The organism is Nocardioides sp. YIM 152315 (assembly GCF_029210375.1).
In the GTDB taxonomy this organism is placed as follows: domain Bacteria; phylum Actinomycetota; class Actinomycetes; order Propionibacteriales; family Nocardioidaceae; genus Nocardioides.
In genome coordinates this window covers 398,103-604,248 of the sequence record NZ_JARGER010000043.1, presented here as the reverse complement: position 1 = coordinate 604,248, position 206,146 = coordinate 398,103, and the positions used below count along the sequence as shown (strand labels likewise).

Annotated in this window: 208 protein-coding genes, 4 tRNA genes and 1 riboswitch (1 of these 213 running past the window's edge); of the genes, 147 read left to right on the top strand and 65 right to left on the bottom strand. The window is 72.0% G+C overall.

Annotation, left to right across the window (positions count from 1 at the left end; translation table 11 throughout):
- The first annotated feature begins 993 nt into the window (after positions 1-993).
- Positions 994-1,191, top strand: a complete 198-nt coding sequence (locus PZ894_RS21880) for a hypothetical protein (protein ID WP_275748038.1) — start codon at positions 994-996, stop codon at positions 1,189-1,191.
- Positions 1,192-1,276: 85 nt separating this feature from the next.
- Here PZ894_RS21880 and PZ894_RS21875 read toward each other — a convergent pair whose 3' ends face one another.
- Complete coding sequence (locus tag PZ894_RS21875; RefSeq protein WP_275748037.1) at positions 1,277-1,744, bottom strand: PTS sugar transporter subunit IIA; 468 nt, start codon at positions 1,742-1,744, stop codon at positions 1,277-1,279.
- 62 nt (positions 1,745-1,806) lie between these two features.
- The gene (locus tag PZ894_RS21870) at positions 1,807-2,271 is read right to left on the bottom strand and encodes a MarR family transcriptional regulator (protein WP_275748036.1); all 465 of its coding nucleotides are present in this window, start codon (positions 2,269-2,271) and stop codon (positions 1,807-1,809) included.
- 120 nt (positions 2,272-2,391) lie between these two features.
- Here PZ894_RS21870 and PZ894_RS21865 point away from each other — a divergent pair, with 120 nt between their 5' ends.
- The gene (locus PZ894_RS21865) at positions 2,392-3,822 is read left to right on the top strand and encodes an MFS transporter (RefSeq protein ID WP_275748035.1); all 1,431 of its coding nucleotides are present in this window, start codon (positions 2,392-2,394) and stop codon (positions 3,820-3,822) included.
- Positions 3,823-3,832: 10 nt separating this feature from the next.
- Here PZ894_RS21865 and PZ894_RS21860 read toward each other — a convergent pair whose 3' ends face one another.
- Positions 3,833-4,327: a nuclear transport factor 2 family protein gene (locus PZ894_RS21860; protein WP_275748034.1), complete on the bottom strand. Its 495-nt coding sequence runs from the start codon at positions 4,325-4,327 to the stop codon at positions 3,833-3,835.
- A gap of 181 nt (positions 4,328-4,508) precedes the next feature.
- On the opposite strand from PZ894_RS21860, the gene PZ894_RS21855 reads away from it, so the two are divergent.
- The 3 genes from PZ894_RS21855 (at position 4,509) to PZ894_RS21845 (ending at position 5,607) form a co-directional block, all read left to right on the top strand.
- Positions 4,509-4,682: a hypothetical protein gene (locus PZ894_RS21855; protein ID WP_275748033.1), complete on the top strand. Its 174-nt coding sequence runs from the start codon at positions 4,509-4,511 to the stop codon at positions 4,680-4,682.
- A gap of 64 nt (positions 4,683-4,746) precedes the next feature.
- Positions 4,747-5,019, top strand: a complete 273-nt coding sequence (locus tag PZ894_RS21850) for a Rho termination factor N-terminal domain-containing protein (RefSeq protein ID WP_275748032.1) — start codon at positions 4,747-4,749, stop codon at positions 5,017-5,019.
- A 102-nt stretch (positions 5,020-5,121) separates the two neighbouring features.
- Positions 5,122-5,607: a response regulator transcription factor gene (locus tag PZ894_RS21845; protein ID WP_275748031.1), complete on the top strand. Its 486-nt coding sequence runs from the start codon at positions 5,122-5,124 to the stop codon at positions 5,605-5,607.
- 19 nt (positions 5,608-5,626) lie between these two features.
- Here the strand turns inward: PZ894_RS21845 and PZ894_RS21840 are convergent, their stop codons facing one another.
- Genes PZ894_RS21840 through PZ894_RS21825 form a run of 4 tightly spaced genes read right to left on the bottom strand, consistent with a single transcriptional unit; the run spans position 5,627 to position 8,150 of the window.
- Positions 5,627-6,094: a DUF6314 family protein gene (locus PZ894_RS21840; RefSeq protein WP_275748030.1), complete on the bottom strand. Its 468-nt coding sequence runs from the start codon at positions 6,092-6,094 to the stop codon at positions 5,627-5,629.
- Positions 6,055-6,555 (bottom strand): thioesterase family protein, encoded by a 501-nt coding sequence (locus PZ894_RS21835; protein ID WP_275748029.1) that lies wholly within the window; start codon positions 6,553-6,555, stop codon positions 6,055-6,057. The genes PZ894_RS21840 and PZ894_RS21835 overlap by 40 nt, the downstream gene beginning before the upstream one ends.
- A 60-nt stretch (positions 6,556-6,615) precedes the next feature.
- Positions 6,616-7,380 carry an MBL fold metallo-hydrolase gene (locus PZ894_RS21830; RefSeq protein WP_275748028.1) on the bottom strand — a complete coding sequence of 255 codons (765 nt, stop codon included), beginning with the start codon at positions 7,378-7,380 and terminating at the stop codon, positions 6,616-6,618.
- A complete protein-coding gene (locus tag PZ894_RS21825; RefSeq protein WP_275748027.1) occupies positions 7,377-8,150 on the bottom strand; it encodes a putative protein N(5)-glutamine methyltransferase in 774 nt (257 codons plus the stop codon). Before PZ894_RS21825 ends, PZ894_RS21830 begins: the two co-directional genes overlap by 4 nt.
- A gap of 16 nt (positions 8,151-8,166) precedes the next feature.
- Between PZ894_RS21825 and PZ894_RS21820 the strand changes: the two genes are divergently transcribed.
- From PZ894_RS21820 to PZ894_RS21795, 6 genes are all read left to right on the top strand, one after another.
- Positions 8,167-8,523 carry a hypothetical protein gene (locus PZ894_RS21820; protein WP_275748025.1) on the top strand — a complete coding sequence of 119 codons (357 nt, stop codon included), beginning with the start codon at positions 8,167-8,169 and terminating at the stop codon, positions 8,521-8,523.
- 61 nt (positions 8,524-8,584) lie between these two features.
- Complete coding sequence (locus tag PZ894_RS21815; RefSeq protein WP_275748023.1) at positions 8,585-8,983, top strand: hypothetical protein; 399 nt, start codon at positions 8,585-8,587, stop codon at positions 8,981-8,983.
- Positions 8,984-9,022: 39 nt separating this feature from the next.
- Positions 9,023-9,409: a hypothetical protein gene (locus PZ894_RS21810; RefSeq protein WP_275748022.1), complete on the top strand. Its 387-nt coding sequence runs from the start codon at positions 9,023-9,025 to the stop codon at positions 9,407-9,409.
- Positions 9,410-9,502: 93 nt separating this feature from the next.
- The gene (locus PZ894_RS21805; RefSeq protein ID WP_275748020.1) at positions 9,503-10,594 is read left to right on the top strand and encodes a diacylglycerol kinase; all 1,092 of its coding nucleotides are present in this window, start codon (positions 9,503-9,505) and stop codon (positions 10,592-10,594) included.
- Positions 10,591-11,397 carry an SDR family oxidoreductase gene (locus PZ894_RS21800; RefSeq protein ID WP_275748018.1) on the top strand — a complete coding sequence of 269 codons (807 nt, stop codon included), beginning with the start codon at positions 10,591-10,593 and terminating at the stop codon, positions 11,395-11,397. Before PZ894_RS21805 ends, PZ894_RS21800 begins: the two co-directional genes overlap by 4 nt.
- A gap of 81 nt (positions 11,398-11,478) precedes the next feature.
- Positions 11,479-12,555: an MBL fold metallo-hydrolase gene (locus PZ894_RS21795; RefSeq protein ID WP_275748016.1), complete on the top strand. Its 1,077-nt coding sequence runs from the start codon at positions 11,479-11,481 to the stop codon at positions 12,553-12,555.
- Here the strand turns inward: PZ894_RS21795 and PZ894_RS21790 are convergent.
- Positions 12,545-12,973 (bottom strand): GNAT family N-acetyltransferase, encoded by a 429-nt coding sequence (locus PZ894_RS21790; RefSeq protein ID WP_275748014.1) that lies wholly within the window; start codon positions 12,971-12,973, stop codon positions 12,545-12,547. The genes PZ894_RS21795 and PZ894_RS21790 overlap by 11 nt on opposite strands.
- Entirely contained in the window at positions 12,970-13,884 is a 915-nt protein-coding gene (locus tag PZ894_RS21785; RefSeq protein ID WP_275748013.1) for an alpha/beta hydrolase, read from the bottom strand. Before PZ894_RS21785 ends, PZ894_RS21790 begins: the two co-directional genes overlap by 4 nt.
- 160 nt (positions 13,885-14,044) lie before the next feature.
- Between PZ894_RS21785 and PZ894_RS21780 the strand changes: the two genes are divergently transcribed.
- The 7 genes from PZ894_RS21780 to PZ894_RS21750 all read left to right on the top strand — a co-directional run bounded on the left by PZ894_RS21780 (position 14,045) and on the right by PZ894_RS21750 (position 22,544).
- Entirely contained in the window at positions 14,045-14,932 is an 888-nt protein-coding gene (locus PZ894_RS21780) for an RNA polymerase sigma-70 factor (protein WP_275748011.1), read from the top strand.
- A 151-nt stretch (positions 14,933-15,083) separates the two neighbouring features.
- Positions 15,084-15,653 (top strand): dihydrofolate reductase family protein, encoded by a 570-nt coding sequence (locus PZ894_RS21775; RefSeq protein ID WP_275748010.1) that lies wholly within the window; start codon positions 15,084-15,086, stop codon positions 15,651-15,653.
- A gap of 103 nt (positions 15,654-15,756) precedes the next feature.
- Positions 15,757-15,865, top strand: a riboswitch (TPP riboswitch).
- 11 nt (positions 15,866-15,876) lie between these two features.
- Positions 15,877-16,917 carry a thiamine ABC transporter substrate-binding protein gene (locus PZ894_RS21770; protein ID WP_275748008.1) on the top strand — a complete coding sequence of 347 codons (1,041 nt, stop codon included), beginning with the start codon at positions 15,877-15,879 and terminating at the stop codon, positions 16,915-16,917.
- The gene (locus PZ894_RS21765) at positions 16,914-18,548 is read left to right on the top strand and encodes an iron ABC transporter permease (protein WP_275748007.1); all 1,635 of its coding nucleotides are present in this window, start codon (positions 16,914-16,916) and stop codon (positions 18,546-18,548) included. The genes PZ894_RS21770 and PZ894_RS21765 overlap by 4 nt, the downstream gene beginning before the upstream one ends.
- Positions 18,548-19,540: an ABC transporter ATP-binding protein gene (locus PZ894_RS21760; RefSeq protein WP_275748006.1), complete on the top strand. Its 993-nt coding sequence runs from the start codon at positions 18,548-18,550 to the stop codon at positions 19,538-19,540. Before PZ894_RS21765 ends, PZ894_RS21760 begins: the two co-directional genes overlap by 1 nt.
- 27 nt (positions 19,541-19,567) lie before the next feature.
- Positions 19,568-20,605, top strand: coding sequence for a phosphatase PAP2 family protein (locus tag PZ894_RS21755; RefSeq protein ID WP_275748005.1), 1,038 nt, complete (start codon positions 19,568-19,570; stop codon positions 20,603-20,605).
- A 4-nt stretch (positions 20,606-20,609) separates the two neighbouring features.
- Positions 20,610-22,544, top strand: coding sequence for an acyl-CoA dehydrogenase (locus PZ894_RS21750; RefSeq protein ID WP_275748004.1), 1,935 nt, complete (start codon positions 20,610-20,612; stop codon positions 22,542-22,544).
- Between the two features lie 96 nt (positions 22,545-22,640).
- Here PZ894_RS21750 and PZ894_RS21745 read toward each other — a convergent pair whose 3' ends face one another.
- Together PZ894_RS21745 and PZ894_RS21740 are read right to left on the bottom strand one after the other, a co-directional pair.
- The gene (locus PZ894_RS21745; protein WP_275748003.1) at positions 22,641-23,555 is read right to left on the bottom strand and encodes a type IV toxin-antitoxin system AbiEi family antitoxin domain-containing protein; all 915 of its coding nucleotides are present in this window, start codon (positions 23,553-23,555) and stop codon (positions 22,641-22,643) included.
- 237 nt (positions 23,556-23,792) lie between these two features.
- Complete coding sequence (locus PZ894_RS21740) at positions 23,793-24,299, bottom strand: inorganic diphosphatase (RefSeq protein WP_275748002.1); 507 nt, start codon at positions 24,297-24,299, stop codon at positions 23,793-23,795.
- Positions 24,300-24,384: 85 nt separating this feature from the next.
- On the opposite strand from PZ894_RS21740, the gene dacB reads away from it, so the two are divergent.
- The 12 genes from dacB to PZ894_RS21680 all read left to right on the top strand — a co-directional run bounded on the left by dacB (position 24,385) and on the right by PZ894_RS21680 (position 35,547).
- Positions 24,385-25,803, top strand: coding sequence for a D-alanyl-D-alanine carboxypeptidase/D-alanyl-D-alanine-endopeptidase (gene dacB, locus PZ894_RS21735; protein ID WP_275748000.1), 1,419 nt, complete (start codon positions 24,385-24,387; stop codon positions 25,801-25,803).
- 39 nt (positions 25,804-25,842) lie between these two features.
- On the top strand, positions 25,843-26,880 hold the full coding sequence (locus PZ894_RS21730; RefSeq protein WP_275747998.1) for a zinc-dependent metalloprotease: 1,038 nt from the start codon (positions 25,843-25,845) through the stop codon (positions 26,878-26,880).
- A complete protein-coding gene (gene tilS, locus PZ894_RS21725; RefSeq protein ID WP_275747997.1) occupies positions 26,877-27,869 on the top strand; it encodes a tRNA lysidine(34) synthetase TilS in 993 nt (330 codons plus the stop codon). The genes PZ894_RS21730 and tilS overlap by 4 nt, the downstream gene beginning before the upstream one ends.
- 10 nt (positions 27,870-27,879) lie before the next feature.
- Entirely contained in the window at positions 27,880-28,431 is a 552-nt protein-coding gene (gene hpt / locus PZ894_RS21720; protein ID WP_275747996.1) for a hypoxanthine phosphoribosyltransferase, read from the top strand.
- 149 nt (positions 28,432-28,580) lie between these two features.
- Positions 28,581-30,635 (top strand): ATP-dependent zinc metalloprotease FtsH, encoded by a 2,055-nt coding sequence (ftsH, locus tag PZ894_RS21715; RefSeq protein WP_275747995.1) that lies wholly within the window; start codon positions 28,581-28,583, stop codon positions 30,633-30,635.
- Positions 30,636-30,643: 8 nt separating this feature from the next.
- Positions 30,644-31,258 (top strand): GTP cyclohydrolase I FolE, encoded by a 615-nt coding sequence (gene folE, locus PZ894_RS21710; protein WP_275747994.1) that lies wholly within the window; start codon positions 30,644-30,646, stop codon positions 31,256-31,258.
- 172 nt (positions 31,259-31,430) lie between these two features.
- Positions 31,431-32,264 carry a dihydropteroate synthase gene (gene folP, locus PZ894_RS21705; RefSeq protein WP_275747993.1) on the top strand — a complete coding sequence of 278 codons (834 nt, stop codon included), beginning with the start codon at positions 31,431-31,433 and terminating at the stop codon, positions 32,262-32,264.
- Positions 32,261-32,626 carry a dihydroneopterin aldolase gene (gene folB, locus PZ894_RS21700; RefSeq protein WP_275747992.1) on the top strand — a complete coding sequence of 122 codons (366 nt, stop codon included), beginning with the start codon at positions 32,261-32,263 and terminating at the stop codon, positions 32,624-32,626. The genes folP and folB overlap by 4 nt, the downstream gene beginning before the upstream one ends.
- Entirely contained in the window at positions 32,623-33,192 is a 570-nt protein-coding gene (gene folK / locus PZ894_RS21695) for a 2-amino-4-hydroxy-6-hydroxymethyldihydropteridine diphosphokinase (protein WP_275747990.1), read from the top strand. The genes folB and folK overlap by 4 nt, the downstream gene beginning before the upstream one ends.
- A 41-nt stretch (positions 33,193-33,233) precedes the next feature.
- Entirely contained in the window at positions 33,234-33,722 is a 489-nt protein-coding gene (locus tag PZ894_RS21690) for a DUF3180 domain-containing protein (RefSeq protein WP_275747989.1), read from the top strand.
- Between the two features lie 9 nt (positions 33,723-33,731).
- Positions 33,732-34,379: a hypothetical protein gene (locus tag PZ894_RS21685; protein ID WP_275747988.1), complete on the top strand. Its 648-nt coding sequence runs from the start codon at positions 33,732-33,734 to the stop codon at positions 34,377-34,379.
- A gap of 79 nt (positions 34,380-34,458) precedes the next feature.
- Positions 34,459-35,547 (top strand): GNAT family N-acetyltransferase, encoded by a 1,089-nt coding sequence (locus PZ894_RS21680; RefSeq protein ID WP_275747987.1) that lies wholly within the window; start codon positions 34,459-34,461, stop codon positions 35,545-35,547.
- Here PZ894_RS21680 and PZ894_RS21675 read toward each other — a convergent pair.
- On the bottom strand, positions 35,544-36,545 hold the full coding sequence (locus PZ894_RS21675; RefSeq protein WP_275747985.1) for an ATP-binding cassette domain-containing protein: 1,002 nt from the start codon (positions 36,543-36,545) through the stop codon (positions 35,544-35,546). The genes PZ894_RS21680 and PZ894_RS21675 overlap by 4 nt on opposite strands.
- Before the next feature lie 3 nt (positions 36,546-36,548).
- Here PZ894_RS21675 and PZ894_RS21670 point away from each other — a divergent pair, with 3 nt between their 5' ends.
- The 6 genes from PZ894_RS21670 (at position 36,549) to PZ894_RS21645 (ending at position 46,502) form a co-directional block, all read left to right on the top strand.
- On the top strand, positions 36,549-37,271 hold the full coding sequence (locus tag PZ894_RS21670) for an ABC transporter permease (RefSeq protein ID WP_275747984.1): 723 nt from the start codon (positions 36,549-36,551) through the stop codon (positions 37,269-37,271).
- A complete protein-coding gene (locus PZ894_RS21665; RefSeq protein ID WP_275747983.1) occupies positions 37,268-38,032 on the top strand; it encodes an ABC transporter permease in 765 nt (254 codons plus the stop codon). Before PZ894_RS21670 ends, PZ894_RS21665 begins: the two co-directional genes overlap by 4 nt.
- Positions 38,033-38,094: 62 nt before the next feature.
- Entirely contained in the window at positions 38,095-39,051 is a 957-nt protein-coding gene (locus tag PZ894_RS21660) for an ABC transporter substrate-binding protein (RefSeq protein ID WP_275747982.1), read from the top strand.
- Between the two features lie 2 nt (positions 39,052-39,053).
- On the top strand, positions 39,054-41,894 hold the full coding sequence (locus PZ894_RS21655; RefSeq protein WP_275747980.1) for a CDP-glycerol glycerophosphotransferase family protein: 2,841 nt from the start codon (positions 39,054-39,056) through the stop codon (positions 41,892-41,894).
- A gap of 10 nt (positions 41,895-41,904) precedes the next feature.
- A complete protein-coding gene (locus tag PZ894_RS21650) occupies positions 41,905-45,471 on the top strand; it encodes a CDP-glycerol glycerophosphotransferase family protein (protein WP_275747978.1) in 3,567 nt (1,188 codons plus the stop codon).
- Positions 45,468-46,502 (top strand): sulfotransferase, encoded by a 1,035-nt coding sequence (locus PZ894_RS21645; protein WP_275747977.1) that lies wholly within the window; start codon positions 45,468-45,470, stop codon positions 46,500-46,502. Before PZ894_RS21650 ends, PZ894_RS21645 begins: the two co-directional genes overlap by 4 nt.
- A 187-nt stretch (positions 46,503-46,689) precedes the next feature.
- Here the strand turns inward: PZ894_RS21645 and PZ894_RS21640 are convergent, their stop codons facing one another.
- A complete protein-coding gene (locus PZ894_RS21640; RefSeq protein ID WP_275747976.1) occupies positions 46,690-47,610 on the bottom strand; it encodes a sulfotransferase domain-containing protein in 921 nt (306 codons plus the stop codon).
- A gap of 29 nt (positions 47,611-47,639) precedes the next feature.
- Positions 47,640-49,067 (bottom strand): bifunctional cytidylyltransferase/SDR family oxidoreductase, encoded by a 1,428-nt coding sequence (locus tag PZ894_RS21635; protein ID WP_275747975.1) that lies wholly within the window; start codon positions 49,065-49,067, stop codon positions 47,640-47,642.
- Positions 49,068-49,205: 138 nt separating this feature from the next.
- Between PZ894_RS21635 and PZ894_RS21630 the strand changes: the two genes are divergently transcribed.
- The 12 genes from PZ894_RS21630 (at position 49,206) to PZ894_RS21575 (ending at position 62,178) form a co-directional block, all read left to right on the top strand.
- Positions 49,206-50,315 carry a hypothetical protein gene (locus PZ894_RS21630; RefSeq protein WP_275747974.1) on the top strand — a complete coding sequence of 370 codons (1,110 nt, stop codon included), beginning with the start codon at positions 49,206-49,208 and terminating at the stop codon, positions 50,313-50,315.
- Complete coding sequence (locus PZ894_RS21625) at positions 50,308-51,408, top strand: hypothetical protein (protein WP_275747973.1); 1,101 nt, start codon at positions 50,308-50,310, stop codon at positions 51,406-51,408. The genes PZ894_RS21630 and PZ894_RS21625 overlap by 8 nt, the downstream gene beginning before the upstream one ends.
- Positions 51,401-53,101 carry a methyltransferase domain-containing protein gene (locus PZ894_RS21620; protein WP_275747972.1) on the top strand — a complete coding sequence of 567 codons (1,701 nt, stop codon included), beginning with the start codon at positions 51,401-51,403 and terminating at the stop codon, positions 53,099-53,101. Before PZ894_RS21625 ends, PZ894_RS21620 begins: the two co-directional genes overlap by 8 nt.
- A 179-nt stretch (positions 53,102-53,280) precedes the next feature.
- On the top strand, positions 53,281-54,216 hold the full coding sequence (locus PZ894_RS21615) for a Rossmann-like and DUF2520 domain-containing protein (protein ID WP_275747971.1): 936 nt from the start codon (positions 53,281-53,283) through the stop codon (positions 54,214-54,216).
- The gene (gene panC, locus PZ894_RS21610; RefSeq protein WP_275747970.1) at positions 54,213-55,100 is read left to right on the top strand and encodes a pantoate--beta-alanine ligase; all 888 of its coding nucleotides are present in this window, start codon (positions 54,213-54,215) and stop codon (positions 55,098-55,100) included. The genes PZ894_RS21615 and panC overlap by 4 nt, the downstream gene beginning before the upstream one ends.
- The gene (gene panD, locus PZ894_RS21605) at positions 55,100-55,519 is read left to right on the top strand and encodes an aspartate 1-decarboxylase (RefSeq protein WP_275747968.1); all 420 of its coding nucleotides are present in this window, start codon (positions 55,100-55,102) and stop codon (positions 55,517-55,519) included. The genes panC and panD overlap by 1 nt, the downstream gene beginning before the upstream one ends.
- Before the next feature lie 9 nt (positions 55,520-55,528).
- Entirely contained in the window at positions 55,529-57,163 is a 1,635-nt protein-coding gene (locus tag PZ894_RS21600) for an L-aspartate oxidase (RefSeq protein WP_275747966.1), read from the top strand.
- Entirely contained in the window at positions 57,163-58,053 is an 891-nt protein-coding gene (gene nadC, locus PZ894_RS21595; protein ID WP_275748048.1) for a carboxylating nicotinate-nucleotide diphosphorylase, read from the top strand. The genes PZ894_RS21600 and nadC overlap by 1 nt, the downstream gene beginning before the upstream one ends.
- The gene (locus tag PZ894_RS21590) at positions 58,053-58,826 is read left to right on the top strand and encodes a type III pantothenate kinase (protein WP_275747965.1); all 774 of its coding nucleotides are present in this window, start codon (positions 58,053-58,055) and stop codon (positions 58,824-58,826) included. The genes nadC and PZ894_RS21590 overlap by 1 nt, the downstream gene beginning before the upstream one ends.
- Before the next feature lie 88 nt (positions 58,827-58,914).
- Positions 58,915-60,045 carry a class I SAM-dependent methyltransferase gene (locus PZ894_RS21585; protein WP_275747964.1) on the top strand — a complete coding sequence of 377 codons (1,131 nt, stop codon included), beginning with the start codon at positions 58,915-58,917 and terminating at the stop codon, positions 60,043-60,045.
- Position 60,046: 1 nt separating this feature from the next.
- Entirely contained in the window at positions 60,047-61,624 is a 1,578-nt protein-coding gene (locus tag PZ894_RS21580) for a glycosyltransferase (RefSeq protein WP_275747962.1), read from the top strand.
- 227 nt (positions 61,625-61,851) lie between these two features.
- Complete coding sequence (locus tag PZ894_RS21575) at positions 61,852-62,178, top strand: Lsr2 family protein (protein WP_275747960.1); 327 nt, start codon at positions 61,852-61,854, stop codon at positions 62,176-62,178.
- Between the two features lie 24 nt (positions 62,179-62,202).
- Here PZ894_RS21575 and PZ894_RS21570 read toward each other — a convergent pair whose 3' ends face one another.
- Positions 62,203-62,601 carry a hypothetical protein gene (locus PZ894_RS21570; protein WP_275747958.1) on the bottom strand — a complete coding sequence of 133 codons (399 nt, stop codon included), beginning with the start codon at positions 62,599-62,601 and terminating at the stop codon, positions 62,203-62,205.
- 202 nt (positions 62,602-62,803) lie between these two features.
- Between PZ894_RS21570 and PZ894_RS21565 the strand changes: the two genes are divergently transcribed.
- A complete protein-coding gene (locus PZ894_RS21565) occupies positions 62,804-65,383 on the top strand; it encodes an ATP-dependent Clp protease ATP-binding subunit (protein WP_275747956.1) in 2,580 nt (859 codons plus the stop codon).
- Between the two features lie 44 nt (positions 65,384-65,427).
- Here the strand turns inward: PZ894_RS21565 and PZ894_RS21560 are convergent, their stop codons facing one another.
- Positions 65,428-66,294 carry an A/G-specific adenine glycosylase gene (locus PZ894_RS21560; RefSeq protein WP_275747955.1) on the bottom strand — a complete coding sequence of 289 codons (867 nt, stop codon included), beginning with the start codon at positions 66,292-66,294 and terminating at the stop codon, positions 65,428-65,430.
- A gap of 65 nt (positions 66,295-66,359) precedes the next feature.
- Here PZ894_RS21560 and PZ894_RS21555 point away from each other — a divergent pair, with 65 nt between their 5' ends.
- Positions 66,360-67,142, top strand: a complete 783-nt coding sequence (locus PZ894_RS21555; RefSeq protein ID WP_275747954.1) for a hypothetical protein — start codon at positions 66,360-66,362, stop codon at positions 67,140-67,142.
- Here the strand turns inward: PZ894_RS21555 and disA are convergent.
- Both disA and radA read right to left on the bottom strand, forming a co-directional pair.
- The gene (gene disA, locus PZ894_RS21550) at positions 67,139-68,221 is read right to left on the bottom strand and encodes a DNA integrity scanning diadenylate cyclase DisA (RefSeq protein ID WP_275747953.1); all 1,083 of its coding nucleotides are present in this window, start codon (positions 68,219-68,221) and stop codon (positions 67,139-67,141) included. The two genes, PZ894_RS21555 and disA, sit on opposite strands and share 4 nt — an antisense overlap.
- Before the next feature lie 127 nt (positions 68,222-68,348).
- Positions 68,349-69,761: a DNA repair protein RadA gene (gene radA / locus PZ894_RS21545; RefSeq protein ID WP_275747951.1), complete on the bottom strand. Its 1,413-nt coding sequence runs from the start codon at positions 69,759-69,761 to the stop codon at positions 68,349-68,351.
- A 104-nt stretch (positions 69,762-69,865) separates the two neighbouring features.
- Between radA and PZ894_RS21540 the strand changes: the two genes are divergently transcribed.
- On the top strand, positions 69,866-70,939 hold the full coding sequence (locus PZ894_RS21540; RefSeq protein WP_275747949.1) for a LacI family DNA-binding transcriptional regulator: 1,074 nt from the start codon (positions 69,866-69,868) through the stop codon (positions 70,937-70,939).
- On the opposite strand, the gene PZ894_RS21535 is transcribed toward PZ894_RS21540, so the two are convergent.
- The 3 genes from PZ894_RS21535 to PZ894_RS21525 all read right to left on the bottom strand — a co-directional run bounded on the left by PZ894_RS21535 (position 70,936) and on the right by PZ894_RS21525 (position 73,113).
- A complete protein-coding gene (locus PZ894_RS21535; protein WP_275747947.1) occupies positions 70,936-71,523 on the bottom strand; it encodes a class I SAM-dependent methyltransferase in 588 nt (195 codons plus the stop codon). The two genes, PZ894_RS21540 and PZ894_RS21535, sit on opposite strands and share 4 nt — an antisense overlap.
- A gap of 115 nt (positions 71,524-71,638) precedes the next feature.
- Complete coding sequence (locus tag PZ894_RS21530; RefSeq protein ID WP_275747946.1) at positions 71,639-72,277, bottom strand: VOC family protein; 639 nt, start codon at positions 72,275-72,277, stop codon at positions 71,639-71,641.
- 71 nt (positions 72,278-72,348) lie between these two features.
- Positions 72,349-73,113 carry a hypothetical protein gene (locus PZ894_RS21525; RefSeq protein WP_275747944.1) on the bottom strand — a complete coding sequence of 255 codons (765 nt, stop codon included), beginning with the start codon at positions 73,111-73,113 and terminating at the stop codon, positions 72,349-72,351.
- 211 nt (positions 73,114-73,324) lie between these two features.
- On the opposite strand from PZ894_RS21525, the gene PZ894_RS21520 reads away from it, so the two are divergent.
- The gene (locus PZ894_RS21520) at positions 73,325-74,260 is read left to right on the top strand and encodes a Ppx/GppA phosphatase family protein (RefSeq protein WP_275747942.1); all 936 of its coding nucleotides are present in this window, start codon (positions 73,325-73,327) and stop codon (positions 74,258-74,260) included.
- A 5-nt stretch (positions 74,261-74,265) separates the two neighbouring features.
- The gene (locus PZ894_RS21515; protein WP_275747941.1) at positions 74,266-75,051 is read left to right on the top strand and encodes a sugar phosphate isomerase/epimerase; all 786 of its coding nucleotides are present in this window, start codon (positions 74,266-74,268) and stop codon (positions 75,049-75,051) included.
- 7 nt (positions 75,052-75,058) lie between these two features.
- Here PZ894_RS21515 and PZ894_RS21510 read toward each other — a convergent pair whose 3' ends face one another.
- Complete coding sequence (locus PZ894_RS21510) at positions 75,059-76,606, bottom strand: PucR family transcriptional regulator (RefSeq protein ID WP_275747940.1); 1,548 nt, start codon at positions 76,604-76,606, stop codon at positions 75,059-75,061.
- Positions 76,607-76,751: 145 nt separating this feature from the next.
- Between PZ894_RS21510 and PZ894_RS21505 the strand changes: the two genes are divergently transcribed.
- The 8 genes from PZ894_RS21505 to PZ894_RS21470 all read left to right on the top strand — a co-directional run bounded on the left by PZ894_RS21505 (position 76,752) and on the right by PZ894_RS21470 (position 83,150).
- A complete protein-coding gene (locus PZ894_RS21505) occupies positions 76,752-77,222 on the top strand; it encodes a nucleoside deaminase (protein WP_275747938.1) in 471 nt (156 codons plus the stop codon).
- Entirely contained in the window at positions 77,219-78,514 is a 1,296-nt protein-coding gene (gene codB, locus PZ894_RS21500) for a cytosine permease (RefSeq protein WP_275747937.1), read from the top strand. The genes PZ894_RS21505 and codB overlap by 4 nt, the downstream gene beginning before the upstream one ends.
- A gap of 11 nt (positions 78,515-78,525) precedes the next feature.
- A complete protein-coding gene (locus tag PZ894_RS21495) occupies positions 78,526-79,134 on the top strand; it encodes a TetR family transcriptional regulator (protein WP_275747936.1) in 609 nt (202 codons plus the stop codon).
- Positions 79,135-79,288: 154 nt separating this feature from the next.
- Positions 79,289-79,999, top strand: a complete 711-nt coding sequence (locus PZ894_RS21490; protein WP_275747935.1) for an ABC transporter ATP-binding protein — start codon at positions 79,289-79,291, stop codon at positions 79,997-79,999.
- Positions 79,996-80,727 carry an ABC transporter permease gene (locus PZ894_RS21485; protein ID WP_275747934.1) on the top strand — a complete coding sequence of 244 codons (732 nt, stop codon included), beginning with the start codon at positions 79,996-79,998 and terminating at the stop codon, positions 80,725-80,727. Before PZ894_RS21490 ends, PZ894_RS21485 begins: the two co-directional genes overlap by 4 nt.
- Before the next feature lie 57 nt (positions 80,728-80,784).
- Positions 80,785-81,729 carry a proline dehydrogenase family protein gene (locus tag PZ894_RS21480; RefSeq protein WP_345799165.1) on the top strand — a complete coding sequence of 315 codons (945 nt, stop codon included), beginning with the start codon at positions 80,785-80,787 and terminating at the stop codon, positions 81,727-81,729.
- Between the two features lie 10 nt (positions 81,730-81,739).
- On the top strand, positions 81,740-82,546 hold the full coding sequence (proC, locus tag PZ894_RS21475) for a pyrroline-5-carboxylate reductase (RefSeq protein WP_275747931.1): 807 nt from the start codon (positions 81,740-81,742) through the stop codon (positions 82,544-82,546).
- Positions 82,547-82,604: 58 nt separating this feature from the next.
- Positions 82,605-83,150, top strand: coding sequence for a TerD family protein (locus PZ894_RS21470; RefSeq protein WP_275747929.1), 546 nt, complete (start codon positions 82,605-82,607; stop codon positions 83,148-83,150).
- Between the two features lie 7 nt (positions 83,151-83,157).
- Here the strand turns inward: PZ894_RS21470 and trpS are convergent, their stop codons facing one another.
- Positions 83,158-84,123: a tryptophan--tRNA ligase gene (gene trpS, locus PZ894_RS21465; RefSeq protein WP_275747928.1), complete on the bottom strand. Its 966-nt coding sequence runs from the start codon at positions 84,121-84,123 to the stop codon at positions 83,158-83,160.
- Between the two features lie 162 nt (positions 84,124-84,285).
- Here trpS and PZ894_RS21460 point away from each other — a divergent pair, with 162 nt between their 5' ends.
- The 5 genes from PZ894_RS21460 (at position 84,286) to PZ894_RS21440 (ending at position 88,321) form a co-directional block, all read left to right on the top strand.
- Positions 84,286-85,485 (top strand): acetoin utilization protein AcuC, encoded by a 1,200-nt coding sequence (locus PZ894_RS21460; protein ID WP_275747927.1) that lies wholly within the window; start codon positions 84,286-84,288, stop codon positions 85,483-85,485.
- Between the two features lie 191 nt (positions 85,486-85,676).
- Positions 85,677-85,880: a helix-turn-helix domain-containing protein gene (locus PZ894_RS21455; RefSeq protein WP_275747926.1), complete on the top strand. Its 204-nt coding sequence runs from the start codon at positions 85,677-85,679 to the stop codon at positions 85,878-85,880.
- 138 nt (positions 85,881-86,018) lie between these two features.
- The gene (locus PZ894_RS21450) at positions 86,019-86,120 is read left to right on the top strand and encodes an AURKAIP1/COX24 domain-containing protein (RefSeq protein WP_008356322.1); all 102 of its coding nucleotides are present in this window, start codon (positions 86,019-86,021) and stop codon (positions 86,118-86,120) included.
- Between the two features lie 19 nt (positions 86,121-86,139).
- On the top strand, positions 86,140-87,189 hold the full coding sequence (locus PZ894_RS21445; protein ID WP_275747924.1) for an NAD-dependent epimerase/dehydratase family protein: 1,050 nt from the start codon (positions 86,140-86,142) through the stop codon (positions 87,187-87,189).
- On the top strand, positions 87,182-88,321 hold the full coding sequence (locus tag PZ894_RS21440; RefSeq protein WP_275747922.1) for a 1-acyl-sn-glycerol-3-phosphate acyltransferase: 1,140 nt from the start codon (positions 87,182-87,184) through the stop codon (positions 88,319-88,321). The genes PZ894_RS21445 and PZ894_RS21440 overlap by 8 nt, the downstream gene beginning before the upstream one ends.
- 28 nt (positions 88,322-88,349) lie before the next feature.
- Here PZ894_RS21440 and PZ894_RS21435 read toward each other — a convergent pair whose 3' ends face one another.
- The 3 genes from PZ894_RS21435 to PZ894_RS21425 form a co-directional block, all read right to left on the bottom strand.
- Positions 88,350-89,630 carry a DUF5667 domain-containing protein gene (locus PZ894_RS21435; protein WP_275747920.1) on the bottom strand — a complete coding sequence of 427 codons (1,281 nt, stop codon included), beginning with the start codon at positions 89,628-89,630 and terminating at the stop codon, positions 88,350-88,352.
- Positions 89,631-89,709: 79 nt separating this feature from the next.
- The gene (locus tag PZ894_RS21430) at positions 89,710-90,480 is read right to left on the bottom strand and encodes a sigma-70 family RNA polymerase sigma factor (RefSeq protein WP_275747919.1); all 771 of its coding nucleotides are present in this window, start codon (positions 90,478-90,480) and stop codon (positions 89,710-89,712) included.
- Between the two features lie 153 nt (positions 90,481-90,633).
- A complete protein-coding gene (locus PZ894_RS21425; protein WP_275747917.1) occupies positions 90,634-91,518 on the bottom strand; it encodes an HAD-IB family hydrolase in 885 nt (294 codons plus the stop codon).
- Between the two features lie 54 nt (positions 91,519-91,572).
- On the opposite strand from PZ894_RS21425, the gene PZ894_RS21420 reads away from it, so the two are divergent.
- The 7 genes from PZ894_RS21420 (at position 91,573) to hemB (ending at position 99,211) form a co-directional block, all read left to right on the top strand.
- Positions 91,573-93,102, top strand: a complete 1,530-nt coding sequence (locus tag PZ894_RS21420) for an AMP-binding protein (protein WP_275747916.1) — start codon at positions 91,573-91,575, stop codon at positions 93,100-93,102.
- A 2-nt stretch (positions 93,103-93,104) separates the two neighbouring features.
- Positions 93,105-93,350, top strand: a complete 246-nt coding sequence (locus PZ894_RS21415; RefSeq protein WP_275747915.1) for a glutaredoxin family protein — start codon at positions 93,105-93,107, stop codon at positions 93,348-93,350.
- Positions 93,351-93,546: 196 nt separating this feature from the next.
- Positions 93,547-94,227, top strand: a complete 681-nt coding sequence (locus tag PZ894_RS21410) for a redox-sensing transcriptional repressor Rex (protein WP_275747914.1) — start codon at positions 93,547-93,549, stop codon at positions 94,225-94,227.
- 76 nt (positions 94,228-94,303) lie between these two features.
- Positions 94,304-95,596 (top strand): glutamyl-tRNA reductase, encoded by a 1,293-nt coding sequence (locus PZ894_RS21405; protein WP_275747912.1) that lies wholly within the window; start codon positions 94,304-94,306, stop codon positions 95,594-95,596.
- A complete protein-coding gene (hemC, locus tag PZ894_RS21400) occupies positions 95,593-96,558 on the top strand; it encodes a hydroxymethylbilane synthase (RefSeq protein WP_275747911.1) in 966 nt (321 codons plus the stop codon). Before PZ894_RS21405 ends, hemC begins: the two co-directional genes overlap by 4 nt.
- Positions 96,555-98,213: a uroporphyrinogen-III synthase gene (locus PZ894_RS21395; protein WP_275747910.1), complete on the top strand. Its 1,659-nt coding sequence runs from the start codon at positions 96,555-96,557 to the stop codon at positions 98,211-98,213. Before hemC ends, PZ894_RS21395 begins: the two co-directional genes overlap by 4 nt.
- Positions 98,210-99,211: a porphobilinogen synthase gene (gene hemB / locus PZ894_RS21390; RefSeq protein WP_275747909.1), complete on the top strand. Its 1,002-nt coding sequence runs from the start codon at positions 98,210-98,212 to the stop codon at positions 99,209-99,211. Before PZ894_RS21395 ends, hemB begins: the two co-directional genes overlap by 4 nt.
- 161 nt (positions 99,212-99,372) lie before the next feature.
- On the opposite strand, the gene PZ894_RS21385 is transcribed toward hemB, so the two are convergent.
- Positions 99,373-100,632: a lytic murein transglycosylase gene (locus PZ894_RS21385; RefSeq protein ID WP_275747908.1), complete on the bottom strand. Its 1,260-nt coding sequence runs from the start codon at positions 100,630-100,632 to the stop codon at positions 99,373-99,375.
- Between the two features lie 261 nt (positions 100,633-100,893).
- On the opposite strand from PZ894_RS21385, the gene hemL reads away from it, so the two are divergent.
- Genes hemL through ccsB form a run of 6 tightly spaced genes read left to right on the top strand, consistent with a single transcriptional unit; the run spans position 100,894 to position 106,842 of the window.
- Positions 100,894-102,213, top strand: coding sequence for a glutamate-1-semialdehyde 2,1-aminomutase (gene hemL / locus PZ894_RS21380; RefSeq protein ID WP_275747907.1), 1,320 nt, complete (start codon positions 100,894-100,896; stop codon positions 102,211-102,213).
- A 9-nt stretch (positions 102,214-102,222) separates the two neighbouring features.
- Entirely contained in the window at positions 102,223-102,906 is a 684-nt protein-coding gene (locus tag PZ894_RS21375) for a histidine phosphatase family protein (protein WP_275747906.1), read from the top strand.
- The gene (locus PZ894_RS21370) at positions 102,903-103,493 is read left to right on the top strand and encodes a TlpA disulfide reductase family protein (RefSeq protein WP_275747905.1); all 591 of its coding nucleotides are present in this window, start codon (positions 102,903-102,905) and stop codon (positions 103,491-103,493) included. The genes PZ894_RS21375 and PZ894_RS21370 overlap by 4 nt, the downstream gene beginning before the upstream one ends.
- Complete coding sequence (locus PZ894_RS21365; RefSeq protein WP_275747903.1) at positions 103,486-104,247, top strand: cytochrome c biogenesis protein CcdA; 762 nt, start codon at positions 103,486-103,488, stop codon at positions 104,245-104,247. The genes PZ894_RS21370 and PZ894_RS21365 overlap by 8 nt, the downstream gene beginning before the upstream one ends.
- Before the next feature lie 4 nt (positions 104,248-104,251).
- Positions 104,252-105,826: a cytochrome c biogenesis protein ResB gene (locus tag PZ894_RS21360; protein ID WP_275747901.1), complete on the top strand. Its 1,575-nt coding sequence runs from the start codon at positions 104,252-104,254 to the stop codon at positions 105,824-105,826.
- Complete coding sequence (ccsB, locus tag PZ894_RS21355; RefSeq protein ID WP_275747900.1) at positions 105,823-106,842, top strand: c-type cytochrome biogenesis protein CcsB; 1,020 nt, start codon at positions 105,823-105,825, stop codon at positions 106,840-106,842. The genes PZ894_RS21360 and ccsB overlap by 4 nt, the downstream gene beginning before the upstream one ends.
- Before the next feature lie 17 nt (positions 106,843-106,859).
- On the opposite strand, the gene PZ894_RS21350 is transcribed toward ccsB, so the two are convergent.
- Entirely contained in the window at positions 106,860-107,069 is a 210-nt protein-coding gene (locus PZ894_RS21350; protein ID WP_275747899.1) for a hypothetical protein, read from the bottom strand.
- A gap of 43 nt (positions 107,070-107,112) precedes the next feature.
- On the opposite strand from PZ894_RS21350, the gene PZ894_RS21345 reads away from it, so the two are divergent.
- Positions 107,113-107,373 carry a DUF4229 domain-containing protein gene (locus PZ894_RS21345; RefSeq protein WP_275747898.1) on the top strand — a complete coding sequence of 87 codons (261 nt, stop codon included), beginning with the start codon at positions 107,113-107,115 and terminating at the stop codon, positions 107,371-107,373.
- A 22-nt stretch (positions 107,374-107,395) separates the two neighbouring features.
- Here the strand turns inward: PZ894_RS21345 and PZ894_RS21340 are convergent, their stop codons facing one another.
- Together PZ894_RS21340 and PZ894_RS21335 are read right to left on the bottom strand one after the other, a co-directional pair.
- Positions 107,396-108,283, bottom strand: a complete 888-nt coding sequence (locus PZ894_RS21340; RefSeq protein WP_275747897.1) for a 1,4-dihydroxy-2-naphthoate polyprenyltransferase — start codon at positions 108,281-108,283, stop codon at positions 107,396-107,398.
- 10 nt (positions 108,284-108,293) lie between these two features.
- The gene (locus PZ894_RS21335; RefSeq protein WP_275747896.1) at positions 108,294-109,538 is read right to left on the bottom strand and encodes an MFS transporter; all 1,245 of its coding nucleotides are present in this window, start codon (positions 109,536-109,538) and stop codon (positions 108,294-108,296) included.
- A gap of 36 nt (positions 109,539-109,574) precedes the next feature.
- Here PZ894_RS21335 and PZ894_RS21330 point away from each other — a divergent pair, with 36 nt between their 5' ends.
- From PZ894_RS21330 to PZ894_RS21315, 4 genes are all read left to right on the top strand, one after another.
- Positions 109,575-110,561, top strand: coding sequence for an AMP-binding protein (locus PZ894_RS21330; protein ID WP_275747894.1), 987 nt, complete (start codon positions 109,575-109,577; stop codon positions 110,559-110,561).
- On the top strand, positions 110,558-111,523 hold the full coding sequence (locus PZ894_RS21325) for an o-succinylbenzoate synthase (RefSeq protein WP_275747893.1): 966 nt from the start codon (positions 110,558-110,560) through the stop codon (positions 111,521-111,523). Before PZ894_RS21330 ends, PZ894_RS21325 begins: the two co-directional genes overlap by 4 nt.
- On the top strand, positions 111,520-113,085 hold the full coding sequence (gene menD, locus PZ894_RS21320) for a 2-succinyl-5-enolpyruvyl-6-hydroxy-3-cyclohexene-1-carboxylic-acid synthase (protein WP_275747891.1): 1,566 nt from the start codon (positions 111,520-111,522) through the stop codon (positions 113,083-113,085). Before PZ894_RS21325 ends, menD begins: the two co-directional genes overlap by 4 nt.
- Positions 113,086-113,201: 116 nt before the next feature.
- Positions 113,202-115,067: a Na+/H+ antiporter gene (locus tag PZ894_RS21315; protein WP_275747890.1), complete on the top strand. Its 1,866-nt coding sequence runs from the start codon at positions 113,202-113,204 to the stop codon at positions 115,065-115,067.
- Here the strand turns inward: PZ894_RS21315 and PZ894_RS21310 are convergent.
- Both PZ894_RS21310 and PZ894_RS21305 read right to left on the bottom strand, forming a co-directional pair.
- Positions 115,057-116,229 carry a cytochrome P450 gene (locus PZ894_RS21310; protein ID WP_275747888.1) on the bottom strand — a complete coding sequence of 391 codons (1,173 nt, stop codon included), beginning with the start codon at positions 116,227-116,229 and terminating at the stop codon, positions 115,057-115,059. The two genes, PZ894_RS21315 and PZ894_RS21310, sit on opposite strands and share 11 nt — an antisense overlap.
- Positions 116,226-116,726, bottom strand: coding sequence for a GNAT family N-acetyltransferase (locus PZ894_RS21305; protein ID WP_275747886.1), 501 nt, complete (start codon positions 116,724-116,726; stop codon positions 116,226-116,228). The genes PZ894_RS21310 and PZ894_RS21305 overlap by 4 nt, the downstream gene beginning before the upstream one ends.
- Positions 116,727-116,769: 43 nt before the next feature.
- Between PZ894_RS21305 and PZ894_RS21300 the strand changes: the two genes are divergently transcribed.
- Positions 116,770-117,405, top strand: coding sequence for an MBL fold metallo-hydrolase (locus tag PZ894_RS21300; protein ID WP_275747885.1), 636 nt, complete (start codon positions 116,770-116,772; stop codon positions 117,403-117,405).
- A gap of 82 nt (positions 117,406-117,487) precedes the next feature.
- Here PZ894_RS21300 and PZ894_RS21295 read toward each other — a convergent pair whose 3' ends face one another.
- Positions 117,488-118,714, bottom strand: a complete 1,227-nt coding sequence (locus PZ894_RS21295) for an isochorismate synthase (protein ID WP_275747884.1) — start codon at positions 118,712-118,714, stop codon at positions 117,488-117,490.
- 64 nt (positions 118,715-118,778) lie between these two features.
- Here PZ894_RS21295 and PZ894_RS21290 point away from each other — a divergent pair, with 64 nt between their 5' ends.
- The gene (locus PZ894_RS21290) at positions 118,779-119,411 is read left to right on the top strand and encodes a hypothetical protein (RefSeq protein ID WP_275747883.1); all 633 of its coding nucleotides are present in this window, start codon (positions 118,779-118,781) and stop codon (positions 119,409-119,411) included.
- Between the two features lie 4 nt (positions 119,412-119,415).
- Here PZ894_RS21290 and PZ894_RS21285 read toward each other — a convergent pair whose 3' ends face one another.
- Positions 119,416-121,332: an ATP-binding protein gene (locus PZ894_RS21285; protein WP_275747881.1), complete on the bottom strand. Its 1,917-nt coding sequence runs from the start codon at positions 121,330-121,332 to the stop codon at positions 119,416-119,418.
- Positions 121,333-121,395: 63 nt separating this feature from the next.
- Positions 121,396-122,262 carry a L,D-transpeptidase family protein gene (locus tag PZ894_RS21280; RefSeq protein ID WP_275747879.1) on the bottom strand — a complete coding sequence of 289 codons (867 nt, stop codon included), beginning with the start codon at positions 122,260-122,262 and terminating at the stop codon, positions 121,396-121,398.
- Positions 122,263-122,427: 165 nt separating this feature from the next.
- Between PZ894_RS21280 and PZ894_RS21275 the strand changes: the two genes are divergently transcribed.
- The 16 genes from PZ894_RS21275 to PZ894_RS21200 all read left to right on the top strand — a co-directional run bounded on the left by PZ894_RS21275 (position 122,428) and on the right by PZ894_RS21200 (position 140,247).
- Positions 122,428-123,117, top strand: a complete 690-nt coding sequence (locus PZ894_RS21275; protein ID WP_275747877.1) for a demethylmenaquinone methyltransferase — start codon at positions 122,428-122,430, stop codon at positions 123,115-123,117.
- A 277-nt stretch (positions 123,118-123,394) separates the two neighbouring features.
- A complete protein-coding gene (locus PZ894_RS21270; RefSeq protein ID WP_275747876.1) occupies positions 123,395-123,754 on the top strand; it encodes an NADH-quinone oxidoreductase subunit A in 360 nt (119 codons plus the stop codon).
- A 67-nt stretch (positions 123,755-123,821) separates the two neighbouring features.
- The gene (locus tag PZ894_RS21265) at positions 123,822-124,379 is read left to right on the top strand and encodes an NADH-quinone oxidoreductase subunit B (RefSeq protein ID WP_275747875.1); all 558 of its coding nucleotides are present in this window, start codon (positions 123,822-123,824) and stop codon (positions 124,377-124,379) included.
- Positions 124,376-125,107 (top strand): NADH-quinone oxidoreductase subunit C, encoded by a 732-nt coding sequence (locus PZ894_RS21260; RefSeq protein WP_275747874.1) that lies wholly within the window; start codon positions 124,376-124,378, stop codon positions 125,105-125,107. Before PZ894_RS21265 ends, PZ894_RS21260 begins: the two co-directional genes overlap by 4 nt.
- Positions 125,108-125,177: 70 nt before the next feature.
- Positions 125,178-126,533: an NADH-quinone oxidoreductase subunit D gene (locus PZ894_RS21255; RefSeq protein WP_275747873.1), complete on the top strand. Its 1,356-nt coding sequence runs from the start codon at positions 125,178-125,180 to the stop codon at positions 126,531-126,533.
- Positions 126,530-127,291, top strand: a complete 762-nt coding sequence (gene nuoE / locus PZ894_RS21250; RefSeq protein WP_275747871.1) for an NADH-quinone oxidoreductase subunit NuoE — start codon at positions 126,530-126,532, stop codon at positions 127,289-127,291. Before PZ894_RS21255 ends, nuoE begins: the two co-directional genes overlap by 4 nt.
- Positions 127,284-128,594 carry an NADH-quinone oxidoreductase subunit NuoF gene (gene nuoF / locus PZ894_RS21245; RefSeq protein ID WP_275747870.1) on the top strand — a complete coding sequence of 437 codons (1,311 nt, stop codon included), beginning with the start codon at positions 127,284-127,286 and terminating at the stop codon, positions 128,592-128,594. Before nuoE ends, nuoF begins: the two co-directional genes overlap by 8 nt.
- Positions 128,591-131,041: an NADH-quinone oxidoreductase subunit G gene (locus PZ894_RS21240; RefSeq protein ID WP_275747868.1), complete on the top strand. Its 2,451-nt coding sequence runs from the start codon at positions 128,591-128,593 to the stop codon at positions 131,039-131,041. The genes nuoF and PZ894_RS21240 overlap by 4 nt, the downstream gene beginning before the upstream one ends.
- A complete protein-coding gene (gene nuoH, locus PZ894_RS21235; protein ID WP_275747866.1) occupies positions 131,038-132,336 on the top strand; it encodes an NADH-quinone oxidoreductase subunit NuoH in 1,299 nt (432 codons plus the stop codon). Before PZ894_RS21240 ends, nuoH begins: the two co-directional genes overlap by 4 nt.
- A 29-nt stretch (positions 132,337-132,365) precedes the next feature.
- Entirely contained in the window at positions 132,366-132,908 is a 543-nt protein-coding gene (gene nuoI / locus PZ894_RS21230) for an NADH-quinone oxidoreductase subunit NuoI (RefSeq protein ID WP_275747864.1), read from the top strand.
- Positions 132,908-133,732, top strand: a complete 825-nt coding sequence (locus PZ894_RS21225; RefSeq protein WP_275747863.1) for an NADH-quinone oxidoreductase subunit J — start codon at positions 132,908-132,910, stop codon at positions 133,730-133,732. The genes nuoI and PZ894_RS21225 overlap by 1 nt, the downstream gene beginning before the upstream one ends.
- On the top strand, positions 133,732-134,034 hold the full coding sequence (gene nuoK, locus PZ894_RS21220; protein WP_275747861.1) for an NADH-quinone oxidoreductase subunit NuoK: 303 nt from the start codon (positions 133,732-133,734) through the stop codon (positions 134,032-134,034). The genes PZ894_RS21225 and nuoK overlap by 1 nt, the downstream gene beginning before the upstream one ends.
- A gap of 13 nt (positions 134,035-134,047) precedes the next feature.
- Positions 134,048-135,979 carry an NADH-quinone oxidoreductase subunit L gene (gene nuoL, locus PZ894_RS21215; RefSeq protein ID WP_275747859.1) on the top strand — a complete coding sequence of 644 codons (1,932 nt, stop codon included), beginning with the start codon at positions 134,048-134,050 and terminating at the stop codon, positions 135,977-135,979.
- Between the two features lie 139 nt (positions 135,980-136,118).
- Positions 136,119-137,648, top strand: coding sequence for an NADH-quinone oxidoreductase subunit M (locus PZ894_RS21210; RefSeq protein WP_275747858.1), 1,530 nt, complete (start codon positions 136,119-136,121; stop codon positions 137,646-137,648).
- A complete protein-coding gene (gene nuoN, locus PZ894_RS21205) occupies positions 137,648-139,246 on the top strand; it encodes an NADH-quinone oxidoreductase subunit NuoN (RefSeq protein WP_275747857.1) in 1,599 nt (532 codons plus the stop codon). Before PZ894_RS21210 ends, nuoN begins: the two co-directional genes overlap by 1 nt.
- Positions 139,243-140,247, top strand: a complete 1,005-nt coding sequence (locus tag PZ894_RS21200; protein ID WP_275747856.1) for a polyprenyl synthetase family protein — start codon at positions 139,243-139,245, stop codon at positions 140,245-140,247. Before nuoN ends, PZ894_RS21200 begins: the two co-directional genes overlap by 4 nt.
- 138 nt (positions 140,248-140,385) lie before the next feature.
- Here PZ894_RS21200 and rarD read toward each other — a convergent pair whose 3' ends face one another.
- The 3 genes from rarD to PZ894_RS21185 all read right to left on the bottom strand — a co-directional run bounded on the left by rarD (position 140,386) and on the right by PZ894_RS21185 (position 144,505).
- Positions 140,386-141,297 carry an EamA family transporter RarD gene (rarD, locus tag PZ894_RS21195; protein ID WP_275747855.1) on the bottom strand — a complete coding sequence of 304 codons (912 nt, stop codon included), beginning with the start codon at positions 141,295-141,297 and terminating at the stop codon, positions 140,386-140,388.
- A 119-nt stretch (positions 141,298-141,416) separates the two neighbouring features.
- Positions 141,417-142,541 carry a 2-oxoacid:ferredoxin oxidoreductase subunit beta gene (locus PZ894_RS21190; protein WP_275747854.1) on the bottom strand — a complete coding sequence of 375 codons (1,125 nt, stop codon included), beginning with the start codon at positions 142,539-142,541 and terminating at the stop codon, positions 141,417-141,419.
- Positions 142,538-144,505 (bottom strand): 2-oxoacid:acceptor oxidoreductase subunit alpha, encoded by a 1,968-nt coding sequence (locus PZ894_RS21185; RefSeq protein WP_275747853.1) that lies wholly within the window; start codon positions 144,503-144,505, stop codon positions 142,538-142,540. Before PZ894_RS21185 ends, PZ894_RS21190 begins: the two co-directional genes overlap by 4 nt.
- Before the next feature lie 323 nt (positions 144,506-144,828).
- On the opposite strand from PZ894_RS21185, the gene PZ894_RS21180 reads away from it, so the two are divergent.
- From PZ894_RS21180 to PZ894_RS21165, 4 genes are read left to right on the top strand one after another with little or no spacing between them, the layout of a single operon-like run.
- Entirely contained in the window at positions 144,829-145,866 is a 1,038-nt protein-coding gene (locus tag PZ894_RS21180; RefSeq protein WP_275747851.1) for a sulfate ABC transporter substrate-binding protein, read from the top strand.
- A complete protein-coding gene (gene cysT, locus PZ894_RS21175; protein ID WP_275747849.1) occupies positions 145,863-146,744 on the top strand; it encodes a sulfate ABC transporter permease subunit CysT in 882 nt (293 codons plus the stop codon). Before PZ894_RS21180 ends, cysT begins: the two co-directional genes overlap by 4 nt.
- A gap of 22 nt (positions 146,745-146,766) precedes the next feature.
- Positions 146,767-147,543, top strand: coding sequence for a sulfate ABC transporter permease subunit (locus PZ894_RS21170; RefSeq protein ID WP_275747848.1), 777 nt, complete (start codon positions 146,767-146,769; stop codon positions 147,541-147,543).
- A gap of 45 nt (positions 147,544-147,588) precedes the next feature.
- Positions 147,589-148,569 (top strand): TOBE-like domain-containing protein, encoded by a 981-nt coding sequence (locus PZ894_RS21165; RefSeq protein WP_275747847.1) that lies wholly within the window; start codon positions 147,589-147,591, stop codon positions 148,567-148,569.
- Positions 148,570-148,581: 12 nt separating this feature from the next.
- On the opposite strand, the gene PZ894_RS21160 is transcribed toward PZ894_RS21165, so the two are convergent.
- Positions 148,582-149,073: a YajQ family cyclic di-GMP-binding protein gene (locus PZ894_RS21160; RefSeq protein WP_275747846.1), complete on the bottom strand. Its 492-nt coding sequence runs from the start codon at positions 149,071-149,073 to the stop codon at positions 148,582-148,584.
- A 112-nt stretch (positions 149,074-149,185) separates the two neighbouring features.
- Here PZ894_RS21160 and PZ894_RS21155 point away from each other — a divergent pair.
- The 3 genes from PZ894_RS21155 to PZ894_RS21145 all read left to right on the top strand — a co-directional run bounded on the left by PZ894_RS21155 (position 149,186) and on the right by PZ894_RS21145 (position 150,259).
- Positions 149,186-149,271, top strand: a tRNA-Tyr gene (locus PZ894_RS21155).
- 354 nt (positions 149,272-149,625) lie between these two features.
- Positions 149,626-149,931, top strand: a complete 306-nt coding sequence (locus PZ894_RS21150; RefSeq protein ID WP_275747844.1) for a nucleotidyltransferase domain-containing protein — start codon at positions 149,626-149,628, stop codon at positions 149,929-149,931.
- Positions 149,921-150,259 (top strand): DUF86 domain-containing protein, encoded by a 339-nt coding sequence (locus PZ894_RS21145; RefSeq protein ID WP_275747842.1) that lies wholly within the window; start codon positions 149,921-149,923, stop codon positions 150,257-150,259. Before PZ894_RS21150 ends, PZ894_RS21145 begins: the two co-directional genes overlap by 11 nt.
- 311 nt (positions 150,260-150,570) lie before the next feature.
- On the opposite strand, the gene PZ894_RS21140 is transcribed toward PZ894_RS21145, so the two are convergent.
- Together PZ894_RS21140 and PZ894_RS21135 are read right to left on the bottom strand one after the other, a co-directional pair.
- Positions 150,571-150,822 (bottom strand): hypothetical protein, encoded by a 252-nt coding sequence (locus tag PZ894_RS21140; protein WP_275747841.1) that lies wholly within the window; start codon positions 150,820-150,822, stop codon positions 150,571-150,573.
- A 308-nt stretch (positions 150,823-151,130) separates the two neighbouring features.
- The gene (locus tag PZ894_RS21135) at positions 151,131-151,829 is read right to left on the bottom strand and encodes a hypothetical protein (protein WP_275747839.1); all 699 of its coding nucleotides are present in this window, start codon (positions 151,827-151,829) and stop codon (positions 151,131-151,133) included.
- 500 nt (positions 151,830-152,329) lie between these two features.
- Between PZ894_RS21135 and PZ894_RS21130 the strand changes: the two genes are divergently transcribed.
- From PZ894_RS21130 to PZ894_RS21115, 4 genes are read left to right on the top strand one after another with little or no spacing between them, the layout of a single operon-like run.
- The gene (locus PZ894_RS21130; RefSeq protein WP_275747837.1) at positions 152,330-152,929 is read left to right on the top strand and encodes a hypothetical protein; all 600 of its coding nucleotides are present in this window, start codon (positions 152,330-152,332) and stop codon (positions 152,927-152,929) included.
- 38 nt (positions 152,930-152,967) lie between these two features.
- A complete protein-coding gene (locus PZ894_RS21125; RefSeq protein WP_275747836.1) occupies positions 152,968-154,062 on the top strand; it encodes a hypothetical protein in 1,095 nt (364 codons plus the stop codon).
- On the top strand, positions 154,059-154,985 hold the full coding sequence (locus tag PZ894_RS21120) for an ABC transporter ATP-binding protein (protein WP_275747834.1): 927 nt from the start codon (positions 154,059-154,061) through the stop codon (positions 154,983-154,985). Before PZ894_RS21125 ends, PZ894_RS21120 begins: the two co-directional genes overlap by 4 nt.
- Complete coding sequence (locus PZ894_RS21115) at positions 154,982-155,800, top strand: ABC transporter permease (protein ID WP_275747832.1); 819 nt, start codon at positions 154,982-154,984, stop codon at positions 155,798-155,800. The genes PZ894_RS21120 and PZ894_RS21115 overlap by 4 nt, the downstream gene beginning before the upstream one ends.
- Here the strand turns inward: PZ894_RS21115 and PZ894_RS21110 are convergent.
- From PZ894_RS21110 to PZ894_RS21090, 5 genes are all read right to left on the bottom strand, one after another.
- Positions 155,797-156,597, bottom strand: coding sequence for an alpha/beta fold hydrolase (locus tag PZ894_RS21110; protein WP_275747830.1), 801 nt, complete (start codon positions 156,595-156,597; stop codon positions 155,797-155,799). The two genes, PZ894_RS21115 and PZ894_RS21110, sit on opposite strands and share 4 nt — an antisense overlap.
- Positions 156,598-156,782: 185 nt before the next feature.
- A complete protein-coding gene (locus PZ894_RS21105) occupies positions 156,783-157,724 on the bottom strand; it encodes a hypothetical protein (RefSeq protein WP_275747828.1) in 942 nt (313 codons plus the stop codon).
- Positions 157,725-157,731: 7 nt separating this feature from the next.
- A complete protein-coding gene (locus tag PZ894_RS21100) occupies positions 157,732-158,712 on the bottom strand; it encodes an SDR family NAD(P)-dependent oxidoreductase (protein ID WP_275747826.1) in 981 nt (326 codons plus the stop codon).
- Positions 158,713-158,771: 59 nt separating this feature from the next.
- Positions 158,772-159,491 carry a DUF1990 family protein gene (locus PZ894_RS21095; protein ID WP_275747824.1) on the bottom strand — a complete coding sequence of 240 codons (720 nt, stop codon included), beginning with the start codon at positions 159,489-159,491 and terminating at the stop codon, positions 158,772-158,774.
- The gene (locus PZ894_RS21090) at positions 159,488-159,700 is read right to left on the bottom strand and encodes a hypothetical protein (RefSeq protein ID WP_275747823.1); all 213 of its coding nucleotides are present in this window, start codon (positions 159,698-159,700) and stop codon (positions 159,488-159,490) included. The genes PZ894_RS21095 and PZ894_RS21090 overlap by 4 nt, the downstream gene beginning before the upstream one ends.
- Before the next feature lie 137 nt (positions 159,701-159,837).
- Between PZ894_RS21090 and PZ894_RS21085 the strand changes: the two genes are divergently transcribed.
- Both PZ894_RS21085 and PZ894_RS21080 read left to right on the top strand, forming a co-directional pair.
- Positions 159,838-160,485 (top strand): DUF1990 family protein, encoded by a 648-nt coding sequence (locus PZ894_RS21085; RefSeq protein ID WP_275747822.1) that lies wholly within the window; start codon positions 159,838-159,840, stop codon positions 160,483-160,485.
- Between the two features lie 90 nt (positions 160,486-160,575).
- A complete protein-coding gene (locus PZ894_RS21080; protein WP_275747820.1) occupies positions 160,576-161,364 on the top strand; it encodes a DUF4097 family beta strand repeat-containing protein in 789 nt (262 codons plus the stop codon).
- A gap of 27 nt (positions 161,365-161,391) precedes the next feature.
- Here the strand turns inward: PZ894_RS21080 and PZ894_RS21075 are convergent, their stop codons facing one another.
- The 3 genes from PZ894_RS21075 to PZ894_RS21065 all read right to left on the bottom strand — a co-directional run bounded on the left by PZ894_RS21075 (position 161,392) and on the right by PZ894_RS21065 (position 163,238).
- Entirely contained in the window at positions 161,392-161,544 is a 153-nt protein-coding gene (locus PZ894_RS21075; protein WP_275747818.1) for a hypothetical protein, read from the bottom strand.
- A gap of 130 nt (positions 161,545-161,674) precedes the next feature.
- The gene (locus PZ894_RS21070) at positions 161,675-162,835 is read right to left on the bottom strand and encodes an alpha-hydroxy-acid oxidizing protein (RefSeq protein WP_275747817.1); all 1,161 of its coding nucleotides are present in this window, start codon (positions 162,833-162,835) and stop codon (positions 161,675-161,677) included.
- A 52-nt stretch (positions 162,836-162,887) separates the two neighbouring features.
- Positions 162,888-163,238 (bottom strand): MmcQ/YjbR family DNA-binding protein, encoded by a 351-nt coding sequence (locus tag PZ894_RS21065; protein ID WP_275747816.1) that lies wholly within the window; start codon positions 163,236-163,238, stop codon positions 162,888-162,890.
- Positions 163,239-163,285: 47 nt separating this feature from the next.
- Between PZ894_RS21065 and PZ894_RS21060 the strand changes: the two genes are divergently transcribed.
- Entirely contained in the window at positions 163,286-163,975 is a 690-nt protein-coding gene (locus PZ894_RS21060) for an acyltransferase (protein ID WP_275748047.1), read from the top strand.
- 85 nt (positions 163,976-164,060) lie between these two features.
- Here the strand turns inward: PZ894_RS21060 and PZ894_RS21055 are convergent, their stop codons facing one another.
- Both PZ894_RS21055 and PZ894_RS21050 read right to left on the bottom strand, forming a co-directional pair.
- Complete coding sequence (locus tag PZ894_RS21055; RefSeq protein WP_275747814.1) at positions 164,061-164,744, bottom strand: hypothetical protein; 684 nt, start codon at positions 164,742-164,744, stop codon at positions 164,061-164,063.
- Entirely contained in the window at positions 164,741-165,673 is a 933-nt protein-coding gene (locus PZ894_RS21050) for a metallophosphoesterase (RefSeq protein ID WP_275747813.1), read from the bottom strand. Before PZ894_RS21050 ends, PZ894_RS21055 begins: the two co-directional genes overlap by 4 nt.
- A 29-nt stretch (positions 165,674-165,702) precedes the next feature.
- Between PZ894_RS21050 and PZ894_RS21045 the strand changes: the two genes are divergently transcribed.
- The 6 genes from PZ894_RS21045 to PZ894_RS21020 all read left to right on the top strand — a co-directional run bounded on the left by PZ894_RS21045 (position 165,703) and on the right by PZ894_RS21020 (position 172,622).
- A complete protein-coding gene (locus tag PZ894_RS21045) occupies positions 165,703-166,362 on the top strand; it encodes a class E sortase (protein ID WP_275747811.1) in 660 nt (219 codons plus the stop codon).
- Positions 166,363-166,423: 61 nt separating this feature from the next.
- Entirely contained in the window at positions 166,424-168,043 is a 1,620-nt protein-coding gene (aceB, locus tag PZ894_RS21040) for a malate synthase A (protein WP_275747810.1), read from the top strand.
- The gene (locus PZ894_RS21035) at positions 168,040-169,506 is read left to right on the top strand and encodes an FAD-linked oxidase C-terminal domain-containing protein (RefSeq protein ID WP_275747809.1); all 1,467 of its coding nucleotides are present in this window, start codon (positions 168,040-168,042) and stop codon (positions 169,504-169,506) included. The genes aceB and PZ894_RS21035 overlap by 4 nt, the downstream gene beginning before the upstream one ends.
- Entirely contained in the window at positions 169,507-170,628 is a 1,122-nt protein-coding gene (locus PZ894_RS21030; RefSeq protein ID WP_275747807.1) for an FAD-binding oxidoreductase, read from the top strand.
- Entirely contained in the window at positions 170,628-171,929 is a 1,302-nt protein-coding gene (locus PZ894_RS21025; protein ID WP_275747805.1) for a heterodisulfide reductase-related iron-sulfur binding cluster, read from the top strand. Before PZ894_RS21030 ends, PZ894_RS21025 begins: the two co-directional genes overlap by 1 nt.
- Before the next feature lie 48 nt (positions 171,930-171,977).
- Entirely contained in the window at positions 171,978-172,622 is a 645-nt protein-coding gene (locus tag PZ894_RS21020; protein ID WP_275747803.1) for a response regulator transcription factor, read from the top strand.
- A gap of 11 nt (positions 172,623-172,633) precedes the next feature.
- Here PZ894_RS21020 and PZ894_RS21015 read toward each other — a convergent pair whose 3' ends face one another.
- Complete coding sequence (locus PZ894_RS21015) at positions 172,634-173,893, bottom strand: GNAT family N-acetyltransferase (protein ID WP_275747802.1); 1,260 nt, start codon at positions 173,891-173,893, stop codon at positions 172,634-172,636.
- Positions 173,894-174,051: 158 nt separating this feature from the next.
- Here PZ894_RS21015 and PZ894_RS21010 point away from each other — a divergent pair, with 158 nt between their 5' ends.
- Positions 174,052-176,157 carry an acyltransferase family protein gene (locus PZ894_RS21010; RefSeq protein ID WP_275747801.1) on the top strand — a complete coding sequence of 702 codons (2,106 nt, stop codon included), beginning with the start codon at positions 174,052-174,054 and terminating at the stop codon, positions 176,155-176,157.
- 4 nt (positions 176,158-176,161) lie between these two features.
- Entirely contained in the window at positions 176,162-177,307 is a 1,146-nt protein-coding gene (locus tag PZ894_RS21005) for a right-handed parallel beta-helix repeat-containing protein (protein WP_275747800.1), read from the top strand.
- Here PZ894_RS21005 and PZ894_RS21000 read toward each other — a convergent pair.
- From PZ894_RS21000 to PZ894_RS20990, 3 genes are all read right to left on the bottom strand, one after another.
- A complete protein-coding gene (locus tag PZ894_RS21000) occupies positions 177,304-177,882 on the bottom strand; it encodes a M15 family metallopeptidase (protein ID WP_275747798.1) in 579 nt (192 codons plus the stop codon). The genes PZ894_RS21005 and PZ894_RS21000 overlap by 4 nt on opposite strands.
- Positions 177,883-177,964: 82 nt before the next feature.
- Complete coding sequence (gene fahA, locus PZ894_RS20995) at positions 177,965-179,140, bottom strand: fumarylacetoacetase (RefSeq protein WP_275747796.1); 1,176 nt, start codon at positions 179,138-179,140, stop codon at positions 177,965-177,967.
- Positions 179,137-179,982, bottom strand: coding sequence for a hypothetical protein (locus PZ894_RS20990; RefSeq protein WP_275747795.1), 846 nt, complete (start codon positions 179,980-179,982; stop codon positions 179,137-179,139). Before PZ894_RS20990 ends, fahA begins: the two co-directional genes overlap by 4 nt.
- A 75-nt stretch (positions 179,983-180,057) precedes the next feature.
- On the opposite strand from PZ894_RS20990, the gene PZ894_RS20985 reads away from it, so the two are divergent.
- On the top strand, positions 180,058-181,260 hold the full coding sequence (locus tag PZ894_RS20985; protein ID WP_275747793.1) for a homogentisate 1,2-dioxygenase domain-containing protein: 1,203 nt from the start codon (positions 180,058-180,060) through the stop codon (positions 181,258-181,260).
- 310 nt (positions 181,261-181,570) lie between these two features.
- Here the strand turns inward: PZ894_RS20985 and PZ894_RS20980 are convergent, their stop codons facing one another.
- Positions 181,571-182,263 carry a hypothetical protein gene (locus PZ894_RS20980; RefSeq protein WP_275747792.1) on the bottom strand — a complete coding sequence of 231 codons (693 nt, stop codon included), beginning with the start codon at positions 182,261-182,263 and terminating at the stop codon, positions 181,571-181,573.
- A gap of 245 nt (positions 182,264-182,508) precedes the next feature.
- Here PZ894_RS20980 and PZ894_RS20975 point away from each other — a divergent pair, with 245 nt between their 5' ends.
- Both PZ894_RS20975 and PZ894_RS20970 read left to right on the top strand, forming a co-directional pair.
- A complete protein-coding gene (locus PZ894_RS20975) occupies positions 182,509-183,480 on the top strand; it encodes a pirin family protein (RefSeq protein WP_275747790.1) in 972 nt (323 codons plus the stop codon).
- A 66-nt stretch (positions 183,481-183,546) separates the two neighbouring features.
- On the top strand, positions 183,547-184,122 hold the full coding sequence (locus PZ894_RS20970; RefSeq protein ID WP_275747789.1) for a DNA-3-methyladenine glycosylase I: 576 nt from the start codon (positions 183,547-183,549) through the stop codon (positions 184,120-184,122).
- Here PZ894_RS20970 and PZ894_RS20965 read toward each other — a convergent pair.
- The 4 genes from PZ894_RS20965 to zwf are packed head-to-tail and all read right to left on the bottom strand — an operon-like array spanning position 184,103 to position 188,662.
- Positions 184,103-184,645, bottom strand: a complete 543-nt coding sequence (locus PZ894_RS20965; RefSeq protein ID WP_275747787.1) for a hypothetical protein — start codon at positions 184,643-184,645, stop codon at positions 184,103-184,105. The two genes, PZ894_RS20970 and PZ894_RS20965, sit on opposite strands and share 20 nt — an antisense overlap.
- Positions 184,646-184,675: 30 nt before the next feature.
- Positions 184,676-185,302: a bifunctional 4-hydroxy-2-oxoglutarate aldolase/2-dehydro-3-deoxy-phosphogluconate aldolase gene (eda, locus tag PZ894_RS20960; protein ID WP_275747785.1), complete on the bottom strand. Its 627-nt coding sequence runs from the start codon at positions 185,300-185,302 to the stop codon at positions 184,676-184,678.
- On the bottom strand, positions 185,286-187,157 hold the full coding sequence (gene edd, locus PZ894_RS20955; protein ID WP_275747783.1) for a phosphogluconate dehydratase: 1,872 nt from the start codon (positions 187,155-187,157) through the stop codon (positions 185,286-185,288). The genes eda and edd overlap by 17 nt, the downstream gene beginning before the upstream one ends.
- Positions 187,154-188,662 carry a glucose-6-phosphate dehydrogenase gene (gene zwf / locus PZ894_RS20950; RefSeq protein WP_275747781.1) on the bottom strand — a complete coding sequence of 503 codons (1,509 nt, stop codon included), beginning with the start codon at positions 188,660-188,662 and terminating at the stop codon, positions 187,154-187,156. Before zwf ends, edd begins: the two co-directional genes overlap by 4 nt.
- 84 nt (positions 188,663-188,746) lie before the next feature.
- Here zwf and PZ894_RS20945 point away from each other — a divergent pair, with 84 nt between their 5' ends.
- Together PZ894_RS20945 and PZ894_RS20940 are read left to right on the top strand one after the other, a co-directional pair.
- Positions 188,747-189,964: an ROK family protein gene (locus PZ894_RS20945; protein WP_275747780.1), complete on the top strand. Its 1,218-nt coding sequence runs from the start codon at positions 188,747-188,749 to the stop codon at positions 189,962-189,964.
- 10 nt (positions 189,965-189,974) lie between these two features.
- A complete protein-coding gene (locus PZ894_RS20940) occupies positions 189,975-190,355 on the top strand; it encodes a DoxX family protein (RefSeq protein WP_275747779.1) in 381 nt (126 codons plus the stop codon).
- Positions 190,356-190,413: 58 nt separating this feature from the next.
- Here the strand turns inward: PZ894_RS20940 and PZ894_RS20935 are convergent, their stop codons facing one another.
- Positions 190,414-191,247 (bottom strand): thioesterase family protein, encoded by an 834-nt coding sequence (locus PZ894_RS20935; protein WP_275747776.1) that lies wholly within the window; start codon positions 191,245-191,247, stop codon positions 190,414-190,416.
- A gap of 36 nt (positions 191,248-191,283) precedes the next feature.
- On the opposite strand from PZ894_RS20935, the gene PZ894_RS20930 reads away from it, so the two are divergent.
- The 6 genes from PZ894_RS20930 (at position 191,284) to PZ894_RS20905 (ending at position 193,563) form a co-directional block, all read left to right on the top strand.
- Positions 191,284-191,356, top strand: a tRNA-Thr gene (locus PZ894_RS20930).
- A 56-nt stretch (positions 191,357-191,412) separates the two neighbouring features.
- Positions 191,413-191,489: transfer RNA gene (locus PZ894_RS20925), tRNA-Met, on the top strand.
- Positions 191,490-191,529: 40 nt separating this feature from the next.
- On the top strand, positions 191,530-191,700 hold the full coding sequence (gene rpmG / locus PZ894_RS20920; RefSeq protein WP_017932999.1) for a 50S ribosomal protein L33: 171 nt from the start codon (positions 191,530-191,532) through the stop codon (positions 191,698-191,700).
- Between the two features lie 60 nt (positions 191,701-191,760).
- Positions 191,761-192,162 (top strand): MaoC family dehydratase N-terminal domain-containing protein, encoded by a 402-nt coding sequence (locus PZ894_RS20915; protein ID WP_275747774.1) that lies wholly within the window; start codon positions 191,761-191,763, stop codon positions 192,160-192,162.
- Complete coding sequence (locus tag PZ894_RS20910) at positions 192,162-192,533, top strand: MaoC/PaaZ C-terminal domain-containing protein (protein ID WP_275747773.1); 372 nt, start codon at positions 192,162-192,164, stop codon at positions 192,531-192,533. The genes PZ894_RS20915 and PZ894_RS20910 overlap by 1 nt, the downstream gene beginning before the upstream one ends.
- Positions 192,526-193,563 carry a UDP-N-acetylmuramate dehydrogenase gene (locus tag PZ894_RS20905; protein ID WP_275747772.1) on the top strand — a complete coding sequence of 346 codons (1,038 nt, stop codon included), beginning with the start codon at positions 192,526-192,528 and terminating at the stop codon, positions 193,561-193,563. Before PZ894_RS20910 ends, PZ894_RS20905 begins: the two co-directional genes overlap by 8 nt.
- 3 nt (positions 193,564-193,566) lie before the next feature.
- On the opposite strand, the gene PZ894_RS20900 is transcribed toward PZ894_RS20905, so the two are convergent.
- Genes PZ894_RS20900 through PZ894_RS20885 form a run of 4 tightly spaced genes read right to left on the bottom strand, consistent with a single transcriptional unit; the run spans position 193,567 to position 196,709 of the window.
- On the bottom strand, positions 193,567-193,935 hold the full coding sequence (locus PZ894_RS20900; RefSeq protein WP_275747771.1) for a DUF4190 domain-containing protein: 369 nt from the start codon (positions 193,933-193,935) through the stop codon (positions 193,567-193,569).
- Between the two features lie 4 nt (positions 193,936-193,939).
- The gene (locus PZ894_RS20895) at positions 193,940-194,440 is read right to left on the bottom strand and encodes a DUF4190 domain-containing protein (RefSeq protein WP_275747769.1); all 501 of its coding nucleotides are present in this window, start codon (positions 194,438-194,440) and stop codon (positions 193,940-193,942) included.
- A complete protein-coding gene (locus tag PZ894_RS20890; RefSeq protein ID WP_275747767.1) occupies positions 194,437-195,468 on the bottom strand; it encodes an adenosine deaminase in 1,032 nt (343 codons plus the stop codon). Before PZ894_RS20890 ends, PZ894_RS20895 begins: the two co-directional genes overlap by 4 nt.
- Before the next feature lie 20 nt (positions 195,469-195,488).
- Complete coding sequence (locus PZ894_RS20885; protein WP_275747765.1) at positions 195,489-196,709, bottom strand: pyridoxal phosphate-dependent aminotransferase; 1,221 nt, start codon at positions 196,707-196,709, stop codon at positions 195,489-195,491.
- Positions 196,710-196,879: 170 nt separating this feature from the next.
- On the opposite strand from PZ894_RS20885, the gene PZ894_RS20880 reads away from it, so the two are divergent.
- The 12 genes from PZ894_RS20880 to PZ894_RS20825 form a co-directional block, all read left to right on the top strand.
- A tRNA-Trp gene (locus PZ894_RS20880) sits at positions 196,880-196,952 on the top strand.
- Positions 196,953-196,997: 45 nt separating this feature from the next.
- Entirely contained in the window at positions 196,998-197,240 is a 243-nt protein-coding gene (gene secE / locus PZ894_RS20875) for a preprotein translocase subunit SecE (RefSeq protein WP_275747763.1), read from the top strand.
- Between the two features lie 38 nt (positions 197,241-197,278).
- Positions 197,279-198,190, top strand: a complete 912-nt coding sequence (gene nusG / locus PZ894_RS20870) for a transcription termination/antitermination protein NusG (protein ID WP_275748046.1) — start codon at positions 197,279-197,281, stop codon at positions 198,188-198,190.
- Between the two features lie 150 nt (positions 198,191-198,340).
- A complete protein-coding gene (rplK, locus tag PZ894_RS20865; protein WP_275747762.1) occupies positions 198,341-198,772 on the top strand; it encodes a 50S ribosomal protein L11 in 432 nt (143 codons plus the stop codon).
- Between the two features lie 73 nt (positions 198,773-198,845).
- Complete coding sequence (gene rplA, locus PZ894_RS20860) at positions 198,846-199,571, top strand: 50S ribosomal protein L1 (protein WP_275747761.1); 726 nt, start codon at positions 198,846-198,848, stop codon at positions 199,569-199,571.
- Between the two features lie 277 nt (positions 199,572-199,848).
- Positions 199,849-200,421: a 50S ribosomal protein L10 gene (rplJ, locus tag PZ894_RS20855; protein ID WP_275747759.1), complete on the top strand. Its 573-nt coding sequence runs from the start codon at positions 199,849-199,851 to the stop codon at positions 200,419-200,421.
- Positions 200,422-200,497: 76 nt separating this feature from the next.
- Complete coding sequence (gene rplL / locus PZ894_RS20850) at positions 200,498-200,893, top strand: 50S ribosomal protein L7/L12 (RefSeq protein WP_275747758.1); 396 nt, start codon at positions 200,498-200,500, stop codon at positions 200,891-200,893.
- A 244-nt stretch (positions 200,894-201,137) separates the two neighbouring features.
- The gene (locus PZ894_RS20845) at positions 201,138-202,091 is read left to right on the top strand and encodes an ABC transporter ATP-binding protein (RefSeq protein WP_275747757.1); all 954 of its coding nucleotides are present in this window, start codon (positions 201,138-201,140) and stop codon (positions 202,089-202,091) included.
- Positions 202,092-202,096: 5 nt separating this feature from the next.
- Positions 202,097-202,882 (top strand): ABC transporter permease, encoded by a 786-nt coding sequence (locus PZ894_RS20840; RefSeq protein ID WP_275747756.1) that lies wholly within the window; start codon positions 202,097-202,099, stop codon positions 202,880-202,882.
- A 4-nt stretch (positions 202,883-202,886) separates the two neighbouring features.
- Complete coding sequence (locus tag PZ894_RS20835; RefSeq protein WP_275747755.1) at positions 202,887-203,714, top strand: ABC transporter permease; 828 nt, start codon at positions 202,887-202,889, stop codon at positions 203,712-203,714.
- A gap of 5 nt (positions 203,715-203,719) precedes the next feature.
- Positions 203,720-205,012: an MCE family protein gene (locus PZ894_RS20830; protein ID WP_275747753.1), complete on the top strand. Its 1,293-nt coding sequence runs from the start codon at positions 203,720-203,722 to the stop codon at positions 205,010-205,012.
- Positions 205,013-205,154: 142 nt separating this feature from the next.
- Positions 205,155-206,146 carry the 5' portion of an MlaD family protein gene (locus tag PZ894_RS20825; RefSeq protein ID WP_275747752.1) on the top strand. 43 nt of this gene lie beyond the right edge of the window, so only the first 992 of its 1,035 coding nucleotides appear in the window; the start codon lies at positions 205,155-205,157; the stop codon falls past the right edge of the window.

Genomic DNA, 206,146 nt, shown 5'->3' with positions numbered 1-206,146 from the left:
GATCGTCAGGGAGTCGCCGTCGTCGACGCCGCCGAGGTCGGAGTACTCCACGGTCATGCCGGTGCCCGACGACGTCGCGACCCCGGGGCCGGTCAGGTGGCTGATCGTGGCGTTCTTCGCACGCTGGACGAAGACACCGCCGGTGGCCTCGACGTTGCGGATGGTCACGTTGTCGGCGCGGACGACCAGGGTCCCGTTGACCCGGACGGTCTGCAGGGTCTGGCCGGGGGTCTCGAGGACCGTGGACCCGGAGTAGGGCGCGAGAGCGCCGGGGCACCGGTGTTGGTCGCGTCCGGCTTGACGCAGTCCCCCTCCGGGGGCGGCTGCGTGGGCGTCGCCGTCGGCGTCGGCTTCTGCGACGGGGTCTGGGAGGGCGTCGTCGTCGGGGTCGGCCCGGGCGTCCTCGTCGGGGTCGGCCTGGGCGGCTTCGTCGGGGTCGGCGTCGCGGTGACCGTCACCGTGACCGGCGGTGGCTCGGGCACCGTGCAGGTGACCGTGATCTGCGAGCCGGCGGTGACGTCCTCGACCTGGGGGTGCGCCGTACAGGAGGCCTGGGCGGGGTCGTCGGCGGTCATCGCCGCGGCGCCGATGCCGAGCGTGAGTGCCCCGGCCGTGGGGGCGACGAGCATGAGAGCGAGCTTGGTACGCATGGATGAGTCATTTCCGAGAGGGGAAAGGGTCCGGGGGGTGATCACGGGCGGGGCCCGGGTGGGGGCGCTCCGGTGCGACCGTGGTCGTGCGCTCCCCTACTTGCCCACTGTCCGTCGCCGATGAACGCGGACACAATCGACGATCCCCGTCCGGCTCCGGAGGTTTGACGGACGCCGCAACCCGTCTGTGCAGGTCGGGCGGTCTATACCGGTCGCGCCGGGGAGGAATTTGTCCGAGGCAAGTTCACCAATCCTGACGAGGCGACCCTAGTCTCGGGGATACGTCTCGCGATCTGCCGGGTCGCGAACCAACTGCCGAGCTTCCCCGGGAGGTTGCGCCAGGGTGCACACAGTTCAGGTCCTGACGGTCTCGCCGCTGTTGCCGCAGCGCATGCTCGACGATCTCCTGACCAGGACGGAGGAGACGCTGATCGCGCACGGCGCGCAGCGGATCTGGGTCGACACCGACCAGCCGTCGCTGGCCGTCGTGGCGGAGTTCGCGGCAGCCGCGTGGGCATGGCCGGCAGCGGCGCTGACCTGAGCGCTCGGAGAGGTAGCGGCGGGAGTCGAGACCTGGGGGAACCGGTGCGTCGTGCTCGAGCGCGAGGGCCGGCGCCGGGCGTTGCTCAGCGCTTCGCGACCGCCGTTCCGACGAGGTCGGCGAGCGCCTCGGTGGTGCGCGCCTCGGAGAGGTCGGAGACGAAGGCCTGCTTCACGCAGGCGGTCGCGATCTTCTGCAGCAACGCCAGGTAGCCCGGCGAGTCGTCGCCCGGCGCCGCGATCAGCAGCACCAGCCGCACCGGCGCGGAGCCCGACGAGAACGACACGGGCTCGGGCAGGCGCGCGACCGCCACGGACGGCGCGATCGCGGCGTGGCTGCGCGCGTGCGGCATCGCGATGCCGCCCGGCAGCACGGTCGAGCCGAGCGCCTCCCGCGCCATCACGGCGTCCACGAACACGTCGAGATCACTGACCCGGCCCTCGTCGCGGAGCAGGGCGGCGAGCGAGCGGACGACCGAGGCGCCGTCGGAGCCGAGGTCCCGGTCGAGGCTGGCGAGTTCGGGCGAGCTGACGGGCGGGGGTGTGGAGTTCATGGCACCCCTGAGCCTACGGCGCGGGTCCGCGCCGTCGGCAACCCGTCCAGGACCACACTGCGCTAATCCCGATGCCGGCGCGGCGTACGTCGTTCGTAGGCGTTGTTGAAGGCGCGCAGGCCGTGGATGAGCTCGCGCGCGGGCGCGACGCCCATCTCGGCGAGCACCGACCGGAGCAGGTCGGCATGGACCGCCGAGTCGTGCTCGTAGAGCTGCTGCCCCTCCGGGGTGGGGCGCACGGGCTTGCTCGGGCTGCCGGGCACCGAGAACCGCTCGAGCAGGCCGGCGCGGACGGCGGCGTTGACCTGGCGATTGATCGTCGAGAGCTCGAGGTCGAGCTCCGCGGCGAGCTCGCGCAGCGTGCGCGGCTGCTCGTCGGAGAGAATCCAGAGCAGCTTGAACGCGGAGGTGTCCAGCTCGGTGCCCTCGACGTTGGCATGTCGGCGCTTGCCGAACCTCAGCAGCTCGTCGGCGAGGTCGGAGAGCAACGACGTCTGCGACTCCTGCGGACCGACCCCCTTGGCCATGTGCCCCTCCTCGCTGCTGTCCGGTGGCTGCGTGTGACGGATCCTACCCCGCGTGTGCACGATACATGTGTATGATGCACGTCGGCCCGGTCTTCGGGCCGCGCAACAGACGGAGGACGAGTGACAGACGCGACCAGGACCGCGGACCACGCCGACCCGCAGGTCGACCAGGGACGACGCGCAGCGATGCTGACCGTGGCCGTCCTCTGCTTCAGCGGCATGAGCGTGGCGCTGATGCAGACGCTGGTGATCCCGATCCAGCCGGAGCTGCCCCGCTTCCTCGACACGACGCCCGCCAACGCGTCGTGGGTGGTCACCGCGACTCTGCTCGCGGCCGCCGTGGCGATGCCGATCGCCGGTCGGCTGGCCGACCTCGTCGGCAAGCAGCGGGTGATGGTCGGCAGCTCCGTGATCCTGCTGGCCGGATCGCTGCTCTGCGCGCTGTCGTCGAGCCTCGCTCCCGTCCTCACCGGACGTGCTCTGCAGGGACTGGCGATGGGCTTCATCCCGGTCGGCATCAGCCTGATTCGCGAGGTCGTCCCGCCGGCGATGGCGACCACCGCGGTCGCAGCCATGAGCGCGACCCTCGGCGTCGGCGGCGCCATCGGCCTGCCGCTCTCGGCGTGGATCGCCGAGAGCGGCGACTGGCACGCCCTCTTCTGGGTGGCGACCGGCCTCGCCGTCGCCGTCGGCCTCGGCACCTGGTTCCTGGTCCCGCACGTGCACGACGCCCACGACGGCACCTTCGACGTCGGTGGCGCGCTCGGCCTCGCCGTCGGGCTCGTCGCCACGCTGGTCGGCGTCACCAAGGGCAACGACTGGGGCTGGGCCTCCGGCCGCACCATCGGCTGCGTCCTCGCCGGTGTGCTCGTGCTGCTGGTGTGGGGGTGGTACGAGCTGCGTCGTACCGACCCGCTCTGCGACCTGCGGGTGACCGTGCGCCGGCCGGTGCTGCTGACCAACATCGCCGCCGTCGCGATCGGCTTCGGGATGATGGCCCAGGCCATCGTCTTCCCCCAGCTGCTCGAGCTGCCGGAGTCGACCGGCTACGGGCTCGAGCAGTCCATCCTCGCCGCGGGCCTGTGGATGGCGCCCGGTGGTCTGATGATGCTGGCGCTCGCGCCGGTGTCGAGCTGGATCATGCGCACCTTCGGCGCCAAGTACGCGCTCGCCCTCGGCGCCTTCGTCCTCGGTGGCGGCTACCTGCTCTCCTTCTTCCTGATGAACGCACCCTGGGAGATCCTCGTGGCATCGATCGTCTGCTCCGCGGGCGTGGGCATCGGGTACGCCGCGATGCCGACGCTGATCATGGACGCCGTGCCGATGACCGAGGCCGCCTCCGCCGTCGGCATCAACGCGCTGATGCGGTCGGTCGGCACCACGATCGCCTCGGCCGTGATGGCGGCCGTGCTCACGGGGATCACGATCGCCGGCACGGGGGTGCCGTCGGAGGGCGCGTTCAAGGTCTGCTTCCTGGTGGCCACGCTCGCCGCCGTGGTCGGTGGGCTCCTGGCGCTGACCATCCCGAGGTCGGAGTCGGCGAGCGCCTGACCCGGCGCGGTCAGCCGCCGAACGCCTCCAGCCAGGCCTCGGCCTCGGGCGTCATCCGGCCGTGCTCGCGGGCGACACCGCACCACCTCTTCGTGGCGCGCAGGAACGTGGCCGGGTTGTAGACGTCCTCCTCGCCAGACCAGAGTCCGTCGCCGGCGTACGTCAGGATCGTGAGGTTGCTGGCGCCGTGCGGTGCCCCGTCGCCGGGGTCGTGCATCGCGTTGTAGACCTCGCAGATGATGCGGCCGCGTTCCTCGTCGACGACGTGCCAGGCGATGGGGAAGTGCGGCATCTCGCTGCCGGGGAAGGCCGTCATCGTGCGCGTGATCCAGCTCCGGATCTCCTCGCGGCCGCGGAAGTCGCCGTACGCGTGCTCCCGGTACGTCGCGTCCTCGGTGAAGAGGTCCGCGAAGCGCGCCCAGTCGCCGCTGCCGGCGATCCGGTCGACCTCGTCCTGGTAGTCCTGGAACGCGGACTCGAGCGCCGCGCGGGAGTGCTGGGTCATGCCGGGACTGTAGGGCGCGGCGGACGGAAGTGGAACAGGTTCTAGCAATTCGCGCGGCGGCGGCTTCCCAGTCAGGTCCCAGTCGACCTCAAGGGGACGGGAGCACGGTGGGTCACGTCGGAACCCCGACGCCCACCGATCAGGGCCCGCCACCCGGGCCCGCCACTGCAGGAGACCCATCATGATCGACAGCACCGTCGTCGCCTTCGGCTACGCGTTCCTCGCCTTCGCCGGCCTCGTGTCCGCCTTCGCCGTCGCCGGCATCGCCCTCGCGCTCCGCGAGCTCCGCAGCACCCCGGCCGAGGTGGTCGTCACCGTCGCCGGCCCGCAGCGCGAGCTGAGCCGCGTCGCCTGACGAGGCTCGCATGCGCGGGGCCGCCGAGGGTACGGAGAGGCTCCACAGCACGGAGGTGAGCGCGATGCCCGGAGGCAAGGAGCCCGGACCCAGCGTCAAGGACGACGAGCTCTACGAGAAGCTCCGCGACGAGGGCAACAGCAAGCAGAAGTCGGCGGCCATCGCCAACGCCGCCGCCAACACGTCTCGCGGCGAGGTCGGCAAGCGGGGTGGCAGCTCCCCGGCGTACGACGACTGGACGGTCGACGACCTGCGCGAGCGGGCAGCGGAGCTCGACATCGAGGGCCGGTCGTCGATGACCAAGGACGACCTGATCGACGCGCTGCGCAACCACTGAGAGCAGGACTGAACCACCTCAAGCACGCGGCAGTGGACTTTCACCCCTTCGGGTGGTGAGTCCGGGTCGCTCCGAACGGGCTCGGATCGAAAGGATTCGGGCATGCCGGGACGACCACTTCGGCTGGCGATCGCCAGCGCCGACAAGACCGTCGCGCAGGGTCTGCGGACCATGCTCTGCGGTCGATCGGACCGGGTCGTGGTCGTCGACGACGGGCCGGCCGACGTTGTCCTCTACGACGCGGACCGACCGGTCGTCGAGGACGTCGGCGCGCTCATGGAGCGCACCGGCGCGCTCGGCCTGGCGCCGTTGCGCGACGGTGTCGACCAGATCGTGTCCCTGGTCGAGGCCGCCGCCGGCTACGGCCTGGCGGAGCCCGCCGGCGCCGCGTTGAGCGAGCGCGAGGAGCAGGTGCTCGCGCTGATCGCGCAGGGGCTGACCAACCAGGAGATCGCGGACCGGGTCTTCATCAGCATCAACTCGGTCAAGACCTACATCCGCTCGGCCTACCGCAAGATCGGGGTCAGCAGCCGCAGCCAGGCGGTCGCCTGGGGCCTGCGCAAGGGCGTCCTGCCGCCGCCTCGGTGACCGAGCCCACCGGCGCGGCTCAGCACCGGCGGTCGTGCACGGTGACCATCCGGTAGTCCTTCTGGGGACCGGAGACGTCCCAGGTCACCGTCCACGCCTCGACCGGGTCGCCGGTCACCTCGACCAGACCGCGGTAGTGGTCGGGCGCGCACGGATGGTCGACCCAGCCCCCGACGGCCCATGGGTGGAACGGGCGCCCGTCGGAGAAGCGCACGGACCAGCCGTCGGCGCCGAGGTCGACGTACAGCGTGCGCTCGACCGGGACCTCGTGCCCCGGCCAGCTCATCGTGCCCGCCTCGGACCACCGGATCCGTGCGGGAGTCTCGCCGAGCAGCGTGGCCGTGCCGGTGACGTCGCGGCGCTCGCCCGTGCGATGGTCGTGGACCACCCGGGTGAGCGACCAGGTGCCGAGGAGGGCGGTCGGGTCCATCCGGGTGGGTGCGGGGGTCAGCGCAGCGACATCGAGCCCGAGAGGACCGGCTGCCACGGCAGGTGCGACTCCTCGGCGATCAGCTTGTCGAGCGCGGCCGCGACGTCGTCGGGCCACTCGGCCGTGCGTCGACTCGCCATGTCGATGTGGAGGAAGACCTCCTCCATCACGTAGCTGACCTTGCGATGGCTGTCGTCGAGGAGGTAGACGACCGCGTGCACGGCGCGCGCCGATCTGCCGAGCAGCCGCACCCGCACCGAGATCCGGTCGCCGGTGCGCAGCTCGGACAGGTAGGTCATGTGGTGCTCGGCGCTGAACACGCCCTGGCCGGCCACGGTCGGCCAGTTCTGCGGGATCCCCACGTCGACCAGTGCCTCGTCGAGGCCCTCGCTCGCGATGCCGACGTAGTGCCGGATGTTGAGATGGCCGTTGATGTCCTCGAACGCCGCCGGCACCGCCTGCGCGGCGTAGGCGGGCAGCTCGGCGAGCTCGTCGTACGTCGGATGTCCGGTGGTCACACGGGGGACGGTACCCACCCCGGCCGCGATCAAGGACATCGGCCCCGACGGCCCCGCGCCCTACACCACGACCCGGTCGCCCGGCCACGCGAGCACCGCCCGGGTCGTCGGGGCTGCCTCGGCCAGGGCCTGGACGAACCGGGCGCCGGGCGTGACGAAGAGGCGCTGGTGGTTGGCGCGGGCGACCCGGCGCAGGCCCAGCGGCCAGAACGTGCCCCAGTGGACGGGCACCGCGACGTGCGCGCCGACCCGCGCGACGGCGGCGGCGCCGGCGACGGGGTCCATGTGGCCGTCCTCCAGCGTGGGCCCCCACCCTCCGACCGGGACCAGCGCGAGCTCGACGGGCCCGACCTCGCGCATGTCGTCGCGCAGCTCGGTGTCGCCGGGGAACCAGAAGGACCGCGGACCGGCGTCGACCCGGAAGCCCAGCGGCGGACCGGTGATCCTCGTGTACGGGCCGCGCCCGCCGTCGTGGGTGGCGGGGAGCACGGAGATCGTCACGCCGGCCGCCTCGACGACCTCCCCGGGCGCCACCGGCCGCACCCGGTCGCCGGCGATCGACCGCAGCAGCCGCTCGCCCCCGCGCGGCACCAGGATCGGTGCCTCGCGGGGGAGCCGTCGCAGCGACGGCAGGTGCAGGTGGTCGTGGTGCAGGTGGGAGACCAGCACCACGTCGGCGGCGCGCGCCCGCTCGCCGGGGCTCGGCGCGTGACGGCGGAGGTGGAAGAGCCGGTCGGAGAGCAGCGGGTCGACCGCGACCCTTGCCCCGCCGATCTCGACGGTCGCCGACGCGTGTCCCCACCAGGTGGCGGCGAGGTCGTTCATCGCAGGGCCCCGACCGCGACCGTGCCGTCGACGTCGTCGTCGCGGACGACCGCGCCGTCGAGGCCCGCGGCCTCCATGAGCGCGATCGTCCGGTCGGCCTGGCCGCGGCTGGTCTCCACGAGGACCCGGCCGCCCGGGGCGAGCCAGCCGGGCGCCCCGGCGATCACGCCGCGCTGCACGTCGAGCCCGTCGGTGCCGCCGTCGAGCGCGACCCGGTGCTCGTGGTCGCGCGCCTCGGGCGGCATCAGGGCGATCTCGTCGGTGGGCACGTACGGCGCGTTCGCGACCACGACCCGCACCCGCCCGCGCAGGTCGCCCGGCAGCGCGTCGTACAGGTCGCCCGCGAAGACCCGCCTGGGCGGCAGGTTGGCCCGGGCGCAGGCGGCCGCGGCCGGGTCGACGTCGGCGGCGTATACCTCCAGACCGGGGACGCGGTCGAGCAGCGCGGCGCCGAGCGCGCCGGTGCCGCAGCACAGGTCGACGGCGACGTCGCCCGGGCGCAGACCCTCGACGGCGACCCGCACCAGGACGGCCGATCGCTGACGGGGCACGAAGACCCCGGGCGCCACGGAGATCCGCAGCCCCGCGAAGTCCGCGTGCCCGACGACCAGCTCCAGGGGCGCGCCCGCGACCCGCGCCGCGAGCATCCGGGCCAGGTCGGTGTCGTCGTCGGCCGCCTCGCGCAGCACGCGGGCCTCGTCCTCGGCGAAGACGCAGCCGGCCGCGCGCAGCGCGGCGACGAGGGCCGTGTCCGATGCGTCCAGGCTCATGGTCGATGATGCTCCCATGCCGAGCGTGTCGACCCAGGTCACGTGGATCGTCGTCGGGTACGCCGCCCTGGTGTCACTGCTGGCCCTGGTCCTCGCCCTGCGTCATCGCGAGCGGCCGGCCTGGCTCGACCAGATGGCCTGGATGCTCGAGCTGCTGCTGGTGGTCCGGGCCCTGGCGGGTCTCACGGCCTTCCGGGGAGCGGGCCCCGACTCGGTCTCGACGTACGTCGGCTACCTGATCGCGTCGGTGTGCGTGCTCCCCCTCGCGATGAAGTCGGTCGAGGGCGACCGCGCCGTCTGGTCGTCGGCCGTCGTCGCGGTTGCCGCGGTGGCGGTCGGCGTGATCGCCGTACGCCTGGAGATGACGGCATGATTACCCCACGAAACTGCGGGCTTCCCCGCTCCTCCAGCCCACACTCTCGCGGGGTCCCCATATGAGCGACGCTCCGCGGTCCGGCCCGCACAAGGTGCTGCTCGCCTGCTACGCGCTCTTCGCGGTCGCGGCGGGCGCGCGGGCGCTGGTGCAGCTCACGACGCAGTACGACGACGCGCCGGTCGCGTACTGGCTCTCGCTCGGCGCGGCGATCACCTACGTGCTCGGCTGGTGGGCGATCCGCCAGGCGTCGGTCGGGCGGACCGGCTTCGCGAGCGTGATGCTGTGGATCGAGCTGGCCGGCGTGCTCACGGTCGGCACGCTCAGCCTGGTCGAGCCGGCCTGGTTCCCGGACGCCTCCGTGTGGTCGGAGTTCGGCATCGGCTACGGGTTCGTGCCCGCGATGCTCCCGGTGGCCGGGCTGCTCTGGTTGCGGCGGCAGAAGCGCGACGCGGCCTGATCCTTCCGGCAATCTGGAACGTGTTCTAGATTCGGGGACGTGCCATCCATCCCCGACGTCTTCGCCCCCGCCCGGCTCGGCCCGGTCCGGCTGCGCAACCGGACGGTCAAGGCCGCGACCTTCGAGGGCCGGACGCCGCAGGGTCGGGTGACCGAGGCGCTGATCGACTACCATCTGGCCGTGGCGCGCGGCGGCGTCGGGCTCACGACCGTCGCCTACCTCGCGGTCGCGCCGGAGGGGCGCACCCATCGCGAGCAGATCGTGGTGGGGCCGGACACCCGGGACGGGCTCGCGCGGATGGCGGACGCGATCCACGGCACCGGAGCCGCCATCGCCGGCCAGGTCGGCCACGCCCGCCGGCACGCGGTGCGTCGTGATCGACCCGGCGCCCGGCCGGCTGTAACGGGGGATCGGTGGGTCTTCTGACCCGTTGTGACGGGGTCGAGGACCCCACAACACCCCGTTACAACTGCGCCGCGGCCTTCCCAGCGCACTAGAACGTGTTCTAGATTGCCTGGCATGGGAGAGCCACGCACGCCGTACCGCGTCGTCGTCTGGTCCACGGGCACCGTGGGACGCCACGCGATCAAGGGCGTCGACGCCCATCCCGGTCTCGAGCTGGTGGGTGTATGGGTGTCCAACCCGGCCAAGGACGGGAAGGACGCCGGTGAGCTGGCCGAGCTCGGCCGCGTGCTCGGCGTGCCGGCCACGACCGACCGGCAGGCGCTCCTCGACCTGGAGCCGGACGCGATCGTGCACACCGCGATGACCGACGACCGCGTCTTCGAGTCGATCGAGGACCTGATCGGGTTCCTCGAGGCGGGCGTCGACGTGGTGTCGAGCGGACCGGTGCTGCTGCAGTGGCCGGAGCGGATCCTGCCACCGGAGCTGATGGACCGGATCACCGAGGCGGGGCGGCGCACCGGGGCGAGCCTGCACGTCAACGGCATCGACCCCGGGTTCGCCAACGACGTCCTGCCGCTGGTGTTGTCCAGCCTGTCCCAGCGCATCGACGAGGTGCGCGTCATGGAGATCTGCGACTACTCGACGTACTACCAGCCGGTGGTCATGAACGACCTCTTCGGCTTCGGCAGGCCGATGGACGAGCCGGGCCTCCTCTGGGCTCCGGGCATCCTGTCGCTGGCGTGGGGCAGCGTGGTCCGCCAGCTCGCCGCCGGCCTCGGCATCACGCTCGACGAGCCGCTGATCGAGGAGGTCGACCGACGCCCGGCCGAGCGTGACACCGAGAGCGTCTCGGGCCGGGTCAGGGCCGGGACCATGGGCGCCGTGCGGTTCCAGGTGATCGGCGCCGTCGACGGCGTACCGCGTGTGGTGCTCGAGCACATCACCCGCACGGACCCCGGCCAGGTCCCCGAGTGGCCGAGCCCGCCGGAGGGCGACGGCTGCTACCGCGTCGTGATCTCGGGGGAGCCGCATCTGCAGGTCGACCTCACCCACCGCGGCGAGCACGGCGACCACAACGTCTCCGGGATGATCGTCACCGCCCAGCGGCTCGTGAACGCGGTGCCCGCCGTCGTCGGCTCGCCCGGCGGCCTGGTGACCGCCCTCGACCTCCCGCTGGTCACCGGGCGCGGACTGGTGGCCCGATGAGCATCCTCGACCGCTTCTCGGTCGACGGCCAGGTCGCGGTCGTCACCGGCGCCGGCCGTGGTCTCGGCGCCGCCACCGCCGTCGCGCTCGCCGAGGCCGGTGCCGACGTGCTGATCTCGGCCCGGACCGAGCGACACCTCGACCGGGTCGCCGAGCAGGTCCGCGCGGCAGGGCGACGCTGCGTCGTCGTACCCGCCGACCTCAGCGACCTCGACGCGGTCGCCGGGCTCGCACAGGCGGCGTACGACGAGCTGGGGCGCCTCGACACGGTGGTCAACAACGTGGGCGGCACGTTCCCGAACGAGTTCCTGAAAACCAGCAACGAGTTCCTCAACGAGGCCTTCAGCTTCAACGTCACGACCGCCCACGCCCTGACCCGGGCGGCGGTCCCGCTGATGCTCGAGGACGTCGACGGCGCGCAGAAGAGCGTCGTCACGATCAGCTCGATGATGGGCCGCACCGCCGACCGCGGGTTCATCGCCTACGGCACCGCCAAGGCGGCGCTCGCGCACTGGACGAGGATGGCGGCCCAGGACCTCGCCCCGCGGGTCCGCGTCAACGGGATCTACGTCGGCTCGATCATGACGAGCGCGCTCGAGTACGTCGCGGGCCAGCCGGAGCTGATGGACCAGCTCGAGACCAAGACCCCGCTCGGGCGGGTCGGCGAGCCGGAGGACATCGCGGCCGGGGTCCTCTACCTCGCCTCTCGGGCCGGGCAGTACGTCACCGGCAAGCTCCTCGAGATCGACGGTGGCATCCAACAGCCGACCCTCGATCTCGGGTTCCCCGACGTCGCCCCGTAGGGTCCGTTGGGTGATCACCCCACGAAATCGCGGGCTTCCCCCGCTTCGCTCCTCCAGCCCACGTTTTCGCGGGGACCCCGCGTGACCTCGTCAACTACTTCCACCGCCCACGCCGTCTCGCCGGACTCAGGCGAGCACTGGTCCAAGGAGGGCGCCTGGCGGGTCACCGAGGGCATCCACCGGATCCCGCTGCCACTCCCGATGGACGGACTCAAGGCCGTCAACGTCTACGCGATCGAGACCGACGAGGGCCTGACCCTGGTCGACGGCGGCTGGTCGATCGAGGTGGCGCGCGACCTGCTCGAGCGGTGCCTGCGCGACATCGGCTACGGCTTCGGCGACATCCGTCGCTTCCTGGTCACCCACATCCACCGCGACCACTACACGCTGGCCACGGTGCTCGGGCACGAGTACGACGCCGACGTCGCCCTCGGCATCGGGGAGAAGCCCGGGCTCGACCTGCTCAACGCTGCCACCGACGGGGGCGCAGAGATCGAGGGCAACCCGTTCCTCGACGTGCTCCGCACGGCCGGCGCCCACGAGATCGCCGAGGCCTGGGCGCAGGGCCCGCACGAGCTGCCCGACCCCGCGTGGTGGCAATACCCGGACACCTGGCTCTCCGGCGACCAGCAGATCGCGGTCGGCGCGCGCACCCTCGACGCGGTGCACACCCCCGGCCACACGCCGGGCCACTACGTGTACGCCGAGCAGGCCGCCGGACTGCTGTTCGCGGGCGACCACGTGCTGCCGACGATCACGCCGTCGATCGGGTTCACGGTGCCGCCCGTGGCCGACCCGCTCGGCGACTTCATGGCCTCGCTGACCAAGGTGCGCTCGCTGCCCGACCTCACGGTGCTGCCCGCGCACGGGCCGGTCGCGCCGTCGTCCCACGCGCGGGTCGACGAGCTGCTCGCCCACCACGAGGAGCGGCTCGAGCTCAGCCTGGCCGCCCTCGCCGCCGGACCGCGCACCGGCCACCAGGTCGCCCACGAGCTGCCGTGGACCCGACACGACCACCCGTACGACGAGCTCGACGACTTCGCGCAGGGCATGGCCTCGATGGAGACCAAGGCCCACCTCGAGCTGCTCGTCGCCCGCGGTCAGGCCACCTGCGAGGACACCGCCGGCGGCGTGGTGTTCTCGGCCGTCACCGGCTGAGCCGCATCGGCGTGTGCGGGATCCCGTCCTCGAGGAACTCCGGCCCGTCCGCCACGAACCCGAACGTCGCGTACCACCCCGTCAGCGGCGACTGCGCGTCGAGCACGACGTCCCGCCCCTTGGCCACCTGGAGCGCGGTCCGCATGATCGGGTCCGCCCAGCCGCGACCGCGCGCGTCCGGCGCGAGCAGGACCCGCCCGATACGCCAGGTGTCACGATCGTCGAGCACGCGTCCGTAGCCCAGCAGGGCATCGTCGACCATCAGCAGCACGTGCCGGGTCTCGGGTTCGACGTCGCGACCGTCGAGGTCGGGATAGGGGCACTCCTGCTCGACGACGAACACGTCCTGGCGCAGCTTGCAGATGCCGTAGACGGCGTGGGGGTCGAGGGCGTCGAACGGGACGGCGAGCGCCCTCACCGGAGGAACTCCAGGGTGCGGGCCAAGGCGTCGCCGGCCTCCGGGATCCACGGGAGCAGCGGGTAGACGTGCACCAGGTCGGCGACCTCGACGTACGCGAGGTCCCAGCCGGCCTCGGCCGCACGGCCCTCCAGCAGCCGGCAACCCGGAGCGAGCGTGTCGCGCGTGCCGCAGAACATCAGGGTGGGCGGCAGCCCGGCCAGCTCGCCGAGGGCGGGCGACACCTCCGGCCGCGCGAGATCGTCGGGCGACCCGGCCCACCACCCGGCGTACGACTCGAGCTTGCTGAGGAAGAGCCACGGGTCGCGGACGGAGAACTCGTGGGTCTCCGGCGTGCTGGTCGTCAGGTCCACCCACGGCGCGATCAGCAGCAACCGGTCGGGCTGCGGGCCGCCGCGATCCCTCAGGGTCAAGGCCAGCGCCAGGGCGTAGCCGCCACCGGCCGAGTCGCCGGCCAGCACCAGGCGCTCGGAGTCCGTCGCCCATCGTGCGGTCAGGTCGGCGAGCGCGTGGTGGGAGTCGCGCCAGGTGTGCTCGGGCGCGACGGGGTAGTCCGGCAGGACCACCCGGGCGTCGAGGGCGTCCGCCAGGCGGGTCAGGTAGCGCACGTGGAACGGGTCGAGGCCGGCGACGTACCCACCGCCGTGGAGGTAGACCACCGTGGTGCGCGGGTCGCTGTGCCGGGGCGTCACGACGTACGACGCGAACGTGCCGCGTCCGCCCGGCACCGACTCGGTGACGACCGAGAAGCGCTTCTCGAAGCCGCGTACCGCCTGCGTCGGCAGCCGCGGCTCGAGCGTGCGGTGCCACGCCTCGAGCCGGGCCTTCTCGGCCTCGGGGGAGGCGATCTCGCCCGCGCCTCGCATCCGCGGGATCGCCCAGGCGAGGAACTGGTGGCGGCGGCTCGGCATGGGACCAGCGTAGGGATGTCACACGACGCGGCCGGCCGGTGTCACCATGCGCGACACGATCCGAGGAGGAGACATGCCCAGCACGTCCCGGCCGGAGCCCGCGATATCCGGGGGTGCGCGAGCAGCCGCTCGCCGTACCGTCGGGCACCGTGAGGAAGGCATGAAGGCAGCGCCGAAGGGCCGCGCGACCGACGTCTTCGTCGAGCACCGCAACCTGCTGTTCACGGTCGCCTACGAGATGCTCGGCTCCGCGGCCGACGCCGAGGACGTGCTGCAGGAGACCTGGCTGCGCTGGGTCGACGTCGACCTCGTCGAGGTGCGTGACGCGCGTGCCTACCTGGTGCGGATCACGACCCGGCTCGCGCTGAACCGGATGCGCGGCAACGCCCGCCGGCGCGAGTCGTACGTCGGGCCGTGGCTGCCCGAGCCGCTCCTGACGACGCCCGACGTCGCCGAGGACGTCGAGCTCGCCGACTCGGTCTCGCTCGCGATGCTGACGCTGCTCGAGACGCTCGGCCCGACCGAGCGGGCGGTGTTCGTGCTGCGCGAGGTGTTCGACTTCGGGTACGACGAGATCGCGGCGGCCGTCGACAAGACCCCCGCCGCGGTGCGGCAGATCGCCCACCGCGCCCGGACGCACGTCGCCGAGCGGCGACCGCGCGCGGAGGCGTCGCAGGTCGAGCGCGACCGGGTGTTGGAGCAGTTCGTGCGCGCCACGGCGACCGGTGACATCCAGAGCCTGATGGACGTGCTCGCGCCCGACGTCGTGCTCGTCACCGACGGCGGCGGCCTGAAGAAGGCGGCACTGCGCCCGATCCTCGGTGCCGACAAGGTGGTGCGCTTCCTGGCGGCCGTCGCGGAGGGCCTCGCCGCGGCCGCCGACGTCGTGGTCGTCAACGGAGCCCCCGCGCTGCGCGTGGTCATCGACGGCGAGCTCGACACGATCGCCAGCATCGTGGTCGAGGACGGTCGGGTCACCGGCATGTACGCCGTACGCAACCCGCACAAGCTCGCCCGCCTGGACGCGGTGACGGCGCTGAGCCGCTGAGCTGCGTGCCGCCCCCTCTCCCGGCGGTGCTCGTCATCGGCAGCCCGTGCGCCAGGACATGGGAGACGCACGTGCCGATGAGAAGTGGCGCCGGTGGAAGTCAGACGTACGGGTCGGTGAACGCGGGCGCGCATCAAGGGAGGATCTGCGGATGAGACCACTTCGGTACTCGATCAACGTCACGCTCGACGGCTGCTGCCATCACGAGGCCGGGCTCCCGCCGGACGAGGAGTCGATGCGCCACTGGACCGCCGAGATGGCACGAGCCGACGCCCTGCTGTTCGGTCGGGTGACCTACGAGATGATGGAGTCGGCGTGGCGGAGGCCGGACACGGGCACGTGGCCCGACTGGATGGATGCGTGGGAGGTCCCGTTCGCCGAGACCATCGACCGGGCGAAGAAGTACGTCGTGTCGAGCACGCTGAGCGGGGTCGACTGGAATGCCGAGCTGGTGCGAGGCGACGTGGGTGCAGCGATTCGGCGGCTCAAGCAGGAGCCGGGCGAGAGCCTGTGGGTGGGCGGGGTGACGCTGCCCCTGGCGTTGGCGGACCTGGGGCTGATCGACGAGTACGAGTTCCTCGTGCAGCCGGTCCTCGCCGGTCACGGGCCGACGCTGCTCGCCGGTCTGCGCGAGCGCATCCAACTCGAGCTCGTGGATCGCCACGAGTTCCGATCCGGGGCAGTCGTCCTGCGATACCGGTCCACGCGAGCTCCGGCCTGACGTGGCGCTTGCGCAGCCACCGCCGGACCCCGCCGACCGGGGGCGTGACGTGACGGCGTCCCGGGGTCACGACGGGCGGGCTCGCCCGAGGGGCTAGGCTCGACCCACAAGACAGGGGAGCACGCGCGAGCGTGCTGAGAGTGCGGACCAGCCGCAGACCCTATGAACCTGATCCGGTTAGCACCGGCGAAGGGAGTCGGAGTTGAGACATCTGCGTGCGTGCGTGCCTGCCCTCGTGGCGACGGTGCTCGTCCTGACGGCGTGCTCGACCGTCGGGAACGACAGCGGCGACGAGACAGGTGAGGAGAAGTCCGACCGGGTCGTGCTGGTGACCCACGAGTCCTTCGTGCTGCCGAAGAGGCTGCAGCGGCAGTTCGAGCAGCAGTCGGGCTACGACCTGGTCGTCCGCGCGTCCGGCGACGCGGGCGCGCTCACCAACAAGCTGGTGCTGACCAAGGACGACCCGCTCGGCGACGCGGCCTTCGGCGTCGACAACACCTTCGCCTCGCGGGCTCTCGACGAGGGTGTCTTCGCGGCGTACGACGCGACGCTGCCCGAGGGCGCGGACCAGTACCTGCTGCCCGGCGACGACGAGCGCGCGCTGACGCCGGTCGACAACGCCAGCGTGTGCGTCAACGTCGACGACACGTGGTTCGCCGCCCACGACCAGGAGCCGCCGGCGACGCTCGACGATCTCGCCGACCCGGCGTACCGCGACCTCTTCGTCACCTCCGGTGCGGCCACCAGCTCGCCGGGCATGGCGTTCCTGCTGGCGACGATCGCGGAGTACGGCGACGAGTGGCCGGACTACTGGGAGCGCCTGATGGACAACGGCGCCAAGCTCACCGACGGCTGGTCGGACGCCTACCAGGTCGACTTCACGCAGGGCGGCGGCAAGGGCAGGCGTCCGATCGTGCTCTCCTACGACTCCTCGCCGGCGTTCACGATCGCCGACGACGGCACGTCGACGACCAGCGCGCTGCTCGACACCTGCTTCCGGCAGGTCGAGTACGCCGGAGTGCTGGACGGCGCCGCGAACCCGGAGGGCGCCGAGGCGCTGGTCGACTTCCTGCTCACGCCCGAGGTGCAGGCGGCGCTGCCGGACAGCATGTACGTCTACCCGGTCGACGCGTCGGTCGAGCTGCCGGCGGAGTGGGCGGAGTTCGCGAAGCAGCCGACCGACCCGCTGGAGGTCGACCCGGCCGACATCGCCGAGCACCGCGACGAGTGGCTGCGCGAGTGGAGCGACGTCACCAGCCGATGAAGCGCATCGCCACGCTGGTCGGCCTGGCGGCGGTGCCGCTGGCCGTCCTGGGCGTGTTCTTCCTGCTGCCGGTGAGCGGCATGATCGGCGAGGGCTTCGTCGTCGACGGATCGTTCGACCCGGGCGCCGTCGCGGACGTGCTGACCCGGCCGCGCACCGTGCGGGTCGTGTGGTTCACGGTCTGGTCGGCAGTGGCCGGTACGGCGGTGGCGGTGCTGCTCGGCGTACCGGCGGCGCACCTGCTGCACCGCCGCGCCTTCCCCGGACGCCGGGCGCTGCGGGCGGCGCTGCTGGTGCCGTTCGTGCTGCCGACCGTGGTGGTCGGAGTCGCCTTCCGCGAGCTGATCGGCGAGGCCGGGCCGCTGGGTTTCCTCGGGTTCGACGGGTCCGCCGTCGCGATCGTGGCGGGCCTGGCCTTCTTCAACGTGGCCGTGGTGATCCGCGCGGTGGGCGCGGCCTGGGAGTCGCTGGATGCGCGCCCGGCCGAGGCGGCCGCGGCGCTGGGTGCCAGTCCCGCGCAGGTCTTCCGCACGGTCACGCTCCCGGCGCTGCGTCCGGCGATCGTGTCGGCGGCGAGCGTGGTCTTCCTCTTCTGTGCCACCGCGTTCGGTGTCGTACTCACCCTCGGTGGGCTGCGCTACTCCTCGGTGGAGACCGAGATCTACCTGCTCACCACCAACCTGCTCGACCTCCAGGCGGCGGCCGCCCTCTCGATCGTGCAGCTGCTGGCGATCACCGCGCTGCTGCTCGTCACCAACCGGCTGCGCGCCGTCGCGGACCCCACGCTCGCGCGCTCGACGGCGCGCCCGCACCGACCGACCCGCGGCGACTGGCCGAGCCTCCTCTCCACCGGTCTCGTCGTCGTCCTCGTCGGGCTGCCCGTCGCCGCGCTCGTCGTCGGCTCGCTGCAGGTCGGCGACGGCTGGGGACTCGACAACTACCGGGCCCTGACGACCGAGGGGTCGCGGCAGGCATTGCTGGTGCCGGTGACCCACGCCCTGGTGACCTCGCTGCGCACCGCCGTCGACGCGACCTGGATGTCGCTGACCCTGGGGCTGCTGGTCGCTGTCGTGGTGACCCGCCGCTCGCACAGCCGCGCCGAGCGCCGTGTCCGTGGGCTGCTGGACGGCCTCTTCATGCTGCCGCTCGGGGTCTCCGCGGTCACCCTCGGCTTCGGCTTCCTGATCACCCTCGACGAGCCCCCGCTCGACTTCCGCGACTCGGTGCTCCTGGTGCCGATCGCCCAGGCGCTGGTGGCCCTGCCGCTCGTCGTACGCACGCTCGCGCCTGCCCTCGGCGGCGTCGACGACCGGCAGCGGCAGGCGGCCGCGTCGCTGGGTGCCGGCCCGCTCCGCACGTTCGTCAGCGTCGACCTGCCCGTGCTGTGGAAGCCGCTGCTCGCCGCCGCCGGCTTCGCCTTCGCGGTGTCGCTGGGGGAGTTCGGCGCCACGTCGTTCCTCGCCCGCGACGAGAACCCGACCATGCCGATCGTGATCTTCCACCTCATCGGGCACCCGGGTGCGATGAACTACGGCATGGCCCTCGCCGCCTCCGTCGTGCTCGCCGCGACCACCGCCGTCGTGATGCTCGTGGTCGAGCGGCTGCGCGTGCCGTCGCTGGGAGCCTTCTGATGCTGTCGCTGCAGGACGTCTCCGTGTCGTACGACGGCGTGCCCGCCGTCCGCGACGCCTCCCTGTCCCTCGACGACGGCCACGTGCTCGCCGTGCTCGGACCGAGCGGGTCGGGCAAGTCGACGCTGCTGCGCGCGATCGCCGGTCTCGAGCCGGTCGCCGCGGGACGCCTCTCGTGGGACGACGCCGACCTGGCCGGGGTGCCGACGCACAAGCGCGGCTTCGCTCTGATGTTCCAGGACGGCCAGCTCTTCGGGCACCTCACGGTCGCCCGCAACGTCGGGTACGCACTCAGGCTGCGGCGTACCCCGAACGCCGCCGGACGCGTGCGTGAACTGCTCGCGCTGGTCGGGCTCGAGGGCTACGAGGACCGGCTGCCGGCCACGCTCTCCGGCGGCGAGCGCCAGCGCGTCGCTCTCGCCCGGTCGCTCGCCGTGCAGCCGCGGCTGCTGCTGCTCGACGAGCCGCTGTCGGCGCTGGACGCCGGCCTGCGCGAGCGGCTGGCCGCGGACCTGCGCGACATCCTGCGCGAGGCCGGCACCACGGCGCTGATGGTCACCCACGACCAGGAGGAGGCGTTCGCGGTCGCCGACCGGCTGGCGGTGATGCGCGGCGGCAGGATCGTGCAGCAGGGCGACATCGCCGAGGTCTGGCGGGCGCCGGCCGACCCCGAGACCGCGCTGTTCCTGGGCTACGCGCACGTGCTCGAGGGTGATCATGCCCACGTCCTGACGCGGGCGGCCGGGCGACCCGACGCGGCCGGCAGCGTCGCGGTACGCCGGTCCGCACTGGTCGTCGCGGACGCCGGTCCGCTCACCGGCAAGGTCGTCTCGGCCCGGGTGACGCCGGTGCAGATCCGGCTGCGGGTCGACGTCGACGGCGCCGGCGAGCTCGACGCGGTCGCGCGGCTCGACGCCCGACCCGGACCGGGTGACCGGGTGTCGATGGTGGTGGATGCCTCACGGATCGCCGTGGTTCCCGAAGTTCACTGACTCGACACAGTCCCTACACTGACGGGCGTGTACCGCCGTGCCTGGACCCTGCTCGTGGTCAACGCCATCGCCATGGGCATCTGGGCGGTGGTCACGGCCTGGTACGTCGACCGGCCGCTGATCGACCCCGAGAGCAGCTTCCTCGGCTCGTCCTGGTTCAGGCTCCCGATCCTCTGCTTCGGCGCGCTGTTCCTCGACCTGGTGCCGCGCGCCATCTGGCTCTCGCGCGGCCGCGTCGCCCGGATGCCCCAGCTGATCCGTGAGCGCTGGCATGCCCACTGGTCACGCGAGCGCCTGCTGCTGGTGCTGCTCGGGATCGTGAGCTTCTACGTCATCTACGTCTGCTACCGGAACCTCAAGTCGTTCCTGCCGCTGGTCAGCGACCGGATGTACGACCGCGAGCTCCACATGCTCGACAAGGTGCTGTTCTTCGGCCACGAGCCCGGTTCGGTGGTGCACGACCTCCTCGGCACGACGTACGTCGCCCACGTGCTCTCGAACTTCTACCTGCTCTTCATCCCGATGGTGGCGATCATGGTCACCGTCTGGCTGGTGTGGTCGCGCAACCTGTCCTACGGCTGGTGGTTCGTCACGTCCCAGGGCCTCGCGTGGACGCTCGGCACGATCTCCTACTACGCACTGCCCACGCTCGGCCCCGGTCTCGAGTACCAGTACCTCTACCAGAGCCTCGCCCACACGGGCACCGCCGACCTGATGAACTCGCTGGTCAATGCGCGCCAGGGCGTGCTCTGGGGCGATGGCCAGGCGCAGACGGTCGCCGGCTTCGCGAGCCTGCACACCGGCATCGGGCTGCTCTGGGCGCTGATGGTGCAGTTCACGGTCCGCACGCGCTGGATCCGGGTCCTCTTCTGGGTCAACTTCGGCCTGATCGTCGTGGCCACCATCTACTTCGGCTGGCACTACATCGCCGACGACATCGCCGGCGTGATGATCGCGTTCATCTCCTTCTACGTCGGCGGCATCGCGAGCGGCCAGAAGTTCGACCGCCACGGGCTCGCATCCCACCCGACCACGACGACCTCCCACGTCCCGGTCGACCGCTGACGTCATGGTCGACGTCCGCGCCCTGACGACGCTGCTGGACGGCGAGTACGCCGCGGTGCGCGACCTGGTGCGCGCCAACCTCGCGACGTACGCCTCCGTGCTGGAGGAGGCCGAGGAGCTCGGCATGGACGAGTTCCGCGAGCGGGTTCGCGAGCTCGTCGTCGAGATGGCGGCGACCGGGCAGACCGGCATGGGCTTCCCCGAGGAGTACGGCGGGGGCGGCGACCTCGGCGCCTCGATCGCGGCGTTCGAGACGCTCGCCTACGGCGACCTGTCGGTGCTCGTGAAGGTCGGCGTCCAGTTCGGGCTGTTCGGCGGCGCGATCCTCCAGCTCGGCACCCGCCGGCACCACGACGCCTACCTGAGCGACGTGGTGAGCGGCCGGCTGATGGGCTGCTTCGCGATGACCGAGACCGGCCACGGCTCCAACGTCCAGGCGCTCGGCACGGTCGCGACGTACGACGTCGACGCGCAGGAGTTCGTGATCACGACGCGCGGCGACCAGGCCGGCAAGGACTACATCGGCAACGCGGCGCGGCACGCCGAGCTCGCGGTCGTGTTCGCCCAGCTCGAGGTCGGCGGGACGGCCGAGGGCGTCCACGCCTTCGTCGTGCCCATCCGCGTCGACGGCGCGGTCGCGCCGGGCGTGGAGATCGAGGACGACGGACGCAAGATGGGGCTCAACGGCGTCGACAACGGCCGGATCCGGTTCGACCACGTGCGGGTGCCGCGCGAGGCGCTGCTCAACCGCTTCGCGGACGTGCGCCCGGACGGCACCTACGAGAGCCCGATCGAGAGCTCCGGCCGGCGCTTCTTCACCATGCTCGGCACGCTCGTGCAGGGCCGGGTCAGCGTCGGTGGGGCGGGGATCAACGCCGCGAAGGTGGCGCTCGCGATCGCGACGCGGTACGCCGTGCGCCGCCGCCAGTTCGAGGCGGAGTCCGACACCGAGGAGCAGCTGCTCCTCGACTACGGCATGCACCAGCGCCGGCTGCTGCCGCTGATCGCCCGCACCTACGCGCTGCACTTCGCCCAGGACGTCGTACGCACGCAGCTGCACGAGGTGTTCTCGCGCGCGGCGTCGCCCGAGGGCGGCGACGAGCACCAGCGGCGCGAGCTCGAGGGGCGCGCCGCCGGCACCAAGGCGCTCGGCACGTGGCACGCGACCCGGACCATCCAGGAGTGCCGCGAGGCCTGCGGGGGTGCCGGCTACCTGGCGGTGAACCGGTTCGCGGCGCTCAAGGCCGACACCGACGTCTTCACGACGTTCGAGGGCGACAACCACGTGCTGCTGCAGCTGGTCGCGAAGGGACTGCTGACCGACTACGCCAGCGAGTTCGAGGACATGGACCAGCTCGGGATGGTCCGCTTCGTAGCCAACCTCGCGGTCGAGACCGTCATCGAGAGGACGTCGGCCCACACGCTGCTCGAGCGCGTGCGCGACCTGCTCCCCGGAGGCGACGACGAGGACCAGGAGGCCGGGCTCCTCGACTCGGACTACCAGCTCGCGATGCTGCGCTTCCGCGAGGAGCACATGCTCGTCGGCGTCGCCCGCCGGCTCAAGCGCGGCATCGACCAGGACCGCAACCCCGGCGAGGTCTTCTCCCAGGTGCAGGACCACGTGATCGCCACGGCCAACGCCCACGTCGAGCGGCTCGTGCTCGAGGCCTTCGTCGACCGGATGCGGTCCCTGCCGGACGACACCCCCGAGGACAACGCGGTCGCCCTGGGCCGGCTCTGCGACCTCTTCGCGCTGTCGACGATCGAGGCCGATCGCGCCTGGTTCCTCGAGCACGCCCGGCTCTCCTCGCAGCGGTCCAAGGCCATCACCCGCGAGGTGAACCGCCTCTGCCGGCAGGTCCGTCCGATCGCGGTCGACCTGGTCGACGCCTGGGGCGTGCCGGTCGAGATGCTCCGCTCACCTGATCTGGCGGGGTGACCTCCTCGCAGGAATACCCGGTGCACCGGGTATTCCTGGGCTTCTCACGCGTTGCAACACCCGAGAACCGCAGGAGTTGCCCCAGAAGTCCGCCGTTCAGGCTGCGGATGCGCTGGGGAAGAGGAAGGCCCGGATCAGGGCGGCAGTCGCCGCGGGCCGAGCGAGGTCGGCCCAGGTGATCCGGATGCAGCGCCATCCGGTGAGGCGGCAGATCAGGCTCTCTCGCTCCTTCTCCGCGACCACGACGTCGGAGGCACGCTGTCCCGGCTTCAGCAGGCGCTCGTACTTGACCTTGCCGTCGAACTCCAGGAAGACCCCGAGCTCTGGCCAGGCGAAGTCGACGCGGGCGATCTCCCGTCCGGACGAGTCGTGGATCGGGTACTGGGGATGCGGCGCAGGCAGGCCGTGCTGGAAGAACAGGTAGAGGCTGCGACTCTCGCCCACGGTCTCGATGCGCGGATCGGACAGTCGCATCACGATGTCGGTGTGCAGCGTGTGGGGCCAGTGCTCCATCAGTGCATAGCGCTCTGAGAGCGCCTCCTTGGTGGTCGCCCCGGAGTGCAGCAGGTGGTTGACCACCACGAGACTCGACTCCACGTCCGCGACGGTCGTGACCTCCAGCGCGACACGGGTCGGGCTCATCACCGCGACGCCGTTGCGCTCGAGGACGTCGCCGGGCTGGATCGTCCCGCAGTGCTGATTGACCCCGGCCTCGTGTCGTCCGGTCCTCCCGTCCATCCGGGTGACGTGTACGTCGTCGAGATCGAGCCCCCACGTGGGTGCGTCGTACTCCGGCACCCCGGATACGTGCGACAGGACCACTCGGGTCTTGGCCTGCTGGAACACGGCCCGCGCGCGCAGGCCGTGCCGACCGGCGTCGTCCAGCCGTGCGAACACGGGCCTGTCGACGTACGCACCGCGTCGCACCCTGACCAGCACGCCGTCCGCGACGAGTCGGGCGATCGCGCGGTCGTCGTAGCCGCCGGCGACGAGCGTCTTGCGAAGGACCACAGGTGCGTTGCGCGGATCGTCAGCGGGTCGGTCCGGAGGAATCATCATGACGCTGGCGTGCCCCGGACTGCGGGTGCTGGAACCACGCCAGTTCGCACCTGTGGAGTACGGCGAGCGACGGGGTGGCGCGCCTCGCAGAGTGATCGCTGACTTCGCGGGTTCTTCCGACGGTTCTCTGGCGTTGCAACACCCGAGAAGTGCTGGAATACCCGGTGCACCGGGTATTCCGCAGGACGATCAGTGACCCTCGGTCTTGAACCGCTCGAACGACGCGTGGACCTCGGACTCGGCCTCGGTGCGGCCGACCCACTCGGCGCCCTCGACCGACTTGCCGGGCTCGAGGTCCTTGTAGACCTCGAAGAAGTGCTGGATCTCGAGGCGGTCGAACTTCGAGACGTGGGAGATGTCGCGCAGGTGCTCCAGGCGCGGGTCGGTCGCGGGGACGCAGAGGACCTTGTCGTCGCCGCCGGCCTCGTCGGTCATGCGGAACATGCCGATCGCGCGGCAGCGGATCAGGCAGCCGGGGAAGGTGGGCTCCTGGAGGATGACCATCGCGTCGAGCGGGTCGCCGTCGAGCCCGAGGGTGTTCTCGATGTAGCCGTAGTCGGCTGGGTACTGCGTCGACGTGAAGAGCGTCCGGTCGAGACGGATGCGGCCGGACTCGTGGTCGACCTCGTACTTGTTGCGCTGACCCTTCGGGATCTCCACCAGCACGTCGAACTCGAGCACGTCATCCTCCGCCATCGTCTGCGTTCGGCCGACCCATCCGTCGGGTCCCGGCCAGTCTCGCGCACAATGGCCGCAAACGCGCAGTCGGAAGGGGCGAACGGTGGGGAGACGTGATGCACGCCACCCGTCGCGCGCGGCGTCCCGCATCGCCCTCTGGCTCCCCGTCCTGCTGGTCGTGGGTCTGCTCGGCGGCGCGGGTACGACGTACTGGCTCGACCGCGCGCCCGACCCCGACGAGGAGCCGGCCCGCGTCGAGCCGCCGACCGGGCTCGAGCTGCCCCCGCTGACCGCCCCGAGCCCGGTCGCGGCGTCGGCCACCGGCACCGCCGACCCGGCGAAGGTCCGGAAGGCGGTCGCCCGGCTGCTGCGCGACGACGACCTCGGGCCGCACGTCCTCGCCACCGTCTCGAGCCTCGACGGGTCACTGCTCTACTCGAAGGGCACCGGCGACGCGGTCCCCGCCTCCACGCTCAAGCTGTTGACCACGGCGGCGGCGCTCGAGACGATGGGCCCGGAGCAGACGTTCGCGACGACCGTCGTCGCCGCGAGCCGGCGGCGCATCGTCCTGGTCGGCGGCGGAGACCCGCTGCTCGCCTCGAAGCGGCCCGGCAAGGACGACTACCCCGAGGTCGCCGACGTCGTGACGCTCGCCGAGGACACCGCTGCCCGTCTGCTCGAGCGCGGCACGAGGCGGGTGCGGGTGGGGTACGACGCGACGCTCTTCGCCGGACCGGACGTCAGCCCGCACTGGCCGGACTCCTACGTCCCCGACGCGGTCGTCGCTCCGATCCGGTCGCTCTGGGTCGACGAGGGCCGACCCGCCAACGGGTTCGGCCGCGTCGACGACCCCTCGCTGGCGGCCGCCACGGCGTTCGCCGCCGCGCTCGCCCGCGCCGGGGTCGAGGTGATCGGGATCCCCGAGCCGCGTCGGGCCGACGCCGCCGACGAGGAGCTCGCCCGCGTGACGAGCCCGCCGCTCGGCCAGCTCGTCGAGCACACGCTGGCGACCAGCGACAACGAGGCCGCCGAGGTGCTCGCCCGCCAGACCGCTCTCGCGGTGGGGGCGCCACCGACCTTCGCCGGAGGGGCGGGTGCGGTGCTCGACGCGATCGCGGCGCTCGGCGTACCCACCGACGGGGCCGAGGTATACGACGGCAGCGGGCTCTCGCGCGACGACAGGCTCGACCCCGACACGCTGACCGGCCTACTCGCGGTCGCCGGGTCGGCCGAGCATCCCGAGCTGCGCACGGTGGTCACGGGCCTGCCCGTCGCCGGGTTCAACGGATCCCTCACCGAGCGGTTCGTCCAGGACGTCGCCGCTCCGGGTCGGGGGGCCGTGCGTGCCAAGACCGGCACCCTGACCGGCGTCAGCGGCCTGGCCGGCAGCGTCACCGACCGGCGCGGGGCACCGATGGTGTTCGCGTTCCTCTCCGACCGGATCGACCCGGTCGACACCCTCGACGCGCGCGCGGCGCTCGACGAGATCACCGCCGCGCTCGCCGACTGCCGCTGCTCCTGAGGCACCGCCCACGTTGCGCCACACGGGTACGGTCGCTGCATGAACAACCCGGGTCCGAGCATGGTCGACTGGGGCCTCGCGGTCGCCGTCGGCTCCCGCCTGGCCGGGCAGGGGCCGGTGGTCAGCCGCGAGGACGCGGCCGCCGTCGTCGCCGAGCTGCGCGCGGGCGCTGCGCGGTCGACCGGGCTGGTCCGCGACTTCTCCGGGCTCCAGGCGGCGGACGACACCGCCCCCGTCGTGGTCGTCGACCGCCCGGGTTGGGTGCAGGCGAACGCCGACGGCTTCGCCAGCGTGCTCGCACCCGTCGTCGACAAGCTCGCCGGCAGGGCCCGTACGTCCGGGGTCGCCCACGCGGTCGGCTCGCGGGTGACCGGCGTCGAGGTCGGTGGGCTGCTCGGCTTCCTCGCCGGCAAGGTGCTCGGCCAGTTCGACCCCTTCCACCCGCCCGCCGGCCGGCTTCTCCTGGTCGCGCCGAACATCGTCCACGTGGAGCGCGAGCTCGGCGTCGACCCGCACGACTTCCGGCTGTGGGTCTGCCTGCACGAGGAGACCCACCGGGTGCAGTTCACCGCCGTGCCGTGGCTCGGCGACCACCTGCTCGACCAGATGCACGCGCTCGCCGACTCGCTGGAGCCCTCGGGGCTCCTCGACGACGGGTTCCGGCGCCTGACGGAGTCGCTGAAGGGCGGCACCCGCGGCGAGAACCTCCTCGAAGCCGTGAGCACGCCGGAGCAGAAGGAGATCATCGACCGCGTCACGGGCGTGATGTCGCTGCTCGAGGGCCACGCCGACGTCGTCATGGACGGCGTGGGTCCGCAGGTGATCCCGACCGTCGCGGACATCCGCAGACGCTTCAACAAGCGCCGCAAGGGAGTCGGCGCCCTCGACCGCACCCTGCGCCGGGTGCTCGGCCTCGACGCGAAGATGGCGCAGTACCGCGACGGCGCGAAGTTCGTGCGCGCCGTCGTCGACAAGGCCGGCATGGCCGAGTTCAATGCGATCTTCGACCGCCCCGAGAACCTCCCGTCCAAGGCCGAGATCGCGGCGCCCACGGCCTGGATCTCCCGCGTGCTGTGAGCCTGCACCCGGCGGTGGCGGCCGTCCGGCTCGGCGTACGCCGCGCGCTCGCCGACGTCGGACCCGGCCGCGCCGTCGTGGTCGCGTGCTCGGGCGGTCCGGACTCCGTAGCGCTGCTGGCCGCCACCGTCTTCGAGGGTCACAAGGCGGGCTGGCACGTCGTCGGCGTGACCGTCGACCACGGCCTGCAGGAGGGGTCGGCCGAGCGCGCCGCCGCCGTCGTCGCGCAGATGGCGGAGGCGGGCGCCGCCGAGACCCTCACGGCCCGGGTGCACGTCGAGTCCGACGGGCTGGGGCCGGAGGCCGCCGCGCGGCGGGCCCGCTACGCGGTGCTCGAGGAGGTCGCCGCCCGCGTCGACGCCGCCGCCGTGCTGCTCGGCCACACCCGCGACGACCAGGCGGAGACCGTGCTCCTCGGGCTGGCCCGCGGCTCCGGCGGGCGGTCGCTGTCGGGGATGCGCCGGCGCTACGACCGCTTCGTGCGACCGCTGCTCGACGTGGGGCGCGCCGACACCGTGACCGCGTGCCTGGTCGAGGGTCGTGCGACCTGGGACGACCCGCACAACAGCGACCCGGCGTACTCCCGCTCCCGGGTCCGGCACCGCGTCCTCCCGGTGCTGGAGGAGCAGCTCGGCCCCGGCGTCGCCGAGACCCTCGCGCGCACCGCCGACCAGCTCCGCACCGACATGGACCACCTCGACGACCTCGCCGAGTCGGCGTACGCCGACCTCCGCGCCCCCGACGGGGCGCTGCCGGTCGATCGCCTCGCCGAGACCGCCGACGCAGTCCGGCGCCGGGTGCTGCGGCTGGCCGCGCTCGCGGCGGGTGCGCCGGCCTCGGAGCTCTTCCACGAGCACGTGCTGGCCATGGACGCCCTCGTCACCGACTGGCACGGTCAGCGGTGGATCGACCTGCCGGGTCCGGTGCGCTGCCGCCGCGCCGACGGCCGGCTGCGGGTCGAGCGCGCCCGGCTCGGGTCGATCTCCTAGGCTCTCGCCCATGGACGCATCCGACGTGCAGGCGGACCTGGTCAACGTTCTCTTCACCGAGGAGCAGATCCAGGAGCGGCTGCGCGAGCTCGCCGCCGAGATCGAGTCCGACTACGAGGGCAAGGACCTGCTGATCGTCGGCATCCTGCGCGGCGCGGTCATGGTGATGGCCGACCTCGCCCGCAGCTTCGGCCGGCACCTCGAGATGGACTGGATGGCGGTCTCGTCCTACGGCTCCGGCACGAAGTCCAGCGGCGTCGTGCGCATCCTCAAGGACCTCGACACCGACATCTCGGGCCGCCACGTCGTCATCGTCGACGAGATCATCGACACCGGCCTGACGCTGTCGTGGCTCACGTCCAACCTCGCCTCGCGCAGCCCCGCGAGCGTCGAGATCTGCACGCTGCTCCGCAAGCCCGAGGCGCTGACCATGCCCGTCGACGTCAAGTACGTCGGCTGGGACATCCCCAACGAGTTCGTCGTCGGCTACGGCCTCGACTACCGGGAGCGCTACCGCAACCTGCGCGACATCGGCACGCTCGCGCCGCACGTGTACTCCTGACGCCCCGGCTGTTCGGCGGTCCGGATGCGCCCGGACCGCCGATTCCTGAGAGGATGCCGATTGGCGAGGTTGTGTACCGTCGTCAGTTCAGTTGAGCGTCCAGGCGGCCGCACGGTCGCCGGGCGGCCAGGTCGTGTCGAGAGAAGCCTGTGAAGCGCATATTCAAGGGTCCGTGGCTGTGGATCGTCCTCGCGGTGGTGGGCGTGCTGCTCGCCCTGCAGTACCTCGCCCCCAACGGCGGGTACGACGAGATCGAGTCGTCGAAGATGGAGAGCTACATCTCGAGCGGCGAGATCAAGGAGATCACCTTCGTCGACGGCGGTGACCAGCAGATCAAGGCCACCCTCGACAACGGCGACAAGGTCACGTCGTTCTGGCTCGACGGCACCCAGGCCGAGCTCAAGGACGCGATCCAGACGCAGGCCGACGAGGGCGCGATCGAGAAGTACAACGTCGAGGTCCCCAAGCCCAGCCTGCTGGGCTCGATCCTCGCGACGCTGCTGCCGTTCGCGCTGATCATTCTGCTGTTCCTGTTCCTGATGAACCAGGTCCAGGGCGGCGGTGGCCGCGGCGTCATGCAGTTCGCCAAGTCGCGCGCGAAGCTCATCTCCAAGGACATGCCGAAGACGACGTTCGCCGACGTCGCCGGCTGCGACGAAGCCATCGAGGAGCTCGGCGAGATCAAGGAGTTCCTCCAGGAGCCCGCGAAGTTCCAGGCCGTCGGCGCGAAGATCCCCAAGGGCGTGCTGCTGTACGGCGCGCCCGGCACCGGCAAGACCCTTCTCGCCCGCGCCGTCGCGGGTGAGGCCGGCGTCCCGTTCTACTCGATCTCCGGCTCCGACTTCGTCGAGATGTTCGTCGGTGTCGGCGCCTCGCGGGTCCGCGACCTCTTCGAGCAGGCCAAGGAGAACGCGCCGGCCATCGTCTTCATCGACGAGATCGACGCCGTCGGCCGTCACCGGGGCGCCGGCATGGGCGGCGGCCACGACGAGCGCGAGCAGACGCTCAATCAGCTGCTCGTCGAGATGGACGGCTTCGACGTCCGCGGCGGCGTGATCCTGATCGCCGCGACCAACCGGCCCGACGTGCTCGACCCGGCGCTGCTGCGCCCGGGTCGCTTCGACCGCCAGATCCAGGTCGACGCGCCCGACCTCGCCGGCCGCGAGCAGATCCTCAAGGTGCACGCCCGCGGCAAGCCGCTGGCCACCGACGTCGACCTGAGGAACGTCGCGCGGCGTACCCCCGGCTTCAGCGGCGCCGACCTCGCCAACGTGCTCAACGAGGCCGCGCTGCTGACCGCCCGCAACAACCAGAAGCTCATCACCAAGCTCACCCTCGACGAGGCCATCGACCGCGTGATCGCCGGCCCGCAGCGGCGGACCCGCCTGATGAGCGAGAAGGAGAAGCTGATCACCGCCTACCACGAGGGCGGCCACGCCCTCGTCGCGGCGGCGCTGCCGGGCACGGACCCGGTGCACAAGATCACGATCCTGCCGCGCGGCCGCGCCCTCGGCTACACGATGGTGCTGCCCGACGAGGACAAGTACTCCCAGACCCGCTCCCAGATGCTCGACTCCCTGGCCTACATGCTCGGCGGCCGAGCGGCCGAGGAGCTGATCTTCCACGATCCGACCACGGGTGCCGGCAACGACATCGAGAAGGCCACCAACGTGGCCCGCGCGATGGTCACGCAGTACGGCATGACCGAGCGCCTCGGCGCGATCAAGCTGGGCGAGTCCAACTCCGAGCCGTTCCTCGGGCGCGACCTCGGCCACTCGCGCAACTACTCCGAGGACGTCGCCGCGATCGTCGACGAGGAGACCAAGAAGCTGCTCGCGACCGCCCACCAGGAGGCCTTCGAGATCCTGGAGGAGAACCGCGACGTGCTCGACGCGCTCGTGCTCGAGCTCTTCGACAAGGAGACGCTCGACAAGGAGCAGGTGGCCCGGATCTTCCAACCGCTGCGCCGGCGACCGGAGCGCCCGGCCTGGACCGGCTCCGAGGAGCGTGTGCCCTCGACGGTGCCGCCGGTCGAGATCCCGCAGTGGATCAAGGACCGGGCGGCGGCCAACGGGCAGAGCGCGGACGAGCCCGAGGCCGGCGCCGTGCTGACCCCGCCCGGCGCCGGCGGCGACGTCCACGGCGACCCCGGTGTCGAGGGTGGCGCGCGTCCGCGACCCGAGCCGCCCTCGCCCGAAGCCTGAGCCGACCGATGACCGACTCGATCCGCCCCGACGTGCGCCGTCCCGACGAGATCCCGCCGTTCGACCAGCCCCGCGCCGAGGCGGCCGTCCGCGAGCTGCTGGCCGCGATCGGCGAGGACCCCGACCGCGAGGGGCTGCGCGAGACGCCGGCCCGGGTGGCGCGGGCGTACGCCGAGCTCACGGCCGGGCTGCGGATGTCCCCGGAGGACGTGCTGACCACGACCTTCGACCTCGGCCACGACGAGATGGTCCTGGTGCGCGACATCGAGCTGTGGTCGATGTGCGAGCACCACCTGGTGCCCTTCACCGGCGTCGCCCACGTCGGCTACATCCCGGCGGTGAGCGGCAAGATCACGGGCCTGTCGAAGCTCGCCCGGCTGGTCGACCTCTACGCCAAGCGGCCGCAGGTGCAGGAGCGCCTGACGACCCAGGTCGCCGACGCCCTCATGGACATCCTCGAGGCCCGTGGCGTGATCGTCGTGATCGAGGCGGAGCACCTGTGCATGACCATGCGCGGGGTCAAGAAGGCCGGCGCCCGCACGATCACCTCGGCGGTGCGCGGCACGATGCTCTCCAACGCCACCACCCGCGCCGAGGCGATGGCGCTGATCCACCGCCGCTGAGCGTCCGCGGCCGCCCGGCGCGGGAACGCCTGGTGCGGGAATACCCGGTGCACCGGGTATTCCCGCGCTTCTCTCGCGTTGCAACACCCCAGAAGCGCGGGAAGTCCCCGAGAAGCGCGACTGGCGCCGGGCGCCGCACCAGCGGCGCGATCCCGCCGATAGTGTCGGGGGCATGCCGACGACCCCGCTGCTCATGGGCGTGGTCAACGTGACCCCGGACTCCTTCTCCGACGGCGGCCGGTGGCTCGAGCCGGACGCGGCGATCGCACACGGGCGCGAACTGGTCGCCGACGGCGCGGACATCCTCGACATCGGCGGCGAGTCGACGCGGCCGGGAGCGACGCGGCCCCTCGTCGAGGAGGAGCTCGGCCGGGTCGTCCCGGTGATCACCGCCCTCGCGGCCGACGGGACGACCGTCTCCGTCGACACGATGCGCGCCGAGGTCGCCGAGGCCGCGGTCGCCGCCGGGGCCACCGTGGTCAACGACGTCTCCGGCGGGCTCGCCGACCCCCGGATGCACGCGGTCGTGGCCCGATCGGGCGCGTCGTACGTCGCGATGCACTGGCGCGCGCACGCCGACCACATGCGCGACTTCGCCGTCTACGACGGTCCGGGCGGCGTCGTGGCCGCGGTCCGCGACGAGCTCGCCCGACGGGTCGAGACGATGCTGGCGGCCGGGATCGAGGCCGACCGGATCGTGCTCGACCCCGGGCTGGGGTTCGCCAAGCGCCAGGAGCACAACTGGGAGCTGCTGCGCGACCTGCAGCCGCTGCGCGACCTGGGATTCCCGCTCCTGGTGGGCGCGAGCCGCAAGTCCTTCCTCGGCAGGCTCCTCGGCGCGGCCGGGAGCCCGCGCGCGGTCGGCGAGCGGGAGCACGCCAACACCGCACTGACGGTGCTGCTCGCCCAGCAGGGCGTGTGGGGCCTGCGCGTCCACGACGTACGAGCCGCGAAGGACGCGCTGCGCGTCCTCGAGCGCCTGGCAGACGAGGGGGATCGCCCATGACGGACGAGCTGGCCGTGCTCGGGATCGAGTGCCACGGACACCACGGGGTGTTCGAGTTCGAGAGGCGCGAGGGGCAGGTGTTCGTGATCGACCTCGTGCTCGGCGTCGACACCGCCCCGGCGGCGGCGAGTGACGACTTGCGGGACACCGTCGACTACGGAAGTCTCGTGGCCTCGGTGAAAGGCGCCGTGGAGAAGGATCCGGTCGACCTGATCGAGACCCTTGCCCAGCGGATCGCGGACGTCTGCCTCTTGGACGACCGTGTTGAATGGGCTCGGGTGACGGTCCACAAGCCGGACGCACCCATCGACGCGACGTTCTCGGACGTCGCGCTGACGATCACCCGGAAGGGCTGCCCGTGACTGAGACTCCGAACCCGCACATCGTCGATGCCGACACGCTGACCGGGGAGATGCGACCGATCCGTCGGGCCGTGCTCGCCCTCGGGTCGAACCTCGGCGAGCGGATGGCCAGCCTCCAGGGCGCTGTCAACGCCATCGCGGACACCCCCGACGTGTGGGTCACCGGTGTCTCGCCGGTCTACGAGACCGACCCGGTCGACTGCCCGCCCGAGGCCAAGACCTACCTCAACGCGATCGTGCTGATCGACACGACCCTCGCCGCCACCCGGCTGATGGACCGCGCGCTCGCGATCGAGGACGCCTTCGACCGCGAGCGCAGCGAGACCAGGAACGCCCCGCGCACCCTCGACGTCGACCTCATCGTCGTCGGCGACCGCCGCAGCGACGACGAGTCGCTGCGGCTTCCGCACCCGCGCGCGCACGAGCGTGCCTTCGTGCTGCGGCCGTGGCTCGACGTCGACCCCGGCGCCGAGTTCCCCGACCGGGGCGCGGTCGCCGACCTCCTCGAGAGCACCGACCAGAGCAGCGTGAAGCTGCGCGACGACCTGGTCCTCGAGCTGCAGTGACGCGGCGGTGATCCTGCGGTGACGCTGCCGGTGACGCTGCGGTGAGCGACGCCCCCGGCGGACCGGAGGACCGCCCGGGTCGGCTCCGGCCGACCTCGGCCGGCGCGATCACGGCGTGGGGCGTCGCCGGGCTGGTCGGTGGCTGGCTGCTGCGCACGCTGGTGGTCCGCTGGGGCGGCACGCCGCCGATCGTCACCTGGGCCCAGCCGCTCGCGCTCGTGCTGGTGGCGACGATCCTCGGCGCCACGGCGTACCTCACCTGGCGGACCGTGCACGTCCACCACCAGCGGCTCGAGCCGCACCGGGCCGTCAACCGCCTCGTGCTCGCCCGCGCGTGCGCGCTCGTGGGCGCCCTGGTGGCCGGTGGCTACCTGGGGTACGCCGTGAGCTGGGTCGGCGTGGGCACCGAGCTGGCCGACCAGCGGGTGGTGCGCTCCGCGGTCGCGGGAGTCGCCGGCATCGCGATCGTCGTCACGGCGCTCCTCCTCGAGCGCGCGTGTCGCGTCCGTTCCGACGACGAAGAGCCCTAACGTGGTGGTATGGCTTCCCCCCAGGCTCGATCGGTCGACAGTGCTCCCGGAGCCGCGCGCTCCAGTCGGCGTCGTCAGCGCAGCACCCGGCTGACCGTCGCCGTGGTCCTGCTCGTGCTCGCCGCCGTCGTGGTGGCCGGTGCGATCGCCAGCGGCTCGTGGCTCCTCGTCTCCCTCGCCGCCGCGCTCGGCGTGCTGCTCGGAGCAGCCGCCACGCGGATCACCCACGCCGAGCTCGTCGCCACCCGGCGCGACGCCGCCCGGGACCGCGCCGAGCAGGCGCAGGCCTACCGCCGACTCACCGACGAGCGGGCCGCCGAGAGCGCGGCGTTCGTCGCCTCGATGGAGGAGCGCCTGCGCGGGCGGGAGAGCGCCGTCCACGAGCTCGAGGACGCCCTCACCGCCGCCCAGCAGCGCGCCGCCACCGCCACCCGCAAGCTCAACGCCGAGGCTCGCCGCGCCGAGGCCGCCGAGCGGCAGGGTCGCGAGGAGAGCGAGCGGATCGGCGCCCGTCTCGCCGAGGCCGAGGAGCGGGCGGCGGAGGCCGTCGTACGCGTCGCGGAGCTCGAGCAGGAGCTCGACGTCGTCCGCGCCGAGCTGGCCACCGTCACCGCGGCCTGGCGCGAGGCCGAGGCCGGGCAGCTGCGCCGCGCCTGAGTCCGACATCACGCCGACCCGCCCGAAAGTTTCGGGCGGGTCAGCGTCATTTCGGGGCGGGCAGGGCATGGTGACGATCGTGATCCCCGATCAGAACCGGTTCGAGAGTGACCCCGACGCGGCCCTGGGCGAGGTCCGGGGGTTGCCACCCGGCTGGTCCGTCGACGTCCCCGACGCCGCCGACCGCTTCGACGTCGCGCGGCTGACCCACCTGCTGCGCGCCCACGAGCGGCATGGCCGCGGCTGGGCCGGCGCCGGTGTCGACGACGTGCTGGTGGAGGTCTCCGAGCACGGCCTGAAGATGCGGGAGAACGTCGTCGTGCGCGACGCGGACCGGGACATCCGGGCCTGGGGCAGCGTCCACGACCGTTCGGTCGGCCGGATGCTCTTCGTCCACGTCGTGGGTCGCGACCTCCCGGACGCCGTCGCCGACCGGTGCTCGCAGCTGCTCGTCGAGTGGGCGCAGGCGCAGGCCCGCTCGGTCGGCGCCGCGCGCGGGCTGCCGACCCAGCAGATCGACACCGGCGCCTTCCAGGACGACGCGCGTCAGGCGCGCTGGCTGGGCGAGGCGGGCTTCGAGCGGGTCCGCACGTGGTGGCAGATGAGTCGGCCCGTCGCGCGCGAGGAGTCCGGTCTCGTGCCGGATCCCGACCGCTGGGAGGAGGGCGGTGTCGTCGTCCGGCTGGTGCGCCGCGACGGCGGCGGGATGCCCGACGAGGACGACCTGCGCGAGATGCACGAGGTGCTCGAGGGCGCGTTCGTCGACCACTTCAACTCGAGCGAGGAGACCTTCGAGGAGTTCCTGCACCGCCTGCGGGAGGACCCGGGTCACCGCTGGGACCACTGGTGGCTCGCCGAGCTCGTCGACGGCCCGCAGCCGCAGCCGGTCGGCGCCCTCGTGGGCACGGTCTCGGAGTCGCCGGACGGCCCGGACGGCTCCTACGTGTCGTACCTCGGCGTGCTCGCCGCCGCGCGCGGCCGCGGCGTCGCGAAGGGACTCCTGCGCACGATCATCGCCGACGCCGCGCAGCGCGGGCGCAACCGCGTCGGACTCGAGGTGGACGCCGACTCACCCACCGGCGCCGCGGGCCTCTACACGTCGATGGACTGGAAGACGAAGTACGCCACCGAGTCGTGGCACCTCGACGTGCCGGTCTCCGAAGGCTAGTCCATCTCCGCGAGCGCCGCGCGGAGCGCCCGGTGCACCCCGTTGGGGGTGAGGACGCCGACGAACTGCGCGCCGTCGCGGACCCCGACCATGCCCCGGTCGTCGCGCAGGAGCACGGCGAGAGCGTCGCCGAGCGAGACGTCCACGCCCACGGCGGAGCCGAGGTCGCCGGCCTTGACGCCGTCCAGCGACTCGACGTGCGCGGGGTCGAGGGGGGTCACGGCGAGGCGGCGCAGGCCCGAGGTGGAGCCGACGAACTCCGCGACGAAGTCGTCGGCCGGACGGCCGAGGAGCCGGGCCGGGGTGTCGAACTGGGCGAGCCGGCCGCCGGCCGCGAAGACCGCGACCCGGTCGCCGAGCCGCACGGCCTCGTCGATGTCGTGGGTGACGAACACGACCGTCACCCCGAGCTCGTCCTGCAGCCGCAGGAACTCGTCCTGCAGCCGCGTGCGGACCACCGGGTCGACGGCACCGAACGGCTCGTCCATCAGCAGCACCGGCGGGTTGGCCGCGAGCGCCCGGGCGACGCCGACCCGTTGCTGCTGACCGCCGGAGAGCTGGTGCGGATAGCGGTCGGCGTACGTCGCGGGGTCGAGCCCGACCAGCTCGAGCAGCTCCCGGGCGCGGTCCCGGGCGACCGACTTCGACTCGCCGTACAGCAGCGGGACCGTCATCACGTTGGCCAGGATCCGCTGGTGGGGGAACAGCCCGACCTGCTGGATCACGTAGCCGATGCTGCGCCGCAGCTGCACCGGATCCTTGCGCGTGACGTCCTCGCCGTCGATCTCGACGCGGCCCGTGCTCGGCTCGATGAGGCGGTTGATCATCTTCAGCGTCGTGGACTTCCCGCAGCCCGACGGGCCGACCAGGCACACCAGCTCACCACGGGCGACGTCGAGGTCGAGGTCGTGCACGGCGACGGTGCCGTCGTCGTAGGTCTTCCCGACTCGGGAGAGCCGGATCATGGGGTGGGCGCCTGACGAGGGGGTAGCGTCCATGCGGTGACCCTACTCGTGGCGGCGGTGTCGTCGGCGTCATCGGCCGCCGAGCCGAGCTGCTACAGCCGACTCACCAACGAGTGGTTCTGCCGGCAGTACCTCGAGGACTACCGCCAGGAGATCGTGGACGCGACGGTCCAGCACGTCCAGATCACAGTCCTCGCGGTCGTGCTGAGCGTGCTGGTCGCGTTCCCGCTCGCGCTGGTGGCCCGTCGGCTGCCGCGGCTCGAGACGACGATCCTCGCGGCCTCGACCGCGCTCTACACGATCCCGTCGCTGGCGCTGCTGCCCCTGCTGGTGCCCTTCACCGGGCTGACGATGACGACGGTCGTGATCGGCCTGGCGATCTACGCGCTCACGGTGCTGGTGCGCAGCATGCTCGAGGGGCTGCGCTCGGTGCCGACCGAGGTGCGGGCGTCCGCGACCGGGCTCGGGTACGGCGCGACGCGGCGCCTGCTGAAGGTCGAGCTGCCGCTGGCGCTGCCGGTGATGATGGGCGGTCTCCGGGTGGCGACGGTGTCGACGGTCGCGCTGACGACCATCGGGACGATCGTGTCGTTCGGCGGTCTCGGCAACATGATCAGCGACGGCGTGCTCACGAACTTCCGTGCGGAGCTGATGACCGCCTCGATCCTGTGCATCGTGCTGGCGGTCGTGCTCGACCTGCTGATCGTCGGGTCGCAGTGGCTGCTGACGCCGTGGACCCACCGAAGGGTGGCGACATGAGGGTCCTCTCCGACGCCTGGGACTACCTGACGACCGCCTCCAGCTGGACCGGTGACGGCGGGATGCTGGAGCTGATGGGGCAGCAGCTGCTGCTCACGCTCACCGCGCTGGTCGTCGCGACGGCGGTCGGCCTCCCGATCGCGCTCTGGCTCGGCCACCTCGGCCGCGGATCCTTGCTGGCCATCAACGTCTCGAACGTCGGGCGTGCCGTCCCGACGTTCGCCCTGCTCGCCCTGCTGGTGGTCGCCGACTGGCCCGGCACCCGCGAGCTCGGGCCGTACGGACGGGCCGGCCTGGCCACGATCATCGCGCTCACCCTCTTCGCGCTGCCCCCGATCATCACCAACGCCAACATCGCCGTACGCGAGGTCTCGCCCGCGGTGCGGCAGGCGGCCGACGGGATGGGCATGACCGGCGCCCAGAAGTTCTGGCGCGTCGAGCTCCCCCTCTCGGCCGGCCTCGTCCTGTCCGGCATCCGGCTCGCCCTCGTGCAGGTCTGGGCGACCGCCACGATCGCGGCCCTGGTGGCCGGGCCGGGGCTGGGTGAGGTCGTGATCGACGGCTTCCGGCGGACGAACTACGGCAAGGGCATCGCCGGCGCGATCGTGATCGCCCTCGTCGCGCTCGTGCTCGAGGGTGCCGCGGCGCTCGCCCAGCGCACGCTCGACCCGGTCCCGAAGACAACGGTTCGGAAACGGCGTCGAGGAATGTCGGAGCGGCTCCCTATCGTTGCCGAGGAGGCCGACGCCGTCGGCACGTGACGACCACGTCAAGCTCGACCGGACACGCGCGGGCGACCCGCGGGACACAGAAGGTGAAGCACATGAACGTTCGACGATCCCTGGCAGTGGTTCTCGCCGCCGGGTCCCTGCTCCTGGTCACGGCCTGCGCCGGTGACGACCTCGACGAGGCCAGCGACGACGAGAGCACCCCGGCCACCTCCGGCGCTGCCGACCAGGGGCCGGTCCACATCGCCGGGCAGAACTTCCCCGAGGCCGAGCTGGTGGCGGCGATGTACGAGGAGCTCCTGACCGGCGCGGGCTACCAGCCCGACGTCAAGCTGGTCGACGCCCGCGACGCCTACATGCCGACGTTCCCGGGCGATGTCGACGTCGTGCCCGAGTACGTCGGCGGCATCGTGAACTTCCTCAACGGCCGTGCCAACGGCGCCGACGCCGAGCCGTTCACCGCCGGCGACGGCTCCGAGCTGGCCGACCAGGGACAGGACCTGCTCGACGAGGCCGGCATCACGCTCCTGGACGTCTCGCCCGCGACCGACACCAACGCGTTCTTCGTGACGCAGGAGTACTCCGACTCCGAGGGCGTCGCCACGCTCTCCGACCTCGAGGGCAAGTCCGTCGTGCTGGCGGCCGCCCCGGACTGCAAGGGCCGCCTCGACTGCGAGGGCGGGCTGTCGGACGAGTACGGGATCGACATCACCAAGGTGCTGCCGCTCGGCTACGCGAGCGACCAGACCTACCAGTCGGTGATCGACGGCGAGTCCCAGCTCGGCGAGACCAGCACCACCGACGGCACGCTGGAGTCGCAGGGTCTGGTCGTGCTCGAGGACGACAAGCAGATCCAGCCGGCGCAGAACCTCGTGCCGGCGGTGAGCACCGAGTTCCTCGACGCCCACCCAGACGTGGCCGACGTGCTCAACCCGTTGATGGCCGCCCTCACCACCGAGAAGCTCACCGAGCTGAACGGCCGGATGGCCGTCGACCGTGAGAAGGCCGAGGACGTCGCCCACGACTTCCTCACCGAGGCCGGGCTGCTCTGACGTTGCGCGACACGGCCCGGGCGGCTGCGCGGCGGATCCTCCCGGGCCGGGTCCGCCGTGCGCTCCGCTCCGCGGCCCTCCCGTCGGTGGACGTGGTCGTCGTGGTCGAGCCCGCCGACCTGCCCCGGGTCGGCGAGGCGCTGCGCTCGGTCGCGGCCCAGGAGGACGCCGCGCCCGGCGTGCTCCGCGCACCCGTCGACGGGACCTGGCAGCAGGCGGTGAACGCCGCCGTCGCGACCTCGACAGCCGACCTCGTGCTGCTCCTGCGCGGATGCGACGTGCTCGCGCCCGACGCGGTCCGGCTCGCGGCCGAGCGGCTCGGCCGCAGCGGGCCACCGGCCGGTCTCGGCCGCCTCGAGCAGGCGGGGGAGCCGGACCCGTGGCTGCACCGTCTGCAGCGCGCCCCCGAGGCGCTCGAGCCGCGGCTGGCCGGCACCGCGATCCGGCGCGGGACGTGGACGGCGCTGTCGGAGCACGACGACTGGCTGTGCTCGCCGACGCTGGCGGGTCTCTTCGCCGAGCACGGGCCGCCCTTGCGGTGGGACCGGGCGGCCGTCACCTGGTACCCCGACCACGGCACCCGCGCCTACGGGGCGACGCCGAGTCCGCTGCCCGGGCTCGAGGGTCTGGTGGAGCGCTGGGCTCGCGTGGAGGGACGGCTCGGCGAGGACGCGTGGCTGACCGAGCGGTGGCGACGCACGGTCGTCGGGTTCGAGCTGCCGCGGCTGCTGCAGGACGCCGAACGCGCCGACGTGGAGCAATGGGCCGAGCTGCGGGCGCTGGCCGCGCAGGCCACCGCCGACCCCGGGTGGACCGACGGCGTCGGTGCCGCCGCTCGCGCCCTGGTCGCGCTGGCCGCGGCCGACCGGCGCGAGTCGCTGGAGGCCGTCGCGGCCGAGCTGCTCGGCCTGGGCGACGACCTGCGCACCGAGCGACGGGACTCCGACGTGCTCGCCGTCTGGCCGGTCGACGCGCTCCCCGACGAGGTGCGCCGGCTCGACGACACCGAGACGGCCGCCGTCGTCCACGTCGTCCGCACCGTGGCCGGCGGCACCGACCTGTGGCTCGGCGTGGGTGGCGTCGACCTCGGCGACCCCGAGACGACGGTCGAGGTGCGCGAGCGCGGCGGCGCTCCGCTCGGGGTGACGGTGGCCGCCGCCGGCGAGGCGGACCGGTGGTGGGACCGCCGCTTCCAGTCCGCCGTCGTCGTGCACGTCGACGCCATCGGCCCCGCCGCCCTGACGCTCTTCGTCCGGGTGGGCGAGCTGGAGCGCACCGTCGACGTCGACCTGCCCGCGCCCTCGGGGCCGCTCGCGAGCCCGCTGACCGTCGGCGGTCTCGACGTCGAGGACGACGACCTGGTGCTGACCGTCCGCGGGGCCGTCGACGATCTGCGGGTGCTGCGGCGCGACCTTCCGGTCGAGGTCCCGCAGCGCACGGACGGCGACCGGCTCCGCATCACGCTCGAGAGTGACGTGCTCAGGCGCGCGACCGCACTGCCGCCCGGCAGCTACCGAATCGTGGTGGGCGACGCCAACGTCGCCGTCGCCGACGGCCTGCGCGCCAGGCTCCCGGTCGAGCACCGCACCGGCCGCCATCGGCTGCGCGCCCACCTCGGCCCACGCGGCGGTCTCGTGCTCGAGCTCGGCGCACCGCTCGCCGACGACGAGGCCGGACGGCGCGCGCAGGAGCGGCTGCAGACGGCGTACCGCCGCGACGGCCGCCCGCTCGACCCCGGCCTCGTCTACTTCGAGAGCTACGCCGGCCGGACGGCGACCGACAGTCCGCTGGCGATCTTCGAGGAGCTGCGCGCGCGCCGCCCCGACCTGCGCCTCGTCTGGGGGATCTCCGACGCCGGCCAGTCGGCGCCTGACGGCGCGGAGTCGGTGCTGCTGCGCAGCCGGGAGTGGTACGCCGTGCTCCCACGCGCCCGGGCGCTCGTGCTCAACACCGACACCGAGGCGTGGTTCCGGCGGCGTCCGGGCCAGTACCTGCTCCAGACCTTCCACGGCTACCCCTCCAAGGCGATGGGTGCGAGCCAGTGGGAGGCGCAGGAGTACTCGCCGGCGCGGGTCCGGGAGCTCCGCGCCCGCGGCGTCGACACGTGGAGCACGATCCTGACGCCGACGCCGGACATGACGCACCACTACCGCGAGCAGTACGCCTACCGCGGCCCGGCCCTCGACCGGGGCTACCCCCGTGACGACGCGCTGGTCGCGCCGGCCGCGGCGGAGCGCCGGGCCGCCGCCCGCCGACTGCTCGGCATCCGCGACGACCAGACCGCGGTCCTCTACGCGCCGACCTGGCGCGAGCACCTCGCCTTCCGCCCCCGCGGCGCCGCGATGACCGAGCACCTCGACCTGGCGGCGGCGGCCGCCGCCCTCGGTGACCGCTTCGTGCTGCTGCTGCGCGGCCACCGCTTCCACGCACCAGTCCCTGTCGACGCCCCCGGTGCCCGGATCGTCGACGTCACGGCGTACCCCGAGGTCAACGACCTGATCCTGGCCGCCGACGCCAGCGTGCTCGACTACTCCTCGATGCGCTTCGACATCGCGCTCACCGGGCGGCCGATGGTCTTCCTGGTGCCGGACCTCGACGACTACGCGAGCGGCAGCCGGCGGTTCCTCTTCCCCTTCGAGGAGTCCGCGCCCGGTCCGCTCGTCGTCGACACGGCGGGCGTCGTGGAGCAGCTGCTCGACCCGGCGCTGGCCGAGCGCTGGGCCGGCCCGATCGCGGAGTTCAACGTCCGCTGGAACCCCTTCCAGGACGGCCGTGCGGCGGCCCGCGTGGTCGATGCCCTGGAGCAGGTCCTCGATGCGGGACCGGCTGGAGCCAGCCGTTAGGTTGGTCGCCGTGTCCCGCCTCGCCGCTCGTCGTCACCAGGTGGCCGTGCTCGGCCGCCGGGTCGCCCGGCGTGCCTCCCGCAGCAGCCTCGGCCGCCGCATCCGGCCGCCGCGGATCAGCGTGATCGTGCCGTTCTACAACGTCGAGAGCTACATCGCGGAGTGCCTCGACAGCATCGTCGCCCAGGACTTCACCGACTTCGAGGTCCTGCTCGTCGACGACGGCTCGCCCGACGGTTCGCGGGCCATCGCCGAGCAGTACGCCGCCCGCGACCCGCGGTTCCGCATCGTCACGCGCGAGAACGGCGGCCTCGGCGCGGCCCGCAACACCGGCGTACGCGCCGCTCGCGGCAAGTTCCTCACGTTCGTCGACTCCGACGACAGCCTCACGCCGTGGGCGCTCCGCCGGCTCCACGACACCGCCGTCCACACCGGCTCGGACATCGTCGTGGGTGCCGTGGACCGGTTCAACATCGCGAAGGACTGGTGGCCCACCTGGGTGCCCGAGGTCCACGACGACCTGCGCCAGCGGGTGACGATCGCGGAGTACCCCGCACTGCTGCGCAACCTCTACACGTGGAACAAGCTCTTCCGCCGCGACTTCTGGGACGACCAGGACCTGTGGTTCCGCGAGGGCGTCGCCTACGAGGACCAGCCGATCGTCACCCAGCTCCTCGCCCGCGCGCGGGCGATCGACGTGATCCCCGACCACGTCTACCGCTACCGCGCCCGCGACGACCTGAGCTCGATCAGCCAGCAGACCGCGAGCATCAAGGACCTCCGCGACCGGATCGCCGCGTGGCACGTCAGCCGCGACGTGCTGACCGAGGAGCTCTCGCCCGAGCTCTACGACCAGTGGCGGCTCACGCTCTTCCAGGTGCACTTCCACTGGTACCTGACCAGCGGCGGCACCGTCGACGACGACTACTGGGCCGAGCTGGTCGCCGCGATCCGCGAGCTCGCCGAGGGCACGCCCGACTGGGTGTGGGACCAGACCCTTCCCAACCGCCGCCTGCTCGTGGAGCTCGCGATCCAGGACCGCCGCGAGGACCTCCAGGAGCTGGTCCGCCGCAAGGTCCAGAACCTCCCGCCGTGGCCCTCGCGGCTGAGCGAGGAGGGCGTGCTCCTCGAGCTGCCGCTGCTCGGTGACCCCGAGCTCCCCGACGACCTCTTCGTGATCCACCCGGACCAGCTCCAGCTGTGGCACCACGTCGAGAACTTCCACTGGGAGACCGACCCCGACGGCGAGGTCGTCGCCCGGATCACCGGCCGCGCCTTCCTCGGCAAGGTCGACCTCGCCACCCACGAGCAGCGCGTCGCCGTCGTGCTCCGCGACGACCAGACCGGCGAGGAGCACGTCTGCTGGTCGACCGAGACGCCGGAGTCGTCGTTCGAGCCGCCCACCGAGGACGCCTGGTGCGACTACAACCCCGGCCTGTTCGGGGTGCGGGTGCCGATCGGCCGGCTCGCGGCCGCGGCCCGGCAGGGCTCGTCGTGGACGGTGCACCTGCGCGTCGAGGTCGGCGGCATGAGCGTGACCCGGCCCGTGCAGCGGATGCTCCGCAGCGGCGCAGCCGGGTTGGTGCCGGCGGTGCTGCTGCGCGGCGGAGGCCGGCTGCTCACGGAGTGGCAGGTCAACCGGGTGCTGCGGCTCACCGTGGACCGCACCGCCGCCGTGGTGCGCGACGTCGGGCTCGACGGACGGACGCTGCGCGGCACCGTCGTGGACACCACCGGCGTGGCCGCCATCGTGCTCAACGACGGCGGTGATCGCGCCGTCGCGCCGGTCGGCGCCGACGGCGCCTTCCAGGTCACGCTCCCCCGCACCGATGCCCCGAGGCCCGGCGCCGCCGTCGAGTGGCGACTGCTCGCCCAGCGCACGGGTGGGGGACGCACCGACGTCGTCCCGACCGACGACACCTACGCCTACCCGGCCGGCGTCGCCCTGGCGGTCGACGTACGCCGCGACTTCGCGCTGATCGTCCGCGAGTTCGGCGCCGCCGTCCGCGTCGACAGCGCCGAGCTGGGCGAGGACGGCGTGCTCCGCATCGTCGGCCGCGTCGTCGGCCGGCCGGCCACCCAGCTGCGGATCCGGGCGCGCAGCAAGCGCAGCCTCGCAGTCGGTGACTTCTTCCCGGTCACCGACGGCCGGTTCACCGCCGAGCTGGAGCTGCGGCACGAGGTCTACCGCTTCGGCAGGTGGCCGCTGCCGCTGGGCGACCACGACCTCTCCGCGGACCTGACCGTCGCGAAGGGCGACGTCGTGCGGGTGCCGATGCAGGTCTCGCGCAAGCTCAACGAGCAGCTCCCGGCGCCCGTGCGCACCAGCCAGATCGAGGGCCGCGTGGTGCGCGGCCCCGAGTCGAGGGTCCGGATCTCGATCCTGCGGCCGATCGGCGACGGGCGGGGCAACTACCGGCAGAACCGGCTGCGCTCGGCGCCGCGTCGTACCCAGCTCACCCGCGGGCTGCTGCTGCGCTCGTACTTCGGCGAGCTCGCCACCGACAACGGCCTCTCGATCCAGCGCGAGCTCCAGCGCCGCGGCTCCGACCTGCCCGTCTACTGGGCGGTCCACGACCACTCCGTCGTGGTGCCCGAGGGCGGCATCCCGGTCGTCGTGAACAGCCCGGAGTGGTACGAGCTGATGCAGTCGGCGAGCTACTACGTCGACAACATGTACCAGCCGGAGTGGCACCAGAAGCCCGAGGGCCAGGTGCTCGTGCAGACCTTCCACGGTTACCCGTTCAAGCAGATGGGCCACACCCACTGGCGCAACGTGCAGTTCTCGCAGGCGCGCATCGACTCCTACGACGAGCGCGCCCGGCAGTGGGACTACCTGATCTCGCCGGCCCGTTACGCGACGCCGCTGCTGCGGCGCGACTTCGCCTACGACGGGGAGGTCCTCGAGATCGGCTACCCCCGCAACGACGTGCTCCAGTCGCCGCTCGCCGAGCCGATCCGCGAGGCGACCCGTGCCGCGCTGGGCATCGAGCCGCACCAGAAGGCGGTGCTCTACGCGCCGACCTTCCGCGACTACCTGTCGGTCGACGACAACAGCGCGTGGTGGCCGGACTTCCTCGACTTCGAGCGGGCCGCGTCGGCGCTCGGCCCCGACTACGTGATCCTGATCCGCGGCCATGCCTTCAACGCCCGCACCGAGCACCGACTCGCGTCGCTGAGCGGGTGCATCGACGTCACCGACTACCCGGAGATCTCCGACCTCTACCTGGCCGCCGACGCCGCGGTCGTCGACTACTCGTCGCTGCGGTTCGACTTCGGCGTGACCGGCAAGCCGATGGTCTTCCAGGTGCCGGACCTCCAGCGCTACCAGGACACGCGCGGCTGGCTCTTCGACTTCGAGCCGTCCGCGCCGGGCCCGCTGGTCCCGACGACCGACGAGGTCATCGAGCAGCTGCGCGACCTCGACCGGCTGCGCGCCGAGCACGCCTCGGCGTACGAGAAGTTCCGCGCCGACTTCCTCGACCTCGAGGACGGTCGCGCGGGCGCCCGCTTCGTCGACGCCGTCATGGTCCCGCGGGGAGACGCGCCGCCGGATCCCGAGAAGGAGCACCGATGAAGCTGCTGATCCTCATCACCGGGACCGGCCGCAGCGGCACGAGCACGATGTCGGGCACGCTGCACCACCTCGGGCTGTTCGTGCCGGGGCCGCACCTGGGCGCCAACGAGTCCAACCCGAAGGGGTTCTTCGAATCGAAGTGGGCGGTGCGCTTCCACAAGGAGATCACCGACGCGGCGGGGATCCACGAGTTCGACAGCCGCCCGACGGCGTTCGGGCGCGCGCAGGACGCGATCACCGACGACCGGCGTCGCCGGCTGGTGGACTTCCTCGCCGAGCAGGCGGAGCAGAGCGACCAGGTCGTGGTGAAGGACCCGCGCACCGTGTGGACCCAGGAGCTGTGGCGCTCGGCCGCCGCGGAGGTCGGGCTCGAGCTGCGCTGCATCTCGATGCTGCGGCACCCCGCCGAGGTGGTCGGCAGCAGGTCGACCTACTACGCCAACCCCGACGACGAGGCCGCCCGACGGCGCTACGAGACGTTCAACGTCGCGCGCTGGGTCAACAACTCGATCGTCAACGAGCGAGAGACCCGGGCCCTGCCGCGGGCGTTCGTCCGCTACACCGACCTGCTCACCGACTGGCGGCCGGTGCTCGCCCGGCTCGGCGAGGACCTCGGGCTCCGGTACGACGTCGACGTGACCACCGACGCACCCAGCGCGGTCGACGACTTCATCGACCCCGACCTGCGCCGGCACCGGGTCACCTGGGACGACCTCGAGGTGCCTGCGGACCTGCAGGACGTCGCCCAGCGCATCTGGAGTCATCTGGACACACTCGCCGACGGCCACGGCGTCGACGCCGCGGCCTCGACCGACCTGGACGCGCTCTCCGACCGCTACGACCGGCTGCTCGCCGCCGCCACCGCGATCAGCCACGACGCGATCGAGGAGGTGCGCCGCGACGCCCGCGCCGCCGGTGCCCGCGACGCCCGCAAGGAGCCGCGCGCCGCGCGCCTGGTGGACGAGACCGGCAGCAAGGATCTGCTGAGGGTCGTCGTCGGCCGGGTGCGTTCCAGGCTGCGCAGGGGTTGAGGCGGCTGCGGGGCTGAGGCGGCTGCGGGGCTGAGGCGGCTGCGGGGCTGCGGTTTCATCAAGGGATGAGGTCGAAGCCGCACCTCCCTGCCTGAACTCACCGTGGGAAGCGCAGCTTGACCGTCATCCCTTGATGAAACCCCGGCGGGCCGGACGGCGGCCAAGCCACAGGAGCCGCCCTCGGCCGCTAGCTCTGCAGTCCCAGCTTGCCGACGAGCTTGTCGCGGAAGTCGGAGACCGACAGCGTGCCCTCGAGCACCTTCACCGTCGACCAGCCGCTGAGGTCGAGCCCGGAGAGCTCGGCGAAGCGGGAGAGATCGTCGGCGTAGACGTCCACGAGCCGCTGGACGTGCTCGACGCTCGGCGCCGCGCCCTCGTTGCTGGTGGGCGTCTGGTTGCGGTGCAGCCGCTCGGGGTACTTCTCGAAGCGCGGCAGCGAGAGGTGGTCGGTCACGCGGTCGAGGACGCCCTCGGGGTCGGTCGCGATCTCACGCAGGTCGAGCAGCAACCACTGCTCGCGAGGGAAGAGGCGGAGGCCGCGCTCGAGCTGCTGGCCGTAGAGACCGCGGGTGTAGAGCGAGCGCCGGCGCAGCTCGTAGGGGCTGACCCCGTCGGGGATCCGGTCCGGGAGCCGCGGGTCGGCCCACCGCTCGATGGTCTGCGGTACGTCGGGGAAGTCGGCGTCCCGAGAACGCTGCATCGACCACTGCGAGAACGCCCGCTCGACCGGGTCGCGGAAGGTCGCGATCAGCGGCAGGTCGGCGTCGTAGCGGTGCATCCGATCCAGAGCGTGCGGCCAGAAGAGGTACTCCGGCGTCGCGTCGCCGGCCATCGTCTGCTGCGTGCTCCGTGCCGGGCGCACGTAGTCGGAGTAGTCCGGGTCGTCCCAGTCGACCTGCTCCATCATGAAGAGGCGCATCTCCTTCTCGGGTCCGCGCGCGATGGACTTGTGGGCCGCCAGCATCATGTAGACCGTGCTCGTCGCGGCCTTCTGCACGCCGACGATCGAGAAGTTGACGGGCACCCGGTGGGGCGCCTTCTCCAGCGCCGCGAGCCGCCGGAGGCGGCGGTTCTGCACGGCGTTGGGGTGGAGTCGTTCGGGGTTCATCGATCCTTCTCGCGGGCGGTCGAGCCGGCTCAGCCGACGCCGGTGATCTCGGCGGCTGCGGCGGCGAGGGGGTCGTCCTTGCGGACGTCGTAGACGTGGCCGGTCTGCGGGCTCAGCAGCACGTCGAGCGAGGTCTGCGCGACGGTCTGCGAGTCGAGCAGCGACCCGGGCGGCTCCTGGCCGAAGGCCTTGGTGCGCATCGGCGTCGCGGTGCGCTCGGGGTTGATGCAGTTGACGCGGACGCCGTCGCGGGCCCACTCGTCGGCGAGCGCCTGGGTGAGGTTGACGGTCGCGGCCTTCGCCGAGGAGTAGAGGCTGTAGCCGCTGCGGCCCCGGGTGTAGGAGCTCGACGTGAAGAGCAGCAGCGACCCGGAGGTCTCGCGCAGCAGCGGGTGGAAGACCTGGGCGATGAAGACCGGCGCCAGGTAGTTGACCTCGGTGGCGTTGTAGATGGTCTCCTCGCTCGTCTCGACGAGCTCGCCGCGGGGCAGCACCCCTGCGGTGTTGACGACGTAGTCGACGCGTCCGGTCCTCGCGACGACCTGCTTGGCCGCCTCGGCGATGTCGGCGCGGCGCTCCACGTGGGTGCCGGTGCTCGACCGGCTGAAGGAGAAGACCTCCGCGCCGAGCTTGCCGGCGAGCTCGGCGATGTCGGCGCCGATGCCGTAGCTGCCGCCGAAGACGACCATCGTCTTCCCGGCCAGCGCGGCGCGGTACTCGACCTCCGTGCTCGGCGCCGGCAGGTCGAAGCTGTTGAGCTGGAAGAGCTTGTCGGCGAGGTAGACGTCGATCGGCTCGGTGACCTTCATGTTGCGGTCGTCGCCGGTGACCACCCAGATGGGCTCGTCGGGCAGGTAGCGCAGCACCACCGTGCAGTCGTCGGTCGCGACGAAGTTCGGGTCCTTGCCGGCCTCGACGTACGCCGCCCTGATCACCCCGGAGCGGAAGGCCTGCGGCGTCTGACCGCGCCGGAGGGCGGCGCGCGGGGGGATCTCGCGGATCGTGTTCTCGCCCCCGACCTCGATGATCGTGTCGGCCGACGGGATGGCGACGTCCACGGCCGGGTGGCTCTGGAGCGCCTCGAAGCACTCCTCGATGATCCGGGCCGACACGAACGGACGGACGGCGTCGTGGAAGAGCACGTGGCACTCCTCGTCGCCGAGCGCGTCGAGGGCCCGCAGCGTGGTGTCGTTGCGGGTCTCGCCGCCCTCGAGGATCTGGCCGACCTTGTCGTAGCCGCCGGCGGCGACGATCGCCCGGACGGCGTCGAGGTGCCCCGGTGCCATCATGATCAGGATCTCGTCGACCATCGGGTGCTCGTGCAGCGCGATCAGCGAGTGCTCGAGGATCGTGCGGCCCGCGACCTTGAGCAGCTGCTTGGGGATCTCGAGCCCGATGCGGGCTCCGACGCCCCCCGCGAGGAGGACGGCGACGCGGCGCTGACTGCTCGAATCCATGCCGCACAGTGTCGCAGACGGACCACCGCCGAGGCCGTGGTGCCCGTGCGGGCGGGAGCGCCCACCTCCGTTACAGTGCCACCCGGACTGAACGGGGCGACGCGGCACCGTCGGACGGACGCCCGGGAGGTGTGGCACGTGAGCGTTGACGCCGACCTGCTGCTGCCCGCGGGCACCCGTCTCGTCCACATCGGCCCGCACAAGACGGGCAGTACGGCGGTGCAGGTCGCCTTCCACGATGCGCGCGAACAGCTGGCCGCACACGGCGTCCACTACGCCGGCTCCGGGCGCCGTCCCCGCCTGGCCGGCTGGTCGATCGGCCTCGCCGGCAAGAAGTACGGAGTGGAGCGCCCGCCGGTCCGGCACTGGGACGACCTGGTCGCGGAGGTCGCGGCCGCCGGCGACCAGCGGGTCTGCATCTCCAACGAGGACTTCGGCCGCGCCACCAGGGAGCAGCGCCAGCGGATCGTGGACGACCTGGGCGGCGAGCGCGTGCACGTCGTGGCCGTGGCCCGTCGTCTCGACTCCTACCTGCCCTCGCAGTGGCAGGAGCGGGTCAAGGCCGGTGTCACGCTCTCGTGGGAGGACTGGCTGCGCATCGTCCTCGACCGCGACGCCGACCAGCGCCACTACGAGCGGATGAACGTCTGGCGGGCCCACGACGTCGGCCGCCTGCTGCGCAACTGGACCGAGGTGGTCGGCGCCGAGCGCGTGACGCTGATCGTCAACGACGGCGCGGACCGGTCCCTGTTGCCGCGCACGTTCGAGCGGCTGCTGGGCCTCCCCGACGGCCTGCTCGTCCCGGATCCGTCGCAGTCGAACCCCAGCCTGTCGTGGGCGGAGGTCGAGCTGGTGCGGGCGACCCACCGCGCGTTCGAGGACCTCGGTGTCGACCGGCGCGACCGCGACCCGTGGGCGGCCGCCGGCCTGGTGCGCCACCTGCAGGGGGTCGACCTGCCGCGGGCGACACCCACGACGCCGCCGTTCCCCGACTGGGCGGCCGAGCAGGTGCGGCAGATCGGCGCCGACCGGGCGCGGGCCGTCCGCGACTCCGCGGTCCGGGTCGTGGGCGACGCAGACGCGCTGCTGACCCGCGAGCCGCTGGCGGTCGGTCCCGTCGACGTACCCCCCGCGCTGCCGCAGGCCGCGGTTGCCGTGGCCGTGCGGGCGCTCGTGCAGGCCACGGTCGAGCGGGTGCCCGACCTGCGGTCCGCGCCGCCGGTCGAGGAGGGGCGACGGGATGGGTGACCTGCTGTTGCCCGAGGGCACCCGCCTGGTCCACATCGGCCCGCACAAGACGGGCAGCACGGCGGTGCAGGTCGCCTTCCACGAGGCCCGCGGTGAGCTCGCGGCGCACGGCGTCCACTACGCCGGCTCCGGTCGTCGCCCTCGTCTCGCGGGCCGGTCGATCGGCCTCGGGCGCAGCACCGCGCGACCGCCGATGAAGCACTGGAAGCGCCTGGCCGCCGAGGTCGCCGCCGCCGGTGACCAGCGGGTCTGCATCTCCAGCGAGGACTTCGGACGCGCGACCGAGGAGCAGCGTCGCCGGATCGTCGACGACCTGGGCGGCGCGCGCGTGCACGTGGTCGCCGTGGTGCGCAGGTTCGACTCCTACCTGCCCTCGCAGTGGCAGGAGCGGGTCAAGTCGGGCGTCACGCTGTCGTGGGAGGAGTGGCTGCGGGTCGTCCTCGATCCCGCGGGCGCCGAGTCCGGCGGCTACGAGTGGGAGAACGTCTGGCGCGCCCACGACGTGCACCGGCTGCTGGGCGACTGGACCGACGTGGTCGGGCCCGAGCGCGTGACGCTGATCGTCAACGACGGCATCGACCGGGAGCTGCTGCCCCGCACGTTCGAGCGACTCCTCGGGCTGCCCGACGGCGTGCTGGCGCCGGACCCGTCGCGGTCGAACCCGAGCCTGTCGTGGGCCGAGGTCGAGCTGGTCCGGGCGGCCCACCTGGCCTTCGACGCTCTCGGCGTCGACCGCAGCCGGCGCAGGCCGTGGATCAAGGGCGGCCTCGTGCGCCAGCTGCAGGGCGACGACCTGCCGCGGGCGGCGCCGGCCGTCCCGCCGTTCCCCGAGTGGGCGGCCCAGCAGGTGCGCACGATCAATGCGTCGCGGGCGCATGCGGTCCGGGACGCGCCGGTCCGCGTGGTCGGCGACGCCGACGCCCTGCTCACCCGCGAGCCGCTGCCGGTCGGGCCCGTCGACGTACCACCCGCGCTGCCGCAGGCCGCGGTTGCCGTCGCCGTGCGGGCGCTCGTGCAGACCACGGTCGAGCGGCTGCCCGAACCGGCGGGCGCACCCCCCGGACAGACCGACGAGGAGACCCGAGATGCGTGACCTGCTCCGGCGTGTACGCCGCGCGACCGGCCAGCCGGCCCCGACCTCCGCCGTCGGGATGGTCGAGGAGTTCTCCCGCGAGCAGGTGCTCGGCTGGGTGTCCGTGCCGGCCGACGCGGCACCGACGCGCGTCGACCTCTTCCTCGGGCCGATCCGGGTGACCTCGACGTACGCCACCGCCGACGGAGCCATGTCCCAGACGTCGGCGAGGAAGCGCGGCCGGACTCCCTCGATCCGGTCACCCCGTGGCGACCGTCGCAACAGCCGGGCCCAGATCCGCACGTTCTCGTTCAAGATCCACGGCCTCTGGACCTACGCCAACCGCGGCTCGCGGCTGCGGGTCGAGGTCGACGGCCGGCCGCTGCCGATCCACGGACACGGCATGTTCGTCAAGGCACCGCGCAGCGGCGAGCACGACCCGGAGCTGCTGCAGGAGCGGCTGGGCTCGGGGTGGGTGCTGGGACGCACCGGCACGGTCCAGCTCTCCAAGCAGCTGGACACCGAGTGGCAGGCCGCGGTCATGGACCTCTACACCACCGTCCGCACGATCCTGCGGGAGGAGCACGGACACGACCTGTTCCTGACCTTCGGCACGCTGCTCGGCGCGATCCGCGAGGGCGACTACATCGGCCACGACAACGACTTCGACGTCGCCTACGTCTCACGCGAGCGGTCCGGTCCGGCCGCCGCCGCGGAGCTCGTGTCCGTCGCGCGGACGCTGATCGACCGCGGCTACCGCGTCGAGGCGATGAGCTCCTGCCTGCACGTCGTCGACGCGGCCAGGTCGAAGAACCGGATCGACATCTTCCACACCTACGTCGACGCCGACGGCGAGCTGCAGCACCCCTTCGGCTACACCGGGACCACGCCCGTCACGGGCGAGTGGCAGGGCAGCCGGGAGATCGACTTCTCCGGGGGCCGGGCGCTCGTGCCGGTGCGCTCGGAGGAGCTGCTCGCCGCGATCTACGGCGACGACTGGCGGCGGCCGAAGACCGGGTTCGACTGGAAGATCGAGCGTCGCGGCGAGGACGTCAGCGGTCAGCTCACGCCCGCCCAGCGGACGACGGTCTACTGGGCCGACTACTACGCGCACAACGGCCACACCGAGGGGTCGTCGTTCGCGCAGTTCGTGCAGGACCGTCACGACACGGCGGGCACGGTCGTCGACATCGGCTGCGGCGACGGCCGCGACTCCTTCCACTTCGGCTCCGTCGGCCGCACGGTGGTCGGCCTGGACCGCTCCGACGTGGGCGTCGCGCACGCCCGCGACCGCGCCCTGGGCGCGGGACTCGGCGAGCGGGTGACGTTCGAGGTCTGCGACCTCGGCGACGCCGAGCGGCTGGCCGCGGTGCTCGATGCCACGCGCGGCGGGGACGGCGCCGGTCCGGTCGTCCACTACACCCGCTTCGTGCTGCACGCGATCACCGAGGACGTGCAGGAGACGCTGCTCGACGTGCTGGGCGACACGGCGAGGCCCGGCGACCTCCTCGCCGCCGAGTTCCGCACCGACAAGGACGCGCACCGCCAGAAGGCCCACCCCAAGCACTACCGCCGCTACCAGGACGCCGAGGCCTTCGTCGCCGACCTGCGCCGGCGCGGCTGGGAGCTCCTCTACGAGGTCGAGTCCGATGGTCTCGCTCCGTGGGGCGAGGAGGACCCCGTGCTCTGCCGGGTGATCGCCCGCCGACCCTGACTCGCCGCGGCGCCGTGTGACCCACCCCACGGCGCGCTCCCGTGTGAGGGGCGTCGCCCGCGGCGTACCCTCGCAGCGTCAGGATCCACCTGGATCGAGAACAACGTCCGGTACCCACACCGGCCCGCACGGACCTCGGTCCCGCGGGTGGTCGGAGGGACTGGAACGAGAGGTTCGTCATGACGCACCACTTCCGGGAGACGGGGCTGCGGGTGGGCGTGGTCGGCGCGGGTCGCGTCGGCGCCGTCCTGGCCGCCGTCCTCCGCGCCGCGGGCCACCACGTCGTGGCCGCCGCCGGCGAGTCCGACGCCTCCCGTGCCCGCATCGCCGACCTCCTGCCGGGTGTCGCGACGCGGAAGCCGAGCGCCGTCGCACGCGCCTGCGACCTGCTGCTGCTGACGGTCCCCGACGACATGCTCGGCAACGTCGTCACCACCCTCAGCGACGCCGGCGCGATCCGGCCCGGGCAGTACGTCGTGCACACCTCCGGTCGGCACGGCCTCGAGGTGCTCGCCCCCGCGGCAGCCGTCGGCGCCCGGGTCGCCGCGATGCATCCCGCGATGACGTTCACCGGCACCGCGCTGGACCTCGACCGCCTCTCCGGGGGATTCGGGGGCGGCTGCGTCTTCGGCCTGACCGCCGGACCCGACGAGCGCGCGTTCGTCGAGTTCCTGGTCGCCGACCTCGGAGGCCGCCCGACGTGGGTGCCCGAGGAGATGCGCACCCTCTACCACGCGGGGCTCGCGCACGGCGCCAACCACCTCGTCACGCTGGTGACCCAGGCGATGGAGCTGCTCGCGGCCGCCGGCTCCGCCGACCCGGCCGGCACCCTCCGCCCGCTGCTGACCGCCGCGCTCGACAACGCGCTCGAGCACGGCGACGCGGCGCTGACCGGCCCGATCGTCCGCGGCGACGTCAACACCGTGCGCGCACACCTCGCCGACGTCGGCGCCAACGCCCCGCTCACGCTCCCGTCGTACGTCGCGTTGGCCCGCGCCACCCTCGACCGGGCCGTGACCGACGGCCGGGTGCTGCCGATCCGCGCCGCCGCGATCACCCGCGCGCTCGACGAGGCCGAGCGCGCCGCCGCCGCCCACACGTCCAGCCACCGATGACGACTCCCTCCCTCGCGTCCACCAGGGACGAGCTGGTGACCCTGCTCGCCGACGCCCGCGCGAGCGGCCGCCGCGTGGGGCTCGTGCCGACCATGGGGGCGCTGCACGAGGGCCACGCGAGCCTGATCCGGGCCGCCCGGGAGCGCGTCGGCGACGGACCCGTCGTCGTCTCTGTCTTCGTGAACCCGCTCCAGTTCGGCGAGGGCGAGGACCTCGACCGCTACCCCCGCACGCTCGACGCCGACCTGAAGGTCTGCGCCCGGGAGGGCGTGGACACCGTCTTCGCGCCGAGCGTCGAGGAGGTCTACCCCGGCGGCAACCCCCAGGTGACGATCAAGCCCGGCCCGCGGGCGAAGATCCTCGAGGGCCGGATCCGGCCCGGCCACTTCCGGGGGGTGCTCACCGTCGTGGCCAAGCTCTTCGGGCTGGTCCGTCCCGACGTCGCGGTCTTCGGCCAGAAGGACTACCAGCAGCTCGTGCTGGTGCGCCGGATGGTGCTCGACCTCGACCTGGGCGTGGACGTCGTCGGCGCCCCGACGGTGCGTGAGGGCGACGGCCTGGCGCTCTCCAGCCGCAACCGCTACCTCGACGCCGACCAGCGGGTGGCGGCCACCGCGCTGAACCGTGCGCTGATCGCCGCCCGGGAGAACGCCCGGTACGGCGTCGACGTCGCCCTCGGCGAGGCGCGCTCCGAGCTCCGTGAGCACCTCGTCGACCTCGACTACCTGGTGATCACCGATGCCGACCTGGGCGACCTGCCCCGCGACGTACCTGCCGGGACCGAGGCCCGGATCCTGGTGGCCGCGCGCGTCGGCGCCACCCGACTGATCGACAACATGCCGCTCGTGCTCGGACGGGTGGCCGGACCCGAGGGGGAGACCTGATGCTCCGCACCATGATGAAGAGCAAGATCCACCGCGCCACCGTCACGCAGGCGGACCTGCACTACGTCGGCTCGGTGACCGTCGACGAGGACCTCCTCGAGGCCGCCGACCTGCTGCCCGGCGAGCTCGTGCACATCGTCGACATCACCAACGGCGCGCGCCTGGAGACCTACACGATCGCGGGCGAGCGGGGCTCCGGTGTCATCGGCATCAACGGCGCGGCCGCGCGGCTGGTGCACCCGGGTGACCTCGTGATCCTCATCGGCTACGGCCAGATGGAGACCGCGCAGGCGAAGGAGCTCCAGCCGCACGTCGTCTTCGTCGACGCCGACAACAAGATCCTGGCTACGGGCTTCGACCCGGCCGAGGCGGTGGCCGGGTCCGGACTTGTCCGCGGCGACCAGCTGTCCGGGCGATAGATTTCGCCAATGCCCACCGCCCCCGTCCGGCGCGTGCCCGGACGCCTGCTCGCCCCGGCACCCGGCTGGACCACCACGGCCGACGTCGTCGTCGTCGGCTCCGGCATCGCGGGACTGACCGCGGCGCTGCGGTTGCGCGGGCAGGTCGGCAAGGTCCTGGTGGTGACCAAGGACGTGCTCGCCGCCGGCTCGACGCAGTGGGCGCAGGGCGGGATCGCCGCGGCACTCGGCCCCGGGGACACCCCGCAGGAGCACCTCGACGACACGCTGGTCGCCGGGGCCGGCGCCTGCGACCGTGCCGCGGTCGAGGTGCTGGTGACCGAGGGCCCGGACGCCGTGCGCGAGCTGATCGCGCTCGGCACCAACTTCGACCACGACCCCGACGGCGAGCTCTCGCTCACCCGCGAGGGCGGCCACCACCGGGACCGGATCGCGCACGCCGGCGGCGACGCCACGGGCGCCGAGATCCAGCGGGCGCTGATCGCCGCGATCGAGCAGGCTCCCGAGATCGAGGTCATCCAGCACGCGCTCGCCGTGGACCTGCTGCTCGCGGACGACGGAGGCATCGCGGGGCTGACGCTGCACGTGATGGGCGAGGGCCAGCGCGACGGGGTCGGCGCGGTCCTCTGCCGCGCGGTGGTGCTGGCCAGCGGCGGCCTCGGCCAGGTGTTCGCGCAGACGACGAACCCGGCGGTCTCGACCGGCGACGGCATGGCCGTCGCGCTGCGGGCGGGTGCGGTGCTGCGCGACCTGGAGTTCGTGCAGTTCCACCCGACGGTGATGTACCTCGGCCCGGACTCGCGCGGCCAGCAGCCCCTGATCTCCGAGGCGGTGCGCGGAGAAAATGCGTTCCTCGTCGACTGGGACGGCGATCGCCTCATGCAGGGCGTGCACGAGCTCGCCGACCTCGCGCCGCGCGACGTCGTGGCCAAGGCGATCACGCGCCGCATGGGTGAGAGCGGCCGGCCGCACGTGTGGCTCGACGCCCGAGCCTTCGGGCCCGAGAAGTGGGAGCGCCGGTTCCCGACGATCCTCGCGACCTGCCGCCGGCACGGGGTCGACCCGGTCACGGACCTGATCCCCGTCGCCCCGGCCTGCCACTACGCCTCCGGGGGCGTGCGCACCGACCTGTGGGGGCGCAGCAACGTCCCCGGGCTCTACGCCACCGGCGAGGTCGCCTGCTCCGGCGTCCACGGCGCCAACCGGCTCGCCTCCAACTCCCTGCTCGAGGGACTCGTCTTCTCCCGGCGGATCGCCACGGTGCTGCCCGGTGAGCTCCGCCCGCTGCTCCCGCCCGCGCGCGACACTCGCACCGCGGGCCTCGTGCCGAGCGACGTGCGCCGCGACCTGCAGGAGGCGATGACCGGGCTGGCCGGCGTGCTGCGCAGCGCCGAGGGGCTCGCCGACGCAGTCGGCCACCTCGACAAGCTCGCGGGCGTCGCCGCCGACGCGGTCGACCAGGAGTCGTGGGAGACCACCAACCTGCTCACGATCAGCCTCGCCCTCGCCGACGCCGCCGCGCTGCGCGAGGAGACCCGCGGCTCGCACTGGCGCGAGGACTTCCCCGACCGCGACGACACCCACTTCTCTGGCCACATCGACGTCGTCATGCACGACGGCGCGACCGCGATGGAGCTCGCATGATGCCCTACGACGACGAGCTGCGCACCGCAGGACTCGACCCCGACGCCGTGCGCGTCCAGATCCGCGCGGCCCTCGCCGAGGACCTGCCCGCCCACGAGGGCCGGGGCGATGTCACCTCGCTCGCCACGATCGGCGCCGAGGCCCGCGGCAGCGGCGTCCTCGCGGCCCGGGAGGCGGGCGTCGTGGCGGGCCTGGCCGTCGCGGCCCTCGTCTTCCACGAGGTCATGGGCGACACCGTCGCGGTCACCGACCGGGTGCCCGACGGCACCCACGTCAAGCCCGGCGACGTCGTCATGCGGGTGTCTGGCCCGACCCGAGGCCTGCTCACCGCCGAGCGCACCGCGCTCAACTACGCCAGCCACCTCTCGGGTGTCGCGACCGCGACCTCCCACTGGGTCGACGCGCTCGCCGGCACCCGCGCGCGGGTGCTCGACACCCGCAAGACGCTGCCGACCTACCGGGCGCTGCAGAAGTACGCCGTCCGCTGCGGTGGCGGCGTCAACCACCGCTTCAGCCTGAGCGACCGGGCGTTGGTCAAGGACAACCACGTCGTCACCGCCGGTGGCGTGGTGCCGGCCTACGAGGCCGTGCGCGCGGCGTACCCCGACCTGCGCGTCGAGGTCGAGGTCACCGACCTCGACGAGCTGCGTCAGCTGCTCGAGGCCGGCTGCACCGAGATCCTGCTCGACAACATGGACACCGCGACGATGGCCGAGGCGGTCCGGCTCACCGCCGACCGCGCGACGCTCGAGGCCTCGGGTGGGCTGACGATCGAGCGCGCTCGCGAGGTCGCGGAGACCGGCGTCGACTTCATCTCCGTCGGCGCGCTCACCCACTCGGTCCAGGTCTTCGACCTCGGCTTCGATCTCGGCGAGGACTCCGAGGACTGATGGCGCTCCTCGCCGCCGACATCGGCAACAGCCACACGGTGCTGGGCCTGGTCAGCGACGGGCGGGTCCACGCCGACTGGCGGGTCGCCACGGAGGCGCGGCGTACCTCCGACGAGTGGGCAGTGCTGCTGCGCGGACTGCTCGGCGCCGCGCTCGACGAGGTCGACGGCATCGCGGTGTGCGCGACGGTGCCGGCCGTGCTGCACGAGTGGCGGGACATGGTGGCGAGCCAGTTCCCGACCCTCCCCACCGTCATCGTCGAGCCGGGCGTGCGGACCGGCATCCCCGTGCTCATGGACAACCCGCGCGAGGTCGGCAGCGACCGGATCATGAACGCCCTCGCGGCCGCCCACGAGTACGGCGGGCCCGCGATCGTGGTCGACTTCCGCGGCACGGCCACGACGTTCGAGGTCGTGAACGGCCAGGGGCAGTATGTCGGCGGCGCGATCGCCCCCGGCATCGAGATCTCGCTCGAGGCGCTCGGACGTCGCGGCGCCCAGCTGCGCACGGTCGAGCTCGCGCGGCCGCGGTCGGTGATCGCCCGCAACACCGTCGAGGCGCTGCAGTCGGGGATGGTCTTCGGCGTTGCCAGCCAGGTCGAGGGGATCGTCGGCCGGATGATCGAGGAGCTCGGCGCCTCGGTCGGCGACGTCACGGTGATCGCGACGGGCTACCTCGCGCCCCTGCTCGTCGACGAGTGCCGGTGCTTCACCGACCACGATCCGTGGCTGACGTTGCGCGGTCTGGAGCTGGTGTTCGCCCGCAACGGCTGACCCGCCAGGGCTCCGGTAGAGTCGCGCGCGACCTGGTCGGGGGGATCGTCTTGCTCGCACCTCGACACGAGACGTGACTGGAGACCAAGTGGCCCGATACGACACGGACGTCGACCTGACCGACCCCGCGCACCGGAACGGCAGCCAGGCCCAGGCGGTGGAGTTGGTCGGGTCCGGTGTCCGGGTCCTCGACGTCGGCTGTGCCACCGGCAGTCTCGCCCGCGCCCTGCGCGGCCGCGGCTGCCGCGTGTGGGGCGTCGACCGAGACGCGGCAGCGGCCGAGCGGGCCCGCCCGCACCTGGAGCAGCTGGTCATCGCCGACCTCGACGTGGCGCCGCTGACCGACCACTTCGAGCGCGGGTCCTTCGACGTCATCGTGTTCGGCGACGTGCTGGAGCACCTGGTCGATCCCACTCGGGTCCTGCGTGAGGCCGTCGAGCTGCTGGCCGACGACGGCCGGGTGGTCTGCTCGATCCCGAACATCGCCCACGGTTCCGTCCGGCTGTCCCTCCTCGAGGGCCGGTGGACCTACACCGAGACCGGGCTCCTGGACAGCACGCACCTGCGGTTCTTCGACCGCGCCGGAGTGCAGAAGCTGCATGCCGAGGTCGGGTTGACGGTCGACCTGCTGCGCGGCGTCGTGCTCGACCCGCTCGCCACGGAGGTCGAGGTCGACGCCGACGCCTTGCCGGCGAGCGTCATCGCCTGGGTCCGCGCGCAGGAGGACTCCTTCGTCTACCAGTTCCTCACCTCGGCCCGTCGCGCTCGCCCGGGCGACTCTGCGGCGCTTCCCGAGCTGGAGCCCGTCGTGGCGTTCGACGAGGTGCGTCTCGTCGACGAGCACGCGCTCCGCCACGGCGAGGAGCTGCGGGCCGAGGCCGAGAACGCCGAGCTGAGGCACACGATCATGACCCAGCGGGACCACGTGATCGGTCTGGAGGCCACCGCCGCTACCGCGCGTACGCGAACGAAGGCGGCCGAGCGCAACGTGAAGAACCTGCAGCGTCGGGTGCAGCGGATGGAGAAGAACCTCAAGCAGCAGCGGGCGAAGCTGAAGTCGTTGCGGACCGCCAACCGGAGGCTGACCGGTCGCGCTCGGCGGATCCAGCAGGAGAAGGCCAGGCTCGACGTCGAGCTCGGCGAGCTTCGCGCCTCCCGCTCCTGGCGCGTGGGTCGGGCGCTGACCAGTCCGGCCCGGGCACTGCGTCGGGGCCGCTGACGTGCCCTTCTTCTCGATCGTCACCCCGGTCTACCGCCCCGACCCGGAGGCACTGCGCGCCACGATCACGTGCGTCCTCGGTCAGTCCCTCACGGACTGGGAGCTCGTGCTCGTCGACGACCGCTCCGACGATGCCGGCGTCGGCGACGTGCTCGGCTGGGCGGCCACGACGGACGACCGGGTCCACGTCGTCGAGCGCGCGGTCAACGGCGGCATCGTGGCCGCCAGCAATGACGGCATCGAGGCGGCGACGGGCACGTTCATCGTCCTGCTCGACCACGACGACCTCCTCGCGGAGGGGGCGTTGGAGCGAGTGCACGACGCGATCGAGCAGAACCCCGACGCCGACTACCTGTACACCGACGAGGACAAGGTCGACGAAGACGGCAACCACTACGGCGTCTTCCGCAAGCCGCCGTGGTCGCCGGAGCGACTCCGCGGGCAGATGTACACCAGCCACCTGTCGGTGTTGCGGACGTCGCTCGTGCGCGAGGTCGGCGGGTTCCGCTCGGGGTTCGACGGATCGCAGGACCACGACCTCGTCCTGCGGGTGACGGAGCGGGCGCGCCGGGTCGTGCACGTGCCCGAGGTGCTCTACCACTGGCGCGCGTCCGCGGGCTCGACCGCCGCGGACCTGCACGCCAAGCCGTACGCCGACGACGCGCGCCGCCGGGCGGTGCAGGAGCACCTCGAGCGGCTCGGCATCGCGGCGACCACCGAGATCGATCCCGAAACCACGACGGTCCGCATCCGGCGCTCGCTCGACGCGGAGCAACTGGTGAGCGTCGTCATCCCCACCCGCGGCACGGGCAAGCTGATCTGGGGAGAGCAGCGGGTCCTCGTGGTCGAAGCCGTCCGCTCGCTGATCGAACGAGGCGGCCACGACAATCTCGAGATCGTCGTGGTCCACGACACGGACACCCCGCCGGTCGTCCTCGACCGGCTGCGGACGCTCGCCGGTGACCGGCTGGTGCTGCTGGCGTACGACCGGCCGTTCAACTTCAGCGAGAAGTGCAACCTCGGCGTCCTCGCTGCGACCAGCGACCTCCTGCTGCTCCTCAACGACGACACCGAGATCGTCTCCGACAACTTCGTCCCCGATCTGGTTGCGCCCCTGCTCGAGGACGGCGTCGGCATGACCGGTGCCCACCTGATGTTCGCCGACACCAGCTACCAGCACGTCGGATTGGTATTCCAGGGGCGATGGCCCCACCACCTCTATCGCGCGGTGCCGCGTCAATCCACGGGCCCATTCGCGATATTGCGTCTCAATCGCGAGGTGTCCGGAGTCACCGGAGCCTGCATCGGCATCTCCCGGGACGTCTACAACGACGTCGGGGGCATGACCGAGCAGCTCCCGCTGAACTTCAACGACGTCGACTTCTGCTTGAAGGTCGCGCGGTGTGAAAAGCGGATCCTGTGGATCTCGACCGCCCGGGCCTACCACTTCGAGTCGCAGACGCGCGAGCCGACCGTCGCCGCCTGGGAGCAGGAGTTCCTGAGGTCCCGGTGGGAGATCCCGACCACCGATCCCTATCTGCCCGACTATCTCGGTCGGGTCGACGGGCACGACTCCTGACGGACCGCGCGCGACCGTCTCGCGGTGCCGACGACTCGGGTCACCCCAGAGACCCGCGCGGTCCGAGAAGGCGCCAATTGCGCGAATTGTCGCCCGCGTCTGGTGGCGGATTTCTTCTCGAATGTATTCTCTGCGTGTTTCCTGCGACCGAGTCCGGGGGATTGGTGCAATCACCCCGATGGCCGACATTTCGCGGGCCACCGGCAATTGAGGGATGGGAAGAGAGAATGGCGCAGAAGATCCACATTGTTCTCGAGGACGACCTCGACGGCAGCGAGGCGACCGAGACCGTCTCGTTCGGCCTCGACGGCACGTCGTACGAGATCGACCTCAACGACAAGAACGCGGCGAAGTTGCGCGACGCGCTCGCGCCGTACGTCGGCCACGGCCGCAAGGTGGGCGCCGCGCCGCGCCGCGGTCGCAAGTCCGCCGCGGCCAACGGCGGACCGAGCGCCAAGGAGATCCGCGACTGGGCTCGCGGCAACGGCTTCGACGTCCCGGACCGGGGTCGGGTCTCGACCGAGGTCCGGTCGGCGTACGACGCCGCCCACTGACCCGCTGACCCCCCTGACCTGGCGTCAGTGGTCGTTGTGCCAGGTGGCGGCGTTGCAGTAGCCGTCGGGGTACTTGCAGATCAGGAAGCCGATGTCGGTGTCCTCGGGCAGGTTGAACCGGCTCCCGGAGCTGGCCTTGCGGGTCACGCAGTTGTCCTCGCCGCCGACGGTGAGGACGTACTCCTCGGGGTCGTAGGGGTCGTAGAGCGCCACGTGCAGGGTCGGCTTCACGCCGTCGGCGTCGCGGTCGCACAGCGTCACGACGTCGCCGTGCTCGTTGAACCACATGCTGCCGATCGGATCCTCCGCCGGGGTCACGCGGTCATTGGTGACCATGCTGTGGTCGGCGGCGTACGCCGCGGGCGTGAGGCCGAGCACGAGCGTGGCCGTCGCTGCGACGATCAGGGCGAGCTTGGTGCGCATGCGTCCTCCCGAGAGGTGGTGGACAGGTCATTCCACGCCTACCACGCCGGTTCCGGGGCGGGGCAACCGGTTTCCCGGACGGCCCCACAAACCCGACTGTTCGCTGTCAGCGGACTGAATTGGACGCTGCTGGGGAACGCGTAGGCTGTCTGTGGGGTTGAAAGCCCACGTAGCCCCGCCAGAAGCTTCAGGAGAGATGCGCATGTTCGAGCGGTTCACAGACCGAGCCCGTCGGGTGGTCGTGCTGGCCCAGGAAGAGGCCCGCATGCTCTCCCACAACTACATCGGCACCGAGCACATCCTGCTCGGCCTCATCCACGAGGGTGAGGGCGTGGCCGCCAAGGCGCTCGAGAGCCTCGACATCTCGCTCGAGGCGGTGCGCGCGCAGGTCGAGGAGATCATCGGTCAGGGCCAGCAGGCCCCGAGCGGTCACATCCCCTTCACCCCGCGCGCCAAGAAGGTGCTCGAGCTGTCCCTGCGCGAGGCGCTGCAGCTCGGCCACTCCTACATCGGCACCGAGCACATCCTGCTCGGCCTGATCCGGGAGGGCGAGGGTGTCGCGGCCCAGGTGCTGCAGAAGCTGGGCGCCGACCTCAACCGGGTCCGCCAGCAGGTCATCCAGCTGCTCTCGGGCTTCCAGGGCAAGGAGGCCGCCGGCGCCGGCGCCACGACCGGCGGCTCGCAGAGCGACGCCCCGTCGTCCTCGCTGGTGCTCGACCAGTTCGGCCGCAACCTCACCCAGGACGCGCGCGAGGGCAAGCTCGACCCGGTCATCGGGCGCGAGCAGGAGATCGAGCGGGTCATGCAGATCCTGTCCCGCCGTACGAAGAACAACCCGGTCCTGATCGGCGAGCCCGGCGTCGGCAAGACGACGATCGTCGAGGGCCTGGCCCAGGACATCGTCAAGGGCAACGTGCCAGAGACGCTCAAGGACAAGCAGATCTACACCCTCGACCTCGGGGCGCTGGTCGCCGGCTCGCGCTACCGCGGAGACTTCGAGGAGCGCCTGAAGAAGGTACTCAAGGAGATCCGCACCCGCGGCGACATCGTGCTGTTCATCGACGAGATCCACACCCTCGTGGGCGCCGGCGCCGCCGAGGGCGCGATCGACGCGGCGAGCATCCTCAAGCCGATGCTGGCCCGCGGCGAGCTGCAGACGATCGGCGCGACCACCCTCGACGAGTACCGCAAGTACCTCGAGAAGGACGCCGCGCTGGAGCGCCGCTTCCAGCCGATCCAGGTCGCCGAGCCGTCGATCGCCCACACGATCGAGATGCTCAAGGGCCTGCGCGACCGCTACGAGGCGCACCACCGGGTGACGATCACCGACGAGGCGCTCGTCTCGGCCGCGACGCTGGCCGACCGCTACATCTCCGACCGCTTCCTGCCCGACAAGGCGATCGACCTGATCGACGAGGCCGGCTCGCGGCTGCGGATCCGCCGGATGACGGCGCCCGCAGACCTGCGCGAGTACGACGACAAGATCGGCGAGGTCCGCCAGCGCAAGGAGGCCGCGATCGACGGCCAGGACTTCGAGGCCGCGGCGCGCCTGCGCGACGAGGAGAAGCAGCTGATCCTCAAGAAGTCCGAGCGCGAGAAGCAGTGGCGCGCGGGCGACATGGACGAGGTCGCGGAGGTCGACGAGGAGCTGATCGCCGAGGTGCTCGCCGTGGCGACCGGCATCCCGATCGTCAAGCTCTCCGAGGAGGAGTCGACCCGGCTGCTCAAGATGGAGGACGAGCTCCACAAGCGCGTCATCGGCCAGGACGAGGCGGTCAAGGCGCTGTCGCGCGCGATCCGGCGTACCCGCGCCGGCCTCAAGGACCCCAAGCGCCCCGGCGGCTCGTTCATCTTCGCCGGCCCGTCCGGCGTCGGTAAGACCTGGCTGTCCAAGACGCTCGCGGAGTTCCTCTTCGGCGACGAGGACGCGCTGATCCAGCTCGACATGTCCGAGTTCGGCGAGAAGCACACCGTCTCGCGGCTCTTCGGCTCGCCCCCGGGCTACGTCGGCTACGAGGAGGGTGGCCAGCTCACCGAGAAGGTGCGCCGCAAGCCGTTCTCCGTCGTGCTCTTCGACGAGGTCGAGAAGGCGCACCCCGACATCTTCAACAGCCTGCTGCAGATCCTTGAGGAGGGTCGCCTGACCGACTCGCAGGGCCGGGTGGTCGACTTCAAGAACACCGTCATCATCATGACCACCAACCTCGGCACCAAGGACATCGCCAAGGGCGTCAACCTCGGCTTCGCCGGCGGTGCTGGTGGCCCGGGCGACTACGACCGGATGAAGAACAAGGTGCAGGACGAGCTCAAGCAGCACTTCCGCCCGGAGTTCCTCAACCGCGTCGACGAGATCATCGTGTTCCCGCCGCTGTCGCGGGAGCAGATCATCCACATGGTCGACAACATGATCGGCGCGGTGGAGGTCCGACTCAAGGACCGCGACATGCGGATCGAGCTCACCCAGCCCGCGAAGAACCTGCTCGCCGAGCGGGGCTTCGACCCGGTCCTGGGCGCGCGCCCGCTGCGTCGCACCGTGCAGCGCGAGATCGAGGACGTGCTCGCCGAGAAGATGCTGTACGGCGAGGTCGGCCCCGGCCAGATCGTGCTCGTCGACGTGGAGGGCGAGGGCCCGACCGCGACCTTCACCTTCGCGGGCCAGAAGGTCGGGGAGCTGCCCGACCTGCCGCCGTTCGAGACCGCCGAGGTCAGCTCGTCCGACGCCGCGACCGACGGCCCGGACGACTCCGAGAGCGGCTCGGACGTCCCCCGCAGCGACTCCTGATCGACGCTGACCCGCCCGAAACTTTCGGGCGGGTCAGCGTGGTCTCAGGGGAGGGCGTAGGTGTCGGGGCCGACGTGTGCGATCAGGCCGTCCGCGACCAGGGAGGCGAGGCAGCGGATCCGCTGGCCCTCCTCCGGCCAGGCGGCGTCGAGCTGTGAACGGTGCACGGGGCCCTCGCTCTCGCGCAGCACGGCCAGCAGGCGGCCGCGGCACTGGCGGTCGGTGCCGGACCAGGTCTGCACCCTGCGCGGCGGCCCGTCGTACGCCGGGTGTCCGGCGGCCCGCCACGCGCACCGGTCGGCGACCGGACAGTCGCGGCAGCGCGGGTTGGCGGCCGTGCAGACCAGCGCGCCGAGCTCCATCACCGCGACCGACCACGTCGCCGCGGTGGCCTCGTCGTCGGGCAGCACCTCGAGCGCGACCTCGCGCTCGGCCCTGGTGACCGAGGTCGACGGGAACTCCACGCCCTGGACGGCGCGCGCGAGGACCCGGCGGACGTTGGTGTCGAGGACGACGTGGCGCCGACCGTGGGCGAAGCTCGCGATCGCGGCCGCCGTGTAGTCGCCGATGCCGGGCAGCGCCCTCAGCTCGTCGTACGACGAGGGCACCGCGCCGTCGTGCTGCTCGACGATCGCGGCGGCGGCGGCGTGCAGGCGCAGGGCCCGGCGCGGGTAGCCGAGTCGGCCCCAGGCACGGACGGCCTCGCCCGCAGGCTCGGCGGCGAGGCCGGCCGGGGTCGGCCAGCGGCGCAGCCACTCCGCGTGCACCGGCAGCACCCGGTTGACCGGGGTCTGCTGGAGCATGAACTCCGAGACCATCACCGACCACGGTGAGGCGGCGGGGCCGCGCCACGGGAGCTTCCGGGCGTGGGCGTCGTACCAGCGCAGGACCGGTTCGTGCAGAAGGCTCATCTCAGGACCATTGTCCCCGGTGTGGCAGCACGCCGACGGCGGGGCCGCTGACTAGCGTTTGAGTCATGCCTGGCCTGACCCGTGGACCGCTGCCGGCCCGCGTCTACTGGGTGCGCCGCGCCCTGGTGCTGGGCACCGCGGTGCTCCTGGTCGTCGCGATCGCCCGGATGCTCGGCGGCGGCAGCGACGCCAAGGGTGGTGACGACGAGGCCGAGCTCTCCGCGGGCTCGCCGTCGTCGTCCGCCCCGACGGTCGCCGACAGCGGGACCCCGGCGCCGCCGACTGCCACCCGGACGGGCAAGGGCAAGCCCGGGAAGGGCAGGCAGACGAGCGAGGCCCCGGTGCTCGCGGCGCCGACCGGGGAGTGCGTCGGCTCCGACATCGCGGTCACCCCCAAGGTCGGCAACGCCGTCGCCGGCCGTGACGTGATGATCGTGCTCCAGCTGCGCACCATCACCGCGGAGGCCTGCACCTGGCGGGTGGCGCCCAACGCGCTGACCGTGAACATCACCTCGGGCAAGGACCCGATCTGGAGCAGCCGCCAGTGCCCGCGGGCGATGCCGCGTCGCGACGTCGTCGTCCGCAAGGCGGTCACCACCCGGGTCGGTCTCGTGTGGAAGCAGGCCAAGCGCTCCGACGACACCTGCACGGTGGGTACGACGTGGGCCTACCCCGGCTGGTACCACGTGACCGCCGCGGCGCTCGGTGGCGAGCCGTCCGACCTGCAGTTCGAGCTCAAGACCCCGACCGCGGTGACGATCACGAAGACGGCGACGCCGACGCAGTCGCCGAGCGGCAAGCAGTCGCCGGGTGGCAAGCAGTCGCCGAGCGGTGCCGTCGAGCCCTAGACGTAGCGCTCGAGGATCGTCGACTCGGCGAGCCGGGAGAGGCCCTCGCGGACGCTGCGGGCGCGGAGTTCGCCGACGCCGTCGACCGCCTGCAGGTCGTCGATGCCCGCCGAGAGCAGCTTCTGCAGCGTGCCGAAGTGGTCGACGAGCCGGTCGACCACGGTGCTGGGCAGCCGCGGAACCTTGGCGAGCAGCCGGTAGCCGCGGGGGGCGACCGCCCCGTCGAGGTGCTCGCCGGTGCCGAGGCCGAGCGCGCGGGCGGCGGCCGCCGGATCGACGAGCTCGGTCGACGACAGGGACTCGAGGCGCGCGAGCACCGACTCCGGCGTACGCGACCGACGGCCGACGGGGAGGTAGTCGCGGATGACGAGCTCGCGCTCGGTGTCGACGCCGGTGACCAGCTCCTCGAGCTGCAGCGACAGCAGCCGGCCGTCGGTGCCGAGCTCGAGCACGTAGTCCTCGATCTCGCGGGCGATGCGGGTGACCATCTCGAGCCGCTGGGCGACGACCGCGACGTCGCGGACGGTCACGAGGTCCTCGATCTCCAGGGCGGAGAGGGTGCTCGACACCTCGTCGAGGCGGAGCTTGTAGCGCTCGAGGGTCGCCAGCGCCTGGTTGGCACGGGACAGGATCTGGCCGGAGTCCTCGAGCACGTGCCGGGTCTCCCCGACGTACGCCGCGATGATCTGCATCGACTGGGACACCGAGATGACGGGGAAGCCCGCCTGTCGGGCCACGCGGTCGGCGGTTCGGTGCCGGGTGCCGGTCTCCTCCGACGGGATCGTGTGGTCGGGCATCAGGTGGACGGCGGCGCGCAGGATCCGGGTGACGTCCTTGTCGACGATGATCGCGCCGTCCATCTTCGCGAGCTCCCGCATTCCGGTCGCCGTGAACGGGACGTCGAGCGTGAAGCCGCCCGTGGAGATCGACTCGACCACCTTGTCGTGGCCGAGCACGATGAGGGCGCCGGTCCGGCCGCGCAGGATGCGCTCGAGGCCGTCGCGCAGCGGCGTGCCCGGCGCGATCGTCGCCAGTGTCGCGCGCAGGCGCAACTGCTCGTCAGAGCGGTCGGTGGCCACCTCGACGTTCCTCCCCGTTGGACCAAGGCGCGGCGCGTCCGGATCGGCCCCGCGCGGTCAGTCTAGGGCGTGCGGGCCGTGGGAGAGGTCACAGATCGCTCACAGTGGTGCGCCTACAGCGGGGTGCTCACAGCGGGTGGGGCCGGCTCGGGCCCCCGTCGGCCACGAGGTCGACGAGCCGCAGCGCCGAGCGCACGTCGGGCACGTCGATGACCCGCATCCCGTCGACCGTCCACGACTCCGGTGAGCGCGGACCGCTGCGGCCGGGCTCGGCGGGCACGACCGCGAGCTGGAAGCCGAGCCGGGCCGCCTCGGCGAGGCGCTGCGGGAGGTCGCGGACCCGGCGCAGCTCGCCGGCGAGCCCGATCTCGCCCATGGCGACCATCCCGCGGGGCGCGGGGAGGCCCCGGAACGCGGACGTGAGGGCCACGGCGACGGCGAGGTCGCTGGCCGGCTCGACGACGCGGGCGCCGCCGACGGTCGAGGCGAACACGTCCATCGTCTGCAGCCGGACGCCGCAGTGCTGATGGAGCACCGCCATCACCATCGCGACGCGGGAGGAGTCCAGGCCCGAGGTCGTACGCCGTGGTCGCTCCGCGGCGCTGTGCGTGACCAGCGCCTGCACCTCCGCCAGCATGGGCCGGCGCCCCTCCATCGAGACCGCCACGCAGGTGCCGGGCACCTGGGTGTGGTGGTTCTCGACGAACAGCCCCGTGGGGTCGGTGACCGCGCTGATGCCGTCGGCGGTCAGGTCGAAGCAGCCGACCTCGTCGACCGGGCCGAAGCGGTTCTTCATCGCGCGCACCATCCGGAACCGGGAGTTGCGGTCGCCCTCGAAGTGCAGCACCACGTCGACGAGGTGCTCGAGCACCCGAGGCCCGGCGATCGAGCCGTCCTTGGTGACGTGGCCGACGAGGACCGTGGTGATGTTGCGGGTCTTCGCGACGCGGATCAGGGCCGCGGCCACCTCCTTGACCTGGGTGACACCACCGGGCACGCCCTCGACGCCGGCGGCGGCGATGGTCTGGACCGAGTCGACGACCAGCAGGGTCGGCCGGACCTGCTCGATGTGGGTGAGCACGGCCCCCAGGTCGGTCTCGGCCGCCAGGAAGAGGGCGTCGTGCACGCCGCCGGTGCGGTCGGCCCGCAGCCGCACCTGGGCCGCGGACTCCTCGCCGGTGACGTAGAGGGTGCGCCGCTGGTAGCGCGCGGTCTGCGCCGCGACCTCGAGCAGCAGCGTGCTCTTGCCGACGCCGGGCTCACCTGCCAGCAGGATCGCGGCGCCGGGCACGAGACCGCCGCCCAGGACCCGGTCGAGCTCCGGCACGCCGCTGGTGCGGAACGACGACTCCTCGACCGACACCTGGCCGATCGGGACGGCGGGCGCGGTGACGGGACTCGCGGTGGTGCGGCCGGTGCGGACGACGGCGGCCTCGGCCACCGAGCCCCAGGCCTGGCACTCGCCGCAGCGTCCCACCCACTTCGCGGTCTCCCAGCCGCACTCGGAGCAGCGGTAGGCAGGTCTGGCGGTCTTCGGCATGGCGCACACGCTAGGCGGCGGCGCCGACATCCGTGGGAGGGGACGACGAGGTGTGGTGTCATTGGATCGATCAAGGCCACCCTGCGTGTGTCGAGGAGGTGGGGGTGTCCAGGAACGAGCCCGTCGTCGGCCGCGCCTACCCGCGCCTGCCGATGCCCGTCACGCCGCCGACCCTCGCCGACGTCGCCGAGCGCGCAGGGGTCTCGCGCCAGACGGTCTCGAACGCGATCAACAACCCCGACCTGCTCCGGCCCGACACCCTGGCCCGGGTCCAGGAGGCGATCGCCGTCCTCGGCTACTCGCCCAACCGCGCCGCCCGCAACCTCCGCACCCGCACCTCGCAGCTGATCGGGATGCGGATCGGCCCGGCCCAGGAGGGCACGGCCAACGCGACCATGGACCGCTTCGTGCACTCCCTGGTCGAGACCTCGCGGGAGGCGGGCTACCACGTGCTGCTCTTCGCCGGCGACGGCGGCGACCCCGTGGTGGGGTACGACGCGCTGCTCCGCTCGACCGCGGTCGACGCCTTCGTCGTCACCGACACCTACCTCGGCAACCCGCAGGCCGCCTGGCTCGAGGAGCGCCGTGCGCCGTTCGTCGCCTTCGGGCGCCCGTGGGACGCCCTCCGCCCCGGCACCGACCAGGCCCGGCACCCGTGGGTGGACGTCGACGGGGCGGCCGGCACCGAGCTGGCCACCGCCCACCTGCTCGAGAAGGGCCACGACCGGATCGCCTGGATCGGCTGGCGCAAGGACTCCCGGATCGGCGAGGACCGTCGCTCGGGCTGGACGCGGGCCATGCACGGGCGCGGGCTGGCGACGACCGGCCTCGCGTCCCGGGTCGAGGACACCATCGCGTCCGGCCGGGAGGCCAGCGCGCACCTGCTCGGCAGCGCGCGGCCGTCGGCGTTCGTGTGCGCGTCCGACACGCTCGCGATGGGGGTGCTGCACACGCTCGGGGACCGCGGGCTGCGGCCCGGGGCGGACGTCGCCGTCGTCGGCTTCGACGACTCGCAGGTCGCCCAGGTCGTGCCGCCGGGCCTGACGTCGGTGCGGCAGCCGCTCGAGGACGTCGCGGTCCACGTGGTCTCGGCGCTCGAGGGGCTGCTGGCCCATCCGGCGGTCGTCGGTCCCGGGGTGATGCTCACCCCGACGCTCGCGGTGCGCGGCTCGAGCTAGAAGGTGCGCCACCACACGTTGACGGCGTAGTCGACCTCGGTGCCGGTGTGCTCGGCGAGGACGGCCTGCGCGACCGACGCGGTGAACTCGATGCGCACCACGCTCTCCAGGTCGGCTCGCGAGACGAACGACCAGCGGACGTCGACCGGGATCCGGGTCCAGCCGCGGGTGGACCAGAAGCGCTCGACCGCCTCGGGATCGACCTCCGGGTAGCCGCGGCGGAACCAGGTGCCGAAGGTCGACCGGGTCGGGTCGTTGTCGATGACGTACGCCGTGCCACCCCGTCGTACGACGCGGTCGAGCTCGACCAGGCCGGGCTCGCAGCCGGGCCCGAAGAAGTAGGCCCAGCGCGCGTGGACGACGTCGACCGACGCGTCCGGCAACGGCAGGGCCTGCGCCGTGCCCTGCCGCACGGTGACGTTCGCGAGCCGCCGGGTCCGCCGACGGGCGAGCGCGACCAAGTCACCGTGCGGCTCGACACCGGTCACCGAGGCCGCGGTCTCCGCGAACCGTGGGAGGTGGAAGCCGCTGCCGCACCCGACGTCGAGGACGGCCCGCCCGTCCCACGACGCCACCGTCCGCATGGCGGCCTCGAGGGCGCCGTCGGGGTCGACGGCGCGGTTCTCGGTCTCGTACGTCGCGGTGTGGTGCCAGATGTTGGGGCTCGGACGCGCCCCGGGGGAGATGCTCAGCGTCGCGTCACAGGCGGACGAGGCCGTGGGGCGTCTGCACCTGCGCGGCGAGGATGCCCGGGGTGCCGTTGGGGGCGACCCACTCGACCTTGACGTCCTCCAGCGGCGCCTCGACCGACTCGCCCAGCCACTCGCTGACGCGCAGCGGGTCGCCCGCGATCTCCAGGCAGGCAAGGGAGAACGTGGTGTCGGCGCCCGTGCTCGGGTGCATGTGGAGGGGGCTCTCCCACTCGATGAAGAACGGCAGCTGCGGGTCGGCGATCAGTCCGTTGACGCCGATCTGCTTCCACAGGAGCTCGGAGCCGTCGGGCAGGTGCCGGTTGCCGTGGGCGGACTCCCGGCCGAGCCGGGTCTCGACGACCGAGATGTCCTTGACCGCGACGACCCAGCCGAGCCAGCCGCCGCCGAGCGCGGAGCGGGCCTTGACCGCCTGGCCGAACGGTGCCTTGTCGGACGCCGGGTGGTCGAGGGCCTCGACGATCTCGAGGTAGGTCTCACCTGCCAGGGGCAGGATCATGTTGCGGGTCCCGAAGCGGGGATGAACCCCGCCGTCGACGAACTCCTTGCCGAGCAGTCCCCCGAGTCGCTGGGCAGTGCTGGCGAGGCCATCCGGTCCTGCGGCGAAAGAAAGATGGTCCAGGCGCATGCAAGAGATTCTGTGCGGCCTCTTGACAAGCCGGGACACCGGGGTCGGTGTTTCTTGACGTCGAGAGGTCCTCAGTGCGGATCTGCGGGATGCAACGCGAGGGCCGAACGGGACCGCACGTGAGCGTCGCAGTGCCGCACCAGCTCGTCGTACGCCGGCCTGCCGATCAGCTCGGTCAGCTCGGCCTCGTGGGTGACGTAGACGGGCTCGGGTGCGACGTGCGCCTCGGTGTTGCCGGAGCAGTACCAGTCGAGGTCGTGGCCGCCGGGACCCCAGCCGCGGCGGTCGTACTCGCCGATCGAGACCTCGGTGTACGTCGTGCCGTCCTGGCGCTCCACGGTGCGGAACGTCCGCCGGATGGGCAGCTGCCAGCACACGTCCGGCTTGGTCTCGACGGGGTTCTTCTCGAGCACGTAGGCCAGGGCGTGCAGCGCGCAGCCGGCCCCCAGGTGGAAGTCGCTGCGGTTGTGGAACACGCACGCCTGCTGGCCGTCGATCTCGGTCGTGCGCGTCTTGCGCTCGCCGTCCTCGTCGAGCTCGATCCAGTCCTTCTTCTTCACGGACCGGCCGCGCGGCCTCTGCTGCCACAGCTCCTCGTCGAGCAGGTCGACGTACGCCGCGACCCGCTGCTCGTCGGCCTTGTCGGCGAAGTGGGCGCCGAGCGTGCAGCAGCCGACGTCGGGAGCGTCGGCGTAGATGCCCTGGCACCCCTCGCCGAAGATGCACCGGTAGCTCGACGTCAGCCAGGTGAGGTCGCAGCGCAGCACCTCGGACTCGTCGGCCGGGTTCACGAACTCCACGTAGGCGCGGGGGAAGACCAGGTCGACTTCGGGCACGACCCAACCCTACGTGGAGATCCCTGCGTCCCTAGGCCGTGTTGATCGAGTGAGCGCCGTCGCGAGCGGCGCGATGGGCGTGCGATGACAAGGCGCCGGAGCGACGGCATACCCGTTCGTCTTCCGAGCGACGGCAACGCAGTCAGCGTGCGTCCAGCGCGTCGCGTAGCAGGCGCGGAATTGATCAACACGGCCTAGTAGCGTGGGATCCATGCGCCTGGGGGTCCTCGACATCGGGTCCAACACCGGACACCTCCTGGTGGTCGACGCGCACCGCGGCGCGGCGCCGCTGCCGGCGTACTCCTACAAGGAGCCGCTGCGCCTGGCCGAGCACCTCGACGCCACGGGAGCCGTGTCCCGGCAGGGGATCGACGCCCTGGCCGCGTTCACGTCGCAGGCACAGCGGGTGGCCGAGGAGAAGGGCTGCGAGGACATGCTCGCGTTCGCGACCTCCGCGGTCCGCGACGCGATCAACTCCGAGGCGGCGCTGCGCGAGATCGCCGAGCGCACGGGTCTGCCGATCCCGGTGCTGTCGGGTGACGACGAGGCACGGCTGACCTTCCTCGCCGTACGACGGTGGCTCGGCTGGTCCGCCGGTCGGCTGTGGGTCTTCGACATCGGCGGCGGGTCGCTGGAGATCGCGGGCGGCGCCGACGAGGAGCCCGAGGTGGCGTGGTCGCTGCCGCTGGGCGCGGCCCGCCTCGCTCGCCAGCACCTCGGGGCCGCTCCCGTCGACGACGACGCGCTGCGCGCGCTGCGCAAGCAGGTCCGGGCGGGGGTCGCGCGCGACGCCGGGCGGCTGCTGCGTCACGGCCCGCCCGACCACGCGGCCGCGACCTCGAAGACCTTCCGCTCGTTGGCGCGCATCTGCGGCGCCGCGCCGTCGGCCGAGGGGCCGATGGTGCCGCGGTCGCTTCCGCTGGCCGCCGTCGTCGAGTGGATCCCCAAGCTGGCCGCGATGCGGCACGACGAGCTCGCTGGCCTGCCCGGCGTCTCCGCCGGCCGGGCCCACCAGATGCTGCCCGGAGCGCTCGTCGCCGAGGCCGTGATGGACATCCTCGAGCTCGGGGCGCTCGAGATCTGCCCGTGGGCGCTGCGCGAGGGTGTGATCCTCGAGCGGCTCGACCAGATCAGCGCGCAGGGGTGAGGCACGTGCCGCGCATCGGACTCTCGACGGTCTCGGTCTACCCCGAGTCGTCCGCGCACGCCTTCTCGTACGCCGCCGGGCTCGGCTACGACGCGATCGAGGTGATGGTCGGCATCGACGCGCTCAGCCAGCAGACCGCGGCGATCCGACAGCTCTCCGAGCACCACGACATGCCGATCTCCGCCGTGCACGCCCCCTGCCTGCTGTTCACCCAGCGGGTCTGGGGCACCGAGCCGTGGGGCAAGCTCGAGCGGTCGGCGGAGATGGCGCACGCCGTCGGCGCCGAGGTGGTCGTCGTGCACCCGCCGTTCCGCTGGCAGAAGACCTACGCCCGCGACTTCGTCGACGGGATCGCGGCGCTGGAGGCGTCGACGGGGCTGGCGTTCGCGGTCGAGAACATGTACCCGTGGCGCACCTCCGGCCGCTCGATGGAGATGTACCTGCCCGGCTGGGATCCGTCGGAGCAGCCGTACGCCAACACCACGATCGACCTGTCGCACGCCTCGATCGCCCACGCCGACGTGGTCGCGATGGCCACCCGCCTCGGCGAGCGGCTGAGGCACGTCCACCTCACCGACGGGACGCGGTCGGCGAAGGACGAGCACCTCGTCCCGGGCCGGGGGACGACCGGTGCCGACGCCTTCCTCCGACACCTGGCGACGACCGGGTTCGCGGGGGAGATCGTGCTGGAGATCAACACCCGCAAGTGCGCCGACCGGGTCGAGCGCGAGCGCGACCTGCGGGAGTCGCTCGAGTTCGCGCGCCAGCACCTGGGCGCCGCGGCCCCGTAGCGCCGCGCTAGGCCGGCTTGCGGTCGAACGCCGCCTGGAGGTCCAGGCCGGTGCGCATCCGCCACGCCGTCAGCGCCACCGAGAGGCAGCCCACCTGACCGGCGTCGTCCAGTGAGACCCCCAGCAGCCGCTCGACCTTGGCCAGCCGGGCATAGAGCGACTGCCGCCGGATGCCGAGCGCGGCGGCCGTCCGCGACTTGCTCCCGCCGTGGCTGACGAACGCGTCGAGCGTCCGGACCAGGTCTCCGGAGGTCTCGCGGTCGTGGTCGATCATCGGGCCGAGCTGCTCGGAGACGAACGCCGAGAGCGCCGAGCCGGGCCCGGCGGCCAGCAGCCGCTGCACGCCGACGTCGCGGGTCAGGAGCACGCCGGTCCGGGTGCCGAACCGGCGTGCGATCTGCACGACCTCCCGGGCCTGGGCGACGGCGGCGCCCAGCTCGGCGAGGTCGACGACGGGCGTGGCCACGGCGAGGGTGCGCACGGCGCCGGCCAGGTCGCCCGCCCCGGTCAGCACGGCGTCGTACACCTCCACGAACGCCGCGCGCACCCGCGGCGGCTCCGCGCGCTGCCAGCCGTGCGCGAGCACGACGACCTGGCTGCCCGCGACCCCCGCCACGCAGGGGCCCAGCACCTGCTGGACCGCGTCGCGCACGGGGGGCAGCAGCTCCTGCACGGGTGTCCGGGGGTCGACGTCGACGGCCGCGGTCAGCACGTGCTGACGTTCGCCGGGGGCCCAGCCGAGGTCGGTGAGCCGCTCGTGCAGGTCGCCCGCCGACACCAGGGAGCCGGCGACGAGGTCGGTGACGATCGCCTGGGACAGGGAGGGGCGCTGCCCGACGCCGGGATGGCGGCCGAGCTCGAGCGCGACGGCGGCGGCCGCCCGCTGGGCGACGGCGGTGCGCCGCGCGGTGCTCCGGCCGCGCAGCACCAGCCGGCCGGTCGTGCCGGTCTGCACCCGCACCTCGGCCACGACGACGTCGGTGTCGGCGGCCGGTACGGCGATCCGGCTCCGGCCGACCACCCGGTCGTCGGTGTCGACGAGCTCGACGGTGCAGCCGGCGAGACGCGCGATCGCGTCGAGGAGCACGGCCATGCCCTGGCCGAGCATCACCGGCGCGAGAAGCTCCTGCCAGATCGCCTCGCCCGAGCGGGCGGACCCGAGCTTGCGGCGCACGAGCAGGTCGTGGAAGTCCTCGACCATCCGCTCGAACGGGACGACGGAGTGGAAGGCCAGGAAGGCGACCCCGCGCCGGCGGGCCGTGTCGACCAGCTCGGGAGGCACGTCGAAGAACGAGCGTCCGATCTCCATCCCCAGTGCCACGCAGCCCGCGTCGGCGAGCTGGTCGACGTACGCCACGAGCTGGTCGGCGGTCCGTCCGTGCAGGCCGAGCCCGGAGGTGAGCAGGACCTCGCCGCCGGCGAGGAGGCCGCCCATCTCGTAGACCTCGGACGAGTGCACCCACCGCACGACCGCGTCGAGGTCGCCGGTGACGACCTCCACCGAGGCGGACCGGAAGGAGGGCAGTGCGAGCACGTCGCGCAGCGTCGGCATCATCCGCCCATGGTGCCCCGCCGGGGACGATCTGTCCGTCAGGTCGGGGGCCTAGGCGGACAGGGTGTCCCTTGTCGTGGCGTCGGGGCTCTGGCCAAGGTGTGGCGTGCGCCGCACCCGCGGCCGGGCACCGACACCAGGAGGCTTCGTGACCACCGCAGGACATCTGGACGACAAGCACTTCCTCGGACTCGCGATCGAGCAGGCCCGCCTCGGGTGGGAGGAAGGCGGCGTGCCCATCGGGGCGGCACTGGTGACCAACGAGGGAGAGGTCCTCGCGGTCGGCCGCAACCGGCGGGTCCAGCTGGGCAGCGCGATCCGGCACGGCGAGACCGACTGCATCGAGCAGGCCGGCCGACTCACGGCGTCGGTCTACCGCAACAGCGTGCTCTACACGACGTTGTCGCCGTGCTTCATGTGCGCCGGCACGTCGGTCCTCTACGACATCCCGCGGATCGTGGTCGGCGAGAACCGCACGTTCGAGACGTCCGAGAGCTGGCTGCGCAGCCGCGGTGTGGTCGTCGACGTGCTCGACGACCCCGCCTGCCGGCAGCTGATGGACCGCATGCTCGCCGAGCGTCCGGGGCTGTGGGCCGAGGACATCGGGGAGGAGGCGTGACCACGAACACCGGAGGCCGCGTCGACGTCGGGGCCGAGCCGATCGATCCCGACTACCCCGTCACGCCGGTCCCGCCGCACGCCCGCAAGTCGTTCGGGTCGCTGGCCGTGGTCCTGCTCGGGTTCACGATCTTCACGCCGACCATGCTCGCCGGCGCCCAGCTCGGCCCGGCCTTCGGGTTCGGGGAGCTGCTGCTGGTCATCCTCGCCGGGTCGGCCATCCTCGGCACGTACGTCGCGCTGATGGGCTACGTCGGCGCCCGCACCGGGCTGACCACGGTGGTGATGGCGCGCTACAGCTTCGGCAACCGCGGCTCGAAGCTGGCCTCGATCCTGCTGGGCGGCACCCAGATCGGGTGGTACGGCGTGGTCGTCGGCACGATCGGCGACCTCACCGCCGAGGCGGCGGGCTGGGACTCCTACGCCGCGAAGGCCACGATCATGGTGCTCACCAGCGTCCTGATGTGCGTCACCGCGTGCTACGGCTACCGCGGGATGTACTGGGTCTCGCTGGTCTCCACGCCCCTGATCCTCGTGCTCGCGGTCTGGGTCGTGGTCCGCTCGCTCGACGAGGTCGGCGGCCTCAGTGGTCTGTTCGACGTCGAGCCGACAGCCACGATGGCGCTGTCGGTGGCGATCACCACGGTCGTCGGCACGTTCGTCTCCGCCGGCACTCAGGCGCCGAACTGGACCCGTTTCGGCCGCTCCGGGTCGCAGGCGGTCTGGGCCTGCCTCATCGGGTTCCTCGTCGGCAACGGCCTGATGATCCTCTTCGGCGCGATCGGTGCGATCACGTTCGGCGAGGGCGACTTCGTGCTGGTGCTCTACAACCTGGGGCTCGTCGGCTGGGGCGTCTTCTTGCTGTTCGGCAACCTCTGGAAGTCCAACGCGGACACCGCGTACGCGTTCGGCGTCGCCGGGGCCGAGCTGTTCGAGAAGCCGTCGAAGACGCCGTTCGTCGTGGGCGGCTCCGTGATCGGCACGGTGCTCGCACTGACGGGCGTCCAGAACCACCTGATCGACTACCTCGGCCTGCTCGGCACGTTCATCCCGCCACTGGGCGGCGTGATCATCGCCGACTTCTTCCTGCGGTGGCGCCGCGGCATCCCGGCCGAGCTGACGCCGCCGGCGTTCGACGTGCGCAACGTCGCGACGTACGCCGTCGCCAGCGCCCTCGCCTACTGGTCGAAGGAGGCCGAGGTCGGGATCCCGCCGGTCATCGGGATCGTGGTCGCCGTCATCGTCGCCGTCGCGCTCGACCGGACCCGCACCGAGAGGGTCGCCACGCCGTAGCCTGATCGACCATGGACCAGACCAGGCCGGTGGCGCCGGGGCGGCGGGGTCGCCGGCCCGGCGCCCCCGACACCCGGGCCGCGATCCTCACGGCCGCTCGCGCGCGCTTCGCCGAGCAGGGCTACGGACGTACGTCGGTCCGCGCGGTCGCCGCGGACGCCGGCGTCGACGCGGCGCTGGTGCACCACTACTTCGGCACCAAGCACGACCTGTTCGTCGCCGCGCTCGAGCTCCCGATCGATCCGAGCGCCGTGATCGGGCCGGCCGTCGAGGGTGGCATCGACGGGGCCGCCGAACGTCTGCTCACCGCCTTCCTCGGGGTGTGGGACGACCCGGAGCTGAAGACGCCGCTGCTCGGCGTCGTCCGCGGGATCCTGGAGCCCGGTGGGCCGACGCTGATCCGCGAGGGCTTCCTGCCCGCCATCGTGCTGCCCGTCGCCACCGCCCTCGGCCTGGACCACCCGGAGCGCCGCCTGCCGTTCGTGGCCAGCCAGATCTTCGGGCTGATCATCGCCCGCTATGTCCTCGAGCTCGAACCGCTCGCCTCCATGCCGGCCGCGGACGTCGTCACCGCCGTCGCTCCCACGATCCAGCGCTACTTCGAGATGCCGCTGCCGTAGCGAGGCCGGCCGGTGCGGGGATACCCGGTGCACCGGGTATCCCCGCACTTCTCGGGTGTTGCATCGGCCGAGAAGTGCGAGATTCCCCGGTGCACCGGGTATTCCGCCCGGTCACCCCTTGCCGCACCACCCCACGCCACGCATAATTCATCGTATGGTGAATAACGCGGTGGAGATCCACGACCTGCACGTGGTCCGCGGGGGGCGCACGGTGCTGGAACACCTCGACGTGACGATCGGTGGCGGGGTGACCGGCCTGCTCGGTCCGTCCGGCTGCGGCAAGTCCACGCTGATGCGCTGCCTGGTCGGCGTCCAGCAGGTCAAGGCCGGCACCGTGACCGTCTTCGGGGAGCCGGCCGGCAGCCAGCCGCTGCGGGCGCGGGTCGGCTACGTCACCCAGGCGGCGAGCGTGTACGACGACCTCACCGTCGCCGAGAACCTCAGGTTCTTCGCGCGCGTGCTCGGCGCCGGCCGCGACGACGTCGAGCGTGCCGTCGACGCCGTCGACCTCGCCGCTCACCAAGGCCAGGTGGTGGGGCGGCTCAGCGGCGGCCAGCGGTCCCGCGCCAGCCTCGCCGCCGCGCTGCTCGGGAAGCCCGACCTGCTGGTGCTCGACGAGCCGACCGTCGGGCTCGACCCCGTGCTGCGACGCGACCTCTGGGCGCTGTTCCACGGGCTCGCGGAGGAGGGAGCCGCGGTCTTCGTGTCGAGCCACGTGATGGACGAGGCCGACCGCTGCGACCGGCTGCTGCTGATGCGCGAGGGCCGGCTCATCGCCGACGGGAGCCCGCAGGAGATCCGCGAGAAGGCGGGCACGGACGACGTCGAGTCCGCGTTCCTCGCCATCGTGGAGGGAGCGGCATGAACGCACGCATCACTCTCGCGATCTCCGGTCGCGTGCTCACCCAGATCCGCCGTGACCACCGCACGCTCGCCATGCTGCTGGTGCTCCCGTGCCTGCTGATCACCCTGCTGTGGTGGATGTTCGAGGACACCCCGGTCTTCGACGAGGTCGGCCCCGCCCTGCTGGCGATGTTCCCGTTCATCGTGATGTTCCTCGTCACGAGCGTGACCACCCTGCGGGAACGCTCCAGCGGCACCCTCGAGCGCCTGCTCGCGATGCCGATGGGCAAGCTCGACTTCCTGCTCGGGTACGGCGTGGCGTTCGGCGTGGTCGCGGCGGCGCAGTCGGTGCTCGCGGTGGCCTTGAGCGTCGGCCTGCTCGACCTGGACGTGCAGGGCCCGGTCTGGCTGCTGACGGTGGTCTCGGTCGTCGACGCCGTGCTCGGCACGGCACTCGGCCTGTTCGTCAGCGCCTTCGCGCAGACCGAGTTCCAGGCCGTGCAGTTCATGCCGGCGGTCGTGATCCCGCAGATCCTGCTGTGCGGGCTCTTCATCCCCCGCGACCAGCTGCCGGACGTGCTCGAGTGGGTCAGCGACGTCCTTCCCCTCAGCTACGCCGTCGACGCCATGCAGACGCTCACCCTGACGGCCGAGACCGCCGACGTCTGGCAGGACCTGGTGGTGGTCGCGGCGTTCGCCCTGGGCGGCCTCGTGCTCGGCGCCGCCACCCTGCGGCGGCGTACCCCCTGAGACGACCCCTGGAATCGGTGCCCGCGGCGCCCCGGACGTAGCCTGAGAGGCATGTCCATCCTCCGTCAGCCGCTCCTGCTCCTTGCCCGCAGCGCCGCGGTCAAGCAGCTGGTGAGCGCCATGCCGGTCTCGGCCGGGATCGTCCACAGCCATGTCCCCGGCGAGACCACCGAGGCCGCCGTCGAGGCGACCGCCGGGCTCGCCGACGAGGGCCTCCTGGCGACCCTCGACTTCCTCGGCGAGGACACCCTGGACGCCGAGCAGGCCGAGGCGACCGTGCAGGCCTACCTCGACCTCCTCCGGGAGCTCTCCGCCCGCGGCCTGACCCGCGGCGCGGAGGTCTCGGTGAAGCTGAGCGCGATCGGCCAGTTCCTGCCCGACGCCGCCGGATTCGGGGGAGGTCACAAGATCGCGCTCGAGAACGCCCGCACGATCTGCCGCGCCGCCCGCAACGCCGGCACCACGGTCACCCTCGACATGGAGGACCACACCACCACCGACTCGACGCTGACGATCCTGCGCGAGCTGCGCAAGGACTTCCCCGAGACCGGCGCCGTGCTGCAGGCGATGCTCCACCGCACCGAGGCCGACTGCCGCGCGCTCGCGCACGAGGGCTCCCGGGTGCGGCTCTGCAAGGGCGCCTACCTCGAGCCCGAGACCGTCGCCTTCCAGGAGCGCCTCGAGATCGACAAGGCCTACGTGCGCTGCCTGAAGGTCCTGCTCGCGGGCGAGGGCTACCCGATGATCGCGACCCACGACCCGCGGATGATCGAGATCGCGTCGTCGCTGGCCAGCCGCCACGGCCGTGCGCCGGGCAGCTACGAGTTCCAGATGCTCTACGGCATCCGGCCGGACGAGCAGCGCCGCCTGGCCGGCAAGGGCGAGCGGGTGCGCGTCTACGTGCCCTACGGCACCGAGTGGTACGGCTACCTGATGAGAAGGCTCGCCGAGCGTCCGCAGAACCTGACATTCTTCCTGCGGTCCCTCATCTCCAAGAGCTAGCGGAGCGTCCATGTCCCAAACTGCCATTCTCGGAGCCGGCGTCATGGGCGAGACCCTCCTCTCCGGCCTGGTCCGCGCGGGCCGCCGGGTCGACAACCTGCTCGTCGGAGAGAAGCGCGCCGAGCGGGCCAGCGAGCTCGAGGAGCGGTACGGCGTCGCGGTGGTGACCAACGTCGAGGCGGCGCGCAAGGCCGACACCCTCGCGCTGGTGGTCAAGCCCCAGGACATGGGCGACCTGCTCGACGAGATCGCGCCGGCGTTGCGCCCCGGACAGCTCGTGGTCTCCCTGGCCGCCGGCATCACCACCGCGTTCATCGAGGCCCGCGTGCCCGAGGGCGTCGCCGTCGTCCGGGTCATGCCCAACACCCCGGCCCTGGTCGACGAGGGCATGGCCGCGATCTCGCCGGGCTCCCACTGCGGCGACGAGCACCTCGCCGAGGCGGAGGAGCTGATGGCGTCGGTCGGCAAGGTGCTGCGCATCCCGGAGCGCCAGCAGGACGCGGTCACCGCGATCTCGGGCTCCGGCCCGGCGTACATCTTCTACGTCGTCGAGTCGATGATCGAGGCCGGCGTCCACCTCGGCCTGCCGCGCTCGACCGCCACCGATCTCGTCGTCCAGACCGTGGTCGGCTCGGCGAAGATGCTCCGCGAGACCGGCACCCACCCCGTGGTGCTGCGCGAACAGGTCACCTCGCCGGCCGGCACCACCGCCGCAGCGCTGCGCGAGCTCGAGATCCACAAGGTGCGCGCGGCCTTCCTCGCCGCGATGGAGGCGGCCCGCGACCGGTCGAGGTCCCTCGCCCAGGGCAACGGCTGAGGGCAACGGCTGAGGGAACGGCTGAGCGCGCCTGCTGGGGCGCGCTAACGTCGTCCGCGTGATCGAGCTGCAGATCGGCCAGGAGGTCGAGCTTGCCGGGAAGCTCCGGATGGGCCTCGGCTGGGACAAGGTGCCCCACGCGGGCGCGCTCAGCGCCGGGGCCCGCGACGTCGACCTCGACGCGTCGGCGATCGAGTTCGGGGGCGGCCGCCTCTTCGACATCGCCTTCTACAACAACACGCAGACGCGCGACGGGTCCGTCGTCCACCTCGGCGACAACCTCACCGGCAGCGGCGAGGGCGACGACGAGCTGATCGGCGTCGACCTGGGCCGGGTGCACCCCCAGATCGACACGATCTTCCTGCTCGTCACCAGCTACCAGGGCCAGACTCTGGAGTGGATCGCCAACGCCTACTGCCGCGTCCTCGGCGAGGACGACGTCGAGGTCGCCCGGGTGACGCTCACGCTCGGCATCCCGGACACCGGCGTGGTGCTGGCCCGGATCACCCGCGACGGCGACCGCTGGCGACTGCGCGCGCTCGGCGAGCCCGTCCCAGTCCAGCTGCCGACCGAGTCCGAGCGGGCCCTCAAGCGCCTGCTCTGACCGCCAGTCACAGCCCGATCGCCGCCTCGGCAGCCGCCAGCACCGGCGCGGTGACCTCCCGGCAGTGCTCGGCGCCGGCGCGGAACACCCCGTCGACGTGGACCGGATCGGCCGCGAGCTCGGCGTACCGCTTCTGGAGCGGCTCGAGCTCGGCCACCACGGCGTCGGTGACGGCCCGCTTGAGGGCGCCGTACGTCGTGACGCCCTCGGCGCTGCCGCCACACGCCTCGAGGATCTGCAGGAGGTTGGAGACACCGGGCTTGGTCGGGTCGGACCGGACCGCGTCGTCGCCCGCGTCGGAGTCGGTCACCGCGCGGGCGATCTTGCGGCGTACGACGTCGGGAGGGTCGAGCAGCGCGACGACGCCGGCGGAGTTGTCGGACTTGCCCATCTTGCGGGTCGGGTCGTCGAGTCGCATCACCCGCGCGCCGACGGGCGGGACCGTCACCTCGGGGACCGTGAAGACGGGCCCGTAGGTGTTGTTGAACCGGATCGCGAGGTCGCGGGTCAGCTCGACGTGCTGGCGCTGGTCGGCGCCGACCGGCACCTGCCGCGGCCGGTAGAGCAGGATGTCGGCCGCCATCAGTGCGGGGTAGGTGTAGAGCGAGACCCGTGTGGCGTCCACCCCCCGCCCCTTCTCCTTGAACTGGATCATCCGGTTGAGCTCGCCGGTGTACGCCGTGCACTCGAGCAGGTACGCCAGCTGCGCGTGGGCCGGCACCCGGCTCTGCACGAACAGCGTGGACTCGTCGAGCCCGGCGGCCAGCAGGAGCGTGGCCATCTCGCGGACCGCGTCGCGCAACGCGGTCGGGTCGTGCGGGGTCGTGAGCGCGTGCAGGTCCGCGATGCCGTAGAAGCACTCGGCCCCTGCCTGGCCGGCGGCCATCGGGCGCAGCGCGCCGAGCAGGTTGCCGAGGGTGAGGTGGCCGCTCGGGGTGAGCAGAGAGAGCTTGCGGTGCCGGTGGTGTGACATGGGATCTCCTGGGGTGTGAGAGCCCACGGGTGGCACGCGAGAACGGCCGCCCGTGGGCGGCCGTGTGCAGGGTGTGCTGGGAGGTGGGCCGCCGTCAGGCGGGCCACCAGATGAAGGTACGGGCGATCAGCACGAGACCAGCGTAGCGGTAGCGTCCGTCACATGGCCCAGGCGTCGGTGGAGTGTTCCGGACCGGCGACGGTCGTCTTCGACCAGAGCCTGACGGAGTACGACTTCGGTCCCGACCACCCGATGTCGCCGCTCCGGGTGGACCTGACGATGCGGCTCGCGACCGAGCTCGGCGTCGTCGGCGACCGGCTGCGCGTCGTACCCGCGCCGATGGCGAGCGACGACGTGATCTCGACCGTGCACCGTCCCGAGCTGATCGAGGCCGTGCTGCGGGCCGGTCGCAACCCGGGGACGGTCGACGAGGCGCATGGGCTCGGCTCCGACGACAACCCGGTCTTCCGCGACATGCACCGGGCCGCGGCGCACATCGTCGGGGCGAGCGTGGAGGCGTTCGGACAGGTCTGGAGCGGCGAGTCGATGCATGCCGCCAACATCACCGGCGGCCTGCACCACGCGATGCCCGACCGGGTCAGCGGCTTCTGCATCTACAACGACGTCGCGGTGGGCATCCGCTCCCTGCTCGAGCGGGGAGCGGAGCGGGTCGCGTACGTCGACCTCGACGTCCACCACGGAGACGGCGTCGAGCGGGTGTTCTGGGACGACCCCCGGGTGCTGACGATCTCGCTGCACGAGACGGGCCAGATGCTCTTCCCGGGCACGGGCTTCCCCCGCGACCTCGGTGGCCCGGACGCGCTCGGCTCGGCCGTGAACGTCGCGCTTCCACCGGGCACGGCGGACGCCGGCTGGCTGCGCGCCTTCCACGCCGTGGTGCCGCCGCTGCTGCGCGAGTTCCGGCCCCAGGTGCTCGTCACGCAGCACGGCTGCGACTCCCACGCGGAGGATCCGCTCGCGCACCTGATGCTCACCGTCGACGGTCAGCGCGCGGCGTACCTCGCGCTGCACGACCTCGCCCACGAGCTGTGCGAGGGCCGCTGGGTCGCGACCGGTGGCGGTGGCTACGCGCTGGTCGACGTGGTGCCGCGCGCCTGGAGCCACCTGCTGGCGATCGTGAGCGGCGCGCCGCTCGACCCAGCGCGGGACACCCCGGGCGCCTGGCGCGAGCACGTCCGGGAGCGGCTGGGCCGGGCCGCCCCGATGCGGCTCACCGACGGGCGGACCCCGGCGTACCGTGACTGGAGGGACGGCTACGACCCCGAGGCCTGGCTCGACCGGGCGATCCACGCGACCCGCATGGAGGTGTTCCCACTGCACGGACTCGACCCGATGCCCTGAGGTCGACGGCCGCGAACTACACGGGAGGAGTTCGTCGCCCGGATGCAAGCGGACACGCCGCGTCCTGATCGCATCTTTGATGAACCTCTTCCCCACGAGTCACATCAGGCTCTATTCTCACGCAAGGCACGGCGCGTGTCAGCACCGGTGGGGAAGCCGGTGGCGCGTCCGACAGAAAGAATCGGTGCACGATGGCTACCAGTTCCGGGGACATCAACGACTCGAAGTTCCTCACCGTCGCCGAGGTGGCGGCGATGATGCGGGTCTCCAAGATGACCGTCTACCGGCTCGTCCACGGCGGCGACCTGCCGGCGGTCCGGGTCGGTCGTTCGTTCCGCGTCCTCGAGTCGGACGTCGACGAGTACCTGCGCAAGAGCTTCTACAGCGCCGGCTGAGCCGGACCGAGCCGACCGCGCCGGGCTCCGCGGTCCGGGAGAACCGGTCGATTCTGCCGAGCGGGCGCGCCCGGATAGGCTGGGCCGGTCCGCCGGGTCCGTCCGGGGGCGGCGGTACGGCTGTCGAAAGGTTTCCCTGTGGGTTCTGTCATCAAGAAGCGGCGCAAGCGCATGGCCAAGAAGAAGCACCGCAAGCTGCTGAAGAAGACGCGCGTCCAGCGTCGCAAGCTCGGCAAGTAGGCCTCGCGCTCGTCGTCGCATGGGCAGCGCCGGCACGGTCGTCCTCGTCACCGGGGTCTCGCGTGACCTCGGCCGGAGGTTCGCGCGCGCTGCTGCGGCAGACCCGGGTGTCGCGCGGGTCATCGGCGTCGACGTCGTGCCGCCCCGCGGCGACATCGGCGACGTCTCGTTCGTCCGCGCGGACATCCGCAACCCCGTCATCGCCAAGGTCATCGTCAAGGAGGACGTCGACACCGTCGTCCACATGAGCGTGATCTCGACCCCGGGCAGCGCCGGGGGTCGTCACACGATGAAGGAGCTCAACGTCATCGGGACGATGCAGCTCCTGGCGGCGTGCCAGAAGGCGCCCGGCCTCCGCACGCTCGTCGTGAAGTCGACGACGACGGTCTACGGCGCGAGCAGCCGCGACCCCGCCATGTTCACCGAGGACATGGAGCCTCGCCGCGCGCCGCGCTCCGGCTACGCCAAGGACGTCGCCGAGATCGAGGGGTACGTCCGCGGGTTCGCCCGCCGGCGCCCCGACGTGCGCGTCACCCTGCTGCGCGCGGCCAACGTCATCGGGCCGCACGTCACCAGCCCGATCACGTCCTACTTCCGGCTGCCGGTCATCCCGACCGTGCTCGGCCACGACGCGCGCCTGCAGTTCCTGCACGAGCAGGACCTCCTGGACGTGCTGCTGCACGCGACCCGCAGCGACGTCCCCGGCACCTTCAACGTCGCCGGCGACGGCATCCTGATGCTGTCGCAGGCGTTGCGGCGGCTGCGCCACCCGACGGTCCCGCTCCCGTCGTTCGCGGTCGGCAACGTCGGCTCGACCCTGCGCTCCGCGCGGCTGGCGGACTTCTCGCCCGAGCAGACGGCATTCCTCACCTACGGCCGCGGCGTCGACACGACCCGGATGCGCACCGACCTCGGCTTCGAGCCGACCTTCACCACCGCGGGCGCCTTCGCTGACTTCGCGGCGCCGCTCGCGCCCGCGGGCGGCGGCCGCGCGGAGCGCGCCCTGGCCGGCCTCGCCGAGCGCCTGTCGGAGCCTGTCGCCACCCCGGCCGGGGGTCGCCGTGGGTGACGCCGAGATCATCCCGATCGGCACCCGCGGCCGCCAGGGCCGCGGCACCGGCACCCAGCCCTCCTCGGCGGCGCGTGGCCTCGCCCCGCACAAGCCAGCCCCGAAGAGGCCAGCCTCGAAGAACCCAGCCTCGAAGAAGCCAGCCTCGAAGAAGCAGGCGTCCAAGGAGCAGGCCCCGAAGGCGGCGCCCCGACCCGAGCCGACGGACGAGCCGGTCGAGGAGCCGGCACCCACGCAAGGGATCCCGGCGGCCGACTGGCTGACGGCCTTCCAGCACGCCGCCGTCGACGTGTTCGGCGACGACTGGGAGCCGCAGCTGGCGCGGTTCCTGGCGTTCCTGCGTCGCCGGGTCACCGGCGACTACACCGTCGACGAGTACGGCTTCGACCGGGAGGTCACCGAGCGCTTCCTGATGTCGGCGCTGCGTCCCATCGCGCAGAAGTGGTTCCGCATCGAGGTGCGCGGGATTGAGAACCTACCCGCCGACGGCGGCGCGCTCGTGGTCTCCAACCACTCCGGCACCATCCCGGTCGACGGGCTGATGACGATGGTGTCCATCCACGACCACACGGGGCGGTTCCTGCGCCCGCTCGGCGCCGACCTGGTCTTCCGCCTGCCGTTCGTCAGCTCGATGGCGCGCCGCAGCGGCGCCACTCTCGCGTGCCACGAGGACGCCGAGCGGATGCTCCGCAACGGAGAGCTGGTGGGTGTCTGGCCCGAGGGCTTCAAGGGGATCGGCAAGCCGTATGCCGAGCGCTACAAGCTCCAGCGGTTCGGCCGCGGCGGGTTCGTCGCCGCGGCGGTCCGCACCGGTGTCCCGATCGTCCCGCTCTCGGTCGTCGGCGCCGAGGAGATCTACCCGCTCGTCGGCAACCTGCCCTCGCTGGCCCGGCTGCTGGGCGTGCCGTACATCCCGATCACGCCGTTCTTCCCGGTGCTCGGGCCTCTCGGTCTCGTGCCGCTCCCGTCGAAGTGGCTGCTGGAGTTCGGCGAGCCGATCCGCACCGACGAGTTCGACGCCGGCGCCGCCGAGGACCCGATGCTGGTCTTCAACGTGACCGACCAGGTCCGCGAGACCATCCAGCAGACCCTCTACTCGCTGCTCATGCAGCGTCAGTCCGTCTTCCGCTGACGCGACGCGCGCGGGCCTCGCAGGCCGGCTACTGCTGCGGTGGCGGCGGCAGGAGCGCGCCGGTGATCGGGTCGAGCACCCCCTGGAGGATCTCGGTGACGCCCTCGACGGTCCCGGTCACCGTCCCGGTGACGGCCCCCGTCAGCGGGCCGGTCGTGGGAGTGGTGCCGGTGCCGCCACCGCTCGACGCCGGGCTGCTCGCGGTCGCGCCCCCGGTGAGGACGCCGGTGAGACCTTCGGTCAGCGCCTTGACGGGGTTGGTGCCGCGCGTGGGCGAGGCGGTCGGGCTCGGGGCGGTGGTCGGGTCGAGCACGCTGCCCGGCGGGACGTCGCCGCCGACGTCCGGGAGGTCGGTGCCGGTGCTGTCCTCGGCGCCCCGGTCGCCCCGGGGGTCGCCGTCCGTCCCCTTGCCCGGCCGCGCCTCGTCCTGCTCGTCGCCGTCGCCGCGGGATCCGCGGGGCTCCTGCGCGGTCGCCGGGACCGTGGGGAGCTCGACGGGCGCGGCCGCGGTCAGCGACGGCGGGAACGCCTCGATCGGCGTGCCGCCGCAGTCGGGACACTGCTGGGCCGCCTCGGCGTCGATCTGGGCGACCACGTTGGCGGCGGCGATGAGCTCGTCGCGGGCGTCGGCGGGCACCTGCGGCTCGAGGTCCTCCAGCCGCGTGAGGCTGCCCGAGGCGAAGTCGCGCAGCTTGACGATCGACGCCTCGCGGCCGCTGTGCGCGTAGTCGGCGAACAACAGGTCGGCACCGCGCGTCGCCTGGTCGCTGAACGTGGCGAGGGTCGGTGCGACGCGCGCGTGCGCGCCGAGGTCGTCCGACGTCGCCAGCGCCGCTGCCTCCTCGAGGCGGTCGGTGGCGCCGGCGAGCTCGATGCTGCCCTTGCTGGCCTCGCCGGGCGACAGGTTGGCGTGCGCGGACTCGATGACCCGCTTGATCGGGTAGAGGGACTCACCGGGGAGCGCGGACTGCGCCGCGACCGCGACGGAGGCCGTGGCGCCGGCGATCGCCAACCCGCCGACGACCGCCGCGAGGCGCCGCTCCCGCGCGGTACGGCGGGCCGGGAGCCGGAGCTTCGAGAGGTCGTCGGGCACCAGCGCGGTCTCGGCCTCGGTCATGAGCCGGGCGCGCAGGTCGGCCACGAACTCCGGCCGCGGCTCCGGTGCGGGAACCGCTCGCAAGGAGCCGACGAGCTCCAGCAGCTCCGAGTCGCGGGTGGCTGCAGCATCGGTCCGCTCGCCCGTCGAGGATCGCTCGACCAGGGCGGCGAACTCCTCGGCGCGCCGTCGCGCCCGGTTCCCCCATGTCATGTCGACTCCAACGACGGGGGAACCGGCGGAGTTACGCCGACCCCACGGGGGACGTAAACGATTTCGTCGCGGCGCGCCATCAGTCCCGCAGCCCTTCCGGCATCAGCTTGGCGAGGTTGCGCACCCCGCGCAGCTGCAGCTGCTTGACCGCGCCGTCGCTGCGGCCCAGGACCGCGGCGGTCTCGGCGATGCTCATGCCCTGCAGGAAGCGCATCACCAGGCAGTCCCGCTGCTCGGCCGGCAGCTCGGTGAGCGCCTGCATCAGGATCTCGTTGGTGAGGCCCGCGATCACGGTGCCCTCGGGGCCGTCGGTCGCGTCGTCGTGGAGGCTCATGTCCTCGGTCGTGAGCTCGAGACGGGTGCGGCCGGCCTTGAAGTGGTCGGTGGTGAGGTTGCGCGCGATCGTCATCAACCAGGCGCCGAAGTCCTTGCCCTGCCAGCGGAAGTTGTTCATGCTCCGCAGCGCGCGGAAGAACGTCTCCGACGTCAGGTCCTCGGCCAGCGTGGACGAGCGGGTCCGGTAGAAGAGGAACCGGTAGACCGAGCCGTGGTAGTGGTCGTAGAGCATCCCGAACGCATCGGCGTCGCCCTGCCGCGCGAGCTCCACCAGCGCGATCAGTCGGGTGCGCTCGGCCTCGTCCTCCTCCGATGACGCGGCGAGCCCGGCGTCGTCGTACCCACCGGAGCCGCGGCTGCTGCTGCCGCCGGTGGAACGGTCCGTCGCGGCCTCGCTCGCGAGGAGTCCGAGCGGGGCTCCGACGGCGACCGGGCGCTCGGCGAGCAGCACCTCGGCGACGAGTCGGCGCAGGGCCTCGAGCCCTCCCGCCTGGTCGCGGACGTCTCCTGCCATCGTCGAACAGCCCTCCCAAGACCGGCTCCCCCAGACCGCGTGCAGTGGGAGCCTCCGGTCATCGTAAACAGGAGTTACGGCAGTGTGAACCGGCCAGTAGGCAAAGGATGGGTGTGGTCCATGTCACCCGCGATCCGGGTTTGGGCCGGGGCCTCAGTGCCGTCGTCCGCGCAGCGCCACTCCGGCGGCGACGGTGCCCGTCGCGGCTCCAGCGACCGCCCCTGCGGCGATGCCGATGCGCAGCGCCTTGCGGCCCGTGCGGTAGTCGCGGATCCGCCAGCCCTGCTCGCGGGCGTGATGGCGGAGCCTGGCGTCCGGGTTGATCGCACACGGGTCGCCGACCAGGGAGAGCATCGGCAGGTCGTTGTAGGAGTCGGAGTACGCCGAGCAGCGCCTCAGGTCGAGGCCCTCGCGCACCGCCAGCGCCCTGACCGCCTCGCCCTTGGCCGGCCCGTGCAGCAGGTCGCCGACGAGCCGGCCCGTGTAGACCCCGTCGACGTGCTCGGCGACGGTGCCGAGAGCGCCGGTGAGCCCGAGTCGGCGGGAGATGATCTGCGCGATCTCGATCGGGGCGGCCGTCACCAGCCACACGCGCTGGCCCTCGTCGAGGTGCAGCTGCGCGAGCGCGCGGGTGCCCGGCCAGATCCGGTGGGCCATGCCCTCCTCGAAGATCTCCTCGCCCAGCGACTGGAGCTCGGCGACCGTGTGACCGGCGATGAAGCCGAGCGCCGAGGACCGGGCGTCGGCGACGTGATCGGGGTCCTCGACGCCGACCACCCGGAAGTAGGCCTGCTTCCAGGCGGCGCCGAGGATCTCCCGGGTGGTGAAGAACCGGCGTCGGTGCAGTCCGCGGGCGAGGTGGAAGATGCTCGCGCCCTGCATCACGGTGTTGTCGACGTCGAAGAAGGCCGCGGCCCCGGGGTCCAGCGGGGGCGTCAGCGCGGACTCGACCTCGGCGGAGGCGGCCGCCGCCTCGCCGGCCAGCGTCGACCGCAGCTGCAGGTTCAGCGGTCGCGGTCTGCGCTCCGGGGGCGTCACATCGGCAGGGTAGACCCAGCCGGAGGGGCCGCGGGATGTGGAAGTATCCCCCTCATGCCCGGGATCCGTGACGTGGCCGAGCTGGTGAGCCGCGCCGCCGCCGAGAGTCCCGATCGGCTCGCCGTCGTCGAGGCCGGCGGCCGCAGCCTGACCTGGGCCGGTCTCGAGGACGAGGTCGACCGAATCGCCACCGGGCTCGCCGGCGCCGGCATCGTCGGCGGCCACCGGGTGCTGATCGCGATCGGCAACCGTCTCGAGTTCGTGACGACGTACCTCGGCGTGCTCCGGGCGCAGGCGGTGGCGGTGCCCGTCAATCCGGGCTCGGCCGTCGGCGAGCTGGCGCGGATGCTCGACGACTCCGGCGCGCGGGTCGCGGTCGCCGACGCGTCGACCGTCGCCGTCGTCCGCGATGCCCTCCGCGCGGTCGAGCCGCCGCCGCGCCTGGTCGTCGTGGGCGAGCCGTCGTACGACGAGCTGCGCGCCGAGCCGCCGCGGCCGATCCCCCCGCTGCAGGACCCCGACAAGCTCGCGGCGCTGCTCTACACCAGCGGCACCTCCGGGCTTCCGCGCGCGGCGATGCTGACCCACCGGGCGCTGCTGGCCAACATCGACCAGTGTGCGCAGGTCGAGCCGCCGATGATCCACGGCGACGACGTCGTGCTCGGCGTGCTGCCGCTGTTCCACGTCTACGGTCTCAATGCGGTGCTCGGCAGCGTGCTGCGGCGGCGGGCCAAGCTCGTGCTCGTCGAGCGGTTCGACCCGCAGGAGACCCTGGCGATCATCGACGACGAGGCGTGCAGCGTGGTGCCGGTCGCGCCGCCGGTGCTGGCCTACTGGCGCTCGGAGCCCGATCTGCGCGAGCGTCTCGGTCCGGTCCGGCTGATCCTCTCCGGGTCCGCGCCGCTGAGCCCCGAGGTCGCGCAGGACTTCACCGCGCGCAGCGGCGTCCCGGTGCACGAGGGCTACGGGCTCACCGAGGCATCGCCCGTCGTCACGAGCACGCTGTGCAGCGCGGTCAACCGGTCCGGATCCGTCGGCGCCGCGCTCCCGGGCATCGACCTCCGGCTGGTGGACGACGACGGGCGGCCACCCGAGGGCGACGACCCCGGCGAGATCTCGATCCGCGGAGCCAACCTGTTCAGCGGCTACTGGCCCGACGGTGCCGGCGGGCCCGACGCCGACGGCTGGTGGTCCACCGGCGACGTCGGCTTCCTCGACGAGAACGGCGACCTCTTCCTCGTCGACCGGCTCAAGGAGCTGGTCATCGTCTCCGGGTTCAACGTCTACCCGGTCGAGGTCGAGGACGTCGTCGAGGAGGTCCCCGGAGTCGTGGAGGTCGCGGTGATCGGCGTCGACGACGACCTGACCGGCGAGGCGGTCGTCGCCTACGTCCGCGCGCCGGAAGCGGACCCCGACGCGATCGCCGAGGCGGTGCGCGCGCACTGCGCGGCGCGGCTCGCCCGCTTCAAGCAGCCCTCACGGATCGAGGTCGTCGACGAGCTGCCCCGCACCATCACCGGCAAGGTGCAGAAGGGCCGGCTGCGCGGCATCGAGCGCCGCCGTACCCTCGGCCTCCTGGAGTAGGCGTGGGCGACCCGAGGATCACGCTGTACTCGAGGCCGGGCTGCCACCTGTGCGACGACGCCCGCGCGGTCATCGAGCGGGTCTGCGCCGACCTCGGTGAGCGGTACGTCGAGGTGTCGATCGACGACGTCCCGGCGCTGGGGGAGCGCTTCGCCGAGGAGATCCCGGTCACCTTCGTCGACGGTCGCCAGCACGACTTCTGGCGGGTGGACGAGCACCGCCTCCGCGCGACGCTCGCCCCCCGTTGAGCCGGCGGCGTCGGCCGCTCCGGCCCCGCCCGGCGTGGGTCATCTCACATGTGCTAGCGCCGTCCGGCCCTGCCGATCGCTCCGTTTTGTTCTCCCGTTCACAAACTCCTACAGTGAACGAGCCGTCAGGTTCCGAGGCCCTCCTCGGCGCCCGGCGACGGCCCAGCAGCCCCTCGGCTATGGAAAGACAAGAGCAGTGACCGCACGGACCTCATCCGAGACCGCTCGGGACATCCCCGAGGCGACCGTCGCACGGCTGCCCGTCTACCTCCGGGCCCTCACGACGCTGTCCGAGCAGGGCACCAGCACCTGCTCCAGCGAGGAGCTCGCGGTCGCCGCCGGGGTCAACAGCGCCAAGCTGCGCAAGGACCTCTCCTACCTCGGGAGCTACGGCACCCGGGGCGTCGGCTACGACGTCGAGTACCTCCGCTACCAGATCGCCCGCGAGATCGGCGTGACCCAGGACTGGCCCGTCGTCATCGTCGGCATCGGCAACCTCGGCCAGGCGCTCGCCAACTACTCCGGCTTCCGCAGCCGCGGCTTCCGCACCGTGGCCCTGCTCGACGCCGACCCGGCCCGGCGCGACGAGGTCGTGGCGGGGCTGGTGGTCCGCCCGTTCGCCGACCTCGAGCAGATCGTCCACGACCACGCCGTGGCCATCGGCGTGATCGCCACGCCGGCCGTGGCCGCCCAGGACGTCGCGGACCGGATGGTCGCCTGCGGGATCACCAGCATCCTCAACTTCGCGCCGACCGTGATCTCGGTGCCCGACCAGGTCGACGTCCGCAAGGTCGACCTCTCCATCGAGCTGCAGATCCTCGCCTACCACGAGCAGCGCAAGACCCAGGGGGCCCCCAGCCAGGAGGTCGGAGCGTGAGCGAGCGCAGCGAGCGAACCGTTCAGAGCAGTGCGTCCTGTGCCTCATGCGCGCACGGAGCGAAGCGAGTACGCGCATGAGCGTCCTCGTCGTGGGCGTGTCCCACAAGTCCGCACCCGTCTCCCTGCTGGAGCGGGTCGCCCTCGACGGCGAGGGCGTCCACAAGCTGATCGACGACGTCTCCGCGTGCGAGCACGTCACCGAGGCCACCGTGATCGCCACCTGCAACCGCGTGGAGATCTACGCCGACGTCGACCGCTTCCACGGCAGCGTCGAGGAGGTGTCCCGCCTCCTCGTCGAGCGCGCGGGCGGCTCGACCGGGGAGATGCTCCCGCACCTCTACGTCCACTACGACGACGGAGCGGTGTCCCACCTCTTCCAGGTCGTCGCCGGCCTCGACTCGATGGCGCTCGGCGAGGGTCAGATCCTCGGCCAGACCCGCGACGCCCTCAGCGCCGGCCAGGAGATCGGGACGGTCGGACCGTCGCTCAACGTGCTCTTCCAGCAGGCGCTGCGGGTCGGCAAGCGGGCCCGCGCCGAGACCGACATCGACCGTGCCGCGCCCTCGCTCGTGTCGGCGGCGCTCGACCGCAGCCACGCCGCGGTCGGCGACCTGTCCGGCAAGCGGGTGCTGGTGCTGGGCGCCGGCGCGATGGCCGGTCTCGCGACCGCGACCGTCTCGCGCCGCGGCGCCGCGAGCGTCACCGTCGCCAACCGGACCGCCGGGAGGGCCGAGCGGCTGGCCGACGAGTACGGCGCCCGCTCGGCCGCGCTGACCGACCTCGGCGCCGAGCTGGCGCTCGCCGACGTCGTCGTGTCCTGCACCGGCTCGACCGGGGTCGTGGTGACCCGTGCGATGGTCGAGGCGGCGATCGCGGACGGCCGCGAGATCTCGATCATCGACCTCGCCCTGCCGCACGACGTCGACCCCGAGGTCGGCGGGCTGCCGGGCGTCAGCCTGGTCAACCTCACCGAGCTCGCCGAGGAGCTGCGCGGCAGCGAGGCCGGCCAGGAGGTCGCCGCCGTCCGCCGGATCGTCACGCAGGAGGTCGCGGCGTTCCTCGCCGCGCGCCGACAGGCCAGCGTCACGCCGACCGTCGTCGCGCTGCGCTCGATGGCGACCGCGATCGTCGACGCCGAGATGGACCGGCTCTCGGGCCGCGTGCCCGACCTCGACGACGCGACCCGCGCCGAGGTGCTCCACACGGTGCGCCGGGTCGCCGACAAGCTGCTGCACGAGCCGACCGTGCGCGTGAAGGAGCTCGCCAACGAGACCGGCGCCGTCTCCTACGCGGCCGCGCTCGCCGAGCTCTTCGCGCTCGACCCCGAGGCGGTCGACGCCGTGACCCGTCCGGAGGCGCTGTCGTGAGCGCCCCCGTCCGCATCGGCACCCGCGCCTCCGTGCTCGCGACCACCCAGTCGCGGCTGGTCGCCGACCGGATCGCCGAGCTGCTCGGCCGTGAGGTCGAGCTGGTCGAGATCAGCACCGAGGGCGACCGCAGCCAGGCCGCCGGCACCCCGCTGGCCGGGACGTCGACGACCGGCGTGTTCGTCAGCGCACTGCGCGACGCCCTGCTCGACGGGCGCGTGGACGTCGCCGTGCACTCGCTCAAGGACCTCCCGACGTACCCCGCCGAGGGCATCGTGCTGGCCGCGATCCCGGGCCGCGAGGACCCGCGCGACGTCGTCGTCGCCCGCGACGGCCTGAGCCTCGGCGAGCTGCCCGTCGGCAGCCGCGTCGGCACCGGGTCGCCGCGACGGGCCGCGCAGCTGCGCGCGCTCGGTCTCGGCGTCGACGTCGACGGCGTCCGGGGCAACGTCGACAGCCGGATCGCCAAGGTGCGGTCGGGGGAGTACGACGCCGTCGTGCTCGCGCGCGCCGGGTTGGCCCGCATCGGTCGCCTCGACGAGGCGACCGAGGTGCTCGACCCGCTGCAGGTGCTCCCCGCCCCCGGGCAGGGCGCGCTCGCGGTCGAGTGCCGCCACGACGACGACCTCGCGGTGCAGCTGCGCGAGGTGCTCGACGACCCCCGCGCCCGCGCGGCGGTCGAGGCGGAGCGGGCCGTGCTCGCGACGCTCGAAGGAGGCTGCTCCGCGCCGATCGGAGCCCTGGCCGAGCTGGTCGAGGGCGACGACGGCGAGGAGCTGTGGGTGCGGGCGATCGCCCTCTCGCCCGACGGGGGTCTCTCGGTGCGGATGTCCGCCACCGGTGACCCGGCCGACGCCGCCGGCGTCGGCGACCGGCTCGCCCGGGAGATGCTCGCCGACGGCGCGGCGGACCTCGCGAAGCCGGAGAACGACCACTCGCTAGACAAGGTGCAGAACGCATGACCCGAGCCAAGACCACCCCGAAGGACCAGCCGCGCGGCTGGGTGTCGTTCGTGGGCAGTGGCCCCGGCGACCCGGGCCTGCTCACGGTGCGCGCCGTCGAGCTGCTGCGGCGTGCCGACGTCGTCGTCACCGAGGTCCCCGAGCACGCCGACCTGATCCGCAAGGTCCTCGACCTGCCGGTGCCGGCCGACGACGCGAAGCCCGCCGGCCCCGAGATCGTCGACGGGGGCTTCGGCGAGGACGGCCAGCCGCTGACCCACGCCGCGCGCGGCAAGGTCGTCGTCCGCCACGCCAAGAAGGGCCAGCGCGTGGTGCGGCTGATGGCCGGCGACCCGTTCCTCTACGCCTCCGGGCCGGAGGAGGCGCAGGCGTGCGTGAAGGCGGGGCTCGCGTTCGAGATCGTGCCGGGCGTCTCGTCCGTCAACGCGGTCCCGGCGTACGCCGGCATCCCGCTCACCACGAAGGACCACCGCGAGGTCGCGGTCGTGACGTGCGGCGACAAGGTCGACTGGGGCCGGTACGCCGACAGGCGCACCCTCGTGCTGCTCTCGGCCGTCGGCCAGATCGGCGACATCGCCAAGGCGCTGGTCGCCGCGGGCCGGAGCCCGCAGACTCCCGTCGCGATGACCCGGGTCGGCACCACCACCGAGCAGGCCACGGTCGCCTCCACCCTGGAGCGGATCGCCGCCGACGCGCGCGCCGCCCGGATGGCGCCGCCGGCGGTGACCGTCGTGGGCGACGTGGTCGACCTGCGCGAGACGCTGTCGTGGTTCGAGACCAAGCCGCTCTTCGGGTGGCGGGTCCTGGTGCCACGCACCAAGGAGCAGGCGGGCGCGCTCTCGGAGCGGCTGCGCGGCTACGGCGCGGTGCCCGACGAGGTGCCCACCATCTCCGTCGAGCCGCCGCGCAACCCGCAGCAGATGGACAAGGCCGTCCGCGGCCTCGTCGAGGGCCGGTACGAGTGGATCGCCTTCACCTCGGCCAACGCGGTCAAGGCGGTGCGGGAGAAGTTCGAGGAGTACGGCCTGGACGCGCGCGCCTTCTCCGGCCTCAAGATCGCCGCCGTCGGCGACAAGACCGCCCAGGTGATCGCCGACTGGGGCCTGCGTGCCGACCTGGTGCCGTCGGCCGATGATCCAGCCGGTCAGTCGGCCGCCGGGCTGTTGGCGAACTGGCCGGAGTACGACGAGCTGCTCGACCCGATCAACCGGGTCTTCCTGCCGCGCGCCGACATCGCGACCGAGAACCTCGTCGCCGGCCTCATCGACCTCGGCTGGGAGTGCGACGACGTCACGGCGTACCGCACCGTGCGAGCCGCGCCGCCGCCGCCGGAGACCCGTGACGCGATCAAGACCGGCCGGTTCGACGCGGTGGTCTTCACGTCGTCGTCGACGGTGCGCAACCTGGTCGGCATCGCCGGCAAGCCGCACGCCTCGACGGTGATCGCGGTGATCGGTCCCGCGACGGCCAAGACCGCCGAGGAGCACGGCCTCCGGGTCGACGTGCTCGCGAGCAAGCCGGACGTCGAGGAGCTCGTCGACGCGCTCGCCGACTTCGGCGCGGCGCGCCGCATCTCGCTGCTCGAGGCCGGCCAGCCCGTCACCAAGCCGTCGGAGCGGAAGACCTCCGCGCGCCGGAAGGCCCGCGCCGAATGACCGATCCCCTCGTCCCTCCGGTGTCCGGACCCACGGTCCGGCCGCGGCGCCTGCGCACCACGCCGGCGCTGCGCCGGATGGTGGGGGAGACGTCGCTCGAGGCGCGGCAGCTCGTGCTGCCGCTCTTCGTGCGCGAGGGTCTCGACGAGCCGCGACCGATCTCCTCGATGCCCGGCGTCGTGCAGCACACCCGCTCGACGCTGCTGAAGGCGGTGGCCGAGGCCGTCGACCTCGGGCTCGGCGGCGTCATGCTCTTCGGCATCCCGGAGGAGAAGGACGCGGAGGGGTCCGGCGCGATCGACCCGGCCGGCATCCTCAACCTCGCGATCACCGACGTGGTCGCCGAGGTCGGCGATGCGCTCACGGTGATGAGCGACCTGTGCCTCGACGAGTTCACCGACCATGGTCATTGCGGCGTCCTGACGCCGGACGGCAAGGTCGACAACGACCGCACGCTCGCGGCGTACGCCGAGATGGCGCGCGCCCAGGCGCACGCCGGCGTCGACATGGTCGGACCCAGCGGCATGATGGACGGCCAGGTCGCCGTCGTCCGGGCGGCCCTCGACGCCGCCGAGCACACCGACGTGTCGATCCTGGCCTACTCGGCGAAGTACGCCTCGGCGTTCTTCGGCCCGTTCCGCGAGGCCGTCGACTCCGCGCTGCAGGGCGACCGCCGCACCTACCAGCAGGACCCCGGCAACGGCCGCGAGGGCGTGCGCGAGGCGCTGCTCGACGTGGAGGAGGGCGCCGACCTCGTGATGGTGAAGCCGGCGCTGGCCTACCTCGACGTGCTGCGCCGGGTCCGCGACGCCGTCGACGTGCCCGTCGCGGCCTACAACATCTCGGGCGAGTACGCCATGGTCGAGGCCGCCGCCGCGAACGGCTGGATCGACCGCGAGGCGGCGATCCTCGAGACGCTCACCTCGATCCGGCGCGCCGGCGCCGACGTGGTGCTGACCTACTGGGCGAGCGAGGCCGCGCGGCTGCTTGCGCGCTGACGTCGGTCGGTGGCGCCGGGCGGCGGCTTCATCAAGGGATGCAGGCCAAGCCGCGCTTCCCTTGTCGAGCTCATCGAGGGGACCGCAGGTCGACCTGCATCCCTTGATGAAACAGCGACGGGCGGTCCCACGGGGCTTCGACGCTCGCGCACCTGGTCAGATCAGTGCGTGTAGGCGTAGACGCACTGGTCGTACGGGTCGTCGGTGCGCAGCAGGTTGTCGAGGTAGCCGTCGAGCAGGCACTGGGCGCGCGCCTGGACGTCGGACAGCAGCTGGTCGACCGGGGTGATCGAGGTCGAGGGGAGCGCCGGGAGCGTCAGGGTCGGCAGCGGCAGCTTCGGGGGGTCGGCCGACTTCGTCGCCGAGGTGTCGGCGGGCTGGGTCGGCTGCTGGGTGGGCGGCTGCGTCGGCTGCTGCGTGGGCGGCGGCGTCGGCCTGGTGCCGCCGTCGCCGGTGCCGCCCTCGTCGTCGGCCGAGGTGTCGTCGCCGCCGGCGCCGCCGTCGTCGCCCTTGTCGCCCCGGTCGCCCTGGGTGGGCTTCTTGCCGTCGCCGGGCTTCTCCGGGAGCTCCGGTACGACGTAGCCGGCCGAGGTCACGCCGTTGGGCACCGAGGTGAACTCGCCGTCGAGGTAGGCCTGCATGATCGACAGCACCAGGTCGACGTACGCGTCGCTGTGGTTGTAGCGGAACACGGCGGCGCGCTGGCCGGCGGTGGTGCTCAGGTCGTCGTTGCCGGAGCAGAGGTAGACGGCGGTCGCGAGGGCCGCGTCGTCGACGTCCTGGGGGTTGCGCTGGCCGTCGCCGTCGGCGTCGACGCCGACCACGGACCAGGTGGACGGGATGAACTGCATCGGCCCGACGGCGCGGTCCCAGACCGCATCGGAGTCGTACTGCCCCGCGTCGGTGTCGGAGATCCGGCTGGTGCCGTGGCCGCCGTCGAGCGGCTTGCCGAAGATGCCCGGGGTCGCGACGCCCTCGCCGTTGAGCGTGTTGCCGCCGAAGCGGCCGTGGTTGGACTCGACCCGGCCGATCGCGGCGACCAGCTGCCAGGTCAGGTGGCAGCCGGAGTCTGCGGAGTTGATGACGGTCTCGGCCCGCTGGTACGCCGCGAGCGCGGCGGCAGGGATGCCCGACGTCGTGGCGGTGGCGACGACCCGCTCGGCGTTGCCGACGGCGCCCGGACGGACGCCGCCCGAGGCGGACGACACGCTCGCGGGGTCCTCGATCGCCTGGGTCGGCAGGCTGGTGCCGTCGGGGAGGGTCGAGTCGGTCGTGGCGTCGGCGAGCGCGGTGCCCGCCCCCGTGGTCGCGATGCTGGCAGTCCACGCGGCGGAGAGCACCGCCAGCGGGACCACGGCCATCGCCTTCTGGCCACGCCCGAGGCGCGACCGGCGGCCGTCGCTCGACCCAGTTCTGGACATCTCCTGCAGCTCCTGCTCCCCGGACCCACCCGCGCTCCCTCGGCGCGGGTGACGGTCGTCAAACGACCGGGCCCTGCTCTCGTTACGGTACGTCGCCCCGCGGGGACGTGCAGCCCTTCGCGGGTGGTCCGACCATTCCCGCAGGTCGGAACGGTGAAACGTGTTCCCCCGACGCGTCCGCGACGTGGCCTGGCCCACGCCGCGGGACGCCCCCGCCGACCTGGGCTGGGCCCGGTTGGGCGGCTCGGGGACAATGGGCCGGTGCCCCGTCCCACCGCCGTCAGCTCCGCCCTGTTCGAGAGGGCTCGCGCGGTGACCCCGGGGGGCGTGAACTCCCCGGTCCGCGCCTTCAACGCGGTCGGCGGCACGCCCCGGTTCATCCGGTCGGCCGCCGGCGCGTGGCTGACCGACGCCGACGGCAACGAGTACGTCGACCTCGTCTGCTCCTGGGGCCCGATGCTGCTCGGGCACGCGCACCCCGAGGTGCAGGCCCGCGTCGCCGAGGCGGTCGCGCGCGGCACGTCGTACGGCGCGCCGACCGAGCCCGAGGTCGAGCTCGCCGAGGAGATCGTCTCGCGGGCGCCGGTCGAGCGGGTGCGCTTCGTCTCGTCGGGCACCGAGGCGACGATGTCGGCCATCCGGCTGGCCCGCGGTTTCACCGGCCGCGACGTCGTCGTGAAGTTCGCCGGGTGCTACCACGGCCACGTCGACTCGCTGCTCGCCTCGGCCGGGTCCGGCCTCGCGACGTTCGCCGTCCCGGGCACCCCCGGCGTGCCGGCCTCGTCCACCGAGCTGACGGTCGTCCTGCCCTACAACGACCGGGCCGCGGTCGAGAAGGTGTTCGCGGAGCACCCCGACCGGATCGCCTGCCTGATCACCGAGGCGGCGCCCGGCAACATGGGCGTCGTCCCCCCGGAGCCCGGCTTCAACGCGTTCCTCGCGGAGAGCTGCCGCGCCCACGGTGCGCTGTTCGTCAGCGACGAGGTGATGACCGGCTTCCGGGCCAGCAAGCACGGCCAGTGGGGCCTCGACGGCGCCGTCGAGGGCTGGCGCCCCGACCTGATGACCTTCGGCAAGGTCATGGGCGGCGGCTTCCCCGCCGCGGCCTTCGGCGGCCGCGCCGACGTGATGTCGCGGCTCTCACCGGAGGGCCCGGTCTACCAGGCCGGCACGCTGTCCGGGAACCCGATCGCCACCACCGCCGGCCTCACCACGCTGCGGCTCGCGACCGACGAGGTCTACGCGCACATCGGCGCCGCGGCCGACACCATCAAGGTCGCCGCCTCCGACGCGCTCACCCGGGCCGGCGTACCGCACGTCGTGCAGTCGACCGGCACGATGTTCTCCGTCTTCCTCACCGCCGACGTCGGCGAGCGGGTGCGCGACTTCGCGGACGCGTCGACGACCGACCAGGCGGCGTACGCCGCGTTCTTCCACGCCATGCTCGACGCCGGCGTCTACCTGCCGCCCTCGGCGTACGAGGCGTGGTTCCTGTCCTCCGCCCACGACGACCGCGCCGTCTCGACGGTGCTCGACGCCCTGCCGGCTGCCGCCCGTGCGGCCGCGGCCGCACGGGGCTAGGAGATGTCGATGACCGCGACCCCCGACACGATCGTCCACCTGCTCCGGCACGGCGAGGTGCACAACCCCGACGGCGTGCTCTACGGACGCCGCGACGGCTTCCACCTCTCCGACCTCGGCAACCAGATGGCCCACCGCGTCGCGGCCTCCATCGGCGACCGCGACATCGTGCACCTCCGGTCCTCTCCCCTGGAGCGGGCCCAGGAGACGTCGCGTCCGCTCGCCGAGGCGCGCGGCCTCGAGATCGTCACCGACGAGCGCGTCATCGAGTCGACGAACCAGTTCGAGGGCATCAGCTTCGGCGAGGGCGCGATGACGATCCTCAAGCGGCCCCGGCTCTGGCGACACATGTGGAACCCCGTCCGGCCGTCGTGGGGCGAGCCCTACAAGCAGGTCGTCGCCCGGATGATGGCCGCCGTCGAGGACGCCCGCGCGGCCGCTGCCGGGCACGAGGCCGTCGTCGTCTCCCATCAGCTCCCGATCTGGATCACCCGGCTGCACGTCGAGAAGCGCTCCTTCCTCCACGACCCGCGCAGCCGCCAGTGCACGCTGTGCTCTCTGACGTCGCTGCACTTCGTCGGCGACCGGCTGACCCAGGTCAGCTACTCCGAGCCCGCGGGCGACCTGATCCCGGTCAAGGACCGCAAGGCGCCGTTCTCGGCCGGTGGTGCCCCGGAGGAGCAACGCCCGTGAGACCTCTCCGGGCCGGCGTCGCCGCGCCGCTGCTGCTCGCACTGCTTCTTCCTGGGCTGGGCGCCTGCACCTCGCTCGGCTCGACCGGTGACAAGGGCTTCATCAGCGGTGACGGGTCGGTGCGCGTCATCGACGCCGCGGATCGCGACGAGCCGGTCTCGTTCGAGGGCGAGTCGCTCACCGGTGAGCCGCTCTCGTCGCAGGACTACCTCGGCAAGGTGCTCGTCGTGAACAGGTGGTGGTCGGGCTGCGACCCGTGCCGGGTCGAGATGCCGATGCTGAGCGAGGTGGAGGCCGAGCTCGGCGACAAGGCGTCGGTCCTCGGGGTCAACATCCGCGACTCCAGCCCGGCCAACGGGCTCGCCTTCATGGAGGGCGTGGGTGCGGAGTTCCCGTCGATCTACGACACCAAGGGCCGCACCGGCCTCGCCTTCGCGGGCAAGGTGCCGCTGGCGTCGACCCCCACCACCATCGTGCTCGACGCGGAGGGGCGCGTCGCCGCGGTGATCGCGGGTGAGATCCCGAGCAAGCAGACGGTGATCGACGTCGTCGACGAGATCGCCGACGACGGGACCGCGGATGGCTGACTGGTTCGAGTCGACGGCGTCCTCCGGCTCGCTGCTCCTCGCGATCCCCGTCGCGCTGATCGCGGGACTGGTCTCGTTCTTCTCCCCGTGCGTGATCCCGCTGCTGCCCGGCTACCTCTCCTACGCCACCGGGCTGTCGGGGGCCGACCTCGCCAACGGGGTCGCGGGCACCCGGCGCGGACGCATGTTCCTCGGGTCCCTGCTCTTCGTGCTCGGCTTCGCGGTGGTCTTCGTGATCCTCGGCTCGGCGTCCGGCGCGCTCGGGGCCTGGCTGGTCGAGTACGACGACACGCTGACGGTCGTCCTCGCCGTCGTGCTCATCGTGCTCGGCCTCGTCTTCGCGGGCTGGGTGCCGATGCTCCAGCGCGACTGGCGCATCCACCGGCTGCCCGGCGTCGGACTGGCGTCGGCGCCCGTCATCGGCTTCCTCTTCGGCGTCGGCTGGGCCCCGTGCATCGGACCGACCCTCGGCGCGATCCTGACGCTCTCCTACAACGAGTCGACGATCAGCCGGGGCGCGTTCCTGGCCGGCGTCTACGCGCTCGGGCTCGGCATCCCGTTCATCGTCGCCGGCCTCGCCTACGAGAAGATGCTCGGCGCCGTCGGCTGGGTGCGTCGCCACCAGGCCTGGGTCATGCGCGCCGGCGGCGTCATGCTGATCGCGGTCGGCCTGCTGCTGCTCACCGGCTGGTGGGACCAGGCCGTCACCTGGCTCCAGGTCCGCCTGGTCGAGAACTCGACGACGGTGGTCTGACCGGATGAACACCGCACTCTCCACCCGGCCGCCCGAGGACGACCGACGCCCCGGCGAGCTGACCTTCCGCGAGCTCCTGCGCTGGATCTGGCGCCAGATCACCTCGATGCGCACCGCGCTGATCCTGCTGCTCCTGCTCGCGCTCGCCGCGATCCCCGGGTCGGTCATCCCGCAGCAGGGCGTCGACTCGCTCAAGACCTCCAACTGGCAGGACGACCACCCGAAGCTCACCCCGATCTACGAGCGGCTCGGCCTGTTCTCGGTCTACGACTCCGCGTGGTTCTCGGCGATCTACATCCTGCTGATGATCTCGCTGGTCGGCTGCATCGTGCCCCGCACCCTCCACTACTGGCGCGGCCTGCGGGCGCGGCCGCCGAAGGCGCCACGCAACCTGACCCGGCTGCCGGACCACGCCGCGTACACGACGCCGGAGCCGCCCGAGGCCGTGCTCGAGCGCGCACGGTCGACGCTGAGGCGCCGGCGCTACCGGATGGAGGCCGACGGCGACGCGATCTCGGCGGAGCGCGGCTACCTGCGCGAGGCCGGCAACCTCGTCTTCCACCTGTCGGTTGTGGTGGTGCTGGTCGGGTTCGCGATGGGCGGGCTCTTCGGCTACAAGGGCGGCGTCATCCTGCTCGTCGGCGACGACTACGGCTTCTCGAACACCCCCGACCAGTACGACGAGTTCAACCCGGGCAGCCTCTTCAGCGCCGACCGGATGGAGCCGTTCTCGTTCTCGATCGACGACTTCTCGGTCGACTGGCTCACCACGGGCCGCAGGGCCGGCATGGCGCGCGGCTTCGCGTCGCACCTGGACTACCAGGAGACGCTCGACGGGCCCGAGCAGAGCTACGACCTCCGGGTCAACCACCCGCTGTCGATCGGCAGCACCGACGTCTTCCTCATCGGCCACGGCTACGCGCCCGTCATCACGATCCGCGACGGCGACGGCGACATCGTGAAGAGCGGACCGACGATCTTCCTGCCCACCAGCCAGAGCTTCCAGTCGATCGGCGTGGTCGCGGCCCCCGACGCCGAGCCGACCCAGGTCGGCCTCGAGGGCGAGTTCTACCCGACGGTGGCCTTCTCGCAGCAGACGGGCAGCTACTACTCCCTGCTGGGCAAGCCGCTCGACCCGATGGTCTCGATGCTCGTCTACACCGGCGACCTCGGCATGGACGACGGGGTCCCGCAGTCGGTCTACTCGCTCGACAAGTCGCGGACGACGATGCTGACGAAGAAGGACGGCACGCCGTACCGCATCGACCTGCGCGAGGGCGAGACCGTGAAGCTGCCCGACGGTCTCGGCACGGTGAGCTTCGAGCGGCTCGAGCGCTGGAACAAGATCCAGATCAGCCAGACCCCCGGCAAGTGGATCGCGCTCGCCGGTGTGGTGCTCGCGCTCGTCGGCCTGCTCGGGTCGCTGTTCATCCGTCCGCGCCGGGTGTGGGTTCGCGCCCGCCGCGACGGGGACGGCACACTGGTCGAGGTGGCCGCCCTCGACCGGTCCGGAGGCGGCGACGTCGCAGCCGTGGTGGACGAGCTCGTGGAAGCCCTGCAACGAGAGGACCAGTCGTGACCGACGCAGCGTGGGAGAGCCTCAGCAACCAGGCGGTGGCCGCCGCCGGCCTCCTCTACTTCCTGGCGCTCCTCGCCCACCTCATCGAGTGGGCGTCGCTGCGCAAGATGCCGGTGGCCTCCGGGTCATCCGCCCGCGCGTCCGTCGACGTCCCCGGCGGGGTCGCCGTCGCGACGGGCCCGGACGGCGCCGACGACGTGGCCGGCGAGCAGCGCGCGCGGCGTACGGCGATGTTCGGCCGGCTCGGCTACCTGGTCACCTGGCTCGCCGTCGCCGTCCACCTCGTCGGCCTGGTCGGGCGGGGGATGGCCGCGGACCCCAACCGGGTCCCCTGGGGCAACATGTACGAGTTCACGCTGGCGGGCACGTTCGTGGTCGCCGCGCTCTACGTCGCCCTCTACCGTCGGCTGCGGCTCGCGTGGATGGCGCCGATCGTGCTGGCGTTCGTGCTGTCCGTGCTGATGGTCGCGGTGATCTGGCTGTACTCGCCCGTCGCGCCGCTCACCGAGGCGCTCGACTCCTACTGGCTGGTGATCCACGTCGTCTCGGCGATCGTCGCCACCGGCGCGTTCACCCTCGGCGGCATCACCTCCGCGCTCTACCTGGTCAAGGCGCGGTCGCTGGCGAAGCACGGGCCCCGGCAGTCCGGGTACGTCGCGCGACTGCCGCAGCCCGAGGCCCTGGACCGGGTGTCCTACCGCCTGCACGCCTTCGGCTTCCCCGTGTGGACCTTCGCCGTGCTGATCACCGGCCCGATCTGGGCGCACCAGGCCTGGTCGTCGTACTGGAACTGGGACCCGAAGGAGGTGTGGGCGTTCATCACCTGGGTCGTCTACGCGGCGTACCTCCACGCCCGCACCACCGCCGGCTGGAAGGGCCGCAACGCCGCGATCCTGGCGCTGGTGGGCGTGGCGACGCTGTGGTTCAACTTCATCGGGATCAACTACTTCTCGAGCACCTCGCAGCACTCGTACGCCGGGAGCGCGCCCGCGATCCACGTCGCGCCGGAGCGCTAGCCCGAGCTAGCCGCGGACTAGCCGGCGTCCGGATCCTCCGGATGCTTGCGCTTGCGGTCGAGGTCGCGCAGGAAGTCCGGGTCGTCGTCGGGCCCGAGCACGCGCGGCGGCTCCGGGCGGCGGGGCCGGGGCCGCGGCATCGGTGCGACACCGCGGCGCTGGATCGCACGGGTCGTCAGGTAGATCGCGATCGCGACGAGGATCACGACGAGCAGGAACTTCAGCACCCCTCCAGCGTAGGCCCCCGCTGGTCATGCCTACGCTGACTCCGTGAAGGAGTTCTGGATCTACACCCTGCTGCGGCTCGCGCTGTTCCTCGGCTCGCTGGGGATCGTGGTCGGCGTGTGGTTCGTCCTGGTCGACCAGGTGCCGGTGCTGTGGGCCGTCGTGATCGCGTTCCTGATGAGCGGCCTGGGCTCCTACTTCCTCCTCGACCGGCCCCGCGAGGCGCTCGCCCGCCGGGTGCAGGACCGCGCCGACAAGATGGCGGCCAAGGTCGAGGAGATGCGGTCCCGGGAGGACCAGAACTAGCGAACCCAGCCTCGCCAGCCGGCTAGCCGCAGACGACCAGCGCGCCGGCGACCAGGGCCGCCCAGAGCAGCTCGGCGAGGCCGGTCTGCTGGAGCACCGGGATCAGGCCGGGGCCGGTTGCGCCGCCGAGCACGGTGCGGATCGCCGGCGCGGCCAGCACGAGGAACCCCAGGCCCACGAGCGCGCACCACGACGTCACCACCGCGACGCCGAGCACGGCGGCCGCGGCGGCGACCACGAGCGCGACGTACAGCAGCCGGGTGCGCCGGTCACCGAGCACGACCGCGAGCGTGCGCTTGCCGGCGACGGTGTCGGTCGGGATGTCGCGCAGGTTGTTGGCGACCAGGATCGCGCAGGCCAGCGCCCCGACGCCCACCGCCGCCCACAGCGCCGCCCACTCCCAGGTCTCGGTCTGCACGTACGTCGTGCCGACGACCGCGACCAGCCCGAAGAACACGAACACCATGACCTCGCCGAGGCCGAGGTAGCCGTAGGGCTTCGACCCGCCGGTGTAGAACCACGCGGCCAGCACGGACACCAGGCCGACCGCGACCAGCCACCACGCGGTCGTCGCGGCGAGCACGAGGCCGGCGACGGCGGCGACCCCGAAAGCCAGGAACGCGGCCCTCTTCACCGCCGCGGGCGAGGCGACGCCGGAGCCGACGAGCCGGAGCGGGCCGACACGGTCGGCGTCGGTGCCGCGGATGCCGTCGGAGTAGTCGTTGGCGTAGTTGACCGCCACCTGGAGGGCGAGTGCCACCACCAGGGCGAGCAGCGCCTTCCACCACACGAAGCCCTCGGCGTACGCCGCGACGCCCGATCCGGCGAGGACGGGCGAGACGGCCGCGGGCAGTGTGCGTGGCCGGGAGCCGGCGAGCCACTGCGCTGGTCGAGGACGGGAGCTTGCCACGAGGTGAGATTCAAGCAGCCGCGGGCTGGGTGGTGCGCGCCAGGTAGCGTTCGGCGGCGCGCGCGGCCGGGGTCATCACCGCGGTGGCGACGATGACGATGCCGGCGATCGTGAGCCACCCCGGGGTGCCCCACTCCATGGCGAGGAAGGTGTAGGCCGCAGGAGCCCAGACGCCGCCGAGGGTCTCGCCGAGCTGACTGGCTCCCTGGTACTCCCCGCGCCGCGCCGGGTCCGAGAGCTCGGACAGGAAGCCCCAGTGTGCTGCGGACTCGAAGAGCTCCGCGCCGGTGACGGTGACGTGCCCGAGCCAGACGAGCAGGATCGTGGTCCAGCCGACGGTGTCGTGGGTGACCAGCACGATCAGGCAGGAGACCACGAAGAAGCTCGCGGCGATCCGGGCGGCCCGCAGGGACGAGTCGACCGAGTTGACGCCGCGTGCGGCGGGGACCTGGAACAGCACGGCGAGCACGGTGTTGGTGCCGAACAGCCACGCCAGCAGCACCCGCGGGGCGTCGGTCTCCTGCACGAGCCAGAGCGGGATGACGATGTTGAGCAGCACCTGGTTGGTGTCGAGGACGCCGTTGCAGGCGCTGAGGACCAGGAAGCCCCGGTTGCGCAGGGCGCTCGAGCGCACCGCCTTCTCGACCGGGGTGCGGTCCGCGCGGTCGTGTGCCGCGTCCGGGAGCCGGGTGATGAGCCACGCGTTGAGCGCGAGCACGCAGGCGGTGACCCACGGCATCGCCCGGATGACGGCGTCGCTGTCGAAGGCGAGCGCGAGTCCGCCCGCGAGCGCACCGATCGTGAAGCCGATGTTGAGCGCCGCCCGCATGAAGGCCATCGAGCGCACCCGCTCGTCGTGGGGGAAGACGTCGAGCGTGTAGGCGCCACGCCCCGACCAGCCCGCGCGCTGGGCCAGCTCGAGGACGACGACCATCGCCAGGAACGTCGCGAACCCGGTCACGAAGGGCCAGAGCACGTAGAGCGCGGCGGTCGCCGAGGCTCCGATCGCCCACTGGCGCTTGGGCCCGATGCGGTCGGCGAGCCGTCCCAGAGGCACCGCGAACGCGAATGCGAACACGCCGGCGACGGTCAGGCCGAGGCCGACCTGGGCGGCGGTGAGACCCACCACGTGGGTGAAGAAGACCGCGCTCCCGGTCATGAAGGCGCCCTCGCCGATCGCGAACAGCACCGACTGCACCGACAGCCTCCGCGCCAGCGGCGTCGGCGGCAGGAAGCGGTCCACGCGGGAGGGCACGACGACATCCCACCACCGCGCACTAGGGTCGGTCGCGTGATTTCCGCGGTCCGCGACCTCGACGCCTGGCTGGCGGCCGCCGATCCGGCCCCGTGGGTCGTCGAGACCTCCGGCTCGACGGGCGCCCCGAAGCGGGTGCTGCTCTCCCGGGCGGCCGTGCTGTCCTCGGTCGAGGCGAGCGCGCGGCGCGTCGGCGGATCCGGTCGGTGGCTGCTCGCGCTGCCCGCGTCGTACGTCGCCGGCCTGCAGGTCGTCTGCCGGTCCCTGGTCGCGGGCCACGAGCCGGTGGTGCTCGACGATCACGGCTCCTTCGCGGCCGCCACGGCGGCGCTCGGGGACGGGCCGAGGTTCGTGTCGCTGGTGCCGACCCAGCTCCACCGGCTGCTGACGACGGACGCCGACCCGCTCCGCACCTTCCACACCGTGCTGCTCGGCGGAGGACCGGCCGATCCGTCCCTGTTGGCGCGGGCCGCCGCGGCCGGCGTGCGCGTGGTCGCGACGTACGGCTCCGCCGAGACCGCGGGTGGCTGCGTCTACGACGGCTACGCGCTCGACGGCGTGGCGGTCGCGCTCGGCTCCGGAGGGCGGATCCGGATCGCCGGGCCGACGCTCTTCGAGGGGTACGACGGCGACCCGGCGCTCACCGCCGACGTGCTGGTCGACGGCTGGTTCCTCACCTCCGACGCCGGTCGTCTCGACGACGACGGTCGGCTCCACGTGCTCGGTCGGGTCGACGACGTGGTCGTCACCGGTGGGGTCAACGTGCCGGCTCCGGCGGTCGCCGCGCGGCTGCGGGCGCACCCCGACGTGGAGGCGGCCGAGGTGCTCGGCGTGCCGGACGCCGAGTGGGGCAACCGGCTCGTCGCCTTCGTGGTCGGCGACGTGCCGCTCGTTGACCTGCGCGACTGGGTGGCCGCGGTGCATCCGCGGTCGTGGGCACCGCGGCAGGCCGTTGCCGTGGACGCCATCCCGCTGCTGCCCAACGGCAAGCCCGACCGGCTCTCCTTGCGGGATCTGGCGTGAGGGTCTGGTCGCTGCCGATGCGCACGCGGTTCCGCGGCATCACGGTTCGTGAGGGTGCGTTCCTGGGAGGCGACGGCGGCTGGGGCGAGTGGAGCCCGTTCCTCGAGTACGACGCGGCCGTCGCCGAGCCGTGGCTGCGCTGCGCCGAGGAGGCGGCCGCGGGGGACTGGCCGGTGCCGGTGCGCGATTCGGTGCCGGTCAACGTGACGGTGCCCGCTGTCGGCCCCGAGCAGGCGCACGCCGTCGTCGCCCGAGGTGGCTGCCGCACCGCCAAGGTCAAGGTCGCCGAGCCCGGCCAGACGCTCGCCGACGACCAGGCGAGGGTCGAGGCGGTGCGCGACGCCCTCGGCCCGGGCGGTCGCCTGCGCATCGACGTCAACGGCCTGTGGGACGTCGAGACCGCGGTGGCGTCGATCGGCGTGCTCGACCGGGCGGCCGGCGGCCTGGAGTACGTCGAGCAGCCGGTCGCCACGGTCGAGGACCTCGCCCGGGTGCGCCGCGCCGTCGACGTGCCGATCGCGGCCGACGAGTCGATCCGCCGGGCGGCCGACCCCTACCGGGTGCGCGACCTCGAGGCGGCCGACGTGGCGGTGCTCAAGGTGCAGCCGCTGGGCGGGGTGCGCGCCTGCCTGCGGATCGCCGCGGACATCGGCCTGCCCGTCGTCGTCTCGTCGGCGCTCGAGACCAGCGTCGGCATCGCGGCCGGTGTCGCGCTCGCCGCTGCGCTGCCGGAGCTGCCCTACGCGTGCGGGCTCGCGACCGTGCAGCTGCTGGGCGCGGACGTCGTGACCGACCCGTTGCTGCCGGTGGACGGTGAGCTGCCGGTGCGGGTGCCGTCCGTCGACGAGTCGCTGCTCGCGACGTACGCCGCCGGCCCCGATCGGGTCGCGCACTGGGAGGCCCGGCTCGCCGAGGTGCTGGCCCTGAGGAGTGACCGAGTGCGGCAGGATCCTCTGTCGTGAGCGCCACCGACCTCGCCCGCGCGGTGCTGACCGCCCTGATCGAGGGCGGCGTCACCGAGGTCGTGGTGGCGCCCGGGTCGCGCAACGCGCCGCTGTCGTTCGCGGCGTACGACGCGGCCGGGGCGGGCCTGGTGCGGCTGCACACGCGCATCGACGAGCGCAGTGCCGGCTTCCTGGCCCTGGGGCTGTCGAAGAACGGCCGCCGCGCGGCGGTCGTCTGCACGTCGGGCACCGGCGTCGCCAACCTGCACCCGGCCGTGCTCGAGGCCGCCCACGCCGACGTCGGCCTGGTCGTCGTGACCGCCGACCGGCCGGCGCGGCTGCGCGGCACCAACGCCAACCAGACCACCGACCAGGTCGGCGTCTTCGGTCCGCTGGTGGCGACCCAGGACGCCTCGGTCGCGATCGACCTCGGCACGACCGGCCCGGTGCACCTCAACGTGCCGCTCGACGAGCCCCTGGTGCCCGAGGGCCGCTGGACACCGACGCTCACGGCGCCCGACGTCGCCCGGACCGGAGGTCAGCAGCACCTGCCGTCCATCGCCGTCGGGCCACGCACCGTCGTGGTCGCCGGCGACGACGCCGGCCCCCCGGCGCGGGTGCTCGCCCAGGAGGCCGGCTGGCCGCTGCTGGCCGAGCCGACCAGCGGCTCCCGCACCGGCGACAACGCCATCCGCACCTATCGCCTGCTGCTCGGCACCGCGCTGGGCGACCGGATCGAGCGGGTCGTCGTGTGCGGACGCCCGACGCTGTCCCGGCCGGTCACCCGCCTGCTCTCCCGCTCCGACGTGGAGGTGGTCGACACGCCGACGCGCGGGGTGTGGTCGGAGCGACCGTTCGCGGTCGACCACCGGCTGCCGGTCGTCCCGGCCGCGGCCGGCGCGGACACGTCCGGCTGGCTGGAGGAGTGGCGCGAGGCCGACCGCTCGGTCTCCCGCCGCCTCGACGCGCTGCTCGCGGCGGAGCCCGACCTCACGCCGTACGAGGTGGCGGGCGCGGTCGCCAGGGCGCTCCCGGCCGGCGGACTGCTGGTCGTCGGCGCGTCCAGCCCGATCCGCGACCTCGACCTGATGGTCCCGCGCTACGAGGTCGGCGCGCGTCGCAAGGTCATCGCCAACCGCGGGCTCTCGGGCATCGACGGCGTGGTCTCGACGGCGATCGGCGCCGCGCTCGCGCGCCCCGGGAGCTCCCGCGCCTTCGCGCTGGTGGGCGACGTGACCTTCCTGCACGACGCCAACGGCCTGGTGATCGGTCCCGCAGAGCCGGTGCCCGACCTGACGATCGTCGTGGTCAACGACGACGGCGGCTCGATCTTCACGATGCTCGAGCAGGGTGCGGCCGAGTACGCGCCGCAGTACGAGCGGCTCTTCGGCACCCCGCACGGAGTCGACCTCGGCGCCCTCTGTGCCGCCACCCGCACCCCGCACTGGCGGGTGGGCTCGCTGCCCGAGCTCGAGCAGGCGCTCGCCTCACCCAACGGAGGCCTCGAGGTCGTGGAGGTCGGCGTACGCCGCGACAACCGGCGCGAGCTCGACGAGCGGATCCGGGCGCTGCGGCCGTGAGCTCGCCGCGGGAGCCGCCCGGCGGTGGCTCCGGCTCGGTTTCACCCCGCCCGAACCGAGCCTGATCCACCGCCGCCGCCGAAGCGGGATCGCGGGGCTTCCGGGAGAATGGCGGCGTGGACGTCGCCCTCTTCCTGGTCTCGCTCGCGGTCGGCGTCCTGACGGGAGTCGTGGTGGCCCGCTGGCTCGGCATCCCGGCGCCGCTGCTGCTGGTCGTCGCGGGCGTCTGCGCGTCGTTCCTGCCGTTCGTGCCGCAGGTGCACCTGGAGCCCGAGGTGGTGCTGCTCGGGCTGCTGCCGCCGCTGCTCTACTCCGCCGCGATCACGTCGTCCCTGGTCGACTTCAACGCCCACCGCCGGGTGATCCTGGCGCTCTCGGTCGGAGCGGTGCTCTTCACGACGGCCGGTGTCGGCGTGGTCGTCCACGCGCTGGTGCCGGGGATCTCCTGGCCGATCGCGTTCGCGCTGGGTGCCGTCGTCGCACCCCCGGATGCCGTCGCTGCGACCGCGATCGGCCGGAACATCGGGCTGCCGCGGCGCGTCGTGACGATCCTGGAGGGCGAGTCGCTCTTCAACGACGCGACCGCGCTGGTGGCCCTGCGTACGGCGATCGCGGCGGCGTCGCTCGGCGTCGAGCTGTGGGAGGTCGGCCTCGACTTCCTGGTCGCCGCGGGCGGCGGACTGCTGATCGGTCTGGCCGCATTCTTCCTCGTCGGCAAGGTGCGGCCGCGGATCGCCGACCCGGTGCTCGACGTCGCCATGTCGCTGGTCGTCCCGTTCGCGTGCTTCCTGCTCGCCGAGGAGATCCACGCGTCCGGGGTCGTCGCGGTCGTGGTCGCCGGCCTGCTGCTGGGCCACCAGGCGCCGGTGCTGCAGACGGCGCAGTCGCGGATCGCGGAGCGGATCAACTGGCGCACGATCGCGTTCCTGCTCGAGAACACCGTCTTCGCACTGATCGGCCTGCAGGCCCAGTGGCTGCTCCAGGACCTCGCCGACAGCGACCTCTCCGGCGCCCGGATCGTCGCCGTCTGCCTCGCCACCCTGGCCGCGTGCATCGTCCTGCGCCTGGTCTGGGTCTTCCTGTCGAGGTGGATGCTGGTGCGACCTGGTGCGGACCCGGCCACGGGTCGGCGGCAGCCGGCGCGGCAGACGTTCCTGGTCGGCTGGGCGGGCATGCGCGGGGTGGTCACGCTGGCCGCGGCGTTCCTCATCCCGGAGGACGCCGAGCACCGCGAGGTGCTGCTGATGGCCTCCTTCACGGTCGTCGCCGGCACCCTGCTGATCCAGGGTCTCTCCCTGCCGGTGATCGCGCGCCGGCTGAACGTGCCGTCGCCGGACCCGCTCGACGACGCGCTGGCCCGGGCCACGCTGCTCCAGCAGGCGGCCAGGGCGGCGATCGACGAGCTCGACCGGATGGAGTACGACGACCACGCCGGCGTCGTCGACCTGGTCCGGCAGCGGCTCGACCAACGCAACTTCGCGGCGTGGGAGCGGCTCAGCACCGCCGCCGACCAGGAGTCGCCGGCCGCGCTCTACTACCGGATCCGCACGCAGATGATCGACGCCGAACGCCGTCGGATCCTCGAGATCCGGAAGTCGGGCACCGTGCCGTCCGAGGTGATCGTCGACGTGCTCGCCATGCTCGACGTCGAGGAGTCGATGCTCGACAGCGCCGAGCAGGAGCGCGACGAGAGCCAGTCCTACGCCGGGCGGAAGTGGACGATCGGGGAGCACTGCGCCGACCTCGACCGGTACGCCGCCGTGGCCGAGCCGCCCGCGACGTACTGCCAGGCCTGCCTCGACGAGGGCACCCAGTGGGTGTCGCTGCGCCGCTGCCTGGAGTGCGGCAACGTCGCGTGCTGCGACTCCTCGCCGCGGCAGCACGCGACCGCGCACTTCCATGACGAGCAGCACCCGGTCATCCAGTCCGCCGAGCCCGACGAGGACTGGCGGTGGTGCTACGTGCACCACCTCACGGCGTGAACCGGATCGGGAAGCTCAACGCTCCCGTGTTGCCCGACACCGGCAGCCACTCGCCCGGCCCGTCGGGTACGGCGTCCGGCATCCGCCGCGCGAGCAGGGGCAGCGCGACCGCCATGTCGGTGCGGGCGACGAAGTGGCCCAGGCAGTGGTGCACCCCGGCTCCGAAGCCGTGGTGGGGCGGGCGCTGCTGGGTGATGTCGAAGGCCGGGTCCGGCATCGCGCTCGGGTCGGTGCCGGCGCTGTGGGAGAGCGTCTGCACGATGCCGCCTCGCGGGATGTGCAGTCCCTGGAAGTCCACGTCCTCGAGGGCCTCGCGGGTCACCCAGGTGACGGTCGGGTTGACCCGCATGACCTCCTCGACGGCGCTCTCGCCGAGCTCGGGCCGCTCGCCGAGCAGCCGCCACTGGTCGGGGTGCCGCAGGAGCGTCTGCAGCGCCAGCCCGAGCTGGTTGCGGGTGGTCTCCATGCCGGCGAACGCGAGGAACACCAGCGCCACGCCGAGCTCGTGCTCGCTGAGCCGGTCGCCGTCGTCGGTGGCCTGCACGAGCGTGGTCACCAGGTCGTCGCGCGGGTGGGCGCGGCGGTCGGCGACGGCCTCCTCGACGTAGGCGTGCAGGCCGGTGAGCGCGGCCTCGATGCGGGGCACCTGGTTGCCGACGTCGATCGAGAACGACGCGCCGAGGTCGTCGGCCCACCGCGCCACCTGGTGCCAGTTGTCCTCCGGCAGGCCGAGGAGCACGCAGATGATGCGGGCGGCGTACGGCTCCGCGAACTCCGTCACGAACTCGACCGAGCCGCGGTCGGCGAAGCCGTCGACGAGCTCGTCGGCGAGCGCCTGGAACCGGGGGCGCATCGCGGCGATCGTCTTGTTGCGGAAGGCCGGCATCAGCAGCCGCCGGATCCGCGCGTGGTCGTCGCCCTCCAGGCTGAGCAGCGTCTCCTGCCACCAGTCGGAGAAGAGCCCGGAGTGGATGCCGTTCTGCGACGGCCACCGGGCGTTGCCCTGGCGGAACCGCCGGTCGCGCAGCAGCGCGCTCACCTCCGCGTGCCGCAGCACCGCCCAGCCCCAGTTGGTCTCGACGTACCAGCTCTCGTCGCGAGCGGCGTGCACCGCCGGTGACGTGACGTCGAACGACGGGTCCGACAGGTCGAAGTAGTTCACGCCGGGCTCCTCACCATCCTGATCTCCCAGGCGCCGAGGTCGTCGTAGAGCTCGCGGGCGCCGTCGGCGACGAAGCCGTTGCGGGCGTAGAAGCCGCGGGCCCGGTCGTTGTCCTCCAGGACCCACAGGGAGCACGGGTCGTCGGGGCGTACGGCGTCCCAGAGTCGCTGCCCCAGCCCGGTGCCCCAGTACGCCGCGCGGGTGTAGATCGCGTAGAGCTCGCGTGGGGTCGCGTGGTCGTCGTCGCGGCTCGGCCCGACGACGGCGAAGCCGACCAGCCCGCCGTCGTCCTCGGCCAGCACCCGCGGCGGACCGACCTCGAGCTGCCGCGTCCACGCCGCCACCCAGCGGTCGGTGTCGGCCAGCCGCTCGGCCAGCCGGTCGGGGTCGGCGTACGGCCCGTAGGCCTCGCGCCAGCAGGCCGCGTGCATGGCGGCGCCGGCCCTCGCGTCGGCAGCCGCGGCGGGCCGGAGGGTGGGGGTCCGGGTGGTGCTCACCGGAGCATCGTAGGGATCCTCCGGGCGGGCTACGGTGAGGGGCATGCGGATCACGAAGTTCGGCCACGCCTGCGTCCGGATCCAGCACGGCGGCACCACCGTCGTCCTCGACCCGGGCGTCTTCACCGATCCCGCCGCCGTGGCCGGCGCCGACGCCGTGCTGATCACGCACGAGCACCCGGACCACTACCTGCCCGACCACCTGCGCGCCGCGAACGCGCCGGTCTTCACCATCGGCGCGGTCGCGGACAGGATCCGCGAGGACGCGCCCGCGCTCGCCGACCGGGTCACGGTGGTGGCGCCGGGCGAGAGCTTCGACGTCGGGCTGCCGGTCCGCGCGGTCGGCGAGCTGCACGCCGTGATCCACCCGGAGTTCCCGCGGATCACCAACAGCGGCTACGTCGTCGACGCCGGCGGCACGCTCGTCTACCACCCCGGTGACGCGCTCACCGAGCCGGGCGAGGCCGTCGACGTGCTGCTGGTGCCGTCGTCGGCGCCGTGGCTGAAGGCGTCGGAGGCGGTCGAGTTCGCCCGGGCGGTCAAGGCGCCGCGCAACCTGGCCATCCACGACCGGATCTACACCGAGGCCGCCCACGGCATCCTCGAGCAGCACATGAACGCATTCCTGCCCGGCGAGGGCCTGGAGTACCTCCGACGGGCCGACGGCGAGGACCTCTGAGGCGGTTCCCGCGCTTCTCGGGGGTTGCAACACCCCAGAAGTGCTGGAACACCCGGTGCACCGGGTATTCCGCGCGCGCCGGTCAGCCGGCCGTCAGCGCGTCCCGCACCGGCACGAACTTCGCCTGCGCCTCGGCCAGCTCGGCCTCGGGGTCGGAGTCGGCGACGATGCCGCAACCCGCGAAGAGCTGCACGGTGCTGCCGGTGATCCGCGCGGAGCGCAGCGCGATGCCCCACTCGCCGTCGCCGGTGGCGTCCATCCAGCCGACCGGGCCGGCGTAGCGGTGTCGGTCCATGCCCTCGATCTCGGCGATCAGCGCCGTGGCGATTGGCGTCGGGGTGCCGCCGACCGCCGCCGAGGGGTGCAGCGCCTCGGCCAGCTGCAGCGACGACACCGTGGCGGCGTCGTGCACGACGCCTGCGACGTCGGTCGCGAGGTGCATGACGTTGGGCAGGTGCAGCACGAAGGGCGCCTCGGGCACGTTCATCGACGAGCAGTGCGGCTCGAGGGCGTCGGCGACGGAGCGTACGGCGTACTCGTGCTCCTCGAGGTCCTTCGACGACCGGGCGAGCGTCGCCGCGAGGGCGAGGTCGCGCTCGTCGTCGCCGGTGCGCCGGATCGTGCCGGCGAGCACCCGCGAGGTGACCAGGCCGCGCTCGCGGCGCACCAGCATCTCGGGCGTCGCGCCGAACATGCCGTCGACGTGGAAGGTCCAGCACATCGGGTACTGCTCGGTGAGGCGACGCAGCGGCCAGCGCACGTCGACGGGCTGGTCGGCGGTGGCGACCAGGTCCCGCGCGAGCACGACCTTCTCGAGATCGCCGCGGCTGATCCGGGCGACCGCGTCGGCGACCGCGGACATCCACTGCTCACCGTTGAGCGCCCCGTCGGCGAAGCTCACGCCGGTCGGTGCGGCAGGCGCGTCGGCGGCGGGGAGCTCCGACGGGGCGTCGGCGTCGACGGTCGTGACCCAGGCCACGTCGCCGCGGCGGCCCACGACGATGCGGGGGACGACGAGCACCGAGTCACCCGGCTCGTCCGCGAACGCGAACGTGCCGAAGGCGACCGGTCCCGTCCCGGGCTCGACCACGTCGTCGTGCACGACCGCTCGGGCAGTCGTCTCGCGCCACCACTTGTCGGCGTCCGCGAAGCGGGTGGCGCCGCTGGTGCGCACCTCGGCGGCGACCCCCCAGCCGACGAGACCGTCGGCACGGCGCAGCCAGGTCACGGGCCGGTCGGCCGGGACCAGGTCGAGGAGCCGCGTGGCCTCCGCCAGGTCGAGGCGGGCCGTGCGGACGGTGAACGTCACGGCCCGAGACTACCGACGGACCCCCCAGAATCCCGCCTCGGGCGGGCGGGTAGCGTCGCCGGACGTGAGCACCCCCACTTCCGCGAGCCGTACGTCGACCTGGGTCGGCATCCTGCTCGGCGTCGTCCTCCTCGGCCTGGTCGCCGCCTTCGCCATCGCCCTGCCGAAGGCGCACGGCGAGGAGTCCGACGGGGGCGGCGCGATCGAGCTCGAGCTGCCGGACACCCTCCCGGGCGGGTACATCGCGTCCGACGACCCGGCGGCGTTCGAGGGCGGAGAGCTCGCCGACCAGGCCGACGCGATCGTCGAGCAGGAGCAGGCGAACGCCGACCACGGCAACCAGGTCCTGCCCGAGGTGCTCGGCCGCTCGGCCGTCACCCGCACGTACGTCGCCGACGGCTCCCAGGCCGTGTTCGTCCAGGTGTTCCAGTCCGAGGGCGGCGCGTTCGCCCCGAACAACGTCCCCGACCCCGAGAACACCGGCGGCCAGGCGGCCACCGAGATGACCAACGTCGGCGACGGCGCCTGCATCCTCACCTACGGCCAGGGGTCGACCGGCGCCGCGCCGGAGCCGGTCTTCAGCCAGTGCCAGGTCACGAGCGGTGAGCTGACCGCACAGGTCGGCTCGGGTGCGATCTCCGCCGAGGAGCTCGTCGACGTCGCCGACCAGCTGCTCGCCGAGCTGCAGGACAGCTGACCGGCTACCGTCGCTCCGCGTCGGCCAGGAAGTCGACGCTCGGCACCCGACGGCCGAGCTTGGTGTACTCGCGCACGGCCGCGGACGCCAGGTGCCGCATCCCGACCGGCGCACCGTCGGCGATCGCGGCGTACGCCGCCGACAGCACGACGTTGCGGATGCCGCCACCGGCGAGATCGAGGCCCGCCAGCGCGCCCGGGTCGAGCGGATCGTCGGGGTCGGTGCTGGGGAGCTGGCCGAGGTGGTGGGCCCAGAGCTCCTTGCGGGTCGCCTCGTCCGGGTCCGGGAACGTGACGATGAAGTGCAGGCGGCGCGCGAACGCCGGATCGACGTTGCCGCGCAGGTTCGTCGCGAGCACGGTGATCCCGTCGAAGTGCTCCATCCGCTGCAGCAGGTAGGACACCTCCTGGTTGGCGTAGCGGTCCCGGGCGTCGCGGACCTCCGAGCGCGAGCCGAAGAGCGAGTCGGCCTCGTCGAAGAACAGCAGTGCGTTGAGCGACTCCGCCTCCGAGAAGACCCGCTCGAGGTTCTTCTCGGTCTCGCCGATGTACTTCGACACGACGCTGGGCAGGTCGACCTGCATCAGCTCGATGCCGAGCTCGTCGGCGACGACGTGGGCGGCGAGGGTCTTGCCGGTGCCCGGGCCCCCGGCGAAGAGCGTGCAGATGCCGGTGCCCTTGCCGCCCTTGCCCTGCAGCGGAGCCTGGGCGAGCAGCTCGTCGCGGTAGCGGGCCCAGTCGAGCATGCGCCGGACCTCCGACGCCGCGTGCTCGGGGAGGATCAGGTCGTCGAGCCCGAGCGTGCCGGCTCCCGCGCCGTCGGGGTGGTGCCGCTGGCTCAGGCGCCGGGCCGACCGTCGTACCACCGCAGGCGTCACCGGCTCACCGGACAGCGCGGCCTGACGTACGGCGTGCCGGCCGACCCGCGCGATGTCCTCGGGGGTCATCCGCAGGGCCGTGATCTCCCGGGGCACCGGGTCCGGAGCGAGGAGCGGAGCCCAGAGCTGCTCGCGGTCGGCGAGGGTGAGTCGCGGCGCGGTGACCGAGAGCGGCAGCTCGTGCGCCCACCGCGGGTCCCAGGGTTGCTGGCTCACCGCCACGACCGGCACGGCGGCGTCGAGCAGCAGCTGGACCGAGGCACTCGCGCGGTCGGCGCCGCCGAGCACGAGGACGGCGCCGCGGAGCCCCGCCTCCAGCACGGCGGCGCGCAGCAGGTCCTCGGCCGACTGGGCCTCCGGCACCCCAGCGAGGTCGACGCACAGGTGGTCGACGTCGAGTCGTCCGCATGCCCCCGCCGCGAGGGCGACGCCGGCAGCGCCCGCGCCCGCGTGCACCCACACGAGACGCTCGCCGCGCCGGAGGCCGTCGGCGACCGTCTCGGCGCCGTCGACGTCGAGCGGCACCGTGTCGACGAGGTGGGGCACGAGCACGGCGGCCGGCGGGCCATCGGGGCTCGTGAGGTGCGCGGCCACCCGGTCGGGCACGACGAGCCGACGCGTCAGCAGCACGTCGGTGCCGACCACGCGCAGCAGCCCGTCCCGCACGAGTGGGGCGTGCTCCGCCAGCCGAGCCCGCGCCCCGGGCGACGACACGGGCGCGCCTGCCAGCTCGAGGGCGAGGGCGACGCTGGGCCGCGCCGGTCCGGGGTCGCCGGAGAGGAGCCCGAGCAGCAGGTGGGCCGCCGGGTCGAGCTCGGCGACCGTCGCCACGGTGAGCAGACCGAGGTCGATCGGCGTCAGCCGGAAGCGGAACTCGACCTCCGCGAGCGAGTCATCGAGGGCAGCGCCGGTGGCGTCGTGCAGCAGACCCGCGAACGCGGCCTCGAGGGCCTGCTCGGCCTGCTCCTGCTGGGGCCAGCCCAACTCGGCGCGCCGTGCCACCGCCGACGCCGCGGCCTCCCGGGCTGCCTCCAGCGCTCCCATGTCTCGACGCTACGGCCTCGGCCCACCGTCCGGTGGTGGATCGCCACGATCAGGCGGCGACGGTCACGACCAGTACACGACGACCGTGTCACCCAGTCGGACCTGGTCGAAGAGCCGCGCGACCCCGTCGTAGTCGCGGATGTTCACGCAGCCGTGCGACGCCCCGGCGTACCCGACCGCGGCGAAGTCCGAGGAGTAGTGGACCGCCTGCCCGCCCGAGAAGAACATTGCGAACGGCATCGCCGAGCCGTAGAGCCGCGACACGTGGTCGGCGCTCTTGACGTAGACGTGGAAGACGCCCTCGCGGGTCGGGGTGCTGGTGGCACCGAACCGGGCGTCGAGGGTCTGGAGCACCCGGCCGTCGACCACCCACCGCAGCGTCGAGCTCGTCTTGTCGATGCACAGCACGCGGCCGATCCGGCAGCGGGGGTCGAGCGCGCCCGGCACGTGGCCGCGGTTGTGCATCTCGGCGTACGTCGGCTTCGCGGTCATCGCGCGGAGCCGCTCGAGCGTGCGCCGGTCGACCTCGCCGGTGACGGGGATCGCGCGCTTCGCCTGGAAGCCCCTCACGGCCGTCGTCGTCAGGCTGCCGTAGGTGCCGGTGACGTCGGACTGGAACCAGTCGATCTGCTGCAGGCGCGCCTGGAGGTCGCGGACGGCGCGGCCATCGTCGCCGGGTCCGAGCAGTCGGCGGCCGGCGTCGACGCGCGGCTCGCGGGCGCGCCGGGGCCGGTACGTCGCCACCGCGGTGGTCGGGGACGTCGCGGCCGGGGTCGGGGCGGCGGCGGCGGACGGCTCGGGTCCGCCGGTGCCCGTGGCGGAGGGGTGGTCGGGCGGGCCGTCGGTCAGGGCGTCGCCCGCGACGTAGGCGGCCGAGCACAACAGCGCCGCGACCGAGAGGCCGAGCAGCAGGCGACGCACGAGCAACATGGGCTCTCCTGGGGAAGGAGGGGAGTCGGACACGAGGGTGACGCGCGCGGACGGGCTCCGGTTGCATGCGAGCGGCGCGTCGGACGCGTCGTGACCAAGCTGTGACCACCGGCGCCACCATGGGGGATGCGCAGTCCGTGCGCACCGCCTGCGTAGTCTCTGCGCGTGGTCCGCGCAGAGCTCGACAAGCAGCCGCCCGACGTCCGTCGCATGTTCGACGCGGTCGCGCGGCGCTACGACCTCACCAACGACGTGCTCTCGATGGGCCAGGACCGCCGCTGGCGCCGGGCCGTGATCGCCGCGGTCGACCCGCGGCCCGGCGAGCGGGTGCTCGACCTGGCCGCCGGCACCGGTACGTCGAGCCAGCCCTTCGCCGACGCGGGGGCGACGGTCGTCCCGTGCGACTTCTCGCTCGGCATGCTGCGCGTGGGCAAGCAGGGGCGCCCCCACCTGCCGTTCACGGCCGGCGACGGCACCCAGCTGCCGTTCGCCGACGAGAGCTTCGACGCGGTCACGATCTCCTTCGGGCTGCGCAACATCGTCGACCCCGAGGCCGGGCTCCGGGAGCTGCGCCGGGTCACGAAGCCGGGCGGGCGCCTGGTCGTCTGCGAGTTCAGCCACCCGACCTGGGCGCCGTGGCGCACGGTCTACCTCGAGTACCTGATGAAGGCGCTGCCGCCGATCGCGCGCGCGGTCTCGTCGTCCCCGGACGCCTACGTCTACCTCGCCGAGTCGATCCGGGCCTGGCCCGACCAGCGCGGGCTCGCCGCGCTGGTCGCGGGCGCCGGCTGGCAGCGGCCGCAGTGGCGCGACCTCTCGGGCGGCATCGTCGCCCTGCACCGCGCGACGCGCTGACGTCGCCGCGGGTCGGTGGTTTCGAGACGGGACTCCTTCCCTCCTCGACCACCGGCGGCGGTGCCCCTCCTCAACCACCGAATTAGGACACGTTCCCGTGCGCTAAATGCCCAGGTCAGGCGTGGGATCGGGGGCCTTCGCCCCCGATCCGGCCGCGAAGGTCCCCCCGGGGTGCAGGGGGCTTGGGGGAGTGGTTAGATGTGTTTCTGACCACTTAGTGATTCAGTTCACAAAGTCACAAGGCGGCTCTGGAAACGGCTCGGAAGAGAGGCGAAGCATGGAGCTCTACACGCCCGTCCTGGCGCTGGCAGTCCTCGCGGCGGCGTTCGCGGTCTTCTCCGTGATCATGAGCGCGCTGGTCGGCCCCAAGCGATACAACCGGGCCCGGCTCGACTCCTACGAGTGCGGCATCGAGCCGACGCCGCAGCCCCTGGGCGGCGGCCGGTTCCCGGTGAAGTACTTCATCACCGCGATGCTCTTCATCGTCTTCGACATCGAGATCATCTTCCTCTACCCGTGGGCGGTGCACTTCGACGAGCTGCTGCTCTTCGGGCTGGTCGAGATGGTCATCTTCATCGCCACCGTGTTCGTCGCCTACGCCTACGTGTGGCGCCGTGGCGGCCTGGACTGGAACTGAGGCCCGCGATGTCCGAGCCCCGAGCGATGACACGAACTTCGCGACCCTCAGCCGGAGGAGAAGCCGCATGACCGGAATCGAAGAGAAGCTCCCGAGCGGGGTCCTGCTCACGACCGTCGAGGGCGTCGCGGGCTACATGCGCAAGGCGTCGTTCTGGCCCGCGACGTTCGGCCTCGCCTGCTGCGCCATCGAGATGATGACCTCCGGCGGTCCCAAGTACGACCTGGCCCGCTTCGGCATGGAGGTGTTCCGGGCCAGCCCACGCCAGGCCGACCTGATGATCGTCGCCGGCCGGGTCAGCCAGAAGATGGCCCCGGTCCTGCGCCAGATCTACGACCAGATGCCCAACCCGAAGTGGGTGCTGGCGATGGGCGTGTGCGCCAGCAGCGGGGGCATGTTCAACAACTACGCCGTCGTCCAGGGCGTCGACCACGTCGTGCCGGTCGACATGTACCTGCCGGGCTGCCCGCCGCGGCCCGAGATGCTCATCGACGCGATCCTCAAGCTCCACGACCAGGTCCAGCACACCAAGCTCGGCGTCAACCGCGAGCGGGAGGTCGAGGAGCTCGAGACCGCCGCGCTGCGCGCCCTGCCGACCTCCGAGATGAAGGGCATGCTCCGGTGAGCGACGAGGACAAGTCCCCCGAGCAGCCGGCCGTCGAGCAGTCGCCCGACAACGTCCCCGCCCCGACCGGCGAGGTGCGCGAGGTCGGCGTACGCCACGGCATGTTCGGCGTCCGCGGCACCGGCGACACCAGCGGCTACGGCGGTCTCGTCCAGCCCATCGTCCTGCCCGGTGACGCGCAGCGGCCCTACGGCGGCTGGTACGACGAGGTCGCCGACGCCCTCGAGCACGCCGCGCGCGACGCCGGCCTCGAGGTCGCCGTGCCGCGGGTCGTCGTCCACCGGGGCGAGATCACCTTCCACGTGCGCCGCGAGGACCTGCCGACGGTGGCGAGGCTGCTGCGTGACGACGAGCGGCTGCGCTTCGAGCTCTGCTCGAGCGTCAGCGGCGTGCACTACCCCGACGACACCGGAGCCGAGCTGCACGCGGTCTACCACCTGCTGTCGATGACCTACAACCGGCGGATCCGGCTCGAGGTCGCCGCGCCCGACGCCGACCCGCACATCCCGTCGACCGTCGCGATCTACCCCACCAACGACTGGCACGAGCGCGAGACGTTCGACATGTTCGGCATCGTCTTCGACGATCACCCCGCGCTCACGCGCATCCTCATGCCCGACGACTGGCCGGGCCACCCTCAGCGCAAGGACTACCCGCTGGGCGGCATCCCCGTGGAGTACAAGGGCGGCACCGTTCCGCCTCCCGACCAGCGGAGGTCGTACAACTGATGAACCACCCCACGACTTTGCCCGCCTCCCCAGCTTCGCTCCTCCGTCGCACCAACTCGAGGGGACCCCGATGAGCACCGACCAGGATCTCTACGCCGGCTCCAGCGAGACCAGCGAGGGCCGCGTCTTCACCGTCTCCGGCCAGGACTGGGACACGATCGCTGAGGGCCTCGCCGACGAGGAGGTCATGGAGCGGGTCGTGGTCAACATGGGGCCGCAGCACCCCTCCACCCACGGCGTGCTCCGCCTGATCCTCGAGCTCGAGGGCGAGACGGTGACCGAGGCCCGCTGCGGCATCGGCTACCTGCACACCGGCATCGAGAAGAACATGGAGTACCGCTCCTGGACGCAGGGCGTCACGTTCTGCACCCGGATGGACTACCTCTCGCCGTTCTACAACGAGATGACCTACGTGCTCGGCGTCGAGCGACTCCTCGGCATCGACGGCCAAGGGGACGACTCGGTGCCCGAGAAGGCCCAGGTCATGCGGGTCCTGCTCATGGAGCTCAACCGCATCTCCTCCCACCTCGTCGCGATCGCGACCGGCGGCATGGAGATCGGCGCGCTGACCGTGATGACGATCGGCTTCCGCGAGCGCGAGCTGGTGCTCGACCTCTTCGAGCTGATCACCGGGCTGCGGATGAACCACGCCTTCATCCGCCCCGGCGGGGTCGCCCAGGACCTGCCCCCGGGCGCTCTCGACGAGATCCGCGGCTTCGTCGCGCTGATGAAGAAGCGGCTCCCCGAGTACGCCGACCTCTGCAACGCCAACCCGATCTTCAAGGCCCGTCTCGAGGGTGTCGGCCACCTGGACCTCGCCGGCTGCCTGGCGCTGGGGCTGACCGGGCCGGTGCTCCGCAGCACCGGCTACCCGTGGGACCTCCGCAAGTCCCAGCCCTACTGCGGCTACGAGACCTACGAGTTCGACGTGCAGACCTGGGACACCGCCGACTCCTACGGCCGGTTCCGCGTCCGCCTCAACGAGATGTGGGAGTCGCTGCGCATCGTCGAGCAGGCCGCCGACCGGCTCGCGAAGCTCGACGGCGCCCCGGTCATGGTCGGCGACAAGAAGATCGCCTGGCCGAGCCAGCTCGCGATCGGCAGCGACGGCATGGGCAACAGCCTCGACCACATCCGCCACATCATGGGCGAGTCGATGGAGGCCCTGATCCACCACTTCAAGCTGGTGACCGAGGGCTTCCGGGTGCCGGCCGGTCAGGCCTACGTGCCGGTCGAGTCACCGCGCGGCGAGCTCGGCGCGCACGTCGTCTCCGACGGCGGCACCCGCCCCTTCCGCGCCCACTTCCGCGATCCGTCGTTCACGAACCTCCAGGCCACCAGCGTGATGGCCGAGGGCGGCATGGTCGCCGACGTGATCGTCGCGATCGCATCCATCGACCCCGTGATGGGAGGCGTAGACCGATGACGCTCTCCGAGGAGACGCTGGTCGAGCTGAAGGAGATCGCGGCCCGCTACCCCGAGCCGCGCTCCGGGCTGCTCCCGATGCTGCACCTGGTGCAGTCGGTCGAGGGCCGGATCACCCCGGAGGGCATCGAGGCGTGCGCCGAGATCCTCGGCATCACCGCCGCCGACGTCAGCGGCGTCGCGACGTTCTACACCATGTACAAGCGCCGCCCGGTCGGCGACTACCACGTCGGCGTCTGCACCAACACGCTGTGTGCGGTGATGGGCGGCGACGCGATCTTCGAGCGGCTGCAGGACCACCTGGGCGTCGGCAACGACGAGACCACCGACGACGCCCCCGGTCTGAGGAGCATCACGCTCGAGCACGTCGAGTGCAACGCCGCCTGCGACTACGCGCCGGTGATGATGGCCAACTGGGAGTTCATGGACAACATGACCCCGGAGTCCGCGGTGCAGCTGGTCGACGACCTGCGCGCCGGCAACGAGGTCCGCTCGACCCGCGGGCCGCGCATCGTCACCTGGCGCGAGGCCGAGCGCGTGCTCGCGGGCTTCCCCGACGACCTCGCCGACGACGGCCCGGCCGCCGGTCCCGCGTCGCTCGTCGGGCTCGGCATCGCCCGCGAGCGGGGCTGGACCGCCCCGCACCCCGAGACCGACAGCGGCAGCGGTCGCACCGCCGACACCAAGCAGGAGGCGGTCGAGCAGGCCGACACCGCGCGCGCCGAGACGGAGACCAAGCAGGAGGACAGCGATGCCTGACACCCTCACTCCGGTCCTCACCGACAACTGGGGCGACGACCGGGCCTGGACGCTCGCGGCGTACACCGAGCGCGGAGGCTACGGCGCCCTCGACAAGGCCTTCGCGATGGACCCGGCCGCGGTGATCGAGACGGTCAAGGAGTCCGGCCTGCGCGGCCGCGGCGGCGCCGGCTTCCCCACCGGGATGAAGTGGGGCTTCATCCCGCAGGACAACCCGCGACCCAAGTACCTCGTGGTCAACGCCGACGAGTCCGAGCCGGGCACCTGCAAGGACATCCCGCTGATGATGGCCAGCCCGCACACGCTCGTCGAGGGCGTGATCATCAGCAGCTACGCCATCCGCGCCAACAAGGCCTTCATCTACATCCGCGGCGAGGTGCTCCACGTCGTCCGCCGCGTGCAGCGTGCGGTGCAGGAGGCCTACCTCGCCGGCCATCTGGGCAAGGACATCCACGGCTCCGGCTACGACCTCGACGTCGTCGTGCACGCCGGTGCCGGCGCCTACATCTGCGGCGAGGAGACGGCACTGCTCGAGGGCCTGGAGGGCCGTCGCGGCCAGCCCCGACTGCGCCCGCCGTTCCCCGCGGTCGCCGGTCTCTACGCCAGCCCGACCGTGATCAACAACGTCGAGTCGATCGCGTCGGTGCCGAGCATCGTCGCCAACGGCCACGGCTGGTTCGCCTCGATGGGCACCGAGAAGTCCAAGGGCTTCGGCATCTTCTCCCTCTCGGGCCATGTGCGGAGGCCCGGCCAGTACGAAGCGCCGCTCGGCATCACGCTGCGCACGCTGATCGACCTGGCGGGCGGGATGCGCGAGGGGCACGAGCTGAAGTTCTGGACGCCGGGTGGTTCGAGCACGCCGTTGCTCACCGCCGAGCACCTGGACATCCCGCTCGACTTCGAGGGCGTGGGCGCCGCCGGGTCGATGCTCGGCACCCGGGCCCTGCAGATCTTCGACGACACCACGTGCGTGGTGCGTGCGACGCTGCGGTGGACCGAGTTCTACAAGCACGAGTCGTGCGGCAAGTGCACGCCCTGCCGCGAAGGCACGTGGTGGCTGGTGCAGGTGCTCTCGGCCCTCGAGAAGGGCCAGGGCAGCGAGTCGGACCTCGACCTGCTGCTCGACCAGTGCGACAACATCCTGGGCCGCTCGTTCTGCGCGCTCGCCGACGGCGCGGTCAGTCCGATCACCAGCAGCATCCAGTACTTCCGCGACGAGTACGTCGCGCACCTCACCGAGGGCGGGTGCCCCTTCGACCCGGCCCGCTCGACCGCCTGGGCAGGACAGGAGGTGCTGGCATGACGACCGTGCCGGAGAAGACGGATCTCGTCACGCTGACCATCGACGGCGTACAGCTCAGCGTCCCCAAGGACACGCTGGTCATCCGCGCGGCCGAGCAGGTCGGCGTCCAGGTGCCGCGCTTCTGCGACCACCCGCTGCTCGCGCCGGTCGGCGCCTGCCGGCAGTGCCTGGTCGACGTGCCCGACGCCGGCAACGGTCGCGGCTTCCCTAAGCCGCAGGCGTCCTGCACGCTGCCGGTCGCCGAGGGCATGGTCGTCAACACCCAGGCCACCAGCCCCGTCGCCGACAAGGCGCAGCAGGGCATCATGGAGTTCCTGCTGATCAACCACCCGCTGGACTGCCCGGTCTGCGACAAGGGCGGCGAGTGCCCGCTGCAGAACCAGGCGATGTCCAACGGCCGTGCGGACTCCCGCTTCTCAGCGCGGGGTGGCGTCAAGCGCACCTACCCCAAGCCCATCAACATCTCCGCGCAGGTGCTGCTCGACCGCGAGCGCTGCGTGCTCTGCGCGCGCTGCACCCGCTTCTCAGAGCAGATCGCCGGCGACCCCTTCATCGCGCTCGTCGAGCGCGGAGCGCTGCAGCAGGTCGGCATCTACGAGCGTGAGCCGTTCGAGTCCTACTTCTCCGGCAACACGATCCAGATCTGCCCGGTCGGCGCCCTCACCAGTGCCGACTACCGCTTCCGGTCCCGCCCCTTCGACCTGGTCTCGACGCCGAGCGTCGCCGAGCACGACGCGTGCGGGTCGGCGATCCGGATCGACCACCGGCGCGGCAAGGTGATGCGCCGACTCGCGGGCAACGACCCCGAGGTCAACGAGGAGTGGATCACCGACAAGGACCGGTTCGGGTTCCACTACGCGACCGAGCCCGACCGGCTGACCTACCCGCAGATCCGCGAGGACGGTGAGCTGCGCCCGGCGTCGTGGCCCGAGGCCTTCGCGGTCGCGGCCCGCGGCCTGAGCGAGGCGGGCGGGACCGGCGTCCTGACCGGCGGCCGGGTCACCGCCGAGGACGCCTACGCCTACAGCAAGTTCGCCCGGGTGGCGCTCGGCACCAACGACATCGACTTCCGGTCCCGGCCGCACTCGGCCGAGGAGGCGGCGTTCCTCGCCGCGGAGGTCGTGCTGCGCCGCACGGTGACGTACGCCGACCTCGAGTCGGCCTCGACGGTCGTCCTCGCGGGCCTCGAGCCCGAGGACGAGGCCGGGATGATCTTCCTGCGCCTGCGCAAGGCCGCCGGCCGTGCCGGATCGGGCGGAGGCACCCGCGTCGTGTCGATCGCCCCCTACGCGTCCCGCGGCCTGGCGAAGATGCACGGCCAGCTGGTCCGCACCGCGCCCGGCGACGAGGCCGCGGCGCTCGCGGCTCTCGTCGCGCAGGGCGAGTTCGGCATCGACAAGACCGCGGTGATCCTGGTCGGCGAACGACTCGCGACCGTGCCCGGTGCGCTGAGCGCCGCGGCCGGACTGGCGGCGAGGACCGGCGCCCGGCTCGCCTGGGTGCCCCGACGCGCCGGCGACCGCGGTGCGGTCGAGGCCGGCTGCCTGCCCAACCTGCTGCCCGGCGGCCGCCCGGTCGCCGACGCCGGTGCCCGGGTCGACGTCGGCGCCGACTGGGGGGTGGACGTGCCCGAGACGCCCGGACGCGACGCCGACGGCATCATCGCGGCCCTGGGCTCCGGTGAGCTCGGCGGAGTGGTCGTCGGCGGGGTCGACCCCGACGACACCACCGACCCGGCCGCCACCCGCGCCGCGCTCGAGGCCGCGTCGTTCGTCGTCGCTCTCGAGCTGCGCGAGACCGACGTGACGCGGGCGGCCGACGTCGTCTTCCCGGTCGCCCCCGTGTCCGACAAGGCCGGGACGTTCGTGACCTGGGAGGGCCGGCCGCGACCCTTCGAGGCGGTCTTCTCCAGCCCGAGCTCGCTGCCCGACCTGCGCATCCTCGCCGGGATCGCCGAGGAGCTCTCTGCCCTTGGAGTTGGCAGGCCGCTCGGCTTCCGCACCGTCGCCGAGGCGCGGGCCGAGATGGAGGAGATGGGTCCCTGGGACGGCGAGCGTGCCGTGCTCGGTGGTTCCGAGACAGCACTTCGTCCTTCGTCAACCACCGAGGAGGCCGGTGCCGGTGCGCCTTCCTCGACCACCGAGGGTCACTTCGCGCTGGCGACCTGGAAGCTGATGATCGACAACGGCTCGCTGCAGGACGGCGACAAGGCCTACCGCGCCACCGGTCGCGCCCCGGTCGCCCGGCTGTCGCCCACGGCGTACGACGCTCACGGCCCCACCGTCACCCTGACCGGCGACCGCGGCTCGGTGACGCTGCCCGCAGAGCCCGCAGAGCTCGACGACGACGTCGTCTGGGTGCCCGCCAACTCGTTCGGCAACGGCGTCCTGGCCGACCTGGCCTCGCCCGGCAGCCGCGTGACGATCGCGAAGGGAGCCGACCAGTGAACGCCCACGTCCTGCCGCTGGCCACGGACTCGTTGGCCGACTTCGGCAACGACGCCTGGTGGATCATCGGCATCAAGACGCTGATGATCTTCCTGATCCTGGTGCTGCTGACGCTGTTCAACATCTGGTGGGAGCGCCGGGTCGTCGCGCGCATGCAGCACCGCATCGGCCCCAACGTGCACGGCCCCTTCGGCCTGCTCCAGTCGCTGGCGGACGGCGTCAAGCTCGCGCTCAAGGAGGACGTCACACCGAAGGCGGCCGACCGCGTGGTCTTCATCCTCGCGCCCGTCCTCGCGACGGTGCCGGCGTTCGTGACGTTCGCGGTGATCCCCTTCGGGCCGACCGTGAACTTCTTCGGCGAGCAGACACCGCTGCAGCTGACGGACATGCCGGTCGCGGTGCTCTTCGTGATGGCGATCGCGTCGATCGGCATCTACGGCATCGTGCTCGGCGGCTGGTCCAGCGGCTCGACGTACTCCCTGCTGGGCGGCCTGCGTTCGAGCGCGCAGATGATCTCCTACGAGGTCGCGATGGGCCTCGCGCTGGTCGCGGTGTTCCTGTACGCCGGGTCGATGTCGACCTCGGAGATCGTCGCCGCCCAGGACGACCTGTGGTTCGGCCTGATCCTCGCCCCGTCGTTCGTGATCTACCTGATCTCGATGGTCGGCGAGACCAACCGCGCCCCGTTCGACCTCCCGGAGGCCGAGGGCGAGCTGGTCGGCGGCTTCCACACCGAGTACAGCTCGCTGAAGTTCGCGCTGTTCTTCCTGGCCGAGTACATCAACATGGCCACGGTGTCCGCGCTGGCGACCACGCTGTTCCTCGGCGGCTGGCACGCGCCGTTCTGGATCGACCACGTCTGGGCCGGTGCCAACGAGGGCTACTGGCCGGTGCTGTGGTTCTTCGGCAAGGTCCTGTTCTTCATCTTCGTCTTCATCTGGCTGCGCGGCACGCTGCCGCGGCTGCGCTACGACCAGTTCATGGCGTTCGGCTGGAAGCGGCTGATCCCGGTGTCGCTGCTGTGGATCGTCGCCGTCTCCACGATCCGCGCGATCTCGCTCGAGGGCGGCATCGACCGACAGTGGATCCTCATCGGCATCGGCGTCCTCGCAGTGCTGTTCCTCGTCATGTTCTTCGTCGGCGAGGGCGAGCAGCAGGAGGAGGCGGCCGAGCCGGAGCCGCTCCCGACCGGGTTCCCGGTGCCGCCCATGCCCACCGGCGGCGCCGTGCGCGGGGCCGCGCAGCCGCTCACGTTCCGCACCTCGAGCTCCACCGTCACCGGAGGTGAGGCCTGATGGCCCAGCCGAAGTCACAGTCCAGGTCGATGAAGGAGCAGTTCTGGGACCCGGTCGCCGGGTTCGGGGTGACCTTCCGGACCATGTTCAAGAAGGTCGTCACCGAGCAGTACCCCTTCGAGAAGCAGCCGACCGCGCCCCGCTTCCACGGGCGGCACCAGCTCAACCGCTGGCCCGACGGGCTCGAGAAGTGCATCGGCTGCGAGCTCTGCGCCTGGGCGTGCCCGGCGGACGCGATCTACGTCGAGGGTGCGACCAACACCGACGACGCCGACGGCGAGGGGCGCTACAGCCCCGGTGAGCGGTACGGCCGCGTCTACCAGATCAACTACCTGCGCTGCATCCTCTGCGGCCTGTGCATCGAGGCCTGCCCGACCCGCGCGCTCACGATGACCAACGAGTACGAGCTGGCGGACACGACGCGTGCCGACCTGATCTATGAGAAGTCCGACCTCCTCGCCCCGCTCCTGCCCGGCATGGAGCAGCCGCCGCACCCCATGCGGCTCGGCGACGACGAGGGCTCCTACTACCGCGGCGAGTACGGCGCCTCCGCAAAGGAGGGTGACTCCTGATGGTGGCCTTCTGGATCCTCGCGCCGATCATGGTGATCGCCGCCCTCGGCATCCTCTTCGTCCGCAAGGCCGTCCACGCGGCGCTGCTGCTCGCGGTCGTGATGATGTCGCTCGCGGTGCTCTACCTCGCGCTCGAGGCGCCGTTCCTCTTCGCGGTGCAGATCATCGTCTACACCGGCGCGATCCTGATGCTGTTCCTGTTCGTGCTGATGTTGGTCGGCGTCGACGCGTCCGACTCGGTCGTCGAGACCATCCGCGGTCAGCGGGCGTTCGCGATCGCCGGCGGCGTCGGCCTCGGCGTTCTGCTGGTGACCGGCCTCGGACAGATCACGCTCGGGACCGCCGTCGGGCTCGACGACGCGAACGCGCCGGGCAACATCCAGGCGCTCGCCAACATCCTCTTCTCCCGCTACGTGTTCGCGTTCGAGACCACGAGCGCGCTGCTCATCACGGCGGCGGTCGGCGCGATGGTGCTCGCCCACCGCGAGCGGCTCACGCCGAAGGCCGGTCAGCCGGAGCGCGCCGCCCAGCGGATGCAGGACTACGCCGAGAAGGGTGCCCACCTGGGTCCGCTGCCGCCTCCGGGTGTCTACGCCCGCCACAACGCGGTCGACACCCCCGCGCTGCTCCCCGACGGCACGGCCGCGGAGTCCTCGGTCTCGAGGGTGCTCGCCGCCCGGGGCACGGTGCGGTCCGCCCCGGCGCTGGCCGACGACATCGAGGAGATCGAGCACCAGATCGGCTGGGCGCCGCACGCGGGTCGCGACGCGGCCCCACCGGCGTCGACCACCGAGGAAGCACCCGCCACGGGAGGTGAGCACTGATGGACGACGTCACGCCGTACGTCGTGCTCTCCGGGATCCTGTTCACCATCGGCTGCGTGGGCGTGCTGACGCGACGCAACGCGATCGTGGTCTTCATGAGCGTCGAGCTGATGCTCAACGCGTCCAACCTCGCGCTGGTCGCGTTCGCGAAGCAGCACGGCAACCTCGACGGCCAGATCGCGGCGTTCTTCGTCATGGTCGTCGCCGCCGCCGAGGTCGTGGTCGGGCTCGCGATCATCATGACCATCTTCCGGACCCGTCGCTCGGCCTCGGTCGACGACGCCAGCCTGCTCAAGTACTAGGAGTGCGGATCTGATGTACGCGTTCCACGAAGGCGGGGGAATCCCGGTCGTCGACCCGAGCTCCGCCGACGGGGTGTTCTCCCTGCTGTGGCTGGTGGTCGCGCTGCCCCTGGCGGGCGCAGCGATCCTGCTGATCGGCGGCAAGTACACCGACCGGTGGGGGCATCTGCTCGGCGCCGCGCTGCCGATCGGCTCGTTCGCGCTCTCGCTGGCGATGTTCGTCTCGCTGCTGGGCCGCGAGGAGGACGACCGCCAGGTGGTCCAGGAGCTCTACACGTGGTTCCAGACCGGCCATCTCGACGTCGGCATGGACCTGCTCTACGACCCGCTCTCCGCGCTGTTCCTGCTGCTGATCACCGGCGTGGGGTCGCTGATCCACGTCTACTCGATCGGCTACATGGCCCACGACCCGCGTCGGCGCCGGTTCTTCGGGTACCTCAACCTGTTCGTGGCCGCGATGCTGATGCTGGTGCTCTCCGAGAACTACCTCGGCCTGTTCCTCGGCTGGGAGGGCGTCGGCCTCGCGTCGTACCTGCTCATCGGCTTCTGGCAGCACAAGCCGTCGGCGGCCGCCGCCGCGAAGAAGGCCTTTGTGATCAACCGCGTCGGCGACATGGGCATGTCGCTGGCGATCATGCTGTTCTTCATCACCTTCGGGTCGACCAGCTTCGCCGTGATCAGTGCCGGCGCCGGCGAGGCGTCGCAGACCACGATGACGATCCTGGGGCTGCTCCTCCTGCTGGGCGCCTGCGGCAAGTCGGCTCAGTTCCCGCTCCAGGCGTGGCTCCTCGACGCGATGGAGGGTCCGACGCCGGTGTCGGCGCTCATCCACGCGGCCACGATGGTGACGGCCGGCGTCTACCTGGTCGTCCGCTCCAACTTCGTCTTCGAGCTCGCGCCCGACGCGCAGACGGTCGTGGTGATCGTCGCGGTGATCTCGCTCCTGTGGGGTGCGTGGATCGGGTGCGCGAAGGACGACATCAAGAAGGCGCTCGCCGGCTCCACGATGAGCCAGATCGGCTACATGATGCTCGGCGCCGGCCTGGGCGTCGCGGGCTACGCCTTCGCGATCTTCCACCTCCTGACCCACGGCTTCTTCAAGGCCAACATGTTCCTCGGCGCCGGCTCGGTGATGCACGGCATGAACGACGACGTGGACATGCGCCACTACGGCGCGGTGCGCAAGGCGATGCCGGTCACCTACCTGACGTTCGCGATGGGCTATCTCGCGATCATCGGCTTCCCCGGCTTCTCCGGCTTCTGGTCGAAGGACAAGATCATCGAGACCGCGCTGGCCGACAACTGGATCGTCGGTCTGTGCGCGCTGCTCGGCGCCGGCATCACCGGCTTCTACATGACCCGGCTGATGCTGATGACGTTCTTCGGCGAGAAGCGCTGGGAGAGGGACGTCCACCCGCACGAGTCGCCGTCGGTGATGACGATCCCGCTGATCGTCCTCGCGGCGCTGTCGGTGCTCGGCGGGGTGATGCTCGCCGGCGACTGGATCGTCGACTTCCTGTCCCCGGTGACCGGCGTCGCGCCGCACGAGGACCCGCCGCTCCCGGCGATCGCGGTCACCGTGATCGCGGTCTGCGTGGTGGCCATCGGTGTCGCGCTCGCCTGGTTCCTCGTCGGCAAGCGCGAGGTGCCGCGGGTGGCGCCCCAGGAGGTCTCGTTCGTGACCCGCGCGGGTCGCGAGGAGGTCTACGGCAACGTCATCAACGACACCCTGGTGGTCAACCCCGGCAGGCACCTCACCTCAGCACTGCTGACGACCGACAAGTACGTCGTCGACGGCGTGCTGACCGGCGGGCCGGTCACCATCGGCGTGGCCGCGCAGGTCGGCCGACGCGTCCAGAACGGCTTCGTCCGCTCCTACGCCCTGTCCATCCTCGGCGGCGCCCTGCTGGTCGCCCTGGCGCTCCTGGCGGTGAATGCGGTATGAGCACCCCACGAAATCGCGGGCTTCCCCCGCAACGCTTCACCCCACGACCTTGTGGCTCCCCCGCTTCGCTCCTCCGCCACAAGCCCGCGGGGACCCCGACGCTGCGCTCCTCCAGCCCACGATTCCGCGAGGACCCCGCATGAACGATCTTCCCTGGCTCACCGTCCTGATCGCCGTGCCCCTCGTCGGCGCGCTGGTCACGGCGGTCCTGCCGAAGGCGTCGCGCACCACACCGCTGCCCAAGCAGGTCGCGCTGGCGTTCGCGCTCGTGACCGCGGCGGTGGGCGTCGTCATCGCCACGCAGTACGACGCCGGCGACGGCATGCAGCTCACCGAGACCCACACGTGGATCGAGGCGTTCGGCGTCCACTACGCCCTCGGCGTCGACGGACTCGGCCTGCTGATGATCCTGCTGACGGTCGGGCTGGTCCCCGTCGTGTTCGTGGCGTCGTGGCACGAGGCCGACGGCCGCAACGCCGCGGCGTTCTTCGCGTGGGCGCTGGCGCTCGAGGCGTTCTCGCTCTGCGTCTTCGCGGCCACCGACGTCTTCCTCTTCTACGTCGTCTTCGAGGCCACGCTGATCCCGGCGTACTTCCTCATCGGCGGCTTCGGCCGCGAGGGCCGCGCCTTCGCCGCGCTGAAGTTCCTGATGTACCAGCTCGGCGGCGGCCTCGTGCTGCTCGCCGCGGTGATCGGGCTCTACGTCGTCTCGGCCGACGCCGGCTCGCCGTCGTACCTGCTCTCCGACCTGCAGCAGCTCGACATGAGCACGACCTGGGAGCGCTGGCTCTTCGTCGGCTTCATGATCGCCTTCGTCGTGAAGGCGCCGCTCTTCCCGCTGCACACCTGGCTCGCCGACACCACCGAGCACGCGACGCCCGGCACGAGCGTGCTGCTGGTGTGCATCCTCGACAAGATCGGCACCTTCGGGATGCTGCGCTTCTGCCTCGGCATGTTCCCGGGCGCCTCGGAGTGGGCGACGCCGGTGGTCATCACGCTCGCGCTGATCTCGATCGTGTACGGCGCCTTCCTCGCGATCGGCCAGGACGACATCCTGCGGCTCATCGGCCTCACGTCGCTGAGCCACTTCGGTTTCATCACGCTCGGCATCTTCGCGCTGACCACGCAGGGCGGCTCGGGCGCGATCCTCTACATGGTCAACCACGGGGTCGCCACCGCCGCATTGTTCCTGCTGGCGGGCTACCTGATCCGGCGCAAGGGCACCTCGCTGATCAGCGAGATCACCGGCGTCGAGTCGCGGGCGCCGGTGCTCGCCGGGCTCTTCCTCGTCGCCGGCCTGGCCACGCTCGGCCTGCCGGGTCTGAGCCAGTTCGTCTCCGAGATCCTGGTGATGATCGCGGCCTTCGACTACCACTGGTGGGTCGGCGTCGTCTCGGTCACCGGCATCGTGCTGGCCGCGATCTACGTGCTCTGGCTCTACCAGCGCACGATGACCGGCCCGCCCGTGCCCGCCGACGAGGGCATGCGTGACCTCGGGCGACGCGAGCTCGTCGCCGTCGTACCGCTGATGGCCGCCCTCGTGCTCTTCGGCTTCTACCCGATGCCGATGCTCGACGCCGTCAACCCGACTGTCGAGTCGCTGCTCGAGCACGTCGGTGTCTCCGACGACCAGCCGACCGTGCCCGTGGCCGAGGAAGGTGCTCACTGATGGACTTCACCAAGCCCACCATCGAGTACGCCGACATCTGGCCGCTGCTCGTCGTCTTCGGCGTGGCCTGCGCCGGAGTGGTGATCGAGGCGTTCGTCCCGCGCGCACGGCGCTTCCTCGTCCAGACGGTGCTCGCCGCCGCCGGCCTCGTGGCCGCCCTGGTCGGCACGATCCTGGTCGCCCGTGACCTGGAGGTGCACGGTGACGGCGCGGCGCGCGGTGCGATCGACGTCGAGGGCACGGTCGTCGTGGACGGGCCCGCCGTCTTCGTCTGGGGACTGATCCTGATCTGCGCCCTCGGCGGTGTGCTGCTCTTCGCGGAGCGCCGGCTCGAGGGCGGTGTCTCGGCGTTCGCCGGCCAGGCCGCCGCGCTGCCCGGCACCGACGCCGAGCGTCAGGCGTCGACGCGTGGCCTCGAGCACACCGAGGTCTACCCGCTGCTCATGTTCGCGGTCGCCGGCATGCTGCTCTTCCCGGCGTCCAACGACCTGCTGACGCTCTTCGTGGCGCTCGAGGTGCTCTCGCTCCCGCTCTACCTGCTCTGCGGACTCGCCCGTCGGCGCCGGCTGCTCAGCCAGGAGGCCGCGCTCAAGTACTTCATGCTCGGCGCCTTCTCGTCCGGCTTCTTCTTGTACGGCGTGGCGCTGATCTACGGCTTCGCCGGCTCCATGGTGTTCGCCGACATCAACGAGGCGGTCCGCAACGACCTCGGCAACCAGACGCTGCTGCTGATCGGCGTGGGCATGCTGTCGGTCGGCCTGCTCTTCAAGGTCGGCGCGGTGCCGTTCCACTCGTGGACGCCCGACGTCTACCAGGGAGCCCCCACGCCGGTCACGGCGTTCATGTCGGCCGCGACCAAGATCGCGGCGTTCGGCGCGATCCTGCGCGTCTTCTACGTCGCGCTCGGCGCCGACCGGTGGACGTGGCAGCCGATGCTGTGGGTGGTGGCGATCCTGACGATGGTCGTGGGCGCGGTGCTCGCCGTCGTGCAGACCGACATGAAGCGGATGCTCGCCTACTCCTCGGTCGCCCACACCGGCTTCCTGTTGACCGGCGTGCTCGGCGTCCAGCAGGCCGCCGACCTCTCGGAGGGCGAGATCACCTCGACCCAGGCGGTGCTCTTCTACCTGACGACGTACGCCTTCGCGCTGATCGGCGCGTTCGCGGTCGTGACGCTGGTCCGCGACTCCTCGGGCGAGGCCTCGACGTTCGTCCGCTGGCAGGGCCTCGGACGCCGGTCGCCGCTGGTCGCCGGCACCTTCGCGTTCTTCCTGCTGTCCATGGCCGGCATCCCGCTGACCGCCGGCTTCGTCGGCAAGTGGGCCGTGTTCACGGCGGCGCTGTCGGCCGGCGCCTGGCCGGTGGTGATCGCCGCGATCCTGTGCAGCATCGTCGCGGTCTTCTTCTACGTCCGGGTCATCGTGCTGATGTTCTTCGTCGACTCCGGCCCCGACCACGGCGAGGTCGCGAGCGTCACCCGGCCGTCGCTGCTCACGTCGCTGACCATCGCGGTCGGCGTCGCGGCGACGCTGGTGCTCGGCGTCGTGCCCGGCCCGGTTCTCACGCTCGCCGACCATGCTGGACAATTCCTCAGGTGACGACAGGATCCGCGGCTCTCGCTCTCCCCGTCGGTGACGAGGCCCTGGCCACGAGGCTTCGTGAGCGCCTGGGCATCGTCGAGGAGGCACTGTCCGGACACGTCCGCAGCCGCGCCGACTTCGTCACCGAGATGGCGAGTCACCTGATGGAGGCGGGCGGCAAGCGGTTCCGGCCGCTGCTGGTGCTGCTCGCGGCCGAGGCGGGCGATCGGCCCGGCTCCGACGAGGTCATCACCGCGGCGTGCGTGGTCGAGCTGACCCACCTCGCCTCGCTCTACCACGACGACGTCATGGACGAGGCAGACCTGCGTCGCGGCGCCGCGACGGCGCACTCGCGCTGGGGCAACCACGTCGCGATCCTCACCGGCGACTTCCTCTTCTCGAAGTCCTCCGAGCTCACCGCCGAGCTCGGTCCCGACGCGGTCCGGATCCAGGCCCAGACGTTCACCCGGCTCGTCGAGGGACAGATCCTGGAGACGGTCTCGCCCGGCCCGGGAGAGGACCCGCTGGAGCACTACCTCGAGGTCGTCGCCGGCAAGACCGGCTCGCTCATCGCGACCTCGGCCCGCTACGGCGCCCGCTTCGGTGGGGCCAGCCGCGAGGTCGAGGAGGCGCTCACGGCGTACGGCGAGATCGTCGGCTCGGCGTTCCAGCTCTCCGACGACATCCTCGACATCGCCTCCGACTCGGGGGAGTCCGGCAAGACGCCGGGCACCGACCTGCGCGAGGGCGTCCCGACCCTGCCGGTGCTGATGGCGCGCGCCTCCACCGACCCCGCCGACGCACGCCTCCACGAGCTGCTCGACGGCGACCTGGCCGACGACGATCGGCACGCCGAGGTCCTCGACCTGCTGCGCAAGCATCCCGCGTTGGCCGAGGCGCGCGCGTACGTCGTCGCCGAGGCCGCCCGCGCCAAGGCCCGGCTCGCCGCCGTACCCGAGGGCCCGGTCCGCGCCGCCCTCGAGGCGTTCGCCGACATCGTCGCCACCCGCTCCGCATAGCGGTTGAGTCGGGACTTCCGGACAGTTCAATCGGGAGTCTTGACGGTTCAATCGGGAGTTCCGGCGGTTGACGCGCGCTGCCGGGCCTCCGCGTGTCCAGAACTCCCGACTCGAGCGTCCGAAAGTCCCGACTCGACGTCAGGCGGCGGTGGTTGCCTCGACCGCGAGGCGCAGCTGCCGGCGACGGTGGTTGACCGCCTCGACGGTGAACATCACCAACGCGATCCAGACGAGCACGAAGCCGATCCAGCGACCCGCGGGCATGTCCTCGTGGTACCAGAAGACGCCGAGGGCGAACTGCAGGATCGGGGCGAGGTACTGCAGCAGCCCGAGCGTCACCATCGAGACCCGGGTCGCGGCGGCGCCGAAGCAGATCAGCGGGATCGCGGTGACGACGCCGGTCGTGAGGAAGAGCAGCGTGTGCCCGGCGCCGTGGTTGCCGAAGTTGGAGGCGCCGGTCGCACCGAGCCACAGCACGTAGGCCAGGGCGAAGGGTGCGATCACGGCGGTCTCGAAGGTGAGGCTCTCGGTCGCGCCGACGTTGGCGGTCTTCTTGCACAGCCCGTAGCTGCCGAACGACAGGGCCAGCACCAGCGCGACGTACGGGAGCCGGCCGTAGTCGAGGGTCAGCACCACGACCGCGCCGGTCGCGATGCCCAGCGCGACCCACTGCAGCGGCCGCAACCGCTCGTGCAGGATCAGCACGCCCATCAGCACCGTGACGAGCGGGTTGATGAAGTAGCCGAGCGACGTCTCGACGACGCGGCCGTTGTTGACGCCCCAGATGTAGGTCGCCCAGTTCACGCTGATCACGACCGCGGCCACCGTGAGCAGCAACCGGACCCGTCGGTCGCGCCAGATCCTCGCCAGCCGGGAGGCGCGCCGCAGGAGGAGGACCAGCACGACCATCGTGAGGCACGACCACAGCACCCGGTGGGCGAGGATCTCGAAGGCGCCCGCGGGCTCCAGGAGCGGCCAGTAGAGCGGGAAGAGTCCCCACATGACGTAGGCGGCGACGCCGAGGAGGAAACCGCGGCGGGCGTCTGGCACGCGCTCAGGATAGGGCGTGGTTTGGCCACCGGAGGACCGGGTACCCCACGTGCGGCAGATGCACACACTCAGCAGGTCCCCGCTCCCGGGCGGGGACCTGCTGAGTGTCTACGGCTCCGCTAGACGATCGTCCAGGTGTCGCCGCCGCCGATCAGGGCGGCGAGACGCTCGGTCGGGTCGCCGGGCGCCGCTTCGCGGGCCGAGGAGATCTGGCCGCGGGCGCCGTCGTCGTACGTCGGCCGCGCGACCTGGCGGAAGATGCCGATCGGAGACTGGTTGAGGTAGCCCGAGTCGGTGAGGCGGGAGATCGCGAACGCCGTGCTCGGGTCGGGGTTGTGCGCGTCGTGCACGAGCAGCGCGTCCTCGCCCACCTGGCCCGGGGCGGAGCCGACCTCGACGATCTTCACGCCGCCCGTCTCGCTGTCTCGGACCAGGCCGCGGGATCCCTGCCCCGAGTCGTCGGGAGCGCCGAAGCGGATCGGCTCGCCGTGGCGCAGCGGGATGATCGCGTCGGCCTTGGTGTCGGCGTTCTTGATCGCGTCGAAGGCGCCGTCGTTGAAGATCGGGCAGTTCTGGTAGATCTCCACGAACGACGTGCCGCGGTGGGCGGCGGCGGCCGAGAGCACCGAGGTGAGGTGCTTGCGGTCGGAGTCGATCGTGCGGGCGACGAACGAGCCCTCCGCGCCGAGGGCGAGCGACACCGGGTTGAACGGGTGGTCGAGCGAGCCCATCGGGGTCGACTTGGTGATCTTGCCGGCCTCGGAGGTGGGGGAGTACTGGCCCTTGGTGAGTCCGTAGATCCGGTTGTTGAAGAGCAGGATCGTCATGTTCACGTTGCGGCGCAGCGCGTGGATGAGGTGGTTGCCGCCGATGGAGAGCGCGTCGCCGTCTCCGGTGACGACCCACACCGACAGGTCCTCGCGGGCCGTGGCGATGCCGGTCGCGATCGACGGTGCGCGGCCGTGGATCGAGTGCATGCCGTAGGTGTCGAGGTAGTAGGGGAACCGCGACGAGCAGCCGATGCCGGAGACGAAGACGATGTTCTCGCGGCGCAGGCCGAGGTCGGGCAGGAAGCCCTGCACGGCCTTGAGCACGGCGTAGTCACCGCAGCCGGGGCACCAGCGCACCTCCTGGTCGCTGGTGAAGTCCTTGCCCGTCTGCGGCTGGTCGGTCGTCGGGACGCCCTCGACGCCGGACCGAAGACCCGGGAAGGGAAGCTCCGTGGCAGTTGAGGTGGTGGTCAATGGATCGCCTCCTCGGCGGTGTGCAGGTTGACCTCGATGCCCTCGGCGTCGGCGACGAGGCCGCCGATGGCCTCGGCGAGCTCGGCCGCCTTGAGGGGAAGTCCACGGACGTGGTTGTAGCCGATGGCGTCGACGAGGTACTTGCCGCGGAGCAGCATGCTCAGCTGGCCGAGGTTCATCTCGGGCACGAGCACCTTGTCGTACCGCTGGAGGATCTCGCCGAGGTCCTTCGGGAACGGGTTGAGGTGACGCAGGTGCACCTGTGCGACCTGGTAGCCGGCCTTGCGCACGCGGCGCACACCGGCGCCGATCGGACCGTACGTCGAGCCCCAGCCGATCACCAGCACCTTCGCACCCTGCCCATCCTTGGCCGAGGGGTCGTCGACCTCCAGCGGCGGCAGGGACTCCGCGATCCGGTCGACCTTGGCCTGACGGGTGCGGACCATGAGGTCGTGGTTGGCCGGGTCGTAGGAGATGTTGCCGGTGCCGTCGGCCTTCTCGATGCCGCCGATGCGGTGCTCGAGCCCGGGCGTGCCGGGGATCGCCCACGGGCGGGCGAGCGTCTCCTCGTCACGCAGGTAGGGCCAGAACTCCGTCGTCTCGGGAGCCTCGGTGCCGTCCTTGGCCCTCTTGCCGGGGACCGTCTTGTTGTGCACGGTCGCGAAGGCCGGGTCGATCGTCGGGAGGTCGTCGATCTCGGGGATCCGCCACGGCTCGGAGCCGTTGGCGAGGTATCCGTCGGAGAGCAGCATCACCGGCGTGCGGTAGGTGATCGCGATCCGGACCGCCTCCAGGGCGGCGTCGAAGCAGTCACCGGGCGACTGGGGCGCGACGATCGGCACCGGCGCCTCGCCGTTGCGGCCGTACATCGCCTGCAGCAGGTCGGCCTGCTCGGTCTTGGTCGGCAGGCCGGTGGACGGGCCGCCGCGCTGGACGTCGATCACGACGAGCGGGAGCTCGGTCATCACCGCCAGTCCGATCGCCTCGGACTTCAGCGCGATGCCGGGGCCGGAGGTCGTGGTCACGCCGAGCGAGCCGGCGAACGACGCGCCGATCGCCGAGCCGATGCCGGCGATCTCGTCCTCGGCCTGCAGGGTGGTGACGCCGAAGGCCTTGTGCTTGCTGAGCTCGTGGAGGATGTCGGAGGCCGGGGTGATCGGGTAGGAGCCGAGGAAGACCGGAAGCCCCGACTGCACGCCCCCTGCGATGAGGCCGTAGGCCAGCGCCAGGTTGCCGGTGATGTTGCGGTAGGTGCCGGGCTCCATCGGCGCCGGCTTGATCTCGTACTGGACGACGAACGCCTCGGTGGTCTCGCCGAAGTTCCAGCCGGCCTTGAACGCCGTGATGTTGGCGTCGCGGATGTCGGCGACCTTCGCGAACCGCTTCTCCAGGAAGGCGACCGTCGGGTCTGTGGGACGGCCGTACATCCACGAGAGCAGGCCGAGCGCGAACATGTTCTTCGCACGCGCGGCGTCCTTGCGCGAGAGCCCGAACTCCTTGACCGCCTCGACCGTCATGCCGGTCAGGTCGACCGGCTGCACCGAGAACTCGCCCAGCGGGTCGTTGGCATCGCCGAGCAGGTCGAGCGGGTTCGCGTCGTACCCGGCCTTGGTCAGGTTGCGGGCGGTGAAGTCGTGGGTGTCGAGGATGATCGTCGCGCCCTTGGGCAGGTCGCCGAGGTTGGCCTTGAGGGCGGCCGGGTTCATCGCGACCAGCACGTCGGGCGCGTCGCCCGCCGTGAGGATGTCGTGGTCGGCGAAGTGGACCTGGAACGACGACACCCCGGGGAGCGTGCCCTGCGGCGCCCGGATCTCGGCCGGGAAGTTCGGCAGCGTCACCAGGTCGTTGCCGAAGACCGCCGACTCCTGGGTGAACCGGTCGCCGGTCAGCTGCATGCCGTCACCGGAGTCGCCCGCGAACCGGATGATCACCCGGTCGAGCTGCTTGACCTGCTTGTTTGACACGGGCCGCGCCCACTTCCCTCGGATTGCGTGCTCACGGCCGCCAGCCCACGCCCCGTGGCGGGCGGGCGGTCCACTCGATCGTACTCGCGGTACGGACAGGCTGGAACGTGTTCCAGTTTCGCGCTCACCGCGTCCCGACTTCCCACGATAGACGCCCGTGCTGGCGGTCCGAACTCGTCTCTGCACGTGGGCGCCCGGGGGCTGCGTGAGTCGCGACACACCCGTTCGACTGGCGGGCATTGGACACTAATCGCCTAAAGTCGAGTTATCTGCTCGATAAGTACGAGAAGCGCCCCGTCGTGGGGCGGTAGGGAAGAGGACCGATGAAGACAACGATCAAGGTTGCGGCGGCCGCGTTCGCCGGGGTGCTGGCCTTGACCGGCTGCTCCTCCGCAGACGGCAGCGACAGCGGCGAGACCCTGGACATCAACGCCTTCTCCGTCATGGAGGCCGCCAACGAGCCGGTGTTCGCCGACTTCCAGGGCACCGACGACGGTGACGGCGTCGACTTCCGGACGTCGTACGGCGCGTCCGGCGACCAGAGCCGCGCGGTCGTCGCCGGCGCCGACGCCGACGTGGTGCACTACTCGCTCGAGACCGACGTCACCCGCCTGGTCGACGAGGGCCTCGTCGCCGAGGACTGGAAGGACAACGACACCTCCGGCATCGCCACGTCGTCCGTCGTCGTCTTCGTGGTCCGCGAGGGCAACCCGGACGACATCCAGACCTGGGACGACCTCGTGAAGCCGGGCGTCGAGATCATCACGCCCAACCCGGGCTCCTCCGGGTCGGCCCGCTGGAACATCCTCGGCGCCTGGGCGCACGTCACCGGCAACGGCGGCTCCGAGGACGAGGCGAGGTCGTTCATGACCAAGCTCCTCGGCAACACCATCGCGCTGCCCAGCAGCGGTCGCGACGCGACCACGGCGTTCACCCAGGGCAACGGCGACGTGCTGCTCTCCTACGAGAACGAGGCGATCCTCGCCAAGCAGAGCGGCCAGGAGGTCGACTACGTCGTGCCGCCGGACACGCTGCTGATCCAGAACCCGGCCGCCGTCACCGTCGACGCGGGAGCGACCGCGCAGGCGTTCCTCGAGTTCATGACCTCCCCGGAGGCGCAGGCCGACTACGCCAGGTCCGGCTTCCGCCCGGTGATCGACGACGTCGACATCCCCGAGGTCGACGGCGCGAACGACCCGAGCGACCCGTTCCCGGCCCCCGACCAGCTCTTCACCCTCGACGACGACTTCGGCGGCTGGGGCGAGGCCGCGGGCAAGTTCTTCGGCGACGGCGAGGACGGCAACCCGCTGGGCATCATCACCGAGCTTCAGCAGGAGACCGGCAAGGTCGGTGAGGAGTGACCTCAGCCCTCGCCGGGGTCACGACCGAGGCGGCCGGGCCGGCGTCCCAGGAGGGACGCCGGCCGCGGCGCGCCCGCCGTGCCACTCCGAAGAACACGCTCACCAGGGGTGCTGCGCTGGGCCTGGGCATCACCATGGTCTGGTTCAGCGTCCTCGTGCTGATCCCGCTGGCCGCGATCGTCGCCACCGCGAGCGAGAACGGCTGGAGCCAGTACGTCGACACGCTCCAGAACCCGCAGACCTGGGCGGCGATCAAGCTGACCGTCGGCCAGGCGTTGCTCGTGACCGCGGTCAACGTCGTGATGGGCACGATGATCGCGTGGGTGCTGGTCCGCGACCGCTTCCCCGGCAAGGCGATCCTCGACGTCATCATCGACGTCCCGTTCGCGCTGCCCACGATCGTCGCCGGGCTGGTGCTGCTCGCGCTCTACGGCCCCGAGAGCCCGATCGGCGTCCACTGGGCCAACACGGAGCGGGCGGTCTTCCTGGCGCTGGCGTTCGTGACGCTCCCGTTCGTCGTGCGGACCGTCCAGCCCGTGCTGGAGGAGATCGACGCGGACGTCGAGGAGGCCGCGGCCTCGCTGGGCGCGAGCCGGACGACGATCGTCCGGCGCATCGTGCTGCCCAGCCTGACCCCGGCGATCGCCGCGGGTGCGGCGCTGTCGTTCGCACGCGCGATCTCGGAGTACGGCTCCCTGGTGCTGCTGAGCGGCAACCTGCCGTTCCAGACCGAGGTGGTCTCGGTGCGCGTCCTGTCGTTCATCGAGAACGGCAGCACGGCGTCCGCGGCCGCGCTCGCAACCATCATGCTGGCGGTGGCGCTGCTCGTCATCGTCGTGCTCGACATCGTGCAGAGGCGGGTGTCGCGTCGTGGTTGAGGTCTCCACTCCAGTTCGCTGGTTGCTGCGTCTGGCGGCGACCGGCTACGTCTTCTTCCTGGTCGCCTGGCCGGTGGCGCTCGTCGTACGCCAGACGTTCGCCGACGGTCTCGACAACCTCCTCGCGACCTTCGACGACCCGAACGTCGTCAACGCGCTGGAGCTGACGCTGGTCGTCGCCTGCTGGGCGGTCGTGATCAACACGCTCTTCGGCGTGACGATCTCGGTCCTGCTCGTCCGCTACGAGTTCCCCGGCAAGCGCCTGCTCTCGGCGTTGATCGACCTGCCGCTCTCGGTGTCGCCGGTCGTGGTCGGCCTCGCGCTGCTGCTCGTCTACAACGGCCGCAACGGCTGGTTCGGCCCGTCGCTGGAGGACAACGGCTTCCAGATCATCTTCAGCACGCCGGGCATGGTCATGGCCACCTGCTTCGTGGCCCTGCCGCTGGTCATCCGCGAGGTCGTCCCGACGTTGACCGAGGTCGGCGACGACCAGGAGCAGGCCGCCCGCAGCCTGGGGGCGAACGCCCGCCAGACCTTCTGGCGGATCACCCTGCCCAGCATCAAGTGGGCCGTGATCTACGGCGTGGTGCTGAGCCTCGCCCGGTCCCTCGGCGAGTTCGGGGCCGTGAAGATCGTCTCCGGCAACGTCACCGGCAGCACCCAGACCGCGACGCTCATGGTCGAGGCGAAGTACCAGAACTTCCAGCAGGGGACGGCGTACGCCACGTCGTTCCTGCTGATCCTGGTCAGCATCGCCTGTCTCGTCGTCGTGGCCCTGCTGCGGCCCAAGCACCAGTGACCCACCGACCCCCGTGTGCACTGCACAGCAAGGAACTGATCAGCCATGAGCATCGACGTCTCAGGTATCACCAAGAAGTTCGGCGACTTCGTCGCGCTCGACGACGTCTCCGTGTCCCTGCCGACCGGCCAGCTGACGGCCCTCCTCGGGCCCTCCGGTGGCGGCAAGTCCACGCTGCTGCGCGTGATCGCCGGCCTCGAGGCCGCCGACGCCGGACGGGTCACGATCGAGGGGGTGGACGCGACGAGGCTGCCGGCCCAGAAGCGCAACGTCGGCTTCGTCTTCCAGCACTACGCCGTCTTCAAGCACATGACCGTCGCGAAGAACGTCGCCTTCGGCCTCGAGATCCGCAGGAAGCCGAAGGCGGAGATCGCCGCCCGGGTCGACGAGCTGCTGCGCCTGGTGCACCTCTCGCAGTTCTCGCACCGGCTGCCGTCGCAGCTCTCCGGCGGCCAGCGGCAGCGCATGGCCCTGGCCCGGGCGCTCGCCGTGGAGCCCAAGGTGCTGCTGCTCGACGAGCCGTTCGGCGCGCTCGACGCCAAGGTCCGCAAGGAGCTGCGCGACTGGCTGCGCCGGCTGCACGACGAGGTGCACGTCACCACCGTCTTCGTCACCCACGACCAGGAGGAGGCGATGGAGGTCGCCGACGAGATCGTGGTGATCAACGACGGCCGGGTCGAGCAGGTCGGCACGCCCGACCAGCTGTACGACGAGCCCGCCAACGACTTCGTGATGAGCTTCCTCGGCGAGGTCACCACGCTCGGCGGCGTACTGCTCCGGCCCCACGACGTGCACATCTCGGCGACCCCCCAGCTCGCCGGTGCCGCCGAGGGCACGGTCGCGCGGGTCCTGCGAGTCGGGTTCGAGGTGCGCGTCAACGTGCTCACCGACGACGGTGAGGACGTCCTCGTCGTCCTCACCCGGGCCCATGCCCGCCAGCTCGGCATCGAGCCCGGCGCCCGGGTCTGGGTGACCCCGGCCTCGGGCGCCACCACCGTGCCGCCGATGGAGGCCGCCGTGGGGTGACGCGGGCGGACGTCAGCGGTAGTTGGTGAACTGCACCGCGAAGTCGTAGTCCTGCGCCTTGACCAGCGCGATCACGGCCTGCAGGTCGTCGCGCTTCTTCGACGACACCCGCAGCTCGTCGCCCTGGATCTGCGCCTTGACGCCCTTGGGGCCCTCGTCGCGGATCAGCTTCGAGACCTTCTTGGCGTCCTCGGAGGAGATGCCCTCCTTGAGCGCGATCGAGATCTTGCTCTGCTGGCCGCTCTGGCGCGGCTCCGAGGCGTCGAGCACCTTCAGGCTCACGTCGCGCTTGACGAGCTTGGACTTGAAGACGTCGAGGACGGCGCTCGCCCGGTCGTCGGCCGAGGCCGAGATCTCGATGGCGTGCTCACCCTGCCATTCGATCGTCGCGCCGGTGCCCTTGAAGTCGAACCGCGTGGCGATCTCGCGTGCGGTCTGGCCGAGCGCGTTGTCGACCTCCTGGCGATCGATCTTGCTGACGATGTCGAACGACGAGTCGGCCATGTCTTCTCCCTCTCGAGCCGGCGGGTTCGCCGGTTTCGTGACGCTGATGTGCCTGCGCTATTGTTTCGCCTTGCTGCCGGCGGGCCAAACGGGCCCGCTCGGTTGCCCCCGAGGCAGGTTGCCCGAGCGGCCAATGGGAGCGGACTGTAAATCCGTCGGCTTACGCCTACGCAGGTTCGAATCCTGCACCTGCCACCACCCGAAGAAGGGCCCTTGACCTGCGGAAACGCGGGTCAGGGGCCCTGTTGATCTCTGTGCGCAGAGCTGACCCGCGAATACGCTGCCCGGGGTCGTTGTCATGGGTCTGGCTGTGCCGAATACGTGTCGAAGTGGCCCCGACGTCCTGTGGCCCCGAGGGTGCTCAGACGTCTGACCTGGGCGTACACAGCGAGTTGGGTGTGCCATGCCGACAGAAGACCAGCCCGCCACCCAAGAGTTGACGCCCTGGGGGTGTGCCGTCATCGCGGCCTTGCCGACACGCCTCCAGGCGTCTCGCATGGGACACTTCAGACGTCACTTCAAGCGTCGCTGTCGGTGTGAAGGAGCGAAGCAATGTCCGGTCCGTTGGTGCTGGATCGTGAGGCGATCGGTGAGCTGTGTCGCCGGTTCGGCGTCAGCCGCATGGTGGTGTTCGGGTCGGCCGTGACGGAAGCATTTGACGAGACCGCCAGTGACGTCGACTTCCTGGTCGAGTTCGCCGACTCCGTCGAGAGTCGATTCGATGCCTACTTCGGCCTCAAGGAGTCGTTGGAGGCATTGTTGGGACGTCCGGTCGATCTGGTGGCCCCGGCGGCGTTGCGCAACCCGTACTTCGCCGACTCGGTGGCTCGGACCGGTCAGGAGTTGTATGCATCCTGATGCCCGCGCGCTGCTGTGGGACGCTCGCAGCGCGCTCGCCCTGGTGCTGGAGTTCGTCGACCGGCGCAGTTGGGAGATCTACCAGTCCGACCCGATGTTGCGCTCCGCGGTCGAGCGGCAGTTCCAGATCGTCGGGGACGCGCTGAACCGACTCAGCCGCGTGGACCCCGAGACCGCGGCCGGCATCCCCGATCTCCCGAGGGTTGTCGCCTTCCGCAATGTCCTGGTCCACGGCTACGCCGTCATCGATGATGAGCTCGTCTGGGAGGTCGCGATCACTCGTGCCGCGCCACTGTCCCGGATGCTCGACCGGTTGCTGGCCTCGTAGGCGCGGGGCCATTTCGGGACCATCGGTGCGGCGTTCTCGGCCAAGCCTGGATCGTGTGACAGCCCATCCACCGGCGATTCGCGTCTTACGGGATTCGCCGCGGAGTGCAGCACACGCCAGCACGGGATAGCCAGTGACGAAACGGCTGTCCACCAGCGCCGACAACGACCATCCCGTCACTGGCTACCCCGATCGGGTTCAGCGACACGCACGTCATTCTGGGCCGAGTGACCCTGCGGCAGCGCGGATCTGCTGCGGCGACCGGTCGCCGAGGATCCGCCCGTCACAAGCACGTCGACCTGGCCTGAGAGTCAGGGGATTTCCTGCAGTGTCGTCGCTCGTGCGACCCACGTCGGCGGACAGGCAGGCGGGGTGTCGCGGAGAGTGCTGCGGATCTGTCGGACGAGGGCGTTGTCGAGCACGATGTCGTCGCCAGCAGCTGTGAAGTACCGGGTGCGACGCCCGGATGCGAGGTCGAGGCCGTCCGCGAGCCCCGACGCGACGACCTCGTGTGCGACCGAGTGCAGCGCCTCGGCGAACTCACCGTCCGTCGGTGTGGGCAACTCGTCTCGGCGGGCGCGACAGTCGGCGTCGTGGCAGAACCATGGACCCGCGGGGGCGGAGTCGCGCGCCGTGCTGGTGTGGTCGAGCCGGACCCGGGTCCCGCAACCGGCGCCGCAGCTACGGAAGCGCTCTGCTCCGACAAGCTTGTTCAGCCACTCCATGGCGACACCCGCTGTCTCCTCGTGTCCCGTTCGACTTGAGCGGGTGATATACGAGTTACCCCGACCAGGTCGGGTTGATGCGTCCGGACAGCCGAACGCCCCGGGTGGCCAGACCAGGCACCCGGGGCGTCGCCCCACGGGGATGGCTACTTGGTGTTGACGGTGATCTTCGCGATACCGACCAGCAGGCCGGGCTTGACCGCGTCGGTCTTGAAGGTGTCGTTGAGCAGCGGTGCGGCGACCTCGGAGATCTCGACCTTGGTGCCCTGCAGGATGGCGGTGCCTCCCTCGGTCTTCAGCGGCTCGAGGCTGCGGCCGTCGAGCTGAAAGAGGAACGCGCTCGTGGCAGCGGTCTTGCCGTTCACGCTCACGTCGCCGTACACGCGCGACACGCCGGGATCGACGTTGAAGTTCGTCAGCTCGACCTTCGTCTTCCCAGCGGTCAGCGACAGACCGGAGCCCTCGTGCTGGATCTGACCGATGACGTACGGCGAGACCTCGCCGGGCTTGAAGACGGTCACGTTGCCGCCGGTGATGGGGAAGACCAATGAACCACCGTTGAGCTTGGCGTCACCGACGACGCCGGGCGTGAGCTTGAGCTGGGTCAGGGCATCGGTGAAACCCTCGTCGAGCGCGATCTCGGTGGTCCGTCCGGTCAGCGCCTCGATCGCGGCGACTGGCTCCGGCGCGCTCTGTGAGGAGCCGTTGCTCGGCGAGCCCGAGGACCCCGCGGAGTCGCTGTCGGAGCTGCACGCCGCCAGCGGGGTGGCGACGAGAGCAGTCAGCGCGAGAGCGGCGACACCGCGCTTCGCGGTGAACTTCCTGGACATCTGGGTGGTGCGCATCTGCGACACATCCTTCGGTGGAACCCTGTCGAGACTCCGTTGGGACTTTCCTTCTGACACGAGGGGTTCGCGGCGGCACCGGCCTGCGGATGGCTCATCCGGGCGTGGCTCATCTCTCCCGAAGCACCCCGCATGAACCGGTCGCATCGGGTACGACAGACGCACAACGACGTGCATGTCGCAGGCATGATTTGCCACCATCTTCGTGGCAACCCGACCTCGACCAGGCAGCGCGCGACCGCGGCGGCAGCACCGACGGCGCGGCGATCCGGCGCCGGGGCTATGGACTCCGAGACGTGAGTCATCAGCCGCAGTCGAGGCGGAAGACCAACGGAGTCCCTACGAACCGCGGAACCTACTCCCTGGTTGTACGACCGATGCCAGCTCACAACGATCGTTGGTGACCGTCTGTGACGAGTTCGCGCGGAAGTTCGCGGCGTTGTCGTGTCGGCGCAGGCCTGGTGTCCGAGCGATCGAGGGCAAGGTCGCATCATGGAGAGATGAGCCGTGTACGGCGGGTCGGAGTGGTGCTGCCCGGGCTCGTCCTCGTGGTCACTGTCGTCGAGCTGGTGGTCGCGGCGGTTGCGCCGGCCGACCAGTTCGCCGGCAAGGGGTGGGGCGTCAGGTTGGTGGTCTACCCGACGCTGATGCTGCTGCCGCCTGCGGTCTGGTGGCTGACCACGGGTCGGCGCGACCGCACCGCGACCGTGCCGTGCGTGGCGTTCACCCTGCTCATGCTGCCCTTCCTCAGCGACACCACCGCCAACTGGCTCGACCTCTTCCGCGAGGTCGGCTGGTGGGACGACGTCAGCCACGTCGCGCACTGGGCCCTGCTCGGGGCGGGCCTGGCACTGCTGCTGGAGCCTCACGTGCGGCCCCGATGGGTGCTGGTGCCCGTGGTCGCCGGCACCGGGGCGATCCTCGCGCTGGCATGGGAACTGGGGGAGTACTGGCTGTTCATCCGACACGGCAAGGAGGCCGACGGCGCCTATCGCGACACGCTCGGCGACCAGGTCCTCGGCACGTCGGGCGCCCTGGTGGCTGCGCTGCTCGTCGCCTGGTGGGCTGCCCGCGAAGATGAGAGAACCCTCACCGGCTGAACCCTCGACGTGCCTGACCTGCGACGTACTGTCGGGAAGTGACCGCAGTGCGCCGCTGGAGCGTCGTCGTCGCTGGCACGCTGCTGCTGGTGGCGGCGATCGCCGGCGTGCACCGGCTGCCGGCCGCCGAGAGCGACGTCGGCGCGGCCGAACTGCTCAGGCAGGTGCGCGGGGCCGAGGACCACTCGTGGTCCGGGTACATCGAGACCGAGGGCGCTCTCCAGCTGCCCGACACGGACGGGTTCAGCGACGTGGGCGCGTTGTTCGGCGAGCGCACCACGATGCGGGCCTGGTGGCACGACGGCCAGCACTGGCGCGTCGCCCAGCTGCTGCTGGCGGGCGAGACCGACTTGATCCACCGCGGCGACACCACGCTGCGGTGGGACTATGAGCGCTTCGACGCGACGCTCAGCCGCGACCCCGCGATCCGGCTGCCCCGCACCGCCGACCTCGTGCCCCCGGTGCTGGCCGCGCGGCTTCTCCGGGGGGTGGATGTCGACGACGTCGAGCGGATCCCGGCGAAGCGGACGGCCGGTGTGAGCGCGCCGGGGTTGCGGCTGGTGCCGCCGTCCGACCTGTCGAGCATCGACCACGCCGACGTGTGGCTCGATCCCGGCTCCGGCGTACCGCTGCGTGTCGAGGTGCACGCCGACGGCGCGGACTCGCCCGCGTTCACCAGCCAGTTCCGGGAGTTCTCCTCCGCTCGGCCCAGCACCGACGAGGTCTCCTTCGAGCCGCCGCCGGGGGTGGAGGTCGGCTTCGACGACGTGCTCGACATCGCGGACGCCGCCAACCAGTACGCATCGGTGCGCCCGCCTGACCGTGTCGCGGGGTTGGAAAGGGCGGCTTCGTCCGACCAGGCGGTCGGCGTCTACGGCCGCGGCATGACCGAGATGATCGCCATCCCGATCCGCGACCGGGAGGCCGACCCACTGCGCGAGCAGCTGGCGCAGACCGCCGGCGTCGATCGGTCGGCGGAGCGCACCGCGGTCTCGGTGGGCCCGCTCGGGGTGGTGCTCACCGGCGCGGCCGGTGAGGGCGGATGGCTGCTGGCCGGAACGCTCACTCGCGAGGCCCTCGATCGGGCCGCCGACGACGTGCTCGCCGACTCCGTCTTCCTGGGGGACCGATGACCCGTGAGTCGGTGATCGCCACCGCGGGCCTGACCAAGCGATTCGGACGGATCACGGCGGTGGATTCGGTCGACCTCGACGTGCGCGAGGGTGACGTGTACGGGTTCCTCGGCGCCAACGGCTCCGGCAAGACCACGACGGTCCGGATGCTGCTCGGCCTGGTGCTGGCCACGTCGGGACAGATGGAGGTGCTGGGGCAGCCGATGCCGTCGAACTGGCGGGACGTGCTGCCGAGGGTGGGTGCGATGGTCGAGGGCTCGGCGGCGTACCCGCACCTGTCCGGGCGCCGCAACCTCGCCCTCATCGACGCGGCCGGGCCGGGCGGGCAGCGCGCGGACCGCAAGAGCCGGATCGCGGAGGCCCTGGAGCGGGTCGGTCTGCTCGCGGTCGACGACCGACCCGTCCGCGCGTACTCCCTCGGCATGCGGCAACGGCTCGGCCTGGCCGGCGCCCTGCTGCGCCGGCCCCGGCTGCTGGTGCTCGACGAGCCGACCAACGGGCTCGACCCGCAGGGCATCCAGGAGATCCGGAAGCTGCTGCTCGACCTCAACCGCACCGGGACGACCGTCTTCCTCTCGAGCCATCTCCTCACGGAGATCGAGCAGATGTGCAGCCGGGTCGGCGTGCTCGAGCGGGGCCGGCTCGTCCTCCAGGCCGAGCTGGCCGACCTGCGCCGCGCGACCGGACGGGTCGAGGTGCGCACGCCCGACGTCGATCTGGTGCGAACGCTGCTCGACGGAGTCGTCGAGGAGTACGACGCCACGCGGCTGCTCGTCCGCGAGAGCGACCCGGCGGGGCTCAACGCACGGCTGGTCCGCGCCGGCGTCCGGGTCACCGCACTGGCCGCCGAGCAACGCAGCCTGGAAGACGTGGTGCTCGAGGCCGCAGCCGCCAGTGGTGATCGGTTCGGCGGCATCCCGTGATCCGGGTCGAGCTGGTCAAGCTGGTCCGGAACCGGCGGACATGGACGACGATCGCGGTGATCGATGCCTTACCCGTCCTGGTCGCCGTCCTGCTGGCGGTCACCGACATCGGGCCGCGTCCCGGCACCGGGCCGGCGTTCCTCTCCGCGGTGCTCGCCGACGGGACACTCTTCCCGCTGGCGGCGCTCGGGATCGTGCTCCCGCTCTTCCTGCCGCTCGCGGTCGCGATCACGGCCGGGGAGGCGATCGCGGGGGAAGCCCAGCAGGGGACGCTGCGCTACCTGCTGATCAGACCGGTGGGGCGGACCCGGCTGCTCGTGGCGAAGCTCGTCTCGATCATGGCCTTCGTGGTGCTGGCCGTGCTCGTCGTGGCGGCCACGGCGTACCTCCTCGGTGCGCTGCTGCTCGGCAACGAGTCGGTGAGCGCCACCGGGCCAGCCAGCGTCTCGGGGAGCGCGATGTCGACACCGGAGCTGGTCGGACGGACCTTACTCGCCCTGGGCTACGCCATGCTCTGCATGCTCGGCGTGGCTGCGGTGGGGCTGTTCCTGTCCACGATCGCGCGGTCGCCGCTCGGCGCGGCGCTGGGGACGATGGCACTGCTCGTCGCGTCAACGCTCCTGCTCACGCTCGACGCCGCCGACGTGCTCCGGGCCTACCTGCCGACGCGCTACTGGCTCGCCTTCGTCGACCTCTTCCGCGACCCGATCCTGTGGCGAGACGTCCTGCGCGGCGTGCTGCTGCAGCTGGCGTACGTCGTGGTCTTCCTCGGCGCGGCCTGGGCGAACTTCATGACCAAGGACGTGACCGACTAGGACGTGCACGCCGGCGACGCGGGCACGGCGGGCTGGTCGATGCCGAGGACCGCCTCGACGATCGCGACGACCGGGGTCGACCGGGGGACGTCGCGATGGCGGACCCCGAGTCCCGGACAGACCTCCTGCAACGAGATGTCCAGAGCGCCTTCGAGCGAGCCGGAGTCGGGCGGCACGACGGTTTCGTCGTCCTCGGTCCACAGCGCCACCCAGGCCGGGCCGGGTGGCGTCTCGTCGCCGGCGTTGAGACGCCGGAGCAGGTCGGAGTCGGGATCGAGCTGCTGGCAGGCCTCGGGGCAGACGGTGCCGCCGAGGGACTTGGCCAGCGCGGCGAGCTCGGTGCCGTGGTGCGGCGAGGCCAGGGTCACCGCCCGCCGCACGTGCGAACCGCCGTCCAGATCTGCGACGTACAGCCTGACCACGACGCCGCCGGCGGAGTAGCCGACCAGATCGACCGACGGTGCCCCGGTCTCGGCCAGGGCTGCATCGACGGCTTCACCAAGGTCGGCCGCCTGGTCGCGGAGGTCCTGGGTGCCGGAGCCAGCCGGCTTCACGACCTGGGTGTCGTGGCCCTGATCGGCCAGCGCGTCGGCGAGCACCTGCAGGGCGCCGGTCGAACCGCCATACCCGGGCACAAGCAGCACCGGGCCCGGTCGATCCTGTGCGACCGGGTCGACCCGTCCGTCTCGTCCTCCCATCACGGCGACGAGGACAACCGCGCCCAGGGCCAGGATCAGCGCGCCCACGCCCAGCACCAGACGGCGCCGGGCCGGGGAGAGCGAATCGAGCACTGCCACCCGACCAGTGTGCGGCCGGCGTGCCAACGCCTGCGCAGGTTCGCATCCTGCACCTGCCACGTCGGGACGAACGGGCCTTCGGCTTGCGGGGACGCGAGTCGAGGGCCTTCTCGCATGCCGGACCCTCGCATCGCGGCCGGCGGGTCTCGGAGCGTCCTGCGCGAAGAATGTGCCGAGGGCTGGGCTCAGCGGCAGGCAATGACGGTCAGACCGAGGGCGACTGCGTCCTCGACCGCGCCGGCCCGCCAGCCCGGCCAGTCCCGATCGGCCGCGATGTCACGCCAGGCGGCGCCCGCGATCGACCCGGCGAACGCGGCTGCGCCACCAGTCAGCGCGGCGAGAGCGACGTGTGCGTCTGCGGCGTCTCGGTGGCGGGCGAGTGCGGCGGCACCGACTGCTCCGCTGCCCATTCGGGCGGCGAGCGGACCCGGCCGCAGCCGACTGGAGACGCCCGGGACCTTGTCGATGACCAGCTCGGTCGTCACCAGCCCCGCGGCCACGTACCCGGGCCGTCCGCCCCGCGCAGTGAGCACCGGCCCACCCAACGCCAGCGAGCTGCGGCCACCCGTGGCCACGCCGAGCGCGAGCGACCGCGCGACCGTCCCGACGAGCGACGGTCGTGCCGGTGGGTGCTCGTCCGTTGCCTCCCTGGCCTCCGTCGACGCGGTGTCGCGGCTGTCCTGCCGATCCGACCAATCCATCGCCCAGCGCACCCCGGCGCCGTACGCCAGGTGCGGGACCGCGTCGCGCAGCCAGTCGGCGCCGGACCACTCGGTCGGGTCGGAGACGCCGGCCGCGGCCATCGGCGCGTCGGTCGCCGCCATCGCCATGCTCCCGATCGCGGCCGCGCCGAGCGGTGCGGGCAGACGCACGCCGGCGGACCGGGTCAGGCTCGCCAGCACCCCGAGGCCGAGTCCGGTGGCGATCCCGCCCAGCGCGCCGTACGCCTCCGCCCGGTCGTCGTCCCCGCGCAGGTCGATGCCGAAGGCGCCTGCGGTCCGCGCCACGGCTCGGGCCGGCGCCATGCTCGCGGGCCTGCCGGTCAGCGCCATGTCCAGGTACGTCGCCGCATTGAGCAACACCGTCCCGAACGCTCCCGCGATGAGTCCACGCCTCAGGGTTCCCATGACGCGCTCAGACCGTGCGAGGCGCTGTCGGCCAGCGGCCGGTGTCGGTGGCGTCGGCGACGTAGTTCCAGAGGCGGACCCGGTCGTGCGGGTCCCGGTCGCGGGCGGGACCGTAGCTGGTGGGGCGTGGTCTGCGGTCGTGCCAGAACCTCGCCGACCCCTCCGTCTCCGGTCGGGTCGACACCAGCCAGATCATGGTGTCGGCGCCCTGCGCGGCCGAACGCATGAACGGGCGCGTGAGGGCGCGGAACTTCGGGAGGTACGCGCGGACGCCGGGGGTGTCGACCCAACCGGGGTGCATGCTGGACACCTGGACGTGGTCGCGCTCGAGTCGCTCGGCCCACATCTCGGCGAGCACGACCTGCATCCGCTTGACGCGAGCGTAGGCCTTCGGGCCGGAGTAGCTGTCTTCGGTGAACTCCGGGTCGTCGGCCTTCAGTCCCGCGGCGTACATCCCGCCGGAGGACATGAACACCACGATCGCCTTGCCGGCGCTGAGCGGGCCAGTCAGCCGATCGGTGAGCAGGTGCGGACCGAGCACCATCGTGGCGAGGGTGAACTCGTGTCCCTGCTCGGTCTCCCGGCGCTCCGGAGACATGGTGCCGGCGTTGTGGACCAGGGCATGCAGCTGCGGGACGCGGTCGCTGAGGTCGTCGGCGAACGCTCGGACCGCCGAGAGATCGCTCAGGTCGCACAGCTCGCCGACGAAGTCGCCGTCCGGGAGCCGGCCACGGAGCCGGGTGAGTGCGTCCTCGAGATGGTCCGGATCGTGGCCGTGGACGTGCACGACGGCGCCGAGCGCGGCGAGTCCGGCCGCGGTCTCCTCACCCAGGCCGGAGGTCGCGCCGGTGACCAGCACGGTGCGCCCACGCATCGCGCCGGGCTCAGGGTCTCTCGGCCACGACCGCCGGCGCAGCGACGGGCCGATCCTGGTGTAGCCGAGCACGGATCGGTCCAGGGTCGTGTCGAGCATGCTGGTGAGGCTCATGCGTCTCCTCGGGCACGTGCGGGAAGAGGTCGTCCTCCTGGTACCCCCGTCACGTGAGTTCAGCCGGGTTCGTGCCGGCGCACCGCGAACCGGTCCCACCAGCGTGAGATCGCGTCCGATGGTGCGAGCACCAGCCCGTCGGCGGTGCGGCGCACGCCGACCGGATCCGGGCGGCCGTGACGCTCCGTGGTCAGGATCCGCAGCCGCTCGCCGCAGGCGCGGTAGAACCGGTGCTGGACGTGCGTGCCGAACGTCGCCCAGCCGAGCCGGGTCAACGGGCCGAGGGTCGGCGCGCCCTGCGAGACGGCCCGGATGACCAGCTCGACGGCGCCGGTGTCCTGGTGCTTGACCACCTCGTAGGACATCCGCCCGCGCTCGAGGTGCCCGCGGAGCGTCTCGTAGGCCCATCCCCACACCCGGAGCCCGTCGCCGCGCTGTTCGTCGATCACGTCGGTGACCCGGACTCCGAAGTAGAAGCGCTGGAACGCGTATCGGCCCTCGAGCAGCATGTCCCGGCCGTGCAGGGGCGAACCCTCGCGGTAGACGGCGCGGATCAGGCGCGGGTCGGCGAACTCATAGGCCTCCACCAGCCGGCAGGCGGTCTCCCAGTAGCCCCGCGGCTCCGGCTCGCCGGGCCCCTCCGAGGGCAGATCGGCGCGGAGCACGTCGTGCTGCCACGACCCGGGGTCGACCTCGCCGCCGCCATAGTTGACCTCGGAGGACGCGATCGACTCCAGGCCGACGGCCGGGTCGATCCGGTCGAAGAACGCGCCGCTCACTCGTCGGCTCGAAGCGAGTCACCGACGAGCCAGAGCGTGGGCGACCAGAGACCCACGAAGATCGCGCGTCGCTCGGCATTGCCGCGCTCGGCCTGGTCGACGGTCTTGGCCCGCACCCACAGGCCCAGGCTGAGCGCGGCGGAGCCGGCTGACAGCAGCTGCAGGTGGTCGCCACGGATGGCAAGGCGACGGAGCACGTCGACCGGCATCGCTGGATCCTCCTCGACGTGTCGCGGACGCATCGTGGGTACCGGTACCCGTCCGGGAGGGCCACACACGAGGACGGGTGACGGTGCGGGAACAACGACTGGGCCGGCCAGCTCTGGTACGGCGGTGGGCGCTCGGGATGTCGCTCGTCACCTGGCGCTACGTCTGGATGACCACGCCGCTCCACCGCAGCCACCGCACCAGCCCGGCCCTCCCGCGACCACCCGCGCTCGACGAGGCGGTGAGCACGCACGGTCTGCAGCCGATCGAGAGCGGGGCCGGCCCGGTCTACCATCGGAAGTTCCGCATCGACATCGTGGACGCGCAGTCGGACGCGGCGGCCCTGATGCGGGCAGTCAAGGACGACTGGGGCAGGTTCATGCCCCGTGAGGTGGTGCGGGTCAGGTCCTCTGGCGCCAACGGTCCCAGCGGGCTCGAGCTCGGTGTCGACCTGGTGGTCGACATGCCTGGGCCCTGGAACGGCCCGGTGCGGATCGTGTCGGTGGGCTCGACCCATGTGGGCCTGGCGACCCTGCGAGGACACCTGGAGGCCGGCCAGATCGAGTTCCGGGCCCGCGACCACGCTCCGGGCGAGGTGACCTTCGAGATCGAGGTCTGGGCGCGTCCGGCAACCCCCCTGGTCCGGCTGCTCTACCAACGTCTGCGGTTGGCCAAGGAGATCCAGCTCAACATGTGGGTCCGGTTCTGCGTGGCCGCTGCTCGGCGGATCGACGGGAGGGTGAGCTCCGGAGTGCACATCGACACCGTCGAGTGCGCGGCTGCTTGACGGGCCCGGACGGAGTCGGGGTGCCGGGTCGGGGTGGGGCCGGGGGCCTCCCCGATGCCCCGCCCCCGGGCGCGGCCCTAGCGTCGAGACATGACGAAGCGCGTGGCGGTCCTGTCGATGTCGGCCCTGGCCCTCTCCTCCCTGTTGTTGACCGGATGTGGGTCCGACCTGTTCGCCGACACCTTCGAGGACGAGCGGACCGAGACGGGCCCGGTCAGCGAGATCCAGGTGACGGGCGGGTCGGGCGAGCTCGTCGTCGAGCGCTCGGCGACCGCCTCGGTCGTGACGATCGAGCGCAAGGTCCGCTACCACGACGACAGGCCCGAGGACAGGTACGACGAGCTCGACGGCTCGGTCCTGCAGCTGAACGCCGACTGCGGCGACGACTGCAGCATCGACTACCGGATCACCGTCCCGGACGAGGTCGACGTCGTCGGTCAGCTCGGCTCCGGCGACTTCCGCCTGTCCGACATCGCGAGCGCCGAGGTCGTCACCGGCTCCGGGGACATCTCGATCTCCGGTGTCGCCGCCGGCGTCGTCGCGGAAGCGGGCTCGGGCGAGGTGACGATCGACGACGCGAGCGGTCCGGTCGAGGCGAAGACGGGGTCGGGCGACATCCGGATCGAGGAGGCGGTCGGTGCGGTGAACGCCGAGGCCGGCTCGGGCGACACCACGATCTCCCTGGCGATGCCGCAGGACGTCGTCGCGGAGACCTCGAGCGGCGACCTCTCCGTCGCGGTCCCGGCCGGCACGGCCTACCAGGTCGACACGAGCGTGTCGTCGGGCGACGAGGACGTCGCGATCGCGACTGATCCGGCAGGGCAGCACCGGCTCGACCTGACGACGAGCAGCGGCGACCTCTCCGTCACCGAGAGCTGACGCGCCGTCGGCCCCGGTCGGCCGAGGTCACGCGGCCAGCTGGACGGTGCCCGGCGCCGCGGGCGGAACGCACGCGCAGGTGTCGCTGCAGGCCAGGTAGCGATGCATCGCGTGACCGCAGAGTGCGCACGGAAGGTCGTGCGACAGGTGCTGCTGGTTGTGCTGGGGCGTGTCCCACATGACGGTGCCTCCTTGCCGTGTCCGGTTCGTGCTCTCACTTGATCCACGAACCGAGTCGGTCGAAATCGACATCGCCGGCCGAACGTTCTCGACGAAGATCTCGACCGCGGGAGGCAGGGGCCCGTGACGCTCAGCAGCGCATCAGCACGTCGCGGGTCAGCTCGGCGATGCTCGCGTAGCCGTTGAGGCCCATGGTCAGGTCGGCCTCGGCGAGGAGGCAGGAGAGCACGAACTCGATGCCGACGGCGCCGCCGAGCACCGCGCCGTACCCGTAGGGGCGGCCGATGCCGACCGCGGTCGCGCCCAGCGCCAGCGCCTTGACCACGTCGGCGCCGGATCGCACGCCGGAGTCGAAGATCACCGGAAGGTCGTCGGCGGCGTCGACGACCCCGGGGAGCAGGTCCAGAGCCGGTGCGCTCGCGGCCTGTCGGCCTCCGTGGTTGGAGCAGTAGATGCCGTCGACGCCCTCGTCCCTGGCACGACGTACGTCGTCGGGGTGTCCGATGCCCTTGAGCAGCAGCGGCAGGTCGGTGAGGCCGCGCAGCCAGGCGAGGTCGTCCCACGTCAGGGTCGGGTTGCCGAAGGTCATCGCCCAGTGGATGGTCGCGGCGCCCGGATCCTCCTCGGGCGCCACCGCGAGGCGGGAGCGGAAGACCGGGTCGGAGAAGTAGTTGGCGAGGCAGTAGCCGCGCAGCTGGGGGAAGGTCGCGTGCTGCAGGTCGCGCGGACGGTAGCCCAGCGTCCACGTGTCGAGGGTGACCACGAGGCCGCGGAAGCCGGCGGCCTCGGCGCGGCGTACGAAGCTCTCGGCGACCTCGCGATCGTGGGGCGTGTAGAGCTGGAAGAGGCCCGGGGTGTCGCCGAGTGCGGTCGCGACGTCCTCCATCGGGTCCTGCATGAGCGTCGACGCCACCATCGGGACGCCCGAGCCCGCCGATGCGGCCGCCGCGGCGAGGTCTCCGTGCTCGTCGTCGGTCATCACCCCGAGCACGCCGATGGGCGACATCAGCAGCGGTGTCGGCAGGTGGTGTCCGAAGAGCTCCACGGACAGGTCGCGGTCGGCCGCGCCGGCCAGCATCCGCGGGAGGATGCCCCAGCGCGCGAAGGCCTCGACGTTCGCGCGCTGGGTGTGCTCGTCGCCCGCGCCGCCCGCGACGTAGTCCCAGAGCCGGTGCTCCATCTTCTCCTGCGCGGCCGCCTCGAGCCCGGCGAAGGTGAGCGGGTACGCCGGCAGCTCGCCGCCCAGCCCGGCGAAGTAGAGGCCGATCTGGAAGTCCGCGTAGTTCGCCATGCAGGTATCCAACCGTGCGGCCCTCGCGCTGCCAATCGGGGTCGGCCGACCGTCAGGTCGGCAGCACGTCGGCCCGCTCGTCGACCAGGTCGACCGGCGCGCTCAGCCGCCAGGCCTCGAAGGTCAGCTCGGCGAGCTCGTCGCGCTCGACGCCTTCGAGCCGGACCACGACCCAGCCGAAGGCGCCTGCGGTGAACTGCACCTCGAACACGGCTGGGCGCTCCGCGACCAGGGCCAGCTGCTCGGCGATCGTCTGCTTGAGCCCGACCGTGCGGGTCGCCGGCCAGAGGTAGCCGAAGGTGCGGCCGGCGACGTCGTAGCGCGTCCAGCGGTCGGTGCGGTGCCGGCCGACCGCCGGCAGCTGGTCGACCAGCTCGAGGAAGTCGGGGATCAGGCAGGGCACATCAGGATCCTCGCAGGACGCGCCGACGCTACCCTCCGTCCGTGGACATGGGCATCAAGAGGCTGCTGAACCGCGGCGTGCTGGCGGGCTGGCGCTGGCTCGACCGCGCCGGCGAGATCACGCCGGGGACGCGCGCAGCGGCGGGCTTCGGCGCGTTCGGTGCCGGCACCAGCATCGGCTTCCCCGTGGCGACGCTCATGGGCACTCCGTCGATCCACCTGGGGTCCGGGACGCTGATCGGACGCCACGTCACGCTGTCGGTCGGCTACGGACCCGACGACCCGGGCATCCCCGAGCGCGGACTCGTGATCGGCGACCGCGGCGTGATCGGCGCGCGGTGCAGCCTGGTCGCGCACGCCTCGATCGAGATCGGCGACGACGTGTGGTTCGGCCAGGACGTCTTCGTCTGCGACGCCAGCCACGGCTACCAGGACCCGGACCTCCCGATCGGGGAGCAGTTCGGTGCGCATCGGCCGGTCCGGATCGGATCCGGCTCGTGGATCGGCCACGGCGCGATCGTGCTGCCCGGCACCACCATCGGCCGCAACGTCGTCGTCGCCGCCGGTTCGGTGGTCCGCGGCGAGGTCGCCGACCACACGGTGGTCGGTGGCGCCCCCGCGAGGCTCCTGCGCCACCTCGAGCCCGGCGTCGGGTGGGTCGGGACCCGCGGAGACGTCCGACCCGTGCTCCGCGGGCACTTCGGTGGCGCCGACGAGACCGGGTTCGTCTCGGCCTGAGGAGGATCTGGTGGTTTCGAGACGATTGCTGGCCACCTCCTCAACCACCGTGGCGGTCGGCACGGAGAGTCATCCCGCCCGGGACCTACTGCAGGGAGCTGAGCACGCCGGCGACGAGGAACCCGAGGACGGTGAGCAGGCCGGCGACACGGCCGGCGCGCTCGTAGGACTCCGGGACCATCGAGTCCGCGAGCATGGTGAGGACGGCGCCGCCGGCGAAGGCGCTCGCGATCTCGCCCGTGTGCGAGCCCTGGTCGGCGACGAGGTAGCCCGCCATCGACGCGATGCCGCACACCACGGTCAGTGCGGCCCACATCAGCGTGATGCGGCGCTCCCCGACACCGCTGCCGCGCATGTCGGCGGTGCCGGCGAGGCCCTCGGGGATGTTGGACAGCAGCACGGCGGCCAGGAAAGCGACGCTGACCTCGCCGCCGAGGGCGAGCCCGAGGCCGAGGATGAACGACTCCGGTATCCCGTCGAGCAACGCACCCAGGAACAGCGCGGTGCCCGAGCCGCCGCCGCGGTCGACCAGCCGCGCGCCGACGTAGTAGGTGAGTGCGCCGACGAGGAACGCGGCGCCGATCTCCCAGCCGAGCTCGAGGTTCTCCTCCGGGATGAGCTCGTAGCCGACCGCGCTGATCAGCGTGCCCGCACCGAAGGCCATCATCAGCCCCACCGTGCGCGTCGACCTGCCCAGCGGGGTCGTCAGCAGCTGGCCGACGAGGAGCGACCCGGCGGCGATCAGCCCCCAGAGGAGTGCCTCGCTCATACCTGCCCCGGCACCTCGATCTCGCCGGTGTAGATCGGCGAGTCCTTCCGCGACAGCAGCTCGCGCCTCTCCTCGGGCGTCATCGCCTCGACCTGCGCGCGCACGTCGGAGGGGAAGCCGCTGACCTCGGTCGCCTCGTCGACCGGCACCACCGTGTGCACGATCCGGTCGTCGTAGACGTGCACCATCGTCATCGCCTGGTGCCCGTCGACCCCGGAGACGAACCGCTCCAGCGGTGCCGGGTCGGAGGTGTAGCAGGTCGCGGAGGCGACGGAGAGAGGGATGCCGGCGAAGGTGGAGTACGTCGAGTAGTGGAAGTGCCCACCCAGGATGCAGCGCACGTCGGTGCCCCCGACGACCTCCGCGAGGCGGTGCTGCTCCAGGAGCTCGATGACCTCCGCCGCCGGCATCATCGGGATCGGGATCGGGGGGTGGTGCAGCGCGAGGAGGGTGCCGTGCGGCGCCGGCGTCGCGAGCACGTCGGCCAGCCAGTCCAGCTGCTCGTCTCGGAGCTCGCCGTGGTGGTAGCCGGGGACGCTCGTGTCGAGCGCGACGACGCGCAGCCCGGCGACGTCGTGCACCCGGTCCTGGGTCGCGTCGCTCGCCGTACCGAACAGCCCGAGCGAGTACGCCGCGCGCTCGTCGTGGTTGCCCATCACCCAGACGACCTCCGCGCCGATCTCGGCCGCCACCGGCTCCACGACCTCGCGCAGCCGGGCGTACGCCTCCGGCTCGGCCCTGTCGGCCAGGTCGCCGGTGAAGACCAGCGCCTGCGGGGCCGGGTCGAGTCGCGCGATCCGAGTGAGCGCGAGCTGCAGCCCCACGTCCGGGTCGACGACGCCGTACTGGCGCGCCCCGGCGGCCAGCAGGTGGGGATCGCTGAGGTGCGCGACGACGTGTCCCGGCGCCGGGTACTGGCCGAACTGCACGGGAGCACGCTACCGGGCAGACTGACCGGGTGAGTGGAGGTCGAGGGCGGAGTCGGGCGCTGCTCTGGTCCGGCATTGCGCTCGTCGTCGCCGGGCCCGCGGTGCTCGGCTACATCAGCTGGCAGCTCTACGGCACGACCTGGGTCGCCAAGCGCGAGCAGGACCGGATCGTGCGCGAGACCGAGCAGGCGTGGGAGTCGGGTCAGGGCTCTGCGTCCGGGCGCGCGAGCGACGTGGCCGCGCTGATCCGGATCCCGGCCTTCGGCGACGAGTACGTCGTGCCGGCGCACGTCGGGACCGACGACGACACCCTCGCCCGGGGCTTCGGGATCTTCGAGGACGCGGCCGAGCCCGGGGCGGTCGGGAACTTCGCCCTGTCCGGTCACCGGATCACCCACGGCGAGCCGCTGCGGGGCATGCCCGACCTCGAGGCCGGTGACGAGGTGGTCGTCGAGACCCGCAGCACGACGTACACCTACGAGCTCGTCACCGACGGTGACGCGCTCACCGTCGACCTCGACGCCGGATGGGTCGTCGAGCCCGACCCCACCGATCCGCGTACCGGGGAGCGGGTCTCCACGGTCGCCGACTCGCGGAGGCTGATCACGCTGGTGACCTGCGCCGAGCTCTTCCACACCGATGATCGTCTGGTGGCATTCGGCCGGCTCGTGTCCGAGGACCCGCGCTAGCAGATCGCTCGCCGGAGGACGACCGTTGCGATCGGCGCCGCACCCCGCCTACGGTGCGGGAATGACCACCCCGATGAGCCTGCCGAGCGGCGTGGAGATCACGGGCCCCTGGGGCGAGCGGTACGACGAGATCCTCAGCGGCGAGGCGCTCGAGCTGGTCGCGCGGCTGCACCGGGAGCTCGACGGACGCCGGCGGGAGCTGCTGTCCCGGCGCGGCGAACGGGTGCGGCAGATCGCGGACGGCGGGACGCTCGACTTCCTCGAGGCGACGCGGGCGATCCGCGAGGACGACGGCTGGCGCGTCGCCGACCCCGCGCCCGGCCTGGTCGACCGGCGGGTGGAGATCACCGGGCCGACCGACCGCAAGATGACGATCAACGCGCTCAACTCCGGCGCCAAGGTCTGGCTCGCCGACCACGAGGACGCCAACACGCCGCTGTGGGAGAACGTCGTCGGTGGTCAGCTCAACCTGCGCGACTCGATCACCGGCGACATCGACTTCACCAGCCCCGAGGGCAAGGACTACGCGCTCAACGAGGGCGAGCTCGCGACGATCGTCGTCCGTCCGCGAGGGTGGCACCTCCCCGAGAAGCACGTGCTGGTCGACGGCGAGCCGACCAGCGGCGGCCTGGTCGACTACGCGCTCTACCTGACCGCCTGCGGCCGCCTGCAGATCGACCGCGGGCAGGGGCCGTACTTCTACCTGCCGAAGATGGAGTCCCACCTCGAGGCGCGGCTGTGGAACGAGGCGTTCCTCATCGGCCAGGACCATCTCGGCATCCCCCGCGGTACGATCCGCGCGACCGTGCTGATCGAGACCTACCCCGCGGCGTTCGAGATGGAGGAGATCCTCTACGAGCTGCGCGAGCACTCCGCGGGTCTCAACGCCGGGCGCTGGGACTACATGTTCAGCGTCATCAAGTGCTTCCGCACCCGAGGCCGCGACTACCTGCTCCCGGACCGCAACTCGGTGACGATGACCGTGCCGTTCATGCGGGCCTACACCGAGCTGCTCGTGCGCACCTGCCACAAGCGCGGCGCCCACGCGATCGGCGGGATGGCGGCGTTCATCCCGAGCAAGGACGAGGAGCAGAACGCCTTCGCCTATCGGAAGCTCACCGAGGACAAGCAGCGCGAGGCCGGCGACGGCTTCGACGGGTCGTGGGTCGCGCACCCCGGCATGGTCGAGGCGTGCCGGGAGGCGTTCGACCAGGTGCTCGGCGACAAGCCCAACCAGCGCGACCGGCTCCGCGAGGAGGTCCACGTCACGGCCGCGGACCTGCTCGACGTGAAGGCGACCCCGGGTGAGATCACCGAGCAGGGCCTGCGCAACAACGTCGCCGTCGGGCTGCGCTACCTCGAGTCCTGGCTGCGCGGCTCCGGCGCCGTCGGCATCTTCGGGCTGATGGAGGACGCCGCCACCGCCGAGATCTCCCGCAGCCAGGTCTGGCAGTGGCTGCACAACGACGTCGAGCTCGCCGACGGCACTCTTGTGACCCGCGACCTCGTCGAGTCGATGATCGCCGAGGAGCTCGCCAGGGCGCGCGAGGAGACGGGCGACGGCCAGGGATCGGCACCGGGCCGTCGGTGGGACGACGCCCGTGCGCTCTACACCGAGATGGCGCTCTCCGACGAGTACGCCGACTTCCTCACGATCGCGGCCTACGAGCGGATGCCATGACCGCAGCCGCGATCGACCCGGTCGCCGCTCGGGCCCGTGCGCTGCTCCCGCCGGACGCCGTGATCACCGACCCCGCCCGCCTGCGCACCTACGAGTGCGACGGGCTGGCGCACTACCGCGTCGTGCCCGCCCTCGTGGTGATCCCCGAGGACTCCGGGCAGCTCGCGGCGGTCGTCCGGGCGTGTGCCGAGCACGGCGTGCCGTTCGTGGCGCGCGGATCGGGGACCGGCCTCTCCGGCGGCGCACTTCCGCACGCCGAAGGCGTGCTGGTCGTGACGTCGAGGATGCGGGCGATCAGCGCCGTACGCGCCGACGACCAGCGCGCGGTGGTGGAGCCGGGGGTCATCAACCTCGACGTCACGAAGGCGGCGACGCCGGGCGGCTACTACTACGCACCGGATCCCTCCAGCCAGCAGATCTGCTCGATCGGCGGCAACGTGGCCGAGAACTCCGGCGGCGCGCACTGCCTGAAGTACGGCTTCACGACCAACCACGTGCTCGCGGCAGACTTCGTCACCGCGCAGGGCGACACGGTGCGGATCGGGACGGCGGCACCCGACAGCCCGGGTTACGACCTGCTCGGCGCGGTGATCGGCTCCGAGGGCACGCTCGGGGTCGTCACGTCGGTGACGTTGCGGCTGGTGCGGCTGCCCGAGGAGGTCCGCACGATGCTGGTGGGATTCGACTCCACCGACCACGCGGGCGCCGCGGTCTCCGCGATCATCGCGGCAGGCATCGTGCCGGCTGCCATCGAGATGATGGACGCGCTCGCGATCGAGGCGGCAGAGGAGGCGGTGCACTGCCACTACCCCGACGGCGCCGGCGCGGTGCTGGTGATCGAGCTCGACGGGCCGGCCGTCGAGGTCGAGGCGGAGTACGTCGAGGTCGAGCGGCTGTGCCGCGAGGCCGGCGCGTTCGAGCAACGCGTCGCCACCGACGCCGTCGACCGCGCGCTGATCTGGAAGGGCCGCAAGTCGGCGTTCGCCGCGGTGGGCCGGATCAGCCCCGACTACATCGTCCAGGACGGTGTCATCCCGCGGACCGCCCTCCCGGAGGTGCTCGCCGCGATCGCCGAGCTGTCGCGTTCGTCCGGGGTCCGGGTCGCGAACGTCTTCCACGCCGGCGACGGCAACCTGCACCCGCTGGTGCTCTTCGACGAGTCGCACGAGGGTGAGGGCGACGCGGCCGAGGAGGTCAGCGGCGCGATCCTCGACCTCTGCATCGCCCACGGCGGCTCGATCACCGGCGAGCACGGTGTCGGCGCCGACAAGGCGCGCTACTTGCCGCGGATGTACGACGAGGCCGACCTCGACACGATGCAGCTGGTGCGCTGCGCGTTCGACCCGCAGTCGATCGCCAACCCAGGCAAGGTCTTCCCGACCCCGCGGCTCTGCGGTGAGGTGCCCGGGCGTCGATCGGGCGTCCACCCTGCCCAGGAGGCCGGGCTGGCGGAGGTGTTCTGAGTGCCGGTGGTCACTCCGGGGAGCACCGACGAGGTCGCCGAGGTCATGCGCGACGCCGCCGCCCGGAAGCTGACCGTCGTCCCGACCGGCCGCGGCACCAAGCTCGGCTGGGGCCTGCCGGTCGACCCCGACCTGCACGTCGACCTCAGCGGCATGGGCAAAGTGCTCGACCACCAGGCCGGCGACCTGATCGTCGACGTCCAGGCCGGCGTGCGCCTCTCGGACCTCCAGCAGACCGTCGGCGCCGCCGAGCAGCGGCTGCTCGTCGACGAGACCGTGCCGGGCGCCACGATCGGCGGCACGGTCGCCACCAACGCGTCCGGTCCGCGACGACTGGTCGCCGGCACCGCCCGCGACCTGCTGATCGGCGTCACCGTCGTCCGAGCGGACGGCGTGGTCGCCAGGGCCGGCGGCCGCGTCGTCAAGAACGTCGCCGGCTACGACCTCGGCAAGCTCATGGTCGGCTCGTTCGGCACGCTCGCCGTCGTCACCGAGGCGGTCTTCCGCCTCCACCCGGTGCCCGAGGCGCGCCGGTGGGTCGGCGTCGACGTCGACACGGCGGAGCGGGCGCACGACGTCACCCACGCCGTCGTGCACTCCCAGCTCGTGCCGGCGGCGGTCGAGGTGGAGTGGCCGGCCGAGGGCGGCGGCACCGTGGTCGTCGAGATCGCCGGTCGCAGCGAGGGCGTCGCCCGCCGCGTACGCGACCTCGAGGAGATCCTCGGCGGCGCCACCGTCGCCGACGTCGAGCCCGCGACCTGGTCGTCGTACCCGTGGACCTCCGGATCGACCGGCCTCAAGCTCACCTGTGTCCTCTCCGGGCTGCGTGACGTGCTCACCGTGGCGCGCGAGGTCGGCGCGCACGTGCGGGGGTCGAGCGGCGCAGGCGTGCTGTACGCCGCGCTGGAGGACGCCGACGCGGTCCCCGGGGCACTCGCGCGACTGCGGGAGGTCTGCGCCCGCCACGAGGGCACCGTCGTGGTGGTGGACGCGCCGTCCGAGGTGAAGCGGGCCGTCGACGTCTGGGGTCCGATCCCGGCGCTGGACCTGATGCGCCGCGTCAAGCAGCAGTTCGACCCCGACCACCGGCTCTCGCCGGGCCGCTTCGTGGGAGGCCTCTGATGACCGCCGATCGCACCGGGACGCGGGGACCGGACCCGGCGCTCGTCGACGACTGCGTGCACTGCGGCTTCTGCCTGCCGACCTGCCCGACCTACGTCCTGTGGGGCGAGGAGATGGACTCGCCCCGCGGCCGCATCCACCTGATGCAGCAGAGCATCGACACCGGTCAGGTCACCGACGCGATGTCGCAGCACTGGGATGCGTGCCTGGGCTGCATGGCCTGCGTGACCGCCTGCCCGTCGGGCGTGCAGTACGACCGGCTGATCGAGCAGACCCGCGCGCTCGTCGAGCACGAGCACGAACGTTCCCGCAGCGAGCGCGCCCTGCGCGGGCTGATCTTCGCCACGTTCCCCTACTCCCGCCGGCTCCGGCTGCTGCGCGGTCCGCTGCGGGTGGCGCAGCGCACCGGTCTCGACCGGGCGCTGCGACGCACCGGACTGCTCGACCGGCTCGCCCCCTCGCTCGCCGCGATGGAGCGGCTGGCGCCGCGGATCGGCCGCGCCGACGCGCTGCCCGAGCGCGCGACCGCGCGCGGCGAGCGGCGCGCGGTCGTCGGGCTGCTCACGGGGTGCGTGCAGGGTGCGTTCTTCCCGGGGGTGAACGCCGCCACGGTGCGCGTCCTGACCGCCGAGGGCTGCGACGTCGTCATCCCGCCCGGCCAGGGCTGCTGCGGTGCGCTCTCCGTGCACAACGGCCGTGACGAGGAGGCGCGCGCCTTCGCCCGTGGGGTGGTCGACACCTTCGACCGCGCCGGTGTCGACCAGGTGGTCGTCAACGCCGCCGGGTGCGGCTCCGCCATGAAGGAGTACGCCGACCTGCTCGCCGACGACCCGGCGTACGCGCAGCGAGCGCAGATCTTCGCCGGGCGCGTGCGCGACGTCGCGGAGCTCCTCGACGAGCTCGGCCCGGTCGCCCCGCGACATCCGGTCGAGGCGGTCGTGGCCTATCACGACGCGTGCCACCTCGCGCATGCCCAGGGTGTGCGGATGCAGCCACGACGGCTGCTCGAGGCGATCCCCGGCGTCGAGCTGCGCGAGATCCCCGAGCCCGAGCTGTGCTGCGGCTCCGCCGGCGTCTACAACCTGCTGAACCCCGAGCCGGCGCGCGAGCTCGGGAAGCGCAAGGCGGCGAACATCGTCGCCACCGGCGCAGACGTGCTCGTCACCGCCAACCCCGGCTGCCTGATGCAGGTGGCCGCGTCGCTCGAGGCAGCCGCCCGCAGGCAGGGGGGTCGCCCGATGCGCCTGGCACACACGGTCGAGGTGATCGACGCCGCGATCCAGGGGAGGCCGCTGAGCTGATCGGAACCCGAGGTTCACCCGGAAGGGCGAGCGGGTACCGGTTCCGTCATGTCCGAGCGGCGCGAAGACCTCACCCGCCCGATCCGGGTGGCGTTGTCCAACGACTACGAGATCGCCCTGCTGGGCCTCGCGCAGATGCTCGCGCGCTACCCCGGGCAGGTGCAGGTCGTCGACATCACCACCAACCCGGAGCTCGTGCAGCACCACCCCGACGTCATCCTCTACGACACGTTCGGGCGGCTTCCCGAGCACGACGAGAAGCTCCGGCAGATCGTCGCGGAGCAGGAGGCGAAGGTCGTCGTCTACAGCTGGGACGACTACCCCGAGGAGGCAGCACGCCGACTGGGCGCGGTGGGCTACCTGCCCAAGAGCCTGAGCGCCGCGGAGCTGGTCGCCGCCATCATCGCCATCCAGGGCAGCGACCATCCCCGACCGGCCGAGCAGCAGGAGGAGCCGGTCCTCACGTGGCCGGGCCAGCACCTCGGCCTGTCGCAGCGGGAGGCGGAGATGATGTCGTTCATCACCCGCGGGCTCAGCAACGACGAGATCGCCCGGCGCGCCTACCTCAGCATCAACACCGTGAAGACCTACATCCGCACGGCGTACGCCAAGATCGGCGTCAGCAACCGTGCCCAGGCCGTCGCGTGGGGGTTCCGGCACGGGTTCGAGTCCACCGACGACACCGGCCTCTGACGCCGAGACTCTCAGAATCCGACCGCCGCCGCAGGTGCGAGGTCGGCGCGCATCGCGTGCCACAGCTCGCGGGCGGCACCGGAGCGCTGCTCGACCACGGTGCCGGCCCGGGCCAACCCGAGCAGGCTGGTGCCGCCGAGGTACGCCGCGCCGAGCGCGTCGACCGGGAGCCGCAGGTCGGCGTCGGCGTCGGTCCTCTCGACCGCGGCGGCGCCGGACCCGTCGACGTGGATCCGCCACCGGCCCTCGTTCCAGGGCGCGGAGCGGTCGGCCACGTCGACGACGACGTCGCAGGGGGCGCTCCACGTGCGCTCGGCGAGCGCCTCGGGCAGGTCGACGAGCCGGACCCACAGGCTGTCGTAGGTCTCGACGGCGGAGGTCGCACGAGGTCCGCCCGCCCACGTGAGCAGCGGGTCCTCGCTCCCGACGTTGCCGACCTTGACGCTGCCGACCAGGTCGAAGTCGACCAGCCGGCGCAGCAGCGCCAGCCGGGTGGCCGGCTCGCCGACGACCGCCCAGACCTCGAGGTCGCCGGCGGGACGGGCGTGCTCCCACTTCTGGGAGCGCCGGAACATCGCGAACCCGACGTCGCGACCGCCTCGCCGGGCGAAGAGCACCCGCCACGGCTCCTTGTCACGCTGGTGTTCGGGCACCTCCAGGCAGATCCGCTCGTAGTAGCCGAGGGCGCCGACGACCTCGCCGAGCGCGGCGTTCGCGACGTGGCAGTCGTGCATCCGCCGCGGCACGTCGCGATCGGAGACCGTCGCCATCCGGGTCGTCACCGGGTCGGCGGCGTCGTCGAGGCCGGGTGCGGTCAGCGTGGTGCCGCGGGACAGCGTCACGACCAGCTCCAGCGACGCCAGGCCATAGCCGTGCCGCCCGTAGATCGCCGGCTCGCTCGCGTGCAGCGCGGAGACATGGGTGCCCGGCTCCGCGTGCACCTGCTCGAAGTGGTGCCGCAGCATCGAGGTGAGCACGCCCCGGCGGCGATGGTCGGGATGCACGCCGACCCAGGTGAGGCCGGCGCACGCCACCTGCCTCGGCCCGCCGCCCGGTCCGGGCACGGCGAGCCGGAGCGGGAAGACGCCGTAGACGCCGGGGTACGTCGCCTCGTCCGCGCCGTCGATCTCGGCGGCGAACCGTTGGTCGACCGGCAGCCCGGTGAGCAGGAGCTCGGTCGGCTGCGGCAGCACCTCCTGGAACCAGACGGTGTCGTCGGTTGCGCGGTAGCGGTCGGCGTCGGTGGCCGGTCCGACCCGGATGAGACTCATGCGCGTACTCGCTTCGCTTCGTGCGCGCATGAGGCACATGACGCGCTGTCTTGGATGATGAGCTCGCTGCGCTCGCTCACGGCCCAGCCAACCGCTGAGCGTGGCGCGGCTCAACCGGTTTAGGCCCCGCGCACGGTGCCCGGCTACGGTTGCTGCCCGTGTGGGAGTACCGGCCGCAGCTCGACGGACTGAGGTTCGTCGCCGTGATGCTGGTGCTCGCCTTCCACGCCGGGATGGCGTCGGTCAGCGGGGGCTTCATCGGCGTCGACCTGTTCTTCGTGCTCTCGGGCTTCCTCGTCACCAACGTGATCCTGAGCGAGGTCGACCGCCGCGGGTCGTTCTCGCTCGGCAGCTTCTACGGCCGTCGGGTGCGCCGTCTGCTGCCGGCCGCGGTGCTCGCGATCACCGTCACCTGCGTGCTGGCCGTGCTGGTGACGCCCGAGGCGAGCCGGATCTCGATGGTCTCCGACGCCCGGTCCGCGCTGCTCTACTACTCGAACTGGCAGTTCATCGCCGACGCCAACGACTACTTCGGTGACGGCGTCTCGACCTCGCCGTTCCTGCACTACTGGTCGCTCTCGATCGAGGAGCAGTACTACATCGTCTACCCGCTCGTGGTCTTCCTGGTGCTGACGAAGGCACGGCAGTCCGAGCGCCGGCTCGGCGTCCTGCTCGCGGCGCTGGCGGCGGTCTCGGTCGGGCTGCAGGTCTTCCACGCCGCGAGCGACGTCAACTTCGCCTACTACGCCACCCAGACCCGGATCTACCAGCCGCTGGTCGGGTGCGTCCTGGCGATCGTGCTGCGCGAGCTCGGCCGGCGCGGGATGGTGGAGAGCCGGGGTGTGGGCGCGGTCGCCGGCACGCTCGGCGTGATCGGCGTCGTCGTGCTCGCCTCGGGGTGGGTCGACGTCAGCGAGAGCGTCCGCGGGCTGTGGTGCGCCGTGGCCGCGGTGGCCGCCGTCGGCGGCGTCTGCCTGGCCCCGCTCACGTCGGTCAGCAGGATGCTGTCGTGGTCGGTGCCGCGCTACCTCGGCCAGATCTCCTACGGCACCTACCTGTGGCACTGGCCGGTCATCCTCGTGACCGCGCAGCTGTTCGACGTCCGTCCGCTGGTGCTCGCACTGATGGCGACGGCGATCGCCACCGGGCTGGCGGCCCTGTCGTTCCAGGTCTTCGAGACCCCGATCCGGCGGAGCCGCAGCCTGGCTCGTACGCCGTGGCCGGTGGTCGTCTCGGGCCTGGCCGCGAGTGTCCTGGTCGCGGCCGTCGTCGTGCCGGTGGTGCTCGAGAGCGAGCGACAGCCGGTGGTGGCCGCGTCCGGACCCGGCGCGAGCGCGCCGATCGACGTACCGGACCGTGCGAAGGGGACCGGTGACGTCGCGGCGGCGCTGGCCGAGCTCGACGAGCCGGTGCCGAAGGACGTCGACTTCGAGGAGCTCGCGCACGACGAGGGCGAGATCGGTCCGCAGTGCTCCGACGGCACCCCCGCGTCGTGCGTGGTCGTCGACGACAACGACGGCCCCCTGGTCGTGCTGATCGGCGACAGCCATGCCGCGATGCTCGCGACCGCGCTGCACCGGCTGGCGGAGGAGAAGGGCTTCCGGCTGTCGACGAACATCCTCAACAACTGCCCGTGGCAGGACGGCATCGGCGTGACCCGGGTCGGTCAGGCGCGCCAGGACGAGTGCTCGCAGATGCGCTCGCGGTTCTACGACGAAATCCTCCCCGAGATGGATGCCGACGTCGTGGTGACCGTCGGCAAGGCGCGCAGCGACGGCCACTGGGCACGCGACACCGCCGCCGACGACGCGGCCGAGCACCCCGACGAGAGCTTCGACCAGATGCTGCTCCGCAAGTCGCAGGAGTCCGTCGAGAAGATCCGCGACACCGGCGCCCGGGTCCTGCTGATGCACAGCGTCTTCGGCACCGGCGGGTACGACGTCGGCGGCCCGGACCCGCTCGACTGCCTCTCCGTGGCGAAGCAGCAGGCCGACTGCGCCGTCGTGCCGCCGACCGCGCGGCCGTCGATCGACAGCTTCTACGACTTCTTCACCACCACCATGCCCGACGTCCACAGCGCCGAGATCCGCGACGCCTACTGCCCGGGTCGGGTGCTGTGCGCGCCCATCGTCGACGGCGAGGTGACCTGGCACGACGCCGACCATCTGTCGAAGGGCCTGGTGATGTCGATCCGCGGGCAGATCTGGGCGCAGATGAAGGACTCCGGTGCCTTCGACGGCCTCGAGCTCGACTCACGGGAGTGAGCGCATGACAGCGCGAGGTGCGGCCGTGCTCTGTGCGGTGCTCCTGCTCGGGTGCGGGCTGCCCGCGACCGCCGTGCCGCCCGAGGAGGGACCGCGGACGTGGCGGGTCGGACCGGGCCGATCGCTGGCGACCCCCAGCGCCGCCGCGTCGGTGGCGCGGGACGGCGACACCGTGCTGATCGAGGCCGGCACCTACGTCGGCGACGTCGCCACCTGGACCCAGGACGACCTGACCCTGCGCGGCGTCGGTGGTCGGGCACATCTGCGGGCCGGCGGCGAGAGCGCCCAGGGGAAGGCGATCTGGGTGATCGCCGGGGATCGCGCCACGGTCGACCGCCTCGAGTTCAGCGGCGCGTCGGTCGCCGACGGCAACGGTGCCGGCATCCGCCAGGAAGGCACCGGGCTCACGGTCACCCGCAGCTGGTTCCACCACAACCAGGACGGCCTCCTCACGGGCGCCGATCCCGAGAGCGACATCGTGATCCGGCGCTCCCGGTTCTTCCGCAACGGCGCCGGCGACGGCTACACGCACAACCTCTACGTCGGCGCCGTGCGCTCGCTGCGCGTCAGCGGCAGCTACCTGTGGGGAGCCGCGGTCGGCCACGAGCTGAAGTCCCGCGCCGCCCGGACCACCATCACCGGCAACCGGATCTCGGACGCCGGCGCCACCGCCAGCTACTCGATCGACCTGCCCGACGGCGGCCGCTCGCTGATCGCCGGCAACGTCGTCATCCAGGGCCCGAGCTCGGAGAACTCGACGCTGGTGTCCTACGGCGCCGAGGGCTTCGACCATGACTCGCGCGATCTCTGGGTGGTCAACAACACCTTCGTCAACCGCCGGCCGGCGGGCACCTTCGTCGCGCTCGCCGGGAGCAGCCGCGCCCACCTGCGCAACAACCTGCTGGTCGGGCCCGGTGACCTCACGAACCTCGCCGGGATCCCGGCGCGCGCCAACCGCCGCGTGGGGTGGCGGACCTTCGTCGACCCGGCCGCCGACGACTTCCGGCTCCGGCGCACCTCGCCCGCCGTCGACCGCGGCGCCAGCGTGCCGAAGCGGTGGCGCGCCCGCTGGGAGTACGTCCACCCGACCCGACAGGTACGCCGCCCGGTCGCCGGCCGCGTCGACCTCGGTGCCTTCGAGCGGCGCTAGTGGCGAGCACTGCTGTCGGGCCACATCTCGGGGCACCGACCGCCCGGGCTCGTGGCGAGCTCGTAGTGCCAGATCTCGTTGGCGAAGACCTGGCACAGCCCGTAGTCGGAGCCGTGCTGGCTGAGCCAGCTGTCGGCGTCGGTCGGGCCGATGTCGACAGCATCGCCGGTGACGTGGGCCGAGGTGTCGGGCGTGGACACCCAGCGGCTCGCCTCCTCCTCGCTCCCGTACTTGCTCAGGGCCTCCGCGAACAGGCGCTGCTGGTGCTCCCGGCTGCGCCAGCCGCTGGTGACCACCATCCGCACGCCATCGTCCTGCGCATCGCGTGCGGCGGCCCGGATCGCCTCGAGCAGGTCCGGGTCGAGGTTGCCGATCTCGGGTCGGCTCGTGTCGAAGGGGCCGCCGCGGTCGCCGCGGTCGCCGGCCGGCGGCACCTGCGGGAGGCCCTCCGGCGTCCGCTCCGTGGGGCCGGCCGTGCCGCAGCCGAGCGCGGAGAGCGCGACGACGAGCATCGTCGCGGCCAGCGGGCCAGGCGTTCGACGGGAGGGTCCGGGGAAGGCGCGGTGGTGGGTCACGCCGGCAACGTAGGCAGGCGAGGAGTGCGCGGACCTCCGTCGCAGGTGCCGGATCGCGGCACCTCGGGTCACTTCCTGCCGGTCACCCGTCGGCGGGTTCGATCCGTCCGCTGACCTCGCCGAGCGCGATCCGGCCGCCGCCGGTGCCCGGTGCGGTGTAGCGCAGCACCACCGCGTCGCCGTCGGCGAGGAACGCGGTCTCGTCGCCCCACCCGATCTCCAGCAGCGACCCGCGCTGGTCGGGCTCGGGTCCGCTGATGGTGCCCGAGGCGTAGAGGTCGCCGGTGCGCAGGGAAGCGCCGTTGACGGTGAGGTGGGCGAGCATCTGGGCCGGCGACCAGTACATCGTGCGGTACGGCGGACGGCTGACGATCTCGCCGTTGACGACCACCTCGACGTCGATGTCCAGCCCGCGGGTGGCGCCGGGTCCCAGGTAGGGGAGGGGCTCCGGGTCCTGGCCGGGCAGGTCGGCCCATGCCGCGTCGAGTGCCTCCAGGGGCGTGACCCAGTGCGAGATCGACGTCGCGAAGGACTTGCCGAGGAACGGCCCCAGCGGCACGTACTCCCAGGCCTGGATGTCCCGCGCCGACCAGTCGTTGAGCCCGACGACGCCGAAGACGTGGTCGGCGAACGCGTCGTACGAGACCGGCGCGCCGAGCTCGGACCCGGTGCCGACCACGAAGCCGAGCTCGGCCTCGATGTCGAGCCGCGTCGACGGTCCGAACGATGGGCGCTCGTCGCCGCGGCGCTGGCCGCTCGGCCGCACGACGGGCGTGCCGGACGCGACGACCGTGCCGGCGCGGCCGTGGTAGCCGACCGGGAGGTGCTTCCAGTTGGGCAGCAGCGCCTCGCCGTCGGGGCGGAAGATCCTCCCGACGTTGGAGGCGTGGTGCTCGGAGGCGTAGAAGTCCACGTAGTCGGCGACGTCGACCGGTAGGTGCAGCGTGACGTCGCCGAGCGGCACCAGCGACGGCTCGACGAGGTCGCGCTCGGTGTCGTCGGTGAGCAGGCCGGTCACCCAGGCCCGCACGGACTCGCGAACCCGCCGGCCCTGGGCCATCAGGGGGTTGAGCGTCCGCTCCTGGAAGACGTGGTGGACGTCGAGCATCTCCGCGGCGGCGATCGGCGCGAGGTCGACCACGAAGTCGCCGATCCGCACGCCCACGCGGGGCTCCTCGCCGGGGCGGGAGAACACGCCGTACGGCAGGTTGTCGACGCCGAAGTGGCCTTCGTCGGCACCGGGGACCCAGGTGCTCATGGCACGAGTCCCAGTGCCAGCAGGTCGTCGAGCGGCTCGGTGACCGAGCAGGACCCGAACGACGTGAACCAGCGCCGCGCGCCGGCGAGGTCGATCTCGCCGGCCCCCTCGACGAGGACGGCCGGCTCACGCTGCTCGAGGACGGCCTCGACCTCGGGCCGCGGGCTGCCGTCGAACGCCAGCCGGGTGGCCACGAGGACGTTGAGGAAGCCCTGGTGCTCGAAGCCGTCGTCGCCGGTGTGGCGCACCGCGCGGTGCAACCCGGCGGTGCACTTGAACGCCGTCTCGCGGTCGAGCGCCGCATCGATCCAGGCGGCCACGGTGCCGGAGGTGGGGTACGCCGAGGCCTCGAGCCCGCCGGTGCGGAACTTCAGCCGGTGCTCGGCGGCGGCCACCTCGTCGGCAGTGGCGAGCCAGGTCGGCTCGGGGCAGGAGGCCGGGATCTCGACGAAGACCGGGACGTGGTCGTCGAGCAGGCCCTCGCCGCGGGCGGCGTCGACCGCGGCCACGACGCGCCGGGCGGCGCCGACCGGGTCGGCGGGGTCGCGCAGCGCGATCTCGAGGCCCTCGACGGCGATGTGGAGCTTGCGGGCCAGACCGGCCGCCCCGGCGATCTGGCCGGCGCCTCCGGTCACGACCACCGAGAGCGCGAGGGGGGTGCTCTTCAGCGCCGGGAGGTCGGTGTCGCGCGCGACGAACGTGCCGACCAGGTCGGCGTGCTCGTCGCTCCGCCGGCGCTGGTGCGCGGCGGCCGCGTCCGGCAGCGGCGCATCGCCCGGGGGGAAGATGGCGGCATCGTCGACCAGGCCCCGCCAGGCGGTGGACAGGGGTTGCGTTGACACGATGGCTACTCTAACCACGTATCGGATAGCGAACGACAACGTTCGACTATCGAACGAACGACCCGGGAGAGCGTCATGGCCCACTACCGACGGATCGGCGAGGTGCCCCCGAAGCGGCACACCCAGCACCGTGACCCCGAGGGTCGCCTCTACCACGAGGAGCTGATGGGAGAGGAGGGCTTCTCCTCCGACTCCTCGCTGCTCTACCACCGCGGCGTGCCGTCGGCGATCGTCGGCTCGGAGGTCTGGGAGCTGCCCGACCAGTCGCGGACCCCCAACCACCCGCTGAAGCCGCGGCACCTCAGGCTGCACGACCTCGAGACCGGCGGCGACGCCGTCACCGACCGGCGGCTGGTGCTGGGCAACAACGACGTGCGGATCTCGTACGTCGTGACCGGCAGCGAGGCGTCTCCCTACTACCGCAACGCGATCGGCGACGAGTGCGTGTACGTCGAGGCGGGCGCCGGCGTGGTCGAGACGGTCTTCGGGGTGGTGGGCTACCGCGCCGGCGACTACGTGATCGTGCCGCGGGCGACCACGCACCGGTGGGTGCCGGCCCAGCCCAGCCAGCTCTACGCGATCGAGGCCAACAGCCACATCAGCCCGCCGAAGCGCTACCTCTCACGCTACGGCCAGCTGCTGGAGCACGCGCCGTACTGCGAGCGCGACCTGCACGGACCCGAGCAGACGTTCACGCAGGAGGGTGCGGACGTCGCGGTGCTGGTCAAGCACCGCACCAGTGCCGGCATCGTCGGCACCCGGCTCACCTACGCCACCCACCCCTTCGACGTGGTCGGCTGGGACGGCTGCCTCTACCCCTACACGTTCAACATCGAGGACTACATGCCGATCACCGGCAAGGTGCACCAGCCGCCGCCGGTGCACCAGGTGTTCGAGGGCCACAACTTCGTCGTGTGCAACTTCCTGCCGCGCAAGGTCGACTACCACCCGCTCTCGATCCCGGTGCCCTACTACCACTCCAACGTCGACAGCGACGAGGTCATGTTCTACGTCGGCGGCGACTACGAGGCGCGCAAGGGCTCGGGCATCGGCCTGGGGTCGATCTCCTTGCACCCGGGCGGCTACGCCCACGGCCCGCAGCCGGCCGCGATCGAGGCATCGCTCGGCGTCGAGTACTTCGAGGAGTCGGCGGTCATGGTCGACACCTTCGCCCCGCTGGACCTCGGCGAGGGCGGCCTGGCCGTCGAGGACCCGGCGTACGCCTGGACGTGGGCGGGTCGCGGTCCGGACGACCCGGCAGTGTTCTCCAACAGCTGACCGGCCGCGGCTGGTGCGGCGCCGGTCGCGGAATACCCGGTGCACCGGGTATTCCCGCGCTTCTGGGGTGGTGCAACACCCGAGAAGCGCGTGCAACGCACGAGAAGTCCGGGGCCTGCCGGGTGCGGGGCCCGCCCGCCCGACCCGCCCCGAACCCGCCGCCCGACCGCAGGTCGGCGTCGCCCCGACACGCCCGCACTGTCGCCGCGGGGGCGCCGACGATCGCCGAGTCCAGGAGGCGTCGGGCCCAGACCGGTCATCACCCACAGGGGCCGGTGCACCGGAAACCGGCACACCAGCGCCCCCGTCGTCAGGCCGCGACCGGCTGTCCGTTCAGCGTCTTGTAGGTGTAGGCCGTCCCGATCAGGATCACCGGGATCGCGGCGATCAGCCCGACGCCGCACAGCAGGAAGCCGACCACGTAGGTTGCCAGGCAGAGCAGGAACCAGACGATCACGTTGCCGGCGTTCCGCTTGGTGAAGTCGAAGCTCGCCCTGATCGCGTCGATCGCGCCCAACTCCTGGCGGTCCATCAGGAAGTAGAGCGTGAACGACGTGAAGAACGCGACCAGCAGGCCGGGGATCACGCACAGGATCAGGCCGATGAAGGTCGCGATGCTGATCAGCAGGGAGGCGACGATGACCTCGCCCAGCTTGTTCGGGGTGAGCAGCGTCTTCGGGTCGAGCTCCCGGCCCTCGGTGATGTCCAGCGCTCCGCGGACCAGGCCGGCGCCGATGATCATCGACAGCACCCAGCCCGCCAGGCTGATGATCCAGCGCAGGACGTAGCCGTCGCCCGCGAGATAGGACACCACCTGGACGATGACCTGCACGGCGACGAGGACGAGCACCGCGATCAGGATCGACCCGAGGTTGGCGGTGAACCTCCCCCAGCCGTAGGACCAGGCCGTGCCGGCGCTGTAGCCGCCGGCCGGACCGGTCGGGGTCGGTGGCGGCGGAGGCGGCGGAGGCGGCGGAGGCGGTGGCGGCTCGCTCGTCGACATGGGTGCTCCTCGTGGTCGTCATCGGTGGATGGACAGCAAGGTAGTGACTGGCGGCCGCCACGGACAGGGGCACGTCGGGCTGTCGCCGCTCCTGTGCCGTTTCCGTGGGCGTGCCATGCCGCTGCGCCTGGGCCCGCGGGCGGGTGAGCGAACGGCGGTGGCTCAGCCACGTCTCGCGTGTTCGGAACGGTGGACCTCCCACCGCTGCCCGGGGACGCGCCGCCTCCCTGGGCGACAATGTCCGCGTGAGCAACCTCGAGGACAAGCCGCCGGAGCTCGAGTGCGAGGCGACCCCGGCCGCGGGCGTCGAGATCATGACGCCGCGCGACGTTCCGCTCGGCGGGCCGCGGGCGATGCGCGTGCGCCGTACGCTCCCGCAGCGGCATCGGTCGCTGATCGGCGCGTGGTGCTTCGTGGACCACTACGGGCCCGATCTCGTCGCGGACAGCGGCGGCATGACGGTCGCACCCCATCCGCACACCGGGCTGCAGACGGTGAGCTGGCTCTTCACCGGCGAGGTCGAGCACCGCGACAGCGCCGGCCACCACGCGATGGTGCGCCCCGGCGAGGTGAACCTGATGACCGCCGGCCGCGGCATCAGCCACTCGGAGGTCTCACCACCGACGACGACGACGCTGCACGGCGCCCAGCTCTGGGTGGCGCTGCCCGACGACTCGAGGTTCGTCGACCCCGGCTTCGCGCACCACGCGCCGAAGCCCGTGACGGGACCCGGGTACGAGGCGCGCGTCTTCCTCGGCTCGCTGCTCGGCGACACCTCGCCGGTCACGACGTACACCCCGCTCCTCGGCGCCGAGATCCTCCTCGACGCCGGCACGACGCTCGAGCTCGACGTCGACCCGGCCTACGAGCTCGGGGTGCTCGTCGACGCCGGCGTGGTGTCCGTCTCCGGGACCGAGGCCGGGTCCAGCGACCTCGCCTTCGTGCCGCCGGGCTCGTCACGGCTCGAGCTCACGTCGTACGACGAGCCGGTCCGGCTGCTGCTCCTCGGCGGGCCGCCGTTCGGCGAGTCGATCGTGATGTGGTGGAACATCGTGGCCCGCACCCACGAGGAGGTCGTCGACTGGCGCGCCCGGTGGCAGGCGCAGATCACCGACACGGGGATGGTCGACGGCTGGTTCGGCAGGCCGGTCGGTGACGAGCTCCCGCCGATCCCCGCGCCGCCGCTGCCCAACGCCCGCCTGAAGGAGCGGCGCTGAGACACCTCGACGCCCGCCTCGACGCCCACCTCAACGCCTGTCGGCGGTCTACGTCAGGATGACGCCATGGGACCGCTGATCGGCGAGGACGGAGTCGGCCGCTGCCCCTGGGCGGGCGGGCCGGGCGTGATGCGCGACTACCACGACCACGAATGGGGCCGCCGGGTCAGCGGCGAGGCGGCGTACCTCGAGCGACTCACGCTGGAGGCGTTCCAGTCCGGGTTGTCGTGGTCGACGATCCTCAACAAGCGCGAGGCGTTCCGCGAGGTCTTCCGCGGCTTCGACGCCGACGCGATCGCGGCCTTCGACGAGTCCGACGTCGAGCGGCTGATGCTGGACTCGCGCATCGTCCGCAACCGGATGAAGGTCGAGGCGGCGGTCACCAACGCCCGGGCGACCGTCGCGTTGCGCGAGGACGGTGGTCTGGAGGCCCTGGTGCTCGGCTTCGCCCCCGACGAGCCGCCCGGCTGGCACGACACGGCGGAGATGGCGACCACGTCGACCGAGTCGGTCGCGCTGTCGAAGGGGTTGAAGAAGCGCGGCTTCGCGTTCGTCGGGCCGACGACGATGTATGCCCTGATGGAGGCGATCGGGATCTTCGACCCGCACCTGCTCGGGTGCTTCAGGCGCGGCCGGGGCTGAGGAGGTGGCGGTCACGCCGCCGGAGGCCCACGAGGGCCGCGACCAGCAGGACACCGCCGGCGAGCACGCCGGTCCATCCGGGACCGTCCTCGAAGCCGGCGACGGTCGCCGCCCCGCCGACCAGCGCGACCGTGACCAGGCTCCACGCCAGTGGCCGGAAGAACGGTTGGCCGAAGGCCCTCGCGAACGGCAGGAGGTGCAGTCCGACGACCAGCACCACCCACGCCCGGGTGAGCTCGTCGTGGCCGACGGCGCGGAGCGCGGCGGCGCCGACGGGGACCGAGACGGCGAGGGCGATCACGCTGACGCCGTACACGCGAAGCCCCTGCCGGGAAGGTGGCGGCGGCGCGGTCGGGGAGGAGCGGAGGTGGACGACCACCGAGCCGAGGACGGCGAGCCCGAGCGCCCAGCCCGCGGCGCGCACGGCCGTCTCGCCGGGCAGACCGGCGGCGTTCGCCTGCACGAAGACCTCGCCGCCGACCAGACCGATCAGGCTCCCGACAACGCGACCGTCGACCTCCATGGCCGGCAGTATTCCAGCGGCGGCGACGGCTCAGCGCAGGGCCGCCGCCTGCGCCGCGAGGCCCGTCACCCGTGCCCAGTCGCCGGAGGCTAGCGCGTCGGCGGGGGTGAGCCAGGAGCCGCCGACACAGCCCACGTTCGGCAGTGAGAGGTAGGTCGTCGCGGAGGCGAGCGTGATCCCGCCGGTCGGGCAGAAGCGGGCGGTCGGCACCGGCGACGCGATCGCCTTGAGGTACGCCGTGCCGCCCGACGCCTCGGCCGGGAAGAACTTCAGCTCGGTGCAGCCCGCCTCGAGCGCGGCGAGCACCTCGGAGACGGTGGCCGTGCCCGGGAGGAACGGCAGTCCGGTGTCCCGCATCGCGTGGAGGATGCCGCGGGTCACGCCGGGGGAGACGAGGAACTGCGCTCCGGCCTGCGCGGCCGCCCGGGCCTGGGCGGGCGTGACGATCGTGCCGGCGCCGACCAGGATCTCCGGCACCTCGGCCGCGATCGCGCGGATCGCGTCGAGGGCGGCCGGGGTGCGTAGGGTGAGCTCGATCGCCGCCAGGCCACCGGCCACGAGGGCGCGGGCGACCGGGACGGCGTGGGCGACGTCGTCGACGACCACGACGGGCATGACCGGGACGACGTCGAGCAGCGAGCTAGACGGACTCGACAACGCGGACCTCCTGGCCGGGGGCGCTGACGCCCGGGAAGACGCTGGCGCCGGTGTCGGCGGACCCGACGGTGGCGCGGAACGCGGCGAACAGCTCGCGCCCGGTGCCCGCCCACTCCGCGCCCTGCGGGGCGCGGCCGGTGATGGGGCGACGTCCGAACGAGTCGTGGTCGACGTGCAGGTCGAGCAGGCCCGCGCTCGCGTCGATCGTGATCAGGTCGCCGTCGGCGACGCGCGCGAGCGCTCCGCCCAGCGCGGCCTCGGGCGTCACGTGGATGGCGGCCGGCACCTTGCCCGACGCGCCGGACATCCGGCCGTCGGTGACGATGGCGACCCGCTGGCCGCGGTCCTGCAGCACGCCGAGCGCCGGGGTGAGCTTGTGCAGCTCGGGCATGCCGTTGGCAGCGGGGCCCTGGTAGCGGATCACGGCCACGAAGTCGCGGCCGTCCAGCTGCCCCGCGTCGAAGGCCGCGAGGAAGTCGTGCTGGTCGTCGAAGACCAGGGCCGGTGCGGTGACGAGCCGGTGCTCGGGCGCGACCGCCGAGGTCTTGATGACCGCGCGCCCCAGCGGCCCGCCGAGCAGCTGCAGCCCGCCGTCGGGGGTGAAGGGGTCGTCCGCCGGGCGGAGCACGTCGAGGTCGAGCGACCGCTTCGGCCCCTCCGCCCAGGTCAGGTCACTGGCGTCGTCGGCGGCGCGCAGCGCGGGCTCCTCGGTGTAGCGCCACAGCCCGTGGCCGGCGACCGTCTGCACGTCGTCGTGGAGCAGGCCCGCGCGCAGCAGCGTGTGCACGAGGAACGCGATCCCGCCGGCGGCGTGGAAGTGGTTCACGTCGGCCTCGCCGTTGGGGTACATCCTGCTGACCAGCGGCACGACCTTCGACAGGTCCGACAGGTCGTCCCAGGTCAGCGAGATGCCGGCGGCCCGGGCGATCGCGACGAGGTGCAGGGTGTGGTTGGTGGAGCCGCCGCTGGCCAGCAGCGCCACGCAGGCGTTGACGATCGCCATCTCGTCGACGATCTCGCCGATCGGGGTGCGCGCGGTCAGGGTGAGCTCGGTGACCCGCCGGCCGGCCGCCTTCGTCAGGGCGTCGCGCAGCGGCGTCCCTGGGTTGACGAACGACGAGCCCGGCAGGTGCAGGCCGAGCACCTCCATGAGCAGCTGGTTGGAGTTCGCGGTGCCGTAGAACGTGCAGGTCCCGGCGGAGTGGTAGGACGCGGCCTCGGCCTCGAGCAGGTCCTCGCGGCCGACCTTGCCCTCGGCGTACAGCTGGCGGACCCTGGCCTTCTCCGAGTTCGGCAGGCCGGAGGCCATCGGGCCGGCCGGGACGAACACGGTGGGCAGGTGGCCGAAGGAGAGCGCGCCGATCAACAGGCCCGGGGTGATCTTGTCGCAGACTCCGAGCATCAGCGCGCCGTCGAACATGTCGTGGGAGAGCGCGATCGCGGTCGCCATCGCGATCACCTCGCGGCTGTAGAGCGACAGCTGCATGCCGTCGCGGCCCTGCGTGACGCCGTCGCACATGGCCGGCACGCCGCCCGCGAACTGGGCGATGCCGCCCGCCCGGATGACCGCCTTCTTCAGCGTCTCCGGGTAGTCGCGGTAGGGCTGGTGCGCCGAGAGCATGTCGTTGTAGGACGACACGATCGCGACGTTGGGCTTCACGGTGCCGATCAGCGCGCGCTTGCCCTCGGGCTCGGCGGCGGCGAAGCCGTGGGCGAGGTTGGCGCAGGCCAGTCGGCCGCGGGCCGGCCCGGTGGCGGCCGCGGCGCGGATCCGGCGGAGGTACTCGGCGCGGCCCTCGGCGCTGCGCTCGACGAGGCGCGCCGTGACCTCGGCGACGGTGGGGTGGAGGGTCACTGGTCGGTCTCCTGCCAGGTGCGGCCGTCGCGCTCGAGGAGCATCGCGGCGGCGGTGGGTCCGGGGGTGCCGGCGGGGTAGCGCCTGGGGCGCTCGGCGGTCGCGGCCCAGCGGCGCAGGATCGGCTCGGTCCAGGTCCACGCGGCCTCGACCTCGTCGCGACGCATGAAGAGCGTGGGGTTGCCCTTCATCACGTCCATGAGCAGCCGCTCGTAGGCGTCGGGCAGCCGCGCGTCGAACGCGGCGGCGTAGCTGAGGTCCAGGGAGACCGGCCGGAGGCGGTAGCCCCCGGGCCCGGGCTCCTTGGCCGTGAGGTGCAGGCGCATGCCCTCGTCGGGCTGGACCAGGATGTGCAGCCGGTTGGGCGCGGTGGCGCCCTCGGCCCCCGGGAACATCGAGTGCGGCGGCTCCTTGAAGACCACCACGATCTCGGACGCCCGTCGGTCCATCCGCTTGCCGGTGCGCAGGTAGAAGGGCACCCCGGCCCAGCGCCAGTTCTGCACCTCGGTCTTCAGGGCCACGAAGGTCTCGGTGCGAGACCGGCCGTGGCTCCCCCCTGCCTGCAGGTCCTCCGAGTACGACGGCACGGCCTCGCCGTCGACGAGCCCCACGTCGTACCGTCCGCGCACCGTGTCGCGGTCGACCGCCTCGGGCGTCATCGGCTCGAGCGCCTGGAGGACCTTGACCTTCTCGTCGCGGACCGTCTCGCGCCCGACGTACGTCGGGGGCTCCATCGCCACGAGGCAGAGGAGCTGCAGCAGGTGGTTCTGCACCATGTCGCGCAGCGCGCCCGCGTGGTCGTAGTACTCGCCCCGGCCGCCGACGCCCACGGTCTCGGAGACGGTGATCTGCACGTGGTCGACCCAGCGCGAGTTCCACAACGGCTCGAGGAACGTGTTGGCGAACCGCGTCACCAGCAGGTTCTGCACGCTCTCCTTCCCGAGGTAGTGGTCGATGCGGAAGATCTGCGACTCGTCGAAGACCCGGCCGACCGCGTCGTTGATCTCGCGGGCCGAGTCGAGGTCGTGGCCGATCGGCTTCTCGAGCACGACGCGGGCGCGCTCGTCGACGACGCCGATCTCGTCGAGGCGCTGGCAGATCGAGCCGAAGAGGCGGGGCGCGACGGCGAGGTAGAAGACCCGGACGGCGTCCTCGGGGTGGGCGCGCTCCTTGAGCAGGGCGTGGAAGCGGTCCCAGTCCTCGGCGTTCCGGGCGTCCAGCCGCAGGTGGTAGAGCCGGGCGAGGAAGCGGTCGACGGCCGGGGTGAGCAGCTGCTCGGGGTCGACGTACGTCGTCAGCGCCGCGTGGACCGCGTCGCGCCAGCCGGCGTCGTCGAGGTCGGACATGGAGACGCCGAGGATCCGGTGGTCGGCCGGCAGCTGCCCCTCGAGGTCGCGGTGGTAGAGCGCCGGCAGGAGCTTGCGCAGCGCGAGATCGCCGGTGCCGCCGAACACGGTGAAGTCGCACGCGGCCGGGAGCACGTGCGGGCTGGAGCTCGGATCCATGCCGATCACCGTAGCCGATTCGGCTCTCGAAGGGCAGGACTAACGTCTTCTGAGGATCAAAGTAGGCGGCGTTATGCTCTCGCCGTGTCCCAGACCTCCCTGCGGGCGGCCAACGGCTCGACCCGCACCGACGGCCGCGAGAGCGCAGCGCCGGCGACCGCCGGCGAGCTGCTCGACCTCGTGCGCACCGGCCGGGCGAGCACCCGCTCGCAGCTGCGTGCGCTGACCGGCCTCTCGCGCACCGCCATCACCACTCGCGTGAGCGCGCTGACCTCCTCCGGCCTGCTGCTCCTCGGCGAGGAGCTCGCGTCCACGGGCGGCCGCCCGCCGGGCGCCCTCGTCTTCAACCAGCACGCCGGCGTCGTGCTGGCGGTCGCCATCGGGCGGTCGCGCAGCCAGCTCGCGGTGCTCGACCTCGACGGGCAGGAGATCTCCTCCGACTCCCGGGACCACGAGGTCGGGGTCGGTCCCGACGAGCTGATGCCCCAGATCGCCCAGCGGCTGGCCGGCCTGCTCGAGGGTGTCGAGCCGCCCGTGCTGGGCATCGGCCTCAGCCTCCCCGGCACGCTCGACCCGGCCCGCGGCGTCAGCATCGGCTCGCCGGACGTCTCGGGCTGGGACGGCGTCGAGCTCGCGCCGTACCTCGCCGAGGTCGCGACCGCGCCGCTCTTCGCGGGCAACGACGCCGACGTGCTTGCCCGCTCCGAGCTGCTCGGCCGGTCCGCGTCGCTCAAGGACGTGCTGGTCGTCAAGGCCTCGACCGGCCTCGGCCTCGGGATCATCGCCGAGGGCCGGGTGCTGAGCGGCCACCTCGGGGCGGCGGGCGAGATCGGCCACACCAAGGTCGACGCGGCCCGGGGACTGTCGTGCCGGTGCGGCGCGACCGGCTGCCTCGAGACGCTCGCCGGCGGCTGGGCCCTGGTCGCCCGCGCCCGCGAGGCCGGCCACGAGGTCGAGCACGTGCGCGACCTCGTGGCGCTCGCCCTCCAGGGCGACCCCACCGCGCGTGGGCTGCTGCGCGACGGGGGCCGAGCGCTGGGCGAGGTGCTGGCGATCGCGATCAACCTGCTCAACCCGGCGGCCGTGGTGATCGGGGGCGACATGGCGGCGGCGTTCGACTTCCACGTCGCCGGGGTCCGCGAGAGCGTCTACGCACTGGCGGCGCCGCTCGCCACCCGGGACCTGCAGTTCCTCGCCGCGGCCCACGGCGACCGCGCCGGCGTGGTCGGCTGCGCCGCGCTCGCCCTCGACCACGTGCTCGCGCCCGTGGCGGTCGACGCACGCCTGGCGGGCGCTGTCTAGGGTCGTCGCCGTGGACGGAAACATCTGGCTCTGGATCCTCCAGGGGTTCCTCGCCCTGCTCTTCCTCGGCACCGGCGTCCTGAAGCTGACCCGGACCCGTGACGAGATCGTGGCGCAGGGCCTGGCCTGGGCGGAGGACTACTCCGAGCCGGCCCTGCGCGCCCTCGGTTGGGCCGAGGTGCTGGGCGCCGTCGGCCTGGTGGTGCCCCCGCTGGTCGGTCTCGGGATGCTGACGCCCGTCGCCGCGTCCTGCCTCACCGTGCTCACGGTCGGCGCGATCGTCGTCCACGTCCGCCGGCGCGAGTTCCTCCCCGACGTCGTGCGCACGCTGGCGCTGATCGCCCTGTGCGCGACCGTCGCCTACGGCCGCTTCGGGCCGGCGGCGTTCTAGCTTCGCTAGTCTCGAGCGGCGCCGCTGCCGACCTCCCGGGAGTCCTGCCGCCCCCCGCCTACGACCCGGCCGAGGCATCGCCCCGGCCGTGCCTCGGCACCACGAGCAGCGCCTGAGCCGACCGGGCGACCAGCCCGCGCTCGTCGTACACCGCGGAGGTCGCGACGCCGGTCGCGCCGTCGGAGAGGGTGGTCTCGGCGTCGAGGCAGACCCACTCGCCGACCGGCTCGCGCAGCACGTGCACGCTCAGCTCGGTGTTGAGGAACCCCCACTGGCGTACGTCGAGCGCCGCGCTCACCCCGGACGCGGAGTCGACGCAGGCGAGCAGCCGCTGGACCGGCGAGATCGGCTCGCCCTCGACCAGCCCGGGGGAGCGCATCCACACGACGCCGCTCCCCGGCTCCTCCAGGCCACCCCGCACCCACCGCCACTCGATCGCGTCGAGGTAGCCGCCGTGCCAGCCGGATGGCCGCGGCCGCTCGGCGCCGTCGCCCGGCCCGTGCGGGGGCGGCGGCCCGGCCGCGCCGGGTCCCGCGCCGTCCGGGAACAGCCACGCCCGGGCGGACGCGGCGACCCGGCCGCGGGCCACGTCGTGGAGCTCGGCACCGACCAGCTGGACCGACCGCCCGGGTCGCAGCACGGACGCCGTGACGGCGACCGGACCGACCGGCACCGGCCCCAGGAGCTCCATGGTGAAGCGGCCGATCCGGGCCGGGGAGAGGCGCTCGACCGACCGGGCGAGAAGGGCCGCCGGAGGACCACCGTGCTGGCTGTCCGGGCTCCACGGACCGACGCTCGACGACAGTGACTCGAAGGCCTCTCCGACCGCTCCGGACGGGTCGTGAAAGGCTCCCGACGAGCGGTAGAAGACAGGGGTTCCAGTCGATTTCATGTTCGCGCGCACCCCTGTGTATTGTTCTCCGACGTTGCCCCTTTAGCTCAGTCGGCAGAGCGTCTCCATGGTAAGGAGAAGGTCTACGGTTCGATTCCGTAAAGGGGCTCTGGGAGAGGTTTTTGCGCGTTCCGGCTAGTCTGGATCGCGCTGCCGAGCCCTTGTGGCGGGGTAGCTCAGGCGGTTAGAGCACACGACTCATAATCGTGGTGTCGCGGGTTCGAGTCCCGCTCCCGCTACCAGACAGACCAGCGACACCCAGTACCGACCGAAGGACTTCCCGTGGCCAGCAAGAGCAGCGACGTTCGCCCGAAGATCACTCTCGCCTGCGTGGAGTGCAAGGAGCGGAACTACATCACCAAGAAGAACCGCCGCAACGACCCCGACCGGCTCGAGCTGGCGAAGTTCTGCCCGCGCTGCCGCAAGCACCAGGCGCACCGCGAGACCCGCTGAACCCGTCTCGTCGTCGACCCGCCCGAAACTTTCGGGCGGGTCGATCTGTATTTTGAGGCCATGCCAGTCGACCAGTCCCTCGTCGGCCGGACCTTCCCGCCGACGGCGCCGCACCCCATCACCGAGGAGCAGGTCCGCGACTTCGTCGCCGCAACGGGCGAGGAGTACGCCGGTGGTCCGGCGCCCGCGACGTACCCGATCGTGCTGGCCTTCGACGCCATGAACGCCTTCCTCGAGGCCGAATCGATCGACCTCTTCCGGATCGTGCACGGCGAGCAGAAGTTCGCCTACGAGCGGCCGGTCGTGCCCGGCGACGTCCTCACCGCGACGCTGACCGTCGGGAGCCTGCGCCAGATCGCCGGCAACGACATCATCGGCACCACCAGCGAGGTCACCGACGCCTCCGGCGCCCTGGTCTGCACGACCTCCGCCACCCTCGTCCACCGGGGTCCGGAGGCGTGATGCTCGAGACGCAGACCTACACGATCACCCGGGCCGACCTCGTGCGGTACGCCGCGGCCAGCGGCGACCACAACCCGATCCACCAGGACGAGGCGGTCGCGACCAGCGTCGGCCTGCCCGGGGTGATCGCCCACGGCATGTACACCATGGCGCTCGCGGCGCGTGCGGTCTCGACGTGGTTCCCGGGCGCCGAGGTCGTCAGCTTCGGGTGCAAGTTCACCAACCCGGTCGTCGTGCCCGCCGAGGGCGGCGTCGAGGTCGAGGTCGCCGGGGAGGCGAAGGAGGCCGACGGCCTCACCACCGTGGCCCTCACCGTCACCTGCGGTGGCCAGAAGGTGCTCGGGATGCCCAAGGCCGTCCTTCGTGCCTGAGCTGACCGGCCGGCTGCTCCGCGACCACACCACGCTCCGCCTCGGCGGACCCGCCGAGCGGTGGGTCCGGGCGACCACCGAGGCCGAGCTCATCGAGGCGGTCGTCGACGCCGACACCGCCGGTGAGCCGGTGCTCGTGCTCGGCGGCGGCAGCAACCTCGTGGTCGCCGACGCCGGCTTCGCCGGCACCGTCGTCGAGGTGGCGACCACCGGCGCCGAGATCGACGCCGACGACGGCCCGTCCTGCGGCGGCGCCACGGTCACGGTCGCGGCGGGGGAGAGCTGGGACGAGCTGGTCGAGCTGGCCGTCGAGCGCGGCTGGGTCGGCGTCGAGGCGCTCTCCGGCATCCCCGGCTCGGTCGGCGCGACGCCGATCCAGAACGTCGGCGCCTACGGCCAGGAGGTCTCCCAGACCGTCGCCAGGGTTCGGGTCTGGGACCGCACCCTGCGTGGCGTCCGCACGTTCGCCAACGCCGACTGCCGCTTCGGCTACCGCACCTCCCGCTTCAAGGCCGATCCGGGCCGGCACGTCGTGCTCTCCGTCACCTACCAGCTGCGCCAGGGTGACCTCGGTGCGCCGGTGGCCTACGCCGAGCTCGCCAACACCCTGGGCGTCGAGCTCGGCCGGCGCGCGCCGCTCGCCGACGTACGACGGGCGGTGCTCGCCCTGCGCGCCGGCAAGGGCATGGTGCTCGACCCGGCCGACCGCGACACGTGGAGCGCGGGGTCGTTCTTCACCAACCCGGTCGTCGACGCGGTCGAGGTCCCGCCGGGTGCCCCGGCCTGGCCGCAGCCCGACGGGCGGGTCAAGACCAGCGCCGCGTGGCTGATCGAGAGGTCAGGGTTCGCGAAGGGCCACGGTGACGACCGGGTCGCGCTGTCGGGCAAGCACACGCTCGCGCTGACCAACCGGGGTGCCGGGACCACCGACGACCTGCTGGCGCTGGCGCGCGAGGTGCGCGACGGGGTCGCGGAGCAGTTCGGCATCGTGCTCGTCAACGAGCCGGTGCTGGTCGGCTGCTCGCTCTGAGGGTCAGTAGGTCGAGGACGACTCGCTGACCGCGACCGCGATCGCGATGATCGCCGCGACGGCGAGCACGCCGAGGACGAGCAGGACCGTGCCGACGATGCCCATGATCCGTCCGGCGTTGGCCTGGTCGCGCCCGTCGTAGGTGCCCGGCGGGGCGGCGTCGATCTCGCGGACCGCGCGTCCGCCCATCGCCCAGGCGAACGGCGACAGCACGAGCGTCACGCCGCCGCAGGTGAGGATGCCCGCGAGGCCGATGATGCCGAGCACCATCGCGGTCATCGCCGACGGGTGCTTGGGTGGTGGTCCGTAGCCGTACGGCGGGTACCCGGGCGGCGGTCCGGGCTGGTGCGGCGGAGGAGTGCCGTAGGTCATCGCGTCAGCCGATCGCGGGGGAGAAGGTGCCGTTGGAGTCGTCGTTGGCCGCGACGATGATCAGGGCGATGAGGCCGGCGATCGCGAGCACCAGCAGGACGGAGCCGATGATGCCGAGGATGAAGCCGGCGAGCGCCATGCCGCGGCCGCCGAGCCGCCCCCCGGACCGGTCGATCCGGTTCATCGAGATGCGGCCGAGCACCAGGGCGACGGGCGACGCGAGCAGGCCCACGCCGTACGCGCAGGCCATCACCAGCCCGGCGATGCCGGTGATCATCGCGCCGATCGCGAGCCCGTCGGTGGGCGGGGTGACCGGGTGGCCGTACGCCTGCTGCGGCGGATAGGGCTGGCCGTACTGCTGGGCGTACGGCGGCTGCCCGTAGGGCTGCTGCTGGGGCTGGTAGGGGTTGGGCGGCGGCTGCGGGTGGGGCTGACCGTACGGCTGGTGCGTGGGGGGCCTGCCGGGGTCCTGCTCGCCGTAGGGGTTCTCGGGGCCCGTCGTCATGGCCCCATCCTTGCAGGCTCGCTCGCCAGCCAGGCGTCGATGTCGGAGAGGATCGCCGACCGCACCGACGCGGGCGCGCGCGAGGCCCGCACCGACATCCGGGCCAGCTCGGCGAGCTGGTCGTCGGTCAGCTCGTGGGCCGCGCGCATGGTGGCATACTGCCCGGCCAGGCGGGAGCCGAAGAGCAGGGGGTCGTCGGCGCCGAGGGCCACCGTCGCGCCCGCGGCCAGCAGCGTCGGCAGCGGCACCGAGGTCAGGTCGGAGTAGACGCCGAGCGCGACGTTCGAGACCGGGCAGACCTCGAGGGCGACTCCGGCCTCGACGATCCGGTCGAGCAGCGCCGGGTCCTCGGCCGAGCGGACGCCGTGGCCGAGCCGGTCGGCACCGAGCGCGTCGAGGCAGATCCGGATGTGCTCGGGTCCGCGCAGCTCGCCGCCGTGCGGCACCAGTGTCAGCCCGGCGCGCTCGGCGATCCGGAACGCCGGTGCGAAGTCGGCGGTGCCGCCGCGGCGCTCGTCGTTGGAGAGTCCGAATCCGACGACCCCGCGACCGGCGTACTGGGCGGCCAGTCGCGCCAGCGTGCGGGCGTCGAGCGGGTGCCGGGTGCGGTTGGCCGCGATCACCACGGCGATGCCGAGGCCGGTCGTCGCGGAGGCCTCCGTGACGGCGTCGAGCACCAGGTCGGTGAAGGCCGTGATGCCGCCGAACCGCGCGCCGTACCCGCTGGGGTCGACCTGGATCTCCAGCCAGCGGCCGCCGTCGCGGACGTCGTCCTCGGCCGCCTCGCGCACGAGACGGCGTACGTCAGCCGGCGTCCGCAGCACCGACCGTGCGACGTCGTAGAGCCGCTGGAAGCGGAACCAGCCCTTCTCGTCGGCCGCGGAGAGCTTCGGCGGCCAGTCCTCGACCAGCTGGTCGGGGAGCGCGATCCCGTCCCGCGCGGCGAGCTCGAGCAGCGTCGCGTGCCGCATCGACCCGGTGAAGTGCAGGTGGAGGTGCGCCTTCGGCAGCTCCAGGAGGTCACGCATCCCCCGGAGCGTATCGGGCGCTACGCGAAGAGCTTCTGCAGGCGGGTGACGCCCTCGACCAGGTCGTCGTCGCCGAGCGCGTAGGACAGGCGCAGGTAGCCCGGGGAGCCGAACGCCTCGCCCGGCACGACCGCGACCTCGGCCTTGTCGAGGATGTACTCGGCGAGATCGGCGGAAGTGTCGATGACGCGGCCGCCGTGCTCCTTGCCCAGCAGGCCCTTGACCGAGGGGTAGGCGTAGAACGCGCCGCCGGGAGTCGGGCAGACCACGCCGTCGATCTCGCTGAGCATCGCGACGATCGTCCTGCGGCGGCGGTCGAAGGCCGCCTTCATCTCGTCGACGGCCGACAGGTCGCCCTCGAGCGCGGCGATCGCCGCGCGCTGGGAGACGTTGGCGACGTTGGACGTGGCGTGCGACTGCAGGTTGGTGGCCGCCTTGACGATGTCGGTCGGGCCGATCAGCCACCCGACCCGCCAGCCGGTCATCGCGTAGGTCTTGGCGACCCCGTTGACGACCACGGTGTGGTCGGCGAGCTCGGGGCAGAGCACCGGGAGCGAGCCAGTCTCGATGCCGTCGTACACGAGGTGCTCGTAGATCTCGTCGGTGAGCACCCACAGCTCGTGCTCCTCGACCCAGGCGCCGATCGCGCGGATCTCGTCGGCGGTGTAGACCGAGCCGGTCGGGTTCGACGGCGACACGAAGAGCAGCACCTTGGTGCGGTCCGTGCGGGCCGCCTCGAGCTGCTCGACGGTGACCTTGTAGTCCTGGGTCTCGTCCGCGAGCACCTCGACCGGCACGCCGCCGGCGAGCTGGATGGCCTCCGGGTAGGTCGTCCAGTACGGCGCGGGCACGATCACCTCGTCGCCCGGGTCGAGCATCGCGGCGAACGCCTCGTAGATGGCCTGCTTGCCGCCGTTGGTCACCAGCACCTGCGCCGGTTCGACGGTCAGACCGCTGTCGCGGGCGGTCTTCGCGACGATCGCCTTCTTGAGCTCGGGCAGGCCGCCGGCGGGGGTGTAGCGGTGGTTCTTCGGGTCGCGGCACGCCTCGGCGGCGGCGTCGACGATGTAGCCGGGCGTCGCGAAGTCGGGCTCGCCCGCGCCGAACCCGATGACCGGGCGGCCCTCCGCCTTGAGCGCCTTCGCCTTCGCATCGACCTTCAGCGTCGCGGACTCGGCGATGGCGCCGACCCGTCGGGACACGCGGCGGGAACGAGGCGAGGACTCAGGGGCGGAGGTCATGTCCTCCATCGTAGGGTGGGTCGCGGGACGGCCCGGCAGCCGTTTGGACTCTGGATCGCCCCACCCCGTAGACTCCCGGTTTGGTGGATCTCCACAGGCTCAGTCCTGCCCTGGATCATTCTCTGGGCAGGCCGGGTGCTGCGGGGCTCCGCCCTCGCAGACGTCTGCGAAGGGCACTAGCTCAACTGGCAGAGCATCGGTCTCCAAAACCGAAGGTTGGGGGTTCAAGTCCCTCGTGCCCTGCAAGGAACGGATCGAACGGATCGGACGACGAACGGAGTCAAGGACGTGCCGGACAGCAAGGCAGTCCGCGGTGAGCGGGGCGGCGACGCCCGCAAGCGCACCAGCATCCCCACGTTCTACCGCCAGGTGGTGGCCGAGCTCCGCAAGGTCGTCTACCCGACGCAGGAGCAGCTGGTCACCTACTTCATCGTCGTGATGGTGTTCGTGATCGTGATGATGACGATCGTGTCGCTGCTCGACCTGGGCTTCGGCAAGCTCGCCTTCGAAGTCTTCTCCGGCGGCTCCTGACCGGGCCGGCCGGCCGATGAACGACAGCAACACCCGACCTGATGGAGCAGTACGTGTCTGAGCAGGAGTACGACTCGGTGGAGACCGAGGAGACGACCCCCGGGGTCGACAGCCCCGGAGTCGAACCCAGCCTCGAGGACCAGTACGGCGAGCCCGACGACGGCCCCGAGGTCGTGGACGAGCCGCGCCTCGACGCCGAGACCACCGACGAGGACTCCGACGAGGCGCTCGGCCTCGACGACCGCGACGCCGACGGCACCACCCTCGACCTCTCCGAGGCGGAGGGTGACGAGGGCCCCGACGCCGAGGACGACGCCGAGGACGACGACCCGCTCGAGGCGTTCCGCCGCGAGCTGTGGGCCAAGCCGGGCGACTGGTTCGTCGTGCACACCTACTCCGGCATGGAGAACCGGGTGAAGTCGAACCTCGAGAACCGCATCATCTCCCTCAACATGGAGGACTACATCCACGAGATCGTGGTCCCCACCGAGGAGGTGGCGGAGATCAAGAACGGCCAGCGCAAGATGGTCAAGCGCACCGTTCTCCCCGGCTACGTCCTGGTCCGCATGGACCTCACCGACGAGTCGTGGGCCGCGGTCCGCCACACCCCGTCGGTGACCGGCTTCGTCGGCCACAGCCACCAGCCGGTGCCGCTGTCGATGTCCGAGGTCGAGAGCATGCTCGCCCCCGCCGTCGTCGCCCGCGCCGAGGCCGAGGCCGCTGCCGCCGGCACCCCGAGCACCACCGCCGGCGCCGCGCCGAAGAAGCCCGTCGAGGTCGCCGACTTCGACGTGTCCGACTCGGTCATGGTGGTCGACGGCCCGTTCGCCACGCTGCACGCGACGATCACCGAGATCAACGCCGAGTCGCAGCGCGTCAAGGCCCTCGTCGAGATCTTCGGCCGCGAGACCCCGGTCGAACTGAGCTTCAGCCAGATCCAGCGCGTCTGACACGTCTCGAAACCCAGCGGATCAAGATTTCGCGTTCCGACTGAAGCGCAGCACAATAGTCCGGTTGCCCGTGGTGACACGGGCAGCAGCAGGTGGCAGAGGCGCGCGACGTACGCCTCGTCATGACCACGAGACAGAGAGAGAAGCACCATGCCTCCGAAGAAGAAGATCGCCGCACTCGTCAAGGTGCAGCTCCAGGCCGGCGCCGCGACGCCGGCCCCGCCGGTCGGCACCGCGCTCGGTCCGCACGGCGTGAACATCATGGAGTTCTGCAAGGCGTACAACGCCCAGACCGAGTCGATGCGCGGCAACGTGATCCCGGTCGAGATCACCATCTACGAGGACCGCTCGTTCACGTTCATCACCAAGACCCCGCCGGCCGCGGAGCTCATCAAGAAGGCCGCCGGTCTCAAGTCCGGTTCCGGCACCCCGCACTCGGTCAAGGTCGGCAAGCTGACCAAGGACCAGGTGCGCGAGATCGCCCAGACCAAGATGCCCGACCTCAACGCGAACGACATCGACGCGGCCATGAAGATCGTCGAGGGCACCGCCCGCTCGATGGGCGTCACGACCGAGTCCTGAGCACATTTTTGGCAGGTGGGAGGGCCGCGCTGGCCCGCTAACCACATCTTTTCCGAAGAGAAACGAGAAGCTCATGCAGCGCAGCAAGACCTACCGCGCGGCGGCCGCGACGTTCGACAAGGACGAGCTCCACGCCCCGCTGGCCGCGATCAAGATCGCGAAGACCGCCTCCAAGAAGAAGTTCGACGAGACCGTCGACGTCGTCATGCGCCTGGGCGTCGACCCGCGCAAGGCCGACCAGATGGTCCGCGGCACCGTCAACCTCCCGCACGGCACCGGCAAGACCGCCAAGGTCCTGGTGTTCGCGAACGCCGACAAGGCCGAGGCCGCCCGTGAGGCCGGCGCCGACGTCGTCGGTGGCGACGAGCTCATCGAGAGGGTCTCCGGCGGCTGGCTCGACTTCGACGCCGTCGTCGCGACCCCCGACATGATGGGCAAGGTCGGCCGCCTCGGCCGTGTGCTCGGTCCCCGTGGCCTGATGCCGAACCCGAAGACCGGCACGGTGACCCCGGACGTGGCGAAGGCCGTGTCCGACATCAAGGGCGGCAAGATCGAGTTCCGCGTCGACCGGCACGCGAACCTCCACTTCATCATCGGCAAGGCCTCGTTCTCCGAGGTCCAGCTCGCGGAGAACTACGCCGCGGCGCTGGAGGAGGTGCTCCGCCTGAAGCCGGCCAGCTCGAAGGGCCGCTACATCCGGAAGGTCACCGTCTCCACGACGATGGGCCCCGGCGTCCAGGTCGACCCCAACCGCACCCGCAACGTTGCGGTCGAGGACGAGGCGGCTCCCACCGCCTGACCCGATCTCACGCCGACCCGCCCGAAACTTTCGGGCGGGTCGGCGTCATTTCGGCGGTCTCGATTTGGCCGTACGCCGAGCCGGCCCGTAGTGTTCTCCACGAAACCAGAGACCGCCGGTTGTCGCGCCACGCACGTGGCACGATCGAAGGCTCCGCAGCAGCGGACGACCTGCGCAGGTGACGGAGCGAGAAGCAAGACCCGCGCCCCGAGCCTGTGCTCGGGGCGTTCGTCGTTTCCGAGGCCGAGACCGGTGGTCGACCACCGGAAGGAGACCCATGGCGCGGGCAGACAAGCAGGCGGCCGTCGCGGAGATCGTTGAGTCGTTCAACGATTCCGCCGGTGCCGTGCTGACCGAGTACCGCGGTCTCACCGTGAAGCAGCTGCAGGAACTGCGGCGCTCCCTCGGTGCGAACGCCAACTACGCCGTGGTCAAGAACACGCTCGCCAAGATCGCCGCCACCGAGGTCGGCATCGAAGGCTTCGACGACCTGCTGACCGGCCCGACCGCCATCGCCTTCATCAACGGCGACGTCGTCGAGGCGGCCAAGGGTCTGCGTGACTTTGCCAAGGCGAACCCCACCCTGGTCATCAAGGGTGGCGTCCTCGACGGCAAGCCCCTCGACGCGTCCGAGATCGCCAAGCTGGCGGACCTCGAGTCGCGTGAGGTGCTCCTGGGCAAGCTGGCCGGCGCGATGCTGGCGTCGCTCAGCCAGGCCGTCTACCTGCTCAACGCGCCGATCGCCCAGGCCGCCCGCCTCGCGGGTGCGCTCCAGGCGAAGGCCGAGCAGGACCCGTCAGTCCTCCAGGGTGGTGCAGCCGCCGCTGACGAGGAGACCGCCGAGGCCTGATCGGCCCCGGCGACACACCACCTGAAACCCGGCCCCCGCGAGCGCGGCGGGCCAACGACTGGAAGGAAGCGCCACCATGGCGAAGCTCAGCACCGACGAGCTCCTCGACGCGTTCAAGGAGATGACGCTGATCGAGCTCAGCGAGTTCGTGAAGCAGTTCGAGGACACCTTCGGCGTCACCGCCGCTGCCCCGGTCGCCGTCGCGGCTGCCCCGGCTGCGGGCGGCGCGGCCGGCGGCGAGGCTGCCGGCGACGCGGCCCAGGACGAGTTCGACGTCATCCTCGACGCCGCCGGCGACAAGAAGATCAACGTGATCAAGGAGGTGCGCGCCCTGACCTCCCTCGGCCTGAAGGAGGCCAAGGAGCTCGTCGAGGGCGCCCCGAAGCCGGTCCTGGAGAAGGTCAACAAGGAGGCCGCGGACAAGGCCAAGGAGGCCCTCGAGGCCGCCGGCGCCACCGTCACCCTCAAGTGACGCTCTCCTAGCTGCACCCTCCACGAGGGGCGGTCACCCGACAGGGTGGCCGCCCCTCGTGGCATTTCCGGACCGGTCCGGACGCGGATCCGGCCCAGGCCGGGGGTGTAGGCCGTGCCACACGGGGAAGGAAACTCGCGCGTAACTTTGCCGGCCAGCCGCCGTTGGTACCGGACAAGGGAGACGGGGGAGTGGGTCCGAGCGTGCTGTGGCGCGCAGCGACGAGGAGGGACAGGGACAGATCATGGGTGTCGAGATCGCGGTCGAGAACCTCAGCAAGTCGTTCGGCAAGCAGCTGATCTGGGGCAACGTGACCCTGACCATCCCCGCCGGTGAGATATCGGTGATGCTCGGCCCGTCCGGCACGGGCAAGTCCGTGTTCCTCAAGAGCCTGATCGGCCTGATCAAGCCAGACCAGGGCTCCATCCTGATCGAGGGCACCGACATCGCCACCTGCTCCGAGAAGGATCTCTACGAGATCCGCAAGCTGTTCGGCGTGCTGTTCCAGGACGGCGCGATGTTCGGCTCGATGACCCTCTACGACAACGTGGCGTTCCCGCTGCGCGAGCACACCCGGAAGTCCGAGTCCGAGGTCCGCGACATCGTCATGGAGAAGATGGACCTCGTCGGCCTGCTCGGCGCCGAGGACAAGCTGCCCGGCGAGATCTCCGGCGGCATGCGCAAGCGCGCCGGTCTTGCCCGGGCCCTCGTGCTCGATCCCGAGATCCTGCTGATCGACGAGCCGGACTCCGGCCTCGACCCCGTGCGCACGTCGTTCATCAACCAGCTCTTCGTCGACCTCAACGCCCAGATCGACGCGACCTTCCTCATCGTCACCCACGACATCAACACCGCCCGCACCGTCCCCGACAACATCGGGCTGCTCTACCACCGCCACCTCGCGATGTTCGGGCCCCGGGAGATGCTGCTGTCCTCCGAGGAGCCGGTCGTCCGCCAGTTCCTGAACGCCCAGACGATCGGCCCGATCGGCATGTCCGAGGAGAAGGACGCCGACGAGCTCGAGGCGGAGCGCGGCCGGGAGATGCCACCGCTGCCGCCGATCCCGCTCCAGCTCGAGCCGTCCAACGGCCTGCCCCGCCGCGGCCAACGCCCGGCGGGCGGCTGGTGCCGCGACAACGGCGTCGTCCCTCCGTCGGGGTCCTTCGCGACGAACATGTCGATGGCGACCGGCGGCTGAGCCCGATGTCGTCCCTCACCGCCCAACGGGTCCTGGCGCCCGTCGGGACCGCCGGCAACCTCTTCGCCTTCGGCCTCGACGTCGGCAGGAACATCTTCCGCCGCCCCTTCCAGGCCAGGGAGTTCATCCAGCAGGCGTGGTTCATCGCGTCGGTGACGATCATCCCCACCGCGCTGGTCGCGATCCCGTTCGGCGCGGTGATCGCGCTGCAGGTCGGCGGTCTGATCAAGCAGTTCGGCGCCCAGTCGTTCACCGGCTCCGCCGCCGTGCTCGCCGTGGTCCGCGAGGCGGGACCGATCGCGACCTCGCTGCTGATCGCGGGTGCGGCCGGCTCGGCCATCGCGGCCGACCTCGGCGCGCGCAAGATCCGCGAGGAGCTCGACGCGATGATGGTGCTGGGCATCGACCCGATCCAGCGCCTCGTCGTACCCCGGGTGCTGGCGTGCATGCTCGTCGCCGTCTTCCTCAACGGGCTGGTGAGCGTCGTCGGCGTCGCGGGTGGCTACGTCTTCAACGTCGTCCTGCAGGACGGCACCCCGGGCTCCTACCTGGCGAGCTTCACCGCGCTCGCCCAGCTCCCCGACCTGTGGCAGGGCATGGTCAAAGCCCTGGTCTTCGGCCTGATCGCCGCGATCGTCGCCTGCTACAAGGGCATGAACGCCAAGGGCGGCCCCAAGGGTGTCGGCGACGCCGTGAACGAGTCCGTCGTCGTCACCTTCATGCTCCTCTTCATCGTCAACTTCGTGATGAGCGCGATCTACTTCCAGCTCGTCCCACCCAAGACGGGCTGACGACATGGCGAGCATGAGGGCCGTCTACGAACGGCCGGCGAAGTTCCTCGACGACCTCGGCGCCGAGCTGCTCTTCTTCGTGAAGGCGCTCGCGTGGACGCCGCGCACCATCCGGCGCTACAAGAAGGAGATCCTGCGGATCCTCGCCGAGGTGACGCTCGGGTCGGGTGCGCTGGCGGTCATCGGCGGCACCGTCGGCGTGATCGTCGCGATGTGCTTCTTCACCGGCACCGAGGTCGGTCTGCAGGGGTACGCCGCGCTGAACCAGATCGGCACCGCCGCGTTCTCGGGCTTCGTGTCCGCGTACTTCAACACCCGCGAGATCGCCCCGCTCGTCGCCGGCATCGCGCTGGCCGCGACCGTCGGGTGCGGCTTCACCGCGCAGCTCGGCGCGATGCGCATCTCCGAGGAGGTCGACGCCCTCGAGGTGATGGCGATCCCGTCGCTGCCGTTCCTGGTGACGACCCGGATCATCGGCGGCCTGATCGCGATCATCCCGCTCTACGTGGTCGGCCTGCTGGCGTCGTACTTCGCGACCCGTCTGACCGTGACCCAGTTCTTCGGCCAGAGCGTGGGCACCTACGACCACTACTTCAACCAGTTCCTGCCGCCGGGCGACGTGCTGTGGTCCTTCGGCAAGGTGCTCGTCTTCGCGGTCACCGTCATCCTGATCCACTGCTACCACGGCTACAACGCCTCGGGTGGCCCCGCCGGCGTCGGCGTGGCCGTCGGCAAGGCCGTGCGCACCAGCATCGTGGCGCTCAACGTCATCGACCTGCTCCTGTCGATGGCGATCTGGGGCACGACCACCACCGTCCGGCTGGCCGGGTGACGCCGGTGCGCAGCACGGTCGACCGCGCCGGGATCCCCAAAGTGATGGGGATCCTGTTCCTCTGCCTGCTGCTGGGCGCGGTCTACCTGACCTACGCGATCTTCTCCAAGAAGTTCACCGAGTACGACGAGGTCACCCTGCGCACCTCGACGATCGGCCTGCAGTTGCCCGCGCGCGCCGACGTCAAGGTCCGGGGCGTCCTCGTCGGCGAGGTGCTCGACTTCCGGTCGACGGGTGAGGGCGCCGCCGTCACCCTCGGCATCTACCCGAGCCAGCTGGACTCGATCCCCGCCAACGTGACGGGCTCGATCGTGCCGAAGACGCTGTTCGGCGAGAAGTACGTCTCCCTGGTGGTGCCCGACGAGCCCGCGGCCGACCACATCGCGACCGGCGCCACCATAGAGCGGACCACGGTCTCGACCGAGGTCGAGCAGGTGCTCTCCGACCTCTACCCGCTGCTGCGCACCGTGCAGCCCGCCGAGCTCAACCAGACGCTCAACGCCCTCGCCACCGCGCTCGAGGGACGCGGTGAGGAGCTGGGCGAGAACATCGAGATCCTCGACGGCTACCTCCAGCGGATCAACCCGCAGATCCCCGCGCTGGTCGAGGACCTGCGGCTGACCGCCGAGGTCTCCGACAACTACGCCGACGTGCTGCCCCAGATCGCCCAGATCATCGACGACACCGTGCTCACGACGGGCACCCTCGAGGATCGCGAGGAGAAGCTGCACGCGCTCTTCGACGACGTCGCGTCGTTCTCCGGGACCGCCGAGGACTTCCTCGACGCCAACGGCGACAACCTGATCCGGTTCGCCGAGATCGGTCAGGAGCAGCTGCGGGTGTTCGCGAAGTACGCGCCGGAGTACGCCTGCCTGACCCGCGGCATCGTGAAGGCCGGCGCGCTGCAGGCCGAGGCCTTCCGCGGCTTCATGCTCCACATCGTCCTGGAGACGCTGCCACACCAGCCGCGGCCCTACGGTCCCGAGGACGTCCCGCGCTTCGGCGAGGACCGCGGCCCCAGCTGCCTGCACCTCGAGAACCCGCCGTGGAGCCAGGACAACCCGGTGCGGCACCAGCCGGACTTCGACGACGGCGTGGACGAGCCGACCGGCAAGGGGACCAGCCGCGTCCTGCCCAACCGCTCGTTCCGGCACGCCCGGCCCGGCAGCCCCGAGGAGACCGCCCTGCTGCGCTCCTTGCTCGGGCCGGCGCTGGGCGTCGGCGCGTCCGACGTGCCCGACCTCGGACCGCTCCTGGTCGGGCCGATGGCCCGCGGAGCGGAGGTGTCGCTGCGATGAACAACACCCCACGAAATCGCGAGCTTCCCCCGCAACGCTTCACCCCACGACCTTGTGGCTCCCCCGCTTCGCTCCTCCGCCACAAGCCCGCGGGGACCCCGCAGCTTCGCTCCTCCAGCCCACGATTCCGCGGGGGCCCCGGATGAAGATCCTCGACCGCCGCACCGGCGCCGACCTGGTCAAGCTGCTCGTGTTCATCGTGGTGACCACGCTGGCCACCTCGGTCCTCGTCGTGACGATCGGCAACCTCTCGTTCTCGCCGAAGAGCGAGTACCGCGCCGAGTTCGTGGACGCCACCGGCGTCGTCGAGGGTGACGACGTGCGCATCGCCGGCGTGAAGGTCGGCAGCGTCAAGGACGTCGAGATCGTCGACCGCACCCGCGCCCTGGTGACCTTCACGGTCGACGAGGCCGAGTCGCTCAGCAAGGCCACCCATGCAGCGATCCGCTACCGCAACCTGGTCGGCCAGCGCTACATCTCTCTCACCGACCAGATCGGCGACACCGGCGACCTCGCGCCGGGCGCCACCATCCCGGTCGACCGGACGACGCCGGCGCTGGACCTCACCGTGCTCTTCAACGGTTTCAAGCCCCTCTTCCAGGCACTCTCGCCCGCGGACATCAACCAGCTCTCCTACGAGATCGTCCAGGTCTTCCAGGGCGAGGGCGGGACCCTCGAGGGCCTGCTCTCCCACACCGCCTCGGTGACCTCGACGCTCGCCAGCCGCGACCAGGTGATCGGCGAGCTCATCGACAACCTCAACGAGGTGCTCGACCACCTCGGCGACCGCGACGACCAGCTCAGCGAGCTGATCACGACGTTCCGCACGTTCGTGGGCGGCCTGAAGGGCGACCGCAAGGCGATCCTCGGCTCGCTCGACGAGATCTCCGACCTGTCGGTGGAGACCGCCGGTCTGGTCTCGGGCATCCGCGAGCCGTTCGTCGACGACATCCACCAGCTGCGCCGGCTGTCGAAGAACCTCGACGACGGGAAGGCCGAGATCGATCGGGCCCTCCAGGTGCTCCCGATCAAGCTCAACAAGGTCGGCCGCACCGCGACGTACGGCTCGTGGTTCAACTTCTACCTCTGCCACTTCCAGGGCCGGGTCCGGCTGCCCGGCGGCGTCTCGGTGCC

Excerpts from the sequence above, each read along its gene's own strand:
- PZ894_RS21875 (WP_275748037.1), bottom strand. The coding sequence starts at position 1,744 with ATGAACTCCACACCCCCGCCCGTCAGCTCGCCCGAACTCGCCAGCCTC.
- PZ894_RS21870 (WP_275748036.1), bottom strand. The coding sequence starts at position 2,271 with ATGGCCAAGGGGGTCGGTCCGCAGGAGTCGCAGACGTCGTTGCTCTCC.
- PZ894_RS21860 (WP_275748034.1), bottom strand. The coding sequence starts at position 4,327 with ATGACCCAGCACTCCCGCGCGGCGCTCGAGTCCGCGTTCCAGGACTAC.
- PZ894_RS21855 (WP_275748033.1), top strand. The coding sequence starts at position 4,509 with ATGATCGACAGCACCGTCGTCGCCTTCGGCTACGCGTTCCTCGCCTTC.
- PZ894_RS21850 (WP_275748032.1), top strand. The coding sequence starts at position 4,747 with ATGCCCGGAGGCAAGGAGCCCGGACCCAGCGTCAAGGACGACGAGCTC.
- PZ894_RS21845 (WP_275748031.1), top strand. The coding sequence starts at position 5,122 with ATGCCGGGACGACCACTTCGGCTGGCGATCGCCAGCGCCGACAAGACC.
- PZ894_RS21830 (WP_275748028.1), bottom strand. The coding sequence starts at position 7,380 with ATGAACGACCTCGCCGCCACCTGGTGGGGACACGCGTCGGCGACCGTC.
- PZ894_RS21825 (WP_275748027.1), bottom strand. The coding sequence starts at position 8,150 with ATGAGCCTGGACGCATCGGACACGGCCCTCGTCGCCGCGCTGCGCGCG.
- PZ894_RS21820 (WP_275748025.1), top strand. The coding sequence starts at position 8,167 with ATGCCGAGCGTGTCGACCCAGGTCACGTGGATCGTCGTCGGGTACGCC.
- PZ894_RS21815 (WP_275748023.1), top strand. The coding sequence starts at position 8,585 with ATGAGCGACGCTCCGCGGTCCGGCCCGCACAAGGTGCTGCTCGCCTGC.
- PZ894_RS21805 (WP_275748020.1), top strand. The coding sequence starts at position 9,503 with ATGGGAGAGCCACGCACGCCGTACCGCGTCGTCGTCTGGTCCACGGGC.
- PZ894_RS21800 (WP_275748018.1), top strand. The coding sequence starts at position 10,591 with ATGAGCATCCTCGACCGCTTCTCGGTCGACGGCCAGGTCGCGGTCGTC.
- PZ894_RS21785 (WP_275748013.1), bottom strand. The coding sequence starts at position 13,884 with ATGCCGAGCCGCCGCCACCAGTTCCTCGCCTGGGCGATCCCGCGGATG.
- PZ894_RS21780 (WP_275748011.1), top strand. The coding sequence starts at position 14,045 with ATGAAGGCAGCGCCGAAGGGCCGCGCGACCGACGTCTTCGTCGAGCAC.
- PZ894_RS21775 (WP_275748010.1), top strand. The coding sequence starts at position 15,084 with ATGAGACCACTTCGGTACTCGATCAACGTCACGCTCGACGGCTGCTGC.
- PZ894_RS21765 (WP_275748007.1), top strand. The coding sequence starts at position 16,914 with ATGAAGCGCATCGCCACGCTGGTCGGCCTGGCGGCGGTGCCGCTGGCC.
- PZ894_RS21760 (WP_275748006.1), top strand. The coding sequence starts at position 18,548 with ATGCTGTCGCTGCAGGACGTCTCCGTGTCGTACGACGGCGTGCCCGCC.
- PZ894_RS21750 (WP_275748004.1), top strand. The coding sequence starts at position 20,610 with ATGGTCGACGTCCGCGCCCTGACGACGCTGCTGGACGGCGAGTACGCC.
- PZ894_RS21740 (WP_275748002.1), bottom strand. The coding sequence starts at position 24,299 with ATGGCGGAGGATGACGTGCTCGAGTTCGACGTGCTGGTGGAGATCCCG.
- PZ894_RS21730 (WP_275747998.1), top strand. The coding sequence starts at position 25,843 with ATGAACAACCCGGGTCCGAGCATGGTCGACTGGGGCCTCGCGGTCGCC.
- hpt (WP_275747996.1), top strand. The coding sequence starts at position 27,880 with ATGGACGCATCCGACGTGCAGGCGGACCTGGTCAACGTTCTCTTCACC.
- folE (WP_275747994.1), top strand. The coding sequence starts at position 30,644 with ATGACCGACTCGATCCGCCCCGACGTGCGCCGTCCCGACGAGATCCCG.
- folP (WP_275747993.1), top strand. The coding sequence starts at position 31,431 with ATGCCGACGACCCCGCTGCTCATGGGCGTGGTCAACGTGACCCCGGAC.
- folB (WP_275747992.1), top strand. The coding sequence starts at position 32,261 with ATGACGGACGAGCTGGCCGTGCTCGGGATCGAGTGCCACGGACACCAC.
- PZ894_RS21685 (WP_275747988.1), top strand. The coding sequence starts at position 33,732 with ATGGCTTCCCCCCAGGCTCGATCGGTCGACAGTGCTCCCGGAGCCGCG.
- PZ894_RS21675 (WP_275747985.1), bottom strand. The coding sequence starts at position 36,545 with ATGGACGCTACCCCCTCGTCAGGCGCCCACCCCATGATCCGGCTCTCC.
- PZ894_RS21665 (WP_275747983.1), top strand. The coding sequence starts at position 37,268 with ATGAGGGTCCTCTCCGACGCCTGGGACTACCTGACGACCGCCTCCAGC.
- PZ894_RS21660 (WP_275747982.1), top strand. The coding sequence starts at position 38,095 with ATGAACGTTCGACGATCCCTGGCAGTGGTTCTCGCCGCCGGGTCCCTG.
- PZ894_RS21645 (WP_275747977.1), top strand. The coding sequence starts at position 45,468 with ATGAAGCTGCTGATCCTCATCACCGGGACCGGCCGCAGCGGCACGAGC.
- PZ894_RS21640 (WP_275747976.1), bottom strand. The coding sequence starts at position 47,610 with ATGAACCCCGAACGACTCCACCCCAACGCCGTGCAGAACCGCCGCCTC.
- PZ894_RS21635 (WP_275747975.1), bottom strand. The coding sequence starts at position 49,067 with ATGGATTCGAGCAGTCAGCGCCGCGTCGCCGTCCTCCTCGCGGGGGGC.
- PZ894_RS21625 (WP_275747973.1), top strand. The coding sequence starts at position 50,308 with ATGGGTGACCTGCTGTTGCCCGAGGGCACCCGCCTGGTCCACATCGGC.
- PZ894_RS21620 (WP_275747972.1), top strand. The coding sequence starts at position 51,401 with ATGCGTGACCTGCTCCGGCGTGTACGCCGCGCGACCGGCCAGCCGGCC.
- PZ894_RS21615 (WP_275747971.1), top strand. The coding sequence starts at position 53,281 with ATGACGCACCACTTCCGGGAGACGGGGCTGCGGGTGGGCGTGGTCGGC.
- panC (WP_275747970.1), top strand. The coding sequence starts at position 54,213 with ATGACGACTCCCTCCCTCGCGTCCACCAGGGACGAGCTGGTGACCCTG.
- panD (WP_275747968.1), top strand. The coding sequence starts at position 55,100 with ATGCTCCGCACCATGATGAAGAGCAAGATCCACCGCGCCACCGTCACG.
- PZ894_RS21600 (WP_275747966.1), top strand. The coding sequence starts at position 55,529 with ATGCCCACCGCCCCCGTCCGGCGCGTGCCCGGACGCCTGCTCGCCCCG.
- nadC (WP_275748048.1), top strand. The coding sequence starts at position 57,163 with ATGCCCTACGACGACGAGCTGCGCACCGCAGGACTCGACCCCGACGCC.
- PZ894_RS21590 (WP_275747965.1), top strand. The coding sequence starts at position 58,053 with ATGGCGCTCCTCGCCGCCGACATCGGCAACAGCCACACGGTGCTGGGC.
- PZ894_RS21575 (WP_275747960.1), top strand. The coding sequence starts at position 61,852 with ATGGCGCAGAAGATCCACATTGTTCTCGAGGACGACCTCGACGGCAGC.
- PZ894_RS21570 (WP_275747958.1), bottom strand. The coding sequence starts at position 62,601 with ATGCGCACCAAGCTCGCCCTGATCGTCGCAGCGACGGCCACGCTCGTG.
- PZ894_RS21565 (WP_275747956.1), top strand. The coding sequence starts at position 62,804 with ATGTTCGAGCGGTTCACAGACCGAGCCCGTCGGGTGGTCGTGCTGGCC.
- PZ894_RS21560 (WP_275747955.1), bottom strand. The coding sequence starts at position 66,294 with ATGAGCCTTCTGCACGAACCGGTCCTGCGCTGGTACGACGCCCACGCC.
- PZ894_RS21555 (WP_275747954.1), top strand. The coding sequence starts at position 66,360 with ATGCCTGGCCTGACCCGTGGACCGCTGCCGGCCCGCGTCTACTGGGTG.
- radA (WP_275747951.1), bottom strand. The coding sequence starts at position 69,761 with ATGCCGAAGACCGCCAGACCTGCCTACCGCTGCTCCGAGTGCGGCTGG.
- PZ894_RS21535 (WP_275747947.1), bottom strand. The coding sequence starts at position 71,523 with ATGCGGACGGTGGCGTCGTGGGACGGGCGGGCCGTCCTCGACGTCGGG.
- PZ894_RS21530 (WP_275747946.1), bottom strand. The coding sequence starts at position 72,277 with ATGCGCCTGGACCATCTTTCTTTCGCCGCAGGACCGGATGGCCTCGCC.
- PZ894_RS21520 (WP_275747942.1), top strand. The coding sequence starts at position 73,325 with ATGCGCCTGGGGGTCCTCGACATCGGGTCCAACACCGGACACCTCCTG.
- PZ894_RS21510 (WP_275747940.1), bottom strand. The coding sequence starts at position 76,606 with ATGATGCCGACGCTGCGCGACGTGCTCGCACTGCCCTCCTTCCGGTCC.
- PZ894_RS21495 (WP_275747936.1), top strand. The coding sequence starts at position 78,526 with ATGGACCAGACCAGGCCGGTGGCGCCGGGGCGGCGGGGTCGCCGGCCC.
- PZ894_RS21490 (WP_275747935.1), top strand. The coding sequence starts at position 79,289 with ATGGTGAATAACGCGGTGGAGATCCACGACCTGCACGTGGTCCGCGGG.
- PZ894_RS21485 (WP_275747934.1), top strand. The coding sequence starts at position 79,996 with ATGAACGCACGCATCACTCTCGCGATCTCCGGTCGCGTGCTCACCCAG.
- proC (WP_275747931.1), top strand. The coding sequence starts at position 81,740 with ATGTCCCAAACTGCCATTCTCGGAGCCGGCGTCATGGGCGAGACCCTC.
- trpS (WP_275747928.1), bottom strand. The coding sequence starts at position 84,123 with ATGTCACACCACCGGCACCGCAAGCTCTCTCTGCTCACCCCGAGCGGC.
- PZ894_RS21460 (WP_275747927.1), top strand. The coding sequence starts at position 84,286 with ATGGCCCAGGCGTCGGTGGAGTGTTCCGGACCGGCGACGGTCGTCTTC.
- PZ894_RS21455 (WP_275747926.1), top strand. The coding sequence starts at position 85,677 with ATGGCTACCAGTTCCGGGGACATCAACGACTCGAAGTTCCTCACCGTC.
- PZ894_RS21445 (WP_275747924.1), top strand. The coding sequence starts at position 86,140 with ATGGGCAGCGCCGGCACGGTCGTCCTCGTCACCGGGGTCTCGCGTGAC.
- PZ894_RS21435 (WP_275747920.1), bottom strand. The coding sequence starts at position 89,630 with ATGACATGGGGGAACCGGGCGCGACGGCGCGCCGAGGAGTTCGCCGCC.
- PZ894_RS21430 (WP_275747919.1), bottom strand. The coding sequence starts at position 90,480 with ATGGCAGGAGACGTCCGCGACCAGGCGGGAGGGCTCGAGGCCCTGCGC.
- PZ894_RS21420 (WP_275747916.1), top strand. The coding sequence starts at position 91,573 with ATGCCCGGGATCCGTGACGTGGCCGAGCTGGTGAGCCGCGCCGCCGCC.
- PZ894_RS21405 (WP_275747912.1), top strand. The coding sequence starts at position 94,304 with ATGAGCGTCCTCGTCGTGGGCGTGTCCCACAAGTCCGCACCCGTCTCC.
- PZ894_RS21395 (WP_275747910.1), top strand. The coding sequence starts at position 96,555 with ATGACCCGAGCCAAGACCACCCCGAAGGACCAGCCGCGCGGCTGGGTG.
- hemB (WP_275747909.1), top strand. The coding sequence starts at position 98,210 with ATGACCGATCCCCTCGTCCCTCCGGTGTCCGGACCCACGGTCCGGCCG.
- PZ894_RS21385 (WP_275747908.1), bottom strand. The coding sequence starts at position 100,632 with ATGTCCAGAACTGGGTCGAGCGACGGCCGCCGGTCGCGCCTCGGGCGT.
- PZ894_RS21375 (WP_275747906.1), top strand. The coding sequence starts at position 102,223 with ATGACCGCGACCCCCGACACGATCGTCCACCTGCTCCGGCACGGCGAG.
- PZ894_RS21365 (WP_275747903.1), top strand. The coding sequence starts at position 103,486 with ATGGCTGACTGGTTCGAGTCGACGGCGTCCTCCGGCTCGCTGCTCCTC.
- PZ894_RS21360 (WP_275747901.1), top strand. The coding sequence starts at position 104,252 with ATGAACACCGCACTCTCCACCCGGCCGCCCGAGGACGACCGACGCCCC.
- PZ894_RS21300 (WP_275747885.1), top strand. The coding sequence starts at position 116,770 with ATGCGGATCACGAAGTTCGGCCACGCCTGCGTCCGGATCCAGCACGGC.
- PZ894_RS21285 (WP_275747881.1), bottom strand. The coding sequence starts at position 121,332 with ATGGGAGCGCTGGAGGCAGCCCGGGAGGCCGCGGCGTCGGCGGTGGCA.
- PZ894_RS21280 (WP_275747879.1), bottom strand. The coding sequence starts at position 122,262 with ATGTTGCTCGTGCGTCGCCTGCTGCTCGGCCTCTCGGTCGCGGCGCTG.
- PZ894_RS21270 (WP_275747876.1), top strand. The coding sequence starts at position 123,395 with ATGGAGCTCTACACGCCCGTCCTGGCGCTGGCAGTCCTCGCGGCGGCG.
- PZ894_RS21265 (WP_275747875.1), top strand. The coding sequence starts at position 123,822 with ATGACCGGAATCGAAGAGAAGCTCCCGAGCGGGGTCCTGCTCACGACC.
- PZ894_RS21255 (WP_275747873.1), top strand. The coding sequence starts at position 125,178 with ATGAGCACCGACCAGGATCTCTACGCCGGCTCCAGCGAGACCAGCGAG.
- nuoE (WP_275747871.1), top strand. The coding sequence starts at position 126,530 with ATGACGCTCTCCGAGGAGACGCTGGTCGAGCTGAAGGAGATCGCGGCC.
- nuoF (WP_275747870.1), top strand. The coding sequence starts at position 127,284 with ATGCCTGACACCCTCACTCCGGTCCTCACCGACAACTGGGGCGACGAC.
- PZ894_RS21240 (WP_275747868.1), top strand. The coding sequence starts at position 128,591 with ATGACGACCGTGCCGGAGAAGACGGATCTCGTCACGCTGACCATCGAC.
- nuoI (WP_275747864.1), top strand. The coding sequence starts at position 132,366 with ATGAAGGAGCAGTTCTGGGACCCGGTCGCCGGGTTCGGGGTGACCTTC.
- PZ894_RS21225 (WP_275747863.1), top strand. The coding sequence starts at position 132,908 with ATGGTGGCCTTCTGGATCCTCGCGCCGATCATGGTGATCGCCGCCCTC.
- nuoK (WP_275747861.1), top strand. The coding sequence starts at position 133,732 with ATGGACGACGTCACGCCGTACGTCGTGCTCTCCGGGATCCTGTTCACC.
- nuoL (WP_275747859.1), top strand. The coding sequence starts at position 134,048 with ATGTACGCGTTCCACGAAGGCGGGGGAATCCCGGTCGTCGACCCGAGC.
- PZ894_RS21210 (WP_275747858.1), top strand. The coding sequence starts at position 136,119 with ATGAACGATCTTCCCTGGCTCACCGTCCTGATCGCCGTGCCCCTCGTC.
- nuoN (WP_275747857.1), top strand. The coding sequence starts at position 137,648 with ATGGACTTCACCAAGCCCACCATCGAGTACGCCGACATCTGGCCGCTG.
- PZ894_RS21180 (WP_275747851.1), top strand. The coding sequence starts at position 144,829 with ATGAAGACAACGATCAAGGTTGCGGCGGCCGCGTTCGCCGGGGTGCTG.
- PZ894_RS21165 (WP_275747847.1), top strand. The coding sequence starts at position 147,589 with ATGAGCATCGACGTCTCAGGTATCACCAAGAAGTTCGGCGACTTCGTC.
- PZ894_RS21160 (WP_275747846.1), bottom strand. The coding sequence starts at position 149,073 with ATGGCCGACTCGTCGTTCGACATCGTCAGCAAGATCGATCGCCAGGAG.
- PZ894_RS21150 (WP_275747844.1), top strand. The coding sequence starts at position 149,626 with ATGTCCGGTCCGTTGGTGCTGGATCGTGAGGCGATCGGTGAGCTGTGT.
- PZ894_RS21145 (WP_275747842.1), top strand. The coding sequence starts at position 149,921 with ATGCATCCTGATGCCCGCGCGCTGCTGTGGGACGCTCGCAGCGCGCTC.
- PZ894_RS21135 (WP_275747839.1), bottom strand. The coding sequence starts at position 151,829 with ATGCGCACCACCCAGATGTCCAGGAAGTTCACCGCGAAGCGCGGTGTC.
- PZ894_RS21130 (WP_275747837.1), top strand. The coding sequence starts at position 152,330 with ATGAGCCGTGTACGGCGGGTCGGAGTGGTGCTGCCCGGGCTCGTCCTC.
- PZ894_RS21120 (WP_275747834.1), top strand. The coding sequence starts at position 154,059 with ATGACCCGTGAGTCGGTGATCGCCACCGCGGGCCTGACCAAGCGATTC.
- PZ894_RS21105 (WP_275747828.1), bottom strand. The coding sequence starts at position 157,724 with ATGGGAACCCTGAGGCGTGGACTCATCGCGGGAGCGTTCGGGACGGTG.
- PZ894_RS21100 (WP_275747826.1), bottom strand. The coding sequence starts at position 158,712 with ATGAGCCTCACCAGCATGCTCGACACGACCCTGGACCGATCCGTGCTC.
- PZ894_RS21090 (WP_275747823.1), bottom strand. The coding sequence starts at position 159,700 with ATGCCGGTCGACGTGCTCCGTCGCCTTGCCATCCGTGGCGACCACCTG.
- PZ894_RS21085 (WP_275747822.1), top strand. The coding sequence starts at position 159,838 with ATGTCGCTCGTCACCTGGCGCTACGTCTGGATGACCACGCCGCTCCAC.
- PZ894_RS21080 (WP_275747820.1), top strand. The coding sequence starts at position 160,576 with ATGACGAAGCGCGTGGCGGTCCTGTCGATGTCGGCCCTGGCCCTCTCC.
- PZ894_RS21075 (WP_275747818.1), bottom strand. The coding sequence starts at position 161,544 with ATGTGGGACACGCCCCAGCACAACCAGCAGCACCTGTCGCACGACCTT.
- PZ894_RS21070 (WP_275747817.1), bottom strand. The coding sequence starts at position 162,835 with ATGGCGAACTACGCGGACTTCCAGATCGGCCTCTACTTCGCCGGGCTG.
- PZ894_RS21060 (WP_275748047.1), top strand. The coding sequence starts at position 163,286 with ATGGGCATCAAGAGGCTGCTGAACCGCGGCGTGCTGGCGGGCTGGCGC.
- PZ894_RS21055 (WP_275747814.1), bottom strand. The coding sequence starts at position 164,744 with ATGAGCGAGGCACTCCTCTGGGGGCTGATCGCCGCCGGGTCGCTCCTC.
- aceB (WP_275747810.1), top strand. The coding sequence starts at position 166,424 with ATGACCACCCCGATGAGCCTGCCGAGCGGCGTGGAGATCACGGGCCCC.
- PZ894_RS21035 (WP_275747809.1), top strand. The coding sequence starts at position 168,040 with ATGACCGCAGCCGCGATCGACCCGGTCGCCGCTCGGGCCCGTGCGCTG.
- PZ894_RS21025 (WP_275747805.1), top strand. The coding sequence starts at position 170,628 with ATGACCGCCGATCGCACCGGGACGCGGGGACCGGACCCGGCGCTCGTC.
- PZ894_RS21020 (WP_275747803.1), top strand. The coding sequence starts at position 171,978 with ATGTCCGAGCGGCGCGAAGACCTCACCCGCCCGATCCGGGTGGCGTTG.
- PZ894_RS21015 (WP_275747802.1), bottom strand. The coding sequence starts at position 173,893 with ATGAGTCTCATCCGGGTCGGACCGGCCACCGACGCCGACCGCTACCGC.
- PZ894_RS21005 (WP_275747800.1), top strand. The coding sequence starts at position 176,162 with ATGACAGCGCGAGGTGCGGCCGTGCTCTGTGCGGTGCTCCTGCTCGGG.
- fahA (WP_275747796.1), bottom strand. The coding sequence starts at position 179,140 with ATGAGCACCTGGGTCCCCGGTGCCGACGAAGGCCACTTCGGCGTCGAC.
- PZ894_RS20985 (WP_275747793.1), top strand. The coding sequence starts at position 180,058 with ATGGCCCACTACCGACGGATCGGCGAGGTGCCCCCGAAGCGGCACACC.
- PZ894_RS20980 (WP_275747792.1), bottom strand. The coding sequence starts at position 182,263 with ATGTCGACGAGCGAGCCGCCACCGCCTCCGCCGCCTCCGCCGCCTCCG.
- PZ894_RS20970 (WP_275747789.1), top strand. The coding sequence starts at position 183,547 with ATGGGACCGCTGATCGGCGAGGACGGAGTCGGCCGCTGCCCCTGGGCG.
- PZ894_RS20965 (WP_275747787.1), bottom strand. The coding sequence starts at position 184,645 with ATGGAGGTCGACGGTCGCGTTGTCGGGAGCCTGATCGGTCTGGTCGGC.
- zwf (WP_275747781.1), bottom strand. The coding sequence starts at position 188,662 with ATGGATCCGAGCTCCAGCCCGCACGTGCTCCCGGCCGCGTGCGACTTC.
- PZ894_RS20935 (WP_275747776.1), bottom strand. The coding sequence starts at position 191,247 with ATGAAATCGACTGGAACCCCTGTCTTCTACCGCTCGTCGGGAGCCTTT.
- PZ894_RS20915 (WP_275747774.1), top strand. The coding sequence starts at position 191,761 with ATGCCAGTCGACCAGTCCCTCGTCGGCCGGACCTTCCCGCCGACGGCG.
- PZ894_RS20910 (WP_275747773.1), top strand. The coding sequence starts at position 192,162 with ATGCTCGAGACGCAGACCTACACGATCACCCGGGCCGACCTCGTGCGG.
- PZ894_RS20900 (WP_275747771.1), bottom strand. The coding sequence starts at position 193,935 with ATGACCTACGGCACTCCTCCGCCGCACCAGCCCGGACCGCCGCCCGGG.
- PZ894_RS20895 (WP_275747769.1), bottom strand. The coding sequence starts at position 194,440 with ATGACGACGGGCCCCGAGAACCCCTACGGCGAGCAGGACCCCGGCAGG.
- PZ894_RS20890 (WP_275747767.1), bottom strand. The coding sequence starts at position 195,468 with ATGCGTGACCTCCTGGAGCTGCCGAAGGCGCACCTCCACCTGCACTTC.
- PZ894_RS20885 (WP_275747765.1), bottom strand. The coding sequence starts at position 196,709 with ATGACCTCCGCCCCTGAGTCCTCGCCTCGTTCCCGCCGCGTGTCCCGA.
- rplK (WP_275747762.1), top strand. The coding sequence starts at position 198,341 with ATGCCTCCGAAGAAGAAGATCGCCGCACTCGTCAAGGTGCAGCTCCAG.
- rplA (WP_275747761.1), top strand. The coding sequence starts at position 198,846 with ATGCAGCGCAGCAAGACCTACCGCGCGGCGGCCGCGACGTTCGACAAG.
- rplJ (WP_275747759.1), top strand. The coding sequence starts at position 199,849 with ATGGCGCGGGCAGACAAGCAGGCGGCCGTCGCGGAGATCGTTGAGTCG.
- rplL (WP_275747758.1), top strand. The coding sequence starts at position 200,498 with ATGGCGAAGCTCAGCACCGACGAGCTCCTCGACGCGTTCAAGGAGATG.
- PZ894_RS20845 (WP_275747757.1), top strand. The coding sequence starts at position 201,138 with ATGGGTGTCGAGATCGCGGTCGAGAACCTCAGCAAGTCGTTCGGCAAG.
- PZ894_RS20840 (WP_275747756.1), top strand. The coding sequence starts at position 202,097 with ATGTCGTCCCTCACCGCCCAACGGGTCCTGGCGCCCGTCGGGACCGCC.
- PZ894_RS20835 (WP_275747755.1), top strand. The coding sequence starts at position 202,887 with ATGGCGAGCATGAGGGCCGTCTACGAACGGCCGGCGAAGTTCCTCGAC.